This window comes from Aquibaculum sediminis (assembly GCF_040712085.1).
Lineage (GTDB): Bacteria > Pseudomonadota > Alphaproteobacteria > Kiloniellales > DSM-21159 > Aquibaculum > Aquibaculum sediminis.
Genome location: NZ_JBFCVK010000002.1, coordinates 336,022 through 523,385 on the forward strand (window position 1 = coordinate 336,022; position 187,364 = coordinate 523,385).

Here is a 187,364-nt window from a genome sequence, read left to right on the forward strand (position 1 = left end):
ATGGCCGATCGCACGGTGATCGAGTGGGACAAGGACGACATCGATGCGCTCGGGATCCTCAAGGTCGATGTGCTGGCGCTGGGCATGCTCACCTGCCTGCGCAAGGGCTTCGACCTGATCCGCCGCCATTACGGCCGCAGCTATGGCCTGGCCGAGGTGCCGCAGGAGGACCCGGCGGTCTATGACATGCTCTCGCGCGCCGACTCCCTGGGGGTCTTCCAGGTGGAAAGTCGCGCGCAGATGTCGATGCTGCCGCGCTTGCAGCCCCGCACCTTCTACGACCTGGTGATCGAGGTGGCCATCGTGCGCCCGGGGCCGATCCAGGGTGATATGGTGCATCCCTATCTGCGCCGGCGCCGGGGGCAGGAGGCGGTGGACTACCCCTCCGACGAGCTGCGCCGGGTGCTGGAGCGCACCCTGGGGGTGCCGCTGTTCCAGGAGCAGGCGATGCAGATCGCCATCGTCGCCGCCGGCTTCACCGCAACCGAGGCCGACCAGCTGCGCCGGGCCATGGCCGCCTTCCGGCGCAACGGCGAGATCGAGAAATTCCGCGAGCGCTTCGTCGCGGGCATGGTCGCCCGCGGCTATGAGCAGGGCTTTGCCGAACGCTGTTTCAGGCAGATCGAGGGTTTCAGCACCTACGGCTTTCCCGAAAGCCATGCCGCCTCCTTCGCTTTGCTGGTCTATGTCTCGGCTTGGATGAAGCACCACTATCCCGAAGTCTTCGCCTGCGCCCTGCTCAATTCCCAGCCCATGGGCTTTTACGCCCCGGCACAGATCGTGCGCGACGCCCGCGAGCATGGGGTTGAGGTCCTGCCGGTGGACGTCAATCGCTCGGAGTGGGACTGCACCCTGGAGCCGGGTGGCGCGCGGCCGGCGCTGCGTCTCGGGCTGCGCCAGGTGAAGGGGCTGGGCGAGGCGGCGGGGCGGCAGCTGGTGAGTTCGCGTGGCAACGGCTATCCCGATCCCCTGACCCTTTGGCGGCGCGCCGGGCTGCAGGGCACGGCGTTGGAGGTCTTGGCCCGGGGCGATGCCTTCCGCTCTCAGGGGCTGGACCGCCGCGCGGCGCTCTGGGCGGTGAAGGGCCTGCCGGAAGCAAAGCCTCTGCCGCTCTTCGCCGCTGCGGGCGAGGAGGAAAGCGGTCGGGAGCCGGAGCTCACCCTGCCAGGCTTGAGCGACAGCGCCCAGGTGATGGAGGACTATGCCGCCCTGCGCCTGTCGCTGAAGGCGCACCCGCTCAGCTTCCTGCGCGAGGGGCTGCAGCGGCAGGGCTTCAGCTCCTGCGCCGCCCTGGGGCAGGCCGCCAACGGCGAGAATCTTGCCGTGGCCGGGCTGGTGCTGGTGCGGCAGCGCCCCGGTTCCTCCAACGGCGTGATCTTCGCCACCCTGGAGGATGAAAGCGGCATCGCCAATCTGGTGGTCTGGCCCGACCTCTTCGCCCGCCAGCGCCGGGAACTGCTGGCCGCCTCGCTGCTGGGCGTGCGCGGCCGGGTGCAGCGCGAAGGCGAGGTCATCCACCTCATCAGCCAGCACTTCACCGACCTGACCGCCTGGCTCGACATGCTGCGCGAAGAAGGCGGCCCCCCACCCCCGACCAGCGACCGCAAAGGCCGCCTCTTCCCCAGCCGGGACTTTCATTGAGGGGGGGGTGTCCGTTGCGCCTTTCACGCGCACAGATTGGGGCCTATGCTTCAAATGCAACAACCCTTCGATCTCTCGCCGCAAGCAGCATTCCCAAGACGTTCCAACCCATCCTTCTTCGGGGGCAGTCCAGACCATGAGCGCAATCCAGACTGACTCCCTGGACGCCTTCACGGCAAAGGACTGGGGGCTGCTCGTGGCCGTGGCGTTGATGTGGGGCGGGTCCTTCGTGTTGATGGATCTGGGGCTGAAGGGCCTGCATCCTGCGACCATCACCTGGCTGCGGCTGCTCTTCGGGGCCGCCACGCTCGCCTGTATGCCGGCCGCAAGGCGCGCGCTGCCCAAGGCGGAGTGGCCCATGGTCGCGCTGCTGGGCACGGTGTGGATGGCGGTGCCCTTCCTGCTCTTCCCGGTGGCGCAGCAGTGGATCGCCTCCTCCCTGGCCGGCATGATCAACGGGGCGGCACCGCTTTTCACCGCGGCTGTGGCGGCGCTCTGGTATCGCCGGGCGCCGCGCCGCTGGCAGTTGGCAGGGTTGCTGATCGGATTTGCCGGCGTGCTGACGATCTACTGGCCGACGCTGGACGAGATGCAGGCCACGGCGCTGGGGGCGGGCCTTATCCTCCTGGCGACGCTGTTCTACGGGATCGCCTTCAACCTCGCGGGGCCGCTGCAGAAGCGCAATGGCGCCCTGCCGGTGATCTGGCGCGCCCTGCTGGTCGCCCTGGCGCTTTCCACCCCCTACGGCCTCTACGGTTTGCAGTTCGCCGACGGAAACGCGCTCTGGTTCACCCTGCCGGCCATGGCGGGTCTCGGGGTTTTCGCCACCGGGCTCGCCTTCGTCGCCTTCGTGACCCTCATCGGCCGGGTCGGCGCCCCGCGCGGCTCGGTGACCGTCTATTTCATCCCCGTCGTCGCCATCCTGCTCGGCGTTGCGCTGCTCGGCGAGACGGTGGAGCCGGTTGCGATCGCCGGCACAGCCCTGGTCCTGCTGGGCGCCTACCTCACCAGCAGGCGCCAGGGGTAGTGCGGGGCTACCCACAATCGCGCCATGTCGATGTTTTAAGACAGTTTGTCATACAAAAGTATATGTTTTGATGCATTGTTCTTGCTCTGACGGCAAGAATTTGATATGCTCTCATATATTGAGAAGTGAAGGCATATGTCTGAATCGATCAGAACGACACTCGCCGAGGAGATTGCCGGCACGCTGAAAGCGGCGCGGCGGCGGAAGGGACTCAGTCAGCGTGCGCTGGGAGACCTGGCCGGCTTGCCTCAAAGCCACATCTCTCGGATCGAGAGTGGCGGGGTCAATCTGCAGCTTTCCAGCCTGGTCGAGCTCGCGCGGGTGCTGGAGCTCGAGCTGAAGCTCATACCGCGCAAGGCGCTGCCGGCCGTGGACAGTGCGGTGCGCATGAGCATGCAGGCGGCCAGGGATGCAGACGGCCTGGCAGGGGTGCGGCCGGCCTATGTCCTCGACGAGGAGGATGAGGATGCCTGATGTCTCGATCCTGGAGGTGCAGCTTCATGGCAGCGCGATCGGCTCGCTGACGCATGTCGGTGGGGACCGCACGCTCTTCGCGTTCAACGATGCCTATATCCATGACGCACGGCGGCCCGTGCTGAGTCTATCGTTCAAGGATGCCTTCGGTGGCCTCATCACCGCCCTGCCGGTCACGCAGCGGCGTGTCAGCCCCTTCTTCGCCAATCTGCTCCCGGAAGGCCCTCTTCGCGATTATCTCGCCGAACGTGCCGGGGTGAATCGGGAGCGCGAGTTCTTCCTGCTCCGGGCCCTCGGGCGCGACCTTCCCGGCGCCGTCGCGATTGAACCCGTCGAGGGACCGGTTCGGCCATCGAGGTCGGGAGTAATGGGCGAAGAGAGCAGCACCTATGAGAAAGCCGACGCGCTGCGCTTCTCGCTCGCCGGCGTGCAACTCAAGTTCTCGGCGGTCAGAAATCGCGGCCGGTATGGCGGTCTGACGATTCCGGCCCAGGGAGTCGGTGGCGAGTGGATCGTCAAGCTGCCCTCGACCCGCTTCGAGGGGCTGCCCGAGAACGAATTCGCGATGATGGAGCTGGCGCGCGCCATCGGCATCGAGGTGCCGGAAACGCAGCTTGTCGAACTCAGCGCCATTGAGGGCCTGCCCGAGGGGATAGGCGCGCTGAACGGCCCGGCCTTCGCCATTCGGCGGTTTGACCGCAGCGCCGAGGGGGCGGTCCATACCGAGGATTTTGCCCAGATTTTCGGCGTTTATCCGGAAGAGAAGTACCGGAAGGCCACCTTGCGCAACATCGCCTATGTGCTTGGCATCGAAAGCGACGATAGCAGTGTTGCCGAATTCATCCGGCGGATCGTGTTCAACGTGCTGATCGGCAATGCCGACATGCACCTCAAGAACTGGTCGGTGATCTATCCGGACCGGCGCAGGCCGGTGCTGGCCCCCGCCTATGATTTCGTCTCGACCATTGCCTATCTCGACGACGACAGCTTTGCGCTGAAGTTCGCACGGGCCCGGCGCTTTGCGGATTTCACCTACAGGGAACTCGACGCCCTGGCGGACAAGGCCGGATTGCCGAGGCGCCCACTGGCCGCCGTGGCGCGGGAAACGGTGGATCGTTTCTTGCCGGAATGGCACGCGCGCAAGCGCCACCTATCCCTTCCTGCTTCAGTGGTGGAAACCATCGACAAGCACATCGCCGGGCTTCCGATCGTAAGAGACGCACGTCGGTGAAAGTGGGTGGGACGCAGGGCCGGGCGCGCATCGTATCCCGGATGCTTCGCGCGTGGACAAAGCGCGTGGGTTCCACTAGCCCTTGCCGCCGACCATTGACGTGAAGCGGAGTACCGGGGCGGTGCAGCAAGACCAGCAGGCAGCGGCCGAAGAGGGCTACAGCTATGCCGACCGTCCGTGGTTGCAGCGACTGGCCCTGGCCGCCGCGGTGGTCACGGTGGGCTTTCACCTCTGGGTCGCCTTTTCCGGCCTGATCCCCAATCTCATCACCCGTCCGGCGCATCTGGCGCTGGCGATCCTCTGGGTCTTCTTCCTGGGGATTGCCGCCTCGCGCGGCCCGTTCCAGCGCTGGTCGGGCTGGGTCCTGGGGGCGGCCGGGCTGCTGGCCTGCGGCTACATCATGTTCGAGCGGGGCAGCCTGATACGTCAGTATGGTGCCCTGGAAGGAGCGCTGCAGATCGCGGTGGCGCTGGTGCTGCTCGCCACCGTGCTGGAGATGGCCCGGCGCGCCATCAAGGCGGTCCTGCCCAGCGTGGCTCTCATCGTGCTGCTCTACGGCTATTTCGGTGAGCACATCCCCGGCACCTTCGGCCATGCCGGCATTCCCACCGACTACTACCTCGGCACGCTCACCATCACCGAGGCCGGGCTCTGGGGTTCGCTCACCGGCATTTCGGTGGAAGTCATCTCGCTCTTCATCATTCTCGGTGCCTTTATCTCCGCCGGGCAGGCGGGCACCGGCTTCATGTCGCTGGCGACCCAGCTTGCCGGCCGGCTGCGCGCCGGGGCGGCCAAGGTGGCGGTCGTCTCCTCGGCGCTTTACGGGACCATCTCCGGCGTGGCGGCGGCGAACACGGCCTCAACCGGCATGGTCACCATCCCTGCCATGAAGAAGCGCGGCTACCCCGCACCGCTGGCGGCTGCGGTCGAAGCCGTGGCTTCCACCGGCGGCCAGATCATGCCGCCGATCATGGGCGCGGGCATCTTCGTTATGGCCGAGCTGCTGCGCCGGCCCTACACCGAGATCATGGTGGCGGCGAGCTTGCCGGCAGTGCTCTTCTTCGTCGCGGCCTGGATGGCGGTGCACACCTATGCCCTGCGCTACGACCTGCGCAGCCTGACCCGCGAGGAACTGCCGGGCTGGGCCCTGGTGGTGCGCACCGTGCCCTTCTTCCTGGTGCCCTTCGGCATCCTGATCGGCGCACTGGCCTTCACCGGCTACACCCTTTCCTACGCCGCGGTCTTTGCCACCGCTGCCACCTGGCTGCTGCTCTTCATCCAGGAAGGGGGCGAGATATCCTTGTCCCGCTGGTGGGCGCGGACCGAGAAGGCACTCGTCTCAGGCTCGCAGCAGGTGGCGACCATCGCCGCGGTCATCATCTGCGCCGGGATCATCGTCGGCGTCTTCAACATGACCGGCTTGGGGGTGAAGCTCACCTCCATGATCCTCTCGGTGTCCGGCGGGGAGCTCTGGGCGGTGCTGCTGCTGACCGCGGCCGCCAGCCTGGTGCTGGGCATGGAGCTGCCGACCACCGCGGCCTACATCATCTGCGTCGCGGTGGCCGGGCCGGCGCTGGTCGAGGTGGGACTGCCCGAGCTCTACGCACACCTCTTCGTCTTCTGGTACGCGCTGCTCTGCACCATCACGCCGCCGGTCTGCGGCAATGTCTTCATCGCGGCGGGCATTGCGCGCTGTCCCTGGCTGCCGGTGGCCGGCAAGGCCATGCAGCTTGGCATCGGCCTGTTCCTCGTGCCGCTCGGCTTTGTCTTCAATCCCTCGCTCCTGCAGTTGGGTGTAACGCCGCTGCTGGCCCTGGCTGCAGCGGTGAAGGTGGGCTTGGGGCTGACGCTGCTCGCCTATGCGGTGGTGGGGGAGCCGGGTAAGCTGCTGCGCCGGCTGGTGGCGTTACCGGCCGGGTTGGTCCTGATTCTCATGCTGGGCTTTTGAACGCGCCGGGCAGTTGGCTGTGAGTTCGGCCAATGCCGCGGCCAGGCGGGCTGCCCGCGGGCCCTCTTCGCTGTCCGCATAGTGGGGCAGGGCGAAGCTCACTGTCGGCGCTCGCGTCACCTCTGCCAGGGCGAGTTGCTGCATGACCCGTTGGGGGTCGGCGGGGCCGAAGGCTTCGTCTTGCTCTCCGGCTCCGAAGAGCTCCACCACCACATTCAAGTCGTGCCCTGCCTTTTGCAGACCTTCGGCCAGCGGCGGCAGGTAATAGGGCAGTTCGGTCATCTCCAAATGGCCGGCGCCAATGCCGTCCTGGAAGTAGAGGCGGTCAATGCCGGTCGCTGTCAGCAGATCGGTCCAGAAGGTGGCCCATTCCTGCGGCGGCATCCAGCCCGTGGAAAAGCCAGAGATCGCAATGTCGGCGCCGGGCGCGACTGCGTAGAGCAGGTCCGCCACATCGGCCAGATAGTCGACCAGCACCGCGCGCCTTGCCGGTGAGGTCCAGTTGCGGTCGTCGATCTCGTCGGCGATGTACCAGCCGGCGAAGGCCGGGTGATTGGCGAAGGGCCCCAAGGCCGCCACCAAGGCTTCCTGATCGCGCAGTCGCCGCGCCAGGTAGGTTTCCAGTTCCGAGGGCGGCGCGGTTACGGTGGTGTGGCCATCTGCTGATCGTCCCTCGTCATGGTTGCGCGGATCCCAGAGGCCGGGGTCGTAGCGCAGGCCGAGACGGATGCGGACACCCGCTTGCGCGCCAGCCTCCAGCAGGGCCTGCACGGCACCCCGCTCGATCAAGGCAAAGCGCTCGTCCCCAGGGCTGCCATGGGCGCTCCACTGCAGCACGATCTCCTGCGCCCCCAGCGCCTTCCAGCGCTGCAGCGCCTGTGCGGAGGTGTGCTCCCAGGGTGGGCCCTGGTCGAGGTAGAGCTGCAGAAAGCTGCCTTGTGGCGGTTCCGGGCAGTCGGCGTCTGCGGATGCCTCGGTGGTGAGCAGCAACAGGAGCAGGAGGAGGGAACGCAGCCAGTGCATGGGCTCAGTACCTCACGCCGAGCCCCAGCGTGCCGCGGGTCGCGCTCTTGCCAAGGCTGTCCGTCTCGCGGCCGAGGCGCAAAGTGACGGTCGCTTCGCCCAGGTAGCCATCGTAGAGGTCCGGAACGATGCGCCAGCTTCCGGCCAGCCCCAACCCCGCCTCGACACGGTAGAGGGCGGTTTCTCGGCTCTCCTCCCGACTGCCCGCTACATAGGCAAAGGGCATGTAGGCGAAGTCCTCGCCCCACTGGCCACGCAGCCCGATGCGGGCATCCGCGAAGGCGTTGGTTTCCTGCGCACCGCCGACGTAACGGTCCATCTCGCCGTAGACGCTGGAGAAGAGCCGGTGGCCCTTGTCGGCAATCCGCCAGTCCAGGCCCCGGGCCCAGCGATAGGTGCCAAAGACGCGCCAGTCGTCGCGTCCCTCCGGCCCCAGAGCCTGTAGACGCTCGAACCCGACCCAAAAGTCGCGGCTGGCGGATGGCCGGGCGCGCAGGCCGAAGGCAGCCTGGGCATAACGCGGGCGCGGCGCCAGACTGCCGCTGTCCCGGTCCCAGTTGACACGGGCCGTCAGTTCGAAGCGGCCGAGCTGTGGATTGATGATCGGTTGGTAGCCCACCTCGACCAATCCCTGTCCCAACTGGCTGGCCGTGGAGACGAGGCTGGCCCGCTCGCAATCCGAACTTCCACCGAGACAGAAGCTTTCTTCCCAGCGCAGGCGCCAGCGGCGGGTGAGGGCGGCGTGGCGGGCCTGCAGCTCGGCCACCTTCCTGCGTCGATGGGGCATGGTGGCATGAGGGTGAGCGGAAGCCGCTTCCAAGGCAGCGCGCAGGTGAGGCACGGCTTCGTGCGGCTGGTCGCTGTCGGCGAGCAGTTGGGCGAGATCCTCGCGATACTCCGGCACATCCGGCGCATGGTTTGCCGCCAGGCGCATGAGCGCTTCGGCGCGCTCGCTCTCGCCGGCGGCGCGGTCGAGATGGGCGAGCCGCGCAAGTAAGGCCGGGCGTTCCGTGCCGTCCAGTGCTATGGCCTGCGCCAGGTGGTGGCGCGCCTCCTCCCGACCGGCGGCGGTGTCGGTGGCGAGCAGGGCGTCGGCCAGCAGCTCATGGCGCGCGCCCGTGGGTGCGAGGGTGAGGGCGGCGCGACGTGCCCGAACCTGCAGTTCCAGCGCGTGCGTGCCGCTTGCCGCTTCGGCCAGGAGATCGAAATAGCGCGCGCGGTGCTGAGGCTCCAGGTCATCCGGATCGACGAACAGGAGGCTGGCGCGCGCCCGCTGGAACTGCTGCAGTTTCAGCTGCGCCGCCGCCAGGCGCAGCAGGCGCCCTGGGCTCGCTTCGATATCCGCGGCTTCGGTCAGCGCGGCCAGCGCCTCCCGCAACGCGCCGGACTGCACGAGAATATCGGCGAGCGCCTCCAATGCCGTCAGCCGTTGCTGCTGCGGCAAGTCTCCTTCGAGCGCCTGGCGCAGCAGGTGCGCCGCCATGCCACGCCGACCGCGTTGCAGCAGTGCATAGGCCAGGGCCAGCCTGGCTTGCGGGCCCGCACCCGCATCGACTGCGGCACGAAAGCGGCGCTCCGCACGCGCTTCACGTCCCAGAGCCAGCTCGAGGTGACCCAACTCGAGCAGCCAGTCCGCTACGGCGCGCCGCTCTACCGCCTGCGCGAGGCGTCTTGCGGCCGCTTCGTCATCACCTCGGGCTCGTGCCAGCGAGGCCGCCCGATAGAGCAGTTCCGCCTCCTGCGGCAGGCGCCGAGCCAGCGCCAGGAGACAGCCTTCTTCCTCGGTGGAGCCCAGGCGGCCCAGTGCATCGCAATAGCTGCGCGCTTGATCCGTGTCCTGGGGCAGGCCGTCGGCCGCCCTGGGTTGTCCATGCAGCAGAGTCACAAGGTGCTGCCACGCCCCGGCCTGCTGGGCGGCGTAGATCGCGACCCGGGCGGCGCGCGGCGAGAGCTGTCCCTCAGCATCTTCTGCGCCGGACAGCAAAAGGTGGAGGCCAACGTCGCCCCGTCCGGCGGCAAGATACACTTCCGCTGCCCGGCGGCGTTCGTCGGCGGCCTTGTGCGGGCTGTCGGCAGCTGCGCTCAAGCCGGTCAGGAGGCGCGCTGCGTCCAGCGGCCGGTCTTCCTCCATCACCGCCAGGACCAATGCGGCCAGCAACTCCGCGCCCTGGGAGGCGGCGAATGCGCTGCGCAGCATCTCTCCCAGTTGATCGCTTCGACCGCTGCGCCGAAGTGCCGCGACGGCCAGGCGCAGGCACCGCTGCTGCGCTGCCTCCGGTTGCTTGTGGCACGGCTGTGCGCCGGCACCGGCCAGCACCAGCCAGGCACGCTCGCCGTTGCCGGCTTGGTCTTCGTTCCGGTCGAGCAGGCGCTGTGCCAGTTCCAGTCGCAGCAGCGGGTCCTCGCCCAGTGCCAAGGCCTCGGCCGCGGATGTCATCGCAAGCCCTTGCACGCCGACGCGCTCTGCCAGGCGCGACAGCAGGCGCCGGCGCTGCGGCTCATAAGCATCCGGCAAGGCCCGGCCCAGGATCAGCTGCAGCGCCTCCTCACTGTGACCAGCCAGATCGAGACTGTTGGCGAGTGCCAGCGTCACTCTGGATCCAGCGCCCAACTCAATTGCCTTGCGGAAATGCGCCACTGCCGTCTCGTGGTGGTCCAACGCGTGCGCGGCGTGGCCCAACGCGCGCTCTCTGCCCCGGGACGGCGGTAAGACATCATGCAGCTTGTTGCCCAGCCGCCGCGCAGCTTCGGGTTCGCCCAGGTCGACCAGGATCTGCAACTGCGCCGTCGCTGCCCGCGCGAACTCCGCCGGCGCGAGCGGCTGTTCCAGGGCGCGGGTAAAGTCCGTGTAGGCCTGCAGCTGTTCTCCCAGGCGATAGCGCGCTTCGGCACGGCGCAGGTAGGCCGGGCCGAAACTGGGCAATCGGCGCAGCAGCCTGTCGGCTGCCAGGATGACCGACTGATCGTCACCTTGCGCTGCATGTGCCTCCAACAGCCGCCAGCCGATCAACAGATCCCCGGCGTGGCGCTGGACATGGGTGGCGAAGATCCGGCGCGCCGCGTCGAGGTCGTCGCGCTTCAGCGCCAGTTCAAAATCGCGCAGCACCGGATGCCGCCGCACCCTCTGTCGCAACCCGGCAAGCCAGCCGACGGCGGATGCACGACGAAGCTGGTCTTCATAGGTGCCGGCCTCCTCCGCGTTCAGGCTTCGCACCACGACACCCTGGGCCGTGAGATGCAGCAGGATCGGGCCCTCCGCTTCGCTGTTTCTGGCCTCGGGCGCGAGCAACATCTGAGCCACCAGCAGGCAGGGCAGCACGTGCCGCAGGCCACAGCGTGGGCCCAGTATCATCGTGCCGCTGCCGCCGCTCGCACGGTATTTCCACGCGCTATCGGCGGCGCATTCTTAGGAGGAGGCGACTCGGGCTGGTGCGAAACGCTGCGCGGAAAGTGGTGCCGGGTCTTGTCCCAGCCCAGCGGCTCACCCGTGATCTTGTGCTTGAAGTACTGGAGACTGGCGCGCCCCAGGGCCAGGTAGTTGATTACGGTCCCCACGACATAGCGTAGCAGCACCGGCAATGCCTGGCGCCAGCCGTGGAGCGCCGCAACCCAGAGATGCCGGATGGCCAGCCGGTAGAGCAGGAAGCCCAGGTTGGCGTAGGCCAACAGCCACAGCGGATCCTCGGGCGGCAAGAGCGGCGGTTGGGCATAGGCAGGGGCCGTTCGCGCCACGAAGTCGGCCAATCCGGTGTAGAGGAGTCCCGCGATGCTGAAGAAGGCGGCGGGGCCGCACAGCAGGATCTTGCGATCGCGGTAGAGGAAGTAGCGCTGTGCGATCCTCCCGCGCCAGCCGATGTGCTCCCAGCCTTGGAAGACGTTGCCCAGGATCCAGCGCGTCTTCTGCCGCAAGGAGGCGCTAAAGCTGTGGGGAAAGATCTCGCGCGTGCCCAGAAGGTCCTGGCAGGTGTTGAGGCCGGGTCCGGGGCCGGCCAGCCGCCGCAGGAAAATCTGGCGTGTCCCTTCGTTGGCCAGGCGGTGGGAGAGTTCGTAGTCCTCCGTCAGCATGCCGATGCGGAAGGCATCTCCCTGGTTGGCGCGGGCCACGGTCAGCAGTGCCTCCCGTCCGTAGGCCGTGGCGACGCCGGCGCCCGGAACGACCCCGCTCAGCAGCCCGCGCAACGGCGCCTCCTGCGCGTGCTTTTCCGCGAATTCATCCAGGTAGTGTCCGCCCACTAGGTGGCGTGTGCGTTCCACCATTGGAAAGACCGGGAGCTGTATCAGGTCATAGTCGTGCAGCAGGCTGTCGAAGTGCGCCAGCGCGTCGGCGTGGGAAACGTCTTCAGCATCCTGCAGCACGAAGCCGGCAAAGCGCAGACCGTTGCGCGCTTCCCAGGCCAGGATTTCGGCCAGGACAGCGTTCAGGCAGTGCGCCTTGGAGGTGGGGCCTGGCTCGCCGGTGGAAACGGGAAGGATGCGCTCGTCTTCGACGGCAAGCCCTTCCAGCACCTCCCGGGTCGCAGGATCATTTGGATAGTAGCCCACGAAGACCCGGAAGTGTTCATAGCGGGCCGAGGACAGGAAGTGGCCCAGGGATTGAGGCAGCACCTCCGCTTCATCCCAAGCGGGCACGAGTACGGCCAAAGGGCGTTGTGCAGTGCGAGTGTTCGGCGCGACTGCGGCCGGTGCTGGAAGTCGTCCTTGCAGCCGCGCCAAAAGCCACAAGCCATCCAGCAGGGCGTCTTCCAGCGAGGACAAGAAAATGACGACCGTAGAAGAACAAAAAGCGAACAAAAATAGGAAAAGCAGCGTGTACTGGATTTCGTGGAGAAGCATCGCTGCCCAAACCGACTCGCTCACACGCATCGCCCTTTGTCGTTTATAAAAATACTATTTAGGCGAGATATTATTGTAAAGTGCGTGCCGTGAAGTTTCGCTGGCGTGAGCGGCGCATCATGCCGGACTTCCGAGTGAACCGCCGGGCGAGTAGCCTGTCGTTTCAGGGGGAAGGCGACGCAACCGCGGTGGTTGTGAGTCGCCGAAAAGGCAAAGAATGTCGGCATTCCGACACTTGGGCTTTATGGGCCGCCATACAGTCTGCTAAGCTTCTCATAGTCATGGGGGCTGACGTTGCCCGCTGCCCGTTGCAGCAGATGCTCACAACAGGGATCGGCCGGCGACGATGGGGCAGGGAGCATGCAAAGACGCCGGGCAGGCGCGAGCGCGTGTAGAGGGGCCTGAGCCCGCATAGAGATAACCAAAGGTCCGGCGTCGCCGGGCCATGCGCATGAACGGGGAGACAAGAATGTCGACGAATGGCCGGGAAAAGGCAGTCAAGCGGGTTCACCCCCTTCTGTCGAAGATGAAGGAGCAACTCGAGACGGGCAAATGCGGTCGTCGCGAGTTCTTGCGCACCGCCGTCCTGCTGGGCGTGTCGGTGCCGGCCGCCTACTCCATGGCGGGCAAGATTCTGGGTGAAGACCTCATGCCGCAGGCCGCGGCCCAGGAGCCGCAGCGTGGCGGCACCCTGCGCGTCGGCATGGCGGTGATGGAGGTCGGCGATCCGGCGACGGTGGACTGGTCGGAAAAGGGCAACCTCTTGCGCATGTCCATCGAATCACTGGTGCGCATTGGCACGGACAACCTGTCGCATCCGCTGCTGGCGGAGAGCTGGGAGCCCAATGACGATCTCACACAGTGGACTTTCCACCTGCGCAAGGGCGTGAAGTGGTCGAACGGCGACGACTTCGGCGCCGACGACGTAATCGCCAACTTCGAGCGCTGGCTCGATCCGGCCGTCGGCTCGTCCAACCAAGGGCGCTTCTCCGCCCTGACCATCACGGAAGACGATGTCACCAAGCCGGCGCCTGACGCCATGGTCAAGATTGACGACCACACGGTGCAGTTCAATCTGCAGCGGGCCATGCTGCAGTTCCCGGAAAGCCTGGGCGACTATCCGGCGCTGATCGCGCATCGCTCCCTGGCTGAGACCCTGGCCAGCGGCGGCAACTGGATGACGGATCCCATCGGCACCGGCCCCTGGGCGATGCAGGAAATCCGCGTCGGCGAGATGGCCGAGTTCACCAAGCGCGACGACTACTGGGGCGACGAGGTCTATCTGGACACGATCCGCTACATCGACCTCGGTTCGGATTCCAGCGCCCACTTCGCGGCGCTCGCCTCCAATCAGGTGGACATCCTCTACACCCTGGACATCAATCTGATTCCCCAGGTGGAGGGCATGCCCAACCTGCAGCTCTTCGAGAAGACCACGGCGATCACCGGTCTGGCACGCATGCGCGTCTCCGAGCCGCCCTTCGACAACAAGACGCTGCGCCAGGCCATCCAGGCCGGTCTCGACCGGGCGCGTATCCTGGAAGTGGCCTATCAGGGGCTGGGCGTGCCCGGAGAGGACCATCCGGTCTCGCCGATCCATCCGGAGTACACCTCCCTTCCGCTGCCGCCGCGCGACGTGGAGAGAGCAAAGGAACTGCTGGCCGAGGCCGGGTATCCAGACGGCATCGACATCACCATGCAGACGGTGAACGATCCCGGCTGGGAAAGCTCCATTGCCCTGGCGATGCGCGAACAGCTGGCCGAGTGCAACATCAACCTCAATGTTGAAGTCCTGCCGGGCGGCACCTACTGGGAACGCTGGACCACCTGGCCCTTCTCAATCACCCAGTGGACCACCCGTCCGCTCGGCGTGCAGGTGTTGGGACTGGCTTTCCGCAGCGGTGTGGCCTGGAACGAGACCGACTATAACAACCCGGAGTTCGATGATCTCCTGGACCAGGCTGAAGGTACGGTCGACGTGGAGGAGCGTCGGGAGATCGTCCTCAAGCTCGAAGAGATCATCCAGGATGATGCCATTTCCATCACACCGTTCTGGACCAAGATCTACACTGGGGGCACCGAGAAGGTGCAGGGCTTTGCGTACCACTTCGCACGCGAGTTCCATCTGGAGAAGGTCTGGCTCGCGGCCTGAGGCCAAGGGCTGAACGAGAGGTGGTCGGCGGCACGTCCGTGAAGGGCCACGCCGCCGGCTGCTGCATCCTGCCGGGGCGCCTGGACCTGATGCCGTGGCGGCACACTCGCGAGGCGAAGCGATCATGCTGATCTTCGTCGGCAAGCGGCTGGTCTACATGGTGCTCACCATGTTCGCCATCTCCCTGATCCTCTTCCTGGTCATGGAGATCAACGGCGAAGCGGTGGCGCGGCGTGTACTGGGCCCTTTTACCTCTGCGGAACAGATTCAGGCCTGGCTGGAAGCGAACGGCTACCTGCGGCCCTGGTATGTCCGCTATGTCGAGTGGCTGGGTAACGTCCTTTCGGGCGATTTCGGCCAATCCATTCGATTCCGCGGTCCGGTGGCGGACGTGCTTTGGCCTCGGCTGGGCAACACGGCGATCCTCGCCGGCGTGACTTTCGCCATCATGGTCCCCCTTGCGCTGACGCTGGGCGTCCTGGCGGGCATGCGCGAAGGCAGCAAGACCGATCGCAGCATCACCGTCGCCTCGGTCATCACCACCTCCATCCCCGAGTTCGCCAGCGCGGTGCTGCTCACGGTGCTCTTCAGCACCTGGCTCGGCTGGTTGCCCGGGACTTCCGCCATGTCGGATGGCTGGAATCCGCTGGAACTGGTCCTGCCGGTGATGGTGCTGGTGCTCTACGGCTTTGGCTACATCGCGCGCATGACTCGCGCTTCCATGGCCGAGGTGATGCAGCAGCTCTATATCCGCACCGCGATCCTGAAGGGGCTGCCCTATCGCACCGTGATCATGCGCCATGCCCTGCGCAACGCCATGATCGCGCCCTTCACGGTGATCATGCTGCAGATCAACTGGCTGCTTTCCGGGGTGATCGTGGTGGAGGTGGCCTTCGCCTATAAGGGCTTCGGATCGCTCATTCTCGAAGCCGCGCTCAATCAGGATGTCTACCTGCTGGAGGCGGCAACCATGGTGGCTGTGCTGGTGGCGGTAAGCACCCAGGTCCTGGCGGACGTGGGCTACACCCTGCTCAACCCGCGCATTCGCTTCAAGTAGGGGGGCGAGGGATGGCAGACACTGTCGAAGCCAAGGCGGCCGCTTCGCCCGGAGGGCGGCGCGGCTTCCTGCGTGGCATGATCGGCGGCCTTGGGCTGCTGCGGGAATCCACCATTGGCATGATCGGCTTTGGCCTGGTGCTCGTCTGGGCCCTGGTGGCGCTCTTTGCCCCGCTGATCTCGCCGCTCTCGCCCACGGCACAGATCCAGCCCTTTGCACCACCGGGCACGGTGACGGAAACCGGCCAGACGCTATGGCTGGGCGCCGATCAACTGGGTCGCGACGTGCTCTCGCGCATCATCTACGGCTCGCGCACCGTTCTCTTCTATGCCCCCATCGCCACCTTCTGCGCCTACTTCGTGGGCTGCATCTTCGGGCTGCTGGCGGGCTATCTCGGCGGCTGGGTCGACGACCTGCTGAACCGCGTGGCGGACATCATTCTCGCCTTCCCGGTGCTGGTGCTCTACGTGGTGATCATCGTGCTGATCGGTCCCTCGGGCCTCAACATCATCCTGGCGGTCACCTTCGCCTCGGCACCGGGCATCATGCGCATCGTGCGCGGCCTGACGCTCGATCTGCGTAACCGCGACTACATCGCGGCGGCGCAGACCTCCGGTGCCAGCCTGTCCTGGATCCTTTTCGTCGAACTGCTGCCCAACGCCCGAGGGCCGCTGATCGTCGATGCCTGCCTGCGCATGGGCTACGTCATCATCACCATCGGCGTGCTCGGCTTCCTGGGCCTGGGCCTGCCGCCGCCCACGCCAGATTGGGGCAGCATGGTGGCGCAAAGCCGGGCCATGATCACCTTCGCTCCCTGGATGGCGATCTTCCCAGCCATTGCCATTTCCTCGCTGGTCCTCGGCTTCAATCTGCTGGCCGATGGCATCCGCGAGATCTCGCTGCGCGACTGAGGAAAGGCGCCATGAGCCAAGCCAGTACGCCGAACTCCGATTGGACGCCCGACCAGCCGGTGCTGGAATGCGAAGGGCTGTGCATCAGCTACTTCACCCGTGCCGGCGAGATTCCCGCGGTGCTCGATTTCGACCTGAAGGTGATGCAGGGGCAGTCTGTGGGCCTGGTCGGGGAGTCCGGTTGCGGCAAGTCGACAGTTGCCATGGCGGTGATGTGCTATCTCGGGCGCAACGGCGGCATCGTCGGCGGCACTGTCCGCTACAAGGGGCGCGACATGGCGAGCCTCTCCGCCGAGGAGCTGCGCCACCTGCGCGGCGGCGAGATCGCCATGATCTATCAGGAGCCCATGGCGTCGCTGAACCCCTCCATGACCCTTGGCCGGCAGCTCATGGAGGTGCCGCTCAACCACGAAAGCGGCATCAGCGAGAAAGAGGCGCATGAGCGGGCCGCCCAGATGCTGGCGGACGTGAAGCTGCCCGACCCCGAGCGGGTGATGCGGGCCTATCCGCACCAGATCTCCGGCGGGCAGCAGCAGCGCGTGGTCATCGCCATGGCCCTGCTGTCCCAGCCGTCGCTGCTGTTGCTGGATGAGCCCACGACGGCGCTGGACGTCACTGTGGAGGCGGGCATCGTCGAGCTGATCGGCGAGATCGCCGAGCGCTTCAACACCTCCATGATTTACATCTCCCACAATCTGGGCCTGATCCTGGACACCTGCGATCGCATCAACGTGATGTACTCGGGCGTGGTGGTGGAGGAGGGCAGCGTCGAAGAGGTCTTCGACCGCATGCGCCATCCCTACACCCGCGGCCTGTTCAACTGCATACCCCTGCCGGGCGCGGACAAGAACGCGCGGCCGCTGATCCCCATCGTCGGGCAACTGCCGCTGCCGCACGAGCGGCCGCAGGGCTGCTACTTCGGGCCTCGCTGCGAGTTCTTCGAAGGCGGACGCTGCGACGCCGGACCGATCCCGATGGAAACCATCCCCGATCAGCCGGGCCATCGCACCCGCTGCCTGCGCTGGCAGGAAATCGATTGGGAGGCCAAGGCGCGCGGCAGCGACGCTGGTGAGGAGATCGACGAGGGCGAGGTGGTGCTGCGGGTCGATGGCTTGCGCAAGTACTACGAGGTGCGCGACAGCTCCATCGCCGCGCTGATCAGCGGCAAGCGGTTGCGCCACGTCAAGGCCAATGAGCGCATCACCTTCGACGCCCGGGAGGGGCAGACCGTCGCCATCGTGGGTGAGTCCGGCTGCGGCAAGTCGACCTTCGCCAAGGTGCTCATGGGCCTGGAGACCGCGACCGAGGGCACCATCGCGTTCCGCGACTCCGACCTGGCCGACAAGCCGATCGAAAAGCGTTCGGCGGCGGAAATAGCCTCCATGCAGATGGTCTTCCAGAACCCCTTCGATACGCTCAATCCCAGTCACACCATCGGCGGTCAGCTGGCGCGGGTGATCAAGAAGTTCGGTGTGGAGAAGGATCCAGCCAAGGTGCGCCAGCGGGTGCTGGAGCTGCTCGACCTGGTCAAGCTGCCGCGCGAGTTCGCCCGTCGGCGCCCGCGCCAGCTCTCCGGCGGCCAGAAGCAGCGCGTGGGCATCGCACGCGCCTTTGCCGGCAACCCCAAGATGGTGGTGGCCGACGAGCCGGTTTCGGCATTGGACGTTTCAGTGGCGGCGGCGGTGACCAGCCTGCTGACCGACATCCAGCGCAGCTATCGCACCACCCTGCTGTTCATCAGCCACGACCTCAGCCTGGTGCGCTACCTGGCCGACCGGGTGGTGGTCATGTACTTGGGGCACATCGTGGAGCAGGGGACGACCGACGAGGTCTTCTCGCCCCCCTATCACCCCTATACCGAAGCCCTGTTGTCGGCCGTGCCCATCGCCGACACTTCCATCGAGAAGAAGCGGATCATTCTGGAGGGCGCTCTGCCCTCGGTGCTCAATCCCCCCAAGGGCTGCCCCTTCAACACCCGCTGCCACCGCAAGATCGGCCGTATCTGCGAGACCGAGGTGCCGCCGATGGTGGAGACCGAGCCCGGCCACGTGATCGCCTGTCACATCCCGGAAGAGGAACTGCGGGCCATGGATCCGGTGATCGCCGAGAAGCGGCCGGCGGCCGAGTGACATGGATGCGGCGTGAGGGTCAGCCGCGATCCTCTGCCGGTTCAGCCTCTTCCGGGGCGTCCAGGTCGAAGGGCTCGGTGACCGAAATACCCATTTCCTCGTAGAACCGCCGCGCGCCGGGGTGGAGCGGTACGCCCAGACCGTCCAACGCCGTTTCCAGCCGGATCAGGCGGCCCTTGGGGTGGCCTTCGTCCAGCAGACGCCGATTGTTCGGGTGCCAGAGGGCCGCGGTGATGGCGTAGACCAGATCGTCGCTCAAGGCGCTGGTGGTGAGCCACTGGGCGCCGATCGACAGGCTGGTGATGGGGAAGGTTGAAGGATAGGCCCCGGGCGGGACGTTGGTCCGGGTGAAGAAGGGATAGCGCGTCTGCAGCGCCTGCGCCGGATCGCCGGTGATCGGCACCAGATTGATCGGGGCTTCCCGCGCCAGGTCCTGGATCGAGGGCGTCGGCACCCCGGCCACCATGAAGAAGCCGTCCAGTTCGCCGACCCGAAGCATGCCGGCGGCGATGTTGGCCGGCACGTAGTGAACCTCCAGATCGTCCGGTGCCAGGCCCCAGGCATCGAGAATGAGTTTCGCGTCCACCTGTGTGCCGGAGCCATCGGCGTCGATGGAGATGCGCCGGCCGCGCAGGTCCTCCACCGTGCGGATGTTGCTGCCGGCGCGCACGACGAGTTGCACCACCTCGGGATAGAGGTTGGCGATGGCGCGCAGCTCTTCTTGGGGCGCCTGCCCTTCGAAGGGGCCTTCGCCCTGGAAGGCCCAGTAGGCCACATCTGCCTGGCAGAAGGCGGTTTCCAGTCGACCCTCCGCAAGGCCGGCGACATTGTCCACCGAGCCGTGGGTGGTCTGCACCACCGCCACCAACCCCGGCACGCCGCAGGAGCCGCCGCGTTCGCATTCCCGGCTGCCGGGCGGACTGGATATGGCGCTGGCGAGCAGGCTGCCGATGGGAAAGTAGATGCCGGCGGTGGAGGCAGTGCCGATGCGCAGGAAGTTGGGGTCCTGTGCCTGCAGCGCCGGCGGCAGCAACGACAGGCCGCCGGCTGCGCTCAAGGCGGCGAGCAGATGGCGGCGGGTGAGGCCCTGGCGATCCATGGCGAGCGCGTTCCTTCTTGCAGCCTGCCCAGGATAGGCCGAGGAACGCAGCAAGGCCAAGGCGATCTCGCGGCCATTCTTTGGCAAGTTTGGCGGCGAGCGAGTGAGACAGAGGTTCGTGCGTTGCCAGCCGGGCCGTGACTCTGCCACTCTGGCGATAATCGCTGTTCTGTCTTTCCCCGGCCCATCCCAGCGGTCATCGGCCCAATCAGGAATCATCGCCCATGCAAACGCTGCTCACGGACCTGCTCGCCGTCGATCATCCCCTGCTGCTCGCCCCGATGGGAAACATTGCAGGCGGGAAACTCTGTGCCGCGGTCAGTGATGCCGGTGGGCTGGGCCTGCTTGGCGGTGGCTATGGCGATGCGCAGTGGCTCGCGCGCGAACTAGACCTGCTTGAGGGCAAGCGTTTCGGCGTCGGCTTCATCACCTGGAGCCTGGCGCGCCAGCCCGAACTGTTGGACCTGGCTTTGGAGCGCAGGCCTGAGGCGGTGATGTTCTCCTTCGGCGACGCCTCGGCCTTCGTGGCCAAGGCTGCGGCAAGCGGCGCCAAAACGATCTGCCAGGTGCAGAGCCTTGCCGCGGCGCGCCAGGCCAGGGATTGGGGTGCCGACATCATCGTCGCCCAGGGCACTGAGGCCGGCGGGCACGGTGGCGCGCGCTCCACCTTCACGCTGGTGCCCGCCGTGGTCGATGCGGTGGCGCCGCTGCCGGTGGTGGCGGCTGGCGGGGTGGCGGATGGCCGCGGTCTGGCCGCGGCCCTGATGCTGGGCGCCGCCGGGGTCCTGATCGGCACGCGCTTCTTCGCCTCCGACGAGGCCCTGGCCGCCGAAGGGATCAAGCAGCGCCTTCTGACGGCCGCCGGCGACGAGACCCAGCGCACCCGGGTCTTCGATCTGGTGCGCGGTTATCCCTGGCCCGATCACTTCACCGGCCGGGCGGTTGCCAACAACTTCCTGGAGCGCTGGCACGGGCGAGAGGCGGCGCTGTCCGCTGGCCTGGAGGCGGAGCAGGCGCGCTACTTCGAGGCGGCGGCGCGGGGTGACGGCGACACGGCTGTGGTCTTCGGCGGCGAGTGCGTCGATCTGATCGCCGAGCAGAAGCCGGCGGCGCAGATCGTGGCGGAAATCGTCAGTGAGGCGCAGGCCCGGTTGTCGTGCTTTTGAGTGCTGCGCTTCACCTCGAGAAACTGCAAAGTAAACATCAGCTAAAATCGCTTTTCCGCAAGGCGTTGGCGGGACGATTGTGAGCCGGGATCAGTTCAAGGGACAGGCAATGAGCCAAGAGTCTTCCGCCACCGACACCAGCGCCATGCTGACGCCGCGCTATGCCGAAATCGCGACCTTCCTGCGCGCGCCCCTGGCCGGGGACTGGAGCGCGGTGGACATCGGCCTTTTCGGCATTCCCTACGACGGCGGCATCACCAACCGCGCCGGGGCCCGCCACGGCCCGCGCGCCATCCGCGATGCCTCCTCAATGATGCGCATGATCCACCATGTGACGCGCTTCAACCCTTACGAGGTCTGTCGCGTGGCTGATCTCGGGGACGTGCGCTTCCGGTCGGTCTACGACCACGAGACGGTCATGGAGGACATTGCGGCCTTCGCCGGCCTGGCCCACCAAGCGGGGGTGCGGCCCCTTGCGGTCGGCGGCGATCACAGCGTCACCCTCGGTTTGCTACGGGCCGCAGCCGAGCGGCACGGCCCGCTCGGCCTGGTGCACGTGGACGCGCACACCGACACCTGGGACCAGTTCCACGGCTCCAAGTTCATGCACGCCACGCCCTTCCGCCGCGCGGTCGAGGAGGGGCTGATCGACCCGAAGCGCAGCATCCAGATCGGCATCCGTGGCGCCCAGAATTCACCGGAAGGCTGGGACTATTCCCGCGAGCAGGGCATGCGCGTTATGTTCATCGAGGAGGCACAGGACCTGGGCCCGGCCGCCGTGGCGGCCGAGGCGCGCCGGGTTGTGGGTGAGGGCAAGGTCTATCTCAGTTTCGACATCGACGGCCTCGACCCCGTCTATGCCCCCGGCACCGGCACCCCGGAAGCCGGCGGCCTCTCCATCCATGAGGCCCAGCGCTTCCTGCGCGCCCTCGACGGCCTCGACTTCATCGGCGCCGACCTGGTGGAGGTGGCCCCGCCCTTCGACGTCGGCGACCTCACCTCCCTGACCGCCGCCACACTGATCTACGAAATCCTGTGCATCATGGCTGGGAGGTATGCGCAATGAAGCTGGTTGTTCCCGCAAGAGAAGGACGCGCGGTCGAGGTGGCTCGTGGTCAACGCCTGCGTCTGACAACACCGAAGGGCGCGCAGGCCGCGGACTTCTTTGCCTTCAGCGCAAGAGACCGTGGCGAGTGGCTCTCCGCCAATCACACCTGGGTTTGGACTCGTAACGTGAAGCCCCGCCAGGGCGATACGTTGCAGTCGCGATTCCGGCGCCCCATGATCTACTTCGAAGAAGATGGGGCGGACGGCGTCCATGACATGATGATCGCTGCTTGCGACCAGTTCCGATACGAGCAGCTCGGGCACGAGGGACCGCACCCGAACTGTGCGGACAATATGCACACTGCCCTGCGTCGTGTGGGGCACAGCGTCGACGTCGTGCCTCAGCCCATCAACTTTTTCACCAACACACGGGTGACCCAGCAAGGCGGCTTCGAATCGCCGCCCAACACTGTTGTTCCTGGCGGTTACGTTGTGTTACGGGCGGAGATGGACCTGATCGCTGTAATTTCGGCTTGCCCTTACGACTTGCAGATAGCCGATTGGCCAATCAACTCCGGCGCACACGGCCCCAGCGAGATCATTGTCGAGGTCGAGTGAGGACCGAGCGGGGCGCCCGCCCGCTGCTGTTCCTGTTGATGCTGTCGCCAGTCGATAGGCGTCCTCAAAAGTGCTCCCGGATCAGTTGAATGAGGGCTGTGGCGCTGGGCGGCATGGCGTATCCACGTTTGGTCAGAACGTAGAAGGGGACGCGCCATTTGATCTGCTCGGGCGCCACTCGTTCAAGCTCACCGGAGGTGACCCAAGGCGCGGCGAAGGCCAAGGGCAGGAGCCCGAGAAAACGTCCTGTCAGAATGAGTTCCAACTCGCGTTCCACATCGGACACGGTCGCCCGTGGCGTTGTGCCTGGTAGAAGCCGGGGCCCCCGACGCATCCAGTGCGCCCGCCCGATGAGAGCATGTTTGCGAATCTCTTCCAGAGTCGGCCCGGGCGACGCCCAATCGAATAGTGGGTGACCCCGTCCGCAGTAGAGTCCGTTCTCCTCTTCATGAAGGGCTTCATAGTTGAGGCCGGGCAGCTTCTGCGGTGCGGATGTCAGGGCCAGATGCAAGGTGCCCTGGAGCACCTTCTGTGCCAGATCGACCGGGTTTCCCGTTACCGAAGTCACATGCACCTCGTTCGGCATTGCCAGGAACTCGCGTAGCGCCAGTTCCAGCGGGGCATTAGGGTCGTGCAGTATGTTGTCGAGAACGCCAAGGCGCACTTCTCCTGCCAGGCGGCCTTTCAAGGCGGTGGCCTCGGAGCAGAAGTCTTCGACGCTGCGCAGCAGGCGCCTTCCAGCCTCGTAGGCGACTTGCCCTTGAGGTGTGAGCCGAAAGCCGCTGCGTCCACGGCGGCAGAGACGGTAGCCGAGTTGATTCTCAAGTTTGGACATCTTGGCGCTGATGGTTGAGGCATTCATGCCCAGGGCTGCTTGGGCTGCACTGAAACCATTGCTTTCCACCACCTGGAGGAAAATGCGGATCAGGCCGAGGTCTATATCGAGAAGTTGCTTCATGCCTTGCGGTTCTTTGGCAGGGCGGCGCGCAGCAGATGGAGCAACCGCCGTTCGGCAAGTGATTCGGCAAAAGCCCGTCGCGCGATCAGATAGACAGGATACGGGTGGCTGTATCGGTTCGGCAGCAAGGGGCGCAACTCCTGCGACAGATCGCTTCGCTGCGCGATATGGATGGGCAGAAAGCCAATGTATCGACCTGAGCGTATGAGCGTGAGCTGGGCTTCAATATCGTACACTGTTGCCCCAGATTGCTCCCGGCCGAGGAGGCCAAGGTCTTGCTCGAGCCAGTAGCTGCGGCACACCAGCGCCTGCTGATCGAGCATACGCGGTGAAAGCTTTCGATCCGGGAAATCGAAGAGAGGGTGGCGCTTGGAACAGTAGAGGGATGCCTGTTCCCAATAGAGCATGTGTTTGCGCAACGTGGGCGAGGGATGGGGCAGGATAGTAATAGCCAGATGAAGCGTTCCATTCTCCACCTTCTCCACGAGCACCGCTGGAGAAGCGGTCTCGAGGTGGGGATGGAGCTCCGGGGCCCCCTCCAGCAAGTCCCCCAGCAACTCGTGAGGGTTCAGGGAAGCACCGCCGGCGGCCTGGCTCTGGAGTCCCAAAAAGAGTTCACCGACCAGGTGTCCTTCAGCCGCCGCCGCCTCCGACCGGAACTGCTCTATGGCGGAGAAGAGCTTGCGTGCGCTCTCATAGAGTTTCAGGCCTTCCTGGGTGAGACGAAAGCCGACGCGACCGCGCTGACAGAGGCGATAGCCCAGCCGATCCTCAAGGGCCTTCAGGTGTGTGCTGATGGTCGACTGACCCAGTCCCAACGCCTGCTCAGCGGCTGAGAATCCGTTGCATTCCGCCAGGACCATAAATATCCGGATGAGCCGCAGATCGCTGTTTGAGAGGCTGCGCACGCCAGAATCACATATCGATATTTGAGGGAGTAACCATCGATTATTTCGTATTTTGCGTAAACGAAAGCCTCCTTAGCGTCAATGAGTGCCATCAGATAGCGGTTCAAGGCCGCCGCGAGAGCAGGGAGTAGAAAGAATGCAAAGGCGCAAGTTTCTGACAGGAGCGACCACAGCCGGTGTCGTTGCCGCTTCGAGCGCAGTGGGTGTTCGCGCCTCGGCGGCGCAGGATACGGTCCGGTGGCGCATGCAGCGCTACTATGGAACTGAAACCGACCATATTCATGCTCCGCTGGCGGATGACATCCGAGCAGCCAGCGGCGAGCGCATGGAACTGACACACTTTCGCGGCGGGGAACTGGCGCCGAACGATCAGATCCTTGAATCCCTATCAATGGGGATGCTGGAGATGGCCCAGGGCTTTGGCGCCTACTGGCCGGGCAGGCTGGACCTGGGCAACATCGAGGCCGGCTTGCCGATGGCTTGGTCGAACATCTCGGAGGCCTATCACCTCTGGTATGGTTTGGGCCTGGAAGAGCTTCTGCGTGAAGCCTATGCGGAGCAGGGTGTTCACTACATCTGCCCCATGTTCGGCGGGCCCTATGACCTGCTGACCAAAGAACCGATCAGCAGCCTGGAAGATCTGAAAGGCATGCGTATTCGCGCGACCTCGACGATCTCGGCAGTGCTAGAGCAGTTCGATATCCCCACCGTCTATGCGCCGCCTGAAGAGCTATACCTGGGTCTGAACACCGGTTCGCTCGACGGTGTCATCTACGGTGGCGCACATGACTACAAGCTGCTGAAGCTCGATGAGGTGGCCATCCACTACACTGAACTGTCCTTGCTGCAGCCCGGCTATGCCGATGGCATGCTTGTCAACATGCGTGCCTGGGAATCGCTCGCTCCGGATCTCCAGAAGATCGTGGAACTGGCAACCAAGGAGATGGCGGCGCAGCAGCATTACTGGAACAATACCGAAGCCCAGGCCGCGTTGCAGGATGGTGGTTTCCAGGTTCAGTCATTGCCACAGGATGACGTTATGGCATTGACCGAGGCGGCGCAGCAGGTCTGGGAAGACGAGGCCGAGAAGTCCGAGCGCAATGCCAAAGCCGTCGAGATGATCCGCACAATCGCACGGGGAGCCGGTCGTCTGTGATCTTACTGCTCCGTCGTTGGATCGCTATTCAACGCCAGATCAGCGAAGGCCTGGGCCGACTGGTCTCCTGGGCCTGTCTCGTGATGATCGCTGTGATCCTGTACGAGGTGTCGATGCGGTATCTGTTCATGCGCCCAACCGATTGGGCGCATGAACTTTCCACCATGCTCTACGGCGGATTCTGCCTTCTGGCCGGGGTTTATACTCAGAAGCACAACGCCCACGTTCGCTGTGAGGTCTTTTACCAGATCATGCCGCCGCGCATGAAGGCGGCGGTGGACTGTCTGACCGGGCTGGCGATTCTCGGTGCGCTCCTGATCTTTTTTGTACTTTCCTGGGATTTTGCGGCCCGTTCTTGGGCCATAGGCGAGTTCTCGTCTCGCAGCACCTGGCAACCGCCTGTCTATCCTCTCAAATCCATCATCCCTCTCACGGTAGGCCTGATGTTCCTGCAGCGTTTGGCCGATTGGGTGACCGATCTGCTCGTACTGTTCAAAATTCAAGAGCCCGAAGAGGCCGCTGCCGCATGATGCCCCTCGATCCGCTGACGGTTACGGCCGGCATGTTCCTGTCCATGCTGGTCCTACTTCTGCTGGGTACGCCGCTCACTTGGTCGCTGACAGTGGTGGGGGTGGCCTCGGCCTACTGGCTATGGGGCAGCAATGCCCTCGAGATGTTGGTGGTCAGCACCTACGGTGTGATGGACACCTATGTGCTGGTTGCCTTGCCATTGTTCATCTTCATGGGCCTGGTGCTGCAACGCTCCGGCATCACTGATGCGCTGTTCGATATGGTGCATAAGCTCATGGGTGGTGTGCACGGCGGACTGGGTATCGGCACGGTCGTTATCTGTGCACTCATCGCCGCCATGGCTGGCGTGTCAGGGGCGGCAACCGTCAGTCTTGGTGTGATTGCCCTGCCGGCAATGCTCAAGCGAGGTTATGACAAGCGCTTGGCAACGGGCACGATCATGGCGGGCGGCGCGCTGGGTTTTCTCATTCCGCCCAGCGTGGTGATGATCGTCTATGCTTTCCTGGCGCGTGAATCCGTCGGGCAGCTCTTTGCCGCCGGCCTTGTGCCGGGACTGATGCTGGCTGCGATATACAGCGTCTACATTGCGGTGCGCTGTCGCCTCAATCCCGAGTTGGGTCCGGCTATCGCAGCGGAGGAACGGGTCAACGCCCTGGGCAAGATCAAGGCGCTCAAAGCCCTGATCCTGCCCGGCGGACTGATCACCTTGGTGCTCGGCCTGATCATCGGTGGCGTGACCTCGCCAACCGAGGCGTCGGCTGTGGGCGCCGGCGGTGCGCTCTTGTGCGCCTTCGTGCATCGCAACTTGACGTGGGATGTGCTGCGCTACGCTTTGCTGGAAACCACCAAGATTATGGGCATGATGATGTGGGTCATGCTCGCCGCAGTCTTTTTCAGCAAGATCTACATTGGACTTGGCGCCGGCGCGCTGGTTGCCAATCTGGTGGCTGAAACGGGGCTCAGCCCCATGATGATTCTGCTGGTAATGCTGGCGAGCTACTTCGTTTTGGGCATGTTCCTGGACGACTTTGCCATCATCTTCATCACCATCCCGCTTTATATACCGGTCATCACAGCCTTGGGTTTCGACCCGGTGTGGTTCGCTGTGCTCTTCATTCTGAGCATGCAGTCCGCCTATCTCACACCGCCCTTCGGCTATAACCTGTTCTACATGCGCGCAGTGGCGCCGCCGAGCGTCACGACGAACGATCTCTATCGCGCTGCGCTGCCTTTCATTGCGCTACAACTCATCGGCCTTGCCCTGGTCGTGAGCTTCCCCGGGATCGCGCTCTGGCTGCCCCGTGCGATATTCAACTGATCTGCAGAAGTGGCCTAAGCCCCAACCGAATGCAACTTTCTCGATCACTTTAAAAGATAGATCGGATCGCTGGCGCCACCGCCCTAGCGCACAACCCCCGCCTCGCGAAACCCTGCCACGGCTTCCGCGTCGAGGCCTAGGATTTCCCCCAGTACCTCCTCCGTGTGCTCGCCCAGGTCGGGTGGGGCGATTGCTGGGCGGATTGGGGTGCCGCTGAGTTTCAGGGGGGAGCCGGGCAGGGGCAGGGGGCCGAGGCCGGCCTTGTCGGCCACCTGGCGCAGGCCGCGGGCCAGCACTTCCGGCGCCTCGAAGACCTCCGAGACGCTGCGCACCGTGCCGGCGGGAATGCCGGCGGCGCGCAGGCGCTGTAGGCAGTCGGCGGTGTCGAACTGCTGGAAGGCCTCGTTGAGGGCCGGGATCAGGCTTTGGCGGTTCAGAACCCGGGCGCGGTTGGTGGCATAGCGCGGATCATCGGCCAGTTCCGGGCGCTCGATCACCACCTCGCAGAGCTTGCGGAACTGCGCATCGTTGCCCACGGCCAGCGCGATCTCCCCGTCGCTGGTGGGAAAGAGCTGATAGGGCACGACGGTGGCGTGGGCGTTGCCGTAGCGCTTGGGCTCGCGGCCGGTGCCGAGGTGGCCGCTGGCGACGTTGGCCAGTGCCGCCACGGCGGAATCCAGCAGCGAGATGTCGATGTGCTGCCCCTCGCCGGTGCGGCCGCGGGCAATGAGGGCGGCGAGAATCGCCTGGGTCGCGTTCATGCCCGAAAGCAGGTCGCAGATCGCCACGCCCAGCTTCATGGGCTGGCCATCCGCCTCGCCGGTGATGGCCATCAGGCCGCTTTCCGCCTGGATCACGAAGTCATAGCCGGGTTCGGCCGCGCGCGGGCTTTCCCGGCCGTAGCCGGAGATCGAGCAGTAGACCAGGCGCGGGTTGACCGCGCGCAGGCTCTCCCAATCGAGGCCGTAGCGGGCCAGCGCGCCGAGGCGGAAGTTCTCCACCACCACGTCGGCCTCTGCGGCCAGGCGGCGGACCAGTTCGGCGCCTTCGGGCTTGGCGATGTCGATGGCCAGGCTCTTCTTGCTGCGATTGCAGCAGAGGAAGTAGGTGGAGAGTTCGCCGATCTCCGGCGGCCGCCAGCTCCGGGTGTCGTCGCCGCGTTCGGGATGCTCCACCTTCCAGACCTCGGCGCCGAGATCGGCCAGGGTCTGGGTGCACCAGGGCCCGGCCAGGATGCGCGAGAGGTCGAGGACCTTGATGCCGTCCAGCGCGCCGCTCATGACCGCAGCAGCCGCTTCGCCTTGTGCACCGCCCGGGGCAGGCTGCCGGCTTCGACCACCTCGACGGCGGCGCGTACGGTGAGATGGTCGCGGATGCGCGCTGCCAGATGGGCGCCGAAGTCCTGCGGCGCGTCCGGCTGGGCCTCCACCGTGAGCTTGAGGCCGGTGAGGAAGCCGGTGGCCGGGTCCTTCAGGCTGTCGTCGACGATGATGCGGTACTCGCCCGTGGCGCCGGGGTGGGAGCGAATGACGTCCTCGATGGCAGTGGGAAAGACATTGACCCCGCGCACGATCAGCATGTCGTCGGCCCGGCTCAGCACCCCGCCCGGCAGGCGGGCATGGGTGCGCCCGTCCGGGGCCGGGCGGCTGTCGCGCACCACGATGTCTCCGGTCCACCAGCGCAAGAGCGGGCCTGCCTGCTTGTCCAGGTGGCTGACCACCAGCACGCCGCGCTCGCCGTCGGGCACCGGCTCCATCGTTTCGGGATCGAGGATTTCGGCGTAGATGAAATCCTCGGCCAGCGTCGGCCCGCTCTGCGCCGCCGTGTCCCAGCCGATGGGCTGGCTTTCCAGGCTGCCGTAGCAGTCGAAGGTCTTGGCGCCCCAGGCCTCCTCCAGGCGCGCGCGGGTCGCCGGGATGCTGGCGCCGGGCTCGCCGCCCAGGCAGAGCATGCGCACCGGGGACTGGCGCAGGTCGTGGCCCATTTCCGTCGCCACCTCCACCAGGTGGGCGAGGAAGGAGGGCGTGCCGATCACCGCCGTGGTGCCGAAGCGGAAGATCGATTCCACCTGGCGCTTGCTGTCGCCGCTGCCGCCGGGGATCACCGTGGCGCCAACGGCCGTGGCCGCCGCGGTGGCGCCCAGGCCGCCGACGAACCAGGCGTAGCTGAAGAGGCACTGGAAGACGTCCGTGCGGCGCAGCCCTTGCGCATAGAGGTAGCGGGCGTAGAGGTCCGTCCAGCGGTCCAGGTCATGGGCGGTCCAGCAGGCCGGGGTGGGCTGCGAGGTGGTGCCAGAGGAAAAATGCACCCGCACCACTTCGGCTGGGTCCACGGCCAGCAGTTCGCCCCAGGGCGGGGCGGTTTCCAGGCCCTGGAGGTAGTCCTGCTTGCGGGTGACCGGCAGCTTGCGCAGGTCGTCGAGCGAGCGCAGGTCACCGGGCGCAAAACCGATCTCCCGGAAGCGGCGGGCATAGAAGGGGCTGTCGGTCGCAAGCCGGGCCACCTGGGCCTGCAGCCGCTCGAGCTGATGGGCCTCGATGCGCTCGCGCGGCCAGAGTTCGGCCGCGTCCCAGACCGTTTCGGAATGGGGGCGGGGGGCGTCGGTCATGGCAGCGGCTCTCCCTTGCGCAGGCCCTTGACCACGAAATCCGCGATCATGCGGGCAATGATCTCAATATCTTCCGAGCTTTCACCGCGACGGGGTTGATACCACACGGTGAGCCAGTTGAGTGCCCCCAGAACCGGCTTGGTTGCCAGGCGCGGTGGCTGCACCGCGAAGTCGCCCTCGCGCATGCCCTCGCTCAGCACCTCGGCGAAGAGCTGCTCATAGTCATCGCGCAGTCGCACGATGGCCTGAAGGGTGTGCTGGTGCCGGGCGGTGGCGCCGCGCAGCAGGTGGCGTTCCAGCTTGCCCACCGCCACCTTCTGCTCCGGGCTGCGCGTCATCAGCATGCGCGCATGGGCCATGGCCATGGCGTGGAGCCGTTCGGCCGCTGTGCCCGGTCCTTCCAGCAGCGGCGCGACCGTGGCGATGAGCGTCTCCATGGCGCCCTGATGGATGCCCAGGAAGAGGTCGGCCTTGCTGGGGAAGTAGTGATAGACCCGCCCCTTGGTGGCGCCGAGGCGCTCGGCCACATGGTCCAAGGAAGTGGCGGCGTAGCCGTACTCCATGAAGACCTCGGCCGCGGCCTCGAGGATCTCCCGGCGCGAGGACTCGGGGTCGCGTCCATGGCTTCGGCTGCCGGCACGCGACTCGCTTTTGCGTTTCGCCGAGTTCATGGCAGGCGCAACGCGCTTCCCGTTCCGGACTTCGGCCACGAGGCTGCAGCGGCCGGCGTCACCCTTTGGCCTCCACCTCGCTGCGGATGGCGCGGCCCAGCACCAAGCGCTGAATCTCCGAGGTGCCCTCGTAGATCTCCAGGATGCGCTGGTCGCGGTAGAGGCGCTCCACCTTGGAAGGCTTGCAGTAGCCGTCACCGGCCCAGACCTGCATCGCCACGTCGGCGGCCTTGTGCGCCACCTCGGAGCAGAAGAGCTTCGCCTGGGCGCCGATCACCTGCACGTCCTCGCCGCGGTCGTAGGCCTCGGCGGCGCGGTAGAGCAGCAGGCGTGCGGCGGTGATCTGGGTGGCGACGTCGGCCAGGGGAAAGGCGATGCCCTGGTTGTCGATGATCGCCTTGCCGAAGGTCTGCCGGCTGACGGCCCGGGCTGCGGCTTCGCGGAAGGCGCCGATCGCGAGACCCAGGGACTGCGCCGAGACCATGATGCGGCCGACGTTGAGGGTCTTCAGCGCCAGGCGCAGGGCCCGGCCGCGCTCGCCCACCTGGGCGTTTTGTGGCACCAGGGTGTCGAGGCGCAGGTTGGAGGTCTGGGTGCCGCGGATGCCCATCTTGTCGGAGAGGTGGTCGACGCTGACGCCCTCGGCTTCCTTGTCCACCATGAAGGCGGTGATGCCGCGCCCGCCGGCCTCAGGGTCGGTCTTCACGAAGGCCACGTAGTAGCGCGAGGCACCGCCGTTGCCGATCCAGAACTTCTCGCCGCGCAGGCGCCAGCCCTCGCCTTCCTCGACGCCGGTGGTGGCCATGGCCGCCGGGTCCGAGCCGGCGGTGCGCTCGCTCAGCGCAAAGCTGGTGGCGGTGCCTTCGGCCATGGCGCGGAGGTAGAGATCCTTCTGCTCCGGCGTGCCGGCGAGCAGCAGCGGGAAGGCTCCGAGCTGGTAGGCGCAGAGGATGGCGGCGGTGGAGGCGCAGTCTTCCGCGATGCGCTCGACCACCGACACGGTTGCGGTGAGGCTGGCGCCCTGGCCGCCATGCTCCCGGGGCAGGAACAATCCGGCCAGCCCGCTGTCCACCAGGCGCGGGATCGTCTCCCAGGGGTAGCGCTGCTCGCGATCCAGCTCCTCAGCCAGGGGGGCGCAGTGCTCCCGGCTGAGGTCATCGGCCACTGCACGCCACTTCTGTGCCTCGGCATTGAGCTCCGGTTCCCAGATTACCGCCATGGGGGCGTCTCCCGCGTCAGGATTGTGTCTCGGGACGATTAGGAATTCCTACCCACAGGTATGTCAAGCATTCTGTCTCTTGGGACGGTTTGTGATTTCTAATATATTGAAATTACATATATAAAATGGATTGTGAAGGCAGGATCACTTTTGCTGTTGCGAAACATCCCAATGGGTATGTAGCCTTCTCCGCAACAGGCACGGCCGACAAGCGGGAGGGCCAGGTGACAGAGGCGGCATTCGAAGGTCCTGGACCGGACGTCCGGTTTCGGGAGTTCCTGGCGGCAGGGGAACTGCAGCTGCAGCACTGCACGGCCTGCTCCGCCGTGACGGCCCAGATGGTTGTGCTCTGCCCGGGCTGCGGCGCGCCGGACCTGACCTGGCGCCGTGCCAGCGGGCGGGGCACGGTCTACTCGGTGACCGTGGTTCGCAGCGGCCCGGGGCGTGACGCCCCCTACTGCGTGGCCTTGGTCGACCTGGAGGAGGGCGCGCGGGTGATGAGCCGGGTCGAGGGCGTGGCGCCCGACGCGGTGTGCATCGGCATGGCGGTCGTCGCCGAGGTGGTGCAGCCGGCCGAAGGCGAAGCCCATCACATCTTCCGACCTGCGGGGGTGCAGGCATGAGCGCGCCCACGAGCACAGGCGAGAGCGGACGCCACCTCCGCGGCAAGGTGGCCGTCGCCGGCATCGGCAACACCAAGCGCTGGGATGCACCGGGGCGCAGCGCCTTCGACCAACTGGGCGAGGCGGTGCATCTGGCGCTGGGCGACGCCGGGCTGCGCAAGCAGGATGTGGACGGCCTTTTCTGCACGCTTTCGGTGAGTGGTTTTCCGCTGCTGAACGTCGCCGAGCGGCTGGGCCTGCGGCCGCGCTACTTCGACGGCTCCATGGTCGGCGGCTCCTCCTTCTTCGGGCATGTGCGCTCGGCACTGCTGGCCATCGAGGCCGGGCTCTGCTCCGTGGCCTTGATCTGCTACGGCAGCAATCAGCGCAGTGCCGGCGGCAAGCTGGTCTCGCTGCCCGACCCGCAGCCGGCGGAAGCCCCTTACAAGCCGCTCTATCCCATCAGCTCCTACGCCCTGGCGGCGGCGCGCCACATGCATGAGTACGGCACAACGCGCGAGCAGCTGGCCGAGGTGGCCCTGGCGGCGCGGGCCTGGGCTCAGCGCAACCCCGCGGCCTTCAAGCGCGAGCCCTTGACCCGCGAGGAGGTGCTGGCCTCGCGCCCGGTCAGCGATCCGCTCACCCGTGCCGACTGCTGCCTGGTGACCGATGGCGGTGGGGCCCTGATCCTGGTCTCCGCGGAGCGTGCCAAGGACCTGCCGGCACCGCCGGTCTATCTGCTGGGGGTCGGCGCGGCGCTCAGCCACCGGCAGATCGCCAACATGCCCGATCTCACGACGACCTGTGCGGTGGACTCGGGGCAGCAGGCCTATGCCATGGCCGGGCTGGGGCCGAAGGACATCCCCATGGCCCAGCTCTATGACGCCTTCACCATCAACACGCTGCTCTTCCTCGAGGACCTGGGCTTTTGCCCCAAGGGCGAGGGCGGGCGCTTCGTCGAGGAGGGGGGTATCGCGCCGGGCGGGCGCCTGGCGGTCAACACCAATGGCGGCGGCCTCTCCTGCAATCATCCAGGCATGTATGGCCTCTTCCCGATGATCGAGGCGGTGGAGCAGCTGCGCGGCCAGGCGGGCGAGCGCCAGGTGATGGACGTGGAGGTCGCGCTGGCGCATGGCAACGGCGGTGTGCTGTCCTCGCAGGCGACGGCGATCTTCGGCACAGCCGCCGCGCTATAACCGAGACGTAAGGAGATTCCATCGATGGGCATGCTCGACGGCAAGGTGGCATTGGTGACCGGTGCCGGGCAGGGGGTCGGCCGGGCGCTGGCCATGGGGCTGGCGCAGGCCGGTGCTGCCGTGGTGGTCAACGACATCGGCGTCAGCCTGACCGGTGCCAGCGAGAACGAGGGCGCGGCTGCGGCCGTGGTGGCCGAGATCGAGGCGGCCGGCGGCAAGGCCCTGGCGAACAGCGACAGCGTTGCCGAGCCCGAGGGTGCGGCGCGGCTCGTGGCCGCGGCACGCGACACCTTCGGCCGGCTCGACCTGGTGGTGAACAATGCCGGCATCCTGCGCGACCGCATCTTCCACAAGATGACCCAGGAAGACTGGACATCGGTCATCGCGGTTCACCTCAACGGCTCCTTCAATGTGTCGAGCGCCGCCGCGCCAATCTTCCGCGAGCAGGGCAGCGGCAGCTACGTGCACATGACCTCCACCTCCGGGCTGATCGGCAACTTCGGTCAGGCCAATTACATGGCGGCGAAGATGGGCATCGTCGGCCTGTCGCGCGGTATCGCCATGGACATGCAGCGCTTCGGCGTGCGGTCCAACTGCATTGCGCCCTTCGCCTGGAGCCGGATGATCTCCTCCATCCCGACCGAGACGGAAGCCGACAAGGTGCGCGTCGAGAAGCTCAAGCGCATGACGCCGGAGAAGATCGCGCCGCTGGTGGTCTTCCTCGGCTCCGATGCGGCCAAGGAGGTGAGCGGGCAGATCTTCGCGGTGCGCAACAACGAGATCTTCCTGATGAGCCAGCCGCGGCCGCTGCGTGTGATTCACCGCGGCGAGGGCTGGACCCCGGAAGGGGTGGCCGAAATGCTGCCCGGCGCCATCGGGCCCTCGCTTGTGCCATTGGAGCGCTCGGCCGAAGTCTTCACCTGGGATCCGGTCTGAGCCATGGCCATCGACCGCGATCACCTCCTCGCCCTGGACATTCCCGAGGTTCGGCAGAGCTACGGGCCGGACCAGGCGATCCTCTATGCGCTGGGCTGCGGCGCCGGGCTGGACCCGCTGGACGAGGCCGATCTGCCCTTCGTCTACGAGGAAGGGGGCTTCGCCGTGCTGCCGTCCTTCGGCACGGTGCTCGGCCATCCCGGCTTCTGGGCCCGCGATCTGGACAGTGGCATCGACTGGGTGCGGGTGGTGCACGGGGAGCAGGGCTTGCGCCTGCATCGTCCGCTGCCGGCCAGCGGCGAGGTGCGCGGCAAGAGCCGCGTGGTCGAGGTGATCGACAAGGGCGAGGGCCGTGGTGCGCTGGTCTATGTGGAGCGGCGCCTGACCGATCCCGCCGGCGACCTGCTGGCCACGGCGACCCAGACCCTTTTCTGTCGCGGCGATGGCGGCTTCGGCGGTCCCAGCGTGACTGCGGCCAAGCCCGCGCCGCTCCCGGAGCGTGCGCCCGATGAAACGGTTGCCTTGGCCACCTCCCCCCAGTCCGCCTTGATCTATCGCCTTTCCGGCGACCGGAACCCGCTGCACGCTGATCCCGCCGTGGCGCGCAAGGCGGGCTTCGAGAAGCCGATCCTGCATGGCCTGGCGACCTTCGGCATCGTCTGCCGCGCGCTGGTGCGCAGCCTCTGCCCGGAGCGTCCGCAGGCGCTTTCGGCCATGAATGGACGCTTTTCGAAACCGGTCTATCCGGGAGAGACCATCGAGACCGACATCTGGCGGCTCGACGAGGCGGGCACATACGCTTTCCGGGCCCGGGTCGGGGAGCGGGTGGTGCTGGACAACGGCCGTGCGGCCGTGGCGACAGGAGACTAGCCAGTGGATTTCACCCTGAACGACACGCAGCGCATGCTGCAGGACACCGCCCGCCGCTTCGCGCGGGAGGAACTGCCGGCGCTGGCCCGCCAGGTGGAGGAGGCGGCGGAGCCGGTGCCGTCCGACTGGCTGAAGCGCTATGCCGAGCTGGGTTTCCTTGGGCTGAACACAGGTGAGGCCTTTGGCGGCGCCGGGGCCGGGCATCTGGATGCGCTGATCGTGCTGGAGGAGTTTGCCAAGGTCTCGGCCGCGGTTGCCTTCCCGGTTTTCGAGGCCTGCACCGGGCCGGTGCGCATTGTCGAGCGTTTCGGCAGCCCCGAGCTGCGCGAACGGGTGGTGCCCAAGGTGGTGGCCGGGAAGATGATCGTGGCCATCTCCATGTCCGAACCGGACGCCGGCACGGCGCTCACTGACCTGCGCACCCGCGCACGGATTGAGGGTGACGAGATCGTCATCAACGGCAGCAAGCGCTGGTGCAGCGGCGCCGGGCACTCCCAGGGCTATGTCGTCTTCTGTCGCCTCTCCGACGCGCCGGGCGCCAAGGGGGTTGGCGCGGTCTTTGTCGACCGCGAGACGCCGGGCCTAAGCTTCGGGCCGCAGGAGCGGTTGATGGGCTTCCGCGGCATTCCCAGCGCCGACATGACCCTGGAGGAGGTGCGGGTGCCGCGCAGTCATCTGCTGGCCGACGCCGGAGAGTTCGGCAAGCTGATGCAGGCCTTCAACCTGGAGCGCTGCGGCAACGCCACCATGTCGCTGGGTCTCGCCGCCGGGGCGCTGGAGCAGGTTCTGGACTACGTTCAGGATCGCGAGCAGTTCGGCAAGCCCATCGTGGACTTCCAGGCGGTGCAGCTCCGCCTGGCCGAGATGGCGACCAGAGTGGAAGCCAGCCGGCTCCTGATTCACCGCGCCGCGGCCGTGCCGCCCGGCAGCTTTCCCGAGGCGCAGCAGGCGGCCGTTGCCAAGTGCTTCGCCAACGAGATGGTGCGTGAGGTGGCCGGTGCCGGGGTGCAGCTCATGGGTGGCTACGGCTATGCCAAGGAGTACGGCATGGAGCAGCGCCTGCGCGACGCCTGGGGCTGGGGCATCGCCGGCGGCACCGTCGACATCCAGAAGATCAACATCGCTGCCGGCCTGGTCGGCCGCCGCTTCGATCAGCGACGCTGATGCTGTCGTGGGGGGTAGGATGACGACACTGTTCCCGCACCGGTCTGCAGCTGCCTGGTCCGCGCGTGCCTGTTTTGGCCGAGGCCGTGCGGCTGGCTCGGCGCTGTTGACAGCCGACCTACCCGGCGATGTGATGCATCACACATCAGAACCAAAAGATTCTGTGTCGAAGAGGGGGGAGGCAGCGTGAGACGTCCTGCGGAAGTTGTCGCCCTGACGATACCAGCAGTCCTGGGATGCGCCCTGTCCCGGCCCGCCCTGTCTGAGCCCACCCTCTCTCAGTCCCACGGCCAAGCCTTGCCGTATTCATCCCTTTCCCGACAGCGCATCGCTTCACGATGCCGGACACAGGCGGCCGGAGAAGCCGTCCTTTGACCCCAAACAATCGCAACTGCACTGGAGGAACGAGTTATGAGACGTGAATTGCTTGGACTGGCAGCAGCCAGTCTGGTGGCCTTCGCCGCCGCGGACAGCCGTGCCGAGGATCCGGAAAAGTTCACCATTGGCGCCATCCTGGCGATGAGCGGCAGCGGTGACTGGTACGGCAAGGTCATGAGCGCCGGCATCGAACTGGCGGTCGAGGAGATCAACGCCGAGGGCGGCATCGACGGCATCCCCCTGGAAGCGGTCTTCGAGGACCACAAGAGCGGCATCGCCCGCGAGGGCGTGAATGCGATCAACCGCCTGATCAACATGCACGACGTGCAGGCGGTCTTCTCATCCTTCTCGCCGCCCACCATCGCCATCGCCCCCATCGCCGACGAGCAGGGCATTCTTGTGGTCAACGGCGGCGGTGTCAGCACCGCCATGGTCGGTATCTCCGATAACCTCTTCCACAACCGCTCGCTGGCCTCGGATCTGGGACGTGCCGCGGTGAGCTTCGCCGACGATGAGGGTTGGAGTCGCATGGCGCAGATCGCATGGCGCACTGACGCCGGCGAAAGCATCATTTCCGAGGTCGAGCCCTATTGGGAAGAGCTGGGCGGCGAAGTGGTCGCGACCGAGTGGATGGACCAGGGTGCGACCAACATCGACACCCAGATCGCCAAGATGCGCTCCGCCGATCCGGACTTCCTGGCGCTCTGGCTCTTCAGCCCGGATCCCGGCATGGCCATGCGCCGCGCGCGGGAGTTCGGCATCGACGTGCCGGTGGTCGGCGTGGAGTACACCGCCGACGTTGCCGAGATCGGCGGCGATCACATGGAGGGTTACTACTACACCTCCGACTACTTCACCCCGACCGACGACTGGTCGCAGCGCTTCCAGGAAGCCTATCGCGAGCGCTACGGCGAAGATCCGGAGTTCTACGCAGCCAACTACTATGAAGGCGTCTACCTGATTGCGGAAGCGATCCGCCGCGCCCGGGCCCAAGGCGGCGACTACTACGATGGTGCCAACCTTGCGCGCATCATCCACGAGCAGCCGACCTATCCTAGCGTCTACGGCGGCGAGATGACCTTCCAGGATAACGGCGTCGCCCAGAAGCGCGTTGCCCTTTTCCAGATCCAGGACGGTGAGAGCGAGTTCCAGCGGTACCTGGACCTCGAATAAACCCCTCTGCTTGACCGCACCCGGAGCGGCCAAAGGCTGCTCCGGGTGCCTCCTACCTCGGAGCCTGCGCGATGGATCTCGCCCTGCAGCTTCTCGTCAACGGAGTCATCACCGGCAGCCATTACGCGCTGCTCGGCGTCGGCTTCGGCATCATCTTCGCCACCACACGGATCGTGCACTTCGCCTACGGCCCGATTTTCACGGTGGCGGCCTATATGGCCTGGTACTCGGCAGCGATGCTGGGCTTGCCGATCCCGGTGGCTCTGCTGATCGCCATACTGGCGGCCGTGCTGCTGGGTGTGGGCAGCTACGTGCTGCTCTACGAGCCCTTCGAGAAGCGCCAGGCGCCCCACCTCGTGCCGCTGATCGCCTCACTCGGCCTCTACATCGTGCTGGAGAACCTGGTCGGCATCATCTTCGGCTCCGGCGTTCGGGTGGTGCGGGAATTCAGTAACGGCATCCACTTCATGGGCCCGGTCTTCTTCACCACCATTCACATTTGGCAAGTGGTGGTCCTGGTGGTGCTCGGCGGGGCGCTGGCCGTCTTCCTGCGCTGGACCAGCTATGGCAAGGCCGTGCTGGCCATGACCGACAATCCCGAAATGGCCCGGGTCATCGGCATCGACACCCGCAAGGTGGCGATCCTGGTCTTCGCCATCGGCTCGGCCATCTCCGCCCCCTCGGCCGTGTTGATCCTGCTCAAGGACGGCGCCACCACGCACATGGGCTTCCTTGCCGTCTTCATGGCCTTCGTCGCCGTCATCGTCGGCGGCATCGGATCCATCAAGGGCGCGGTGCTCGGCGGGTTTGCTCTGGGCATGGTGGAGAGTCTGGGCATGCTGCGCATTCCCACGGAATGGCAGAGTTCCATCGCCTTCATGCTGCTCTTCCTGGTGGTGCTGTTGCGGCCCCAGGGCCTCTTCGGCGCAGCGATGCGACGGTAAGGGGGAACGCCGCAGCAATGGACTATATCCTACACATTCTCGTCATGGCGTCGCTCTATGTGATCCTGGCGACATCCTTCAATCTGTTGATTGGTTTTGCGGGGCTTTTTGCCCTGTCCCATGCCGCCTTCTATGCTCTGGGTGCCTATGTCACGGCGATCTTGACCACCAGCCTGGGGGTGCCCTTTCCCATCCCGTTGATCGCGGGTGTGGCCTTCGTGGCCGCAGTTGGCGTTCTGGTCGCGTTGCCGGCGATCCGCGTGTCGGGCGAGTATCTTGTCATCATATCCCTGGCGCTGCAGATCATCGTGGTCGAGGTGATCCTGAACTGGCGCGGCCTGACCGGGGGCGGCGACGGCATCGCGGGCATTCCCAACATCACGATCTTCGGCGGACGCTTGTCCTCTCCGGGGACCTTCCTGCCGCTGGCCATTGTTTTTGCCGCGGGCTGCTTCTGGATCGCCTGGCGGCTGGCTCACTCGCCTTTCGGGCGGGCCTTGCGGGCGATGCGCGAAAACGCCTCCGCCGCCCAGGCCTGCGGCAAGGACCTCGTCTACATGAAGCTGACCGTTTTCGCGTTTGCCGCCGGGCTGGCGTCGATCGCGGGCGGCCTCTACGCCCACTACTTCAACTATGTGGGCCCCGACGGCTTCACCATCGACGAGACGATCTACATCCTGGCCATGGTGATCCTTGGCGGCACCGGAAATCTCTGGGGTTCCGTTGTGGGCGCCCTGGTGCTGGTGGGACTGCCCGAGGCCCTGAAGTTCATCAACATGCCGGTGGACATCGCGGACAAGGCGCGGCTGGTGATCTATGGCGCCCTGCTGATCCTGATCCTGCGCATCCGTCCCGAAGGCATCCTGCCGGAGCCGCAATCGCGCAGCGTCACGGCCACGGCCACGGCCGGCGGGTCTCAAGGCATGGCGCAGAAAACCCTGCTGAGCGCCGAAGGCAGCGCGGATGCCCAGCCCATCCTGGAAGGCCGCGGCCTGCACAAGTCCTTCGGCGGCATCACGGCGGTTTCGGGCTTCGACATCGTCATGCGGCGCGGTCAGGTGACCGGCCTGATCGGGCCGAACGGTGCCGGCAAGACCACCGCCTTCAATCTCCTGACCGGCTTCCTCAAGCCGGACAGGGGCGAGATCCGCTACAAGGACAAGTCGATCGCCGGGCTCAAGCCGCATCAGATCGTTGGCGCCGGCGTCGCTCGCTCCTTCCAGGACCTGCGGCTTTTCACCAAGATGACGGTGCTGGAGAACGTGGTGGTGGCCCTGCCGCGCCAGTCCGGGGACAATGTGTTCAAGGCCTACTTCGCACCGCGCCAGGTGGCGCGCGAGGAACGCGAGAACGCCGAACGGGCCATGGAGGTGCTGCGCTTCGTCGGGCTGGAGGACAAGGCCGACGAGCGGGCGGAGAACCTCTCCTACGCCGAGGAGAAGCTGCTGGTGGTGGCGCGTCTCTTGGCCACGGGGGCGGAAGTGCTGCTGTTCGACGAACCGCTCTCCGGCCTCGACGGCAATGCGCTGCAGGAGATCTTCCCGGTGATCCGCCGCCTGGCGGAAGAGGGCAAGACGATTTGCATCATCGAGCACAATCTGGACGTCATCAAATCGCTCTGCGACACCGTCTACTTCCTCGATGAGGGGCACACCATGGCGGTGGGCACGCCCAACGAACTGATGAACGATCCGGAACTCGCCGAGAGGTACTTCAAATGAGCACGGCGATCCTGGAAGCGCGCGATCTCTGTGCCGGCTACGGCAAAAAGCAGATCGTCAACGGCGTCAGCCTGACCCTCAACAAGGGCGAGGTGTTGCTGATCCTCGGGCACAACGGGGCGGGCAAGACCACCTTCGTGCGGGCGCTCTTCGGCCTGATGACGCCGATGTCCGGCCAGGTCTTCTACGAGGGCACGGAGATCACCGGGCGCAAGCCCGCCGCCAACGTGGCCAACGGCATTGCCTTCGTGCCGCAGGGCCACGGCATTTTCCGCAGCCTGTCGGTGCGCGACAATCTGGAACTTGGCGGCTTCGTCGAGCCCGACAAGTCGGTGCTGCCGCAGCGCCTGGAGCAGATCAACGGCCTCTTTCCGATCCTCAAGGAGCGGGCGAGCCAGACCGCGGGCACCCTGTCCGGCGGCCAGCAGCAGATGCTGGCCATCGGCATGGCGCTGATGCACGAGCCGCGGGTGTTGATCCTGGACGAGCCCTCGATCGGGCTGGCGCCCAATCTGGTGGAGCGGGTGATGAGCAGCATCACCGAGATCAACCAGCGCTTCGGCACCTCGATCCTGATCATTGAGCAGAATGTGCCCCTGTCCCTGCCCATCGCGCACCGTGCCGCGGTGATCAAGACCGGGGAGGTGGTCTACGAGGGCGCGCCGGAGCCGCTGCAGGACCACGTCAAGCTGATGCAGCTCTTCTGAGCCGAGAGGAAGGAAGCAAATCATGACCCAACGTTGGAAGAATCGTCCGGAGGGTTCGAACTGGGGTGACTTCGGCCCGGACGACGAACTGGGCCGCCTCAACCTGCTCACGCCCGAGCGGGTGAAGCGCGCGGTCGGCGAGGTCCGGGAGGGGCGGACCTTCTGCCTGTCGCTGCCGCTGGACTATCCCGGTGGCAATCTGCTCAACCCGCGCCGCCATCCGCCACGGCGCTTCGCGACGGTGCGCGAGGGCAAGCCGAACTACAACTACCCCCTGACCTGGGAAGAGGCGCCCTTCACCGACGTCATCAGCGACGATGCGGTGCTGCTCCACACCCAGTATTCCAGCCAGTGGGACGCGCTCAGCCACGTCGGCGCGCTCTTCGACGCTGATGGCGACGGCGAGGCGGAGGTCGTCTACTACAACGGCTGGCGTGGCGGCGAGGACGTGATCGGCCCGGCCAATGCCCATGAGCATGCCGAATCGGGCGCCTGTTCGCCCTTTGAAGGCGTTGAAGCCAAGCGTTTGGGCATCGACAAGATGGCCGCCAAGGTGGTGCAGGGCCGCGGTGTGCTGGTCGATCTGCGTCACCATCTCGGCGATGAGCGCACCAGGGTTGACTACGACACGCTCATGCGCGTCATGGAGGCCGACGGCGTGAGCGTGGAGGAGGGCGACCTGCTCTGCCTGCACACCGGCTTCGCCGACGTCATCCTGGGCATGCAGCGCAAGCCTGACCTGGAGCGGCTGAACCGCTCCTGTGCGGCCCTGGACGGGCGGGACAAGCGGCTGCAGCAGTGGATCGCCGACAGCGGTGTCGCCTGCATCATCGCCGACAACTATGCGGTGGAGGACTACCCCTCCGCGCCGGGCGAGGGGCGGCACGCCGCCTTGCCGCTGCATGAGCTCTGCCTCTTCAAGCTGGGCATCCACCTGGGCGAGCTCTGGTACCTGAGCGAGCTTGCCGCCTGGCTGCGTGACAACCAGCGCAACCGCTTCTTCTTGACCGCACCGCCGCTGCGCCTGCCCGGCGCGGTGGGCTCGCCGGCCCAGCCGGTCGCCACGGTGTGATCGCGAACACTGCGAGGAAGGGAGCCAAAGGATGAGCCGCAAGACCGTTCTGGTGGCCGGTGCGCTGGGCCTGCTCGGCCGAGCCGCTGTCGAGCACTTCGAGAGCCTGGGCGAGTGGGACGTCATCAGCGTGTCGCGCCGCGCGCCCAACTTCCCCACCAAGGCGCGCTTTCTCTCCGTCGACCTGACCGACCGGGCCGCCTGCGAGGCGGCCTTCGGGTCGCTGTCGGACGTGACCCATGTGGTCTATGCCGCACTTTACGAGAAGCCGGACCTGATCGCCGGCTGGCGCGACAAGGAGCAGATGGCGGTCAATCTGATCATGCTGCAGAACCTGCTGGAACCGCTCGAGGCCGCTGCGCCGAAGCTGCAGCACGTCTCCCTGCTGCAGGGGGCCAAGGCCTATGGTGTGCACATCGAGCCGGCGCCGGTGCCCACCAAGGAACGCTGGCCGCGCCATCCGCACGAGAACTTCTACTGGCTGCAGGAGGACTGGATCCGCGCGCGCCAGCAGGGCAAGGACTGGAGCTTCACGATCTTCCGGCCGCAGGCGGTGCTGGGCTTTGCCCACGGCAGCCCGATGAACGCGGTTGCGGCCATCGGCGCCTACGCCGCACTGCGCCGCAAGCAGGGCCTGCCGCTGGCCTTCCCCGGCGGCACGGGCGAGCGGGTCAATGAGGCCACGGACTCCCGCCTCGTCGCCCGGGCCATGGCCTGGGCCGCCGAAGCGCCGGTGGCGGCCAATGAGACCTACAACCTCCACAACGGCGATGCCCTGGTCTGGCAGCACCTCTTCCCGCGCGTGGCCGAGGTTTTCGGCATGGAGTACGCGCCCGTGCCCGAGGCCCAGCGCCTGGAAACCGAAATGCCCAAGCAGGAAGGCCTCTGGGCGGAGATCGCGGCCGAACACGGGCTTGTGGAGCCCTCGCTGCAGCGTCTGGTCGGCAGTTCCTGGGCCTTCACCGACCGCACCTTCGGCCACGGTCATGCCAACCCGACGCCGCAGTCACTGAGCACCATCAAGATCCGCAGCCACGGCTTCCATGACTGCCTGGACACCGAAGACGCTTTGGCCTGGTGGCTGCAACGCATGCAGCGCGAGCGCCTGCTGCCGGGGTGATGCAGCTGAGTCAGAAAGTATCGAGATACGATACTTTTTGACTCACTCTAAGATCCCTGTGGAATTTTGTTGAGCTAATCACGCTTCTTCCCTAGCGTGATGTCTCGACAGGCGAGACAGGGTGGTGCTGAGGGTGTCGTCGGAAACCATACAGAGCATCGGACGAGCGATGGCCGTTGTGCGAGCGGTGGCCAGCGCTGGAGAGTCCGGATTGCGCCTGTCCGACGTTGCCGTCTCGCTCGATCTGCACAAAGCGTCTGCGGCCCGCCTGCTGAACTGTCTCGTGGGAGAAGCAGTCCTCGAGCGCCGCTCTGATCGACGCTATCGCGTGCATGAGGGCTTTCGCAGATTGCTCGGCGCGCCGGCCAGTTCGGTTCGGCTGCGTGCGGTCGCCCGGCCCGCCCTGTCCCAGCTTTCCGACGTTCTGGGCGAAGTCGCCTTCCTATCCGTGCGCAGCGGTTTCGACTCGCTTTGTCTCGATCGACAGGTGGGTTGGTACGCGATCCAGGCCCTGTCGCTGGATGTGGGCAGCCGGCGCCCGTTGGGCATCGGTGCGGGGAGTCTTGCGCTGCTGTCCTGGCTGCCGGATGCGGAAGTGGAACTGGCCCTGGATGCCACGCAGGCACGCCGCGCCGCCTATCCAGACTATGACGAAGCGAGCCTGCGCGCGTTGATGGCCGCGGCGCGGCGGGATGGCTTCACCGAAGTCAGGGATCTCGTCGTCTCGGGCATGACGGGGATCGGTATTCCCTGCTTCAACCGTGATGGCTTGCCGGTCGCCGCACTCAGCGTCGCGGCATTGAGCGAGCGCCTGGCCGGCGAACGCCGGCAGTTGGCGATTGCGACTCTACAGGAATGCCGCAGCCGGGTGGAAGCCGGGTTGCGTGCAGCCGGGCAGGACGGCCACAGCGTTCCCGTGCCCCAGGAAACATCATCCACCAGAACCCTAAATGTGGGAGGAACACATCATGGTTAAGCATTCAACAGGACTGCGCATGGGGGTTGCCGCGGCAGCCTTGGCGGCATCGGCCTTCATGGCCCAGGCGGCTGCGGCGCAGCAGATCACCTTTGCATCGGGTCCGTCAGGCGGCACCTGGTATCCGCTGGCGACCGCGGTGGCGAATATCATCGAACGGGAAGTCGAAGGCACGCGCGTCAACGTCGTCAACGGCGTGACCGTCGCCAACATTATCGGCACCAATTCCGGGCAGTACGACATTGCCATGTCGCTTTCCACGACCAATGCGGAAGCGCTGGAAGGCGTGGGCGAGGCCTTCAATGGCCCGCAGGAAAACTTCCGCAGCATCATGAACTTCTACCCCTCGCCCTATCAGATGGCGGTGCGGGCTGACAGCGACATTGAGACCGTCGAGGACTTCGCCGACAAGGTCATCAATCCCGGTGTCGTTGGCGGCTCCACGGATGTCATGACCCAGACGGTCCTGGAACTCTATGGCCTCAGCTATGAGGACATGGGGCGGGTCGAACGCCTCTCTTATGCCGATGCGTCCATGCAGATGAAGGACGGCCATCTGGACGTCTTCACGGCGATCATTTCCGTACCTGCTGCAGCCATCGCGGAAGTGGCCCTGGGTTCGGGCGTGCGCATGATTCCTGTGGATCAAGAGATCATCGATACCTTGCAGGAGCGCAACTCCGGTTACGTGTCCTACAACATTCCTGCCGGGACCTATCAGGGGCAGGAAGAGGACGCCCTCGCTATCAGCCTTAATGCCGTTTTGATCGCCAACTCCGAGATGCCCGACGATCTGGTCGAGGCGATCACGCGCGCGGTTGTCGAGAACGCGGATGAACTGCATGCGGTCAATGCTGCCCTGCGCGGCTTCGGGCCGGACAGTGCCGGCAGCGGTCTCGGTGCACCGCTCCATCCCGGTGCGAAGGCCTTCTACGAAGGTGCCGATCTGCCGCACGACGAGTGATCGTATCTGACTGAAAGGCGCCCCGGCGGCAACGCCGGGGCGTTCACTCCATGATTCTTCGCGGCTTTCTGGTGGTGGCGAGCCTGACGCTTGCGGCCTTTCATCTCTACTCCGGATTCTTCGGAGTGTTCGAAAGCTTCACGCAGCGCAGCGGTCACCTGCTGCTCGTCACCGTGGTGCTTTTTGCCGCGACACTGCTGGACCGTGGCATGAGCCGCGCCTGGCGCTGGAGCCTGCTGGGCGCCTGCGTGGTGCTGGTCGGCGTCTTGGCCCACAATGTCTGGCAGGGCGCGCACTATGCCAGCCGCATGGCCTACGTGACGCCGCTTGACGAGGTCTCGATCATTCTGGCTCTGCTGGGAATCATCGCTTTGCTGGTGATCGCCTTCAGGACCCTGGGCGTGGCATTCGGACTGATTGTCATCGCCTTTCTTGCCTATGCGGCCTTCGGCCAGTACCTGCCGGGCATGCTGGGCCATCGCGGCTTCGGCCTGAGCTGGACTCTGGACCATCTCTTCTACACCAAGGAAGGTGTGTTCGGCATTCCGCTGGGGGTTTCCGCCACATACATCTTCCTCTTCGTCTTCTTCGGCTCCGTGCTGGATCGCTGCGGCGGCGGCAAGTTCTTCATCGATCTTGCAATGGCCCTGACGGGCCGTTTGCGCGGCGGACCTGCCAAGGCGGCAGTCGTTGGCTCCGCGATGATGGGCACGATCAGTGGATCGGCGGTGGCCAACGTGGTCACCTCCGGCGCCATCACAATTCCCCTGATGAAGCGCAACGGCTACCGGCCGCACTTTGCCGGCGCCGTGGAGGCAGCCGCTTCTTCGGGCGGGCAGCTCATGCCGCCGGTCATGGGCGCAACGGCCTTTGTCATCGCCGAGTTCGTGGGGCGCCCTTATGGCGAGATCGCGCTCTCGGCGCTGGTCCCGGCCTTGCTGTTCTATATTGGTATCTTCATGGCCGTGCACCTTGAAGCGGTGCGTACGGGCATTGCCGGTGGCACTCCAGCCATGCGGGTTGCCGGGGCTTTGCGCGAAGGGGGGCTCTATCTGCTTCCCATCGCTGTCATTGCCTATTCGGTCTTCGTCTTCTCGCCGATGCGCGCCGGACTCTACGGCGTGGGAGCGGTGCTGGTCGTGGCGGTCTTCTATGCCCTGTTCCGGCGAGGCGCGCTCGCGCTGCCGCGCTGGATCATCGACGGTTCAGTGGCGGCGGGCAAAGCGATCGGACCGGTCGCGGTGGCTTGTGCCGCGTCCGGCCTGATCGTCGGGGTGCTCAGCCTTACCGGCCTGGGAATCACGATCAACAGCACCATCATCAATGTGGCCGGTGCCTCGGTGGCAGGCGCGCTGGTGCTGACCATGTTTTCCTCGCTGATCCTCGGCATGGGCCTGCCCACGGTGGCCGCTTATCTCGTCCAGGTAGGGGTGACGATTCCGGCGCTGGTGCGACTTGGCGTCGATCCGGTTGCCGCTCACCTCTTCGTCTTCTACTTCGCCATCCTTGGCAACGTGACGCCGCCGGTTGCGGTGGCCGCCTATGCGGCTTCGGCCATTGCCGACAGCAACCCTGCGCAGACAGGTTGGAAGGCGCTGGCGATCGCCTTGCCCGCCTTCATCGTGCCCTTCATGTTCGTGACCGACCCGGTTCTGCTGCTGCGGGGTGGCATCGGCGAGATTCTGCTCTCCCTGAGCACGGCGATCATCGGCGTGATGGCACTGGCATCGGCGATCATCGGCTACGCGATGGCCCGACTGGGATGGCTGTCGCGGCTCATGCTCGCGGCCGGCGCTCTGATGACCCTGTATCCCGAGGCCAGTAGCGATCTCATCGGTCTCGCACTGATTGGATCTGCGTTGCTGATCGCCTGGCTGAGTGACCGCCGCAGCAAGAATGCAAAGTCCGTTAAAGGAGCCAATCCATGAAGCAGGCCTGGATCGCCGGGGTCGGCGATACGCCTTTTGGCCATCTCGAGGGGCGGGACAGTCTCGATCTCATGTCGCAGGCGGCGGCCGCGGCGCTTGCCGATGGCGGTTTCGAGCGCGGTGAGATAGACGGCTTGTTGACCGGCTACTCCACCGCCATGCCGCATCTCATGCTGGCGACACTGTTTGCCGAACACTTTGGGCTTTCGCCGCGCTACTGCCACGCTATCCAGCTCGGCGGGGCGACGGGCTGTGCCCTGGTGATGCTGGCCAAACTGCTGGTGGAAAGCGGGCAGTGCCGCAACGTGCTGGTGGTGGCGGGGGAGAACCGGCTGACCAACCCCGGCGGCCGTGACAGCGCCATTCAGACCCTGGCCCAGGTCGGTCATGCCGAGTTCGAGGTGCCTTTCGGCGCGACGATACCGGGCTACTACGGCCTCCTGGCGTCTGCCTACATGGGTGCCTACGACATCAGCGAGGAAGACCTGGCGGAGATGGCGGTGCTGATGCGCCGCAATGCCGGCCGGCATCCCGGCGCGCAGCTGCGCGATCCCATCACGGTGGCCGATGTCATGGCCTCCCGCCCTATCGCTTCGCCGCTGAAGCTGATGGACTGCTGCCCCATCTCAGATGGTGGCGTTGCGGTCCTGGTCACGGCGGACGAAGGCCGTGCCAAAGGCGTGCGCCTCGCCGGCGCCGGACAGGCCCACACACACCAGCACATCAGCGCTGCCCCGAGCCTGGACGCCTTCGGCGGGGCGACCGCGGCACAGCAGGCCTTCGAGCAGGCTGGTCTCTCGGTCTCCGACGTACAGGTGGCCGGCGTCTATGACTCCTTCACCATCACGGTGACCATCCTCTTGGAGGAGATCGGCTTCGCCGCGCGCGGGCAGGCTGCGGCGTTGGCGCGGCAGGGGCATTTCGAGCCCGACGGCCCCCTCCCGCTCAACACCCACGGCGGGCTGCTCTCCTTCGGGCACTCTGGTGTGGCTGGCGGGATGGCGCATCTTGCGGAGGTGGTGCGCCAGATGAGCGGCGGCGCCGGGGAGCGTCAGATCGACCGCCCGCTGGAGGTGGGTTTCGTTCATGGTGACGGCGGCGTGCTTTCTTCGCACGTCAGCCTGGTTCTGACCCGGGAGTGAGGCCATGCAAGAGCTGATTGAACGCCATCGCCAGGACGCCGCCGACGGCACGCTGGCCTATGAATCCTGCCGCAACTGCGGCCATCACCAGGCCTTCGTGCGCGGTTTCTGCAGCCGCTGCGGCAGTGAGGATCTTGATTGGAAGACGGTAGCCGGGGGCGGGCGCGTCGCCGCTCACAGCGTGCTGCACCGTGCGCCCACGCCTGACTATCGCGAGAAGGTGCCTTACGCCATCGCCCTCGTCGATCTCGACGAGGGCATGCGGGTGATGGGCCACGCTGCCCTTGACCTCAAGCCGGGCGAACGCGTGAGTCTGTCCTTCGCGCCCCATGGAGAGCGCAGCCTGCTTCGTTTCGATCGTTCCAGCCGGGAAGAATAAATGAGCCTTGAAGCCTTACTGGCGCCGCGCAGCGTCGCCATCATCGGTGCCTCCGACAATGCCGACAAGATCGGCGGGCGTCCGATCCGCTACCTGCAGGAATTCGGGTTCACCGGCCGCATCCTGCCGGTGAACCCCAGCCGCGAGACCGTGCAGGGGCTGCCGGCCTATCCCTCCATCGCCGACCTGCCGGAAGTGCCCGATGCGGCCATCATCGCGGTTGCCGGTCAGACGGCTGTGGAGGCTATCGAGGCCTGTGCGGCGAAGGGTGTGAAAGCCGCCGTCATCATGGCCAGCGGCTTCGGCGAGACCGGACCGGAGGGCAAGGCTGAGGAGGCGCGCTTGCGCGCGCTCGCCAATGCGGCAGGCATGCGCCTCGTCGGTCCGAACAGTCAGGGCCTGGCCAACTTCGGCACGGGCGCCATCCTCTCCTTCTCCACCATGTTCATCGAGGCCCAGCCCCAGGATGGGCCGGTGGCCTGCATCAGCCAGAGCGGCGCCATGAGCGTCGTGCCCTATGGCCTGTTGCGCGAGCGCGGCATCGGCGTGCGCCACGTCCACGCCACCGGCAATGACTGCGACGTGACGGTGTCCGAGCTTGCCGCCGCAGTGATCCAGGACCCGGACGTCAAGCTGCTGCTGCTCTATCTTGAGACCCTGACCGATCCGGAGCATCTGGCCCGGGCGGCCGCCATCGGGCGGGAGCGGGGTGTGCCGATCATCGCGCTCAAGTCCGGCCGCTCCCAGGACGGGCAGCGTGCCGCCGCCTCGCACACCGGGGCCATCGCCACCGCCGACCGGGTGGTGGACGCCTTCCTGGAAAAGCACGGCATCTGGCGCGCCGACGGTGTGCTCGACCTGGTCCAGGCGGCGGAACTTTACCTGCAGGGCTGGAAGCCCGCAGGTCGCAATCTGGCGGTGATCAGCAACAGCGGCGCCACCTGCGTGCTGGCGGCCGATGCCGCCGACCGGGCAGGCCTGCCACTGGCCCAGTTGGCGGAGCAGACCGAGGCCGACCTGCGGTCCATCCTGCCTTCCTTCGCCTCGGCCCGGAATCCCATCGACATCACCGCGGCTCTGCTGACCGACAGCGGCCTCTTCAGCCGGGTGCTGCCCGTGGTCGGCGCCGACCCGGCGGTGGACATGTTCCTCATCGGCATTCCCGTGAGCGGGCGCGGTTATGACTACCCGCGCTTTGCCTCCGATACGGCCGACTTCCTGAAGCAGAGCGGCAAGCCCGTGGTGCTGGCGGCGCCGCAGCCCAAGGTGCGCGCCGCCTTCACCGAACTTGGCGTGCCGGCCTTCGAGACCGAGGACGAGGCCGTGGCCGCACTCGCCCAGTTCGCGGCGCATCACGAAGTGATGGAGGCCAGCCGCGGCGGCGCGCTCAGCCGACCGGCGTTGGCGATGGTGGAGAAGACCGCCTTCCTCGACGAGCATCGCTCGCTTTCGATGCTGGAGGCCGAGGGGCTGACAGGTGTCGAGCGACGGCTGTGCCAGACAGCCGAGGAGGCGGTGGCCTTCCTGAACGCGGCTGCCTCACCGCTGGTCCTCAAGGCCTGCTCGGCGGCCCTGCCGCACAAGAGCGAGTACGGGTTGGTGCGCCTGCGCCTATCAGAGCCGGCTGCAGTCGAGGCTGCCTTCGCCGAGATAAAGGCCGGCGTGGAAGACCTGGGCCATGCCTTCGAGGGCGTGCTGGCAGCGCGCATGACGTCGGGCGAGCGGGAACTGGTCGTGGGCGGGCGCATCGACCCGGTGTTCGGGCCGGTGGTGATGCTCGGCGACGGCGGCATCCTGGTCGAGGCCATGCCGGACACGGCTCTGCTGCTGCCGCCGTTCGACGAGGCCGATGTGCGCCGGGCCCTGGCCGGCCTGCGGATCGCGCCGCTCTTCGAGGGCGTGCGCGGCAAGCCGCCGCTGGATGCCGCGGCCGTCGCCCGGGCGGCGCAGGCCGTGGGCGCCGTGCTCGCGGCAGGCGACGGGCAGGTGCGGTCCATCGACATCAACCCGCTGCTGGTCTCGGCCGAGGGGGCGGTGGCCCTGGATGCCCTGGTGGAGGTGGCGCAGGGAGAGTGAGACTCACCCTGCGGTGCGTGATTACAGGTAGGCACCCACCAGCGTTTCGGCGATCTGCACCGCGTTGAGGGCGGCGCCCTTGCGCAGGTTGTCTGCGACGACCCAGAAGGCGAGCCCGTTCTCGACCGTGGGGTCGGTGCGCAGGCGGCTGATAAAGACCGCATCCTCGCCGGCGCATTCCGCCGGGGTGACGTAGCCTTCGTCCGCCCGGTGGTCGACCACCGTCACCCCCGGCGCCTTGCGAAGGACGGAGCGGGCCTCGTCTTCGTCCAGCGGCGTGCCGAACTCCACGTTGACCGCCTCGGCGTGGCCGATGAAGACTGGCACCCGCACGCAGGTGGCATGGAGACGGATCTGCGGGTCCAGGATCTTCTTGGTCTCCGCCATCATCTTCCACTCCTCGCGAGTGGCGCCGTCCTCCATGAAGCTGTCGATATGGGGGATGACGTTGAAGGCGATCTGCTTGGTGAAGTGCTCGCGCTTCATCTGGTCGTTGACGAAGATGCCCCGGGTCTGGGTGAAGAGCTCGTCCATGGCCTCGCGGCCCGCACCGGATGTGGACTGATAGGTCGAGACGATGACCCGCTCGATGGGCGCCAGGTCGTGCAGCGGCTTGAGTGCCATCACAAGCTGGATCGTCGAGCAGTTCGGGTTGGCGATGATGTGTTTGCGCGCATAGCCGGGCAGGGCGTCGGGATTGACCTCAGGCACCACCAGCGGAACGTCCGGGTCCATGCGGAAGTGGGAGCTGTTGTCGATCACCACCGTTCCCGCCCGCGCTGCTCGGGGGGCGAACTCCTCAGAGACCTTGGCACCCGGGGAGAAGAGCGCGATGTCGACGCCGGAGAAATCGAAGTGGCTGAGGTCCTGGACCTTCAGCACATCGTCATCGCCGAATGAGACCTCGGCCCCGGCCGAACGCTCGGAGGCGACCGCGTAGACCTCGTCGGCCGGAAACTCTCGCTCCGCCAGCGTGGTCAGCATCTCGCGTCCGACGTTTCCGGTGGCTCCGACCACCGCCACCTTATAGCCCATTGCTCTGATCCAATCCTGTGGCTGTCGCTGTGTTTCGGATGTGGTGCCGGACGGAGTACTGAAGGCTGGTCTCGGCTCCCATCAAGGTCCGGCAATCTAGGTGCTGTCGGGGCTTTTGCAAGGCATGGCGAGAGTCGGGTTGGGCGTGGCGGAAGCGTGACAATCTGCTGCTGTGCTATTGCTTTGACGCGGGCTCGCCTTGTCCTCGCCAGGATTCGGGGGTATCTGCGACTCTTGAAAGAGGCAATGCGCCTTTGCCTTTCTGTCACAGTTGGAGAGATGCGAGGCATGCCGTCAAGAGTAACACTCGACCGTCGCCGGCTTCTCGCCCTGGTGTCAGCCGGAGTGGGCACCGGGCTTCTCGCCGGTTCCCTGCCCTTGCGGAGCGCCACTGCCGAGGAGCGGGCGCGCAAGGTGGTGGGGCAAATGCAGAGCTACCGCGCGCGCGCCGAGGACACGGTGGTGGACATCGCGCGACGCAATCACCTGGGCTTCGTCGAGGTGAAGGCCGCGAACCCCGGCGTGGACGTCTGGCTGCCGGGCGAGGGCACGGAAATCCTGCTGCCGACCCAGCGGCTGCTGCCCGACGCGCCGCAGCGCGGTGTGGTGATCAATCTCTGTGAAATGTGTCTCTACTACTATCCGTCGGACGGCGGTGAACCGATGACCTTCGCCATCGGCATCGGGCGCGAAGGGCGCGGCACGCCCATGGGTTCCACCAGCATCGTGCGCAAAGCGGAGCACCCCACCTGGTATCCGCCGGAATCGATTCGGGCGGAAAAGCCGGAGCTGCCGAGCGTGTTCCCGCCGGGACCGGACAATCCCCTGGGTACCCGTGCGCTCTATCTCGGCTGGCCCGCCTATCTCATCCACGGCACGGCCCTGCCCGAGGGCGTGGGCAGGCGGGTGAGCGCGGGCTGCATCCGCATGTACAATGAAGAGGTCGAACGGCTCTATCCGCTCTGCGGCGTGGGGACGCCGGTTTCCGTGGTGGATCAGGAGGTCAAGCTCGCCTGGCTCGATGATGGCGAACTCTACCTGGAGGTCAGCCCGTCCCAAGAGCAGGCCGATCGCATCGAGGTCTCCGGCTATTTCGAGCCCGAGATGCCGGCGGACCTGATCGATCGGGTGCTGGAAATGGTGGGATCCCAGTCCGGGCGCCTGAACTGGGCCGCTATCGAGCGGGCCGGTCTCGAACGGCGCGGCTACCCGATCCGCATTACGACTTGAGGCGAGACTCAAAGACCCGGCACGGTTTCCGCCGTGCCGGGTCTCTAGACACTTAGGGCCTGGCGGAGCATCGGGGCGCTCCGCCAGGCCGCTGTGAGCTCTATTACTTGCGCATGGACTGCCCGTAGGAGCGCTCGGCCCGGGAGGCCGCGCTTTCGGCGCGCTGTGCCGAGGCTTCAGCGGAGCGGGCGGCCTGCTCCGCGCTGCGCGAAGCAGATTCGGCGCGCTCAGCGGAGGAGCGGACCTGCTCGAGCATGGCGCGGTCTTCGTCATTGAGTGAGGACTGGCACGCTGCAAGGCCCAGCGCAGACGCAGTCACTAGACCAAGGATACCCATACGACGTGCAACTTTGTTCATGACGACCCCCTTTTAGGGTTGGTTGATCTGTTGCTCGCCGGCGATTTAGCGGTACGTCTTTTGGCGCGAACGCTCTCCATACCCCAAACGAAGTGCCGACGATCAGTTCAATCTGCGGCTTCTTCTGGCAGAATTGCAAGGGGCGTCTTGCAATCGCCTCAAGAATATCACCGCGATCAACTCTCGGCTGGCCCTGCCGCTACCCCTGCCAGTCCTGCAGCGCGGCAGGGAAAAGTGCAGGTGGAAGCCGTTGCGCGACGGCCGCCAATGGTGGTCACAGGGCACCCTGCTTCCGGCCACCCCATCGAACCGGAGCGGCCAGGACCCGTCGACCCTCAGACAGAGAGTGCCAGTGCACCTTCTCTGGCCAGCGCCTCGGCGATCTGCACGGCGTTCAGGGCCGCGCCCTTGCGCAGCTGATCGCCCACCAGGAAGAAGTCGAGGCCCAGTGCCCCGAAGACGAGGCTCTGGCGCACGCGGCCGATCTCCACGGGGTCCTTGCCGCTGGCGGTCAGCGGCATGGGGTAGCGCAGGCTCTCCGGTTCATCCACCAGCACCAGCCCCGGTGTATCGGCAAAGAGGCGACGCCCTTCCTCGGGGGTGCAGGGGCGCTCCAGCTCCACCGTCACGGCCTCGCCATGGGCGCGCAGGGTCGGCACCCGTACCGCGGTGCAGCTCAGCGGCAGGTCGGGCAGGTCCAGGATCTTGCGGCTTTCCCAGACCACCTTCATTTCCTCGCGGGTGTAGCCGTTGTCCTGAAAGGCATCGATCTGGGGGATGATGTTGAAGGCCAGCGGGTGGGCGAAAGCCTCCGCCGGCACCGGCTCACCGGCGAGGTCCCGGGCGACGCCGACGCGCAGTTCCTCCATGCCGGCGGCCCCGGCCCCACTGGCAGCCTGATAGGTCGAGACGATGACCCGCTTCAGCCCGCAGGCGGCGTGGAGTGCCGCCAGCGCCGGCACAAGGATTGCCGTGGTGCAGTTGGGATTGGCGATGAGGCGGGCCTTGCCGATGGCCTTCGCATTGACCTCGGGCACCACCAGGGGCACGGCCGGGTCGTAGCGGAAGGCTGAAGAGTTGTCGATCACCAGGGCACCGGCCTCGACCAGCGCCGGGCCCTCCGTCTTGGCGAACTCGCCGGAAACCGCCATGAAGATCAGGGTGCCGGGGCGGATCGCCTCCCGGCTGTACGGCTCGACCGTGACCTCCCGCTCGCCGACCGTCAGGGTCCGCCGTCCGCCGCCGGCGGAGGCAAAGCAGGTCAGGGACCGCAGATCGGGGGCACGTTCCGCCAGGACGGCGATCAGCTCGCGCCCCACGGCGCCCGTGGCGCCAAGGATGGCAACATCGATTCCGGCAAGCGGGGAAACGGACATGATACGAACTTTCCTTCGGTCTGCACTCTGGCTGCGGACAGCATCTCAGCGCCGCGCGATCTGCACTATCTCTTTGGTGTAGACCGGATTCACGCTTTGAATCTGAACCCTTGTGGTTCGGATTCGACGCGATCCGGTCTACGCCCTTGTGTCCGGTCTCGGACCGGGGCTTGCAAGAGCGAAGGGCGGATGCCTGCTATGCCTAACGCGCGAGTTTGTTTATCGCCTGCGATAGAACTCCACCCCTGCTGCAGCGGCATTCCAGTAGATGTCCGGTTTGCGCAGGGCCACGCGGCAGGCCTCGATGCGCGGGTCGGTCAGGCAGGCGTCGGCCAACTCCTGCGCCAGAGTTTCCAGCAGGTCGGTGTGCGGGCGTTCCTGCCAGTCCTGCAGCAGGCGGTAGAGGCGGTCGTAATCGATCACACTGTCGAGCGTTTCGCCCTCGTGGCGCTCCTGGCGCAGGAAGCACTCCACCGTGGCCAGGACCTTCATGCGCTTGTCGGGGTGGCGCTCCCACTCCGTGGCGCCGATCTTGAGGTTGAGCGCCACCTCCTCCAGGAAGACGCGGGTGTAGCCGGCGCTGCCGTCGAACCAGGGGGCGGTCATAGGGGCTCCTTAACTGTCCAGCGGTTGGCTGAGGAAGCGCTCACCGCCATCCACGTAGAGAATCTGGCCGGTCACCGGGTCTGATGCCAGCAGATAGCGCAGCGCGCGCTGGATGTCCGCGATCTGCGCGCCGTAGCCCAGCGGTGCGGCGGCCTGGGCGGCGGCGAACTCCGCGTCGTTCTGGCCGTTGCTGGGCAGCGTCAGCCCCGGGGCAATGGCATTGACCCGCACCTGCGGCGCCAGTTCCACGGCCAGCATTCGGGTCAGGGTCGCTAGCGCGCACTTGCTGAGCGTATAGGACAGGAAGTCTCCGGCGCGTGGCGCGGCCACGCGGGTGTCCAGCATGTTGACGATGCTGCCGCTCTGCCCGGCGGGCAACCGCTTGAGGAAACCCTGGCACAACAGGGTGGGCGCACGCAGGTTGATTGCGAAATTCCGCTCCCAGGTTTCCGGCGCGAAATCGCGCAGCCGATCCTCCTCGTAGATCGAGGCGTTGTTGACCAGGACGTCCAGGGATCCCAGCAGCGCGGCGGCGCGCGCCGGCAGCTCTTCTGCCGCTGCGGGGTCCGAGAGGTCGGCCTGCAGCGTCACCGCCTCCCCACCGGCCGCCCGGATGCGCTCGGCCAGGGCCTCGCAGGCCTCCCGCGAACTATTGTAGTGCAGGCAGAGGCTGTGGCCGTCGGCTGCTAGCGCCTCGGCCATGGCCAGGCCCAGCCGTTGTCCCGCGCCGGTGATCAGAACGCAGCTCACGAATTGCCCTCCCGGAACAGCCAGGCGGCACGCCCGTTTTCGGTCCGGTCCAGGAAGTCCTCCAGGCTCGTGCAGCGCCCCTCGGCCAGCCAACGGGCGAAGACGGCGTTGCTCTGGCGGTTGCGGGTGAACTCGGCTTGCGCGGCGGCGCGGATGTCGTCCGCCAGGGGGAAGGCCGGATCCGCCAGCAGGTCGAGAATGGCGCCATAGCCCGCATCCGCCAGGCCTGCGGTGCCGGCGTCATGGGTCATGGAGCCGGGCGTCTTGTAGTAGTGGTAGAGCGGCTCGGGGTGGCAGAGCAGGGCGCCGCCGGCCCGGCGCGTCCGGTCGAGCAGCCCGAGGCTGAAGAGCACATCGGAGCAGAAGGGCACGGCCGGCCAGCCGGCTCCGGCCAGTTCGCGCCGGAAAACGGGGAAAAAGGGCGAGCGCGGCGAGAGGATATCCTCTGCCGTCATCGCGAAGGGCGCGCGGGCCTCGGGAAAGGGACGCTTGTAGGCGCGGCCGCTTTCGTCGTGGGTCAGGGTGTTGCAGACGGCGGCCCCCGATTGCTCCGCCAGGGGCAGCAGCTTGGCCAGCCGCTCCGGCGCCCAGGCATCATCGGCATCCAGCGTGGCGATGTAGGGAGCATCTCCCACCGCCCGCAGCGCCGCGTTGCGCGCGCCGTGATCGCAGCTGCCGTTCCGGCCCGTGGAGACCTGTTGCAGGCGCGGATCGCTGAGCCCCTGTGCGGCCAGGAGGTCCAGATAGTCACAGCCGTCGTCGCTGGCGATGATCGCCGTCCAGTCCTCGCGGCTTTGCGCCAGGAGACTGGCCACCGCCCGCGGCAGAGTGGCCGCGGCGCGATAGGCCGGCAAGAGGATGGCGACGCTGGCGGTCACGGGACTCCCTTTCCCCGATTCCCGAATGGGCTGGAGACCTTATAACTTGCAGAAGGGGAGGGGGCCAGAACAGCCGGGCCAGAAGCCGGTGAGCTGCGGGTCCCGTGACGACGCAAGATCGTCCGCACCTTTGCCCGCCAGCCCCGAAGAGCCAGCGGTCGCCGCCACGGGATCACCGTCCTTACGCCAGAATGGCCAGCAAGGGCCAGAGGCATGGCCGTGACCACTTTGTGGCGAGGCGCTGGCGCCACCTCCCGTAACAGCGTCTCGGCCCTCACCGGGCAGCAGCCATAAGTGCAAAAAATTGCGCATGATCACGCTTGCCATGCCGGGGCCCCGGTGGCATGTTCCGCCCGCTTGCCCGGGGCGCTCACGCGCCCCCTTCGTGCCGCCGTAGCTCAGGGGTAGAGCACACCCTTGGTAAGGGTGGGGTCGCGTGTTCAATTCACGCCGGCGGCACCATTAGCTCTCTAGAATAATTGAGTTTTTTTGAGGCGGTCCGCCCCTTGGCCGTAGAACCGATTTGTCTGGGCAGCACCGACATATATTTTTGCTATTGTGGCTTTGCGCTTGCTTTGGAGTGTTCTCTCTGTCTGCTGGGGCCGGACGCCTGCAATGATCTAGGCGGCACACTCCCGACAAACACGGCGGCGAACAGCAGATATTTCACCATGCGTAACGCCAGCGCTGTACAGTATTCAATTGGGCCCCGCAACGGGAACCATGGGCACGACACCATGATCAGCGACAACTAGAAAGAGTAAGAGAAGTTATCTCCATGCTAGGTTTGATCTTCCCAACGGAAGCGATCAACCGAAGCCGCTAGATGGCCTCCTTTACCTGCATCCCATCCCAGCCCCGGGTCTTCGGTGCAGAGTTATCTTCCCTTCTCCCAGCGGAACGGCAGTGTGGCACAGTTCGTGCTAACCGTGTTGTGCAGAACGCGCAGCCAGTCGGGCGAACACAAAATGCTTGACGCTAACATTGGGCCCTCCTCATACTCACCGGTACATCGCGCCAGTACCTAGCAGCGCGCGCAAGAATAATACCGTGATCAAGCGCTCGGTTCACTATAGGTGGGAGGATAGATTATGATAAAATCCAAGAAAATATACGCATTGGGCGCAGCATCGATAGCTGCGTTTTTGGTTGCAGGTGCGTCTTCTGTTTCCGCTCAGTCAACAACCCTGGTGGCGACGACCATCTCTCCGCCGGACAACCTGTGGTCACTTGCTGGTGAGCGCTTTGCGGAAAATGTCGCAGAACGAACAAATGGCGAAGTCGAGATCCGCTGGTCGTATTCAGGCGATCTTGGCGGAGCGCGGGAGACAATCGAACAGCTTCAGTTTGGTACCGTAGATATTGTTGTTCAGCAGATTGACCAGCTGAGCCGCTACGATGATATTGCGAGCCTCGGCGCGTACCCCTATCTCATTCGCGATATCGACCATTTCCGCGCTATTTTCGACGAAACCGATGTGGGCGATGAATTCTTCGACGAGGTGGAAGAGCGCACAGGCTATCGGCTGATTGGTGCTGGCTTCCGTGGACCACGCCAGACCGCTTCGGCACGCGCCTTCACCAATCCTGAAGAGCTTGAGGGACTGAGCATCCGCGTTCCTGAGATGGACATTTATGTCGATACCTGGGAAGCCCTGGGCGCCAGTCCCACGCCGATGCCGAGCCTTGAAGTGTATACTGCTTTGCAGCAGGGCATCATTGAGGCCGCAGAGAACCCCTTGGAAGCACACGTCCGCTCTCGCTACTACGAGGCCGTGCCATACATCGTAGAGACAGCCCACGTAAATCCCTTCTATTCCTGGATATTCTGGGGTGAGCGTTTTGATTCACTGCCCGAGGACGTGCAGCAGATCCTTCGCGAAGAAGGTGAAGAAGCCATGCAGTGGGGTACCGAACAGACGCTGGAGATGATTGACGGATATCGCGAGCAGCTGGAAGGCGAGGGGGCGGAGTTCATTCAGCCGGATCTCGCCAGCCTGCGCGAGAAGCTTGAACCGCTCACCGAGAAGTACGCGGAGTACGCAGACTGGATTGAGCGCTTCCAATCCGCTGGTAACTAAACCCCTCGTCTTGCTTATAGAAAGGCGTCTGTGATGCGACTTGCACGTAGAGTATGCGCTCGCGTTGAGCACTTTGCGGACGCCTTTCTGGTAAGCGCTCTTGTGGTGCTGCTCCTCGCAATATCCTGGCAGGTATTCACGCGTTACGTACTTGGGAGTCCCACGCGCTGGGCACCCGAGCTGGCGCGCTATCTGGTGGCTTGGATCACGATGGTTGGCGCAGCAGTGGCCATCAGAACTGAAGGACATGTGGCGGTCACAATATTCGTTGACATGCTACCTGCAAAATGGCGCAAGATTGCGGATACCATTAGATACAGTATAGCAGTCATCGCTGCTGGATTTCTCGGGTGGTATGGCTATGAGCTTGCAGTTGTCGGCGGAGGGCAGAGAGCGCCGGGACTTGGTATGTCTATGACATTACCTTATTTAGCTGTTCCTGTAGGCTGTATCGCGATTCTATTTTTCTTTATGGCGAGATATGTGCCAAAAGATGATTAGCACCGTCGTCATACTCGCGACCTCACGGAAAATGTGTATTTAAGGCAGGGCAGATAGATATGCTTTTGACAATCGCAATCACGCTGCCTTTGTTTATTATTCTCGGGGTGCCGTTAGGGTTCGCAATCCTGGCGTCGTCTTTATCCGCGCTGTTAATCGACGGCAATCTCAACATGATGGTTGCCGCTCAGCGGGTATTCTCGGGGTTTGATAGTTTTTCTCTTCTTGCAATTCCACTTTTCCTGCTTGCGGGATCCATTATGGCTGCGGGCGGTTTGAGCGATCGCCTGGTGACATTTGCAAACGCACTGGTTGGACGATTTCGCGGCGGCCTGGGAATTAGCAACATCCTGGCGTCCGTGATGTTTGGTGGGATATCTGGCTCTGCAGTGGCCGATACCAGCGCAATTGGCCGCACCTTCATACCGGCAATGACGCAGTCGGGTTATCCGGCAAGGTTTGCTGTAGCGACTACAGTTGCATCGGCCCCTCTCTCACCAATAATCCCTCCTTCTATTGCCTGGATTCTTTATGGGTATCTGACTGACACATCCATACTGCAATTATTTATAGCAGGTATAGTGCCAGCCTTCCTGTGGGCTTTGACCATGATTGGCGTAGTCGTTTGGAAGGCAAAGAAGGAAAATTATCCAGTTCACGGCCGAGTTAACAGGGCGGTACTGCTGTCGACCATGAAGGCTGCGGTTTTCGCGTTGCTGCTGCCCGTTTTTGTGATTGTCGGCATACGTATGGCCGTATTTACAGTAACAGAAGCATCCGCGATCGCCGTATTATATGCACTTTTTGTCGGTGCCTTAATTTACCGTGAGCTCACGTGGCTGAAGTTATGGAATTGTTTTAAGTATACCGTCCAAGCGACAGCAGTAGTGATGATCATCATCGGGGCGGCTAACCTCTTTGCATGGGTGCTCGCTTACGAGCAGGCACCAGCGCGAGTGGCTAGTTGGGCAATGGGTTTGTCCGATAATCCCATAATATTCCTTCTCATTATCAACGTTGTATTGCTGGTTATTGGCACGTTCATGGAAGTGAATGCCGCGAAAATAATGACTTTGCCAATTTTGTTTCCGTTAGTTATGCAATTTGGCATAGACCCAGTGCATTTCGGTGTGATTATCACGGCTAATCTTTGTCTTGCACTTATGACGCCACCGGTGGGCATCGTCCTAGCTTTAGCGTGCAAGATAGGAGATGTGCCACTTGAGCAAGGGACGGTGGCGGTAATGCCTTTCTTCCTGGCTGGTGTTTTTGTTGTGCTGGCGTTGACCTTGTTCCCAGGGCTCTCTCTTTGGTTGCCTTCTCTGATCATCGGTTAAATACAGCGCTCGAAAAGGATAAACCTATGTCTCGGTTCACAATTGATAACATTGGGGTCATCAGGGAGGAGGGCAACTCGTACATCGTTGACTCTGATGCATTCGCTGAGTTTCTGAGAGTTTTGCTCAACCAGGCGGGCGTCCCAGAGGCCGACGCTCGTGTTGTTTCCGACTCACTTGTCGAAGCCGATCTCAGAGGGATGAACTCGCATGGGATCATTCGGCTCCCAGTGTATATACGGCGTTTGCGTGCGGGTGGGTTCAAGGCCGACGCGGTTCCAGAGGTCATAAGAGAAAGCGACGGTGTGGCGCTTCTCGACGGCAAGAATGGTCTCGGCTCGGTGATGACCATGAGGGCGATGTCGATCGCCATCGAGAAGGCGAAGACACAGGGAATAGCGGCTTGCGGCGTTACGAATAGCAACCACAACGGAGAAGGTGCCTTCTATGTTCAGGAGGCCATCCGTCATGACATGATCGGAATGTCCTTCACGACGGGGTCGCCGATCATGCCGGTGTGGGGAGGGACAACGCCCCTCACCGGGCCGCTGCCGATCACGGTCGGGGTGCCTGCTGACAAAGAGCATCCGATCGTTCTGGACGCAGCCCTTGGCATGAGTTCCAGGGGCAAAATCTTGGACTATCTGGCCCAGGGCAAGGAGTTGCCGCCTGGCTGGATAGTTGACGCTAATGGCGAACCGACCACCGATCCCAAGTGGGTCAATGAAGGCGGTTGGATTCTGCCTATCGGAGGACATAAGGGCTGGGGGCTGATCGTCATTTGCGAGATGCTTGCCGCGGTCCTAACTGGGAGCGGCGTGGGGAAAGAACTGGTCAATCTGTACGACGATGTTGATACGCCGCAAGGTAATGGGCAGTTCGTTATTGCGATTGATGTCTCTCATTTCATGCCGGTTAACATGTTTAAAAGCCGGGTGGATAATTACATTAAAATGGTAAAGAGCTCCGATAAGGCTGAAGGCGTGGAAGAGATAATTCTACCCGGCGAAAAAGAATTTAAAAATCGCGAACGGGCGAAGTTGGATGGAATGAAATTAACAAAATCTGTTCTCGATGAGGTTATATCAGAAGCTCGGATAGTTGGGGTGTTTCAGTAGGGTTTGAAAAGAGAGGCAGTGCAATGGTTAACGTGGCGGATGCTTTGGAAAGACTACGAAAACTCGAAACAGGAATTGTCAGCGACGTCCTGGATGAAGCGGGCGTTCCCAGACATAGCTTAAGTCCTTCAATAAAACCGCTTCAGGGAAATGGTTGTATTGCAGGTAAGATACTCACTGTGAGAGGGCGAAAGGCTGTAAAGGGGGCGCATGCCAAGAAAGTAATTTCGGTCGATGACATAGAGAGAGATATTGACAACAATACAATTGTTTTGATGGACACGGGGCAGTTTAACGAAGGTGCCGCATTGGGCGGATTTGTTGCGGACGAGTTCAAGAAACGCGGATGTCACGGTATAATTCTAGATGGTTGCATTCGAGATATTGAGGAGATTCGCCATCTGGGTTTGCCTTTGTATGCTGCAGGTGTGACTCCGGTGAATGGCTCACGCCGCTGGCAATGGGTAGAAGTGGGTGAAACCATATCCATGCCAGGCCAAGACGGAACCCCCCTTTTGGTGAATTCTGGGGATTATGTGATTGCTGATCAAGACGGTGTGGTTGTAATCCCGCAAGCGCACATTCAGCAGATTATGGAGGACTCAGAAGAACTATATGAGATAGAGGGGCGAATAAGGACGGCAATGGCGAGCGGTGCTTCACGGTCTGAAGCGTTTAAAAAGAATCCCCGTTTTTCGCACGTACGAAAAGTATCCTAATATTAGTAAGGAGGCGCTTCAATGTATGTAATTCTTGTACAGTTTGATATCAAAGAAGGTTACGTGGAAAGTTTTCGCGACTTAATCGTTGAGAACGCAATTTCCTCTCGCACGGATGAACCGGGTTGTCTCCAGTTCGACGTATGCGAAGCGCCAGGTGGAACATTTCATCTTTACGAAATTTATGAGAACGAAGCGCGCTTCAATGAGCACAAAGCAACACCCCATTTTAATAAATTCAACGAGGCCACCTCCAGCATGGTGGCGGCTAAGAATGTGGTTGCATGCCACCTGATATCTGGCGGTCCGATTCCGGGCAACGAGATCTGAGGGTATCATGGCGGAGCAGAAGAACAGCCTCCGGATAGTGGCCCATGGGATGCTTGGGTATGGCTTTCCAAAGGCTTCGCTGGACGAAGCAGTACGCCGAGGAATCGATCTGATTGCCGTTGATTCAGGCAGCACTGACCCTGGCCCCTACTACCTTGGCAGTGGCCGACCGTTTGTTAGCGATACCATGGTCGAGCGGGATCTGCGATTGCTGCTTCAAGCGGCCGACGAGTCTGGGGCGCTGCTTGTCATTGGTTCCGCGGGAGGAGCTGGAACGCGTTCTCAGCTCCAACATATCTATGCCTTGGTCGAATCGGTTGTGCAGGAACTCGGTACAACCAAGCGGATTGCCGTGATCGACAGTGAGATAGATCCGAACCAACTCAAGGCGGATCTCCTTGCAGGACGCGTCCGGACTTTTGAGAGTGGGAGGGATCTCACCGAGAAGGACATCGATGAGGCGCAACACATCGTAGCCCAGATTGGCCTGGAGCCGATGATGTCGGCGCTTCGCCATGAACCGGACATCATTCTCGCAGGCCGCGCCTGGGATGTTGCCAATGTGGCTGCATATCCTGTCTACCGCGGGCTTCCTTGGGGGCCATCTCTGCACATGGGCAAGATATTGGAATGTGGCGGCCAAGCAGCAGTTCCCGTGGAAGGTTCCGACCTGTTGATAGCTGAGATCGATCATGACGGCTTTACCGTGGAGACACCGAATCCAGGTAAGCGTTGCACGGTCGAGTCCATAGCGGCCCACACGCTCTATGAGAAAATCAATCCTGTTCGGCTTCCAGGCCCAGGTGGCGTGGTGAACTTGGAATCCGCACATTTTACTCAGGAAGACGAGGGGCGGGTTCGGGTGATGGGGAGCCGCTTCGAAAGAACACCGGATTATTTCATTAAGCTAGAGGGCGCCCGTTTGACAGGACACCGCCACATCGCTTTGGGAGGTGTTCGCGATCCGATTATGATCGAAAACATTGATGCTATACAAAATGATATACTGGAAAGAATTAGGCAGAATACGGCTGGTGATATCGACACCCAATCATATCAGATTGTCTTCCACCGGTATGGAATTGATGGCGTTATGGGACGATGGGAGCCCTCTCGTTCGACAAGTCATGAAATAGGGTTGTTGATTGATGTAATCGCGAAAACCCCAGAAATTGCGGAATCGATTTGTGCAATGGCGCGCTCCCTGATGCTTCATTGGGGGTATGCTGGAAGGAAGGCTACAGCAGGCAACCTGGCATTCCCGTTCTCACCAGCTGATCTGCCTGCAGGACCGGTTTATGAGTTCAATATATATCATCTGCTGAAGCTTGATGAACCCTCTGACCGGTTCCCGATCTCGATAAGGGAGGTGTAGCAAAAGTGCTGCTCAAAGAGTGCGCGACAGTTATCAGGAGCAAGAACGCCGGTCCGTTTATCGTGACGTTTGATTTGCTTTTTGAAGAAAGCGAATTTGTAAAAGTTACGGAATCTGGCTTGGTCAATCCCGCCACTGTTGCGGCCGCATTTGGAATTTCCGAGAATGAAGTCTTTGAATTTGGTGTATACGATTTCGCTAAAGCTATAAAATTTTGTATCCGTCGATCTATCTCGGCCGGTTCGCCCGGGGATAGCGATGTGTATGGTGCGCAGCAGCACGCCCCGCTACTGCATATAGAGGCATATTAATTATTTAAACTACAGTGATTACGCACTTTCTCTTTTTTTGATTTGGTATCCAACATCGATAACGTTTTTGGGTTCATTTCCAGATCTGCGCGCAAGGATGCTTTTGGCGGCAGATACTCCCATCTCGTATCGATTCACCTGAACAGTTGTCAGGCTCGGTACTATTTCTTGTGCAATTTCTTGATTATTAAAGCCACAAATCGCGATGTCTTTTGGGATCGATATGCCTTTACGGTGGCACTCAAAGATCATTCCTGCTGCCCAGATGTCTGACGTACAAAAGACGCCATCAAGCGATCGGTCTCGGTTTAGTAGCTCAATTAGTGCCTGGCGGCCCTCAGTCATGCCAAACTCGCACCTTATGTGCAGGCGAGGATCGTACTGGAGGCTGGCAGCGGACAGTGCCCTGCGATAGCCCTGTACACGCTGGTCTGCTCTGTCGTGTACCACAGTGTCAGCGCTCACAATGGCGATCTTCTGGCACCCTCGATTGCTTAGGATCTGGGTCATGCGGTGGGCAGCGGAAACATTCGAATACCCAACAACCATATCAATCGGCTCGTCTGGAAACACTCCAACCTCGACTGTTGGTACAGCAGATTGCCTTAGAAGCGTTCTTGTATTGTCGGTGTGTGTTCCGCCGTGTAAGACAATACCTGCAGGTTTATGCCCGAGAAGATGTTTTACAATTCGTTCTTCTTCTTCCATACAGGCGCCACTACTTCCAAGTAGAACGGATATATTTTCTTTTTGCGCTGCATCATTTATTCCTTGTACAGTATCCGAAAATATTCCATCCCGTATAAATGGCACAACAATAGCAATTGTAGAATAGTGATTTGAGGCTAGGCCGCTGGCAATTAAATTAGGTACATATCCGAGCGCAATCATAGCCTGCTCTATTTTTTCCTTCGTTGGGCTAGATACTTTGTTGGGGGATTTAATTGCTCGTGATACAGTAATAGCCGAGAATCCGGCTTTCTGCGCAACATCTTGCATTCGGATCTTGCTGGTGGAAGGCCGATTCTTCTTGCGAGTCATCAACTGGCATCCGGGGGCGGTGGAAAAATTAATAAAAATAAGATATCAAACATATAACTCTATAGTAAGGGGAGGGTTGGTGCAAGATAGTTCGGAGAAAGCATGCAGTGGCGACTTGAATGCCGAAACCAAAGCATTTCATGGGTATAGAAAGGCCTTCATAATTGGCGGCCCTCCAGTTCATGCGCGAAGCAGTGGGATCGTTCCGTAAGCTTCGCTCCGAGAGGCGTTTTCATCGGAACATGGGCGGTAGGTAGCGCGAGCTGCCTTAAGGCGACTTGAGCAGGGATTGACTTTGCGCTACCTCAGGTTCGAGCGAGAGGGGTGGGCGGTCGCTACATCATAGACCTCGCCGCGTCCAAGCGTCAGACTGGGGCCAGTTTCCGTAAAACGGGAGGCGGGTCATGGGTTGGCGTTTGGCAAGTGTGGTGGCAGGTCTTTTCGTGCTGCTCTCCCTCTCACCCGCCGAGGCCGAGAGCGAGCGGCGCATCGTCACCATCGAGGGCAGCGATTACTTCGGCTTCGATCTCGAGACGGTGCGTGACGTAACTCTCGACGACTGCTCGCAGATCTGCCTGGCGGAGTCCGAGTGCCGCGCCTTCACCTACAACCTCAACGCCGGCTGGTGCTTCCTGAAGAGCGACTATGGCGAACTGCGCAGCTTTGACGGCGCGGTGGCCGGCCGCGTGGTGGAAGCGCCGGCGCCGCGGGAGGTGCTGGCGCGTCCGGACCTCTCCTTCCTGCCCGAGTGGGTGGTCGACGACGCTGAGCGCTATCAGGGCGAGGTGCGCTCCGCTCGGGAAAAGGGCAGAGATCCGCTCACCTTGGCGGCCGAGGGCGACAGCGCGCTGCAGGCGGGCGATGCGAACAGGGCCAGCGACTTCTTCCGCCGCGCCTTGACCCTGGACCCGGAGGATGGCGCGGTCTGGGCCAAGCATGCGCGCGCCCTGCTCGCGGCCGAACCGACGCAGCAGGTGGATGCCTATGAGCTGCAGATGGCGGCGACGGGGGCTGCGCTCGGCGCCGTGGTCCAGGCACCCAACCGGAGCGCACGGGCTGCGGCCTATGCGCTGCTCGCCGAGGCTCTGGTCGAGCGGGGCCTGTTCCGGCCGGCGCTGGAATCCTACAAGGCGGGCCTGGCGCTCCAGGACGATACTGAGATGCGCGCCGCCTTCGAGCGCCTGCGGGCCGAGCACGGCTTTCGCGTGGTCGATCACACCGTGGACGCCGACGCTGCGAGCCCGCGCATCTGCGTCCAGTTCTCCGAGAACCTGATGCGCGGCCGGGTCGATTTTACGCCCTATGTGACCCTGGATGGCGCACCGCCCGCCGCGGTGACGCCGCAAGGCCAGCAGCTCTGTGTGGAAGGCGTCGAACACGGCGGGCGCTACCGGCTCGCCCTGCGGCCCGGCCTGCCATCTGCCGTCGATGAGCCCCTGGAGCGGCAGGTCAATCTCGACATCTACGTGCGCGACCGCGCGCCGACCGTGCGCTTCTCCGGCAATGCATACGTGCTGCCACGCGTCGGCACCAAGGGCATTCCGGTCATTTCCGTCAACACGGAGGAGGTTGAGCTCGAGCTTTATCGCATCGGTGCGCGCGGCCTCTCCGGCGCCTTCAGCGACAACAGCTTTCTGGCCCAACTCGGCGACTATCAGGCCAACCGGATTGCCGAGGAGACCGGCGAGAAGCTGTGGGAAGGCACGCTGGACGTCCGCACCGAACTTAACGGGGAGGTGACGAGCGCCATCCCGATCGATGAGGCGTTGCCCGAGCGGGAGCCTGGCGTCTACGTGCTTCGTGCCCGCGCGCAGGAGGCGCACACGGAGAGCTGGCGACCGCAGGCGACCCAGTGGTTCGTCGTCTCGGACATCGGCCTGTCCACGCTCATGGGCGGCGACGGGCTCCACGTGTTCACCCGCTCCCTGTCGACCGCTGGCCCCAAGGCGGATGTGAAGGTCACGCTCGTCGCGCGCAACAACGAGATTCTCGGCGAGGCGACCGCGGATGCCGACGGCCATGTTTACTTCGCGGCCGGTCTGATCAGGGGCGCCGGTGGCCTTGCGCCCGGCCATCTGGAAGCGCGGGCGGATGGGTCTGACTTCGCCCTGCTCGACCTGTCGCGCGCGGGCTTCGACCTCACCGACCGTGGCGTGGAGGGGCGCGCCGCACCCGGCCCCGTCGACCTCTTCCTCTATGCCGAGCGCGGCGTCTACCGGCCGGGCGAGACGGTTCACCTGACGGCGCTTGTGCGCGACGATGCTGCGCGGGCGATCGAGGACCTGCCCCTCACTTTCGTCATGACCCGGCCCGATGGGCTGGAGGATCGACGGCTCCTCTCCACCGAAGCCGCTCCCGGAGCCCATGTGCTGGAGCTGCCGCTGGTCGACAGCGCCATGCGCGGCCCGTGGCGGGTCGCGTTGCATGCCGACCCGGAAGAGGCGCCGATCGCGCAAACGGAGTTCCTGGTGGAGGACTTCGTGCCCGATCGCACCGAGTTCGACCTCACGGTCGCGGCGGAAGAGCTGCCACGCGAGGGATCAGTGGAGGTTTCGCTCGACGGGCGCTTTCTCTACGGCGCACCGGCCGCCGATCTCGCACTCGAGGGCGAACTGCGCATTGCCGCGACCGACCGGCGGCCAGAGTTGCCGGGCTATCGCTTCGGCCTGGCGGACGAGGAGACACTTGCGCTTCGCGAGCCGCTGCTTGACCTGCCGCGTACGGACGAAGCGGGTCGGGCAAGTTTCGAAGTGGCGGTGCGTGACCTGCCTGCCACGACGAGGCCGCTGGAGGCGACGCTTGTAGTCGCCCTGCGCGAAGCGGGGGGCCGGGCCGTCGAGGAAACGATCACGCTGCCCATCGCGCCGGCCGGCGAGATGATCGGTATTCGCCCGGCCTTTCCAGGCGATGCGGTGGATGAGGGCGGCACCGCCGCCTTCGACCTCATTGCCCTCGATGCAGCGGGGCAACGCAGTGCGCTCTCCGGCGTGCGCTGGGAGTTGTTCCGCATCGAAAGGAACTTCCAATGGTACCGGGCCGACGGCCGCTGGTCCTACGAGCCGGTCGAGTACACCAGCCGGGTTGCGGATGGCACGCTGGATCTGACTTCCGCCGATCCGGCGCGGATCACCGCCCCCGTGAGTTGGGGGCGCTACCGGCTTGAAGTGTCTTCGCCCAGCGATGCCGGTGCCGCCTCCAGCATCGACTTCACCGCGGGCTGGTACGTGGAAACCGCCGACGCCGACAGCCCCGACGTGCTCGACGTCTCCCTCGACCGCGCCGCATACGAAATCGGCGAGACGGCCCGCGTGACCCTGTCCTCGCGCTTTGCCGGCACGGCACTCGTCAACGTCGTGGGTGAAGGTCTGCTCGAAAGCCGGGAGGTGGAGGTCAGCGAAGGCGATACCACCATAGAGCTGGAGGTGGATGAGGCCTGGTCGCCGGGTGCCTATGTGACAGCGACGGTCTTCCGCTCGTCCGACGCTGAGGCGCAGCGCATGCCCGCCAGGGCCGTGGGCCTTGCCTGGCTGACGGTCGATTCCGCGGATCGCACGCTCTCTGTCTCCTTCGAGCTGCCGGATATCGCCGCGCCGCGGGAAAGCCTGGCCGTGCCGCTGCAGGTCGACAACCTGCCGCCAGGGGAGACCGCCTGGCTCACGGTGGCGGCGGTCGATGTCGGCATCTTGAACCTGACCAGCTACGAACCACCGGAGCCCGAGGCCTGGTATTTCGGGCAGCGCGCGCTCTCCATGGAGATGCGCGATCTTTACGGCAGCCTCATCGAGGGGATGCTGGGGGAGACGGGGCGATTGCGCTTTGGCGGTGGTGCGCCGTCGGGTGGGTTGATCGGCAGCCCGCCGACCCAGGAGCCGGTGTCGCTCTTCACCGGCCCGGTTCGCGCGGACGCCGATGGTGCGGCGAGCGTCGATTTCGACATTCCCGAATTCAACGGGACGCTGCGGCTCATGGCGGTGGCCTGGTCGCACAGCGCCGTCGGCCAGGGAACCGCGGATCTGACGGTGCGCGACCCGGTCGTCATCACCGCCGCTCTGCCACGCGTCCTGACGCCAGGCGATGAATCGCGTCTGCGGCTCGACCTCCACAACATGGAGGGTCCGGCGGGCCGCTACACCGTTGCTGTGGAGACCGGCGATCAGGTGGCGACAGGGGAAGCCTCCCCGGCGCAACTTGAACTCGGCGCGGATGCCCGCGCCGCCGTGGAGATACCGCTGACCGGCGTCGAGGTCGGTCACGGACGCCTGACGGTTACGCTCACTCATGAAGACGGCCTGGAGATCTCGCAGCAGCTCAACATCACCGTGCGCCCGGCCCAGCCGCCCGTGACGGAGCGGCGGGTGGTGGCGCTGGAGCCCGGAGAAAGCCTCACCTTGGATGGCAACCTGCTTGCGGGGACGGTGCCCGGCACGACCAGCGTGAGCCTGTCGGTGACGAATGCCGGGCGGCTGGACCTGCCGGGCCTCGTCGGCGCCCTCGAGCGCTTTCCCTACGGCTGCTCGGAGCAGATGGCGAGCCGGGCGATGCCGCTGCTCTATCTGCCTGAAATTGCCCGGGAAGCGGGGGTCGTGACGGACGGCGGGATCGAGGAGCGGATCGTCGATGCCGTTCGCACGGTCACCGCCAACCAGTCCTCCGGCGGCAGCTTCGGCCTCTGGGGCCCGGGTTCCGGGGATCTTTGGCTGGACGCCTATATCACCGACTTCCTCACACGGGCGCGCGCCGCGGGACAGGAGGTGCCGCGTCTGCCGATCCGGCTCGCCCTCGACAACCTCGCCAACCAGCTCGCCTATGCCGGCGACGCCGCCGACGAGGGCGACGCCATCGCCTATGCGCTCTACATGCTGGCGCGCAACCAGCGCGCTGCCATATCGGATCTGCGCTACTACGCCGATACGGGGCTTAGCCAGTTTCCCACGCCGCTCGCCAAGGCGCAGCTCGGGGCGGCGCTCGCGCTCTATGGTGAAGGGCGCCGTGCCGACGATGCCTTCGCCGCGGCCCTGGCCGACCTGCAGGCCGAGGCACCGCAGGCGTGGGACCGGGGCGACTATGGCTCGCGCCTGCGCGATGCGGCAGCGACTCTGGCACTGGCTGCGGAAGCGGGGTCCGAAGCGGCTCCGCTGTCGGCGCTGCTGGAGATCGTCGAGAGGGAGCGTGAGCAAAGGGGCAGCGCCAGCACGCAGGAGAACGCCTGGATGCTGCTCGCAGCCCATGCGCTGTTAGCTGAAGGTTCGGACGTCTCTCTCGAGATTAACGGGGAGCCGGTCACCGGGCCCGTGACCCGGCGCTTCGAGGGAGAGGTCCTCGCTGCGTCCCCGGTCACGCTCACCAACCGCGCCGAACGCCCCGTCGAGGCCCTGGTGGGGATTACGGGCGTTCCCGACGCTCCGCGGCCTGCGGACGCGACAGGCTTCACCATCGAGCGCGACTACTACAGTCTCGAGGGTGAAGCCGTGGAGCCTTCCGCCGTCTCCCAGAACGAGCGGATGGTTGTGGTCCTCAGGGTCTCCGAGGACCGCGCCTGGACATCCAACCTGCTTGTGGTGGACATGCTGCCGGCAGGCTTCGAGATTGACAGCCCGCGCCTGGTGGACAGCGCCGACATTGCCGGCCTGCCGTGGCTGGGTGACGAGACGACGGCCGCCCACACGGAGTTCCGCGATGATCGCTTCGTGGCAGCCTATGAGCGCGATGCGCGCAGCCCGCGCTCCTTCACCCTTGCCTACGTGGTGCGCGCGGTGTCGCCCGGATCCTTTGCCCATCCGCCGGCAATGGTCGAGGACATGTACCGGCCATACCTCTCGGCGCGTACGCAAAGCGGCCGTGTCGAGGTGATGGGTGTCGATGCGTCGGGAGCGCGGTGACCGGGCCACGGCCATGAAGCGACGTTTTTTTCGGCGGACAGCGTTGGGAGTGGTGGCGGCCATCGTGATCGCCACTGCGGCTCCAATCGCGCTCGCCCTACTGTTCCTCTTCAACAAGGCGGGGGACGCTGCCGTGGAACGCGCGCGGGCGGTGGAGACGTCCCGACAGGTGGTTGATCGTTCCGAAGTCCTGCTTCGCCCCTTTCCCATCACCGATGGCCGCTGGCGGCTGCCGGTGGCGCTCGACGAAGTCGATCCGCGCTTCATCGAGATGCTCATCGCCTATGAGGATTCGCGCTTCCACAGCCATGCCGGCGTCGACCCGCTGGCCGTCCTGCGCGCGGCCTGGCAGTGGGTCAAGCATGGCGAGGTCGTTTCGGGCGCCTCGACGCTGAGCATGCAGGTGGCGCGGCTCCTGGCCCAGCCGAGCGGGCGCGGCCTGAGCACGAAGTTGGTCCAGATGCGTGATGCGCTTCGGCTCGAGCTTGCCTTCTCCAAGTCCGAGATTCTGGAGCTTTACCTAACCCTTGCGCCCTACGGCGGGAACGTTGAGGGCATCCGCGCCGCTTCGCTCGCCTGGTTCGGCAAGGAGCCGCGGCGGCTGACCCCGGCAGAGACGGCGCTGCTGGTCGCTCTGCCGCAATCGCCTGAAAGACGACGCCCGGACCGCTTTCCCGCAGAGGCACAGGTGGCGCGCGACCGGGTGATCGCGCGCCTTGCCGCAGCCGGAACCATTACAGAGGCGGAAGCCGCGCTTGCGCTGGTCGGTCCGGTGCCGCAAGCACGCCTTGCCCTGCCGGCCCAGGCCCCGCATCTCGCCCGGCGCATCGCGGCCGGCGCCCCGGACGAAGCCGTGCTGCGCGTGACGCTGGATGCCGGTCTTCAGGCCCGGCTCGAGGCGCTGGCGCGCGAGCGGGTGACGGCGCTGGGCCCGCGTGCCTCGCTGGCCATCCTTGTGGCGGACCACCAAAGCGGTGAGGCGCTTGCCGAGGTCGGCTCCGCGGGTCTGTTTGCCGACGCCCGGGCGGGCCATGTCGACATGGTGCATGCGGTGCGCTCGCCGGGCTCGGCCCTGAAGCCGCTGATCTACGGCCTTGCCTTCGAGACCGGCGTTGCCCACCCGGAAACGCTGATTGAAGACCGCCCGGTTAGTTTTTCCGGCTATCGTCCCCGGAACTTTGAACTCGCTCACCAGGGCACCGTGAGCGTGCGCCACGCGCTGCAGGCCTCGCTCAATGTGCCGGCAGTCCGCCTTCTGGAAGCGGTCGGCCCCAGCCGCCTCACTGCCCGTCTGCGCCGCGCGGGCCTTGCGCCGGTGCTGCCGCGCCAGGGCACTGCCGGTCTGCCCGTGGGCCTTGGCGGCGTCGGGCTGACCCTGGACGACCTGGTGCGGCTCTATGCCGGCATGGCCCGCGGCGGTGAACCCGTGGCGCTGCGCCGTGCGCCGGAGGAGGGCTCGCCATTGGTGGGAGAGTTTCTCGACAGCCGTGCCGCCTGGTTGGTGTCCGATGTTCTCTCCGGCACCCCTGCGCCGCCCGGCCGGGGGCGGGAAGCCATCGCCTACAAGACCGGCACCTCCTATGGCTACCGCGATGCCTGGGCGATCGGCTTCGACGGGCAGCACGTGATCGGTGTCTGGGTCGGCCGTCCGGATGGAGCGCCGGTGCCGGGCATGACCGGGCGGACCGCGGCCGCCCCGATCCTGTTCGACGCCTTCCGCCGCGTGTCGCCCATACGCACAGCGCTGCCTCCACCACCACCCGATACGCTCGTGGCACGTAATGGTGCTCTGCCGGCTGCCCTGCGCCGCTTTGCCGGAGATCGGTCCATGGAAGGCGTACCAGGGTCACGCTCGGAGGCGCCGCCGGTCATCGTGCACCCGCCGGACGGGGCGCGGGTCGATCTGGCACTGGGCGAGGGCATGGCCGGGCCGTTGGTGATCAAGCTCGACGGCGGACGTCCGCCCTTCCGCTGGTTTGCAGACGGTCGGCCGGTCGGCGGCAGCGAACGCCGGCGGGCCACGACCTGGACGCCGCCAGGCCCCGGCTTCTCCACCATCTCTGTCGTGGACGCCAGGGGCGAAGCGGCCAGCGTTACCATCTTTCTGGAATGAGTGGTCGGTCTCCGGCGACCCGCTGGCGCCGAATTGCGATGTCCGCTCGCAGGCAAGCAGGAGGCCCTTTGCGACGGGCGCGCAGGCAGGATGGAAAAGCCTGTGACCCCTCTCTCGACAGCGTTTGGCCGGTGGATTCGGCCCAGGCGGGCTTTTGCTTTGTACCGCTGCCTTGTGCCACAAACATTCCTGAGATGGTCGGCAGCCTTGCAATTGAGGGAAAGGAAGAGCGGCGCGTGGATGGCAAGGATCAAGAGGTGCACAGCCTGCGTGATCTCGTTGAACAGATCGAGGATGCGGGACAGGGCAGGGAGGTTTCGGTCGAGAGCGTTCTGCAATCGATCGGGGAGCGCAGCTTCGCACCTTTGCTGCTCGTGGTCAGTGTTCTGCTGGTGACGCCGCTGGGCGCCGTTCCCGGGGCGCCGACCTTCGGGGCTGTCATCATCGCCTTGATCGGCTTGCAGATGCTGCTGGGACGCCGGGAACTCTGGTTGCCGCAGGTGCTGCTGCGCCGCAAGATCAGCGGCGAAAAGCTCACGCGGACTGTGCGCTATATAGAGCCGGTGGCGCGGACGGTCGACAAGCTGGTCCATCCGCGGCTTCCACGCCTGGCGCGGGCGCCCTTTTCACGCATCATCGGGGCGGCCTGTGCCCTGATTGCGTTAACCATGCCGCCGTTGGAAGTTGTGCCGATGGCCAATGCCGCGACGGGCGCAACCGTGGCGCTTTTTGCGCTCGCGCTCACCGTGCGGGATGGCCTTCTCGTCCTGGTGGCCCTCGCGGCGAGTGCCGGCGTGGCCTACCTGGTGGGTGGCGCACTGCTGTAGAGCAAGCCGACTCTCACTCAGGTGCTTGGGTTGGAGATCGGTGCATCCGGATCGCCAATCCTCCTTGATGGGTAGCCTTGTGGTTCAGGTGGCGCCGGATCAAGAATACCCGCTCTGGGCTCCTGCTGTCCTCTGCTTCTCCCAGACCGAGCCGCTCTGCAGCGCGTCATCGAAGGTCGAGTAGTGGCGGTCTTCCAGGCGCACCCCGCGCAGGGTGATGTCCTCGACGATTGCGGCGGCGGCCTCGTTGGCATCGCCGACAGCGACCGCGCGGCAGACGCGCAGGTGGTCATGGGTGGCCGGGTCCACAGCCGGGTGCTTGAGGTAGAGACTGTGTTGATAGGGGCCGCTGCGCGCCCAGAGGGTCTTCACCATGGCGCAGGCCTGGGGCAGGTCCGCCTTTTCATAGAGCGTGAAGTGGAAGCGCCGGTTCTCGATCATCACAGTGCGGAAGTCGCCGGCCTGCTTGGCGGCGATCAGGCGGTTGTGAATGGCGTCCAGCGTGTCGGCCAGGGTCGGGTCAGGCCGCTGTACCGCTTCCAGGGTCAGGAGATGCTCAAGCGCAGAGCGGATTTTGCGGATCTCCAGGAACTCCTCCTTGGTCAGCACCGGTATGGAAAAGCTGCGCGGCTCGAGCCGCAAAGTCTGCTCTGCGGCGAGCTGCAACATGGCTTCGCGCACCGGGGTCACGCTGATGCAGAAGCGCTCGGCTTGCTGGCGAATGCTGATCTTTTCGCCGGGCTTCCAGAGGCCGCTGATGATCTCGTCGCGCAGCTGGTTGTAGGCGAGCCGGGCGAGGCTATCGCGTTGCGAGAGGTCGACGGTGTCCCGTGCCATGGGGGTGTCCTTCGGGTGCTCTACCTCATTGAAATCAGACCGGATTCACGCATTTGAACTGAAACCGTGTCGTTTAGATCAAGTGCGATCCGGTCTGGGCGGGTGCAGTCAGCGGTAGCATGCACAGCGACTGCTTGACAGTGGTCATCCATTCAAGGTGATATATCACGTATCATACACGGCGCAGACGCATCTGCGATAGGGAGGAAAAAGATCCATGACGCTCAGAATCGGATCCGGCTCGGCCTGGTGGGGCGATCGGATTTCGCCTGCGGAGGCCAACGCGGCGCGCGGCGATCTCGACTACCTCTGCTTCGAGACCATGGCCGAGGCGACCATCTCCACGGCGCAGGTGCGCACGCGCCGCGATCCGGACTTTCAAGGCTACGACACCTATCTCGATGACCGCTTTCGCGCCGTGCTGCCGCATTGCCTGAAGCGCGGCACCAAGATCGTCAGCAACCAGGGCTGGATCAATCCGGTGGGTGCGGCGCGCCACGTCAAGGCCATTGCCCGCGAACTGGGCTATCCGGACCTCAAGGTGGCGGCCGTCTCGGGCTCGCTGATCACCGACAAGATGGACCAGTTGACCGGTACGGTAATCGAGACCGGCGGCTCCCTGGATGACATTCGCGGCGAGATCGTCTCGGCCGAGGCCTATATGGGCGCCGAGCCCATCGTCGAGGCGCTGGCCGCCGGGGCCGATGTGGTGATCACCGGGCGCGTGGCCGACCCTTCGCTCTTCCTTGCGCCGATGATGTACGAATTCGGCTGGACCCGGGAGCAGGCGGAGTTGATCGCCCGCGGCTCGGGCATCGGTCACCTCCTGGAGTGCGGCGCCCAGGTCACCGGCGGCTACTTCGTCGATCCGGGCTACAAGGACGTGCCCAATCCCTGGGATCTGGCCTTCCCGATCGCCGAAGTTGAGAGCAACGGCGACTGCGTCATTACCAAGCTCGACGGCACTGGCGGTGCTGTGAACCGGCGCACCGTGCTGGAACAGATGTTCTACGAGGTGCACGACCCGGCCAACTACATCACGCCGGACAGCGTCGTCGACTTCACCACCTCCGATGTGGAGGAGCTGGGTGATGATCGGGTGCGGGTGCGCAACATCGGCGGGCGCGATCGCACGCCCACCCTCAAGGTCTCCGTGGCCGTGAAAGAGGGCTTCGTGGGCGAGGACATGTTCTTCTATGCCGGCCCTGGCTGCCTGGAGAAGGCGAAGCTGGCCGAGCGCGTGCTGCGCGAGCGCTTCAAGATCGTCAACCTGCAGGCCGAGGAACTGCGGATCGACTTCCTGGGCGTCAACGCGATCCACGGTTCCGCGTCGCCGCCCATCGACTACGAACCCAACGAGGTGGCCGTGCGGGTGGCCGTGCGAGCGAAAACCCGCGCGGAGGCCGAAAAGGCCGGGCGCGAGGTGGACGGCATGGCCGTCTCCGGCCTGGGCTCCACCGGCAAGCGCGTGCCGCACGGCGAGCGGGTGCGCGAGGTGATCGGCGTCTGGTCGATGCTGGTCGACCGCGACCTGGTTCGCCCACAGATCGATTTTGTGTGAGAGGGGACGCCATCATGAGAGTTCCGGTCCGGGCCATTGCCCACAGCCGCTCCGGCGACAAGGGCAATACCTGCAACATAACCGTCATCGCCTATGAGCAGGACTTCTACGAGGTGCTCAAGGAACAGGTGACCGAGGAGGCGCTGAAGGCGCACTACGCCGGCGTCATCACCGGCAAGGTCACCCGCTATGCCGTCGATCGCCTCGGCGTGCTCAACTTCGTGTGCGAAGGCGCACTGGGCGGCGGCGTGTCCCGCAGCCTCTGCCTCGACAACTACGGCAAGTCGCTGGCCTCGCGCATCCTCAGCCTCGAAGTCGAGGTGCCGGAGCGTTTCGCCAATCGCCTGCGCCGCGGCCAGGCGGCTTGAGCCCAGCTTCGCTGCACAAACCCCACGCCCCTGCGTGCAAGGCGCCCGCAAGAAGGCCCGATTTCGTTTTCACAGACCCCATTCCTGGGAGGATGCCATGAAGAAACTCGCTTACTCACTCGCCCTGGGACTCGCGGCCCCGATCGCCGCTGCTGCGCCGGCCCTGGCCGAGTACCCTGAAGGCCCCGTCACCATCGTCGTGCCCTATCCGGCCGGTGGCACCACCGACGTGCTGGCACGCATCGTCGCCGAAGAACTCTCCGAACGCCTCGGCGAGCCCTTCGTGATCGAGAACCGTGGCGGCGGCGGTGGGTCCGTTGGCATGGCCATGCTGGCTCAGGCCGAGCCGGACGGCTACACCCTGGGCGCAGCCAGCATCCTCACCCACGGCATCCACCCGGCGCTGCGCGACGACCTGCCCTACGACGCGCTCGAGGACTTCACGCCGGTGTCGCTGCTGGCCGACACCCCGAACGTCCTGCTGGCCAACGTGGACAGCGACTTCCATAGCGTTCAGGACGTGATCGCCTATGCCAAGGAGAACCCGGGCGAGCTGGACTTCGGCTCCACCTCGGTGACCGGCAGCCCGCACATGAGCGGCGAGATGCTGAAGGCCCTGGCCGGGATCGACATGGTCCATGTGCCCTATCAGGGTGGCGGTCCGCTGCTGGCGGCGGTGATGGGCGGCGAGATTCCGCTCGGCTTCGACAACCTGCCCTCGGCCTCCGGGCATATCCGGGGGGAAAGCGTGCGCGCGCTGGCGGTCACCACCACCGAGCGCTCGGAAGAGCACCCGGATATTCCCACTTTCCAGGAAGAGGGTGTTGAGGGCTACGACGTGACGGCCTGGTTCGGCATCGTTGCGCCGGCCGGCGTTCCCGAAGATGTGATCGCTGTCCTCGAGACCCACATCGCCGAGGCGCTGTCCGAAGAGGACACGCGCCAGCGGCTCGCCGACATCGGCGCCTCGGCCGTTGGCAGCACCTCCGCGGAGTTCGCTCAGCGTATGGAAGAAGAGGTTGCTCGCTGGCAGAATGTGGTCAAGCAGGTCGATATCGACCTCGATAACTAAGCGCGCAGCGTCACGGGTGGCCGGTCTCGCTGGAGCGTGATCGGCCACCGCTATTCCCGGTTCCTGTTGGACCTGCCCATGAGTCTCCGCCATCGCCTGCACTGGTGGTACTGGCTGCCCGGCCTTGTGCTGATCGGCTTCGGGCTCTTTTTCTTGCTTCATGCGCAAGGCTTTTCCATGGGCAGCCCGCGCCGGATCGGCCCGGGCTTCTTTCCCACCGGCATCAGTTGGCTGCTGATCGTGCTGGGTGCGGCTGTGGTCGGAGAAAGCCTGCTGCTGCGCGATGCCAGGCCGGAACTGCGCTTTCGCCCGCTGGTGATGGTCGTGGCCGCGATCCTGATCTGGGCGCTCGCGCTGGAGCGCCTGGGTCTCTATCCGGCAACATTCCTGCTGGTCCTGGTATCGGGCTTGTCGGAACGCGGTTTCCGTCTCTGGCCAAGCCTCGGGCTCGCCCTCGGGCTTTCCGTCATGAGTCACGCCGTGTTCGTCTACGGCTTGCGACTGCCTTTCCAACCTTTCGCCTGGTGACCGCGTGGAAGTTCTGACCAATCTCGCTCTGGGGTTCCAGACGGCGCTCTCCTGGGAAGCGTTGCTCTTCTGCTTTATCGGCGTGACGGTTGGCATGCTGGTGGGAGTGCTGCCAGGCATCGGCGCGCTGGCCGCCATTTCGATGACCTTGCCGCTCACCTTCTACCTGGAGCCGACAGTCGCGCTGATCATGCTGGCCGGCATCTTCTACGGTGCCCAGTACGGCAGTTCGACGGCGGCCATTCTGCTCAACATTCCGGGCACCGCGACGGCTGCGGCCACCTGCCTGGACGGCTATCCCATGACCCGCCAGGGCAAGGCGGGGGTCGCGCTTTTTATCACCACGATCAGTTCCTTCATCGGCGGTACCTTTGCCATCCTGGTGATGATCGGCTTCGCTCCAGCGCTGGCGGCCTTTGCCGTGCGCTTCACCTCGGCCGACTACTTCTCCATCATGCTCCTGGGACTCGTGGCGGCCTCGACACTGTCCATCGGCTCGCCGCTCAAGGGCATCGCCATGGTGGTCGTTGGCTTGGCGCTGGGCACCGTGGGGATGGACCGGAACACCGGCCAGATGCGCTTCACCTTCGGCCAGTTCGAACTGGCGGAGGGCATCAGCCTGGTTGCCGTAGCCATGGGCATCTTCGGCATTGCCGAGATTCTCAAGAACATCGGCTCGAAGCATAAGTTGGTCGTCGATCGCAAGTCGATCACGCTGCGCAGCCTTCTGCCGAGCCGCGCCGAGTTCAAACGCTCGCTTCTGCCCGCGGGGCGCTCCTCGATCCTGGGCTCGGCCATCGGCATCCTGCCCGGCGCCGGCCCCAGCCTGGCCGCCTTCATGGGCTACGCGCTGGAGAAGAAAATCTCGCGCGATCCCTCGAAGTTCGGCAAGGGGGCGATCGAGGGCGTTGCCGCCCCGGAAGCGGCCAACAACGCCTCGGTGCAGGCGGCTTTTATTCCGACACTCAGCCTCGGCATTCCCGGTGATGCGGTGATGGCCGTGCTGATCGGGGCCCTGATGATCCATGGCATCGCGCCCGGGCCGCTTTTCGTCAGCGAACAGCCGGCCATGTTCTGGGGCCTGATCGCCAGCTTCTGGATCGGCAACCTGCTTCTGCTGGTCCTCAACATCCCGATGATCGGGCTTTGGGTGCGCCTGCTGACGATCCCCTATCACATCCTCTTTCCGGCCATGCTGCTGTTCATCTGCATCGGCGTCTACAGCGTGAACAACAACGTCTTCGACGTTTACATCGCCCTGGGCTTCGGGGTGGTGGGCTACTTCATGCTGATGTTCGGCTTTCCGGCCGCGCCGCTGCTGCTGGGTTTCATCCTCGGGCCCTTGATGGAGGAGAACCTGCGCCGCACGCTGACCCTCTCCAGGGGTGATCCTATGATCTTCCTGGAGCGGCCCTTCTCGGCGGTCTTCCTTGGGGTCGCTCTGCTGCTGCTGATTCTCACCCTGCGCAGCGTCTATCGCAGTCTTCCGAGCCGGCAGCGCTCTGCCTGATCGCTTGAGGCCCTCGCTTCAGTTTGACTTGCGCGCAGCCCAGAAGCGGCTGTCGGGAAAGCGGGTCTCGGCGGCGTAGAAGCGCGCCTGCTGTCGGTCGAAATCGGCAATGCCTTCGGTGAGCGCGGCGGCATAGCGCTCCAGCTTGCTGCGGTCGCCGGTCAGCGCCGCGGCCACGGTTTCGCCGGCCTTCCAGCCGCCCCAGAGCGCGGTCGTCATGCCGTGGGAGGACAGCGGGTCAAAGGCCGCCGCCGCATCGCCGACGGCCATCCAGGGCGGCAGCCCGCTGTCGTATCCGATGGGTCCGGCAAGACGGGTGGTGCCGGCGCTGTAGAGGCGGGGCGGGCGCTCCAAAACGAAGCCGGCGTCGGCGATCCAGCGCGCGATGTGGCGGCTCTGCTCCAGGACTGTGGCGAGCACCCGCGGGTCGCGCGAGATTCCGGCCGGCATCAGGTCGGGGTCGGTGAAGTAGGCCAGCGAGAGTGCTTCATCGGGCAGTAGCGCCGCGTAGAGCCAGCCGTCCGGCAGTGCCTCGATGAGCGTGGCCCGGGTCGGCTCGACGGAAAGGTCGCGCTGCCTCAGCAACGCGGCTGCGGCGATCAGGCGGTCTTGGCGCAGCAGACGGCTATGCTGGCGGGCGAAGACGGCAGCACGGCCGCTTGCGTCCACCACGGCGGAGGCCGTGCAGCTTGCCCCACTTGAAAGGCGTAACCGCCAGACTTGGCCTTCACGCTGCGCGCTGCCCAGGCGATGGGGGAGCCGTTCCGCAACGGCTGCGGCCCGGGCAAGAAGATCGGCTTCGAAGCGCGGACGGTCGAGCACGTAGCCTGACAGCCCCGCTTGAAAGGCGGCGTGGCGGGCGGTGAGGCGATCGCTGCCCCAGGCGGAGAAGCTGGCGTTGGCCGAGCGATGCGCGCCGGTGGCGAGCAGGTCTTCCAAGCCCAGGGCCTTGAGGATAGGCGTGGCGCCCGGCCCCAGGGATTCGCCAAAGGCCTGCGCCTCCTCTTCCGCCGGCAGGGCGAGCCAGAGCGGCGAACAGCCTTGCCGGGCCAGGGACACACAGGTGGCCGCGCCGGCGATGCCCCCGCCGATGACCGCAACGGGATGCCGCGCTGTCAAACCGGGCTCAGAGCGTCTGCCCGTCCGAGGGTGTCCAATCGGTCCGCCGTTCCATGGAGCCGCGGCCGGTCTCGACAAAGAGAGTTTCGGGCAGTCCGTCCGGGCGCTGTGCATCCTGCGGGCCCGGACGCTTCACCACGAAGCCCATGCGCTCCCACAGCTTGATCATGCTGACGATGCCGTCGGTGTAGCTGGCTTCGGCGTGATAGCCGACGCCGGCCACCCCGCGGGTCCAGGCGACGCGGTGCTGGAAGAAACGCTGGCGCTGCTCCGGGTCTAGGTCGTCGCGCATGACCTGCTCGTAGAACTCCTCCGGCAGCACGTCCACCGGGATCAGCGCCGGCCACCAGACAGGGGTCGGAAAGTCGCTCTGGAGGGCCACCTGCTGGCAACTGAAGACGTCGCACTGCCAGGGCAGGCCCATCCAGCGGGTCAGGTCGCCCGGCATCTGCGGGCCGATCGGCGGCGGCGCGCCGTTGCCGCCCGAGAAGGCGATCTCGGGCGTGAGCAGCCGGCCGATGTCCTGGATCAGGCTCTCGCGCTTGCCCCGGGCGATGCGGAAGGGCTCTTGGCTCTGGCCGTGGGCGATGGCGTACATTTCCCGGTGGCGCAGGTAGTAGGTGAGCTCGACGCCGGGATGGAAGGCGCCGCCGGAGCAGGGCTCCAGGGCCGCGCGGGTGAGGGCTTCCGGCTGGCGGGCGAGGGGGATGTCCTCCAGGGTCGCAATTGCTTCTGCCTCGGGCGCGTGCAGATCGTCCAGGAAGTCGCCGGCGGCCCAGGCTTCCAGGAAGCCGTACTGCCGTTCGGGGAACTGGAACCAGAAGAGCGGGCTGCCGCTGTAGTTGATGCCGTCGCCCAGCATATAGGGCAGCTTGTGCTGCTCCTCGCGGAAGGCGTCCTCGCCCTGGGCCCGGGGGTTGCGGAACTTCTCGAAGACCGACCGCCGGAAGGCGGCGTTGTCTTCGCCGGGGTCGGCCAGGCGCGCCAGGTAGTCGGGATCTGAAAAGTCGCCGATGTCGAGCCAGCCCTGGCGCAGATGCGCGGCGGCGGAGACCCACTCCATCAGCGCGAGCCGGTGGAAGATGGGATAGATATGCTCGCGGAAAGACAGTGGCAGCGCCGGCGCTTTGCGCCAGCCCTCGCGTAGATTCAGGTCCTCGATGGTGTCGTAGAGCGTGGTGATCGGCGGGATTTCCGGCGCGAAGTTGGGTCCTGCACAGGCGACCCAGGCATGCTCCGCCTCCAGGCTGCGCCCGTTGGGCAGGCGCACCCGGGCCGAGACCGGTCCGTCGCACCAGTCGTCGTGCCAGCCGTCGTTGTCGGCGAAGTTGGTGATCGGGCTGCCGTTGGGGCTGTCGGAGCGGCCGTCCGGCGGCACCACGAGTAGCCGTCCTCTGTCGTCCGTGCGCAGGTGGCCCAGCCCCACGTCCGCCAGGTCGAAGAAGCGGTCACCCATGGCATAGGCCGGGTCGTCGCCTTGCGGGTTCGTTCCCGCGCCGGCGATGCGGGTGGCGCCGCCGTCGATGACCAGCATGCGCTCGCGCTCCGCGTTGGGCACGATGTAGTCGTTGCGCTTCCGGCCCGGGATGCCGGGTGCCAGCGCGCCGTTGTCCAGCGGATTGGTGAAGCCGTACCAGGCCGCCTTGGTGTTGGCGACATGCACCTCCCACTCGATCTCCGCCTCCTCGGCGGTGATCTCGCCGATCACCCGGTCCTCGGCGTCGAAGGCGTAGAGGCGGAAGCGCTGGACCTGCTTCTTGATCGCCTGATCGCCGTCCTTGAAGCCGCCTTCGGGCTGCGGCGGCAGACCGGGCACTTCCGGGGCCAGAAACCACTGATCGCTGCCTCCGACACGGCAGATGCCGATGGGCGGATAGATGCCGATGCGCGCGATCTCCGCGCCGGCCGGCGCGCTTTCGCCGCTGCCGGCGGCAATGGCCGCGCGGGGGAAGAAGGGCAGGGACGACGCCAGGGCGCCGGCACCGACGCCGGCAAGAAAATCGCGCCGTCGAATTCCTGGTTTGGTCGTGCCTGAATTGCGCCCGCGCGTCTCGCCCGCCGCTTCTGCCATGCCCCTGTCCCCCCGGCTTGGTTTTACTCTGCGATGCAGAGTGACCAGAGGTTCGGACGGAATCAATCTCCCAGTTGCAGCGGTCGAGCGATCGCCCGGCGGCGCCTCAGACCGGCAGTTCCTCGTCCAGGGACATGAGCGATGCGTTGCCGCCGGCGGCCGTGGTGTCGATGGAGATCACGCGCTCCGTGGCGAAGCGATGCAGATAGCGCGGCCCGCCGGCCTTGGGGCCGGTGCCCGAGAGGCCCTCGCCGCCAAAGGGCTGCACCCCCACCACGGCGCCGATCATGTTGCGGTTGACGTAATGGTTGCCGGCGCGCACGCGATGCCGGAGATATTCGACCGTGGAATCGATCCGGGTGTGCAGGCCGAAGGTCAGGCCGAAGCCGGTGCCGTTGATCGCCTCGACCACCTGGTCCAGTCGGTCGGCCTTGTAGCGCACGACGTGCAGCATCGGACCGAAGACCTCGCCCTGCAGGCGCGACAGCGAGTCGATCTCGAAGGCGGCCGGCGCCACGAAAGTGCCGTTGGCGCAGTCGGGACCCAGGGCGGTGCGGGCGATGAGGCGGGCTTCCTGGTTCATGCGTTTGGCATGGCCGTTGAGCATGTCCCGGGCCTCCTCGTCGATCACCGGGCCCACGTCGGTCGCCAGGTCCGCCGGGTCGCCGACGCGCAACTCCTGCATCGCGCCTTCCAGCATGGTGAGCGTGCGTTCCGCCACGTCGTCCTGCACGAAGAGGACGCGCAGTGCCGAGCAGCGTTGACCTGCCGACTGGAAGGAGGAGATGAGGATGTCGTTCACCACCTGCTCCGGCAGGGCGGTGGAATCGACGATCATGGCGTTCTGCCCGCCGGTCTCGGCGATCAGCGGCACGATGGCACCGTCCCGTGCGGCCAGGGTGCGGTTGATCAGCTTGGCGGTGGCCGTGGAGCCGGTGAAGGCCACGCCGGCCACCCGCTCGTCGGGCAGCAGGGTCTTGCCCAGAGCGGCGCCGTCGCCGGGCAGCAGCTGCAACACATCGCCGGGTATGCCCGCGCGGTGCAACAGCCGCGTTGCCGCGCCCGCGATCAGGGAGGTCTGCTCCGCCGGCTTGGCCAGCACGCAGTTGCCCGCGACCAGGGCGGCGGCCACCTGTCCCGTGAAGATGGCCAGCGGGAAATTCCAGGGGCTGATGCACAGGAAGACGCCGCGGCCTTCGAGCTGGATCTCGTCGCGCTCGCCGGTCGGGCCGGGCAGCGACTGGGGGCCGGCGAAGTCCTTGCGCGCGCGCACCGCGTAGTAGCGGCAGAAGTCGACGGCCTCGCGCACCTCGGCGATGCCGTCGGCAACCGACTTGCCGGCCTCGCGAGTGCAGAGCGCCATCAGCTCGGCGCAATTCTCTTCCATGAGGTCGGCGTAGCGTTCCAGGCAGCGGGCGCGTTCCTCCGCAGGCGTGGCGTTCCAGTCGAACCAGGCGCGCTGGGCTCGGGCCAGCGCCTGCTCCGCCTGTTCGGGTGTGGCGTCGACCACATGGCCCACCAGTTGCTTGCGGTTGGCGGGGTTGCGCACCTCGCGCTTCGGCCCGTCGAGGGCACGGCCGCCAACCAGCGGTGCTGCCTCCCAGCCGCTTTCGGCCGCCTTGGCCATGGCCTTGCCCAGCGGCACCAGTTCCTCGGTAGCCCAGAGATCCAGACCGGCGGAATTGCGCCGGCCCTCGCCGAAGAGCCTTTCCGGCAGGGGAATGTGCGGATGGGGGATCTGTGTCAGGCCGCGCACCCGGCCGACGGGGTCGGCGACGATCTCCTCGATGGGCAGCGCCTCGTCCTGGATGCGGTTGACGAAGGAGGTGTTGGCGCCGTTCTCCAGCAGACGCCGGACCAGATAGGCCAGCAGGTCCTCGTGGCTGCCCACCGGCGCATAGATGCGGCAGGGGCGGTTCAGCTTGTCCGCGCCGACAATCTCCTCGTAGAGCGCTTCGCCCATGCCGTGCAGGCGCTGGAACTCGTAGTCATCCCGGTCGCCCGCCATTTCCAGCACGGCGGCCAGGGTGTGGGCATTGTGGGTGGCGAACTGCGGGTAAAAGGCTTCGCGCTCGGCCAGCAACTTCCGGGCACAGGCCAGATAGGACACGTCAGTGGAGGCCTTGCGGGTGAAGACCGGATAGCCTGCGTGCCCGCGCTCCTGGGCGCGCTTGATCTCGGTGTCCCAGTAGGCCCCCTTGACCAGGCGCACCATCAGGCGTCGCTCGTGGCGGTGGGCCATGTCGGCCAACCAGTCGATGAGCCGCGAGGCGCGCTTTTGATAGGCCTGTACCGCCAGCCCGAAGCCGTTCCAGCCCTTGAGTTCCGGGTCGCCGGAGACTGCCTCGAGCACATCCAGCGAGAGGTCCAGGCGCTCGGCCTCCTCGGCATCGACGCAGAGATTGATGTCGTGGGTCTTGGCGTCGAGACAGAGCGTCTTCAGGCGCGGCACCAGTTCGTTCATCACCCGGTCGCGCTGGGCAAATTCGTAGCGCGGATGCAGGGCGGAGAGTTTGACCGAGATGCCCGGTGCCTCCACCGGTCCCTTGCCCGCCGCCGCCTTGCCGATGGCGGCGATGGCATCGCGGTAGGCTTTGAAGTAGCGCTCGGCATCGGCCATGGTTCGCGCGGCTTCGCCCAGCATGTCGTAGGAGTAGCGATAACCCTTGGCCTCCAGGCTGCGCGCGCGCTCGGTGGCCTCCTTGATGGTCCGGCCCATGACGAACTGGCGGCCGAGGATGCGCATGGCCTGGCGCACGGCACTGCGGATGACCGGTTCGCCGGAGCGATGGATCAGGCGGCGCAGGACGCCTCGGGCGTCGCGGCGTTCCTCTTCCTCCAGGCGCACCACCCGGCCGGTGAGCATCAGCGCCCAGGTCGAGGCATTCACGAAGAGCGACTCGCTATGCCCCAGATGGCGCTCCCATTCCGCCGCGCCGATCTTGTCCTCGATCAGCTTGTCCACGGTGTAGGAATCGGGCACGCGCAGCATGGCCTCGGCCAGGCACATCAGCACGATGCCCTCCTTGGAGGAGAGTTCGTACTCGTGCATGAAGGCGTCGATTCCGCCCTGTCCGACGCGCGAGCGCCGCACCGCCACCACCAGGGCGCGCGCCTGGGTGCCGATGCGGTCGACGGTGGCGCTGGGCAACTCCACCTCCGAAAGCAGGCGCCGCACCACCCGGCTCTCGTCGGCGCGGGTGTCGGTCCGCAGGGCCTCGCGTAAGGGGCCCACCTGGGCGAGAGCGGGGTCGAGGATCATGGCAGCGCCTCCCGGGTTCGACTTGCTGTCGGTGTCTTGGCAACGACCCCCGCAGTCGCCAGGACGCGGGCTTCGCAGTGGCTTGAATATAGCCGGCACCGGGCGGAATATCTGCTCGTTCTTCGGGAAACAGCCGGATATGACGCTGGGGGATGGGGTTTTGGCAGAACATGATACTGGGCAGGAAACGCGGCTGCTCGACCGCATCGACCGGCGCATTCTGCGCGCCTTGCAGGAGGAAGGGCGGCTCACCAACGTGGAGCTGGCCCGTCGGGTGGGCCTGAGTCCGACGCCCTGTCTGGAGCGGGTGAGGCGGCTGGAGCGCGCCGGCTACATCACCGGCTATCGCGCGGTCCTGGCGCCGGCAAAGCTGGACGCGGCGCTGCTGGCCTTCGTGCAGGTCACCCTCGACCGCACCACACCGGATGCCTTCGAGCAATTCCGCGCGGCCGCCGCGGCCCGCCCCGAGGTGCTGGAGTGCCACATGGTGGCGGGCGGTTTCGACTATCTGCTGAAGGTGCGGGTGCGCGACATGGCCGCCTATCGCCACTTCCTCGGCGAAACCCTCACCGCCATCGGCGGCATCGCCCAGACCCACACCTATGTGGTGATGGAAGAGGTGAAGTCCGACGGACCCTTGCCGATAGCCCGGGGATAGCCGCGGGCCCGGAGGCGGTCCCCCAGGCCCGCAGCGCACCGCCGCATCCATTGCACCGTGTCAGAAGCTGAGCGTGGCAGCGCCGTCCTTGATGCGCTCGTGCATCGCCGAGGCGCCGGTGATGATGACGCCGTCGATCAGATCGCTCTGCTCATAGCCTCGTGCCTTGGCGCAGGGTGTGCAGGCCCAGAGCGTGCCGCCGCGGGCGAGGAAGTCCCGCACAAGGTCAGCCAGGGGCTCCAGTGGCTGGGCGTGCGCGTGATCGGCGGCGCGGCGGCGCACGATGTCGACGGCGGCACTGGTCAGGAAGATGGCCACATCGAGACCGGCGGTCATTCCGCCATTGGCGATGGTGAAGGCCACGGAGGCCAGTTCCTCTTCGGGTCCGTGGGTCATCACCACGACAAGTTGGCGTTGCTCGGGCATCGTTTCCTCCCATGACAAACAGGTGTCCGGAAAGATTGCGGCAGTTGTCTACGCCTCGCTTGGAGAGGCCGCGACCAAAACGTGGATTCTGTCTCGCGCTCCCGAAATCGACAGTTTGTTGCCGTTTTCCGAAAAGCGGAATCCATGCGCTCTCCATGCTTCCTCCACCCGGACGTCAAGCATCCGCGCGGGACCAGGCGCATGCTGGTGATGAAGCGAAATGGGAGGATCACCATGGCACAGACACACCAAGCCAGCACGGCTACCGTTACACCCGCCGACGATTCCGAGTTTGTCCAGTTCTGGAACGAAGTGCTCGGGCCGAAGTTCAACCGCTTCCGCCACATTCTGGTCGGAGGCCTGACCCGGCACAGCGAAGCGGTTTTTCCCAAGCTGCCGGTGCGCGCGGGCGACCAGGTGGTGGACGTTGGCTGCGGCTGGGGCGACACGGCCATCAAGCTCGGCCACATGGTCGGCCCGCAAGGCTCGGTGGTCGGGATCGACTGCTGCGACCTCTTCCTGGACATTGCCCGGGAGGAGTTGGCGGAAAACGGGCTCGACAATGTGAGCTTCGTGCGCGGCGACGCAGAGGTCGCCCTGCCGGAAGCCGCCTTCGACTTTGCCTTTGCGCGCTTCGGAACGATGTTCTTCGCCAATCCCGTGGCCGGATTGCGCAACATGCGCCGCGCGCTGAAGCCCGGCGGGCGCATGGTCCACATCGTCTGGCGCGACCCCAAGGACAATCCCTGGCTGTCCATGGCCAAGCAGGAGGTGCTGCGCTTCCTGCCGCCCCCGGGGGAGAACGCCCGCACCTGTGGTCCCGGGCCCTTTTCCATGGCGGACGAGTCGACGGTGCGCAAGATGATGGAGGTGGCCGGCTATGAGGAGATCACCTTCGAGCGCATCGACGCCCCGGTCATGATCGGCCATGACGTCAAGGATGCCATCAATTTCCAACTGGCCATCGGCCCAGCCGGCGAGGTTTTCCGCGAGGCGGGCGAGGAGGCCGAGCGGAAACGCCCGGAGATCGAGGCCGCGCTGGCCGAGGCGATCAATCGCCAGAAGCGCGAGGCCGGTGGCATCGTCATGGACAGCTCTTCCTGGATGATCGCGGCCCGCAATCCTGCGGCGTGACAGCGCTCGATCAGCAGTCTGTTTCGGGCCGGGGCAGCTTTCCCGGCCCGAAGCACTGCCGTTGCTCGGGGCCATTGGCATTCGGAATGACCTCAACAAGATAGCAGGCGCACGATTTCGCTTCTCGGTAGGGCAAGCAAGCGGCATAACATGCAACTCCGCGCAACCCGGTGCACAGCCCGGTGGCGACCCGCTCTCAGGAGGAATGCATGTTCCGTGGTCTTGGTCTGGTAACCCTCTTGACGCTGGTGGTCGCCACCACGCCGCCCGACGCGGCGGCTTCATCTCAGGAAGAGGGAGCGGTCGCAGTGACGTCTGGAGTGAGCTACGAGCTTGTCGCCACCTGGGATGCCGACCGCCTGAACCAGATTCTCCAGGTCGACACGCCCGAGTTCTTCAGCGTGGACGTGGACTACACGCCGGCGAGCAACGGGTTGAACCTCTACCGGATCACCTACGACTCTGTGGTGCCGGAGCGCGGCAATGCACCCATCGTCGCCAGCGGACTGTTGGCCATTCCCGATACCGAAGCCGGCAGCTATCCCATGCTGTCCTACCAGCACGGCACGGTCTATGAGCGCCAGCAGGTGCCCTCCTTCCCGGAACAGTCGCCCGAGACGCAACTCGCCTTGGCCCAGTTCGGCGGCCAGGGCTATGTGGTGATCGGCGCGGACTACTTCGGCATGGGCATTTCCAGCGAGCCGGAAGGCTACATGGTCAAGGGCAGCCACCAGCAGGCGACCTACGACATGCTGATGGCGAGCCGCGCGGTCCTGGCAGACATGGGGATCGACACACCGCAGCTTTTCCTGGGCGGCTGGTCCCAGGGCGGCTTCGTCACCATGGCGATGCTGGAGAAGCTGGAGAGCGCGGGCGTGGCCGTGGATGCCGCGGCGACCGCCAGCGCCCCCGTCGACGTCTTCGCGGCTCTCAGCGGCTTTCTCGACTTTCCCCGTCCCAACGATGCGGACTGGGTGACCTCGCTCTTCATCCTCTCGTCCTTCTCCTTCGAGAACTACTATGGTGTGCCCGGCCTGGCCCGCTCGTTGATCAACGACGACTACTATGAGGTGTCGCGCAAGGCCTATGAGCGGGAGCCCTTCGATGCGGCCGATGTGCCGACCGACGTGCGTGCCCTGGTGCGCGAGGAGTACTTCGATCCGCAGTTCTTCGCCAACTCGGCCTACGGCCGTCTGGTGCGCGAGCAGGCCCACGCCTATCGCTGGGTGATCGAAACACCGGTGGCCAACCACTACGGCGAGGCCGATGAGGCCATCAGTGTCGGAATTGGCCAATTGGCTGCCACCTATCAACACGCCATCGGGGCCGGAAACGAGAAGGTGCAGGCCATCTCCGCCGGCCAGACCAGCCACCGCGGCACCTACGCAACCTCCGTGCCGGCATGGAAGGAATGGTTCGACAGCCTGCTTGTGCAGTAGGGGCCCAGCGCGCTTCGTGTTGAAGTCGTTTCGATTTTCCGTAATGATGGACCTGTAAAGCCAGCCTGGCGCAGCGGCCTGAGACGAGGCCGCTGCGTGAGTGCGCGCGTTGAATCGACCCCGTCAGAGGCTGGCACAGCTGCTGTCCGGGAGTTGCGATGTCGGCACAGGCCACAGCAGTTGCATACCTTGCACTTTCCGGCGCCGCGCCGGGAAGACAGCGCTCCGCGTGCGCCAGGGACGGGGCAGAGCACTACCGAACCCTGATCGAACCCTTGGCCCGGGCCCATGGTGGCAGGCTCACGGCCATGCGCCCGCGCGGGTTGGCCCTCAGGTTCGACACCCCCGACAGCGCCCTGGTCTGCTGCCTCGACATTCTGCAGCGTATCGAGGCAGAGGCGTCCCTGCAGAGCCTGCCGGGCATTGCACTGGATGTGCTCCAGGGTGCAGATGACGAGAGGAACACGAGCCCGCTTGCCGAGGCCCTCGCGAGCAGCGCCGACCCCGGCGACCTTCTGCTTTCGGCATCGGCCCGCTCGGTGATGGCTGCGGACAACGTGGTTTCGCTGCAGCCAGTCGCTGCAGGGGCCGAGCAAGGCCAGTCTGTTACGGCTTTTCGTGTGGTGGTTTCGAACGGAATTGCGGGGCCGACGGCGGCGGAGCGCTACCGTTTCGCCGGGTTCGACCTGGATGCGGGGCGGTTCGAACTGCAGCGGGATGGGCAGCCGGTTCCGCTGGAGCCTCTCACCTTCGACCTGCTGCTCCTTTTGGTCAGGAATGCCCATCGCACGATCACGCGCGACGAGCTTTTCAGTCGCCTGTGGGGTGGACGCATCGTCTCCGATACGGCGCTGAGCAGTCAGGTCAAGCTGCTGCGACGCGCGCTGGGCGATTGCGGCCGGGAGCAGCGGTTGATCCGCACGGTGCAGCGGCGGGGCTTTCAGTTCCTGCCGGCGGTTACGCTGCTCGGCAGCGATAGTGGTAGTGACCGTGACAGTGCCGTGCCTGCTTCCCCACCGGCACCGGCATCTACAGAAGCGCCGTCGCGCCCCGTCGTTGCCGTCCTGCCCTTCGAGAACCTCTCCAGCGACAACAGCGGCCTCTTCTTCGCTGATTGGCTGACGGAGGACATTCTCAATGCCTTGAGCAAGCATCGTTGGATCAACGTGGTTGCCCGCAATCCGGCCTTTGCCTTCAGGCATTCGACGGAACGCCTGGACGTGATCGCCGGGCAACTGGGCGCATCCCACGTGGTGACCGGCAGTGTGCGCAAGACCGTCGATCGGATGCGTATCACCGCCGAAGCGGTCGAGATCCGGTCGCTGCGCCGACTCTGGTCCGACAGCTTCGATGTGGAGATCTCGGAGATCTTCGATTTTCAGGACGAAGTCTGCGGCATGATCGCCTCGCGCCTGGCCAACGAACTCGGGGTCTCGGAACTTCAGCGCGCCAGCCGGGTCGGGCGGGAGAACCGGGGCGCCTGGGAGCTCTATCATCTGGGTATGGCAGAGTTTTACGGTTTCTCCGCCGAGCGCAATCTCCGTGCCCAGGACTTCCTGCGCATGGCGATCCGGACGCAGCCGGACTTCGCCGAACCCTATTCCCGCCTCGCCTATGCCATCGCCCTCGAGATGGTCTACTTCGATGGCGCGGTGAGCCAGGCCCGAATGGACGACGCTCTGGAACTGGCGCTGCGCGGCCTGGAACTGGATGACCGCGACGCCCAGGCGCACTTTGCCCTGGGTCGCCTGCGGCTGGTGCGCCAGGAGTACGATCTGGCCATCGATGCGCTGGAGCATGCTTTGGACTTGAACCCCTTCCTCGCGGTGTCCCACTGTGGCCTGGGGGATTCGCTGGCCTACGAGGGGCGAATCGAGGAGTCGGTAGAGCACTTCGAACGCGCCATAGCGCTCAGTCCCCACGATCCCTTCCGCTGGGCGTTCTACGCCTATCGCTCCCTGGCGCATCTCTTCGGCGGCGACCACGAGACCGCAGCCCGGGTGGCGCGCCGCGCGGTCCAGGTGCCCAATGCCCACTTCTCGGCGCATGCCAATCTGCTGTCGGCGCTGGGCCACCTGGGCGACACCAGCCAGGTTGACGCCGCCCGCAACGCGCTGCAGCGGGTCCGACCTGATTTCAGCATCGAAAAGGCGCGGGCGCGTCTCTTCTACATCAAGCGCCCCGAGCACCTGGACACCTACCTGGAAGGCCTGCGCCGCGCCGGCCTGCGGTGAGTGGTTCTTTTGCGCACTGGCGGATTGTTGCCGCCCCGGATGCGAGGGAACTTGCGGGCGGGCGGCAATGACGATGCTATAAGGGGGTCGCCAGAACACAAGGAGAGGCATTCATGACCCAACCCCCGATGCTGCGCGCCGACGTCACCGGCCAGCGCGTGATCCTGACCGCCGGTGCATCCGGCATTGGCCGCGCCATGGCCGAGACCTTCATCGCCAATGGCGCCCGTGTCGAACTGTGCGATGTGGACGAGAACGCGCTGGCGGACACGGCGGCCGCCTTGCCGCAGGCGGGCGTGCATCGTTGCGATGTTTCGGACTCCGCGGCGCTGGACGGCTTCTTTGCGAATGCCCTGGAGTCCCTGGGCGGCCTCGACGTCCTGATCAACAACGCAGGCATTGCCGGACCGACCAGCCCGGTGGAGGAGATCACCGAGGAGGAGTGGCGACGCACGCTGGATATCGACATCACCGGTCAGTTCCTTTGTGCCAAGCGCGCCGTTCCGCACCTGCGCCGGACCGGGGGAGGGGCGATCATCAATCTCTCCTCGGCTGCCGGAATTTTCGCCTTTCCGATGCGCTCGCCCTATTCGGCCAGCAAGTGGGGGGCGGTCGGCTTCACCAAGACGCTGGCGGCGGAATTGGGTGACGCGAACATCCGCGTGAACGCGCTCTGCCCAGGAGCAGTGGAGGGGCCGCGCATTCGCGCCGTGATCGCGGCAAAGGCCAAGCAGCGCGGCATCTCCGAGGCCGAGATGGAGGAAAGCCTGCTGACCGACGTCTCGCTCAAGTGCTTCGTTTCGCCCTACGACATCGCCAACATGGCGCTTTATCTCTGCAGTCCGCTGGGCGCGACGATCAGCGGCCAGGCGCTTTCCATCGACGGGCACATGGTGGCCATGCGCTGACGCGCCTTTGCCACGCCTGCGACCTGCACCAGCAGCGCGCCCGCTCTTGCCCTCCGGGGAGTGGGCCGCGCATGCTGTGGCCGGTTAGATCCAGTAAGAGAGCCTGTCCGATCCATGACCCGCATCCGCACCACACTGTCCACGCGCGGCGATGAGTTCGAGCGCAATCGGGAGGCCATGGAGGCGCTGGTCGGCGACCTGCGCGCCAAGGTCGCCACGGTCAAGGAGGGCGGGGGTGAACGCGCGCGCGCGCGTCACCTGGACCGCGGCAAGTTGCTGCCGCGCGAGCGGGTGCGCAATCTGCTGGACCCCGGCGCGCCCTTCCTGGAGTTCTCCCAGCTTGCCGCCTGGGAGATGTACGGCGAATCGATCCCGGCCGCCGGCATCATCACCGGCGTGGGGCGCGTCGCCGGACGGGAATGCGTCATCGTCGCCAACGACGCCACGGTCAAAGGCGGCACCTACTACCCCATGACAGTGAAGAAGCACCTGCGCGCCCAGGAGATCGCCGAGCAGAACCATCTGCCCTGCCTCTATCTGGTGGATTCCGGTGGCGCCAATCTGCCCAGCCAGGACGAGGTCTTCCCCGACCGCGATCACTTCGGCCGCATCTTCTTCAATCAGGCGAACATGTCGGCCAAGGGCATCCCGCAGATCGCGCTGGTCATGGGCTCCTGCACCGCCGGCGGCGCCTACGTGCCTGCGATGTCCGACGAATCGGTGATCGTGCGCAATCAGGGCACCATTTTCCTCGGCGGTCCGCCGCTGGTGAAGGCGGCGACGGGTGAGGAGGTGAGCGCGGAGGACCTGGGCGGCGCCGAGGTGCACAGCCGCGTGTCCGGCGTCGCCGACCATCTGGCGGAGAACGACGATCATGCGCTGGCCATTGCCCGGCGCATCGTCGGCAACCTGAACCGGCAGAAGCCTTCCTGGCTCGAACTCAGCGAACCGCGCCCGCCGGCGCACGACCCCGAGGAACTGCTGGGGATCGTGCCCACGGACCTGCGCAAGCCCTACGACGTGCGCGAGGTGATCGCGCGCATCGTCGACGGTAGCGAACTGGATGAGTTCAAGGCGCTTTACGGCACCTCACTGGTCTGCGGCTTCGCGCGCATCTGGGGCTATCCGGTGGGCATCGTTGCCAACAACGGCATCCTCTTCAGCGAGTCGGCCCTCAAGGGCGCCCACTTCATCGAGCTTTGCGCCCAGCGCGGCATCCCCCTGGTCTTCCTGCAGAACATTTCCGGCTTCATGGTGGGTCGAAAGTACGAGGCGGGCGGCATCGCGCGCGATGGCGCCAAGCTGGTGACCGCCGTGGCCACGGCGAAGGTGCCGAAGTTCACGGTGATCATCGGCGGCAGCTTCGGCGCCGGCAACTACGGCATGTGCGGGCGTGCCTATGCCCCGCGCTTCCTGTGGATGTGGCCCAATGCCCGCATTTCGGTGATGGGGGGCGAGCAGGCCGCCAACGTGCTGGCCACGGTGCGCCGCGACGCCCTTGCCGCCTGCGGGCAGGACTGGCCCGAGGCCGAGGAAGAGGCCTTCAAGGCGCCGATCCGCAACCAATACGAGGAGCAGGGGCATCCCTACTACGCCACAGCGCGCCTCTGGGATGATGGCATCATCGATCCCCGCGACACGCGGCGCTGCCTGGGCCTGGGACTCTCGGCGGCGCTGAACGCCCCGCTCGAGCCGACGCGCTTCGGCCTCTTCCGCATGTAGGATCGCAGAAGGATCACGCCATGAGCGAGCCGCAGGATGACAAGCCGCTGTTCCGGGAAAGCTACGATGCGCATGGCATCGCGCGCATCGTCCTCGACCGCCCGGAAGTCCACAACGCCTTCAATGATCGCCTTGTCTCCGACCTGACGGCGACGCTGCACGGAATTGATGGCGACGAGACGGTTCGCGCGGTGGTGCTTACGGCAGAGGGGCGCTCCTTTTCCGCCGGGGGCGATCTCAACTGGATGCGCGCCACCGCGGACTTTACGGCCGAGGAGAATCTGCGCGACGCCGAGGCACTGGCGGAACTGATGCGCGCGCTCAACAACCTCAGCAAACCGACAATGGCGCTGGTGCAGGGGCCGGCCTATGGCGGGGGCGTGGGCCTGCTGGCCTGCTGCGATATCGTGCTGGCGGTGGAAACGGCGAGCTTTGCGCTCAGCGAGGTGCGCCTCGGGCTCATTCCTGCGGCGATCTCGCCCTATGTGGTCGCGGCGATCGGCGCGCGGGCGGCCCGCCGCTATTTCCTCACCGGCGAGCGCTTTTCCGCCGGTGAGGCACACCGCATCGGGCTGGTGCATAAGGTGGTGGCGCCCGATCGCCTGGAGGATGCCGGCCGCCGTCTTCTGGAGGAGTTGCTGGCCGGTGGGCCCCAGGCGCAGATCGAGGCCAAGCGCGTAATCTTCGACGTGGCCGGCGCCCCGGCCGACGCCGCCCTGAAGCGGGAAACGGCCGAGCGCATCGCGCGCATTCGCGCCTCGGAGGAGGGCCGCGAAGGGCTCAACGCCTTCCTGGAGAAACGCACGCCGGCCTGGCGCAGGTAAGGCCCTGCGCCCGCAGGCGGCACAGGTCCCTTAGAGAGCGTCCTCTTCCAGCGCCAGCGTGCTGGCCGAGCCGCGGATGGCGGCTGCCGCTGCGGCCACGGCCTCCGGCAGGATGCTGTCGGCATAGAAGCGCGCGGTGGCGATCTTGGCCTCCAGGAACTCCGTGTCGCTGTCGGGGTCGTCGATCTGCTCGGCCGCGGCCAGCGCACCGCGCGCCAGGAGCCAGCCGCCGGCCAGCGTGCCGGTCAGGCGCAGATAGGGCGTGGCACCGGCGGCGGCTTCCTGCGGCCGCTCCGGGAAGGTCTCCATCAACCAGCCCGTCGCCTGCTCGAAGGCATCCGCGGCCTCGTCCAGGCCGCGACGCAGGGCCGAGAAGGCGGCACCCTTGGCCTGACCTACCTTGGCCTGGGTGGCGCGCACCTCTTCCAGCAGGCGCAGCGCCGGCTTGCCCTCGTGGCGCATGATCTTGCGGGCGATCAGGTCCAGGGCCTGGATGCCGTTGGTGCCCTCGTAGATCGGCGTGATGCGGGCGTCGCGGTAGTGCTGTGCGGCGCCCGTCTCCTCGATGAAGCCCATGCCGCCGTGGATCTGGATGCCGATGGAGGCGACCTCGCAGCCGATGTCGGTGCACCAGGCCTTCACCACCGGGGTCAGCAGTTCGAGCACGTCAACCGACTGGTGCTGGCGCTCCTCCGGGTCAGGATGCGCCTTGGCCCGGTCCAGGGCCGCGGTGGTGAAGTAGGCCAGCGCCCGCGCGGCCTCGGTCTGCGCGCGCATGGTCATCAGCATGCGGCGCACATCGGGGTGGCGGATGATGGGCACGGAATCCGGGTCGCGGCTTCCCATTTCCCGGCCCTGCAAGCGGTCCCGGGCGTAGCCCAGTGCCTGCTGATAGGCGCGCTCGGCGATGGCAACGCCCTGGATTCCCACGGAAAGCCGGGCGTTGTTCATCATGGTGAACATGTACTCCATGCCTCGGTTTTCCTCACCGATCAGGAAACCGATGGCGCCCTCGCTGTCGCCGAAGGACATGACGCAGGTGGGCGAGGCCTTGATGCCCAGCTTGTGCTCCAGCGAGACGCAACGCAGGTCGTTGCGCTCGGCCGGATTGCCCTCGGCGTCGGGCAGGAGCTTCGGCACCAGGAAGAGGCTGAGGCCCTTGGTCCCGACCGGGGCGTCGGGCGTGCGGGCCAACACCATGTGGATCACGTTCTCCGACATGTCGTGCTCGCCGTAGGTGATGTAGATCTTCTGGCCGCGGATGCGCCAGCCACCTCCATCGGGCTCCGCCCGGGTGCGCACGGCGCCCACGTCTGAGCCGGCCTGGGGCTCGGTCAGGTTCATGGTGCCGCTCCACTGGCCGCTGATCATCTTGCTCAGGTAGCGGTCCTTCTGTTCCGGCGAGCCGTGCGCCTGAAGCAGTTCCACTGCCCCCTGGTTCAGCAGCGGGCAGAGGGCAAAGGACATGTTGGCGGCGTTCCACATCTCCTGTACCGCCACGGCCAGCGACCAGGGCAGGCCCTGACCGCCATGATCCTTGTCGAAGGGGAGGGCGTTCCAGCCGCCGTCCACGTAGTGGCGATAGGCCTCCGCAAATCCGGCCGGGGTGCGAACCACCCCGTTCTCGATCTGCGAGCCGGCGATGTCCCCGGGCTGGTTCAGCGGCGCCAGTTCCTCCGCCGCCAGTTTTCCGGCCTCGTCCAGGATGGCATCGACAAGATCCGGCGTCGCTTCCTCGAAGCCCGGCAGCTTCGCGATGTCGGACAGGCCGGCAATCTGCTGCAGTACGAAGCGCATCTCGTCGATCGGGGCGCGATAGTCGCTCATGGCTCGGCTTTCCCTACGGAGTACAAAGTCGGTGGCTGCCCGGTCGGATGTTGCCCGGGGCACCGGGTCTAGATAACCACCCAGCCCGCCCCTGTCCATGAAGCGGGCGAGCGGCGCGGCCTGAGGCGTGTCGCACTGGCGCGCAAGCTGTATTATGGTAGGCACGTGACGGCGTTTGGGGTCGCTTGCGGGCAGAGAGAGCATATCTCCGCGCGTATGCGGCACAGGCGTCAAACGAACGAAGAAGCAAAGAACAACTCGGAACCGGGAGAACACCGATGAGACTTGCGAAAACCATGCCCGTCCTGGCGGCGGCCGGGGTGATGTCGCTGCTTGCCGCGCCGGCGAAGGCGGTCGACCTGACGGTCACGCATTGGGGCGTCCTGATGTACGGCGTGCCCTTCGCCGTGGCCTGGGATCAGGGCTACTTCGAGGAGGAGGGCATTGAAGTCGATGGCTTCATCACCTCGCAAGGCGGCGGCACGACGCTGCGCAACGCGCTGGCTTCCGAGGTCCCCTACGGCGAAACGGCGCTGGCCGCGGTGGTGGCGGCGGCGCAGGAAGGCCTCGACCTCACCATCGTGCACGCCGGTGTGCGCAGTGTGGGCGACCTGCTCTGGGCGACCCGCAGCGATGCCGAAGACGTCAACGAAATCGACGACCTGAAGGGCCGGCCGGTGGGATATACCAGTCCGCGCTCCGTCTCCCAGTCGGTGCTCTTCATGTCCATGGATGCCGCCGGCATCGCCACCGACGAATACGATCCCCGTTCGCTCGGCGGCGTCGGCTCCGGCCTGACGGCGCTCGACGAGGGGGTGGTGGATGCGGCGCTGGTGCTCGAACCCGTCTGGACCCGGCTGCAGGACAAGTACAAGCCGGTCTTCTTCGCCGGCGACCTGCTGCCGCCGATGACCCAGACGGTGGGCGTGGTGCGCACGGACTATCTGGAAGAGAACGGCGACACCGTCCGCGGCATCATCGAGGCGCGTCGTCGCGGCGTCGAGTTCATCTACGACAATCCGCGCGAAGCCGGCGAGATCCTGGCACGGGTCTACGACATGGACGAGGAAATCGCGATCACAGCGGTCGAGAACGTGGCCGCCATCGACTACTGGAGTCGCGGCGATTTCGAGATCGAGGCCATGAACAACATGCTCGATGGCCTGCGCCTCGTGGATGCCATCGACGACGGGCCCTTCGATTGGTCGGGCCTGATCGACGAGAGCTATCTGCCGGAGGAGCTGCGCAGCGAATAGGGGGCCGCCTCCTGTTTCGCCTGATCCAGCCAGGGAGTTGAGTATGTCGGACAGCGCGGCTCTGCACGCGTCTGAAACCGCGCGAGCGGAGCCGCAAGCGCATGTCGAGGTCCAGGGCATCACCCGGGTCTATCCCCCGGTGGCCGGCAATCCAGCGGTCCACGCGCTGGGACCGCTGGATCTGACCCTGCGCCAGGGGGAGTTCTTCTCCGTGGTGGGGCCGTCCGGCTGTGGCAAATCCACCCTGCTGGACGTGGTGGCCGGACTTGCTTCGCCCTCGGAGGGGACGGTTCGCTTCGAGAGCAAGCCGGTCGCGGGCCATGTGCCAGACGGGATCGGCGTCGTCTTCCAGGAGGATGCCTCCTTCCCCTGGCTCACGGTCTACGACAATGTCGCCTTCGGGCTGCGGCGCCAGGGGTTGAACCGGGGCGAGTTGGCGGCGCGGGTGGACTATGCCGTGGAGTTCATGGGTCTCAAGGACTTCGCTCGCGTCTATCCGGCGCAGCTCTCCGGTGGTATGCGTCAGCGGGTGTGCATCGCGCGCACCCTGGTGCTCAAGCCCCGGCTTCTGCTGCTGGACGAACCCTTCGGGGCGCTCGACCAGCAGACGCGCCTGCTGATGGGCGATGAGGTGCTGCGGCTCTGGCGGGAAACCGGGGCCACCATCATGCTGATCACCCATGCGCTGGACGAGGCGGCGATGCTCTCGGACCGTGTCGGGGTCATGTCCTCGCGGCCCGGGCGCTTCATCGAAGTGCTGGAGACCGGCTGGCCGCGGGAGCGTGACAGCCGCATCGTCTCGGAGGAAGCCTTCGGGCGCATCACCAGCCGGCTCTGGTCACTGCTCCGCGAGGAGTCGCTGGCGGCGATTGGCGGCAGAGGGACACAGGCCTGATGCCCGTCTGGCTGATCCGCCTGATCGTCGTCTTCGCCGCCTTCGGGTTGCTCGAGATCGCGTGTCGCAGTGGCTGGATCGACGCCTACACCATGCCGCCGCCCAGCCTGATGCTGGTCTACTCCTGGCAGGTGCTTGCGTCCGGTCGGATGACCGAAGACATCCTGCTCACCTTGCAGAACGTCGCCACCGCTTTCGTGTTTGCCGTGGTCATCGGCTTTCTGGTCGGCGTCCTGCTGCACCGCTGGCCCCGGTTGCGGCGCGCGGTCGATCCGCTGCTGGCCAGCTATTACGCCGTGCCGGTTTTCATCTTCTATCCGCTGTTCATCGTCATCTTCGGACTGAACAACTGGCCGCTCATCGCCATCGGCTTCCTCTTTGCCGTGGTGGCGATGGTGATCAACACGCTCAACGGCTTCGACCGGGTGCCGCGCGTGTTCTTCAAGACCGCCCGGGTGCAGGGTCTGAGCCGGCCGGCCGAGGTCTGGTTCATCACCCTGCCGGCCGCCGCGCCCTATCTCTTCACCGGGGTGAAGCTCTGCGTCGCCTATTCCTTCATCGGCGTGGTGGCTGGGGAGTTCATCCTGGCCGGCGCGGGGCTGGGCTATGAGATCGCCTTTGCCTACAACAACTTCGACAACCGGACCATGTACGGGCTCATGGTCTTCCTGCTGGTCTTCGTCACGGCGGTGAATATGGCGCTGCACGTCTGGGAGCGGAAGCTGCACGCCCGCCGCAGCCGGGGAAGCTGAGCGATGGCGCAATCACATCAGGTGGCGGACAGCGCAGCGACCGAACGTGCGCGCGGGCTGCAGGATGCCTTGCTGGTCGTCCTCGCCATCCTGGCGGCCTGGCAGGGACTGCACTGGCTGGCCGGGGATGTGGCGGTCAGTTCGCCCTGGGCCACGATTTCGCGCCTGGTGGAACTGCTGCTCGACCCCGGCTTCTGGCCCAATGTCTGGGAGACGCTGCAGGCCTTCGGCCTGGCGCTGATCTACGCGCTGCTCGGCGGCTTGATCATCGGCGTGACCCTGGGCGGGCACCGCCTGTCCGGCGAGGTGGCCGAGCCCATCCTGGTGGCGCTCTATTCGATCCCCAAGATCACGCTCTATCCCGTGATCCTGCTGCTCTTCGGGCTGGGGATGTCGGCCAAGGTTGCCTTCGGCACCATCCACGGCATCATCCCGGTGATCATCTTCACCATGAACGCCGTGCGCAACGTGGCGCCGGTCTATCTGCGCACGGCCCGGGCCTTGCGCATGGGGCCGCTGTCCACCGGCTGGCGCGTGCTGCTGCCCGCCACGGTGCCGGAAATCGTCTCGGGCTTTCGCGTCGGCTTCGCGCTCACCCTGCTGGGCACACTGATCGGCGAGCTTTTCGCCTCGCAGCGGGGCCTGGGCTTCATGATCATCCGCTCCATGGAGCGGCACGACGTCCCGACGCTGCTGGCAGTCTCCCTGCTGCTCTTCCTCTTCGCGACCCTGTGCAGCTGGGCGCTGCTGATCGTGGACCGCCGCCTGAATCGGCGGCTGTAAGGCTCCTCAGGACTTCTTGTCCTCGGCGTGGCGCCGTTCGAAGTCCCAGACAGCCTCGAAGCCCATCAGGCGGCTGAAATCCATGAAGTCATAGAGCTCCCCGCTGTAGCGGCGGCTGTCACCGGTGTTCAGCAGTGTGCCATAGGCTTCGCGCAGGGCGGACCCGGCAGCAAGAAAACCGAGGGCGGGAAAAATCGCGAGGCTGTAGCCCAATGCCTGCAACTCCGTGCCGCTCAGCACCGGCGTGCGGCCGCCTTCCACCATGTTGGCGAGCAGCGGCTGATCGAAGCTGCGGCAGACCCGCTCCATTTCCTCCACACTTTCCGGCGATTCGATGAAGAGCACGTCGGCGCCGGCCTCGGCAAAGGCCTCGCCACGGCGCAAGGCCTCGTCGAGACCGAGCGAGGTGCGGGCATCGGTGCGCGCGACGATCAGGAAGTCCTGGCTGTCGCGTGATTCCACGGCCACCCGGATCTTGCGCAGCATGTCCTCCAGCGGCACCACGCGGCGGCCGGGAGTGTGGCCGCACTTTTTAGGAAACTCCTGGTCCTCGATCTGGATCGCCGCCGCGCCGGCGCGCTCATAGCCGCGCACCGTGTGCTCGACGTTCAACAACCCGCCATAGCCGGTGTCTCCGTCGGCAATCAGGGGCACCTTGGAGGCTGTCGTGAAGGCACTGACGCGCGAGACCATGTCGCTGTAGGTGGCCAGACCGGCGTCCGGCAACCCCATGTGTGAGGCAACCGTGCCATAGCCGGTCATGTAGTGGGCCTCGAACCCCAGGGAGTCGGCGATCTTCACCGAGATCATGTCGAAGACGCCGGGGGCGATCAGGATCTCGGGTTGCGCAAGGCGCTGCTTCAAGCTGGGCACGGGGATCCCCCTCTCGTCATTCGATGTGTCAGAGCAGCTTGCCCGGGTTCATCAGGCCCTGCGGGTCGAAGGCCGCCTTGACCCGACGCATCATCTCCAGCTCCAGCGGCGACTTGAAGCGCGCATTCTCCTCCCGCTTCATCCGGCCGATGCCGTGTTCGGCGGAGATCGAGCCGCCGAAGCGATGCACGATGTCGTGGACCAGGCTGTTGAGCTCGTCCCAGCGCTCCAGGTAGGCGGCGGTGTCGGCGCCTTCCGGCTGGCTGAGGTTGAAGTGGATGTTGCCGTCGCCGACGTGCCCGAAGGCCACCGGGCGAATGCCCGCGCAGGCCTGCGCCACCGCCGCGCTCGCTTCGGCGATGAACTCCGGCACGTGGGAGACCGGGACCGAGACGTCGTGCTTGATCGAGCCGCCCTCGTGCCGCTGCGCCTCGACCACGCCTTCGCGCAGGCGCCAGAAGGCGGCGCGCTGCGCTTCCGTCTCCGCCAGCGAAGCGTCGCCGACCAACCCTTCCTCGTAGGCGGTCATCAGCGTTTCCTCCAGCGCCTCGCGCAGGCCGCCGTTCTCCCGCCCGCCGAAAAGCTCGATCAGCACGTACCACTCGTGCGGGGCCTCCAGCGGATCCTGGCAGCCCTCCACGTGGCGGCAGGCGAAGTCGAGCGCGATGCGTGGCAACAGCTCGAAGGAGGTCACACTTTCGCCGGAAGCGGCGCGGCAGCGCCCGAGCAGGGAGACCGCTGCCTCGGGATCGCGCACGGCGGCGAAGGCCGTCACCACCTCGCGCGGCCGGGCGTAGAGCTTGAGCACGGCGGCGGTGATTATGCCCAGCGTGCCCTCGGCGCCGATGAAGAGCTGCTTCAGGTCATAGCCGGTGTTGTCTTTGCGCAGGCTGCGCAGTCCGTCCCAGATCTGCCCGTCCGGCAGCACCACCTCGAGTCCCAGAACCAGGTCGCGGGCGTTGCCGTAGCGCAGCACCTGCACGCCGCCGGCGTTGGTGGAGAGATTGCCGCCAATCTGGCAACTTCCCTCTGCGCCCAGGCTCAGCGGGAAGAGCCGGTCCACCTCCTCGGCGGCCTGCTGGATCTGCTGCAGGATGCAGCCGGCCTCGACCGTGATGGCGAAGTTCTCGGCGTCCACGGCGCGCACGCGGTTCATGCGGCCGAGATTGAGGACGATCTCGTCTCCACTCTCGAAGGGAATCGAGCCGGCCACCAGGCCGGTGTTCCCGCCCTGGGGCACCAGCGGCACTTCGGCCTCGGCGCAGAGGCGCACCACCTGGGCGACCTCCTCTGTGCTGGCCGGGCGCACCACCAGGGGGGCGTTGCCCACATAGCGGCCACGCTGGTCCCGCAGGTAGGGCAGCTTCTCGTCCTGGTCCTCGATCAGCCCGCGCTCACCGACGATCTCGGCCAGGCGACTGCGCAGTTCGGCCAAGCGGCCGTTCGGTTTGGTCTCTGTGCTCATGGGGCGAAGCTTACCGCCCCGTAGGGTATGACGCCAGACGTGCCATCACCTCGGGCCAGGGGGCAAACAGCCGGCACGACCTGCCCCTACAGCGGCCAGACCAACAGGATCATCGGCACGGCCACTGCCAGTACCAGCAGCTGCAGCGGCAAGCCCATGCGCCAGAAATCTCCGAACCGATAGCCGCCGGGGCCGAGGATCAGGGTGTTGTTCTGGTGGCCGATGGGGGTGAGGAAGGCACAGGAGGCGCCCACGGCCACCGCCATCAGGAAGGGATCGGCCGCTGCATCGAGACTGCGGGAGACGCCGATGGCGATGGGCGCCATCACCGCTGCGGTGGCTGCGTTGTTCATCACGTCGGTGAGCCACATGGTGACCAGCAGCATCACCGCGAGTGCCACGACCGGGATGCCGCGCGCCACGTGTTCCACCAGATTGCTGGCAACCAGTTCCGCTGCGCCGGTTGCCGATACGGCATTGGCCACCGGGATCAAGGCCGCCAGAAGCACGATCACCGAGCCGTCGATCGCGGTGTAGACTTCGCGCAGCGGCAGGACACGCAACAGCACAGCCAGCAGAGCGGCGCCCACGAAGGTCAGCGCCGGCGGGGCGATGCCCAGAGCTGCCGTTGCCGCACCCCCGATGAGCAGTGCGCCGGCGATGGCGGCCTGGCGCGGCTGCATCAGTCGCAGGCCACGGCTACCCAGCGGGGCGCAGCCGAAAACGCTGATGAAGTTGCTGATCCGCTCCTCTTCGCCCTGCAGCAGCAGCACGTCGCCCGGCGCGAAGCGGAGCTGGTTCAGCCGCTGGCCGCGCGAGCGGCCCTGGCGTGACACGGCAATGAGGTTGAGGCCGAAGCGAGTCCGCAGGCGCATTTCCAGGGCGCTGTTACCGATCAGGCGGGAATCCGGCAGGATCACCACTTCCTGAAGCTGCACGTCGTCGGACTGCAGGCGCTTTTCCTGATTGCCGTTCTCGTCGTCGCGCCCCACCAGTTCCAGGCCGAGGCTTGAGGCAGCGCCGGAGAGGCCCTCGGGATCGGCCTCGATGATCACCACGTCGTTCTCGGTCAGCCGTCTGTTGCGGTGGGGGACAAGGATGCGCCGCTTGTCCCGGGCAAGCGCCAGGATGACCGCGTCGTGGTCCTTCAGCTTGTCCTCCAGTTCCCCCACGGTCCACTCTTCCAGCGCGGCTTCCGGCGTGAGGCGGACTTCGCTCAGATAGGCGCCCACGTCGAAGAGCTTGCCTTCCTGCGCCGTGCCTTCACGGGCCCGCGGCACCAGGCGCCAGCCGATGAAGGCGATGAAGGCGATGCCCACCAGGGCGACCGGCAGGCCGACCGGTGTGAAGGCGAACATGCCGAAGGACCCTTCGTCCAGATTGTTGCGAAAGCCTGCAACGATCAGATTGGGCGGCGTGCCGATCAGGGTGGTCATGCCGCCGAGAATCGAGCCGAAGGACAGGGGCATGAGCACCAGCGCCGGATTGATGCCGTTGCGGTCCGCGGCCTGGATCGCCACCGGCATCAGCAGCGCCAGCGCGCCGACATTGTTCATGAAGGCCGAAAGCACCGCCGCCAGCAGACAAGAGGAGAGAATCAAAAGCGTCGGCCCCGCCTTCTGGGGCAGGGCGCGGTTGGCGATCACGTCCACCGCCCCGGTGATGGTCAGGGCGCGAGAGAGCACAAGGACCGCAGCCACCGTGATGACCGCCGGGTGGCCCAAACCGGCAAAAGCGCCGTCGGCCGGGACCAGCCCCAGCGCCACAGCCGCGAGCAGCAGGCAAAGTGCAACAACGTCATGGCGCAGCCTTCCCCAGACGAAGAGGCCCAGCGCTGCGACGATCAGTGCCAGGATCAGGCTTTGGTCCAAGGTTGGTGCCAAGTTCGCTCCTCCTAGAGGGCGACCTCCGGCCTCGTTCAGCCCAGAAGTCGTGCTGGGCGAAAGGCGAAGTGGTGTGCCGCCAAAGTCCCCTTTAACGATAGCGCAGGGGTTGCTGTCCAGCAGACGGTTCGTGTCGGTGCAAAGGTCCTTGGTCTCTTGTCGGCGGCGGCGCCTGGTGCGGACCTGGGGCAAAAATTGGCAAAGCTTGTGTCAAAGGAGGTAACGAACAGCCAGTAGATTGCTACCAATGTGCGTGATCGGGTCCTTTGCGCACGCCGACGATCGCCCGGACCCCGATGACGCTCCAAGAAGGCGTACCGGAAAATCCGGCCTCACCGGGGGCATAAGGCCATTTGGTCGAATTTGAGTAAAATGAAGCGAACGCTCCTCCTGTTTAGCGGGTGGTGCTGCGGAGGAAGTTCGATCGTGCGCCCGGTCCCGGTCGATGTATACTCACTATGGCTTTATCGGGGCATGACAGAGGCTTGACGCTCTCCTTTGGGAGTGGACTCTATAATGCAGGCTTCCCACAAAAGCCATAATTACCCGTTTTCTACGGCCGCGCGCTTATCAGGGACAGGAACTTGGACGACACTCGTGTGAATGCAGAACTAGGTGGAGCACCGCAACCGAAGAATCGCGGCGGTCGTCTTGTGTTGGCAGCAGTGGTGTTGCCGTTCCTGTTGCTGATTGGCTGTGAAACGACCAGCGAGGAGAGCGTCGAGGTTGAACTGGGAGAGGTTCTGGAGCCCGATCAGCAGGTTTCGGAAGCGGCTGAGGGCCGGCGCGGACGGCCCACGACCGCGGGCCCGCGCAAGCCCATGCCGCCCCTGACCCTCACCACTATTGTTGGTCGCGATGAAGCCGGCACGGTTGAGATGCTGGGGCAGCCTGCCCAAGTACGGGTAGAATCCCCGGCAACCATTTGGACCTATAGCCGTGGTGAATGTTATCTCGAAATATACTTCTATCCCTCGCTGCGGGAGCGTCGTTTGCAGTCCCTGACCTACGAGATCGACGGTCCCGACGATCAAACCGATTGTCTTCAGCAATTTGGATTAGCGGAAAATGGTACTAGCTGAGGCGGCCACCTTCCCGGCCAACGAAAAGGTGCGGATCGCGATCGTCGATGACGATCCCCTGTTCCGCGAAACCCTGACCGAGAATCTGACCGAGGCGGATTTCGCCGTGCAGGCCTTCGACGGCGGCCAGCCCTTCTTCGACTGGCTGGAGGACGGCGGCGAAGCCGACCTGGTGCTGCTGGACTGGCGCATGCCGGACATCAACGGCATCGAGGTGCTGCGCCGGCTGCGCGATGATGGCATCGAGGTGCCGGTCATTTTCCTGACCGCGCTCAGCGAGCAGATCTACGAGGAGGCGGCCCTGCACAGCGGCGCCGTCGACTTCGTCGAAAAGTCGCGGAGTTTTGCGATCCTGCGCAAGCGGATCGATCTCATCCTCGATGGAGCGAAAGCGCCTGGTGCCACGGCTGGCGGTGAGGAAGGTCAAACCCGGCGCCTCGGCGAGCTTGAGTTGAAACTGGACAGCAGCCGCGCCCTCTGGAAGACCAAGCGCGTCAATCTCAGCCTGACCGAATTCAAGCTGGTTCAGCTCATGGTCGAGCGTGCGGGACAGGACGTGACCTACCGGGAGCTCTACGACCTGGTGCACGGGCGCGGTTTTGTCGCCGGCTCCGGCCCAGACGGCTATCGGGCGAATGTCCGGACCTTCATGAAGCGCATACGACAGAAGTTCCGTGAACTTGATTCCGAGTTCGACGAGATCGAGAACTACCCGGGCTTTGGATACCGTTGGCGTAAGGGGCAGTCGTAGCGTCGCTCATGGTGCGAACCGCAGGTCGGATATGGCGCTCTCTCGGGGCGAAGTTTTTCGTCATCCTGGTGATTTTTGTCGCCGTGCCCGTAGTGCTCTACGGGCCATTCCGCCTTGCGGATAAGGAGCGCAACACCCTGCTGCTGCAAAGCGTTCAGCAGCAGGGCTGGCTCATTGGTCATAGCCTGAAGCCCTACCTGGAGCGCTTTCAGGGCACCGATGCAGCGGTGCTGCAGGAAACCATCGCCGACCTCGGGCAGCAGGGCGTCAAGGTGCGCCTGCTCCTACGCCCCCTGGAAGCGGCGGGCAGCAGTTCCTTCTTCCTGGTGGCCTCTACCGACCAACTCGGCACCGATGAGATGGAGCAGGAACTGGAACAGCTCATCGAGACTGATGTGCTGGTCACCCTGGAAGAGACCTGCCAGGGACAGCAGCCCCTGGCGACCCGTTACGTCTCTCCGGATGGTGAAGAGGAGGTCCTGACCTCCATTACCCCGGTGAACGGGCCACGCGGCTGCTGGGCCGTGGTCACCGCCCATCCGACCTCGGATCTGCTGAGCGCCACGCTGGGACAGCCCTACTGGCAGCTGCCGGAGGTGCGGCTGGCAGCGGCCATCTACCTGCTGATGGCGGTGGTGGTCATCCTGCTGTTCCTGGGCTTCTGGGTGAGCCTGCGCCGCTTTGCCGGATTGGCCGAGCGTATTCGGGCGCGCTCGGTGGTCGACGGTGCCTCCTTCGCCAAGCTCAATCGCATGCCCGAACTGGCAGGTGTCGCGGAGGAGTTCGACCGCATGGTGGCCACGCTGGAAGACTCCTCCCGTGAGATCCGCTACGCCGCCGAGGAGAACGCCCACGCCCTGAAGGCGCCCCTGGCGGTGATCAGCCAGTCGGTCGAACTGCTGCGCCGCGCGGTGTCGCCGGAGCATGAGCGCGGCCAGCGCGCGCTTCACCTGGTCGAGCAGTCGGTGGCCAGGCTCGACGGTCTGGTGGCTGCGGCGCGGCGCATGGAGGAGACCGTGGCCGAGCTGATGAACCCGCCGCGCGAACGCATCGACCTCTCCGCGCTGCTGGGTCAGTTGATCGCTCCCTATGCCATCGGCGCACCCGGCAATGCCACCGTGCGCGTGGTTTCCCACCTGGAACCCGGTGTCGAGATTCTTGCCAGCGACGAACTGGTGGAGACTGTTGTCGAGAACCTTCTGGACAACGCCGTCAGCTTCTCCCCACCCGGCGGCGAGGTACGCATAACCCTGGTGCGTGAAGGCAACAAAGCGGTGCTTTCAGTGGAGGATCGCGGTCCCGGCGTGGTGGACGACGATGTGGAGCGCATCTTCGAGCGCAACTACACCAAGCGGCCCAGGAGCGCTTCGGACGGCGAGCTGGGGCACCCAGGGGGCATCAAGCTGCCGAATTTCGGCATCGGTCTTTGGGTGGTCCGCCGCAACATCGAGGCCATCGGCGGCTCGGTGCGCGCGGCCAACCGGGAGGGCGGGGGGCTGCGCGTGCGCGCAGAAATGCCACGCAGCGACTGATCTGCGGATCTGCTGGTCGGTTTGACCCGCTCGGTGCTGCCGTCTATCAAGACCTTCCCCGAGCGATGGACTCCCCACCTTGCCGCAAGAATCGGACACTCCTGACCAGCAGCCTGCGCTAAGCAATTCGCTGGATGCAGACCCGCCCAAGGTCTGGCTGATGATGGGCCATCGGGCCGGGGACAACACCCAGGTGCTGGCTCTGGCCGAGGCTTTGGGCTGGCCTTATGAAATCCGGCGTTTCGTCTACAAGCCCTATGAACTGCTGGTGAACCTGACCCACGGGCCGACGCTGCGCGGGGTGGTGCGGGAAAAGTCGTCTGCGCTGCATCCGCCTTGGCCCGATCTGGTGATCTCGGCCGGGCGGCGCAACGAGCCGATCTGCCGCTGGGTCCAGGCCCAGGCCCGGCCGGAAAAGCGGGTGCGCCTGGTCCATCTCGGCCGGCCCTGGGCGGCCTTCCACCGCTGGGACCTCGTGGTCACCACGCCGCAGTATCGCCTGCGCGACCACCCGGCCATCCTCCAGAACAAGACACCCCTCCACCGGGTCAAGTCCGAGCGGCTGGAAGCCGATGCCGCGGCCTGGAAGGACCGCCTGGCTCATCTGCCGGGGCCCTACATTGCAGTGGTCATTGGCGGCAACAGCGGGCCCTACAGCTATGACACGGCAGCCGCCGAGCGGCTCGGGCGCGAAGCCTCGGCGCTGGCCAAACGTCACGGCGCCTCCTTGCTGATCACCACCAGTGCGAGGACCGGGCCCGAGACACTGGCGCCGCTGGAAGCGGCGCTGGATGTGCCGCACCTGCTCTATCGTTGGCAACCCCACGACCCCGACAATCCCTACTTTGCCTTCCTGGGCCTGGCCGAGCGCATTGTGGTGACCGGCGACAGCGTCTCCATGGCCACCGAGGCCTGTGCCACGGGCAAGCCGGTCTATCTGTTCGACCTGGGAACCGGATGGCGCTCCATGCGCGAGGCGCGGGGGCGCGGGCGCTGGCCCTTCTTAAACGGCGGCGACCGCTTCGACTTCCGGGCCTTCGTCTACCTCATGGGCATGCGCCTGGGGCCCAAGCGTATCACGCGCGACATTCGCATCATCCATGACTATCTGCTACGCAGCGGTCGCGCCGCCTGGCTGGATGAGGGCGATCCCCCGCCCAATCCGCCGCCGTTGGAAGATATTTCACGGGCGGTGGCGCGGGTGCGAGCCCTTTTCGCTGCACCAACGACATAAAGCAAAGGGCGCCCGGCAGGAGGATGGGGCACTCCTGCCGGGCGCTGAGACCCCGCCAGAGAGGGTGCTCCGCACCAGGGGCGTGGTGCGGAGCAGGGCGGGGGGAGGAAAGCCGTGCGGCTTATTCCTCAGGCGGAAGCAGCACCGTGTCGATCACGTGGATCACGCCGTTGGATGCGGTGATATCGGCCGAGATCACGGTCGCATCGCCAATCATGACGGTGTCGCCGGAGACCGTGATCTCGAGCATGTCGCCGTTAAGGGCTTCGGCTTCGTCGAGTTCGACCACGTCGGCCGCCATCACTTCACCGGCAACCACGTGATAGGTGAGGATGTCGACAAGCTGGTCGCGGTTCTCGGGCTGTAGCAGGGACTCAACGGTGCCCTCGGGCAGTGCGGCGAAGGCTTCGTCGGTGGGGGCGAAAACGGTGAAGGGGCCTTCGCCCTTCAAGGTGTCCACGAGGTCCGCTGCCTGCAGGGCCGCAGCCAGGGTCTCGAACTGACCGGCCTCCACCGCCGTGTCGACGATGTCCATCTTTTTGCCGTGATGATCGGCCAGGGCGGTGCCGGCAAGCAGCGTCATGCCAAGGGCGGCGGCGGTCAGGCTGAGCTTCGATGTCATAGTGCGCATGGTGATGTTTCTTTCCTCGTCTTTGATCTCTCTAGGGTTCGCAGCGGCCCGTGAGCCGGTCTGCGGCGCGCCAAACTGGCGGCGTGGGTTGTCATCTAGAGAGAAGATATTTGATTACGAGGGGAAAAGTGCAGAGTATTAAAAATCGTTTTCATAGAACGAAAAACTTCACGCATCCTTTGCAACTGAGGAAAAGAAGGCCGAATTCATGCTCTCGGAGACCCTGAGCAAGGAGTTGAAGCGCTACCGCATCGGCCCGCGGGTGCGCGCCCTGCGCCTGCGCAAGAAGCTTGGACTGGTGCAGCTGGGCGAGCACACCGGACTCTCGCCGGCAATGCTGTCCAAGATCGAGCGGGGGCAGGTCTTTCCCACGCTGCCCACCCTCCTGCGCGTCGCCATGGTCTTCGGCGTCGGCCTCGAGCACTTCTTCATCGAGGAAGGCGAGGGGCCACTCATGGAGGTGGTGCGCAAAGGACAGCGGCTGCGTCTGCCTGACCGGCCCGAGAGCGAGGCGCCGGCCTACTTCTTCGAAAGCCTCGACTATCCGGTGGCCGACCGGATGATGGAGTCCTTCCTGGCCGAATTTCCCCCCGACAGCAGCACCTCCCGACCCCATGCCCACGGCAGCGCGGAACTGGTTTTTGTCATCGGCGGCCGCCTGGCGATCACCATCGGAGAAGGCGAGCAGGTGGTGCTGGAGCCTGAAGACGCGCTCTACTTCGATTCGGGCGTGCCCCACAGCTATCGTTGCGCCGGCAGTGAAACGGCGCGGGCGTTGGTGGTAACGGTGGAGTAGGGTCGCGCAGACGGAGCGGCGGTCAGCCGAAGATCAGGTTCGGTAGGAAGAGCACTGCGCCCGGCAGGAAGACCAATGCCAGGATCACCAGGGCAACGGCGCCCAGGAAGGGCAGGGACTCCCGGGTGTACTCTCCGACCGGGCAGCGCAGGATGGAGCAGACCGCATACATGGCGGCCCCCACGGGCGGCGTGAAGTTGCCGATCGTGGCTGCGAGGATGAAGATGATGCCGAAGTGCACGGGATCGGCGCCGAGCTGACGCATCATCGGCAGGAAGATCGGCGTCAGCATGATGATCAGCACCGTCGCATCCACGAAGAAGCCGATGGCCAGCACGAGGAGCGCGATGAGGATCATCACCAGCCACGGCGTTTGGGTGATTCCCGTCACCCAGCCGGCTGCTGCCTCGGGAAGCCGCTCCATGACGATGCCGTAGCTGAATATGGCCGAAAGCGCGATGAGGAACATGACGGCGCCCACGTCGGCGAGGCTGCTCTCGAGGCCTTCCACGAAGCCGCGGAGCTTCAGGCGCCGATAGACCAGCACGCCGATAACCAGAGCGTAGACCACGGCAAAGGCCCCGATCTCCGACGGCGTGAAGATCCCCATGCGCAGGCCGACCAGCAGGAACACAGGGAAGAGCAGCGCCCAGATGCCGGCGAAGAGCGCCCGGCCGACTTCCGCGGCTGCTGGTGCCTTTTCGCGCTCTGGCTTGTAGCCGCGCTTTGCCGCCGTCCACCAGACGGCCGTGGCCAGTGCGGCCCAGAGCAGCAGGGCAGGGATGAAGCCGGCGGCGAAGAGCCGGCCGATCGAAACCTGGCCGATGGTGCCGTAGAGGATCATCCCGATCCCTGGCGGGATGATTGGGGTCAGGGTGGCACCGAAGGCGAGAATGCCGCCGGTGAAGCCTCGGGTGAAGCCGCGGCGCACCATCTCGTGTCCCAGCATCCGGGTCTGCATGGCTGCATCGGCGATGGCTGAGCCGGAAACACCGCCCATCAGGGCCGAAAGTGCCAGGGAAACCTGCGCCAGGCCGCCGCGCAGGCGGCCAGTCAGGATCGATGCCAGGTCGAGCAGGCGCTCCGTGATGCCGGAGCGGTTCATGAAGTTGCCGGCCATGATGAACAGCGGCACGGCCAGCAGGGCGAAGTTCTGCGTTTGGGAAACGGTGACCTGCACCGGGATGGTGAAGGGCAGTTCCGGGTGCTGCACGAAGAAGAGTGCGCCGGAGATGCCGATCGCGAAGGCGACGGGCATGCCCATCAACAGCAGGACGGCGAAGGCGGCGATGACCAGAAGCATGGCGGCTAGGAACTTCTGCTCACGCGCGCGGCGTCCGGCCCCTCCCGCACCAGGCCCAGCATTCGTTGAAGCGTGGTGACCAGCAGCAGCGCGCCGCCCACGACGATGCTGGCGGTCACCCAGGAATAGCTGACGCCAGGGATGCCCTGGAAGCTGCGGGCGCGGCTGGTCCAGGAGAGCAGGGTGCCGGCATAGATAACGTATCCGAGGAAGCCGGCGATGATGGTGTGGTTGATCAGGGCAAGGGCCTGCGCTGCGCGTGGCGGCAGGCTGTTCGGCACCAGGTTGATCGACATCAGCGCATCGCGCCGCCAGGCGATATCGGCACAGAGAAAGCAGCCCCAGGCAAAGAAGCAGGTGGCCAAATCGATCGTCCAGTTGAGGGGATGGCCCAGCATGCGGGCGATTCCGCCCGTGAAGATCAGCGCCACCATGAGCAGTAGGAAAGTCCCCGCCAGAATGGCTTCAACACGTCTGAGCAGCGAAGCGAGTTTCGCCATTCTATGCCTTCACGTCCGGTTCTTGGGGTGGGCCAGCAAGCATGGGCCCAAAGATTAATCGCTGTTGGCGCAGGCAGCGACAGAAGAAGGCGGAAAGCCTGCGCCCGATTGGCTCGAAGCAAAGGGCCAATCGGGCGCGACCATCATATCAGTCTTGGATTTCTCCCTGGACCAGGTCGCGGGCTTCCAGCAGGTCCAGCGCTTCATAGGCCGCATCACCAGCGGCGCGGAAGGCCTCGAGGTCGACGTCCTCCACGATGGTCATGCCGGCCTCCTGGAGCTGCGCCTTGGCTTCCTGAGTGGCCTGCTCGATCACCCGCGAGGTCTCCTGGCCAGCCGCGCGGCATTCTTCCACCAGGGCCGTCTGGTAGTCCTCGGGCAGGCCGTTGAACCACTCGGCACTGACCACCTGGAAGTTGATCAGGAGGATGTGCGCGGTCTCGTTGGCGTGGCTGAGCACCTCGTTCAGGTTGGCGGCCGTGATGTTCGGGTAAACCAGCTCGGCCCCGTCGACGGCGCGCTGCTGCAGACCTGGATAGATGTCGCCGAAGTTCATGGCCGTGGGCGTGGCGCCCAGTGCGCGGATCGATTCCTGCCAGATCGGCGCCGGGGGCGTGCGGATGCGCAGACCATCCAGATCCTCGGGCGTGCGCACGGGCTCGTTGGTGAAGAAGTGCCTGAAGCCCTGCACCCAGTCGAAGCACACCACCTGGATGCCGTGGTCACTCGCCAGTTCGTCCATCCACTCCTGCATGGTCGGCGAGTCCGCCAGGGCGAAGGCCTCGTCCAGTGAGCCTACGAAGTAGGGACCGTTCACCACCGCGATGCCGGGCACGTAGTTGCCCATGCGCGCTGCGTCGGTGTTCTGGCCGATGTTGGCGCCCTGGCGGATCTGCTCGATGATGTCCTCCTCAACGCCGAGCTGCGAGCTGTGGTAGACATCCATCTGCAAGCCGCCATCGGTCCGCTCCTCGACCCACTCGGCCCATTTCTGGAAGCCTTCGTGGAAGGGCTCGCCTGGCCCGAGGACGTGGTTGAATCGCAGGCTGTACTCCTGTGCCGTGGCGGTCCCGGGGGCTGCCAGGGCCAGGACGGCGCCGGCGCAGGCGAAGGTCAGGCTCTTAGAAAGGCTTGTCATTGGTCTCCTCCTCTGAACGACCCCTTGTGTTATGGGGCTAGGGTTTCTGCACAATTTGCTTCCAGCGGCCCGGCGGCCGCCTAGGTCTCGCGGTTCGCCTCCTTCCGGGGCACCGACAGTCGATAGCGCTCAGCCAGTCGTTCGAAGTTCTCAAGTGTCGTGGGGTCGATTGGAATGCCATGCTGGCGTCGCTGTTCTGCCTCGGCCCATTCACGGTCGCCGGGGGCCATGACCTGCCCGTTTGTGCGCGCCGGCGAGGCGCGCAGCGCCTCTAGATAGCGCTCCATCCCCGCCTGGAAGACATCACGTGAGACAAAGGCATCTGGACACATAGCCAGGACGAAGGCGCCCAGTTTGCGCGGGGTGCTAAAATCGGGGCCGCCCATGGGCAACAGTTCGAAGCTGAGCCGCATGCCGGTGATGACAGCACTGAGGATCTCGGCCAGGCCGGCGAGGCCCGCGCCTTTGAAGCCGAAAGCGCCGCCCAAGGGAGCGAGCATGGCCACCGCCTCGGGGTTCGCCGTGTCCTCGCCTCGCTCATCCGAGGCAACATCCGGGGGCAAGTCCTGGCCCAGGCTCTTGTAGAGCTGGACGCGATTGAAGGGCACGGCGCTGGTTGCCATGTCCAGCAGCCAGGGTTTCTGTCCGGCCACCGGAACCGCGCAGGCGATAGGGTTGGTGCCGTGAAAGCGCTCCGCTCCCTCGTGCAACCGCACGAAGCTGTCGGCGTTGCAGGTGACCAGGCCGATCATGTCCGCTTCCGCCGCTGCCAGGGCGTAGGCGCCCGCCGGCCCGAAGTGGGAGCTGTTGACGATACCGACGGCGGCCAGCCCGCAGTCTTGTGCCAGGGTGACCGCTTCCTCCATGGCGCGATAGCCGGCAAGCGAGCCGTGCCCATCGTCTGCGTCAAGCAAGGTGGTGGCGCGCGCGGTTCGCTTGAGCGTCACCTCTGGGGCGGGGTTGACGCGGCCGCTCTCGAGAACGGTGGCGTAGTGATCCAGCAGCCGAATCCCATGACTGTCCACGCCGTGCAGCGATCCGTGCATCATGGCGCGCGTGGCCGCATCCGCCGTGGGCTCATCGGCGCCGGCGGCCGCCAGAACCTGTCGGCTGAAAGCAGCCAGGTTCTCCGGTGCCACCCGGTAGGCGGCGGGCGGCGGCGCGCCGTCGGTCACAGCGTCTGACCTCCATCCACCACCAGGGTGATGCCGGTGGTGAAGGCAGACTCATCGCCGGCCAAATAGAGGGCGGCGGCCGCCATCTCCTCGGCGGTGCCGAGCCGACCCATGGGCTGGCGTGCCAGGAAGGCCCTGCGGGTGGCTTCGGGGTCTTCCGAGGCCTCGATCCGCTCCTCCAATGAGGGGGAAAGCGTGGTGCCAGGGCAGAGAGCATTGATCCGCACGCCGGAGCGGATGATATCGCGCGCGGCGGCCTTGGTGAGACCGATCATCGCAGCCTTGCTGGCCCCATAGGCCGCGCGACTGGCGACACCGGTGACCGAGGATGCGACGGAAGCCACGTTGATGATTGATCCGCGGCCCCGCTCAATCATGCCCGGCAGCACCGCGCGCATCATGCGAAAGGCCGAGGTCGCGTTCTGGTCAAGGCTTCTGGCCCAGTCCTCCTCCGAGCAATCAAGGATCGAGCCGTTGTGCACCCAGCCTGCGCAGTTCACCAGGACATCCACCCGGCCGAATACGGAAACTAGGTGCTCGATGCCTGCAGGGTCGGTGACATCGAGTTCATAGGGCGTGATGCCCGGATGAATGCTGGGCAGATCCGCCATCTTCGAACGCGTTCGGCTGGCCGCCGCAACGTCCGCGCCCTCACGGGCGAAGGCGAGGGCGATGGCTTGACCGATCCCCTGACCGGCGCCGGTCACGATGGCGCGTTTGCCTGCCAGTCTTGATGTCATTTTTCGCGTCCCCTCCTTGTAAGGGCCGACTTCACGCTGGCGCCTCTCTGTCTACTGTGTACACTATACATTCATGATTTTGGAGAGCAACCGGCTTTGTGAGATAAGGGGCGAAAGGAGAGGCGCATGTTTTCACCGGAGGACTTTTCCCTGCAGGGCCGTCGGGCCCTGGTGATCGGCGGGTCCGGCGGTATCGGCCTGGCGTTGGCGCGCGGCTTCGTGGCGTCGGGCGCGACGGTGCTGCTTGCCGGGCGTGACCAGGCCAAGCTGCAGCGCGCCGAGAGCGAGCTGGGCCAGGCAGTGGCGGGATCCTTCGTCTACACAGTCGATGCGCGCAGCGTCTCCGCACTCGAGACGCTGGCCGAGACCGTGGAGCGCGAGCATGGCGGGCTCGACATCCTGATCAACTGCCAGGGAACGACGGCCATCAAGCCCGCTCTGGAGCTGAGCGAGAGCGAGTGGGACGCGATCATCGACACCAACTTGAAAAGCGCCTTCTTCGCTTGCCTGGCGTTTGGACGCAGAATGTTGGCGCATCAGCGTGGCGCGATCATCAACATTACGTCACTGGCGGCGCACTACGGCTGGGCCAATGCTGCGGCCTACAGCGCCAGCAAGATGGGCTTGAGCGGGATCACCCAATCCCTGGCCGCCGAGTGGGGCGAGCAGGGCGTGCGGGTGAACGCGATTGCGCCCGGTTTCTTCATGACCGACCTGAACCGGGAGCGGATGCCCGAAGCCCGCAAGGAGGAGGCCCGCAAGCGCGCCGCCATGAAGCGCATGGGCGAGCTGGATGAACTGGTGGGCGCAGCCGTCTATCTGGCGTCCGATGCTTCGGCCTTCGTGAATGGTTCTACCTTGCGGGTGGATGGCGGCTATCTCTCCTCGGGCATCTGAAGCCCGCGAGCGCAGTGAGGAGGCCGTGAGCGCTTATCCGCCCGTCGCGCATCTCTATCAGCGTGCCCGCGCCATCCTCGCGGCCCAGATTGGCGCCGGGCAACTTGCCCAGGGTATGCGGCTGACCGAGTCTGCGGTGGCAGCGCAGTTCGGCATCAGCCGCGCACCGGCCAGGCGTGCACTCAAGGAACTGGTGCGCGACGGCCTGCTGGTGCGTGCGCAAGGGCGGGGATACGAGATCGCCGGCCGGCCGGGGGAGCAGGCGCCGCCCCCAGCCGATGCGGCAGCCGTGGCGACGACCCAACTGCTATCGCCGCCGCGCTGGGAAGCCATCTACACCGAGGTGGAGGAGGAGATCATCGGCCGCATCTCCTTTGCCCGCTGGCGGGTGAACGAGGCCAAGCTGGCGCGCCACTATGCCGTCAGCCGCACGGTCGCTCGCGAAGTGGTGGCGCGGCTGCAGCAGCGCGGCCTGGTCCTGAAGGACGAGCGCTCGCGCTGGTTCGCCCCCGCCCTGACCCCTAAGCACGTGGGAGAACTCTACGAATTGCGCGCGGTGCTCGAGCCCGTGGCTCTGGCTAAGGCGGTGCCTCACCTGCCGCCGGCCTTGCTGCCGGCCATGCGCTCAGCGCTCGAGAGCGCCCTGGAAGTGGCGGAGCCGGTGGAGGGGCCGGTTCTGGATCGCTTGGAAGAGGAAATGCACGTCACGCTGCTGGGCCACTGCGGCAACCGCGCGCTGATGCAGGCGATCACCATGCCGCAGTCTCTACTGATCGCTCACCGCTTCCTCTATCGCTGGACGCCCCGCCTCTTCGAGACTGAGCCCTTCCTGCCGGAGCATCTGGCCGTGGTGGAGCACCTGCAGGCCGGAAAGGTGGAGGAAGCCGCTGCGGCCCTGGAACGGCACCTCCAGGACTCGCGCGACCGGGCGCTGGCCCGGGTCAAGGCCATCCGCGACGAGTTTCAGCCGGAAGACCTCTCCTATCTCGAACGGCTGTGAGCGCAGCGGATGGGGTGCTCGGCTCAACGATGCGTGAGCACGTTGCGGATGGAGAAGCTGGAGTGGACGCGTGAGACGCCGGGCAGGACCGAGAGGATGTCCTTGTGGATGCGCTCGAAGTCGTCGGGGTGTTCCACGTTCACGCGGAGCAGATAGTCGGCGACGCCGGTCATGAGATAGCATTCCCGGATCTCCGCATGGCGGCGCACCGCTGCCTCGAAGCGATGGAAGTAGTCTTCCGTCTGGCGGTCCAGGGTGATCTGGATGATCACGGCGATGCCGTCATCGGCTGAGGCCCCGCCGATCAGCGCCGTGTAGCCGCGGATCACCCCCTCCTGCTCCAGGATGGAGACCCGGCGCAGACAGGCCGACGGAGAGAGCCCCACCTCGGCGGCCAGGCGCGCATTGCTCACTCGGGCATTGCGACGGAGGACGCGCAGAATGTTCCGGTCGACCGCGTCCAACTGCTTCATGGCATTTCCTTCATCGTCTTGATCGAACCTGCGATAAAGTGTGGAAAGAAGGCATTTTCTGCACCTGTTTCGCCAGACATTTCGCACATCCTTCCAATAGCCTGCAAGCCGGAGCCGTTGGTTTTTCTTCTTGAGAATGGATTGTTGCGGGTATGCGGATCGTGATTCTGGGGGCCGGGGTGATCGGCATCACCTCGGCCTATTTCCTGGCGAAAGCCGGGCATGAGGTGACTGTAGTGGATCGGCAGGAGGGGCCGGCACTGGACACCAGCTTTGCCAATGCAGGGCAGATCTCGCCCGGCTACTCCTCCCCCTGGGCGGCGCCTGGCATCCCGCAGAAGGCGGTGAAGTGGCTGTTCCAGAAGCACGCGCCGCTGGTCATCCGCCCGCGGCTCGACCCCACCGCCTGGCGCTGGCTCTGCCAGATGCTGGGCAACTGCACCGCCGCCCGTTATGCGGTGAACAAGGGCCGCATGGTGCGCGTGGCGGAATACAGCCGAGACGTGTTGCGGGGCCTGCGCGCGGCCGAGGGCATCGAGTACGATCACGGCACCCGCGGCACCCTGCAGCTCTTCCGTAGGCAGGAACAGCTCGATGCCATCGACAAGGATGTCGAGGTGCTTCGCAAGGATGGCGTGCCCTTTGAGGTGCTGGACCGAGAAGGCTGCGTGGCGGCGGAGCCGGGGCTTGCCGGCGCGCGCGCGCCGCTGGTCGGCGGTCTGCGCCTGCCCAACGACGAGACCGGCGACTGCTACAAGTTCACCACGGCGCTGGCTGAGCGCTGCGCCGCCCTGGGCGTGAGTTTCCGCTATGGTGTGGAGATTCAGGGCCTGCGGCGCGAAGGGGACGCGATCACCGGGGTGGAAACCAGTGCTGGCCCGCTCGAGGCCGAGCGTTTCGTGGTGGCGCTGGGCAGCTACACTCCCGGCCTGCTCCGGGAACTGGGAATAAAGGTGCCGGTCTATCCGGTGAAGGGCTACTCCATCACCCTGCCCATCGTGGAGGAGAGCCGTGCGCCGCTCTCCACCCTGATGGACGAGACCTTCAAGGTCGCCATCACCCGTCTGGGCGATCGCATTCGCGTCGGGGGGATGGCCGAGATTGCCGGCTTCAGCGACGATCTGCCCCCGGCGCGGCGCGAAACCCTGGCCTTGTCGGTGGAGGATCTGTTCGGTGGCGCGGGCGACCATTCCCGCTCGCTCTTCTGGAGCGGCCTGCGGCCCATGACCCCGGACAGCACGCCGATCATCGGCCCGACCCGCTATCGCAACCTCTTCCTCAACAGTGGGCACGGCACGCTGGGCTGGACCATGTCCTGCGGCTCGGCGCGGGTGCTGGCGGATCTGATCAGCGATCGAAAACCGGAGATCGAAGCGGGAGACCTGGCGCTGTCGCGCTACGCCTGAACCCGTGGATCAGACGCCGAGATAGCGTTCCTGCACGCCCTTGTCGGCGAGCAGCTGCGCGCTGCTGCCGCTCCAGACGTTGCGGCCGCGCTCGATGATGTAGTGGCGGTCGGCCAGGCGGGTCAGCGCCGCCACGGACTTGTCGATCACCAGGATGGCCTGCCCCTCGGCTTTCAGGCGCGCGAGGCACTCCCAGATTTCGTGGCGGATCAGGGGGGCCAGGCCCTCGGTCGCCTCGTCCAGGATCAGCAGCGCCGGGTTGGTCATCAGCGCGCGGCCGACGGCCAGCATCTGCTGCTCCCCGCCGGAAAGCTGATTGCCCATGGAGCCGGCGCGTTCCTGCAGGCGGGGGAAGAGTTCGAAGACCCGTTGCAGCGTCCAGGGGTTGGCGCGGCCATCGCGGTTCGCGGCCGTGGCCAGCAGGTTCTCGCGCACCGAGAGGTTGGGGAAGACCTGGCGCCCTTCCGGCACCAGGCCCAGACCCTGCTTGGCGATGCGGTGAGAGGGCAGGCTGCGCACCTCGCGGTCGCGAAAGCGGATGCTGCCGGCGGTCGCCGGGGTCAGGCCGGTGATGGAGCGCACGGTGGTGGTCTTGCCCATGCCGTTGCGGCCCATCAGCGTGACCACCTCACCGGCGCCGACCTCCAGTGACAGGCCGAAGAGCACCTGGCTGGCGCCGTAGTAGGTCTCGATGCCTTCGAGCTTCAGCATCAGCGCCTCCTCATACCGCCAGGCTCTCGTCGCCGAGGTAGGCGCGTCGCACCTCCGCGTCGGCGCGAATGGCGTCCGGCGTGCCCGAGGCGATGGCGCGGCCGTAGACCAGGACTGTGATGCGTTCGGCCAGGGCAAATACGGCGTCCATGTCATGCTCGATCAGGAGGATGGTGATGCTGCCGCGCAGGGCGCGGAGCAGCTCCACCATGCGCGCGGAATCCTCCGGCCCCATGCCGGCCATGGGCTCGTCCAGCAGCAGCAGCTTGGGCCGGGTGGCAAGCGCCATGGCGATCTCGAGCTGGCGATGCTCGCCGTGGGCCAGCGCTGCGGCCGGCACGTCGGCGCGGGCCTCCAGCCCGACCTGGCGCAGGGCCTCCATCGCCGGGCCGGTCAGGCCCGGGTCGCTGTCGGCGGGGCGCCAGAAGCGGAAGGAGTGACCGGCGTGGGCCTGCACTGCCAGGGCCGTGTTCTGCAGCGCCGTCATGTCGTGAAAAATCGAGGTGATCTGGAAGGAGCGCGCCAGGCCCAGGTGCGGCCGCTTCCAGCCCGGGACATGGGAGATGTCCTGGCCGGCGAAGAGAATGCGCCCGGAATCCTGGCGCAGTTCGCCGGAGAGCTGGGCGATCAGGGTCGTCTTGCCGGCGCCATTGGGGCCGATGACGGCATGAAGCTCGCCGGGCGCAACCGAGAAAAAGAGGTCATCGGTGGCTGTCAGGCCACCGAAGCGCTTGACCAGGCCCTCGACGGCCAGCAGTGGCTCACCCATGCGAGCCTCCTGCCGTATGGCTGCGTTTGCGCCGCGGGGTCAGCAGGCCGAAGAGGCCCTGGCGGGCGAAGATCACCACGAGAATGAGGATCGGGCCCAGGAAGAGCTGCCAGTGGCGGGTGAAGTGGGCGATCACGTCCTCGAGGAGCAGCAGGGCGATGGCGCCCAGCACCGGTCCGAAGAGGCTGCCCAGCCCGCCCAGGATCACCATGATCAGAAGCTCGCCCGAACGTGTCCAGTGGGTGTAGGCCGGCGAGACATAGAGCGTGAGATTGGCCAGAAGCGCTCCGGCGATGGCGCAGATAACGGCCGAGATCACATAGGCGATCAGGCGGTAGCGGTAGGTCGGGAAGCCCAGGGCGGCCATGCGCTGCTCGTTGGAGCGCGCGCCGCGGATCACCATGCCGAAGCGGGCATTCACCAGGCGCCAGCTCACCAGCAGCGCACCGCAGAGCAGCAGGAAGGTGGCGTAATAGAGGGTGGCGTCGTTGGAGAGGTCCAGTGGTCCCAGCCGCGTGCCGCCCTCGATGCGCATGCCGTCGTCGCCGCCGTACTGCTCCTGGCTGATGAAGAAGAAGTAGGTCATCTGCGCGAAGGCCAGCGTGATCATGATGAAGTAGATGCCGGCGGTGCGCAGGCAGATTGCCCCGATGATCAGCGCCACCAGCGCCCCGGCACCGACGGCAAGCAGGAGGTCGGGCAGGCCGCCTTCCACACCATGAAAGCGCAGCGCGCCCACGGCGTAGGCGCCGATGGCGATGTACATGGCGTGGCCGAAGCTCACCATGCCGCCGAAGCCCAGGATGAGGTTCACGCCGACGGCGGCGAGCGCCAGGATCATGACCCGCGACCAGAACCGCAGCCAGTAGGGCTCGTCCACCGCCCAGGCAAGCAGCGGCATCAAGGCGAGCCCGGCCAGGACGACGATCACGGTGATGGTCCGCAGATCAAGGCGCATGGCTCAGCGCCCCTTCGGCGGGAAGAGCCCGCGCGGCCGGAAGAAGAGCACCGCGGCCATGAGGATGTAGATCAGCATGGAGGCGAGCGCCGCCCCGATGGTGTTGGCTGATTGCGTTTGGAAGAGTTCGCGCAGCAGGGCCGGGAGGAAGGAGCGGCCGACCGTGTCGATCAGGCCGACCAGCAGCGAAGCGATGAAGGCGCCGCGGATCGAGCCGATGCCGCCGATGACGATGACCACGAAGGTCAGGATCAGGATCGGGTCGCCCATGCCCGGCTCCACCGAAAGCAGTGGCGCCACCATGGCCCCGGCCAGGCCGGCGAGTGCTGCGCCCAGTCCGAAAACCAGGGTGAAGAGCAGGGAGATGTTCACGCCCAGCGCCCCGACCATGGGCCGGTTGCTGGCCCCGGCGCGGATCAGCATGCCCAGGCGGGTGTGGGAGATCAGCAGATAGAGCAGCAGCGCCACCAGCAGGCCCACCAGAATGATTGCCAGGCGCCACTTGGGATAGATCAGCCCCGGGATGATGGTGACGAAGCCGGTGAGTGCCTCGGGAATGGCCATGGGGATGGCGGCCGACCCCCAGAGCACCCGCGCCAACTCGTTGAAGAAGAGAATGAGACCGAAGGTGCAGAGCACCTGGTCCAGATGGTCGCGCTGATAGAGCGTGCGCAGGGTGACGAACTCCACCACCACGCCCAGCAGCAGCGTCGCCGGAATGGCGAAGAGGATGCCCAGCAGCGGACTGCCGGTCCAGGCGGTGGCTGCGGCGGCGAAGTAGGCGCCCATCATGTAGAGCGAGCCGTGCGCAAGATTGACGAGGTTCATGATGCCGAAGACCAGAGTCAGCCCGGCGGCCATCAGGAACAGCATCACGCCGAACTGAAGGCCGTTGAGCGTCTGGATCAGCAGCAGCGTGGTGGACATCGCAGCAGCGGCTCACGCGAAAGGAAGAGAAAGGCCGCACGGGCGAAGGATCGGAGCGGATCCTTCGCCCGTGGCGCTACGAGAGGCCGAGCGGCATACGCCGCCCGAAGCCTTACCACTGCATTGCGCAGTCCTGGTGGTAGGCGTCCTGGAAGTCTTCGGCCACGATGTCACCCAAAGCGATGGTGGCGCGGCCCTGGTCGTCGGAGACCACCGTGCCGGCGTACCAGTCCTGGACCGGGAAGTGGTTGTTGCCGAACTGGAAGTCGCCACGGATCGAGTCGAAGTCCGCCTGGCGCATGGCGTCGCGCATGCCCTCCTTGTTGGAGAGGTCGCCATCCACCGCACGGATCGCGGAGTCGATGAGCGCGGCTGCGTCGTAACCCTGAGCCGCGTAGACCGAGGGGATGTAGCCGAAGCGCTCCTCGAAGTCGGCCATGAAGCGCTGATTGACCGGCGTGTCCATGTCCGGGGCCCAGAAGTTGGGGCTGGAGTAGCCGCCCATCATCTCCTCGCCGATCGCCGGCAGGGTGGTGCCGTCCACGGTGGAGCCGGAATAGAGCGGCAGGTCGATGCCCGAGGAGGCATACTGCTTGATGAAATTCACCCCCATGCCGCCGGGCAGGAAGATGAAGACTGCATCGGCGTCGGCTGCAGCGATCTGGGCGATCTCGGCCGAGTAGTCCGGCTGGTTGATCTGGGTGAGGATCTCGCCGGCGATGGTGCCGTGGCCCTCGAACTCGCGCTTGAAGCCGGCCATGGCGTCGCGTCCGGCCTGATAGTTCGGCGCGATGAGGAAGGCGGACTCGACGCCGTCGTTCACCGCCTGCAAGCCGGCGGCGCCATGCAATTGATCGTTCTGCCAGGAGGTGGAGAAGAAGTACTCCGAGCAGCTCTCCCCGGCGATGGGCGAGGGGCCCGCATTGGTGGAGATCAGGAAGGTCTCGCTGCCGACCACGTCCTCGTAGACCGCCATCATCACGTTGGAGAAGATGATTCCGACCACGAAGTCGACCCGGTCGGACTGAATGTAGCGGTCGATGATCTGCTTGCCGACGTCGGGCTTGAGCTGATCGTCGGCCTCGATGATCTCGACGTCGAGGTCGCCGAGCGTGCCGCCCAGATGCTCGATGCCGAGCTGGAAACCGTCGCGGTTGTGCTCGCCGAGTACGCCCGGCGGGCCGGAGAAGGTGGCCATATAGCCGATCTTGACCGACTCGGCCTGGGCCGCGCCCGCCGCAAAAGCGGCAGCGGCCACACCGCCAGCCAGCATGGAAAGGTGCTTCTTCATATCTCGTCCCCCTGTTCGTTTGCCTTGCTTAACCTAGCCTCACCCACCGCTTCGGCGAAAGCCTCCGAAACGCAGACAGCGCCATTCTGCTGTTTTGAAGAATTTAGCAGGGATTGGAAAGAGGTTGCGACCATGGATGTGTGCTTCCCGTTGGGCCGGATCTCTGCCGTCCACTGATTATTATTTTAAGCTTAAAATTTCTTGCGCGACACTGTCCAGCGATCTTTGCGACGAGTCGTACTCTTACAGCCCCTCTTCGCGCCGCTGCGATTCCGCCAGGAGATGCTCCAGGGGCAGGGGGCCGGCGCGCTTGATGGGCTTGGTGACCACATAGGTGAAGTAGCGGCCGATGCCGATGTCGGCGGCCAGCAGCCGGTCGATCAGTTCCTGGTAGTGGGCGATATCCAGCGCCAGCACCTTCATCAGGTAATCGCTGCCGCCGCCGATGGCATGGCACTCCACCACTTCGGGCGTGTCGCGCACCGCGGCTTCGAAGCGCGCGAAGTCCTGGGCCTCGTGGCGCTTGAGCGTCACCTCGACATAGACGGTGGAGCAGCGCAGCACGCGCTCCAGCGCCACCTCGCCGCGAAAGCCGGTGACGATGCCGGCCTTCTCCAGCCTCTTCAGCCGCTCCAGGCAGGCGCTGGGCGAGAGGTGGATGCGCTCGGCGAGGCGCTGGTTGGTGATCCGGCCCTCGCGCTGCAGCACGGAGAGGATCGCCAGGTCGCGGTCGTCGAGGCGCGCGGACATGATAGCGCGGGTCAGCTCTGGGGATAGTCGCTGGCGATCACGGCGACGCAGTCGCCCCGGGCCACCAGCCCCGGCACGTGCCGACACCAGAACATCCCGCTGATCGCGCTGTGGTAGACCGAGGGCGGACGATCCACGTCCTCGAAGTGATGCACCTGACAGATCGCCTGGCCGGCCGCGACCTCGTCGCCCAGGTCCACCAGCATCTCCAGGACCCCGGCGTCGCGGGCGATGACGAAGGCGCTGCCTTCGGGCGTGTGCAGCACCCGCCCGGGCTCGGAAGCGCCACCTGTGCCGGGCTGCCTGTCTTCCTGCAGCACGTCGAAGTGGCGCAGCAGGTTGCGCACCCCGCGCTCGGCGACGGCGACGGTGCTGGCGGTCGCGGTTCCGGCGCCGCCCAACTCGGTGGAGATGAAGACCTTGCCAAGGCTTTCCACCGCGGTGTCCAGCATGCCTTCGCTGTCGAGTTCCGTCAGGATCGCCGCTGCCGGCGCATCGAAGGCCTTGAGCGCGGCCAGGGTGCGGGCGTGCAGTTCAGGGTCGGGCAGGGCGTGCATGATCACGCTCGGCACGAACTCCAGCGTGTTGCCGCCGGAATGCAAATCCACCACCACATCGGCCAAGGGCAGAAGCTCGCTGAAGACATAGTGGGCGATCATCTGCGTGACCGTCCCGTCGCGCTGCCCCGGGAAGACCCGGTTCATGTTGAGACCGTCGATGGGCGAGAGGCGGGTTGCCGAGCGCACTGCGGGATGATTGAGCGAGGGCAGCAGGATGACCCGCCCGCGGATCATCTCGGGCTCCAGCCACTGCGCCGCCTTCATGAGCGCGATCTGCCCCTCGTACTCGTCGCCATGGCTGCCGGCGGTGAAGAGCAGCGTCGGCCCCTCGCCGTTGGCGATGGAGACGATCGGCATCTGAATCGAGCCCCAGGCGGACTCGTTGCGCGAATGCGGAACGGTGAGGAAGCCCCGATGCTTGCCCGGTGTCCCCACCGGGATGGAGGCGCTGACGCGCGCCGGCGCCGTTGAGGTGGACGATCCGTCCATGATGCTTTGCTCCCGAAACCTGCCTTCAACTCACCACAGCGAGGAAGGCCTTCATGTCTACATTGCAGCCGCTGACGACAGTGGCTGTCGTTCGGCCCTGGCCTCCGGCCTTGCCGGCCAGCAGGGCCGCCACCCCGACCGCAGCACCACCTTCGCTCACCAGGCGTTCCTCGTGGAAGAGGTGGCGCATGCCGGCGGCGATCTCGACCTCGCTCAGCAGCACCACGTCATCCACAAGATCACGCACCAGCGGGAAGGTATAGCGGTTGTCCATGCCGATGCCGCCGCCCAGGCTGTCGGCCAGGCTTTCCTCTTCGGTGACGGCCACCGGCTTTCCGGCCTGCAGGCTATGATACATGGCCGGACCCTGCTCCATCGAGAGTCCGACCACCCGTGTATCCGGCAGCGACCCCTTGATCGCGAGCGCAATCCCGGCAATCAGGCCGCCGCCCGAAAGCGGCACCAGCACCTCCTCCACCTCGGGGAGGTCCTCCACGATCTCCAGCCCCAGCGTGCCCTGACCGCTAACGATGTGCGGGTCGTCAAACGGAGGGACGTAAACCATGCCTTCCTCTTGGACCAGTCGCTTGGCCTCCACTTCCGCCTCGTCCTGGCTGCGGCCGATGATGCGCAGTTCGGCGCCCAGGGCCCGGATGGCGGCGCGCTTGTTCTCGGGCACGAGTTCCGAGAGGCAGACCACCGCGCGCAGGCCCAGGCGCCGCGCGGCAAAGGCCACGGCGCGCCCGTGATTGCCGGTGGACACGGTGACCACGCCGCGCGGACGCTCCTCCTCGCTGAGGCATAGCAGCCGATTGGTGGCGCCGCGCAGCTTGAAGGCCCCGGTTTCCTGCAGGCTCTCCAGCTTGAGATGCACCGGCGCCCCATTTGTTTCGCTGAGCGTCTCGCTCTGCACCAGGGGCGTGCGGCGCAGCAGGCCGGCAGTGCGCCGGCGCGCGAGGTGGACGTCGCGCAGGGAGGGCAGTGCCGTCATATCAATCGGCCTCCGTTTCGGGGTCATGCCGGTCGCGGATGATCCGGTAGTAGCTGTTGGCGATGTGGTTGCGCCGATGGAAAGCAACGGCGCGCAGGTCGCTGCGCTCCAGAGCCGTCAGGATCTCCGCCATCTCGCCCCGGAATATCTCGATCTCCTCGGGGAAGTCCATGCCCGGCAGGGCATAGAGGAAGAAGCGCGAGGAGCGGTAATAGAGCTGTTCGGTGACGTCGCGCAGTGCCGAGTTGCCGATGAGCGTGATCAGCAGCTGGTTGAAGGCCATGTTTATGCGGCAGAACTCCGGTTCGCTGGGGGCGTCGCGCAGCGCTTCACAGCGGTCTATCAAGCCGCGCAGCGTCGCCAACTCCTCCGCCGTGGCGCAGCGGGGGTCGAGCTCGCCCATCAGTTCGGCAAGACGCATGCGCAGGGTATAGACCTGCTCCAGCTCCACCTGGTCGATCACCGTGACCATGGTGCCCACGCCATGCCGGCTTTCCACCAGTCCGGCCGCCTCCAGACGCCCCAGAACCCGGCGGATCGGGGTGCGGCTGACACCGAACTCCCGTGCCAGGGCCTCCTCGCTCAAGGCCTCGCCGGGTGGATATTGTAGCAGGCAGATGCGCTCGCGCAGCTCCTGGAACATGAAATCGAAGCGCTCGCGCGCCGAGTGGGCCTTGGCGGTCAGGCGGGCGGAGGCAGAGGCGCGGCGGCTGCGTGCCATCAGCAGCCGGGAGTCCCGGCACACTGACTCTGGCTCGCAGCGACATCACCTCGAAGCACTTTCATCATCATGGCCGGTCTCGCTAATGCGCAGAAAAGTGCCGTCAACGGCACCCTCAAGGGTCGATCCGTCAGCAGCGATGTCCCTGGAAAATACGGACGCTTGCATCCCTGCGCAATAGTTGGATACATCTCCGGCAACACCCTCTCGTCAATGGTGCGAAAATTCTTGATTGCTCTGCAAACGAGAGCAGGTGTAGCAAGAGATGTATCCAACTCAATGCGACCTCGCGCCGCAAGCTCGGGCGGGTCGGCAGTTTCAAGGGAAGGCCAAGATGCGGCAGCGCGAGGATCTGGTTTTCACGATGGCCGAGTACGTCCGGCGTTTGGCGACCTTGCGGCGGGCGATGGCCCGGCGCGAGCTCGATGCGCTGATTGTCACGACGCCGGAAAACCTTTGCTATCTCACCGGCTATCACACGCCGGGCTACTACTGGTTCCAGGCCCTGGTGGTGCCGCTGGAGGGCGAGGTCTTCTTCGTGACGCGCCGCCTCGAGGATTCGAACGTCCAGACCTACACCTGGGTCTCCTCGTCCTTCCCCTACGATGACTTCGAAAGCCCGGCCCTGGAACTGGCCAGGCGCATCGACGAGCAGGGGCTGGGCGAAGGGCGCCTCGGCTACGAGCGGCACAGCTACTTCTTCCGTGCCAGCGAGCAGGATGTCTGCTGTGAGGCCCTGCCGAACGCGACCTTTGTCGATGCCTACGGGATCGTCGAGGACCTGCGCCTGGTCAAATCCGACGATGAGATCGAGGTCATGCGGCAGTCGGCGCGCACCACCGAAGCCGGCATGCAGGCCGGCATCGACGCCATTTCGGCCGGTGCGACCGAGAATGATGTTGCGGCCGAGATCCAGTGGGCCATGACCAAGGCGGGCAGCGAGTATCCGGCGATTGCGCCCTTCGTTGCCTCGGGCTGGCGCGGTTCCATCGGCCATGCCACCTGGATGGGCCGGCGCATCGAGCCCAACGAGGCTGTGTTTCTCGAAGTCGGCGGCTGCATCGCCCGCTATCACACCGCCATGATGCGCACCGTCTTTGTCGGCGATGCGCCGGATGCAGTGCGGCGAGCGGAGGGCGTGGTGCGCGATGCCATGCGGGCCACCATGGAGACGATCAAGCCGGGGGTGGCGGCCCAGGAGGTGGACCGCGTTGCCAGAGCCGTGATCCGTGAAGGTGCGCCGGACAGCGCCCAGTCCTCGCGCACCGGCTACTCCATCGGCCTCGCCTTCGCACCCGACTGGGGCGAGGGGCATATCCTCTCCTTGCTGGAGGGACAGGAGCGGCTGCTGGAAGAGAACATGACCTTCCATCTGATCCCCTGGGTCCAGGTGCCCGGCATGGCCGGCGTCGGCTTGTCCGAGACCGTGCGGGTGACCGCAGACGGCTGCGAATCGCTCTTCGACTTCCCCCGCCAGGTTTTCGTGAAGTAGCGTTCAGCAGCCTGCTAGCCTGAACCAGGCGGCGGAGCGCGCCGTGGCAAGTTAGGATTTGCCTTCCGCGTCCCGCCGCCCGAAAGTGCGGCGGCCCGGCACCGGCGATCGGGGCTGGGAGTGAGGGGTTCTTCGCCGCGATGCTCGTGTTCCGCCCGGTGCTGCATCTGCTCAGCCTGCTGCTGCTCACGCTGGGCGCGGCCATGCTGCTGCCTGCGTCGGTCGATCTGGCGGAAGGCTCGGATGGCTGGCAGGTTTTCGCGGCCGCCTCGGCGCTGACCATCACCTTCGCCGGCGCACTCTATTTGAGCAGCCGCGGCGAGGAGACGAGGCTCAACATCCGGCAGGCCTTTCTGCTGACGGTGCTGGCCTGGGCGTTGGCGTCTGCCTTTGCGTCCCTGCCTTTCCTTCTGGCCGGGCTCCAGGGCGTGGACGTCGCCGATGCACTGTTCGAGGCCACTTCCGGCCTGACCACCACCGGCGCAACCGTGCTCTATGGACTGGACGAACTTCCGCGCAGCCTGCTGCTCTGGCGCGGCATCCTGCAGTGGCTGGGTGGAGCGGCCGTGATCATCATGGCGGTGGCCATCCTGCCCTTCCTGCAGGTCGGTGGCATGCAGCTCTTTCGGTCCGAGCGCCCGGAACGTCACCATGTCAGCCTGCGGGTCAGCGATTTCAGCATCCTGATCGTCGAGTGCTACCTGTCGCTGACGTTTCTGTGCTTGTTGGCCTACTGGGCCGCCGGCATGAGCTTGTTCGACGCGCTGGTGCATGCCATGGCCACCATCTCCACCGGCGGCTTCTCCACTATGGATGCCTCGCTGGGCCACTGGCCGCAGCCGGCGGTGCAGTGGACTGCGGTGGTCTTCATGCTCGCCGGGGCAATGCCCTTCGTGCTCTACGTCCAGGCATTACGCGGACGCCCGCTGGCACTGTGGCGCGATCCGCAGGTCCGCTGGCTGCTGGCGCTGCTCTGCGCCCTGGTGCTCTATGCGGCGCTGCGGCTTTGGCTGGAGAATGGACGCGCGCCCGGAGACGCCTTGACGGCGGCGGCGGTCAACGTGGTTTCGGTGGTCACCACCACCGGCTTCTTCTCGGAAAACTACAGTCGCTGGGGAAACTGGGCGGTCGTCACCTTCTTCTTCCTCATGTTCCTCGGCGGCTGCTCGGGTTCCACCTCGGGCTCGATCAAGACCTACCGGCTCTACGTCCTGACGCAATCGGCCCTGATGCAGCTCAAGCGTCTCACCCATCCCAATGCCGTGCTGCTGGTGCTCTACAACCGCCGGCAGATTGACGAGCCGGTGCGCTCCTCAGTCGCCGCCTTTGTGCTGCTGTTTTTCGTTACCGTCGCAGCTCTGGCCCTGGCCCTGGCGGCGCTGGGCCTGGATTTCGTGACCGCGATCAGCGCCTCGGCCAGTGCGGTCACCAATGTCGGGCCGGGCCTGGGAGACGTGGTTGGCCCCACCGGGACCTACCGCGCCTTGCCCGATACCGCGAAATGGCTGCTCTGTCTGGGCATGCTGCTGGGTCGCCTGGAGCTCTTCACCCTGCTGGTCCTGGTGATGCCGCGCTTCTGGCGCGGATAGGAGTTCAGGAGAGGCGTCAGGGACGGCGAATGCAGCGCAGTCCGCGGCCGGACTCGGCCTGGACGCGGGCATTGATCGCCGCGAAGGGTTCTTCGACCACGAGCATCGGCCCACCCGTGGCGTGCAGCACGCGCTCCGCGTCCAGCGCCAGCGCCACGTGGCCGGGCCAGTAGAGCAGGTCGCCACGCTGTCGCGGCGCGTCGGGAGGCAGTTGGCGGCCGGCGGCTTCGCAGGTCTCCTGCTGGTCGCTGTCCCGCGGCAGCGCGAGGCCGGCGGCGCCCAGTGCGAGTTGGACCAGGGCCGAACAGTCCAGCCCCAGGCTGCTGCGACCGCCCCAGAGGTAGGGCAGGCCCAGGAAGCGCCAGGCGGTGGCGATATAGTCGCTATCGGCTTTGTCGCTCTGGACCAGATGTGCCACAAAGACCCAGCCGCCGCCCTCGATCTCCGCATAGGGCCCGCTGTAGTGCGTGACCCGCAGGACGGAGGCGAAGGGCAAGAGGTCAAGCGGCGGCGCCTTGACGTTCGGTTCCGGCAGCTGCGGCGTGCGCAGAGCCGCGACGCGATGATCCGGTGCCGTGCGCAGCGGGCCGAGAGCGCTTTCCCGCACCCAGCCGACATAGCCGTCGCCGTCGTTCTGCACCCAGGCCCAGCCGTCCTTGCGGTCGAACACCCGCAGCCTTTCCCCGAAGAGCAACTGGCTGTCGTTGCTGGCCTGGGCCGAGGGCGTGCGCTTCAGATCGGCACAACCGACACAGAGGGTCGCCGGGCTGCCCTCCGTGAAGCGCTGCGCCTCGACCCGTCCGCGCAGCCGGGCGTCCGCCAGGTCTGCGCGGTAGACGTAGTTGCGTGGGTCCAGCGGCGCGTCGGTCACGAATCGGACGAGCCGTTGTTCCTGCCCGTTTCCGCCAGACGCTGCTTGGCGCGATCCAGTTCGCGTTCGCGCAGGTCGTCTTCGGTGGTGCGCATGGCAGGGCGTTCACCGTAGGAGATGGCGGCCGTGCTGGCCTCAAACTCCGTGACCACGCGGCAGTCGTCGCACATCATGATGCGCTCGACCCGGCCGCTGTCCTGGAACATGGAGTGGGCACCGGCCAGCCGATCGACAATGCGCTCGATGGAGGCGCCCACGCCGAAGGGTTTGCCGCAGCGGATGCAGTTGAAGGGCGTGGCACGGTTGAGTTCCCGCGCGGTGCGCGCCTCTTCCTGGAAGTTCAGGCGTGGCTCCAGAGCGATCACCTTCTCCGGACAGGTCACCTTGCACAGGCCGCACTGCACGCAATTTTCCTCGATGAAGCCGAGCCAGGGCATCTCCGGATCGTCGATCAGCGCGCCGGCCGGGCAGGCGGTGACGCAGGCCTGGCACAGCGTGCAGCCGCTGGTGTCCACGTGGATGGTGCCGAAGGGCGCACCCTGTGGCAGCGGCAGTTGATCCACCGGCTGCGGCGCCTTGGCATGGAGGTGGTGCAGGCCCAGGAAGGCGCGGGCGCGCTTGCCCCCCATGGGCAGGAAGAGGCCGGCTTCGGCCCCGGCGGTCGACGGCAGCGCACGCAGCGCCGCTTCCACCGCATCGGGATCCTGCTGGTCGAGGAGGTGGATGCGCCCGCCGCCGTAGCCCAGGCCATCCATTACCGTTTCCACCAGCCCAAGAGTGCCTGCCAGGGCCGGCACGTCATCGCGCTTCTCGGGCGCAACCAGCAGGGCGATCTGCGCTGCGCCCCAGGCCAGAGCGTCGAAGTAGAAGTCGAAGCCCAGTTCCGTCACCTCGTTGACGGGCAGCGGCAGCACCCGCGCCGGCAGTCCGCCGCCGTGCCGCGCCATCAGCGAAATGACTTCCGCGCCATAGCGCTCGTCGTGCAGCAGCAGGACCGGGGCTTCGCCGCCAGCCTTGCGGTAGGACTCCAGGAGGCTGCGGGTCTGCTCGAACAGGCTGGTGGCAGCGGGGAACTGGTATTCGATGGCCCCCGTCGGGCAGAGCGCGGCGCAGAGTCCGCAGCCGCCGCAGACATGCGGGTCGATCTCGACGCTTTCGCCGAGCGACGTGATGGCCGAGAGCGGGCAGTTGTCCAGGCACAGGCGACAGCCGGTCTTGCGGTTGCGGCCATGGGCGCAGATCTCGGCATCGTAGCGCACGTAGCGCGGCTTCTCGAACTCGCCCACCAGATCGCTGGCGGCCAGCGCCGCGCGCTGCACCGCCACGGGGTCGGCGGGGTCGGCGCGCAGATAGCCATCCAGCCGCTCGCCGGCCGGGAAGAGCGGCGTGCCGCCGGTCAGGTCGAGGATCAGGTCGCACTCGCTGTAGGCGCCGTCGCGCGGCGCGTCGAAGGCCAGCCGCTCGCGCGACGAGGGCGAGGCCGGGGCGTAGCCGTCCACGGTCACGCCGAAGCCCCCGAGGTAGCCCTTGGCAGCGACGATGCGGCCGAGGAACACCGGTACATCCATGATCCGTGGCGGCGCGATCTCCTCGGCCTCGCGCAGCAGCACGGTGACGTCCAGGCGGCCCTTGAGCTGGGCCGCGACCTCGAGCGCCCGCTCGTCCTTGCCGTAGATCAGGCAGACGCCTTCGGATTTCAGCGAGATCAGCGGCGCCGGCTTCGCCTCCTGGGTTGCGGCAGCCAGCAGCGCGGCCATCTTGGCGGTCGCGGCCGCCCCTTCCTCTCCCCAGCCTGCGGTTTCGCGGATGTTGGCAAAGCGCAGGTCGGCGTCGGGCCGTTCCTCTTCGGCCAGTTCCGAGAAGAGGGGGGCTTCCTGGGTGCAGGCGACCAGCAAGGGCTCGCCGCTGTTGAGCGCCGCCTCATAGTTCTGCAACTGAGCCCGGCAGAGCTGGGTGTGAAGCGGCAACTCTCCCTCGGCGCCGAGGGCGCGCAAGGCGTCCGCAAGACGCTCGCCGCTCAGCGGCATGGTCTTTTCGCAGTCGCAGACAAGCAGCTTTCGGCCACGCAGTTTCATGGGGCCATCCTTCTCCTGATCCCGTCTGACGCTTCGCATGCCGCGTGCGCCTTGCCGGTTCTTCTTGAGTGCTCACTCGTATCCGGCGCAGTCTTGGCGTCTTCCCTTGCCCGCCAAATCTGCCCCTCCCGGGGTCGACATCGGGGTATTTGCGATCAGACTATCAGGACGGCCAGCGCTTGCAGCCCCAAAATAACTGGGTTTATCTCTGCGGCCGGGTTGCGGCCGGGTTGCGGCGGCTGCGGGGGCGGGCGCCCCCGCGCTGCAGGCGGGGCAAAACAGCTTCAGGGAGACGATCATGGCGAAACGCCAGGCTGGCGATCAGGCTTTCGTGGCGACGGACAACAAGGGCGCGGTGCAGGAGCACACCTTTGCCGGTGCGCTTTCCTTTCTGCGGCGGCGCTACTCCAAGGACCTGAGCGATGTCGATCTGGCGGTGATGGGGGTGCCCTTCGATCTGGCGACCACCAATCGCCCGGGCGCCCGCTTCGGGCCCCAGGCGGTGCGTGCGGCCTCGGCCATCATGGCCTGGGCCCGGCCGCATGGACTGGCGTTCGATCCGCGCGATGTTCTGTCCATCGTGGACAGCGGCGATTGCGTCTTCGATCCCTTCCATCCGGCCACGGTTCCAGATGCCATCGAGGCGGCGGCACGACAGGTGCTGGATGCCGGGGCTGCCCTGCTGTCCATCGGCGGCGATCACTTCGTCAGCTACCCGCTGCTCAAGGCGCATGCCGCCAAGCATGGCCCGCTGGCGCTGCTGCACTTCGATGCGCACAGTGACACCTGGACCGGCGAAGAGGATGACATCAACCACGGCACCATGTTCTGGCATGCCCAGCGCGAGGGGCTGATCGATCCGGCCTGCTCGGTGCAGGTGGGCATTCGCACCTACAACGCCGAAACCCATGGCTTCACCATCCTGGATGCGCCCTGGGTGCATCGGCATGGCATCGACGACGTGATTGCCCGCATTCGTGAAACCGTGGGCGATCGCAAAATCTACCTGACCTTCGACATCGACGGCCTGGACCCGGCCTTTGCGCCCGGCACCGGCACGCCGGTGGTCGGCGGCCTCAGCACGGCTCAGGCGCTGGGCATCCTGCGCGGCTTGCAGGGACTGAACTTTATTGGTTTTGACGTGGTGGAGGTGGCGCCGGCCTATGACAGCGCCCAGATCACGGCCCTGGCGGCGGCGCAGATCGGTTTCGAATTCCTGGCGCTCTATGCCACGCGGCCGGGTGGTCCCCAGGCTGTGGCGTAGGCTTGCAAGAACACAGCCTCCAAACAGAAGAGGCGGCCACGCATCAGCAGGCCGCCCCTTCTCTGTCGCTACGGAAAGCTGCGTAAATACTCAGGCGTGGCGCGCGGCGCTGCCCAGGCTCTTGCTCTGCTCGCCGGACTTCAGCCAGGCGATGAACTGTGCGGCGTAGTGGCGCATGGCCTGCGCACGCAGCCGACGGGCCTCGGCGTCCATCTGCGCGCTGTCGGCATAGCCCTGTTCGCGAAGCTGGGTGAGGAGAACGTCGAATTCAGAAGTGCGCGGCATGGTATATCTCCGGGTATCAGGTTTGGGGCGGGTCGATCCCGCCTCTTTGTGTGCAAGTGCGATATTGCATCGCACAAAACAAAGGTAGGGCAGTATTTCTGTCTCAACAACCGGGCACGCCGCCTCATCTTTCGGAGGCAGCCATGCAGGAATGTCGGATGTGTGCCGTCATGACTCGGCCCTTGTGGCCGAACCGTGCAGCGCCCTATAGGTGGATAAGGGAGATTGATATGCCGGAAACGAGCGTTGCGCAGCCGAGAAGCCTGCGAAAGGGCACCGCGAAGCTGGAAGCAGCCGAACTGGCGGAGTTCCTGCTGCGTCCGGACCCGCAGGACCCGCGCCTGACCAGCCGGGTCGAGGGAGTGGATGAGCAGGGTCGGCCGGTGGAAACCGCGGTGGTAACCGAACGGCCGCTGACCCTTTATCTGAACCGGCAGGAGATCGTCACCATGATGACGATCGGCGACTATCCCGACTACCTGGCGGTGGGCTATCTGCTCAATCAGAACATGCTGCGCCCCGACGACGAGATCGAGGGCGTCGACTACGACGAGGAACTGGACGTCGTCGTGGTCCGCACGCAGCGCGAGACGAACTACGAAGAGAAACTCAAGAAGAAGATCCGCACCTCGGGCTGCGCCCAGGGAACCGTTTTCGGCGACCTGATGGAGCGCTTCGATGAGGTTCACCTCTCCAAGAGCGCGCGCCTGCACACCAGTTCGCTCTACGCCCTGACCCGCAAGATCAACACGGCGCCCAGCCTCTATCTCGAGGCCGGGGCGATCCATGGCTGCGTGCTCTGCCAGGGCGACCGGCCGCTGCTCTACATGGAAGACGTCGGTCGCCACAATGCCGTGGACAAGATTGCCGGCTACATGCTGCTGCACGGGCTCACGCCAGACGACAAGATCTTCTACACCACCGGCCGTCTGACCTCGGAAATGGTGATCAAGACGGTGCAGATGGGCATACCCATCCTGGTTTCGCGCTCGGGCTTCACTGCCTGGGGTGTCGATCTCGCGCGTCAGGCCGGACTCACACTGATTGGCCGGGCCAAGGGGCGACGCTTCATCGCGCTCTCCGGCGCTGAGCGGATCGTCTATGACGCCGAAGCCCGGGATGAGGATGAAGCACCGCGCCACGGGCGCAAGGGGGCACGCGATGGCGAGTAAACTCTCCAACCTCTGCGGTGTGCTGCTGGCCGGCGGCCAATCGCGGCGCATGGGTGGCGGTGACAAGTGCCTCCGGCCGCTGGGCGGTCGGCCCCTGCTGGCCCGGATCATCGAGCGGGCGCGCCCTCAGGTGGGGCCGCTGGTGATCAACGCCAACGGCGACCCCACACGCTTTGAGGCCTTCGGGCTGCCGGTGGTGCCGGACAGCATCGGCGGCTTCGCCGGGCCGCTGGCCGGTGTGCTGACCGGCATGGAATGGGCGCGCGAGCATGCACCCGACTGTCCCTGGATCGTGACCTTCGCCGGCGATGCGCCCTTCTTTCCGCAGGATCTGGTGGCACGTCTGGCTCAGGCGCGCGAGGATGAGGGTGCCGACATTGTCTGCGCAGCCTCCGGCGGGCGTGACCATCCCGTCTTCGCGCTTTGGCCTGTGGCTCTCGCAGACAGCCTGCGCGCGGCGATGGAGGCCGATGTGCGAAAAGTGGATGTCTTCACGGCGGACTATCGGCTCGTCCGAGTCGACTGGCCTGTGGAGCCCTACGACCCCTTCTTCAACGCGAACCGTCCCGAAGATTGGGCGGAGGCCGAGCGCCTGTTTGGCAGCGAGGCCGGGGAGGGCGCGGCGCCAAGTGCTGCTCAGCGCGGAGGTGAGGCATGACGGACGCGACCGAGGAACTGAAGCGCATCGAGACCCTGCCCCTGGGCGTGGTGCTGGAACAGCGTCGCAGCAAGCACCCCTGGCAGGACTACAGCTGGCGACCGGTGGACGTGCTGGTCGGCGCGCCGGAGCGCGATCCGCGCGGTGAGTGGCTGACCCTGCGTGAGGAAGGCGAGGGGGAGGCTGCATTGTTTCATGCCGGCACCCTGTCCCTGGAGCTCCACCGCAAGGACACGCCGGAACTGAAGATGAACCTGCAGCAGCGCCAGCCCCTGGTCTACGTGGTGCTGCGCAAGGGAGTGGACGCCGGCAGCCGCCATCCCTGGGTGCCGCTGCTGGTCACGGCCAATGTGATGGAGGCGGAGTTCTACAGCGTCAGTGGCGAGGAGCTCGTCGAAGGGGTGCCCATGCCGGTTCCGGTGCATGCCTTCATCGAGGCCTTCGTGGCGCAGCACCATGTCGAGGTGCCCTTCTACAAGCGCAAGCGCAAGCCCCACGATCCGCGCAAAGGCGGGCCGCCGCCCGGCAAGGGGCGCGCGGCGGATGTTGGCACCAGGCCGGGGAAAAGTGGTCCAAGCGGTAACGATCAGAGCGGTTCCGAGGGAGACGCCTGATGGCTCGATCAGAAGACGAAGGCTTCCTGTCGCGCTGGGCTCGGCGCAAGGCCCAGCAAGAAGAGGCGGCGGAAGAACGCGTACGCGAGCCAGGAGGCGACCACGTCGAGCCGACCCAAGGCAAGCAGAACGAGATCACTGTCGACGCAGCCGAGGCCGAGCCGGCGGTCGAGGAGCCGGTTGCGGCCGAGGACCTGCCGGATCCTGAAACGCTCGGTCGGGACGACGACTGGACGCCCTATCTGAAGCGCAACGTGCCGAGCGAACTGCGCGTGAAGGCTCTGCGGCGGCTGTGGCGGTTGGACCCCGTCTACGCCAACCTCGACGGCCTGGTGGACTATGCCGAGGACTACAACGGCCCCGCCTTCACCGGAGAACCTGTGAAGACGCTCTTCCAGGTGGGCCGTGGCATGGTGCTTCCTGAAAAGCAGGAGGCGGCAGAAGAAGGCGCAACGGAATCCACCGCTGCGCCGGCGCAAGAGCTGCCCGGCACGGCCGAAACCGTGCCCGCCGCGGATGAAGAACAGCAGGACGCTGAGGCCGCCACTGACTCTGAGGATCCGCGCGCCGCGCCCCAGGCGTCGGGCGACTCCGTGTCAAAGGCTCCCGTATCGGTGGATTTGCCTGCTGGTCAGGGTGAACCTGCGGAAGGCCATCAAAGGCGGCCACGCCGCGCACTGGCCCGACGCTGGGGCAGTCAGTGAATGCACAATCGTAAGGGGCATTAACGGAGTGGCTCGCGCCTCGCATCCGGCCGGATTTGGTTGACCTCGTTCGCATTCTGACGTTTAATTTCTGCAATGAACTGAAAACGATCCCTGAACAGCAGGGAGAAGCACCGTGTTCAGGCAGCATCCGACTCTCATCAAGCGGTCGGGGCTGTGCTGGCCGGGCAAGGCAGGAGAGAAGGGCGCGCCCTTGGTTGAGGTGGCTGAAGAAGACCGCCTTCGGTTGGGTTGGTATACATTACTGGCACGCCTGTTGAGTGGTGCGCCGGATCGCGATTTTCTTGCGTCCCTGGCTTCCCTTGAAGGCGATGAGACCGAGTTGGGCCAGGCGGTTCAGACGCTGGCCCAGGTCGCCCGCCGCAGCGAGCCGAAAGAGATCGAGCAGGAGCATTTCACGCTCTTCATCGGTGTCGGCCAGGCTGAGCTTCTGCCCTACGCCTCCTATTACCTGACGGGTTTCCTGCATGACCGGCCCCTGGCGCGACTGCGCGGGGAGATGGCCGAACTTGGCATTGCGCGTCAGGAAAACGTCAGCGAGCCCGAGGACCACATCGCCTCCCTGTGCGAGATGATGGCCGGGCTGATTGGCGGCTCCTTCGGTGAGCCGGCCGACCTGGCCACACAGCAACGCTTCTACGACACGCATATCGGCTGCTGGGCGCCGCGGTTCTTCGAGGACCTGCAGGCATCGCCCTCGGCCCGTTTTTTCATGCCCGTCGGCACGATCGGCAGTCTGTTCCTGCAGATCGAAGCCCAGGGGTTCGAGATGGCGGCCTAGCGCCAAACGTGGAGTCCGCGACCCGGAGGGCGGGAGCTAGGTGCAGGCCCGTCCGGAGCGGATCGCCATTGGAGGAGGGGTGAGTGACATGAAGGATGAGAAGGTGACCTCGACAGCGCGGCGCGACTTCTTCCGCACGGCGGGTCTGGGCGTCGGTGCGCTGGGTGCCGCCGCAGTGACCCTGGCTGCCGGAGGCGAGGCCGAAGCCGCCGAGGAGCGCAAGCCGAAGGGCTATCAGGAAAGCGCGCATATAAAGCGCTACTACGAGCTCGCCAGGTTCTGACCGCCTCGCTGGCTGGAACGGCATAAGAAATACAGGAGAGGTCGATGCTTACCAAAAAGGCGAATGGGGCGACGTCAGGCCCCCGTTTGTCCAAGGCGTTTGCCGGAGTGATCGGCGGCGCCGTGGATCGCCGAACCTTCCTCAAGCGCTCTGGTCTGGCCGCGGGCGGCGTTGCTGCTGCCTCGGCCATGTCACTGGGCCGCGTGCGGAAGGCCGAGGCGCAGTCCTCGAACGGCTCGGCGGAAATCCGCAAGTCGGTCTGCACCCACTGCTCGGTGGGCTGCACGGTGCTTGCGGAAGTGAAGAACGGCGTCTGGGTCGGGCAGGAGCCCGGCTGGGACAGCCCCTTCAACCTGGGCGCCCACTGCGCCAAGGGCGCGGCGGTGCGCGAGCACGCGCACGGCGAACGCCGCCTCAAACACCCGGTCAAGCTGGTCAATGGCCAGTGGGAGCGGATTTCCTGGGATCAGGCGATCAACGAGATCGGCGATCAGATGCTGGACATCCGCGAGACCTCCGGCCCGGACTCGGTCTATTGGCTGGGCTCCGCAAAGCACAACAACGAGCAGTCCTACCTGATCCGGAAGTTCGCGGCCTACTGGGGCACGAACAACATCGATCATCAGGCGCGTATCTGCCACTCGACCACGGTCGCAGGTGTTGCCAACACCTGGGGCTATGGCGCGATGACCAACAGCTACAACGACCTGCATAACGCGCGGGCCATTTTCCAGATCGGAGGCAATCCGGCGGAAGCGCACCCGGTGGCGATGCAGCACATGTTGAAGGCGAAGGAAGAGAATTCCGCACCCTTCATCGTTTGTGATCCGCGCTTCACGCGTACGGCCGCCCACGCCAGCGAGTACGTCCGCTTCCGTCCCGGTACGGACGTGGCACTCATCTGGGGCATCCTCTGGCATGTCTTCGAGAACGGCTGGGAGGATCGCGAGTACATCCGGCAGCGCGTCTACGGCATGAACGAGATCCGTTCCGAGGTGGCGAAGTGGACTCCGGAGGAGGTCGAGCGGGTAACCGGCGTTCCCGGCTCGCAGCTTGAGCGAGTTGCCCGGACCCTGGCCAACAACCGGCCTTTTTCCATCGTCTGGTGCATGGGTTCGACCCAGCACTCCACCGGCAACGCCAACGTCCGTGCCTACTGCGTGATGGGTCTGGCGATGGGCATCATCGGCAAGGCCGGTGGCGGTGCGAACATCTACCGTGGCCACGACAACGTGCAGGGCGCCACCGATCTTGGCGTCACCCAGGACACCCTGCCCGGCTACTACGGCCTGGCGACTGGCTCCTGGAAGCATTGGGCGCGGGTGTGGGAGACCGACTACGACTACCTGCTGTCGCGCTTCGGCTCGCAGGAGCTGATGGAGAAGGCGGGTGTTCCGGTGTCACGCTGGTTCGACCTGGCGCTCGAATCAAAGGAGAACATCGACCAGCCGGACAACCTTCGGGCCATGGTGTTCTGGGGTCATGCCCCGAACTCCCAGACCCGCATGCCGGACATGCGTCGAGCCATGTCGAAGCTCGACATGCTGGTCGTGATCGATCCCTTCCCGAGCGTGACCGCCGTCATGCATGATCGCACGGACGGCGTCTATCTGTTGCCGGCGACCACCCAGTTCGAGACGGTGGGGTCGGTGACCGCCTCCAACCGCTCCCTGCAGTGGCGCGAGAAGGTGATGGACCCGCTCTTCGACTCGAAGGTCGACCACGAGATCATGTATCTTTTCGCCGAGAAGTTCGGTTTTGCCGACGAGATGTTCAAGAACATCGAGATCAACGGCACCGAACCACTGGTCGAGGACATTCTGCGCGAACTCAACCGCGGTGTGTGGACGATCGGCTACACCGGTCAGTCGCCGGAGCGTCTCAAGGCCCACATGGCCAACCAGTACACCTTCGACAAGACCACGCTGCGGGCGCTTGGTGGCCCCTGCGACGGTGACTACTACGGTCTGCCCTGGCCCTGTTGGGGGACGGCCGAGTTCAACCACCCGGGTTCGCCGGTGCTTTACAACGCAGAGCAGGCGGTGGCCGACGGTGGCATGGGCTTCCGCGCCCGCTTCGGTGTGGAGCGGGACGGGGTCAACCTGCTCGCCGACGGCAGCTACAATCCGGGCTCGGAGATCGAGGACGGTTATCCTGAGTTCACCATGGCCATGCTCAAGTCCCTGGGATGGGATTCCGAACTCACCGAGGAGGAGATGGCCGCGATCGAGCACGCCGCCGACGGCGGCGACATCGATGCGGTGAACTGGAAGATCGACAACTCCGGCGGCATCCAACGTGTCGCGATCGAGCATGGCTGCGCCCCTTACGGCAACGCCAAGGCCCGAGCGGTGGTGTGGAACTTCCCGGATCCGGTGCCGCTGCACCGCGAGCCGCTCTACACGCCACGGCGCGATCTCGTGGCGGACTATCCGACCCACGAGGACCGCACCAGCATGCGCCTGCCGCTGCTGTTCAAGTCCATCCAGGATCAGGACTTCTCGGAAAACTTCCCGATCGTTCTCACCTCCGGCCGTCTGGTGGAGTACGAGGGCGGCGGCGACGAGACCCGATCCAATCCCTGGCTGGCAGAACTGCAGCAGGACATGTTCGTGGAGATCAATCCTCGCGATGCCAACAATCGCGGCATTCGCGATGGGGATGACGTCTGGGTCTATGGCCCGGACAACTCCGACGACAATCCTGTGCGGATCAGGGTGAAGGCTCTGGTGACCGAACGTGTCGGGAATGGCGTGGCCTTCATGCCTTTCCACTTCGGCGGCCACTGGATGGGCGAGGACCTGCGGTCCAAGTATCCCCAGGGCTCCGATCCCTATGTCTTGGGTGAGAGCAGCAACACCGTTCAGACATACGGTTACGACGTCGTCACGCAGATGCAGGAGACGAAGTCGACCCTGTGTCAGATCGAGCGTGCTTGAACCCGGATTGAGAGAGGAGAACTGAGATGGCACGCATGAAGTTCCTCTGTGACGCTGAGCGTTGCATCGAGTGCAACGCCTGTGTCACGGCGTGCAAGAACGAGAACGAGGTTCCTTGGGGGATCAACCGTCGCCGGGTGGTGACGATCAATGACGGCAAGCCGGGTGAGCGTTCGATCTCCGTGGCCTGCATGCATTGCTCCGACGCGCCCTGCATGGCGGTGTGCCCGGTGGACTGCTTCTACCAGACCGACGACGGTGTGGTGCTGCACTCCAAGGACCTCTGCATCGGTTGCGGCTACTGCTTCTACGCCTGCCCCTTCGGGGCACCGCAGTTCCCGCAGGCCGGCAACTTTGGCAGCCGCGGCAAGATGGACAAGTGCACCTTCTGCGCTGGCGGTCCGGAAGAAGACGGCTCCCAGGCCGAATTCTCGAAGTACGGCGGCAACCGCCTGGCCGAGGGCAAGCTCCCGCTTTGTGCGGAGATGTGCTCGACCAAGGCACTGCTGGCCGGCGATGGCGACAGCGTTTCGGACATCTTCCGCGAGCGCATCGTCGGACGTGGCTTCGGGTCCGGCGCCTGGGGATGGGGCACGGCCTACGAAAGCAAGGCCGGTTCCTGAGCCGGTTCATCCGGAGTTCGAGGACAGCAGCGGGGCGGCGGTCATTCCGCCGCCCTCTGCGCCTTGAGCGCGGCTCGCAGTGCCGCGCGCCTTACTTTCTTGCACAAGGTTTAGAGGCGACATGATGCAAAGTGTCCGGACGTTCGCCGTCCTTATGTCGCTGGTTGCAGCAGGGGCCCTTCTCTCCGCTTGCGATCCGGAAGAACAGGACCGCGTGCTGCTCTACGAAAAGGGAACCTATCTGGGGCAGGCTGACGAGGAGCTGTCACCTGAAACACGCCAGGAGTTGCGCAATCGGGCGCGCTATCAACGTGGCCTCTAGGCTTGGCCACGCGGTTGATCCCAGGAGCGAAGAAGTGGGAAGGGAACGTTCCATGACCCGGCAAGGCATCCAGTCCTGGAGACAGGTGATCCTGACGATCGGTCTCGGCTTGGCAATTCTGCTGTCGGCTTTCGTTGTCGATGCCGGTTCGGCAACAGCACAGTCCACCGGGGGTCGCGATGTTCCCGGTTTCTCGCCAGAAGGCGGCGAGGTGCCCGGCGGTGCCCTTGGCAGCGATGCGACCTCCGATATGTGGCGCGCCATCCGTCAGGGCGATGCCGGCAGCGTGGTACAGCGAGATGGCCAGAGCGCCGTGATGATCCAGTCGGAGGGAGACAACTGGCGAGCCCTGCGCAATGGTCCGCTCAAGCTCTACAGCACCTGGATCATGCTGGGCATGCTTGGCCTGCTGGCGCTCTTCTTCCTGTTGCGCGGGCGCGTGCGCATCGAGGCCGGACCAGCCGGACGAACCATCGAGCGATTCAGTGGCTTGGACCGCTTTGCCCACTGGCTGACGGCGACCACCTTCGTGGTGCTCGCATTGACCGGCCTGAACCTGATGTTCGGGCGCTATTTCCTCCTGCCGCTGGTGGGACCCGAGTTCTTCGGCACCCTGACTTTGGCGGGTAAGTACGCCCACAACTATCTGGCTTTCCCCTTCATGCTGGGGCTGGTGCTGATGTTCGTGCTCTGGGTGAAGCACAACATTCCCAACCGTCACGATTTCGTCTGGGTTGCGAAGGCCGGGGGACTCTTCAGCAAGCATTCCCACCCGCCGGCGCGCAAGTTCAATGCCGGCCAGAAGGTTCTGTTCTGGCTGGTGATCATCGGCGGCCTGTCGCTCTCGCTGTCCGGCGTCGCGCTCATGTTTCCCTTCGAGACCGACCTCTGGGGCAAGACGCTCGGCTTCCTGGCGGCCCTCGGCCTGGATGTTCCCACGAACATCAGCCCGATGATGGAGATGCAGCTCAACAGCATCTGGCATGCGGCGGTTGCGGTTGTTATGATCGCCATAATCTTGGGGCACATCTATATCGGCACTCTGGGTATGGAGGGCGCCTTTGCAGCCATGGGTTCCGGCAAGGTGGATCTTAATTGGGCGCGCGAGCACCACAACCTCTGGGTTGAGGAAGAGGAGCGCAAAGGCCAGGTGCGTTCGCAGCAACGGCGCAAGGCCGCCGCTCCGGCTGAGTAGGGTCGGGACCGCACCGGCGCATGCCGTGGTCCGCCCTGCCTGCTGGCGCGTCTTGCGCCGCGCCGCTTCCGCCGCAGTGGTCCTGGCAGCGCTGGGATCACTGGGGCCACTGGCACCTGGGCCGGTCCAGGCCGAACTGCGGGGACATGGCGGTTTCGTCAAGGACGTCGCGCTCTCGCAGGATGGCCGTTTCGCGCTGACAGCCTCCTTTGACTATACGGTGATCTACTGGGATGCCGATCGCCAGGAGGCGCTGGCTGTGCTGGACGCCCACGAAGCAGCGGTGAATGCCGTCGCCTTCCTGCCGGGCAAGCGGGCGCTTTCGGCCAGCGATGACGGCACGCTGCGCGTCTGGGATCTGGAAGCGCAGAACACCCAGCGCATCCTGCGGGGCCATGAGGGCCGGGTGCCGACGCTGGCAATCTCACCGGATGGGCGCCAGGCGGCCTCCGGCGGATGGGATCACAGTGTGCGTCTCTGGGACGTCGAGAGTGGCGAGGCGCTGCACCTCCTGGAGGGCCACGAGAACAACGTCAACGTGGTCCAGTTTTCTCCCGACGGCACGCGGCTTCTGAGCGGGGGATACGACGGCCGGCTGCTGCTCTGGGACGCGCAGAATGGCGATCTGCTGCAAAGCCTGGAGGGCAACGGCTTTCCCATCAATGCTGTCGCCTTCGTGGACGACGGCCGCCAGGCGGTGAGCGCCGGGGTGGATGAGAGCCTGCACCTGTGGGACCTGGAGACGGGAAGGCGGCTCGACGAACTGGGCCGGCACGAGGGGGCGGTCCTGGCGCTGGCGCTTTCGCCCGACGGCCGGACCCTCGCCAGCGCCGGACTCGACCGGAGCATCCGCTTCTGGGACCTGGAGCGCCGCGAGGAGATCATCAGCCTGCCGGGCCACCTGGCACCGGTATGGTCGCTCGCTTTTTCGCCCGACGGTGCGCGACTCTTCTCAGCCGGCTCGGACGAGGTGGTGCGGGTCTGGGACCTGGAAAGCGGCGAGGAGATCGGGGTTTCCCTGGCTGAACGCGAAACGCCACCGATCGAGCTCTCGGGCGACCCTGAGCTGGAGCGAGGCGAGAAGGTCTTTCGCACCTGCGCCGTCTGTCACTCCGTGACACCGGGCAGCGGTCGCCGCGCCGGCCCGACGCTCTACGAGGTGTTCGGGCGCCCGGCCGGCAGCGTGGAAGACTACAACTATTCAAGCGCGCTTGATGGGGCCGACATCATCTGGACGGCGGAGACCATCTCCGATCTCTTCCGCCTTGGACCCGATCTCTACACCCCCGGTTCAAAGATGCCTGTGCAAAGAATCGGCGGCGAGCAAGACCTGGCGGCCCTGATGCGCTACCTTGAGGAAGTGACCGGGCCGCAGGACTAGAGCCGATCATCTCTATCTCTTTGATGGTCTAGTGATGGATTTCGGCCTGGCAGGTGCCGGGCTGTCAGTGAAAGTGGAGAGACCGCATGAAAGCCTTTGTTGCCGCCGTTGTCGTCGCCGTGGTCATGGCTGTCGGCGCCCACTACGGCCTGCATGGCCTCGGCCTGACCTCGGCCAATGTCTTCGCCGGAGAAAACGTCCGGCTGTAGCAGACAGGGCGCGCGCCGCGCCGCAAGCAGGCCCGGCCTCCTTCTTCGTCATCGCGAGGAGGCCGTCAGGCCGACGCGGCGATCCAGGGCAGGTGCCCGTGGCCCTGGATTGCCACGCTTCCGTTGGTCGCTCGCAATGACGAGGGAAAGGCTGGTCTCTCCCCCTTGAGGAGAGCCCCTTATTCCGCCGCCACGGCCTCTTCCGATTCCAGCCGCACCGCCGCGAACTTGAACTCCGGAATCTTGCCGAAGGGGTCGAGCTGCGGGTTGGTCAGTACGTTGGCCGCGGCCTCGTTGAAGCAGAAAGGCACGAAGACCATACCCGGCGGCACGTCGCGATCCTCGCGCACGCGCAGGCTGATGCTGCCGCGCCGGGTCGTGAGCCGCACCCGGTCGCCCGCTTGCAGACCACGCTCGCCGAGCTCCCTGGGATTCAGGCAGGCGATGGGCTCCGGCTCCAGGCTGTTCAGCACTGAGGCGCGGCGGGTCATGGCGCCGGTGTGCCAGTGCTCCAGCAGGCGCCCGGTCGTGAGCACCAGGGGATAGTCCGAATCCGGAAGCTCGGCCGGCGGAACAAGGCCGGTCGGCACGATGCGTCCGCGGCCATCGGCCGTGGGGAAGCCTGCGGCAAAGATGATCTCGTTGCCCGGCTGGTCGGGGGCGTCTGCGGGGTAGGTAACCGACTCCTCTCGCTCCACCCGTTCCCAGGTGATGTTGTTCAGCGAGGGCATCACCTGCGCCATCTCGGCGAAGACATCGCGCGGATGGCTGTAGGTCCAGTTCAGGCCGAGGCGATTGGCCATCTCCTGGATCAATTCCCAGTCCTGGCGGGCCTGGCCCGGCGGCGGCACCGCCGGGCGGCCGATCTGCACCTGGCGGTTGGTGTTGGTGTAGGTGCCCCACTTCTCCGCATGGGCGGAGGCAGGCAGCACGACGTCCGCATGCCAGGCGGTCTCGGTCAGGAAGATATCCTGCACCACCAGGTGTTCCAGCTTGGCCAGGGCCTTGCGGGCATGGATCTGGTCGGGGTCGGACATGGCCGGGTTCTCGCCCTGGACATACATGCCCTTGATGCGCCCTTCCCCGACTGCGTCGATAATCTCGACCACGGTCAAGCCCCGGGCGGGGTCGAGGCTGCGGCCCCAGAGTTCCTCGTACATCTGGCGCACGCCCTCGTCCTCCACTGACTTGTAGTCGGGGAAGACCATGGGGATGAGTCCGGCGTCGGACGCGCCCTGGACGTTGTTCTGGCCGCGCAGGGGATGCAGGCCGGTGCCCGGACGCCCGATCTGGCCGGTGGTCAGCGCCAGGGAGATCAGGCAGCGGGCGTTGTCGGTGCCGTGGACATGCTGGCTGACGCCCATGCCCCAGAAGATGATCGAGCGCTGCGAGCGGGCATAAAGCCGGGCCACCTCGCGGATTGTCTCCGCCGGGATGCCGCAGACCTCGGCCATCTTCTCCGGCGGGAAGTCCTGCACGCTGACCTTGAGCTCCTCAAAGCCCTTGGTGTGCGCCTGGATGTACTGCTCGTCGTAGAGGCCTTCCTCGATGATGGTGTGCAGCATGGCATTGAGCAGGGCGACGTCCTGGCCCGGCTTGAACTGCAGCATGTGGCTGGCATAGCGCGCCAGGCCCTGGCGGCGCGGGTCCATAATGACCAGCTTGGCCCCGGCCTTGGCCGCCTGCTTCAGGTAGGTGGCGGCCACGGGATGGTTCTGCGCCGGGCGCGCACCGATCAGGATGATGCAGTCGGCCTCGAGCGCCGCGGTGAAGGGGGCGGAGACCGCTCCGGAGCCGATGCCTTCCATCAGCGCTGCCACCGAGGAGGCGTGGCACAGGCGGGTGCAGTGGTCGACGTTGTTGGTGCCGAAACCCTGGCGCACCAGCTTCTGGAAGAGATAGGCCTCCTCGTTCGAACCCTTGGCCGAACCGAACCCGGCGAGCGCCTGGCTGCCGTCGCGCTCCAGAATGGTCTTGAGCCCGCCGGCGGCACGCTCCAGCGCCTCCTCCCAGGTCGCTTCGCGGAAGTGCGTCCAGGGATTGTTGGAATCGATCTTGTCGTCCCAGCGCTTGGGCGCATCCTCGCGGCGGACCAGGGGCACGGTGAGCCGCTCGGGGCTATGGATGTAGTCCCAGCCAAAGCGGCCCTTGACGCAGAGCCGCTGCTCGTTTGCCGGACCGTCGCGCCCGTCGATCTGCACGATCTTCTCGTCCTTGACGAAGACCTTGGTCTGGCAGCCGACGCCGCAGAAGGGGCAGAGGCTGTCCACAGACTCGTCGGCCCAGACCGTGCGGCTGTCGTTGGCCTCATCGAGCAGGGTCTTCTCCATGAGTGCCCCGGTGGGGCAGGCCTGCACGCATTCCCCGCAGGCCACGCAGGTGCTCTCGCCCATGGGATCGTCGAAGTCGAAGATCACCTTGGCGTCGGCGCCGCGATAGGCCATGCCGATCACGTCATTGACCTGGACCTCGCGGCAGGCGCGCACGCAGAGCCCGCAGTGGATGCAGGCATCCAGGTTGACCGCCATCGCCGGGTGGGTGACGTCGGGCACCGGGCTCTCGTCCGCCGGAAAGCGGCTGTCGGCCAGTTCGAGCTTCTCGGCCCATTGCCAGAACTTGGAATCGGGGTCGTGGCTGGTTTCGCGCGCCGGCTGGTCGGCCAGCAGCAGTTCGAAGACCATCTTGCGCGCGGCTTTGGACCGCTCGTCGGCGGTGGTCACCACCATGCCTTCCGTGGGCTGGCGGATGCAGGACGCGGCCAGCACCCGCTCGCCTTCGATCTCCACCATGCAGGCGCGGCAGTTGCCGTCGGCCCGGTAGCCGGGGTCGGGGCTGTAGCAGAGGTGGGGGATCTCGGTGCCCTCGCGCGCGGCCACCTGCCAGATGGTCTCTTCCGGCGCGGCCTCGACCGTGCGGCCGTCGAGGGAGAAGCGGATGGTCTGGCTCATCACTGAACCTCCTCGGGGAAGTACTTGAAGGCACAGAGCAGCGGATTGGGCGCCGCCTGGCCGAGGCCGCAGATCGAGGCCTCCATCATCACCTTCGACAGCTCATCGAGCAGTGGCTTGTCCCACTGCGGCGCGTCCAGCAGCTTGACTGCCTTCTCCGTACCAACGCGGCAGGGGGTGCACTGTCCGCAGGACTCGTCCTCGAAGAAGCGCATCAGGTTGCGCACCACAGTCTTGATGTCGTCCTTGTCCGAGAGCACCACCACCGCGGCCGAGCCGATGAAGCAGCCGTGCTCCTGCAGCGTGTCGAAGTCGAGCGGTACAGCGTCCATGCTGGCCGGCAGGATGCCGCCCGAGGCGCCGCCGGGCAGATAACCCTTGAAGCTGTGCCCCTCGGCCATGCCGCCACAGTATTCCTCGATCAGCTCGCGGACGGTGATGCCGGCTGGCGCCAGCTTGACGCCCGGCTCCTTGACCCGGCCCGAGACCGAGAAGGAGCGCAGGCCCTTGCGGCCGTGGCGGCCTTCACCGGCAAACCACTCGGCGCCCTTCTCCAGGATGTCACGCACCCAGTAGAGGGTTTCCACATTGTGGATCAGTGTCGGTCGGCCCCAGAGGCCCTTTTGCGTGGGGTAGGGAGGCTTGTGCCGCGGGTAGCCGCGCCGGCCCTCGATGGACTCCAGCATGGCGGATTCTTCGCCGCAGATGTAGGCGCCGGCACCGCGGCGCAGCTCCAGGCGGCAGTGGTGTGTCAGGCCTGCCTCCTCGAGAGCCGCGATCTCGCGCAGCAGCACCTCGCGCAGCTCGGGGTACTCGTCGCGCAGATAGATCCAGCAGGTCTCGCAGCCGGCCACCGATGCAGCGATCAGGGTGCCTTCCAGGAAACGGTGCGGGTCGCGCTCCAGGTACCAGCGGTCCTTGAAGGTTCCGGGCTCGCCCTCGTCGGCGTTGACCGCCATCAGCCGCGGCCCCGTCTCCTGGCGTACGAACTTCCACTTGAGTCCTGAGCGGAAACCGGCGCCACCCAGGCCGCGCAGGCCGGAGGCTTCCAGCGTCTCGATCGCCGTCTCCGGAGCCAGGCTGCCGTCCAGCACCTTGGCCAGCAACGCATAACCGCCCTCGGCGCGATAGGCCTCGAGAGGGCGGTAGTCGGGCAGGCGCGGATGGGTTTCCTGCTTGTCGACCAGTTCGGCGATAGTCTCGGCTCGCGCCTGGCCGATGTGGTGATGGCCCACCTCGGCAACCGGCGCCACCTCGCAGCGCCCCATGCAGGGTGCGCGCACGACGCGCACCTCGCGGCCGAGATTGTCCGGCAGTGCGGCCAGCAGGGCCTCGGCGCCCATCATTTCGCAGGTCAGCGAATCACAGACCCGCACGGTGAGCGGCGGCGGCGGGGTTTCCTCGTCCATCACCAGGTCGAAATGGGCATAGAAGGAAGCGGTCTCGAAGACCGCTGCCAGCGGCAGGCTCATCTCCTCCGCCAGGGCCGCCATATGGCGCGCCGAGAGGTGGCCGTAGTGATCCTGGATCAGATGCAAATGCTCGATCAGCAGGTCGGCCCGCCGCTCCCGCGCGCCCAGCAGCGCGCGCACCTCCTCCAGGGCCTCGGGCTCGACGCCGCGGCCCTTGGGGGCGTAGATGCCGCCGCGTCGACCGCGCCCGCCGCGCTGGGGAGAGGACGGGGGTGTGAGCGTTCCATCGGGCATCTCTGTAACCTGCTTTCTCTGTTGTCTCTATCGTTTGGGGGCGTTTTCTGTCGATTGCCAAGGCTGCGAGAAGTTGCGTGCGCTCTAGCTGGCCGGCGGCTCGACGATCTCCAGGGTGACGGTGGCGGTGTCGATCAGGAGCTTGCCGGCATGCTCGAAGTTCACCGTCACCCGCGTGCCGACGGCCGACTGTACCTGCCCCAGGCCCCAGTCGGGCTGCTGCGGGTGGCGGACGAACTGTCCCGGTACATGGTCGATCCCGTCGGTCATTCTACATAAATTGTAACTTGTCAGAGCCATGGAGGAGTCTACAAAGACGCCCTGGGGCACACCAAGATCAAGAGCGACGTTTGCAGCCCGTGGAGCGACACGGCCGTGGCATCCATGGATGCTTATGGGAATGGGGCGAGATGGGGCAAAGTGATGTGAGGTTGGCCGAGCTGCTTGCGGCTCGGCTGTGCCATGATCTGGCCAGTCCGCTTGCGGCCATCGACAATGGCCTGGAGCTGATGACCGATCCCGATTTCGGCGACGCGGCGCAGGCCGGCGAGCTGGTGGGCGAGAGCGTGCGCCAGGCCGTGGCCAGTCTCAATTTCCTGCGCGCGGCTTTCGGCAGTGCGGGAGCGACGCTGGGCGACCCCCACTATCTGCGGGAAGTGGCGGAAAGCTGGCTGACGCGCCGCGGCATTGCGCTCAACTGGAACATCGGCTCCGCCGGCCTGCGTCCGGAACTGGGCCGACTGCTGCTCAACCTGCTGGCCCTGGGTGGCGAAAGCCTGCCGCGCGGCGGCGCGCTCACTCTCAGTGCGGCACAGGCGCCGGCGGCGCAGCGCTTCGGTCTGACGGCTGAGGGGCCGCACGCGGGCCTGCGCCCGGAGATGCAGCGGGGTCTCGACGCCCTGACGGCCAAAAGCCTCGATCCCCGGGGCGCACAGGCCTTCTATCTGCGTCGTCTGGCCGAGCATCTTGGTGGCACCATCGAGGCCGCGCAGGAGACCCCCGACCGCCTGGCGCTCGACCTGATCCTGCGCGGCTGAGCGCGGGCGTTCCGACGCCCCGTCACTGGGAGCGGCAGGCGGGCGTGTTGAAGTCCGGTGCCGCAGCCGGCCGCCCTGGTGACCTCGTACCACGGCAGCCCTCCCAACTCATCACTGCGAGCGACAGCAGGGAGCGCGGCAGTCCAGGGCCGGATGCGCCAGCGGGGAGGTGGTTCCTGAACTTCACCCCTGTTGACGATAAGAATGATTTGCATTAACTCTGCAATTGCGTCGCAACACGCTGCGCTCGGCGCCGGCATAGGCGGGCGCGCCGCAGTTGCCCATGCAGAACCGCTTCATCGACGGGAGTTTCCGACACATGACCCTTTCTCGCCGCCATCTGGCCAGCACGGCCGCCCTTGCCGGGCTCGTCGGTGGACTCGCTTTCCTCGCCATGGCGCCCGCTGCCCAGGCCGAGGGAGAGCTCAACATTTATTCCGCGCGTCACTACGATTCCGATGCCGCCTTGTACCGAGACTTCACCGAGCAGACCGGCATCGAGATCAACCTGATCGAGGGCAGCGGCGAAGAGCTGGTGGCCCGCATCCTGAATGAGGGCGCCAACAGCCCGGCCGACGTCTTCATCACGGTGGATGCCGGCCGCCTCTGGCGCGCCGAGCAGGAAGGCATCTTCCAGGCGGTCTCGTCGGAGACCCTGGAGGAGCGCATTCCGGACTATCTGCGCCATCCTGAGGACCTCTGGTACGGCTTCTCCACCCGGGCGCGCACCCTCTACTACAATCCGGAGATCGTCGAGGAGCCGCCGACAAGCTATGAGGATCTGGCCGACCCGCGCTTCGAGGGCCTGGTCTGCATCCGCTCCAGCTCCAACATCTATAATCTTTCGCTCATGGCCTCGCTGATCGACGTGCATGGCGAAGAGGGTGCGACCGAGTGGGCCGAGGCCGTGGTGAACAACTTCGCCCGCGATCCCCAGGGCGGCGACACCGACCAGATCAAGGGCGTGGCCTCCGGCGAGTGCGGCGTGGCCGTGGCCAACCACTACTACTATCTGCGCCTCGTCCGCTCCGACGATCCCGACGACCAGGCCGTGGTGGAGAAGGCCGAGCTGGTCTGGCCGAACCAGGATGGCCGCGGCGTGCACGTCAATGTGTCCGGCGCCGGCGTTGCCGCCAATGCGCCCAATCCCGATGCAGCGCTGACCTTCCTCGAGTACCTGACCACGGACTCGGCCCAGACCTACTTCACCGAGGGCAACAACGAGTACCCGGTGGTCGAGGGCGTGCTGGACAACCCGGTGCTGGAAGAGTTCGGGGTGCCCAAGGCCCACGAGATCAATGTCGCGGTCTACGGCGAAAACCAGCCGCTGGCCCAGATGATCTTCGATCGCGTCGGCTGGCGCTGAGGTAACGCGGGCCGCCTGATCGGCGGCCTGCCTTTCCTTCTCACATCGGACGCAATGAGACGCGGTGTTCCGGGGCCATCAGCCAAAGGCCTTGGAGCGCCGCGTCGGCCGTTCTGTCTCCTTGCGTTGACGAGGAACGGGACATCCACTGCGGTGACCTCGTACCACCGCAGCCCTCCCCACTCGTCACTGCGAGCGACCAACGGCAGCGCGGCAGTCCAGGGCCACAGGCTAACCGCCCTGGATCGCCGCGTCGGCTTCGCCTCCTCGCGATGACGTGGGTTGAAGGGCGTCAGCACGATCGGTTGTGGTTCAGCTTTCCCCGCCCCACGGCATCACCCCTTGCCCCCGGCCGGCTCGTCTTCCAGAGTCCATGACGGAAAATTAATGCAACGGACAGCGGCAATTTAGGGCTTCGTGCTTATCTCTTGCCGTGAAGCAACTTTCCACTTTGGAAACGGAGGCCGTAGCTGATGTCACTTCTTTCCCTTCAACCCCGCAGGGCCGCGGCCGCCGCGGTGGTCGCCGGCGGGGCGCTGCTCTGGTCGGGCGTGGCGCTCGCCCAGGAGATGCCGGGCAGCTTTGCCGACCTGGCCGATCGGGTCAGCCCGGCGGTGGTCAACATCACCGCCAGCCAGAGCGCCGAGCCCGAGGAGCGCAGGCGCGGCTTTGGCGGACCCTCTCCCTTCCCGGAGGGCTCGCCCTTCGAGGAGTTTTTCCGTCAGTTCGAGGACCGCTTCGGCGACCTGCTGCCCGGTCCGCGCGATCAGCAGTTCCGCGGTCCCGGCGCGCCACGCCAGGGTGTGGGCTCGGGCTTCATCATCGATGCAGAGGGTTACGTGGTCACCAACAACCACGTGATCGATCAGGCCGACGACATTCGCGTGCGCCTCTCCGACGGGCGTGACTTGGCGGCGGAACTCGTGGGCAGCGATTCCCAGACCGACGTGGCGCTGCTCAAGGTCGAGACCGACAAGGACCTGCCCGCGGTCGAGTGGGGCGATTCCGATGATGTGCGGGTCGGCGACTGGGTTCTGGCCGTGGGCAACCCCTTCGGCCTGGGCGGCTCGGTAACCGCCGGCATCGTCTCGGCGCGTGGCCGCGACATTCAGGCCGGTCCCTACGATGATTTCATTCAGACCGATGCGGCGATCAACCGCGGCAACTCCGGCGGTCCGATGTTCAACCTCGACGGTGAGGTGATCGGCATCAACACCGCGATCTATTCGCCCTCCGGCGGCTCCGTGGGCATCGGCTTCGCCATCCCCTCCAGCATGGCGCAGGATGTCGTCGAGCAGCTGCGCGACGGCGGCCAGGTGGAGCGCGGCTGGCTCGGTGTGCGCATCCAGGAGGTGACGCCCGAACTGGCCGACGGCCTGGGCCTCGATGGTGCCATGGGTGCGCTGGTTGCCAGCGTGCAGCCCGACAGCCCGGCCGAAGCCGCCGGCGTGCGGGCCGGCGACGTGATCACCGCCTTCGACGGCCAGGAGGTCAAGCGCATGCGTGACCTGCCGCGTCTGGTTGCGGCGGTGCGTGCCGGCAGCACGGTCGAGATGGAGATCTGGCGTGAGGGCGACAGCGAGACCCTTGATGTGACCATCGACCGCCAGACTCCGGAGGTGCTGGCCGCCATGTCCGGGCAGCAGCAGGCACCGGCCGAGGCCGAGGAGCAGCCTTCGGAGCGTCTCGGCGCGCGGCTGTCCAGCCTGGGCGAGGAGGAGCGCGAGGCCTTCGGCATCGACGGCGAGCAGGTCGGCGTGGTGATCGCCGAGATCGACCCGGCCGGTCGCGCCGCGGCCCAGGGCCTGCGCGTCGGCGACGTGATCGAGGAGGTTGACGGCAACCCGGTCAGCAAGCCGGGCGAGGTCGACAGCCGCCTGGCCACGGCGGAGGAGCAGGGCCGCAAGGCCGTGGTTCTCCTGCTCAAGCGCGGCGGTGAACCCCTCTACCTGGGGCTCAAGCTCGCGGCCTGACGCAGAGTTTCATGTCCCTAAAAGGGGAGGCGGTACGACCGTCTCCCCTTTTTTATTTGCCAATCGGAAGAGGTCACGAGGTCCCTTTTCTCTCGTCATCGCGAGGAGGCCGCCAGGCCGACGCGACGATCCAGGGCGGGTGCCCGTGGCCCTGGATTGCCGCGCTCCCTGCGGTCGCTCGCAATGACGGGGAAGAAATCGTGAGGCACGCGATAACGGGAAAAGGGTAGGCCCGCCTCAGCGGATCTCCACGCCGGGCTCGCCCCGGACCCGCGCACGGCGGGTGGCGGCGTAGAAGTCGAGGTTCTGCTGCACCGCGCTGTCGTCGAGGTCGAGGCGACCGATGGCGGCGGCCTCCTCCTCGTGTCCGGCCAGGCCATAGGCCAGGGCCAGGTTCTGGCGGTGGCGCGGCCCGGCGCGCGGATGTGAGGCGGCAGCGCGCAGGAACTCGATGGCGTTGCGGTGCTGCCCGTCCAGCGCCAGGGAGAGGCCCAGGTTATTGAGGGCGCTGAGGTCGTCCGGGTCCTGCTCCAGGGCGGCGTAGTAGGACTTGCGCGCCTCTTCCCCCAGATCCAGCAGATCGAGCACCACGCCGCGGCCGTCCAGGGCGCGGATGTCCTTGGGATTGTCGCGCAGGATGGCGTTGTAGGCGGCCAGCGCCTCGGTCAACCGGCGCGCCTGCACCAGGTCGCGCGGCGTCACCGCCTTGTCGTCGTTCACACCGGGGGCAGGGCGTTCCGTATCGTAGTAAGCTGGCGCTGGTGCGGCTGCCTGGCGCGCGCGCTCCATCACCCGCTGCAGGCGCGCCTCGGTGCTTTCGGCCACCGGCTCGGCCGGCGGCTCCGTAGTGGCGCAGGCGCCCAGCAGCAGGAGCGCCGCGAGGCCGGACAGGGTGCCGGTGCGGCGCAGGGGCTTTCCAAAGGGGCGCGGCGGCAGAGCGTTGGCGGACACGTTACTCCTTTCGCACGACTCGAGACCCCACTCTGCCGCAGGCTTGCCGCGTCGCACAAGGTATCGTCATTCCGGCGCGCTGCCGCCGGCGACCATGGAGCTGCGAAAGGCCGGCAGGGTGATGCTGTTGGGAATGCCGGGCACCATGCTGATGGCGATGAAGCTGAACTCCACGTCCTGCAGTTCCACGCTGACCATGGGCAGAATGCCGCCGGGCATGTCCTTGTCGCCCAGGCCCACATGCTCGTAAGTCACCCGGAGGTTGGCGGCGGAAAGCTTTGGCAGGATGCCCTGCATCTCGGTGACCAGTTCGCCGAAACCGGCGTTGTTGGCGACCGAAGCGCTGGAGCAACTCACACTGCTGCCGCTGCCGGTGCAGGTGATGGGGTTTCCTGATTCAAGGGAGGAAAGCTGCGCCACCGGGTCCAGGATGGTCGCCAGTCGCACCGCCCGGCGTGCCGCCTCGTTGGCCCGGTGGTGGTCGAGCAGCAGCAGCATGAAGTCGATCAGCCCCAGGGTCAGCAGAAAGACCATGGGAAAGACCAGGGCGAACTCGATCGCCGTGGCGCCCTGCCGGTCGCGGCGCAGGCGCTGCAGGATGCCCCGGCCGTGGCGGGGCTCAGGTGCCGATGAAGGGCTGTTCATGGCTGAATCCGATGGTGACCTCGTCAAGGCCGAAGGGCGCCAGGAAACCGGCGAAGAGCGGCTGGTAGGGCACCGAGAGCTCGATGCGCAGGACAGGCATGGTGACATCGCCTTCGGAGAAGGTGAGTGCCGTCTGCTGAACCGTGGCCGACGCCATGTAGGAGAAGATGTAGGGGGCGCCAGCACTCACGCTGCCGCGCAATACGAGGTTCTCGATTGCTGTCGAAACACCGGCATCGCTGCGTGCCGCATAGGTGCCGGCGTTGTAGAGCGCCTTGTTGATGGTGATGGCATGGCTCATCAGCCGCCCGGCCTCCACCAGACCACAGAAGACAATAAGCAGCAGCGGCAGGATCAGCGCAAACTCCGTCGCCGCCACGCCCCGGCGGCAGCGGCGCAGGCGCTGAAGCAACGGACGGTCTTTGTCAGCGGGCGAGGCGAACATTGGCGTGATAGTCCGGGTGGTTGGCTGGCGTTACCGGCCGGATGATCTCGGCCAGTATGCGATCCTCCGAGTCCACTTCCTGGGTGATGAAGACTTCGATGTAGCCTTCGTCGACGACATAAATGCCGCGGCCTTTCACGTCCTGGTCCTGACAGTTGATCAGCGGCAGGCGGAACACCCGTCGCAAGGGGCCGTTACTGGCCAGCGGCGTGGACTCGGGCGTGCTGTCCTCCCAGCGGTTCTTCTCGGTGGCACCGACGGCCTGGGGCATTTGCGGCTTGTTCGGAATGACCTCCTCGAAGCCTGTCGGTGGAGTGCCGGAGAAGGGATAGATGGTTTGGCGCCCTGATCCGGTCTGGCGCGCAAAAATTTCACCCAGTTCATAGAGATACATCTGGTAGCGGGTGTACTGGGTGAGATAATCCGGCGGCACATGGCCCTGATGCTGGTGCATTGCCTGCCAGTAGGCGTAGGGGTCCCAGACGCCGTTGCCCAACAGAATGCCGCTGCTGTCTATGTTCCCATCCGCCGGGTAGTTGATGACATTGGGCGCCGGGTAGGGGTGGCTGTTGAGATCGAAGCGGGCGTTAATGCCCCTGCGCACCGGGCCCATCATCTTGCCGGGCTCGGTGGTAAGGTCGAGGCTGTAGCAGTCCTCCGGCTCCACAGCGGCCAGGGCGCCTTCCAGGCGGTTGGCGCCGCCGGAACCGTCGGGCAGGGCCAGCATGCCGAAGTTGCCGGGACCGGCTTTATTGCCGCTGGGCTCGTTGAGCACCACCTGGCGGCCGGCGTTGCTCGGATCCGTTAGGTCGAGGCTGCTGTCCACTTCCGCAGGATTGCACATCATCATCGGCGGGGCGTGGCACATGAAGGGCTGCGGTGCGGCGGCGGCCCGCGCGCCGATGGTGGTGGAGCGGTCGCCGTCTTCATTGCCGTTGGCCATGTGCAGAAAGCCGGCAAAGAGGAAGTTGAGCTGGCGCTGCTCGACGACCACCTCCACCGCAAGGGCGTCGGCATCGCTGGTCGCCGGGGTCTCGTCGAGCAGCGAGCTGTAGAAACGGATTTCCTCGATCAGCAGATCGGCGCTGTCTGCCGGCAGGCCGCTTTGCGCCCGGAAGGCATTGCGTGCCACATCCTCGGCCCGCGCCCGCGCCCCGCCGCGGCTGTCGAGCTGTACGGCGGCGGCCATGGCGGCGGTGTCGGCGGCGTTCTGCATCTGCGTGCGCAGCAGCATCATGCGCCCGGTGTCGATGCCCAGCGCCCCCAGGCCCAGCAGCAGTGCCATAGAAAGCGCGACATACAGCAGTACTCCGCCATCGCGGTTGTGGCGCAGAGCGCGCAGGCTTGCCAACATGTCCCCATCCCTCCAACAGCGGCGCCCCGGCCCACCAGCGGGTCTCGGCGCCCTGCCCCAAAATTCACACTTCCCACTCCCCCGTCATTGCGAGGAGGCGCAGCCGACGCGGCAATCCAGGGCGGCCGCTCCTGGCCCTGGATTGCCGCGCTCCCGTTCGTCGCTCGCAATGACGGTGGGTGTGGCCCCTCATCTATTGCGGGCAAGACGGGCGTCAGTGGAGCGCGGCACGACAAGGCAAAGTTAGTACAGCCGTTACCACGATTAAAGTGCCAAGACGGCCTTGCGACAGGGGGCAGCAAGAAAAAACAATTGAATAAAACTTGATGTACGTGATTCTGCGTAGCTGGATCGGATGTGTGTAAAATGTCCCTCAAAATAAGAGGCGGCGATTACACAATCTTACAAAATATGTGACTATTATGGAGCAAGTCGTGCTTGACCGCATGCTTCGCTCTGCTTATTCCTGTGTCCAAGCGCAATCCAGCGCTGGCTTGGGGAGTAAAAGACATGAATACCTTTCTCTCGCTTCTGATGGCCCTGCGCAGCAACAAATCGGGCGCAACGGCGATTGAGTATGGCTTGATTATTGGGCTTATCGCGATTGTGCTCGTTGTTGCGATAACGGCCGTAGGAACTGATCTTGAATCTCTGTTCACTGGTGTAAGCGACGCTATCGGAGAAGCAGAAGAACCTGCCTAAGCGTAGTTAGCAAAATATAAAGGCGGCGCATGAAGTGTTCAATCAGCGCCGCCTTTTTGTTTTACAATAGTACGTTATTCGGTTCGGGGTGTGGCCAGTGCTGAGTGCGGCAGGTTGTTTGTTTCTAATCGTGTTGCTCTTGGCCTGTCAGTCGGATTTACGTTTGCGTTGGATCTCGGATGCTTTTCCAGCGTTTCTTGCCGCCGCCGGCCTGCTCTTCACCGCGCTGACCGGTGGCTGGCCTTTTCTCGGTTATACCCTCGCAGGCGCCCTGGCCGTCTTCCTCCTGGGCCTGCTGGCCTTTCGCTACGGCATCCTGGGCGGGGCGGATGTGAAGTTGTTGAGCGCCGCGGCGCTCTGGCTGCAGCCGGCGCAGCTCCTGGTTTTCCTGCAGGTCACGGCGCTGGCCGGCGGGGTGCTGGCCCTGGTCTACCTGTTGCTGGCCCGTCTGCGCGGCGAGTCGGCGGGCAGCGTGAAGCTGCCCTATGCCGTGGCCATCGCCGCCGGCGGCCTCGCCGTCACCCCCAGCCTCGCCGGCTGGCTCTGACGGCCCCTCTTAAAGGAGACATGACATGCGCGCTTCCACGCTTTTGTTGGTGACGGTGGCGCTCTTGGCTGCCGGGGGGACGGCCTATGTGGGGCAGCAGTGGCTGGCTTCGCAGCAGGCGCAGTCGGTTGCCGATGCGACGCAGCCCCAGGTGGAGGCGACGCGCTATGTCCAGATCATGGCCGCGGCGGAGGATCTGCCCACCGGAACAGTCCTGCGGGAATCCCATATCCTCTGGCAGGACTGGCCCGAGGATGCCCCGGCCCTCAACTACTATCGCCAGGACGAGGTGGAACTGGAGGAGCTGCTTGGTGCCGTGCTGCGCAGTCCGGTGTCCGCCGGGGAGCCTGTCAGTCGCACCCGTCTGGTCCAGCAGGGTGAGCGCGGCTTCCTCGCCGCCATCCTCACGCCGGGCATGCGCGCCGTCTCGGTGCCGGTCAACGCCACCACGGGCATTGCCGGCCTGGTGATGCCCGGCGATCGGGTGGACTTGATGCTTTCGCATGCCTACGATCCTATGGCTGGGGACAGTCGGGGCGCCGGTCGCGCCGCCACCACGGTGCTGGGGGACTTGCGGGTGCTGGCCATCGACCAGAGAGTGGATCATCAGGCGGGAGAGCCATTCGTGGCCAAGAACGTCACCCTTGAGGTGACCGCCAAGCAGGCGGAAGCCCTGGCGGTGGCCAATGACCTGGGCGTGCTCACCCTGGCCCTGCGCGCCATCGGGGAGGAGAGCGATCCGCTCCCCATGCCGACCAACGGCAGCCCCGGGTTGCTGCAGGCCGCCGCCCTCAACGGCAGCATCGCCAGTGATGCAGTGGCGGCGGAAGAGCCGGCACCCAGAGGCTATCGTCCGACACTGGACAGCGAGGTCGTGCCCCTGCTGGCGCCGCCTCCCGAAGAGATCCGAGCCGCCAAGCCCCGCGTCACCGTCGTGCGCGGCGGGGAGGTTAGCGTGGTTGGCGGGGAAGAGGAGAGTTGATGCACCGGCTGCTGCTGCCACTCCTGCTCATTATCTGTGTTCTTGCGCCCGCCCAACCGCGGGCTGCAAGCGTTCTGGAAGCGGGGACGGTCGGTGGCGTCGTCGTGCCCGTGGGGGAAGGGCGGCTGCTGCGCCTGGAGCGGCCGGTGGCCAGCGTCTTCATCGCCAATCCCGAGGTGGCCGACGTGCAGGTGCAATCGCCGCGCATGATCTACGTCTTCGGCAAGCGCACCGGCCGCACCAACCTCTTCGCCCTCGATGAGGAGGAGGAGGTGATCTTCAGCGGCGGGGTGCAGGTGACCCACGACCTTGCAAGCCTGCGCCGCGCGCTGGGCACCATGGGCAGCGCCGAGGATGTCAGGCTGGAATCCATCGACGGCGGCCTGGTGATCAGCGGCACGGTGGACTCCGCCGAGGCGGCCGAGAACCTGCGCCGGGTCGCGGCCCGCTACGCTGGCGAGAACGAGGAGATCATCAACCGTGTCCGGGTCGAGGGCGCCAACCAGATCAACCTGCGCGTCCGGGTGGCCGAGGTTTCGCGCCAGGCATCGCGCGCGCTGGGCATCCGCTGGGACAGCCTGATCGATACCAGCAACTTCCAGTTCGGACTGGTCGGTGGCGCGGGCGTTGCCGCGGGCGGTGCCTTCTCCGCCGGCGTCGGCTTCTCGAACAGCAATATCGGCATCAATATCATCCTCGACGCCCTGGCCGAGGAAGGACTGCTCACCGTCCTGGCCGAACCGAACCTGACCACGCTCTCGGGCGAGGAGGCCAGCTTCCTGGCCGGCGGTGAGTTCCCCATTCCGGTGGCGCAGTCCGACGACACGCTCACCGTCGAGTACAAGCGTTACGGCGTCAGCCTGACCTTCACGCCGGTGCTGCTCTCGGGCGGGCGCATCTCCCTGCATGTGGCACCGGAGGTGAGCGAGCTGGCGCCCCAGGCGGGCGTGGAGCTGGACGGTCTCTCCATTCCCGGCATCACCACCCGGCGGGCCGACACGCGGGTGGAGCTGGGAAGCGGCCAGAGCTTCGCCATCGCCGGCCTGCTCAGCAACAGCGTGCAGCAGGACAACACGCGCCTGCCACTGCTGGGCGACCTGCCGGTGCTGGGGGCGCTCTTCCGCTCCAGCCGCTTCCAGCGCGGGGAGACGGAACTGGTGATCATCGTCACTCCCTATGTGGTGCAGCCCGCCGGCAGCGAGCGGCGCCTGGCCGAGCCGACCGACGGCTTTGCCCCGCCCGATGAGGTGCGCCGCCTGCTCTTCGGCGAAGTCTACGCCACCGACGCCAGCTACCGCAGCATGATCGACAGCCGCCTGGGCGACCGGCAACTGCGCGGTTCCGTCGGCTTCACCCTGGAGTGACGCCGATCATGCGCAGATCCCAGATTTCCCGCCTGCTGCTCCTGCCGCTGTTCCTGCTGCTGGCCGCCTGTACCCAGACCAGTCCGGAGCAGGCGGCTTTCGGGCCGAAGCGCATCGCTATCACGCCGCAGTTCCATGAACTGGAGGTCTATTTCCCGGCCGGCGCCGCCGAGCCGACCGCGGAAGAGCGCATGCGGTTTTTGGCTCGGCTGCGGGCGATTGGCCTCGAGCGCGGCGACGAGTTGGTGATCCCCGGGCAGGACGGCCTGGCGCGGGCCCGGGCGGACGCACTTTATCGCTTGGCGGCGTCGGTCCAGGGCGCGCCCGTGCAGCAGGCTGCCGCCCGCTCCTCGACGGCCAGATCCCTGACCGCCGATGCCGGTGCGGCGCGCGGTGAGGAGGTGATCCGCGCATTGGTGATTCGCCGCCAAGTGCGTGTGCCCAACTGCCCCGACTGGAGCCGCGGCGGCATGCAGGACTGGCGAAATCTGCCCACCAGCAACTTCGGCTGCGCCACCGCGGTCAATCTCCGCGAGATGGTGGCCGACCCGCGCGACCTGGTCGTCGGGCGCGGCAGCGAGTCCTACGATGGCGAGCGCGCGGCCATCGCGATCCAGCGTTACCGAGAGTGGCCGCAGGAGCGCGAAGAGGTCGAGTCCGCCTTCGGCATTCTGGAGTAGGGGCCATGGCAGCCGCGATGCCCCAAGCCGCAGTTCCGGGTGATGAGAGCGACCGCGAACTGCTCGCTGCCTATCTAGTCGATTCCGCCAGCCGGCAACTGCTCGACCAGTTTGCCGAGCAGCGTGGCTGGCCAGGCGACGAGATCCAGGAGGGCGGTCTGGCCGCCGCGGGGCGGATGCTGGGCCTGGTGCCGCCGGCACGGGTCGTCGTGCTCGACATCTCCGGCGCCGAGAACAGCGAGGAGGCGCACGAGGTCATCCGCGGCCTGAAGGCGGAAGGGGCGGCCGTGGTCGCGCTCGGCGGCCTCAACGACGTCGGCCTCTACCGCAGCCTTGTGGGCGCCGGCGCCGTCGACTACCTGGTCAAGCCGGTGACGCTGGAGATGCTGGACGCCAGCGTCGAACTGGCCCTGCACAAGCCGGCCGGCGGTGAGGTGGCGGTGCGGCGCGGGCAGACCCTGGCCGTTTCGGGCGTGCGCGGCGGCGTGGGCGCCAGCCTCCTCACCGCCTCGCTGGCCTGGGTGGCGGCGGAAACCTTGATGCGCCGGGTGCTGCTGATCGACCTGGACCTGGCCTTCGGCATCCAGGCGCTGCTGCTGGATGCGGAAACCGGCCGCGGCCTGCGCGAGGCCCTGGAGGACCCGGAGCGCGTCGATGCCCTCTTCGTGGAGCGTGCGGTCTCGCAACCGGCCAACCGCCTGCACCTGCTGGCCGCCGATCCGGGCACCGAGGTGGAGAGCGCGGGCTTAGCTTCGGCCTTGGCCGCACTGATCGATGAGGTGGCAACGCATTATGACCTGGTGCTTGTCGACCTGCCGCGGCATCTGCTGCTGGGCGAGGTCACGGCCAACCGCGTGTTCGACGGGCACCTGCTGGTGGGCGACCCCGGGCTGGCCAGCCTGCGCGACGCCAACCGCCTGACCCGGCTGCTGCGCAGCGGCGGCGAGCAGGCGCCCAGCCTGCACTATGTGATCAACGGCGTCGGCAAGGGACGTGGCGCCGAGGTGCTGAACGCCAACTATCGCCAGGCCCTGGAGCCAGCGCTGCTGGCCGAGCTTCCCTTCGACCCGGAGACGACCCGGCGCAGTGCCGACATGGGGCGGCCACTGTCGCAACTGGCACCGCGCGGGCGCCTTACTAAGGGGGTCGAGCAACTGGCGGTGTCGCTCTTCGGCGCGCCGCCGCGCCGCCGGCGCAAGAACGGCCTCTTTTCCGGCCTACGCCGGCGCAAGTGAGGTGAGCCATGGATGGTGGACAGGCAGTGACCGCGCCCGCTCTCGATACCCCCGGCCGTCCGGCGGCCGGTCTGCTGGATGAGGTGCGCGCCGACCTGAAGGCGGCCCTGCCTGAGGGCGCGGCGGCGCAGCTCCCCCGTCGTCGCCTCACGCAGCAGGTGGCGCGCTCGCTCGGCACCGTGCTGGAGTCGAGGGGCCAGGAACTGGACCTCACCACCCAGCGCGAACTGATCAACCAGCTTCTGGATGAATTGCTGCAGGCGGCTGAAAGCAAGCCGCAGGCCGAAGCGCCGCCGTTTACCCCCGAGCCGAGCCGGCAGGAAAGCGTCGGCCGCCAGCGCCAGCGCCAGCGCTTGGAGACGGTAAAGGACCAGCTCCTGCCCGACCTGATGGAGCGCATGGACTTGACCGTCGCCGCGCGCATGTCCCGCGAAGAGCTGGGACCGCAGCTCTCCGAACTGGTCAACGAGCTGCTGCAGGAGCAGAAGCAGCAGCTCAACAGCGGCGAGCAGAAGGCGCTGGTGGCGCTGCTGGTTCACGACATGCTGGGACTGGGGCCGCTGGAGCCGCTGCTGGCCGACCCCAGCATCACCGACATCATGGTCAACGGCCCCTTCCAGGTCTACGTGGAGCGGGGCGGCAAGCTGGAACTGACCGAGGTCACCTTCCGCAACAACGCCCATGTGATGAACGTGGCGACGCGCATCGTCACCCGCATCGGCCGGCGCATCGACGAGTCGACGCCGCTGGTCGACGCCCGCCTGGAGGACGGCAGCCGCGTCAACATCATCGCGCCGCCGCTGGCCATCGACGGCCCCACCATCTCGATCCGCAAGTTCTCGGAAAAGAAAATCACCCTCGACATGATGGCGCGGCAGGGCAACATCTCGCCGCCGCTGTCCGAGGTTCTGAAGATCTTCGGGCGCTGCCGCCTCAACATCATGATCTCGGGCGGCACCGGCTCGGGAAAGACCACGCTGCTGAACGCGCTGTCGCACTTGATCGATCATGGCGAGCGCGTGGTGACCATCGAGGACGCCGCCGAGTTGCAGCTGCAGCAGCCCCATGTGGTGCGCCTGGAGACCCGACCGCCGAGCCTGGAAGGCACCGGGGAGATCACCATGCGCGACCTGGTGAAGAACGCTCTGCGCATGCGCCCCGACCGCATCATCCTGGGCGAGGTGCGTGGCGCCGAGGCTTTCGACATGCTGCAGGCCATGAACACCGGCCATGACGGCTCCATGTGCACCCTGCACGCCAACTCGCCGCGTGAGGCGCTGACCCGTCTGGAGAACATGCTGGCCATGACCGGCATCCGCCTGCCCAGCAAGGCCATGCGCACCCAGATCGCCGACTCGGTGAACCTGATCGTGCAGATCAGCCGCATGCGCGACGGCATGCGCCGCATCACCCGGGTGACCGAGATCACCGGCATGGAGGAGGAGGTCATCACCACCCAGGACCTCTTCATTTTCGAGTTCGAGGGTGAGGACGACCGCGGCCGCCTCTACGGCCGCTTCCGCTCCACCGGCGTCCGGCCGCAGAACATGACCCGCGCCGAATACTTCGGACTGGGCGCGCGCCTGATGGAGGCCATGTCGGAATGAGCGACTGGCTCACACCCGTCCATCTGCTGCTTTTCTTAGGGTTGCTGGCCTGTTTCCTGCCGCTCTTCATCGTGCTGGGGCGTGCCATCAGCGGCGATGAGCGGCGCATGCACCGGCGCATGCTGATGGCGGCCAAGGGCGGTGCGCTGCGCCAGGCCCCGCGGCGGGTCGACAGCGTGCGCCGTGAGGAGGGCGCGCGCAGCCTGCGTTCCCTGGACCGCCTGCTCAGTCGCGGCCTGCCGCGCCACTCCGGCCTGGCCCAGCGGCTGCAGCGCAGCGGCAGCGGCCTCACGCTTGCGGGCTATGCGCTCTGCTGTGTGGTCGCCGGCTTCGTTGTGCTGCTGCTGCTCATGGTTCTGGCCGGCATGTCGCTGCCGCTGGCATTGTTTGGGGGCATCGCCCTCGGGCTGTTGCTGCCGCACATCGTCATCGGCGTGATGATCGGCCGGCGTCAGGCCAAGTTTCTCTCGGCGCTGCCCGAGGCGCTGGACGTCATCGTGCGCGGCCTGCGCTCCGGCCTGCCGATCATCGACAGCATCGGCGTGGTGGCACGGGAGTTCGAGGATCCCATCGCCGGGGAGTTCCTGGCCATTTCCGACGGGGTGCGCCTGGGCCGTCCGCTGGAGCAGGCGGTGGCCGATGCCGCCAATCGCATCGACTTGCCGGACTTCCGCTTTTTCGCCGTGGCCGTGGCGATCCAGCGCGAGACCGGCGGCAACCTGGGGGAAACCCTGCAGAGCCTCTCCAGCGTGCTGCGCGGCCGTCAGCAGCTCAAGCTGAAGGTCAAGGCGCTCTCGGCCGAGGCCCGCTCCGGCGCCATGATCGTGGGCTCCCTGCCGCCGGCCATGCTCTTCCTGCTCAACCTGCTCAATCCCGACTATGTGGGCGTGCTGTTCAACGACCCGCGCGGCCAGATCATGCTGGGAGTGGCGGCGCTGCTGATCGTGGCGGGCGCCGGCACGATGATGAAGATGGGGAAGATCAAGGCATGAACGGCCTGCTGCAGCCCGGCCCCGCCCTGCTGGCGCTCTTTGCCGCCGTCAGCGTCGGTGCCCTGGTGATCGCGGTGGGCCTCGCGCTGGATCGGCGCATGCAGGTCAACGCCCGCATCAAGCTGCTGGCTCGCGGCGCCAACACGGCCCGGCCGCGCCGCAATGACCGGCGGGTGCAGTTCGACCGCTTCTCCGGCGCCTTCCGCACGGTGATGAACCGGATGCTGCGCGTTGGCCGGCGCCAGGTCGATGCCGCCCGCCACAATCTCGTGCGGGCGGGCTGGCGCAGCCCGGCGGCCGTGAACAGCTACTTCACTGCCAAGCTGCTGCTGCCCTTCGGCGGCGGCATCGGTGCGGCCTTCGCGGTCTATGTGCTCGACATCGGTGGCTTGAGCGCGCTCTTCAAGATCGCCGCCGTGCTGGGCGCGGCCATTGTCGGCAGCTATCTGCCCGACCTGCTGATCCGCAACCGCCGGGAAAAGCGGGGCCAGCAGATCCGCGAAGCCATCCCCGACACCCTCGATCTCATGGTGATCTGCGCCGAAGCGGGCCTGTCCATCGATCCGACCCTGGAGCGCATCGGCCGGGAAATGGAACAGGGCGCCCCGGCCATGTCCGACGAGCTGCGCCTGACCGTCACCGAGCTGCGCTACCTGCCGGACCGGCACAAGGCCTGGGAGAACCTGAACCACCGCACCGAGCTCGACGAGCTGCGCATCGTGGTCAACGCCCTGATGCAGACCGAACGCTACGGCACTTCGCTCGCCCAGTCCCTGCGCGTGCTGTCCGTGGAACAGCGCGAAGCCCGGCGGCTGCGCGCGGAGGAGAAGGCGGCGCGGCTGCCGGCGATCATGACCCTGCCGCTCATCGCGCTCATTCTGCCGGCGCTGATTCTCATTGTCATCGGGCCGGCCGCTCTCAACATGATAGACACCTTCAGCGGCTGAACCTCTTAGCCCCTGGGGCAGCCCCTGGGTCCGCGCCCGGGATCGGCCTTGACTTTTCCCCGCTGGCATTGCGTCAAAGTGATTGTCGTGGGGTCTTCAGAGGTCTAATCTGGCTTTGCCTGGCATCCTCGAGGGTTCATTCATCGAGGTGCGGCCGTTTCGAATGGATCGGGTGATGGCTGCTCCGCATGACAAGCGGTAGCGCCTCCCGCCGAGGCAGGCGAAGCGGTCACCGCGCAGGACACAAGCCGAGGCTTAGCGGAATACGAACCGTGGCCTCATTTCGCGGAGCGGAGCCAATTGCGCGTCCGCTCCTGCGCTCCTCGCAACCATCGTGGTGGCCCCACCGGGCCCGCCCCGGGAGAAGCACAAGTGCGCGTCGAACAACGCCGACGAAATTGCTGGGGGCGCCGCCAATGATTCTGTTTTCACATCTGACAAGCGCGCCGCCGGCCGCGTCGACCTGCGGGACAGCGTCCCCGGTCGAAGCCGCCGCCGCTCGGCGCGCGCTGGAGTTCCCGTATGGCACAACGGATGCTAATCGATGCTACCCGCCCGGGCGAAGCCCGGGTGGTCGTTCTCAGCGGTAACCGGGTCGAGGAATTCGACTACGAGACCGCCACCAAGACCCAGGTCAAGGGCAACATCTATCTCGCCAAGGTCACCCGGGTAGAGCCTTCGCTGCAGGCCGCCTTCGTCGAGTACGGTGGCAATCGCCACGGTTTCCTGCCTTTCAGCGAAATCCACCCCGACTACTACCGCCTGCCCATCGCTGACCGCGAGAAGTTGATCGCCGAAGAGGCCGCAGAACGCGCGCGCCAGAGCGAAAAGGCTGACGCCGCCGACAGTGGCGATGGTGACGAGCGCCCGAGCGAGGGCCCGCCGGAATCCGCCATGGACCGGGCGCTGGACCAGGACGTGCCGGAAGAGCCCGACAACGGCGAGAGCAAGGACGGCAATGGCAGCGACATTGAGGTCATCGCTTCGGAGACCTCTGTCGACACCATCGGCGGCGACGACATCGAGGATGCCGCTCGTCGGCGCGCCCAGCTTCTCCGCAAGTACAAGATCCAGGAGGTGGTCAAGCGCCGGCAGGTGATGCTGGTGCAGGTGACCAAGGAGGAGCGCGGCAACAAGGGTGCGGCGCTCACCACCTATCTCTCCCTGGCCGGGCGCTACTGCGTTCTGATGCCCAACACCGCCAAGGGCGGCGGGATCAGCCGCAAGATCTCCAGCGCCGCCGACCGCCGCCGCCTCAAGTCCGTGGTTTCCGAGCTGGAGATCCCCGAGGGCATGGCGGTCATCGTGCGCACCGCCGGCAGCCAGCGCACCAAGACCGAGATCCGCCGGGACTACGAGTACCTGCTGCGACTCTGGGACGACATCCGCAACAAGACGCTCGAATCCAGTGCGCCCTGCCTGGTGCATGAGGAAGCCAACCTGATCAAGCGGGCGATCCGCGACGTCTACACCCGCGAGATGGACAGCATCGAGGTGGAAGGCGAGGAGGGCTACAAGGCGGCGCGCAGCGTGATGCGCATGCTGATGCCCAGCCACGTCAAGAAGATCACCCACTACAAGGAAGCCGAGGTCCCGCTCTTCCAGAAGCATCGGGTGGAAGAGCAGCTCGAGGCCATGCACGCGCACACGGTGCAACTGCGCTCGGGCGGTTCGATCGTGCTCAATCCGACCGAGGCCCTGGTGGCGATCGACGTCAACTCGGGCAAGGCGACGAGCGAGCGCCATATCGAGGAGACGGCCTTCAAGACCAACCTCGAGGCCGCCGACGAGATTGCCCGGCAGCTGCGCCTGCGCGATCTGGCCGGCCTGATCGTCATCGACTTTATCGACATGGAGGAGTCGCGCCACAATCGTGAGGTGGAGCGGCGCTTGAAGGAGGCGATGAAGCAGGACCGGGCGCGGATCCAGCTCGGTCGCATCAGCCCCTTCGGTCTCTTGGAACTGTCGCGCCAGCGCCTGCGGCCCTCGCTGTTCGAGACGGTGAACATCGCCTGCCCGACCTGCCGCGGCCTCGGCCACCTGCGCTCGCCGGATTCCCTCTCGCTGTCGCTGATGCATCAGGTGGCGGACGAAGCGGCGCGCCGTGGTGCGGGGCGGATCGAGGTGCAGGCTCCAGGCGCACTGGCGCTCTATCTGCTCAACGAGAAGCGCAGCTATGTCCAGGACATGGAGAACCGCTTCGGCATCACGCTCTTCGTGCGGGTCGATGACAACCTCGGACCGCAGGAGTTCGTGCTGCGCCGCCTGACCAGCGAAGGCCGGGTCGAGGAGCGACGCATCGACACCCAGCAGAGCGCGGCCCCGGCCACGATCGCCGAGGAGTCCGAGACCGAAACTTCCGAGAACGGTGACGGCAAGGGACGCTCGAGCAGCCGCGGTCGTCGTCGCGGCGGGCGCAGCCGCAACAACCGTGAGGAGTCCGCCGAGGCAAGCGCCCCCGAGACCCAGGAGGTTGAGGAGGTGGCAGAGGCCACCCAGCAGGCGGAAAAGGCCCCCTCGCCGGGCGAAGACGAGGACGAGCAGGAGCGCGCCAGCAAGCGCCGTCGCCGCGGTCGCCGTGGCGGTCGCCGCCGCCGCAGCAAGCGGGACGACGAGGAGCAGCAGACAACCGTGCAGGGTCAGGACCAGGACGGCCAGTCCCAGCCTGATCAGAGCGAGGGCGCCGGGAGTGCAGCGGGCGAGCCATCGGCGGAGCCTGCCGACCAGTTCGAGACTGCCGAGGATGCTGGCGAACCCGTGACGACTGAAGCCGCGCCGGCAGCCGAGGCCACCGCAGGCGTGAGCGAAGCGACCGAAGCCTCCGATACCGCGGAAACGGCGGACGAGGAGAAGCCGGCTCCGAAGAAGCGCAGCCGGCGCAGCCCGCGTCGCAAGACCGCTGCTACGACCGAGGAAAGCGCAGCGGAAGCCACTCCGTCCGAAGGCGAGACGGAAACGGGCGAGGCCGAAAGCAAGCCCAAGCGCCGCCGTGCCCCGCGCCGCAAGACGACTGCAGCCAGCAAGGCGCCGGAGACGGCGAGCGAGACCAGCGATGAGCCGGCCGGTGAAGGCGTAGGCGAGACTCCGGCACAAGCCGCAGATGAGCCTGTGCCGCAGGCCGAAGCCGAGCCGGTGCAAACGCCTGCGTCGGCGCCCCAGCCGAAACCGCAGGAGCAGTCTCAGCCTGAGCCGGCAGCCGAAGCCTCACCCCAGCCTGACGTGGAGCCGACATCCGACGGCCACGCCGGGGCGCAGCATCGAGCCGAGCCGGACCGCGCGACCGCGCACCAGCCGGCCGGCGAGGGGGAGACTGCAGTTGCGGAGTCCGAGGAAGAGAAGCCAGCCCGGCCGCGGCGTCGCGGCTGGTGGGCCCGCGGCTGATCGCGGTTTCCCGCGAAGTCTTTCGAGGCCAGAAAAGCGGAGGGTCGCCGCAGTGCTTGCGGCGACCCTTTGTCTTTTGATCAGGCGCTACCCCGGCAGTCGCTCTGGCTCTACCGGTGGGCGGCCATCCACTTTTCCAGCCAGTGAATGTCGTAGGTTCCGTTGATGAAGCTAGGGTCTTCCACCAGACGACGGTGGAGCGGCAGCGTGGTCTCGATGCCGTCGATCACCATCTCTTCCAGGCAGCGGCGCAGGCGCATGAGGCACTCATTGCGGGTCTGGCCGTGTACCACCAGCTTGGCGATCAGACTGTCGTAGTGCGGCGGCACGCGATAGCCGCCGTAGATCGCACTGTCCACGCGCACACCCAGTCCACCTGGCGGGTGGTAGTCGAGAATCTTGCCGGGGGAGGGCACGAAGGTTTCCGGATGCTCGGCATTGATCCGGCACTCCACTGCGTGTCCGGTGAAGGTCACATCCTCCTGCCGGATCGTCAGCGGGTGGCCGGCGGCAATGCGGATCTGTTCGCGCACCAGATCGATGCCGGTGATCATCTCCGTGATGGGATGCTCGACCTGCAGACGGGTGTTCATCTCGATGAAGTAGAAGTTGCCGTCCTCATAGAGGAACTCGATGGTCCCCGCCGAGCGATAGCCAAGACTGAGCATGGCCTGACGCGCGGTATCGCCAATCCGGGCGCGGGACTCGGCATTGAGGGCAGGGGAAGGCGCTTCCTCCAGCACCTTCTGATGCCGGCGCTGCAGCGAGCAGTCGCGCTCTCCCAGATGCAGGGCATTGCCTTGGCCGTCGGCCAGGATCTGCACCTCGATGTGCCGCGGGTGCGTCAGGTACTTCTCGATATAGACCTCGTCGTTGCCGAACGCGGCCTTGGCTTCGTTGCGCGCCATGCGATAGGCGTCTTCGATTTCTTCGGCACTGCGCGCCACCTTCATGCCGCGCCCGCCGCCGCCGGCGGCGGCCTTGACCAGCACCGGATAACCGATGGAGCCAGCCACCGACCGGGCCTCCTCCATGCTGGTGACGGCACCGTCGGAGCCCGGAACCACAGGAAGACCCAGCTTGATCGCGGCTTCCTTGGCCTGCACCTTGTCGCCCATCATGGCGATGTGCTTCGGCTCCGGACCGATGAAGACGAGGCCGTGCTCCTCCACCATCTCGGCGAAGCGGGCGTTCTCCGAGAGAAAGCCGACCCCGGGGTGGATGGCATTCGCCCCGGTCATGGTCGCGGTGGTGAGGATCGCGGCCATGTTGAGGTAGGACTTGTTGGAGGGTGCGGGGCCGATGCACACGCTTTCGTCGGCCAGACGCACATGCATGGCATCGGAGTCCGCCGCAGAGTGGACCGCCACGGTGGCAATGCCCATTTCCCGGCAGGCCCGGTGGATGCGCAGCGCGATCTCGCCGCGATTGGCAATCAGGACCTTTTCAAACACCGCTGGTGCTTCCTTCTCGCTTCACTCGAGCACCAGCAGGGGTTCGCCGAACTCAACCGGCTGGCCGTCCTGCACAAGGATCCGCGAGACCCGGCCGGCGCGCGGCGAGGGCATGGCGTTCATGACCTTCATGGCCTCGATGATCAGCAAGGTCTGGCCCTCGGCGACGGTATCGCCCGGCTGTACGAAGGGCTTGGCGCCAGGCTCGGAGGCGAGATAAGCCGTTCCCACCATCGGTGAAGTGACGGCGGAGCCGCTTTCCGCCGCGGCGGGAGCGGCCGGGGCAGCTTCGGCCGTAGCCGGAGCCGACGGAGCGGTGGCCATGGGCGCTGCGTGCACGACGGCAGGGGTCTTGGCCACGCGAATGCGGTGGTCGCCGTCCTCGACCTCGATCTCGGTCAGGCCGGTATCCTCCAGGATCGAAGCGAGGCGACGCAAAGCGTCTTCGTCGAGCGGAAACTTACGGTTCATGCGCCGTTATTGCCTTTCAGTCGATTTGCGAGCGCCAGCAGTGCTGCTCGATAGCCGTCAAAGCCCAGGCCGCAGATCACGCCGAAGGCTTGGGGGGTGACGTAGGAGTGGTGGCGGAAGCTCTCGCGTCGGAATATGTTGGACAGATGCACCTCGATGGTCGGCAGGCCCACGGCCTCCAGTGCGTCATGCACGGCAACGGAGGTGTGGGTGTAGGCACCGGCGTTCAGGATGATGGCAGAGAAACCCTGGGCTGCCTCGTGGATCCAGGTGACCAGTTCACCCTCGTGGTTGCTCTGTCGGCAGTCTACCTCCAATCCGAGGCGTGCACCTTCATCACGGCACAGCGCCTCCAGGTCGGCCAGGGTCGCCGTGCCATAGACGTCCGGCGCCCGGCGGCCGAGCATGTTCAGGTTCGGGCCATGAAGCACCAGCACGCGGATGGCGTCGGACAAGGTGGACTCCTGCGACGGTCGAGGATTGCAAAGCGTTATCACGCCCGGGCCAGAGGAGCAATGTTCCGACGTGTGGGCGGATACCGGTTTGTGGGCGGCATGTGATATTCTCGCAGGCGGGCGCAAGCGCTACTGGCCCGGCGGTTGCATAGCCTGTCCGCTGCCTAACGAGTTATGCCAGGATCCTATTGTACCGTGCCGATTCGCAGTGGGTAACCGCATGGAGTTGCGCGAGTCACGCAAATTTACGTGCCATTACTGTTGTACACATCAGGCGATCTCACGCTCCTCCTGGTCACCGCTTGCCGCACCTGTGCGAGGCTCAGTTCCAGCAGCGCCTGTTCTCCCTCTCTACATCGACTTCGTCGCGGAATGCCAACACAGAATATTCCAATACGAATTTATCTGTGGTAAAGCATTTTTCGCCGAAGGCACGAACCGCCGTCCGTGCCTTCATTCGTCAGACGATGAGGGAGACTCCCTATTCGATCAACCATCAATGTGACCAGCTTCTGAACACCAATCAACGGGTGGGCGCCCTGAGTGCTGTTGAGCCGGGGCAAGAAGAGGAAGCGGTCAGAACAGGGGAAGCTGAATGGACAACGAGCTCGTAGCTCTGACGACCATCTTCACCGAGTTTTATTACTGGGTGACGGTCGTCATGATGTTCCTTATTCACGTCGGACTTTTGATGTATGAGTTCGGCGCTACTAGACCTAAAAATCTTAACCAAACCATGACACGCCACTCTATGAGTCTGGCGCTGGTCACCATTACGTGGTTTCTTTTTGCCTGGTGGATATACTGGGCGTTCAACAACGGACCGTGGCTTTTCGGCGGCCTGATCTCCAATGACCTGACGGCGGCTGCACTGCCCTGGTCGGAATTCATGGGCCCGAACCTGGACGACAATATTCAGGGCGTTTTCTGGGCGGCCTTCTTGCTGTTTTCATGGGTCATGTGCGCCATTCTTTCAGGAACCGGTATTGAGCGGATACGCACCGGCGCCTTCATGATCCTGGCCGTGCTCATTGGATCGATTACCTGGATATGGCACGCCTCCTGGGGGTGGAACGCGGAAGGCTGGACCACGCAGTTGCTGGGTTATCATGACGCCTATGCGTCCGGTGTCATCCACGCGATTGCGGGTGGTGCCTGTCTCGCGCTGGCGATTGTACTCGGCCCGCGCGTGGGCAAGTTTGGCCCCAACGGCGAGGTGCGGGAAATCAAGCCGCACAACGCCTACTATTCCGTGATCGGCCTCTTCATCATTTATACAGGCTTCTGGGGCTTCTACGCCGCTTGCAACATTCCGATCATGGATATCAGCCCTGACGGTGAGGCGATGCGCTTGGGCGCGACCACGATCTACCTGACGCCCACCACGCTCTCCGCCATCACCTTCAACTTCCTGATGTCGCTCACCGGCGGCCTGATGGCAGGCTATATTGTGTCGCGCGGCGACCCTTACTGGGTCTTCTCCTGTGGTCTGGCCGGCATCATCTCGGCGTCTGCGGGCAACGATCTGTACCACCCGCTCATGGCCATGTTCGTCGGTGCCATTGGCGCGGTCATCGCCTATCGCGGCCATCACTACGTCGAGCGACGGTTCAAGATCGATGATCCCGTGGGTGCCATTGCGGTGCACGGTTATGCCGGCGTTTGGGGTCTCATTGCCTGCGGCTTCCTGCTCTGGGGCTATCCGGCGGCGCCTGCCGCTCCGGACGTTCAGAACTGGGCTGGTAGTGTTGGCTGGCTGGGCACCACGCCTGCCGGTGATCCGGCGATCAACCCGCTGGGCATGATCATCGGTGCCATCCTGACCTTCGGTGTGTTCGGTTTTCTCGCCACCTACGTGGTCTGCAAGATCCTCAACGCCATGGGAATCCTGCGCGAGCCCCGGGAGGTGGAACTGGTTGGTGCCGACACCTGGCGCGAGGCCGACAACTACCCCTATGGCGCCGGCAGGGTGACCGACTTCGAGCTAATCGAGCGCGAGGAGGCTCGGCGGCAATAGCCGCCGAGACCTCTTCGTTCTGACAAGGAGACCTGAATCATGTCTACAGGATTGAGAGACTGGGTCGGACTGGACAGCGTCGGCGCCTTCTATCCCTTCCAGGGCTTGGAATGGTTGCTGGTACTGGCCGCCGTGATCTTCTGGATCTGGTGGCACGTCCGCTGCATCCGCGACGAGGACAAGGAGATGACCGAGGCGGCCGAACACTACCGCCGCCACGGCGTCGAGAAGTTCATGACCCCGGACGGGAAGCCGCGCCGGACGGATCTGGAGAAATGACGTCCTGAACGTGTCCTGACGGAGAGGGCCGCGCCGGTCACCGGCGCGGCCCTTTTCCTTTGGTGGTTCACTCTGTTCCGTGGGTCGTGAGCGTCGACGAGCAGGCCGCATCACATCTCGCAAACGGCAAGTCAGTTCGGCGGATGCCTGAAGCCGTCGATCAGCTCTTTTCGGCCAGTCTGACCGGCTGCCCGTGCGGTGTGGTGCGATAGGCCTCGGCCCAGGCTTGTTCCAGGCGGTCGAGGTCGGGCCTTTCCGCCAGACGGCGATCGGTGAGAAGCACTTCCAGCGCTTTCAGCCAGGCCTCCCAATATCCGCCCTCGCTGTCCTCAGACCCGGCCGCGCGCCGCTTGCTCAGCTCGGTGCCGAAGACCTCGGCCCATTCACTCCAGGTGAAGCGGCCGGTTTCGTTGAGGCGGACAGTGATGGCGAAGGCCTGGGCTTGCCAGGGTTCGGCGAAGACTCTCGGTTCAGGCGGTTTCAAGGTGCGGCTCCCAGAGATCGAGGGTGACGCAGTCCTGCGGGCGGCCTTGCGGGCCCCAGAGTTCCCGCGCCGAGAAGCGCACGGCATAGAGATGCTGTGGCGTCTCGCCCTGGAAATGAGCATTGCTGTCGGCGAAGACGTGGGCGCCGTGATGCATGACGATCTCGCCGCGCTTGCCACGGGCGTAGCGGGGCAGGCGGGTGTGGCCAATGGGATGGTGATTGATGGCGCGCACGCTCTGGCCCACAGCAAAGCGCGGGGCCTGGTCGATGGCGCGCTCGGCGGGACCGCCACGCCGCAGGGCCGCGATCGCCTTCGCCGGGTCGAGCGGCGGCTGTGCCTTGCTGCTGCCGGGTGCGGGACGGCCTTCGCGCAGCTCCTCTTCTCTCACCAGGCCATGCTCGACCATCATGTTGGCCAGGGCTTCGATCCAGCGTTCGTAGTAGCTGTAGCGCAGATAGTCGGCCGGCGGCAGCTTCTCGCGCGCATGGCGCGAGGCGTCGATGTTCCACTTGCCCCAGGCGGCCATGGCGAGCGTGATGGCCAGGGCCCGGGCCTCCCACTCCCCATGGAAGACCGGTTCGTTTTCCTCCAGGGGCAGCGCACCAAAGCCGTGCATGCCGCCCATGTCATGGACGCCGTTCATGAGCGTGCCTCCTCGGGAGCGAGTGGCAGGCCGGTACCGATCATGGAATCGCGGGTCACCAGGTTGGCCAGTTCCTCCTCGCTCATTCCCTCCGTCCCGGCGGGGCGCTCCGGCAGCACCAGATAGCGCACCTCGGCGGTGGAATCCCAGACCTGTACCGCCTTGGTTTCGGGCAGTTCCACCCCGAACTCGCTGAGCACCCCGCGCGGATCGATCACCGCGCGCGAGCGGTAGGCATCGGACTTGTACCAGACCGGCGGCAGGCCCAGCACGGGCCAGGGGTAGCAGGAGCAGAGTGTGCAGACGACGAGGTTGTGCGTCGTCGCGTCATTCTCGACCACCACCATGTGCTCGCCCTGCCGACCCTGGAAATCCAGTTCGGCAATGGCTGCCGTGGCATCCTGGCGCAGGCGCTCCAGATAGGCCGGGTCGCTCCAGGCGCGAGCCACCACACGGGCGCCATTGCGCGGACCGACCTTCTCGGCATAGGTCTCGATGATGGCATCCAGCGCCTGCGGGTCGACCAGCCCCTTGTCCACCAGGAGCGTTTCGATCGCCTTCACGCGCAGAGCCGCGGGGGAGGGCGGGTGCTGATGCTCGTGATCATGCCCGTGATGGCTATGCCCGTGGCTTTCGTGCGCCTGGCCTTGGTGTTCGTGATCGCTCTTGTCATGCATCGCAATGGCTCCCTGACTGGCCTTCAGTTTGGCGCAGGAGACTGCTGCTGTCATCCCGTCACAGGCCCGTTCGGCGCGAGCTTGCCCCGGGGCTCGGACCCTGCCGAGGACCGCGGGCGCACAAAGGACTTGCGCGGCGGGAAGCGGCACGCCATTTCCCTTTCGTTCATGCGAAAATTAAGGTCTCACCGATGATCAGCAAGCTGCTGGAAAACAATCGCCGCTGGGCCGCGCGGCAAATCAAGGTTGATCCCGATTTCTTCACCCGCCTGTCGCAGCAGCAGGCGCCGGAGTATCTCTGGATCGGCTGCGCCGACAGCCGGGTTCCGGCCAATCAGATCGTCGGTCTCGACCCGGGCGAGCTCTTCGTGCACCGCAACGTCGCGAACATCGTCCACGGCGCCGATGTGAACTGCCTTTCGGTGCTGCAGTTCGCGGTTGAAGTGCTGAAAGTCAAACATGTTATCGTCTGCGGTCACTACGGTTGCGGCGGTGTGCGCGCCGCATTGGCCGGGCGGCAGTTCGGGCTGATCGACCACTGGCTCTGGCCGCTGCGGGAACTGCGCGCCACCAATGCCGAGGAATTAGCCCGCTGTGAGGACGAGGATACGCGGGTCGACCGTCTCTGCGAAATCAACGTCGCAGCCCAGGTCTTGAATGTGGCGCGCACGCCCATCGTGCAAAACGCCTGGCATCGCGGGCAGCCCTTGAAGCTGCACGGCTGGGTCTACGGCCTCAAGGACGGCATCGCCCACGATCTGAACCTGACGATCTCAGGACCGGACGGCCTGGATCCGGCACACGTGCTGGAAGCCCTGGAGTAAGGCTCAGCCCTCCTTGAGCTTTCGGGCCACGTCGAGGGCGAAGTAGGTCAGCACGGCGCTGGCCCCGGCGCGCTTGAAGGCGAGCAGAGATTCCAGCATTGCACGCTCGCCGTCGAGCCAGCCCTGGTCGGCGGCGCCGCGGATCATCGCGTACTCGCCCGACACTTGGTAGGCGAGGGTGGGGACCGCGAAGGTGTCTTTGACCCGCCGGATGATGTCGAGATAGGGCATGCCCGGCTTAACCATCACCATGTCGGCGCCCTCCTGCAGATCCAAGGCCACCTCGCGCAGGGCCTCGTCGCTGTTGGCCGGGTCGAGCTGGTAGGTCTTCTTGTCGCCCACCAGCGCACCGCTGGATCCGATGGCGTCGCGGAAGGGGCCGTAGAAGGCGCTGGCATACTTGGCGGCGTAGGAGCAGATCTTCACCTGCTCGAAGCCTGCTGCATCGAGGCAGGTCCGGATGGCGCCCACCCGACCGTCCATCATGTCCGAGGGCGCGATGACGTCACAGCCGGCTTCCGCCTGAACGCGGGCCTGCTTGCACAGCACCTCGATGCTCTCGTCGTTGAGCACCTGGCCTTCGTGCACCAGGCCGTCATGGCCCAGGGAGTTGAAGGGGTCGAGCGCCACGTCGCAGACGATGCCGATCTGCGGCACCGCGGCCCTGATGGCGCGTACGGCGCGGCAGACGAGGTTCTCCGGATCCACGGCTTCCCGGCAGTCCGGGCTTTTGCGGGCGTCGGCGACGTGGGGAAAAATCGCGATCGCGGGAATGCCCAGCGAGGCGGCGGCACCCACGGCCTCGACGGCCTCGGCGATGGTGTAGCGGCGCACGCCCGGCATGGAGGGGATCGTGGTCTGGGGCTCGTCATCCTCGCGCACGAAGATCGGCCAGATCAGATCCTCGACCCCCAGCCGATTTTCGGCGACCAGATCGCGCACCCAGGGTGCGGTCCGGTTGCGGCGCATCCGGATCTGCGGAAAGCTGCCGGCAAGTGCAGGTGTGGCAAGCGGCCCGGCCAGAGGCCGAGGAGTGCGGTAATCCGACATCGATCTATCCGAGTGACTTGTTGGCGAGGATTGCCGCGCAGTCTAGGTTCAGTGACCGCGCGCAACAAGCATTCCCGAATGCAGATCTGCCCTGACCCAACTGACCTGCCAGCCACCAGCCTGCGGCGGCCGGCCGCCAATCACAGTGCCTCGGTGCGCGTCTCCACTTCGCGCGCATCGGCGTGCGTCAGGTTTGAGTCCAGTTCCGCCACGACCCGTGCTGCGACCGACTTGGAAAAGAGGCGCCGCAGTTCGCCAAGGGCACGAGGGGCAGCGATCACTATTAACTGATCGAAAGCCCCGGACTTCTCCTTTTCCTCCAACCACGCGACCACCTCGCGCAGGAAGGCGCGTTCGGCCAGATCGTGCGGATCGCTGGGCGGCTCCATGGCATGGCGCCCGGGCCCTGCGCTGTCGTGGGTGCGTCCCGGACGCTCGCTGCCAAGGTCGCGGGAGTGGGAGCGATTGCCGGTGAAGCTGCCCTCATCGAGCTCGCTGAGACGCTTGCTTGGCTCCTGACGGGAGAAGGTGCGCGCTCGCGCGCCATCTGCAACAAGCAACCAAGTCGTACCGCGGCGTAGCATGACAGGACCCTCTGTAATGTGATCGAATGCGCTCTGCACCGCGTGCCATTCTTGCGTCATGGCCACAGCCCGCCTTTGATCTGGCGCAACACGCGGCGAAGCATAAGCCGGCAGGCTGTCCAGGCTCCGTTCTTGTCTCGCAAACAGAGGTTAGGTATGCCCAGTTCCACGGCCACAGCTTCTCTTCCACCGCTCACGGCCGAACGTTTGCGTCCGCGCTGCGAACCGGAGCTCTTTTCATTCGAAACGACGGCAGAGCTCGAGCCGCTGGACGGTTTCATGGGCCAGGACCGGGCTTTGGAGGCGGTGGAGTTCGGCACCGCGATCGAGCGCAGCGGCTTCAACCTCTTCGTCATGGGTGCGCCGGGGACAGGCCGGCACACGGCCATCGAAGCCTATCTGAACCGACTGGCAGGCTCGCGACCGGCGCCGGACGACTGGGTGTACGTCAATGATTTCGAACTGGCGCAGCGGCCACGTGCCCTGCGCCTGCCCACAGGTCGCGCCATAGCCTTGCGGGATGGCATGGCGACGGTGATCGAGGATCTGCTGGGCTCCCTGCCCGGGGTGTTCGAGAGTGACGAGTACCGCCGCCGGCGCCGCGCCATCGACGAGGAGTTCGAGGAAGCTCAGGAAGAGGCTTTCGAAGGACTGCGCAAGGAGGCGGCGGAACGGGACGTGGCGCTGCTGCGCACGCCCATGGGCTTCGCGCTGGCGCCGATGCGCGACGGCCAGGTGGTCAAGCCGGAAGCTTTCAATGCCTGGCCCGAGGGAGAACGCACGGCCGCTCAAGCAGCCATCAGCGAATTGCAGGAGTCCCTGCGTGCTGTCCTTGAGCGTATCCCACGCCTGGACAAGAAGCGTCGTGAGCAGCTGCGCGAACTCAATCGTGAATTTGCGGCGGTGGCGGTTGATCACGCCCTGGAGGATCTGCGCACGACCTTCGCGGATCTCCCCGACATCGTTCAATTCATCGATGCCGTTCGTGCCGACCTGGTGGAAAATGCAGGCATGCTGTTGCCATCAGGCGGCGAGGAAGAGGCACAGCAGAAGCGCGCCGATGCGCCGGAACTGCGCCGCTACAAGGTCAATGTCATCGTCTCCAACGGCCACGAATCCACCGGTGCGCCGGTGGTGCGCGAAGACAATCCCACCCTCCCGAACCTGGTCGGCCGTATCGAACACCTGCAGCAAATGGGTGCATTGGTCACCGACTTTCTCCTGATCAAGGGCGGCGCGCTGCATCGGGCCAACGGGGGATACCTCCTGCTGGATGCGCGGCGGATTCTCACTGAGCCCTTGGCCTGGGAAGCCTTGAAGCGCGCCTTGCGAAACGGCCGTATCGTAATCGAATCCCTGGCCGAACACCTCAGTCTGCTCTCGACTGTCTCACTCGAGCCTGAAGCGATCCCCTTCTCCGCCAAAGTCGTGCTTTTCGGAGATCGGATGGTCTATCATCTCCTGTGTCAGCTTGATCCCGAGTTTCAGGAAATCTTCAAGGTCGCGGTCGATTTCGATGAGGAGGTGACGCGCAGCGAGGCCAGTGCTCAGCACTATGCCCGCCTGATCTCCGGGCTGGTTGAGCGCGAGGCGCTGCTGCCATTTGATCGGAATGGTGTGGCGCGCCTGCTGGAACACGCCAGCCGACTGGCAGAGGACGCCGAGCGTTTCTCGGTCCGTTTGGGCCCCATCGCCGATCTGGCGCGCGAAGCCGATCACTGGGCCCGCGCGGAATCGGCTTCAACCATTTCTGACCACCATGTCGTCCGCGCAGAGCAGGCGGCAATTCGGCGCCTCGACCGCCTGCGGGACAAGAGCCGTGAAGCCACCCTGCGGAACATCCTGCTGGTGGACACGGAAGGCACTCGCGTGGGGCAGGTGAACGGGCTCAGCGTCATCTCCCTGGGGCGCATCGCCTTCGGTCGGCCGAGCCGCATCACTGCGCGGGTGCGACTGGGCAGCGGCAAGCTGGTGGATATCGAGCGCGAAACGGAACTGGGCGGCCCCTTGCATTCCAAGGGCGTGCTCATCCTCTCCGGGCTGCTGACAGCCCGCTATGCCCGGGACTGGCCGGTGTCCCTGGCCGCCAGCCTGGTGTTCGAGCAGTCCTACGGCGGGGTAGAAGGCGACAGTGCCTCGACGGCCGAGCTCTGTGCTCTGCTTTCGGCCATTGCCGAGGTGCCCTTGCGGCAGGATCTGGCAATCACTGGGTCGATCAACCAATACGGCCAGATCCAGGCGATCGGGGGCGTCAACGAGAAGATCGAGGGCTTTTTCGAGCTCTGCGACGCACGCGGCCTGAGTGGGACGCAAGGGGTCATTATCCCGCAAGCCAACGTGCAGCACCTGATGCTGCGCGAGGAGGTGGTCGAGGCCTGTGCCGCCGGACGTTTTGCGGTCTATGCCGCCGAGCATCTCGACCAGGTGATGGAGCTCATGACCGGCCATCCGGCCGGTGAGCGAGGCGAGGACGGCCTCTTCCCGCCGGACAGCGTTAACCGCCTTGTGGAGGATCGTTTGATCGCCATGGCGCAGCGGCGACTGGAGTTCGGAAAGCAGGGAGAGAAGAACGACGGGGGTTCTGTGTCATGAGCCCGGCGAGCGAACCCTGGCGGCCGCGGCGCCTGCTGCTCAGCCTGTCGGAGGAGAGCGATCCCGGGCCCTTGCTGACGCGCATGGCCGGGCTGGCCCATTCGCTCGAAACCGAGGTCATGGGTGTCCTGGTCGAGGAGGCGGCGCTCTACGACCTGGCGGCGCTGGCCTTCAGCACGGAAATGGGCGCGGTGACGCGCCGGCCGCATCACCTGGAGGCAGCGGAACTGGCGGCGCGAGCACGGCGACAGGAGGCTGCCGTGCGTCGCGCACTGGAAGGGCTGGGCGAGCGGCTGGGGAGGCCGGTGCCGCTGGAGGTTCTGCGCGGACATCGTCTCGACCCTTTGCGCCGCGCAGGACGCGAGGATCTGGTTTTCTCCGCGGGAGCGCTTGCCCTGCTGGAAGACCGCACTGAAGCCACCGTGATGCTGGAATGCCTGCGGCACACCGCCGGTTTCCTCTTGTCTCCGCTGCGCGGCGGCGCCGCACCGGGGCCGCTGGTGGCGAGTTTCTCCAGTCAGGCAATGGCTGAGTCCCTTCTGCCGGGCTTGCAGCGCCTGGCCGGGGCGGCCGGGATGGACGTGCAGATCACGGCCGGCGGTTTCGACAGCCTGCTGGCCGGTGTCCACCTGGCCGAACGTGCGCGCGCCAGCCTTCTGGTGGCAGACCTGCCAGGCGGGGCCGGCCCGGAGCATGTGCGCGCCCTGCGCCTTGCCTTGCGGCGTTTGACCTGCCCCCTGCTGCTGGTTTCCAGCGATACGGAGGGGTGAGCCTGACTAAAGCAGGCCCAGGGAGCGCAGCAGGATCAGCAGGATGGCGCAGGGGATGATGTAGCGCAGCAGTATGAGCCAGAGGCGGGCCCAGAAACCTTCCACCAGGTCCGCTTCCGCGATCGCCTCGCGCTCGGACCAGACCCAGCCGACCAGCAGGGCAAGTCCACTGCCGGCCACTGGCAGCAGAAAGTTCGAGACGGCGTGGTCGATGGTATCCAGGATTCCGCGCCCGGCCAGTTGCACCGACTCCCAAGGCCCGAAGCCCAGTGAGGAGGGAACGCCGAGCAGGAAAACGGTTGCACCCAGCAACAGCGTTGCCTGGCGCCGGGATAGCGCCAGCACCCGCATTGCCCAGGCCACCGGAACCTCGAGAAGTGACACGGCAGAGGTCAGCGCGGCCGCTGCCAGCAGGAAGAAGAAGGCCAGCGCCACGCCGCTGCCGCCGGGCATGGTCGAAAAGACCTGCGGCAGAACGACGAAGGCCAGAACCGGGCCCTGCGCCGGTGCCATGCCGAAGGCAAAGACCGCCGGGAAGATGGCAAGGCCGGCGATGATGGCGAAAAGCACATCACCTGTGGCCACGGCTCCGGCGGCCGAGGGCAGGCGATGCTCGCGGCCGAGATAGCCGCCGTAGGTGACCAGCACGCCCATGGCGAGGCTGAGGGAAAAGAAGGCCTGGCCCAGTGCAGCCAGATAGACCGCGGGATCGGACAGGGCGGACCAGTCGGGGGACAGAAGGAAGGCCACGCCGGCCGCTGAACCGGGCAGGCTCATGGCGTAAATCGCCAGTCCGACCACTGTCACGCCCAGCAAGGGCATGACGAGGCGGCTGAGCCGCTCCAGGCCGCCGCGCACGCCTGCCATCACGACCCAGACTGTGATCGCCATGAAAAGGAAATGCCAGAAGAGTGGCTCGACGGGATCGGCGATCAGGTTCTGGAAGCGCTTGCCGTGGTCTCCCGACTGTTGCGGCAGCAGCAGGCCCAGCAGGTAGTCCGTCAGATAGCTGAGCGTCCAGCCGGCGATCACGGAGTAGTAGCTGAGGATGAGCGTCGATCCCAGAACGGCCAGCATGCCGAAATGCCTCAGCGGGCTGCGCGGCGCTGCGCGTCGAAAGGCATGCCCCACATCGCCCTGACAACTGCGGCCCAGCGAGAACTCCGCCAGCAGCAACGGCAGCCCGAGCAGCAGCACGGCGCCGAGATACACCAGCAGGAATGCGCCGCCGCCGTTGTCTCCGGCCACGTAGGAGAAGCGCCAAATGTTGCCCAACCCGACGGCGGAGCCCAGCGTGGCGAGGATGAAGGCGGTTTTGGTGCTCCACTGTTCGCGGGGAGCAGCGGGCGGTTGTGAAGGGGAGGGTTGCGCGGTCATGCAGGAGGCCTGTGTGTAGGTCGCTGGAACAGAAAGCGCCCATTCTGCCTTCAGGCTTGACGGGGCACTTGATCTGTCTCAAGGCAGGCGGCGCGGGAGCCTGCATGCTATAAGCCGAATGGTAACAAAAGGATGAGTCGATATGCCCATCGCATCCATCCTGGCGCTTGTGGAAGGCGACGAGAGCAGCCCCGGACTGGTCCGGGCGGCCTTCGAACTCGCCCAGCGTCACGATGCCTACCTCGAAGTGCTGCATGTGCGGCCCGACCCGCGCGATGCCATTCCCTTGATGGGCGACGGCATGACCGGTGCCATGGTCACGCGGGTCATGACCGAGATCCGCGAACGCAGCGAGACGCAGGCAGCGGAAGCGCGCCGGCTCTTCGAGGAGGCCTGCGAAATGGCTGATCTGCCGGTGCGCGATGCCGACGAGCAGGAACCGCGCCGCGGGCGCGCGGCCTGGCGCATGGTGGAGGGGCGGCCTGAGACGGCGTTGGTCAACTGCGGCCTCTTGTTCGACCTGGTGATGATTGCCCGCCCCGACCCGGAAAAGGAGGGGGGTGCTGCCTCGGGACTGGAGACGGCCCTCTTCGAGGTCGGCGGCCCGGTCCTGGTGGTGCCCCCGGACTACACAGGTCGGATCGGCGAGCGGGCGATCGTAGCATGGAACGGCAAACGCGAGTCGGCACGGGCCATCACCGCTGCCCTGCCGCTGCTCAAACGTGCCAAGGCGGTGCGGGTGCTGAGCGTGGCCGAAGGCGGTCGCAGCGCCGATCCGCATGGCGCGGCCCAACGGCTCGCTCTCCATCACATTGATGCCGAGGCTGTGGAAGTGCCCGAAGGCCAGGCAGCCGGCGAGGCGCTGCTCCAGGAAATCTCGGCCCAGCACGCAGACCTGCTGGTCATGGGCGCCTACGGCCACAGTCGGCTGCGTCAGTTCGTGGTCGGCGGCGTCACGCGGCGCCTCCTGGCCGAGGCCCCGGTGCCCGTGCTCATGGCACACTGACAAGGTCAGCGGTCCGGTCTACCGCGCTGAAAGTAGACCGGATTCGCGCGTTCAATCTGGAGCCTTGTAGCTAGAGTATCCGTGTTGATCAAGAAGGAAAGTTGACCCATGGACGCTGATCTCTGAGGAGGGCGTTTGCGAGGATCACGAGCTTGCGCATGATGGCTG

At 65.7% G+C, this 187,364-nt stretch carries 163 protein-coding genes and 1 tRNA gene (1 of these 164 running past the window's edge); 103 read left to right on the forward strand and 61 right to left on the reverse strand.

The features are described 5' to 3' along the window. The 5 genes from ABZ720_RS04270 to ABZ720_RS04290 all read left to right on the forward strand — a co-directional run. A protein-coding gene (locus ABZ720_RS04270) for an error-prone DNA polymerase (protein ID WP_366554153.1) crosses the window boundary here: on the forward strand, window positions 1–1,641 show its 3' portion. Its footprint begins 1,515 nt before the window's first position; only the last 1,641 of its 3,156 coding nucleotides appear in the window; its start codon lies beyond the left edge, outside the window; it ends in the stop codon at window positions 1,639–1,641. 136 nt (window positions 1,642–1,777) lie between these two features. Beyond that, window positions 1,778–2,668: a DMT family transporter gene (locus ABZ720_RS04275; protein WP_366554155.1), complete on the forward strand. Its 891-nt coding sequence runs from the start codon at window positions 1,778–1,780 to the stop codon at window positions 2,666–2,668. Between the two features lie 135 nt (window positions 2,669–2,803). Further along, window positions 2,804–3,142, forward strand: coding sequence for a helix-turn-helix domain-containing protein (locus ABZ720_RS04280; protein WP_366554157.1), 339 nt, complete (start codon window positions 2,804–2,806; stop codon window positions 3,140–3,142). Continuing rightward, a complete protein-coding gene (locus ABZ720_RS04285; RefSeq protein ID WP_438264079.1) occupies window positions 3,078–4,373 on the forward strand; it encodes a type II toxin-antitoxin system HipA family toxin in 1,296 nt (431 codons plus the stop codon). Before ABZ720_RS04280 ends, ABZ720_RS04285 begins: the two co-directional genes overlap by 65 nt. A gap of 121 nt (window positions 4,374–4,494) precedes the next feature. Then, window positions 4,495–6,321 (forward strand): TRAP transporter permease, encoded by a 1,827-nt coding sequence (locus ABZ720_RS04290; RefSeq protein ID WP_366554159.1) that lies wholly within the window; start codon window positions 4,495–4,497, stop codon window positions 6,319–6,321. Here the strand turns inward: ABZ720_RS04290 and ABZ720_RS04295 are convergent. From ABZ720_RS04295 to ABZ720_RS04305, 3 genes are read right to left on the reverse strand one after another with little or no spacing between them, the layout of a single operon-like run. Continuing rightward, window positions 6,280–7,344 (reverse strand): DUF4434 domain-containing protein, encoded by a 1,065-nt coding sequence (locus tag ABZ720_RS04295; protein WP_366554161.1) that lies wholly within the window; start codon window positions 7,342–7,344, stop codon window positions 6,280–6,282. The two genes, ABZ720_RS04290 and ABZ720_RS04295, sit on opposite strands and share 42 nt — an antisense overlap. A gap of 4 nt (window positions 7,345–7,348) precedes the next feature. Beyond that, a complete protein-coding gene (locus ABZ720_RS04300; protein WP_366554163.1) occupies window positions 7,349–10,696 on the reverse strand; it encodes an NfrA family protein in 3,348 nt (1,115 codons plus the stop codon). After that, a complete protein-coding gene (locus ABZ720_RS04305) occupies window positions 10,693–12,207 on the reverse strand; it encodes a glycosyltransferase (RefSeq protein ID WP_366554165.1) in 1,515 nt (504 codons plus the stop codon). The genes ABZ720_RS04300 and ABZ720_RS04305 overlap by 4 nt, the downstream gene beginning before the upstream one ends. Window positions 12,208–12,646: 439 nt before the next feature. Between ABZ720_RS04305 and ABZ720_RS04310 the strand changes: the two genes are divergently transcribed. The 4 genes from ABZ720_RS04310 to ABZ720_RS04325 all read left to right on the forward strand — a co-directional run bounded on the left by ABZ720_RS04310 (window position 12,647) and on the right by ABZ720_RS04325 (window position 18,426). After that, window positions 12,647–14,329, forward strand: a complete 1,683-nt coding sequence (locus ABZ720_RS04310; RefSeq protein ID WP_366554167.1) for an ABC transporter substrate-binding protein — start codon at window positions 12,647–12,649, stop codon at window positions 14,327–14,329. A 124-nt stretch (window positions 14,330–14,453) separates the two neighbouring features. Next, on the forward strand, window positions 14,454–15,386 hold the full coding sequence (locus ABZ720_RS04315) for an ABC transporter permease (protein ID WP_366554169.1): 933 nt from the start codon (window positions 14,454–14,456) through the stop codon (window positions 15,384–15,386). 11 nt (window positions 15,387–15,397) lie between these two features. Further along, window positions 15,398–16,297, forward strand: a complete 900-nt coding sequence (locus ABZ720_RS04320; RefSeq protein ID WP_366554171.1) for an ABC transporter permease — start codon at window positions 15,398–15,400, stop codon at window positions 16,295–16,297. 11 nt (window positions 16,298–16,308) lie between these two features. After that, window positions 16,309–18,426, forward strand: coding sequence for a dipeptide ABC transporter ATP-binding protein (locus ABZ720_RS04325; protein WP_366554173.1), 2,118 nt, complete (start codon window positions 16,309–16,311; stop codon window positions 18,424–18,426). Window positions 18,427–18,445: 19 nt separating this feature from the next. On the opposite strand, the gene ABZ720_RS04330 is transcribed toward ABZ720_RS04325, so the two are convergent. Further along, on the reverse strand, window positions 18,446–19,525 hold the full coding sequence (locus ABZ720_RS04330) for a TAXI family TRAP transporter solute-binding subunit (RefSeq protein ID WP_366554175.1): 1,080 nt from the start codon (window positions 19,523–19,525) through the stop codon (window positions 18,446–18,448). Window positions 19,526–19,749: 224 nt separating this feature from the next. Here ABZ720_RS04330 and ABZ720_RS04335 point away from each other — a divergent pair, with 224 nt between their 5' ends. From ABZ720_RS04335 to ABZ720_RS04345, 3 genes are all read left to right on the forward strand, one after another. Then, complete coding sequence (locus tag ABZ720_RS04335; protein ID WP_366554177.1) at window positions 19,750–20,691, forward strand: NAD(P)H-dependent flavin oxidoreductase; 942 nt, start codon at window positions 19,750–19,752, stop codon at window positions 20,689–20,691. A 109-nt stretch (window positions 20,692–20,800) separates the two neighbouring features. Beyond that, window positions 20,801–21,757 carry an agmatinase gene (gene speB, locus ABZ720_RS04340; RefSeq protein ID WP_366554179.1) on the forward strand — a complete coding sequence of 319 codons (957 nt, stop codon included), beginning with the start codon at window positions 20,801–20,803 and terminating at the stop codon, window positions 21,755–21,757. After that, on the forward strand, window positions 21,754–22,356 hold the full coding sequence (locus ABZ720_RS04345) for a DUF1989 domain-containing protein (RefSeq protein WP_366554181.1): 603 nt from the start codon (window positions 21,754–21,756) through the stop codon (window positions 22,354–22,356). Before speB (ABZ720_RS04340) ends, ABZ720_RS04345 begins: the two co-directional genes overlap by 4 nt. Before the next feature lie 64 nt (window positions 22,357–22,420). On the opposite strand, the gene ABZ720_RS04350 is transcribed toward ABZ720_RS04345, so the two are convergent. Continuing rightward, on the reverse strand, window positions 22,421–23,314 hold the full coding sequence (locus ABZ720_RS04350; protein ID WP_366554183.1) for a LysR family transcriptional regulator: 894 nt from the start codon (window positions 23,312–23,314) through the stop codon (window positions 22,421–22,423). Further along, complete coding sequence (locus tag ABZ720_RS04355; RefSeq protein ID WP_366554430.1) at window positions 23,311–24,177, reverse strand: LysR family transcriptional regulator; 867 nt, start codon at window positions 24,175–24,177, stop codon at window positions 23,311–23,313. The genes ABZ720_RS04350 and ABZ720_RS04355 overlap by 4 nt, the downstream gene beginning before the upstream one ends. 181 nt (window positions 24,178–24,358) lie before the next feature. On the opposite strand from ABZ720_RS04355, the gene dctP reads away from it, so the two are divergent. Genes dctP through ABZ720_RS04370 form a run of 3 tightly spaced genes read left to right on the forward strand, consistent with a single transcriptional unit; the run spans window position 24,359 to window position 27,227 of the window. Continuing rightward, window positions 24,359–25,378, forward strand: a complete 1,020-nt coding sequence (dctP, locus tag ABZ720_RS04360) for a TRAP transporter substrate-binding protein DctP (protein WP_366554185.1) — start codon at window positions 24,359–24,361, stop codon at window positions 25,376–25,378. Beyond that, window positions 25,375–25,908, forward strand: a complete 534-nt coding sequence (locus ABZ720_RS04365; protein WP_366554187.1) for a TRAP transporter small permease subunit — start codon at window positions 25,375–25,377, stop codon at window positions 25,906–25,908. Before dctP ends, ABZ720_RS04365 begins: the two co-directional genes overlap by 4 nt. Next, complete coding sequence (locus ABZ720_RS04370) at window positions 25,905–27,227, forward strand: TRAP transporter large permease (RefSeq protein WP_366554189.1); 1,323 nt, start codon at window positions 25,905–25,907, stop codon at window positions 27,225–27,227. Before ABZ720_RS04365 ends, ABZ720_RS04370 begins: the two co-directional genes overlap by 4 nt. A gap of 83 nt (window positions 27,228–27,310) precedes the next feature. Here ABZ720_RS04370 and ABZ720_RS04375 read toward each other — a convergent pair whose 3' ends face one another. From ABZ720_RS04375 to ABZ720_RS04390, 4 genes are read right to left on the reverse strand one after another with little or no spacing between them, the layout of a single operon-like run. Further along, window positions 27,311–28,507: a CaiB/BaiF CoA transferase family protein gene (locus tag ABZ720_RS04375; protein WP_366554191.1), complete on the reverse strand. Its 1,197-nt coding sequence runs from the start codon at window positions 28,505–28,507 to the stop codon at window positions 27,311–27,313. After that, window positions 28,504–29,835, reverse strand: a complete 1,332-nt coding sequence (locus ABZ720_RS04380) for a phenylacetate--CoA ligase family protein (protein ID WP_366554193.1) — start codon at window positions 29,833–29,835, stop codon at window positions 28,504–28,506. Before ABZ720_RS04380 ends, ABZ720_RS04375 begins: the two co-directional genes overlap by 4 nt. Continuing rightward, on the reverse strand, window positions 29,832–30,506 hold the full coding sequence (locus ABZ720_RS04385) for a TetR-type transcription factor C-terminal domain-containing protein (protein WP_366554195.1): 675 nt from the start codon (window positions 30,504–30,506) through the stop codon (window positions 29,832–29,834). Before ABZ720_RS04385 ends, ABZ720_RS04380 begins: the two co-directional genes overlap by 4 nt. A gap of 58 nt (window positions 30,507–30,564) precedes the next feature. Continuing rightward, window positions 30,565–31,725, reverse strand: a complete 1,161-nt coding sequence (locus ABZ720_RS04390) for an acyl-CoA dehydrogenase family protein (protein ID WP_366554197.1) — start codon at window positions 31,723–31,725, stop codon at window positions 30,565–30,567. Window positions 31,726–31,949: 224 nt separating this feature from the next. Between ABZ720_RS04390 and ABZ720_RS04395 the strand changes: the two genes are divergently transcribed. The 17 genes from ABZ720_RS04395 to ABZ720_RS04475 all read left to right on the forward strand — a co-directional run bounded on the left by ABZ720_RS04395 (window position 31,950) and on the right by ABZ720_RS04475 (window position 51,073). Then, a complete protein-coding gene (locus ABZ720_RS04395; protein WP_366554199.1) occupies window positions 31,950–32,348 on the forward strand; it encodes a Zn-ribbon domain-containing OB-fold protein in 399 nt (132 codons plus the stop codon). Beyond that, window positions 32,345–33,523, forward strand: coding sequence for a thiolase family protein (locus ABZ720_RS04400; RefSeq protein WP_366554201.1), 1,179 nt, complete (start codon window positions 32,345–32,347; stop codon window positions 33,521–33,523). Before ABZ720_RS04395 ends, ABZ720_RS04400 begins: the two co-directional genes overlap by 4 nt. A 24-nt stretch (window positions 33,524–33,547) precedes the next feature. After that, the gene (locus ABZ720_RS04405; RefSeq protein WP_366554203.1) at window positions 33,548–34,459 is read left to right on the forward strand and encodes an SDR family NAD(P)-dependent oxidoreductase; all 912 of its coding nucleotides are present in this window, start codon (window positions 33,548–33,550) and stop codon (window positions 34,457–34,459) included. A gap of 3 nt (window positions 34,460–34,462) precedes the next feature. Then, window positions 34,463–35,329 (forward strand): MaoC/PaaZ C-terminal domain-containing protein, encoded by an 867-nt coding sequence (locus ABZ720_RS04410; RefSeq protein WP_366554206.1) that lies wholly within the window; start codon window positions 34,463–34,465, stop codon window positions 35,327–35,329. A 3-nt stretch (window positions 35,330–35,332) separates the two neighbouring features. Beyond that, window positions 35,333–36,493: an acyl-CoA dehydrogenase family protein gene (locus tag ABZ720_RS04415; protein ID WP_366554208.1), complete on the forward strand. Its 1,161-nt coding sequence runs from the start codon at window positions 35,333–35,335 to the stop codon at window positions 36,491–36,493. Window positions 36,494–36,904: 411 nt separating this feature from the next. Then, entirely contained in the window at window positions 36,905–38,044 is a 1,140-nt protein-coding gene (locus tag ABZ720_RS04420) for an ABC transporter substrate-binding protein (protein ID WP_366554210.1), read from the forward strand. A 71-nt stretch (window positions 38,045–38,115) separates the two neighbouring features. After that, window positions 38,116–38,988 carry a branched-chain amino acid ABC transporter permease gene (locus ABZ720_RS04425; protein WP_366554211.1) on the forward strand — a complete coding sequence of 291 codons (873 nt, stop codon included), beginning with the start codon at window positions 38,116–38,118 and terminating at the stop codon, window positions 38,986–38,988. A 17-nt stretch (window positions 38,989–39,005) separates the two neighbouring features. Continuing rightward, a complete protein-coding gene (locus ABZ720_RS04430; protein ID WP_366554213.1) occupies window positions 39,006–40,709 on the forward strand; it encodes a branched-chain amino acid ABC transporter ATP-binding protein/permease in 1,704 nt (567 codons plus the stop codon). Further along, a complete protein-coding gene (locus ABZ720_RS04435; RefSeq protein WP_366554215.1) occupies window positions 40,706–41,416 on the forward strand; it encodes an ABC transporter ATP-binding protein in 711 nt (236 codons plus the stop codon). Before ABZ720_RS04430 ends, ABZ720_RS04435 begins: the two co-directional genes overlap by 4 nt. 22 nt (window positions 41,417–41,438) lie before the next feature. After that, window positions 41,439–42,488: a cyclase family protein gene (locus ABZ720_RS04440; protein WP_366554217.1), complete on the forward strand. Its 1,050-nt coding sequence runs from the start codon at window positions 41,439–41,441 to the stop codon at window positions 42,486–42,488. A 31-nt stretch (window positions 42,489–42,519) separates the two neighbouring features. Then, window positions 42,520–43,608 (forward strand): NAD-dependent epimerase/dehydratase family protein, encoded by a 1,089-nt coding sequence (locus ABZ720_RS04445; RefSeq protein WP_366554219.1) that lies wholly within the window; start codon window positions 42,520–42,522, stop codon window positions 43,606–43,608. A 133-nt stretch (window positions 43,609–43,741) separates the two neighbouring features. Then, window positions 43,742–44,584, forward strand: coding sequence for an IclR family transcriptional regulator (locus ABZ720_RS04450; protein ID WP_366554221.1), 843 nt, complete (start codon window positions 43,742–43,744; stop codon window positions 44,582–44,584). Continuing rightward, the gene (locus ABZ720_RS04455) at window positions 44,577–45,548 is read left to right on the forward strand and encodes a TAXI family TRAP transporter solute-binding subunit (RefSeq protein WP_366554223.1); all 972 of its coding nucleotides are present in this window, start codon (window positions 44,577–44,579) and stop codon (window positions 45,546–45,548) included. Before ABZ720_RS04450 ends, ABZ720_RS04455 begins: the two co-directional genes overlap by 8 nt. Window positions 45,549–45,598: 50 nt before the next feature. Continuing rightward, complete coding sequence (locus tag ABZ720_RS04460; RefSeq protein WP_366554225.1) at window positions 45,599–47,476, forward strand: TRAP transporter permease; 1,878 nt, start codon at window positions 45,599–45,601, stop codon at window positions 47,474–47,476. Further along, window positions 47,473–48,618: a thiolase family protein gene (locus ABZ720_RS04465; protein ID WP_366554227.1), complete on the forward strand. Its 1,146-nt coding sequence runs from the start codon at window positions 47,473–47,475 to the stop codon at window positions 48,616–48,618. Before ABZ720_RS04460 ends, ABZ720_RS04465 begins: the two co-directional genes overlap by 4 nt. Before the next feature lie 4 nt (window positions 48,619–48,622). After that, window positions 48,623–48,997, forward strand: a complete 375-nt coding sequence (locus tag ABZ720_RS04470; protein ID WP_366554229.1) for a Zn-ribbon domain-containing OB-fold protein — start codon at window positions 48,623–48,625, stop codon at window positions 48,995–48,997. Further along, window positions 48,998–51,073, forward strand: coding sequence for an acetate--CoA ligase family protein (locus tag ABZ720_RS04475; RefSeq protein ID WP_366554231.1), 2,076 nt, complete (start codon window positions 48,998–49,000; stop codon window positions 51,071–51,073). Between the two features lie 21 nt (window positions 51,074–51,094). Here ABZ720_RS04475 and ABZ720_RS04480 read toward each other — a convergent pair whose 3' ends face one another. Further along, window positions 51,095–52,108, reverse strand: coding sequence for an aspartate-semialdehyde dehydrogenase (locus ABZ720_RS04480; RefSeq protein WP_366554233.1), 1,014 nt, complete (start codon window positions 52,106–52,108; stop codon window positions 51,095–51,097). A gap of 288 nt (window positions 52,109–52,396) precedes the next feature. Between ABZ720_RS04480 and ABZ720_RS04485 the strand changes: the two genes are divergently transcribed. After that, window positions 52,397–53,338: a L,D-transpeptidase family protein gene (locus ABZ720_RS04485; protein WP_366554235.1), complete on the forward strand. Its 942-nt coding sequence runs from the start codon at window positions 52,397–52,399 to the stop codon at window positions 53,336–53,338. Between the two features lie 103 nt (window positions 53,339–53,441). Here the strand turns inward: ABZ720_RS04485 and ABZ720_RS04490 are convergent, their stop codons facing one another. From ABZ720_RS04490 to ABZ720_RS04510, 5 genes are all read right to left on the reverse strand, one after another. Continuing rightward, window positions 53,442–53,696 (reverse strand): hypothetical protein, encoded by a 255-nt coding sequence (locus ABZ720_RS04490; RefSeq protein WP_366554237.1) that lies wholly within the window; start codon window positions 53,694–53,696, stop codon window positions 53,442–53,444. 335 nt (window positions 53,697–54,031) lie between these two features. Next, window positions 54,032–55,072 carry an aspartate-semialdehyde dehydrogenase gene (locus ABZ720_RS04495; RefSeq protein WP_366554239.1) on the reverse strand — a complete coding sequence of 347 codons (1,041 nt, stop codon included), beginning with the start codon at window positions 55,070–55,072 and terminating at the stop codon, window positions 54,032–54,034. A gap of 219 nt (window positions 55,073–55,291) precedes the next feature. Continuing rightward, window positions 55,292–55,678 (reverse strand): dihydroneopterin aldolase, encoded by a 387-nt coding sequence (locus ABZ720_RS04500; RefSeq protein WP_366554241.1) that lies wholly within the window; start codon window positions 55,676–55,678, stop codon window positions 55,292–55,294. A 9-nt stretch (window positions 55,679–55,687) separates the two neighbouring features. Continuing rightward, a complete protein-coding gene (locus ABZ720_RS04505) occupies window positions 55,688–56,428 on the reverse strand; it encodes an SDR family oxidoreductase (protein WP_366554243.1) in 741 nt (246 codons plus the stop codon). Further along, window positions 56,425–57,306, reverse strand: a complete 882-nt coding sequence (locus ABZ720_RS04510; protein WP_366554245.1) for a glycosyltransferase family 2 protein — start codon at window positions 57,304–57,306, stop codon at window positions 56,425–56,427. Before ABZ720_RS04510 ends, ABZ720_RS04505 begins: the two co-directional genes overlap by 4 nt. Before the next feature lie 387 nt (window positions 57,307–57,693). Between ABZ720_RS04510 and ABZ720_RS04515 the strand changes: the two genes are divergently transcribed. The 9 genes from ABZ720_RS04515 (at window position 57,694) to ABZ720_RS04555 (ending at window position 65,078) form a co-directional block, all read left to right on the forward strand. Beyond that, window positions 57,694–57,768, forward strand: a tRNA-Thr gene (locus tag ABZ720_RS04515). 629 nt (window positions 57,769–58,397) lie between these two features. Further along, window positions 58,398–59,387: a TRAP transporter substrate-binding protein gene (locus ABZ720_RS04520; protein WP_366554247.1), complete on the forward strand. Its 990-nt coding sequence runs from the start codon at window positions 58,398–58,400 to the stop codon at window positions 59,385–59,387. Between the two features lie 33 nt (window positions 59,388–59,420). Continuing rightward, window positions 59,421–59,888 (forward strand): TRAP transporter small permease, encoded by a 468-nt coding sequence (locus ABZ720_RS04525; protein WP_366554249.1) that lies wholly within the window; start codon window positions 59,421–59,423, stop codon window positions 59,886–59,888. 59 nt (window positions 59,889–59,947) lie between these two features. Continuing rightward, complete coding sequence (locus tag ABZ720_RS04530; protein WP_366554251.1) at window positions 59,948–61,225, forward strand: TRAP transporter large permease; 1,278 nt, start codon at window positions 59,948–59,950, stop codon at window positions 61,223–61,225. A 26-nt stretch (window positions 61,226–61,251) separates the two neighbouring features. Next, the gene (locus ABZ720_RS04535; protein ID WP_366554253.1) at window positions 61,252–62,343 is read left to right on the forward strand and encodes an Ldh family oxidoreductase; all 1,092 of its coding nucleotides are present in this window, start codon (window positions 61,252–61,254) and stop codon (window positions 62,341–62,343) included. Between the two features lie 23 nt (window positions 62,344–62,366). After that, window positions 62,367–63,062 (forward strand): RraA family protein, encoded by a 696-nt coding sequence (locus ABZ720_RS04540; protein WP_366554255.1) that lies wholly within the window; start codon window positions 62,367–62,369, stop codon window positions 63,060–63,062. Window positions 63,063–63,083: 21 nt separating this feature from the next. Beyond that, window positions 63,084–63,392 carry a putative quinol monooxygenase gene (locus ABZ720_RS04545; RefSeq protein WP_366554258.1) on the forward strand — a complete coding sequence of 103 codons (309 nt, stop codon included), beginning with the start codon at window positions 63,084–63,086 and terminating at the stop codon, window positions 63,390–63,392. Between the two features lie 7 nt (window positions 63,393–63,399). Then, window positions 63,400–64,767 (forward strand): acyclic terpene utilization AtuA family protein, encoded by a 1,368-nt coding sequence (locus tag ABZ720_RS04550; RefSeq protein ID WP_366554260.1) that lies wholly within the window; start codon window positions 63,400–63,402, stop codon window positions 64,765–64,767. 5 nt (window positions 64,768–64,772) lie between these two features. Then, window positions 64,773–65,078, forward strand: a complete 306-nt coding sequence (locus ABZ720_RS04555) for a DUF4387 domain-containing protein (protein ID WP_366554262.1) — start codon at window positions 64,773–64,775, stop codon at window positions 65,076–65,078. An 18-nt stretch (window positions 65,079–65,096) separates the two neighbouring features. On the opposite strand, the gene ABZ720_RS04560 is transcribed toward ABZ720_RS04555, so the two are convergent. Further along, window positions 65,097–66,119: a LacI family DNA-binding transcriptional regulator gene (locus tag ABZ720_RS04560; RefSeq protein WP_366554264.1), complete on the reverse strand. Its 1,023-nt coding sequence runs from the start codon at window positions 66,117–66,119 to the stop codon at window positions 65,097–65,099. Between the two features lie 404 nt (window positions 66,120–66,523). Here ABZ720_RS04560 and ABZ720_RS04565 point away from each other — a divergent pair, with 404 nt between their 5' ends. The 3 genes from ABZ720_RS04565 to ABZ720_RS04575 all read left to right on the forward strand — a co-directional run bounded on the left by ABZ720_RS04565 (window position 66,524) and on the right by ABZ720_RS04575 (window position 74,938). Continuing rightward, a complete protein-coding gene (locus ABZ720_RS04565; RefSeq protein ID WP_366554266.1) occupies window positions 66,524–71,998 on the forward strand; it encodes an alpha-2-macroglobulin family protein in 5,475 nt (1,824 codons plus the stop codon). A 13-nt stretch (window positions 71,999–72,011) separates the two neighbouring features. Continuing rightward, window positions 72,012–74,111, forward strand: a complete 2,100-nt coding sequence (pbpC, locus tag ABZ720_RS04570) for a penicillin-binding protein 1C (protein ID WP_366554268.1) — start codon at window positions 72,012–72,014, stop codon at window positions 74,109–74,111. Window positions 74,112–74,347: 236 nt separating this feature from the next. Further along, window positions 74,348–74,938, forward strand: coding sequence for an exopolysaccharide biosynthesis protein (locus ABZ720_RS04575; RefSeq protein WP_366554270.1), 591 nt, complete (start codon window positions 74,348–74,350; stop codon window positions 74,936–74,938). Window positions 74,939–75,037: 99 nt separating this feature from the next. Here ABZ720_RS04575 and ABZ720_RS04580 read toward each other — a convergent pair whose 3' ends face one another. After that, entirely contained in the window at window positions 75,038–75,775 is a 738-nt protein-coding gene (locus tag ABZ720_RS04580) for a GntR family transcriptional regulator (protein WP_366554272.1), read from the reverse strand. Window positions 75,776–75,992: 217 nt separating this feature from the next. On the opposite strand from ABZ720_RS04580, the gene ABZ720_RS04585 reads away from it, so the two are divergent. From ABZ720_RS04585 to ABZ720_RS04605, 5 genes are all read left to right on the forward strand, one after another. Continuing rightward, on the forward strand, window positions 75,993–77,336 hold the full coding sequence (locus tag ABZ720_RS04585) for an acyclic terpene utilization AtuA family protein (protein WP_366554274.1): 1,344 nt from the start codon (window positions 75,993–75,995) through the stop codon (window positions 77,334–77,336). 14 nt (window positions 77,337–77,350) lie between these two features. Continuing rightward, window positions 77,351–77,704 carry an AtuA-related protein gene (locus ABZ720_RS04590; RefSeq protein WP_275823185.1) on the forward strand — a complete coding sequence of 118 codons (354 nt, stop codon included), beginning with the start codon at window positions 77,351–77,353 and terminating at the stop codon, window positions 77,702–77,704. Window positions 77,705–77,801: 97 nt separating this feature from the next. Then, window positions 77,802–78,776 carry a Bug family tripartite tricarboxylate transporter substrate binding protein gene (locus ABZ720_RS04595; protein ID WP_366554276.1) on the forward strand — a complete coding sequence of 325 codons (975 nt, stop codon included), beginning with the start codon at window positions 77,802–77,804 and terminating at the stop codon, window positions 78,774–78,776. A gap of 78 nt (window positions 78,777–78,854) precedes the next feature. After that, entirely contained in the window at window positions 78,855–79,304 is a 450-nt protein-coding gene (locus ABZ720_RS04600; RefSeq protein WP_366554278.1) for a tripartite tricarboxylate transporter TctB family protein, read from the forward strand. Window positions 79,305–79,308: 4 nt separating this feature from the next. After that, the gene (locus tag ABZ720_RS04605) at window positions 79,309–80,814 is read left to right on the forward strand and encodes a tripartite tricarboxylate transporter permease (RefSeq protein ID WP_366554280.1); all 1,506 of its coding nucleotides are present in this window, start codon (window positions 79,309–79,311) and stop codon (window positions 80,812–80,814) included. 18 nt (window positions 80,815–80,832) lie between these two features. Here the strand turns inward: ABZ720_RS04605 and goxB are convergent, their stop codons facing one another. From goxB to putA, 3 genes are all read right to left on the reverse strand, one after another. Then, window positions 80,833–81,933, reverse strand: coding sequence for a glycine oxidase maturase GoxB (goxB, locus tag ABZ720_RS04610; RefSeq protein WP_366554282.1), 1,101 nt, complete (start codon window positions 81,931–81,933; stop codon window positions 80,833–80,835). A gap of 7 nt (window positions 81,934–81,940) precedes the next feature. Beyond that, a complete protein-coding gene (gene goxA, locus ABZ720_RS04615) occupies window positions 81,941–84,004 on the reverse strand; it encodes a CTQ-dependent glycine oxidase GoxA (protein WP_366554284.1) in 2,064 nt (687 codons plus the stop codon). A gap of 106 nt (window positions 84,005–84,110) precedes the next feature. Further along, a complete protein-coding gene (gene putA, locus ABZ720_RS04620; protein WP_366554286.1) occupies window positions 84,111–87,266 on the reverse strand; it encodes a bifunctional proline dehydrogenase/L-glutamate gamma-semialdehyde dehydrogenase PutA in 3,156 nt (1,051 codons plus the stop codon). Between the two features lie 139 nt (window positions 87,267–87,405). Between putA and ABZ720_RS04625 the strand changes: the two genes are divergently transcribed. After that, window positions 87,406–87,924: an Lrp/AsnC ligand binding domain-containing protein gene (locus ABZ720_RS04625; protein WP_366554288.1), complete on the forward strand. Its 519-nt coding sequence runs from the start codon at window positions 87,406–87,408 to the stop codon at window positions 87,922–87,924. A 60-nt stretch (window positions 87,925–87,984) separates the two neighbouring features. On the opposite strand, the gene ABZ720_RS04630 is transcribed toward ABZ720_RS04625, so the two are convergent. Further along, window positions 87,985–88,350 carry a DsrE family protein gene (locus tag ABZ720_RS04630; RefSeq protein WP_366554290.1) on the reverse strand — a complete coding sequence of 122 codons (366 nt, stop codon included), beginning with the start codon at window positions 88,348–88,350 and terminating at the stop codon, window positions 87,985–87,987. A gap of 234 nt (window positions 88,351–88,584) precedes the next feature. Here ABZ720_RS04630 and ABZ720_RS04635 point away from each other — a divergent pair, with 234 nt between their 5' ends. From ABZ720_RS04635 to ABZ720_RS04660, 6 genes are all read left to right on the forward strand, one after another. Further along, entirely contained in the window at window positions 88,585–89,484 is a 900-nt protein-coding gene (locus ABZ720_RS04635) for a class I SAM-dependent methyltransferase (protein WP_366554292.1), read from the forward strand. 209 nt (window positions 89,485–89,693) lie between these two features. After that, window positions 89,694–90,923 (forward strand): alpha/beta hydrolase family protein, encoded by a 1,230-nt coding sequence (locus tag ABZ720_RS04640; protein WP_366554294.1) that lies wholly within the window; start codon window positions 89,694–89,696, stop codon window positions 90,921–90,923. Window positions 90,924–91,231: 308 nt separating this feature from the next. Then, window positions 91,232–93,157, forward strand: a complete 1,926-nt coding sequence (locus ABZ720_RS04645; RefSeq protein WP_366554296.1) for a winged helix-turn-helix domain-containing tetratricopeptide repeat protein — start codon at window positions 91,232–91,234, stop codon at window positions 93,155–93,157. A gap of 113 nt (window positions 93,158–93,270) precedes the next feature. Beyond that, window positions 93,271–94,065 carry an SDR family oxidoreductase gene (locus ABZ720_RS04650; protein WP_366554298.1) on the forward strand — a complete coding sequence of 265 codons (795 nt, stop codon included), beginning with the start codon at window positions 93,271–93,273 and terminating at the stop codon, window positions 94,063–94,065. Window positions 94,066–94,179: 114 nt separating this feature from the next. After that, window positions 94,180–95,787 (forward strand): carboxyl transferase domain-containing protein, encoded by a 1,608-nt coding sequence (locus ABZ720_RS04655; protein WP_366554300.1) that lies wholly within the window; start codon window positions 94,180–94,182, stop codon window positions 95,785–95,787. Window positions 95,788–95,807: 20 nt separating this feature from the next. Continuing rightward, on the forward strand, window positions 95,808–96,611 hold the full coding sequence (locus ABZ720_RS04660; RefSeq protein WP_366554302.1) for an enoyl-CoA hydratase/isomerase family protein: 804 nt from the start codon (window positions 95,808–95,810) through the stop codon (window positions 96,609–96,611). Between the two features lie 30 nt (window positions 96,612–96,641). Here the strand turns inward: ABZ720_RS04660 and ABZ720_RS04665 are convergent, their stop codons facing one another. After that, window positions 96,642–98,438, reverse strand: a complete 1,797-nt coding sequence (locus tag ABZ720_RS04665; RefSeq protein WP_366554304.1) for an acyl-CoA dehydrogenase — start codon at window positions 98,436–98,438, stop codon at window positions 96,642–96,644. A 278-nt stretch (window positions 98,439–98,716) separates the two neighbouring features. Between ABZ720_RS04665 and ABZ720_RS04670 the strand changes: the two genes are divergently transcribed. From ABZ720_RS04670 to ABZ720_RS04685, 4 genes are read left to right on the forward strand one after another with little or no spacing between them, the layout of a single operon-like run. Next, the gene (locus ABZ720_RS04670; protein ID WP_366554306.1) at window positions 98,717–99,694 is read left to right on the forward strand and encodes an ABC transporter substrate-binding protein; all 978 of its coding nucleotides are present in this window, start codon (window positions 98,717–98,719) and stop codon (window positions 99,692–99,694) included. 43 nt (window positions 99,695–99,737) lie between these two features. Further along, window positions 99,738–100,589, forward strand: coding sequence for an ABC transporter ATP-binding protein (locus tag ABZ720_RS04675; RefSeq protein WP_366554308.1), 852 nt, complete (start codon window positions 99,738–99,740; stop codon window positions 100,587–100,589). After that, window positions 100,589–101,341 (forward strand): ABC transporter permease, encoded by a 753-nt coding sequence (locus ABZ720_RS04680; RefSeq protein WP_366554310.1) that lies wholly within the window; start codon window positions 100,589–100,591, stop codon window positions 101,339–101,341. Before ABZ720_RS04675 ends, ABZ720_RS04680 begins: the two co-directional genes overlap by 1 nt. Window positions 101,342–101,344: 3 nt before the next feature. After that, window positions 101,345–102,124 (forward strand): ABC transporter permease, encoded by a 780-nt coding sequence (locus ABZ720_RS04685; protein WP_366554312.1) that lies wholly within the window; start codon window positions 101,345–101,347, stop codon window positions 102,122–102,124. Between the two features lie 6 nt (window positions 102,125–102,130). On the opposite strand, the gene ABZ720_RS04690 is transcribed toward ABZ720_RS04685, so the two are convergent. The 3 genes from ABZ720_RS04690 to ABZ720_RS04700 form a co-directional block, all read right to left on the reverse strand. Beyond that, a complete protein-coding gene (locus ABZ720_RS04690) occupies window positions 102,131–102,997 on the reverse strand; it encodes an isocitrate lyase/PEP mutase family protein (protein ID WP_366554314.1) in 867 nt (288 codons plus the stop codon). A 28-nt stretch (window positions 102,998–103,025) separates the two neighbouring features. Further along, complete coding sequence (locus tag ABZ720_RS04695) at window positions 103,026–104,462, reverse strand: FAD-binding oxidoreductase (RefSeq protein WP_366554316.1); 1,437 nt, start codon at window positions 104,460–104,462, stop codon at window positions 103,026–103,028. Between the two features lie 86 nt (window positions 104,463–104,548). After that, on the reverse strand, window positions 104,549–106,345 hold the full coding sequence (locus ABZ720_RS04700) for an SLC13 family permease (RefSeq protein WP_366554318.1): 1,797 nt from the start codon (window positions 106,343–106,345) through the stop codon (window positions 104,549–104,551). Window positions 106,346–106,929: 584 nt separating this feature from the next. Between ABZ720_RS04700 and ABZ720_RS04705 the strand changes: the two genes are divergently transcribed. The 4 genes from ABZ720_RS04705 to ABZ720_RS04720 all read left to right on the forward strand — a co-directional run bounded on the left by ABZ720_RS04705 (window position 106,930) and on the right by ABZ720_RS04720 (window position 110,944). After that, window positions 106,930–107,427: a hypothetical protein gene (locus ABZ720_RS04705; RefSeq protein WP_366554320.1), complete on the forward strand. Its 498-nt coding sequence runs from the start codon at window positions 106,930–106,932 to the stop codon at window positions 107,425–107,427. After that, window positions 107,414–108,178, forward strand: coding sequence for a response regulator transcription factor (locus tag ABZ720_RS04710; RefSeq protein ID WP_366554322.1), 765 nt, complete (start codon window positions 107,414–107,416; stop codon window positions 108,176–108,178). The genes ABZ720_RS04705 and ABZ720_RS04710 overlap by 14 nt, the downstream gene beginning before the upstream one ends. Window positions 108,179–108,186: 8 nt before the next feature. Further along, window positions 108,187–109,710: a sensor histidine kinase gene (locus ABZ720_RS04715; protein WP_366554324.1), complete on the forward strand. Its 1,524-nt coding sequence runs from the start codon at window positions 108,187–108,189 to the stop codon at window positions 109,708–109,710. Between the two features lie 160 nt (window positions 109,711–109,870). Continuing rightward, on the forward strand, window positions 109,871–110,944 hold the full coding sequence (locus tag ABZ720_RS04720; RefSeq protein ID WP_366554326.1) for a mitochondrial fission ELM1 family protein: 1,074 nt from the start codon (window positions 109,871–109,873) through the stop codon (window positions 110,942–110,944). A gap of 121 nt (window positions 110,945–111,065) precedes the next feature. Here ABZ720_RS04720 and ABZ720_RS04725 read toward each other — a convergent pair whose 3' ends face one another. Further along, entirely contained in the window at window positions 111,066–111,575 is a 510-nt protein-coding gene (locus ABZ720_RS04725; protein ID WP_438264080.1) for a fasciclin domain-containing protein, read from the reverse strand. A gap of 208 nt (window positions 111,576–111,783) precedes the next feature. Between ABZ720_RS04725 and ABZ720_RS04730 the strand changes: the two genes are divergently transcribed. Beyond that, window positions 111,784–112,371, forward strand: a complete 588-nt coding sequence (locus tag ABZ720_RS04730; RefSeq protein WP_366554328.1) for a helix-turn-helix domain-containing protein — start codon at window positions 111,784–111,786, stop codon at window positions 112,369–112,371. A gap of 22 nt (window positions 112,372–112,393) precedes the next feature. On the opposite strand, the gene ABZ720_RS04735 is transcribed toward ABZ720_RS04730, so the two are convergent. The 5 genes from ABZ720_RS04735 to ABZ720_RS04755 form a co-directional block, all read right to left on the reverse strand. Beyond that, window positions 112,394–113,674, reverse strand: a complete 1,281-nt coding sequence (locus ABZ720_RS04735; protein WP_366554330.1) for a TRAP transporter large permease — start codon at window positions 113,672–113,674, stop codon at window positions 112,394–112,396. 5 nt (window positions 113,675–113,679) lie between these two features. Further along, complete coding sequence (locus ABZ720_RS04740) at window positions 113,680–114,174, reverse strand: TRAP transporter small permease (RefSeq protein ID WP_366554332.1); 495 nt, start codon at window positions 114,172–114,174, stop codon at window positions 113,680–113,682. Window positions 114,175–114,322: 148 nt separating this feature from the next. After that, complete coding sequence (locus ABZ720_RS04745; protein WP_366554334.1) at window positions 114,323–115,312, reverse strand: C4-dicarboxylate TRAP transporter substrate-binding protein; 990 nt, start codon at window positions 115,310–115,312, stop codon at window positions 114,323–114,325. Between the two features lie 80 nt (window positions 115,313–115,392). Further along, entirely contained in the window at window positions 115,393–116,487 is a 1,095-nt protein-coding gene (locus tag ABZ720_RS04750; protein ID WP_366554336.1) for an Ldh family oxidoreductase, read from the reverse strand. Next, on the reverse strand, window positions 116,484–117,227 hold the full coding sequence (locus ABZ720_RS04755; protein ID WP_366554338.1) for an SDR family oxidoreductase: 744 nt from the start codon (window positions 117,225–117,227) through the stop codon (window positions 116,484–116,486). Before ABZ720_RS04755 ends, ABZ720_RS04750 begins: the two co-directional genes overlap by 4 nt. Window positions 117,228–117,353: 126 nt before the next feature. Between ABZ720_RS04755 and ABZ720_RS04760 the strand changes: the two genes are divergently transcribed. Then, window positions 117,354–118,124: an SDR family NAD(P)-dependent oxidoreductase gene (locus tag ABZ720_RS04760; protein ID WP_366554340.1), complete on the forward strand. Its 771-nt coding sequence runs from the start codon at window positions 117,354–117,356 to the stop codon at window positions 118,122–118,124. Between the two features lie 25 nt (window positions 118,125–118,149). Continuing rightward, entirely contained in the window at window positions 118,150–119,124 is a 975-nt protein-coding gene (locus ABZ720_RS04765; RefSeq protein ID WP_366554342.1) for a GntR family transcriptional regulator, read from the forward strand. Window positions 119,125–119,147: 23 nt separating this feature from the next. Here the strand turns inward: ABZ720_RS04765 and ABZ720_RS04770 are convergent, their stop codons facing one another. After that, window positions 119,148–119,597, reverse strand: a complete 450-nt coding sequence (locus ABZ720_RS04770; protein WP_366554344.1) for an Lrp/AsnC family transcriptional regulator — start codon at window positions 119,595–119,597, stop codon at window positions 119,148–119,150. Window positions 119,598–119,749: 152 nt separating this feature from the next. On the opposite strand from ABZ720_RS04770, the gene ABZ720_RS04775 reads away from it, so the two are divergent. Next, complete coding sequence (locus ABZ720_RS04775; RefSeq protein ID WP_366554346.1) at window positions 119,750–121,003, forward strand: D-amino acid dehydrogenase; 1,254 nt, start codon at window positions 119,750–119,752, stop codon at window positions 121,001–121,003. A 9-nt stretch (window positions 121,004–121,012) separates the two neighbouring features. Here the strand turns inward: ABZ720_RS04775 and ABZ720_RS04780 are convergent, their stop codons facing one another. The 9 genes from ABZ720_RS04780 to ABZ720_RS04820 all read right to left on the reverse strand — a co-directional run bounded on the left by ABZ720_RS04780 (window position 121,013) and on the right by ABZ720_RS04820 (window position 129,170). After that, window positions 121,013–121,714: an ABC transporter ATP-binding protein gene (locus ABZ720_RS04780; protein WP_366554348.1), complete on the reverse strand. Its 702-nt coding sequence runs from the start codon at window positions 121,712–121,714 to the stop codon at window positions 121,013–121,015. Window positions 121,715–121,724: 10 nt separating this feature from the next. Then, window positions 121,725–122,483, reverse strand: coding sequence for an ABC transporter ATP-binding protein (locus ABZ720_RS04785; protein WP_366554350.1), 759 nt, complete (start codon window positions 122,481–122,483; stop codon window positions 121,725–121,727). Beyond that, window positions 122,476–123,441, reverse strand: a complete 966-nt coding sequence (locus tag ABZ720_RS04790) for a branched-chain amino acid ABC transporter permease (protein ID WP_366554352.1) — start codon at window positions 123,439–123,441, stop codon at window positions 122,476–122,478. Before ABZ720_RS04790 ends, ABZ720_RS04785 begins: the two co-directional genes overlap by 8 nt. A 3-nt stretch (window positions 123,442–123,444) precedes the next feature. Beyond that, window positions 123,445–124,368: a branched-chain amino acid ABC transporter permease gene (locus tag ABZ720_RS04795; RefSeq protein WP_366554354.1), complete on the reverse strand. Its 924-nt coding sequence runs from the start codon at window positions 124,366–124,368 to the stop codon at window positions 123,445–123,447. A gap of 112 nt (window positions 124,369–124,480) precedes the next feature. Continuing rightward, window positions 124,481–125,659, reverse strand: a complete 1,179-nt coding sequence (locus ABZ720_RS04800; RefSeq protein ID WP_366554356.1) for an ABC transporter substrate-binding protein — start codon at window positions 125,657–125,659, stop codon at window positions 124,481–124,483. A gap of 243 nt (window positions 125,660–125,902) precedes the next feature. Next, window positions 125,903–126,409 (reverse strand): Lrp/AsnC family transcriptional regulator, encoded by a 507-nt coding sequence (locus ABZ720_RS04805; RefSeq protein ID WP_366554358.1) that lies wholly within the window; start codon window positions 126,407–126,409, stop codon window positions 125,903–125,905. Between the two features lie 11 nt (window positions 126,410–126,420). Continuing rightward, a complete protein-coding gene (locus ABZ720_RS04810; protein ID WP_366554360.1) occupies window positions 126,421–127,458 on the reverse strand; it encodes a succinylglutamate desuccinylase/aspartoacylase domain-containing protein in 1,038 nt (345 codons plus the stop codon). A 25-nt stretch (window positions 127,459–127,483) separates the two neighbouring features. Beyond that, window positions 127,484–128,449 carry a hydroxyectoine utilization dehydratase EutB gene (gene eutB / locus ABZ720_RS04815; RefSeq protein ID WP_366554362.1) on the reverse strand — a complete coding sequence of 322 codons (966 nt, stop codon included), beginning with the start codon at window positions 128,447–128,449 and terminating at the stop codon, window positions 127,484–127,486. 1 nt (window position 128,450) lies between these two features. Further along, the gene (locus tag ABZ720_RS04820; RefSeq protein WP_366554364.1) at window positions 128,451–129,170 is read right to left on the reverse strand and encodes a GntR family transcriptional regulator; all 720 of its coding nucleotides are present in this window, start codon (window positions 129,168–129,170) and stop codon (window positions 128,451–128,453) included. A 334-nt stretch (window positions 129,171–129,504) separates the two neighbouring features. Between ABZ720_RS04820 and ABZ720_RS04825 the strand changes: the two genes are divergently transcribed. Together ABZ720_RS04825 and ABZ720_RS04830 are read left to right on the forward strand one after the other, a co-directional pair. Next, window positions 129,505–130,662 carry a M24 family metallopeptidase gene (locus ABZ720_RS04825; RefSeq protein WP_366554366.1) on the forward strand — a complete coding sequence of 386 codons (1,158 nt, stop codon included), beginning with the start codon at window positions 129,505–129,507 and terminating at the stop codon, window positions 130,660–130,662. A gap of 140 nt (window positions 130,663–130,802) precedes the next feature. Then, window positions 130,803–132,251, forward strand: coding sequence for a TrkH family potassium uptake protein (locus ABZ720_RS04830; RefSeq protein ID WP_366554368.1), 1,449 nt, complete (start codon window positions 130,803–130,805; stop codon window positions 132,249–132,251). A gap of 16 nt (window positions 132,252–132,267) precedes the next feature. On the opposite strand, the gene ABZ720_RS04835 is transcribed toward ABZ720_RS04830, so the two are convergent. Both ABZ720_RS04835 and ABZ720_RS04840 read right to left on the reverse strand, forming a co-directional pair. Beyond that, window positions 132,268–133,122: a C40 family peptidase gene (locus tag ABZ720_RS04835; protein ID WP_366554370.1), complete on the reverse strand. Its 855-nt coding sequence runs from the start codon at window positions 133,120–133,122 to the stop codon at window positions 132,268–132,270. Next, entirely contained in the window at window positions 133,119–135,197 is a 2,079-nt protein-coding gene (locus ABZ720_RS04840) for a 4Fe-4S binding protein (RefSeq protein ID WP_366554371.1), read from the reverse strand. The genes ABZ720_RS04835 and ABZ720_RS04840 overlap by 4 nt, the downstream gene beginning before the upstream one ends. A 298-nt stretch (window positions 135,198–135,495) precedes the next feature. Between ABZ720_RS04840 and speB (ABZ720_RS04845) the strand changes: the two genes are divergently transcribed. After that, a complete protein-coding gene (gene speB, locus ABZ720_RS04845; protein WP_366554372.1) occupies window positions 135,496–136,461 on the forward strand; it encodes an agmatinase in 966 nt (321 codons plus the stop codon). Between the two features lie 90 nt (window positions 136,462–136,551). On the opposite strand, the gene ABZ720_RS04850 is transcribed toward speB (ABZ720_RS04845), so the two are convergent. Next, the gene (locus ABZ720_RS04850) at window positions 136,552–136,746 is read right to left on the reverse strand and encodes a hypothetical protein (protein WP_366554373.1); all 195 of its coding nucleotides are present in this window, start codon (window positions 136,744–136,746) and stop codon (window positions 136,552–136,554) included. 230 nt (window positions 136,747–136,976) lie between these two features. Here ABZ720_RS04850 and fdhD point away from each other — a divergent pair, with 230 nt between their 5' ends. The 12 genes from fdhD to ABZ720_RS04910 all read left to right on the forward strand — a co-directional run bounded on the left by fdhD (window position 136,977) and on the right by ABZ720_RS04910 (window position 147,648). Further along, complete coding sequence (fdhD, locus tag ABZ720_RS04855) at window positions 136,977–137,918, forward strand: formate dehydrogenase accessory sulfurtransferase FdhD (protein ID WP_366554374.1); 942 nt, start codon at window positions 136,977–136,979, stop codon at window positions 137,916–137,918. Further along, window positions 137,908–138,576 carry a molybdenum cofactor guanylyltransferase MobA gene (gene mobA, locus ABZ720_RS04860; RefSeq protein ID WP_366554375.1) on the forward strand — a complete coding sequence of 223 codons (669 nt, stop codon included), beginning with the start codon at window positions 137,908–137,910 and terminating at the stop codon, window positions 138,574–138,576. The genes fdhD and mobA overlap by 11 nt, the downstream gene beginning before the upstream one ends. Continuing rightward, complete coding sequence (locus ABZ720_RS04865; protein WP_366554376.1) at window positions 138,573–139,190, forward strand: DUF3305 domain-containing protein; 618 nt, start codon at window positions 138,573–138,575, stop codon at window positions 139,188–139,190. Before mobA ends, ABZ720_RS04865 begins: the two co-directional genes overlap by 4 nt. Next, window positions 139,190–139,894, forward strand: coding sequence for a DUF3306 domain-containing protein (locus ABZ720_RS04870; RefSeq protein WP_366554377.1), 705 nt, complete (start codon window positions 139,190–139,192; stop codon window positions 139,892–139,894). Before ABZ720_RS04865 ends, ABZ720_RS04870 begins: the two co-directional genes overlap by 1 nt. A gap of 136 nt (window positions 139,895–140,030) precedes the next feature. Then, the gene (locus ABZ720_RS04875; protein ID WP_366554378.1) at window positions 140,031–140,696 is read left to right on the forward strand and encodes a TorD/DmsD family molecular chaperone; all 666 of its coding nucleotides are present in this window, start codon (window positions 140,031–140,033) and stop codon (window positions 140,694–140,696) included. A gap of 88 nt (window positions 140,697–140,784) precedes the next feature. Next, the gene (locus ABZ720_RS04880) at window positions 140,785–140,979 is read left to right on the forward strand and encodes a formate dehydrogenase (protein ID WP_366554379.1); all 195 of its coding nucleotides are present in this window, start codon (window positions 140,785–140,787) and stop codon (window positions 140,977–140,979) included. Window positions 140,980–141,023: 44 nt separating this feature from the next. Continuing rightward, the gene (locus tag ABZ720_RS04885) at window positions 141,024–143,918 is read left to right on the forward strand and encodes a formate dehydrogenase subunit alpha (RefSeq protein WP_366554380.1); all 2,895 of its coding nucleotides are present in this window, start codon (window positions 141,024–141,026) and stop codon (window positions 143,916–143,918) included. Between the two features lie 26 nt (window positions 143,919–143,944). After that, window positions 143,945–144,541, forward strand: a complete 597-nt coding sequence (fdh3B, locus tag ABZ720_RS04890) for a formate dehydrogenase FDH3 subunit beta (protein WP_366554381.1) — start codon at window positions 143,945–143,947, stop codon at window positions 144,539–144,541. A gap of 121 nt (window positions 144,542–144,662) precedes the next feature. After that, a complete protein-coding gene (locus tag ABZ720_RS04895) occupies window positions 144,663–144,863 on the forward strand; it encodes a hypothetical protein (RefSeq protein WP_366554382.1) in 201 nt (66 codons plus the stop codon). Between the two features lie 52 nt (window positions 144,864–144,915). Beyond that, entirely contained in the window at window positions 144,916–146,058 is a 1,143-nt protein-coding gene (locus tag ABZ720_RS04900) for a formate dehydrogenase subunit gamma (protein ID WP_366554383.1), read from the forward strand. Window positions 146,059–146,083: 25 nt separating this feature from the next. Continuing rightward, window positions 146,084–147,439, forward strand: a complete 1,356-nt coding sequence (locus tag ABZ720_RS04905) for a c-type cytochrome (protein WP_366554384.1) — start codon at window positions 146,084–146,086, stop codon at window positions 147,437–147,439. An 86-nt stretch (window positions 147,440–147,525) separates the two neighbouring features. Then, window positions 147,526–147,648 carry a hypothetical protein gene (locus ABZ720_RS04910; protein WP_366554385.1) on the forward strand — a complete coding sequence of 41 codons (123 nt, stop codon included), beginning with the start codon at window positions 147,526–147,528 and terminating at the stop codon, window positions 147,646–147,648. A gap of 179 nt (window positions 147,649–147,827) precedes the next feature. On the opposite strand, the gene fdhF is transcribed toward ABZ720_RS04910, so the two are convergent. The 3 genes from fdhF to ABZ720_RS04925 form a co-directional block, all read right to left on the reverse strand. Continuing rightward, a complete protein-coding gene (fdhF, locus tag ABZ720_RS04915; protein WP_366554386.1) occupies window positions 147,828–150,596 on the reverse strand; it encodes a formate dehydrogenase subunit alpha in 2,769 nt (922 codons plus the stop codon). After that, complete coding sequence (locus ABZ720_RS04920) at window positions 150,596–152,302, reverse strand: NAD(P)H-dependent oxidoreductase subunit E (protein ID WP_366554387.1); 1,707 nt, start codon at window positions 152,300–152,302, stop codon at window positions 150,596–150,598. The genes fdhF and ABZ720_RS04920 overlap by 1 nt, the downstream gene beginning before the upstream one ends. Before the next feature lie 84 nt (window positions 152,303–152,386). Further along, on the reverse strand, window positions 152,387–152,572 hold the full coding sequence (locus ABZ720_RS04925; protein ID WP_366554388.1) for a DUF3553 domain-containing protein: 186 nt from the start codon (window positions 152,570–152,572) through the stop codon (window positions 152,387–152,389). Window positions 152,573–152,712: 140 nt separating this feature from the next. On the opposite strand from ABZ720_RS04925, the gene ABZ720_RS04930 reads away from it, so the two are divergent. The 3 genes from ABZ720_RS04930 to ABZ720_RS04940 all read left to right on the forward strand — a co-directional run bounded on the left by ABZ720_RS04930 (window position 152,713) and on the right by ABZ720_RS04940 (window position 156,678). After that, window positions 152,713–153,339, forward strand: a complete 627-nt coding sequence (locus tag ABZ720_RS04930; protein WP_366554389.1) for a histidine phosphotransferase family protein — start codon at window positions 152,713–152,715, stop codon at window positions 153,337–153,339. A gap of 319 nt (window positions 153,340–153,658) precedes the next feature. After that, window positions 153,659–154,705: a Fe(3+) ABC transporter substrate-binding protein gene (locus tag ABZ720_RS04935; protein WP_366554390.1), complete on the forward strand. Its 1,047-nt coding sequence runs from the start codon at window positions 153,659–153,661 to the stop codon at window positions 154,703–154,705. A 473-nt stretch (window positions 154,706–155,178) separates the two neighbouring features. Further along, window positions 155,179–156,678 carry a DegQ family serine endoprotease gene (locus tag ABZ720_RS04940; protein ID WP_366554391.1) on the forward strand — a complete coding sequence of 500 codons (1,500 nt, stop codon included), beginning with the start codon at window positions 155,179–155,181 and terminating at the stop codon, window positions 156,676–156,678. A gap of 237 nt (window positions 156,679–156,915) precedes the next feature. Here ABZ720_RS04940 and ABZ720_RS04945 read toward each other — a convergent pair whose 3' ends face one another. The 4 genes from ABZ720_RS04945 to ABZ720_RS04960 form a co-directional block, all read right to left on the reverse strand. After that, complete coding sequence (locus ABZ720_RS04945) at window positions 156,916–157,629, reverse strand: tetratricopeptide repeat protein (protein WP_366554392.1); 714 nt, start codon at window positions 157,627–157,629, stop codon at window positions 156,916–156,918. Between the two features lie 66 nt (window positions 157,630–157,695). Further along, window positions 157,696–158,274, reverse strand: coding sequence for a TadE/TadG family type IV pilus assembly protein (locus ABZ720_RS04950; RefSeq protein WP_366554393.1), 579 nt, complete (start codon window positions 158,272–158,274; stop codon window positions 157,696–157,698). Further along, window positions 158,249–158,686 carry a TadE/TadG family type IV pilus assembly protein gene (locus ABZ720_RS04955; protein ID WP_366554394.1) on the reverse strand — a complete coding sequence of 146 codons (438 nt, stop codon included), beginning with the start codon at window positions 158,684–158,686 and terminating at the stop codon, window positions 158,249–158,251. Before ABZ720_RS04955 ends, ABZ720_RS04950 begins: the two co-directional genes overlap by 26 nt. A 13-nt stretch (window positions 158,687–158,699) precedes the next feature. Next, entirely contained in the window at window positions 158,700–160,073 is a 1,374-nt protein-coding gene (locus ABZ720_RS04960) for a pilus assembly protein TadG-related protein (protein WP_366554395.1), read from the reverse strand. 510 nt (window positions 160,074–160,583) lie between these two features. Here ABZ720_RS04960 and ABZ720_RS04965 point away from each other — a divergent pair. The 10 genes from ABZ720_RS04965 to ABZ720_RS05010 all read left to right on the forward strand — a co-directional run bounded on the left by ABZ720_RS04965 (window position 160,584) and on the right by ABZ720_RS05010 (window position 172,510). Continuing rightward, a complete protein-coding gene (locus ABZ720_RS04965) occupies window positions 160,584–160,775 on the forward strand; it encodes a Flp family type IVb pilin (RefSeq protein ID WP_366554396.1) in 192 nt (63 codons plus the stop codon). A gap of 97 nt (window positions 160,776–160,872) precedes the next feature. Beyond that, on the forward strand, window positions 160,873–161,322 hold the full coding sequence (locus tag ABZ720_RS04970) for an A24 family peptidase (RefSeq protein ID WP_366554397.1): 450 nt from the start codon (window positions 160,873–160,875) through the stop codon (window positions 161,320–161,322). A gap of 25 nt (window positions 161,323–161,347) precedes the next feature. Continuing rightward, window positions 161,348–162,304 (forward strand): Flp pilus assembly protein CpaB, encoded by a 957-nt coding sequence (gene cpaB, locus ABZ720_RS04975; protein WP_366554398.1) that lies wholly within the window; start codon window positions 161,348–161,350, stop codon window positions 162,302–162,304. Then, the gene (locus tag ABZ720_RS04980) at window positions 162,304–163,668 is read left to right on the forward strand and encodes a type II and III secretion system protein family protein (protein WP_366554399.1); all 1,365 of its coding nucleotides are present in this window, start codon (window positions 162,304–162,306) and stop codon (window positions 163,666–163,668) included. Before cpaB ends, ABZ720_RS04980 begins: the two co-directional genes overlap by 1 nt. An 8-nt stretch (window positions 163,669–163,676) precedes the next feature. Continuing rightward, window positions 163,677–164,348 carry a CpaD family pilus assembly lipoprotein gene (locus ABZ720_RS04985; protein WP_366554400.1) on the forward strand — a complete coding sequence of 224 codons (672 nt, stop codon included), beginning with the start codon at window positions 163,677–163,679 and terminating at the stop codon, window positions 164,346–164,348. 5 nt (window positions 164,349–164,353) lie between these two features. Then, window positions 164,354–165,583 (forward strand): CpaE/TadZ family protein, encoded by a 1,230-nt coding sequence (locus tag ABZ720_RS04990; protein WP_366554401.1) that lies wholly within the window; start codon window positions 164,354–164,356, stop codon window positions 165,581–165,583. Window positions 165,584–165,591: 8 nt separating this feature from the next. Next, a complete protein-coding gene (locus tag ABZ720_RS04995; RefSeq protein ID WP_366554402.1) occupies window positions 165,592–167,190 on the forward strand; it encodes a TadA family conjugal transfer-associated ATPase in 1,599 nt (532 codons plus the stop codon). After that, window positions 167,187–168,182, forward strand: coding sequence for a type II secretion system F family protein (locus ABZ720_RS05000; protein WP_366554403.1), 996 nt, complete (start codon window positions 167,187–167,189; stop codon window positions 168,180–168,182). Before ABZ720_RS04995 ends, ABZ720_RS05000 begins: the two co-directional genes overlap by 4 nt. Continuing rightward, window positions 168,179–169,129, forward strand: a complete 951-nt coding sequence (locus ABZ720_RS05005; RefSeq protein WP_366554404.1) for a type II secretion system F family protein — start codon at window positions 168,179–168,181, stop codon at window positions 169,127–169,129. Before ABZ720_RS05000 ends, ABZ720_RS05005 begins: the two co-directional genes overlap by 4 nt. A 522-nt stretch (window positions 169,130–169,651) precedes the next feature. Then, window positions 169,652–172,510 carry an Rne/Rng family ribonuclease gene (locus tag ABZ720_RS05010; RefSeq protein ID WP_438264081.1) on the forward strand — a complete coding sequence of 953 codons (2,859 nt, stop codon included), beginning with the start codon at window positions 169,652–169,654 and terminating at the stop codon, window positions 172,508–172,510. 110 nt (window positions 172,511–172,620) lie between these two features. Here the strand turns inward: ABZ720_RS05010 and accC are convergent, their stop codons facing one another. From accC to aroQ, 3 genes are read right to left on the reverse strand one after another with little or no spacing between them, the layout of a single operon-like run. Further along, on the reverse strand, window positions 172,621–173,964 hold the full coding sequence (accC, locus tag ABZ720_RS05015) for an acetyl-CoA carboxylase biotin carboxylase subunit (protein WP_366554406.1): 1,344 nt from the start codon (window positions 173,962–173,964) through the stop codon (window positions 172,621–172,623). A 21-nt stretch (window positions 173,965–173,985) separates the two neighbouring features. Beyond that, on the reverse strand, window positions 173,986–174,435 hold the full coding sequence (gene accB / locus ABZ720_RS05020) for an acetyl-CoA carboxylase biotin carboxyl carrier protein (RefSeq protein ID WP_366554407.1): 450 nt from the start codon (window positions 174,433–174,435) through the stop codon (window positions 173,986–173,988). Next, entirely contained in the window at window positions 174,432–174,890 is a 459-nt protein-coding gene (aroQ, locus tag ABZ720_RS05025) for a type II 3-dehydroquinate dehydratase (RefSeq protein ID WP_366554408.1), read from the reverse strand. The genes accB and aroQ overlap by 4 nt, the downstream gene beginning before the upstream one ends. A gap of 595 nt (window positions 174,891–175,485) precedes the next feature. On the opposite strand from aroQ, the gene ABZ720_RS05030 reads away from it, so the two are divergent. Both ABZ720_RS05030 and ABZ720_RS05035 read left to right on the forward strand, forming a co-directional pair. Further along, complete coding sequence (locus tag ABZ720_RS05030; RefSeq protein WP_366554409.1) at window positions 175,486–176,907, forward strand: ammonium transporter; 1,422 nt, start codon at window positions 175,486–175,488, stop codon at window positions 176,905–176,907. A 39-nt stretch (window positions 176,908–176,946) separates the two neighbouring features. After that, complete coding sequence (locus ABZ720_RS05035; protein ID WP_366554410.1) at window positions 176,947–177,186, forward strand: hypothetical protein; 240 nt, start codon at window positions 176,947–176,949, stop codon at window positions 177,184–177,186. Between the two features lie 160 nt (window positions 177,187–177,346). On the opposite strand, the gene ABZ720_RS05040 is transcribed toward ABZ720_RS05035, so the two are convergent. From ABZ720_RS05040 to nthA, 3 genes are read right to left on the reverse strand one after another with little or no spacing between them, the layout of a single operon-like run. Next, complete coding sequence (locus tag ABZ720_RS05040) at window positions 177,347–177,670, reverse strand: nitrile hydratase accessory protein (protein ID WP_366554411.1); 324 nt, start codon at window positions 177,668–177,670, stop codon at window positions 177,347–177,349. Further along, window positions 177,657–178,316 carry a nitrile hydratase subunit beta gene (gene nthB, locus ABZ720_RS05045; RefSeq protein ID WP_366554412.1) on the reverse strand — a complete coding sequence of 220 codons (660 nt, stop codon included), beginning with the start codon at window positions 178,314–178,316 and terminating at the stop codon, window positions 177,657–177,659. Before nthB ends, ABZ720_RS05040 begins: the two co-directional genes overlap by 14 nt. Beyond that, window positions 178,313–178,993: a nitrile hydratase subunit alpha gene (gene nthA / locus ABZ720_RS05050; protein ID WP_366554413.1), complete on the reverse strand. Its 681-nt coding sequence runs from the start codon at window positions 178,991–178,993 to the stop codon at window positions 178,313–178,315. The genes nthB and nthA overlap by 4 nt, the downstream gene beginning before the upstream one ends. A 191-nt stretch (window positions 178,994–179,184) precedes the next feature. On the opposite strand from nthA, the gene can reads away from it, so the two are divergent. Continuing rightward, on the forward strand, window positions 179,185–179,817 hold the full coding sequence (gene can / locus ABZ720_RS05055) for a carbonate dehydratase (RefSeq protein ID WP_366554414.1): 633 nt from the start codon (window positions 179,185–179,187) through the stop codon (window positions 179,815–179,817). Window positions 179,818–179,820: 3 nt separating this feature from the next. On the opposite strand, the gene hemB is transcribed toward can, so the two are convergent. Together hemB and ABZ720_RS05065 are read right to left on the reverse strand one after the other, a co-directional pair. Continuing rightward, window positions 179,821–180,867, reverse strand: a complete 1,047-nt coding sequence (gene hemB, locus ABZ720_RS05060; protein ID WP_366554415.1) for a porphobilinogen synthase — start codon at window positions 180,865–180,867, stop codon at window positions 179,821–179,823. Window positions 180,868–181,007: 140 nt separating this feature from the next. After that, window positions 181,008–181,451: a host attachment protein gene (locus ABZ720_RS05065; RefSeq protein WP_366554416.1), complete on the reverse strand. Its 444-nt coding sequence runs from the start codon at window positions 181,449–181,451 to the stop codon at window positions 181,008–181,010. A gap of 156 nt (window positions 181,452–181,607) precedes the next feature. Here ABZ720_RS05065 and ABZ720_RS05070 point away from each other — a divergent pair, with 156 nt between their 5' ends. Then, the gene (locus ABZ720_RS05070; RefSeq protein WP_366554417.1) at window positions 181,608–184,043 is read left to right on the forward strand and encodes a Lon protease family protein; all 2,436 of its coding nucleotides are present in this window, start codon (window positions 181,608–181,610) and stop codon (window positions 184,041–184,043) included. Then, complete coding sequence (locus tag ABZ720_RS05075; RefSeq protein ID WP_366554418.1) at window positions 184,040–184,813, forward strand: hypothetical protein; 774 nt, start codon at window positions 184,040–184,042, stop codon at window positions 184,811–184,813. Before ABZ720_RS05070 ends, ABZ720_RS05075 begins: the two co-directional genes overlap by 4 nt. Window positions 184,814–184,819: 6 nt before the next feature. Here ABZ720_RS05075 and ABZ720_RS05080 read toward each other — a convergent pair whose 3' ends face one another. Further along, window positions 184,820–186,190 (reverse strand): sodium-dependent transporter, encoded by a 1,371-nt coding sequence (locus ABZ720_RS05080; RefSeq protein ID WP_366554419.1) that lies wholly within the window; start codon window positions 186,188–186,190, stop codon window positions 184,820–184,822. Window positions 186,191–186,332: 142 nt separating this feature from the next. On the opposite strand from ABZ720_RS05080, the gene ABZ720_RS05085 reads away from it, so the two are divergent. Continuing rightward, window positions 186,333–187,196 carry a universal stress protein gene (locus ABZ720_RS05085; protein ID WP_366554420.1) on the forward strand — a complete coding sequence of 288 codons (864 nt, stop codon included), beginning with the start codon at window positions 186,333–186,335 and terminating at the stop codon, window positions 187,194–187,196. Window positions 187,197–187,364: the final 168 nt, after the last annotated feature.

Bases quoted from the DNA above. Each gene is read 5' to 3' on its own strand.
- ABZ720_RS04735 (WP_366554330.1), bottom strand. From the start codon at position 113,674: ATGCTTCTGGTCATCGCCGCCTTCGCCGTCCTGCTGTTGATGGGCATG.
- ABZ720_RS05030 (WP_366554409.1), top strand. From the start codon at position 175,486: ATGGACAACGAGCTCGTAGCTCTGACGACCATCTTCACCGAGTTTTAT.
- ABZ720_RS04760 (WP_366554340.1), top strand. From the start codon at position 117,354: ATGTTTTCACCGGAGGACTTTTCCCTGCAGGGCCGTCGGGCCCTGGTG.
- ABZ720_RS04295 (WP_366554161.1), bottom strand. From the start codon at position 7,344: ATGCACTGGCTGCGTTCCCTCCTCCTGCTCCTGTTGCTGCTCACCACC.
- ABZ720_RS04600 (WP_366554278.1), top strand. From the start codon at position 78,855: ATGAGTCTCCGCCATCGCCTGCACTGGTGGTACTGGCTGCCCGGCCTT.
- ABZ720_RS04990 (WP_366554401.1), top strand. From the start codon at position 164,354: ATGGCAGCCGCGATGCCCCAAGCCGCAGTTCCGGGTGATGAGAGCGAC.
- ABZ720_RS04830 (WP_366554368.1), top strand. From the start codon at position 130,803: ATGCTCGTGTTCCGCCCGGTGCTGCATCTGCTCAGCCTGCTGCTGCTC.
- ABZ720_RS04870 (WP_366554377.1), top strand. From the start codon at position 139,190: ATGGCTCGATCAGAAGACGAAGGCTTCCTGTCGCGCTGGGCTCGGCGC.
- ABZ720_RS04520 (WP_366554247.1), top strand. From the start codon at position 58,398: ATGATAAAATCCAAGAAAATATACGCATTGGGCGCAGCATCGATAGCT.
- ABZ720_RS04355 (WP_366554430.1), bottom strand. From the start codon at position 24,177: ATGGTCCTGGCGGAATGCAACGGATTCTCAGCCGCTGAGCAGGCGTTG.
- ABZ720_RS04625 (WP_366554288.1), top strand. From the start codon at position 87,406: ATGACGCTGGGGGATGGGGTTTTGGCAGAACATGATACTGGGCAGGAA.
- ABZ720_RS04865 (WP_366554376.1), top strand. From the start codon at position 138,573: ATGACGGACGCGACCGAGGAACTGAAGCGCATCGAGACCCTGCCCCTG.
- ABZ720_RS04405 (WP_366554203.1), top strand. From the start codon at position 33,548: ATGGGCATGCTCGACGGCAAGGTGGCATTGGTGACCGGTGCCGGGCAG.
- ABZ720_RS04330 (WP_366554175.1), bottom strand. From the start codon at position 19,525: ATGGATCGCCAGGGCCTCACCCGCCGCCATCTGCTCGCCGCCTTGAGC.
- ABZ720_RS04475 (WP_366554231.1), top strand. From the start codon at position 48,998: ATGAGCCTTGAAGCCTTACTGGCGCCGCGCAGCGTCGCCATCATCGGT.
- speB (WP_366554179.1), top strand. From the start codon at position 20,801: ATGAGCCAAGAGTCTTCCGCCACCGACACCAGCGCCATGCTGACGCCG.
- ABZ720_RS04665 (WP_366554304.1), bottom strand. From the start codon at position 98,438: ATGAGCGACTATCGCGCCCCGATCGACGAGATGCGCTTCGTACTGCAG.
- ABZ720_RS04740 (WP_366554332.1), bottom strand. From the start codon at position 114,174: ATGGCGAAACTCGCTTCGCTGCTCAGACGTGTTGAAGCCATTCTGGCG.
- ABZ720_RS04305 (WP_366554165.1), bottom strand. From the start codon at position 12,207: ATGCGTGTGAGCGAGTCGGTTTGGGCAGCGATGCTTCTCCACGAAATC.
- ABZ720_RS05065 (WP_366554416.1), bottom strand. From the start codon at position 181,451: ATGCTACGCCGCGGTACGACTTGGTTGCTTGTTGCAGATGGCGCGCGA.
- ABZ720_RS04840 (WP_366554371.1), bottom strand. From the start codon at position 135,197: ATGAAACTGCGTGGCCGAAAGCTGCTTGTCTGCGACTGCGAAAAGACC.
- ABZ720_RS05080 (WP_366554419.1), bottom strand. From the start codon at position 186,190: ATGACCGCGCAACCCTCCCCTTCACAACCGCCCGCTGCTCCCCGCGAA.
- ABZ720_RS04650 (WP_366554298.1), top strand. From the start codon at position 93,271: ATGACCCAACCCCCGATGCTGCGCGCCGACGTCACCGGCCAGCGCGTG.
- ABZ720_RS04465 (WP_366554227.1), top strand. From the start codon at position 47,473: ATGAAGCAGGCCTGGATCGCCGGGGTCGGCGATACGCCTTTTGGCCAT.
- ABZ720_RS04805 (WP_366554358.1), bottom strand. From the start codon at position 126,409: ATGTCCGCGCGCCTCGACGACCGCGACCTGGCGATCCTCTCCGTGCTG.
- ABZ720_RS04470 (WP_366554229.1), top strand. From the start codon at position 48,623: ATGCAAGAGCTGATTGAACGCCATCGCCAGGACGCCGCCGACGGCACG.
- ABZ720_RS04920 (WP_366554387.1), bottom strand. From the start codon at position 152,302: ATGCCCGATGGAACGCTCACACCCCCGTCCTCTCCCCAGCGCGGCGGG.
- ABZ720_RS04445 (WP_366554219.1), top strand. From the start codon at position 42,520: ATGAGCCGCAAGACCGTTCTGGTGGCCGGTGCGCTGGGCCTGCTCGGC.
- ABZ720_RS04770 (WP_366554344.1), bottom strand. From the start codon at position 119,597: ATGAAGCAGTTGGACGCGGTCGACCGGAACATTCTGCGCGTCCTCCGT.
- ABZ720_RS04965 (WP_366554396.1), top strand. From the start codon at position 160,584: ATGAATACCTTTCTCTCGCTTCTGATGGCCCTGCGCAGCAACAAATCG.
- ABZ720_RS04300 (WP_366554163.1), bottom strand. From the start codon at position 10,696: ATGATACTGGGCCCACGCTGTGGCCTGCGGCACGTGCTGCCCTGCCTG.
- fdhD (WP_366554374.1), top strand. From the start codon at position 136,977: ATGCCGGAAACGAGCGTTGCGCAGCCGAGAAGCCTGCGAAAGGGCACC.
- ABZ720_RS04695 (WP_366554316.1), bottom strand. From the start codon at position 104,462: ATGAGCACAGAGACCAAACCGAACGGCCGCTTGGCCGAACTGCGCAGT.
- ABZ720_RS05035 (WP_366554410.1), top strand. From the start codon at position 176,947: ATGTCTACAGGATTGAGAGACTGGGTCGGACTGGACAGCGTCGGCGCC.
- ABZ720_RS05010 (WP_438264081.1), top strand. From the start codon at position 169,652: ATGGCACAACGGATGCTAATCGATGCTACCCGCCCGGGCGAAGCCCGG.
- ABZ720_RS04425 (WP_366554211.1), top strand. From the start codon at position 38,116: ATGGATCTCGCCCTGCAGCTTCTCGTCAACGGAGTCATCACCGGCAGC.
- ABZ720_RS04880 (WP_366554379.1), top strand. From the start codon at position 140,785: ATGAAGGATGAGAAGGTGACCTCGACAGCGCGGCGCGACTTCTTCCGC.
- ABZ720_RS04685 (WP_366554312.1), top strand. From the start codon at position 101,345: ATGGCGCAATCACATCAGGTGGCGGACAGCGCAGCGACCGAACGTGCG.
- ABZ720_RS04910 (WP_366554385.1), top strand. From the start codon at position 147,526: ATGAAAGCCTTTGTTGCCGCCGTTGTCGTCGCCGTGGTCATGGCTGTC.
- speB (WP_366554372.1), top strand. From the start codon at position 135,496: ATGGCGAAACGCCAGGCTGGCGATCAGGCTTTCGTGGCGACGGACAAC.
- ABZ720_RS04995 (WP_366554402.1), top strand. From the start codon at position 165,592: ATGGATGGTGGACAGGCAGTGACCGCGCCCGCTCTCGATACCCCCGGC.
- ABZ720_RS04430 (WP_366554213.1), top strand. From the start codon at position 39,006: ATGGACTATATCCTACACATTCTCGTCATGGCGTCGCTCTATGTGATC.
- ABZ720_RS04715 (WP_366554324.1), top strand. From the start codon at position 108,187: ATGGTGCGAACCGCAGGTCGGATATGGCGCTCTCTCGGGGCGAAGTTT.
- ABZ720_RS04390 (WP_366554197.1), bottom strand. From the start codon at position 31,725: ATGGCGGTAATCTGGGAACCGGAGCTCAATGCCGAGGCACAGAAGTGG.
- ABZ720_RS04885 (WP_366554380.1), top strand. From the start codon at position 141,024: ATGCTTACCAAAAAGGCGAATGGGGCGACGTCAGGCCCCCGTTTGTCC.
- ABZ720_RS04595 (WP_366554276.1), top strand. From the start codon at position 77,802: ATGAAGAAACTCGCTTACTCACTCGCCCTGGGACTCGCGGCCCCGATC.
- ABZ720_RS04935 (WP_366554390.1), top strand. From the start codon at position 153,659: ATGACCCTTTCTCGCCGCCATCTGGCCAGCACGGCCGCCCTTGCCGGG.
- ABZ720_RS04745 (WP_366554334.1), bottom strand. From the start codon at position 115,312: ATGACAAGCCTTTCTAAGAGCCTGACCTTCGCCTGCGCCGGCGCCGTC.
- ABZ720_RS04790 (WP_366554352.1), bottom strand. From the start codon at position 123,441: ATGCGCCTTGATCTGCGGACCATCACCGTGATCGTCGTCCTGGCCGGG.
- ABZ720_RS04345 (WP_366554181.1), top strand. From the start codon at position 21,754: ATGAAGCTGGTTGTTCCCGCAAGAGAAGGACGCGCGGTCGAGGTGGCT.
- ABZ720_RS04655 (WP_366554300.1), top strand. From the start codon at position 94,180: ATGACCCGCATCCGCACCACACTGTCCACGCGCGGCGATGAGTTCGAG.
- ABZ720_RS04410 (WP_366554206.1), top strand. From the start codon at position 34,463: ATGGCCATCGACCGCGATCACCTCCTCGCCCTGGACATTCCCGAGGTT.
- ABZ720_RS04660 (WP_366554302.1), top strand. From the start codon at position 95,808: ATGAGCGAGCCGCAGGATGACAAGCCGCTGTTCCGGGAAAGCTACGAT.
- ABZ720_RS04275 (WP_366554155.1), top strand. From the start codon at position 1,778: ATGAGCGCAATCCAGACTGACTCCCTGGACGCCTTCACGGCAAAGGAC.
- ABZ720_RS04850 (WP_366554373.1), bottom strand. From the start codon at position 136,746: ATGCCGCGCACTTCTGAATTCGACGTTCTCCTCACCCAGCTTCGCGAA.
- hemB (WP_366554415.1), bottom strand. From the start codon at position 180,867: ATGTCGGATTACCGCACTCCTCGGCCTCTGGCCGGGCCGCTTGCCACA.
- ABZ720_RS05075 (WP_366554418.1), top strand. From the start codon at position 184,040: ATGAGCCCGGCGAGCGAACCCTGGCGGCCGCGGCGCCTGCTGCTCAGC.
- ABZ720_RS04710 (WP_366554322.1), top strand. From the start codon at position 107,414: ATGGTACTAGCTGAGGCGGCCACCTTCCCGGCCAACGAAAAGGTGCGG.
- accB (WP_366554407.1), bottom strand. From the start codon at position 174,435: ATGAACCGTAAGTTTCCGCTCGACGAAGACGCTTTGCGTCGCCTCGCT.
- putA (WP_366554286.1), bottom strand. From the start codon at position 87,266: ATGATCCTCGACCCCGCTCTCGCCCAGGTGGGCCCCTTACGCGAGGCC.
- cpaB (WP_366554398.1), top strand. From the start codon at position 161,348: ATGCGCGCTTCCACGCTTTTGTTGGTGACGGTGGCGCTCTTGGCTGCC.
- mobA (WP_366554375.1), top strand. From the start codon at position 137,908: ATGGCGAGTAAACTCTCCAACCTCTGCGGTGTGCTGCTGGCCGGCGGC.
- ABZ720_RS04400 (WP_366554201.1), top strand. From the start codon at position 32,345: ATGAGCGCGCCCACGAGCACAGGCGAGAGCGGACGCCACCTCCGCGGC.
- ABZ720_RS04335 (WP_366554177.1), top strand. From the start codon at position 19,750: ATGCAAACGCTGCTCACGGACCTGCTCGCCGTCGATCATCCCCTGCTG.
- ABZ720_RS04775 (WP_366554346.1), top strand. From the start codon at position 119,750: ATGCGGATCGTGATTCTGGGGGCCGGGGTGATCGGCATCACCTCGGCC.
- ABZ720_RS05085 (WP_366554420.1), top strand. From the start codon at position 186,333: ATGCCCATCGCATCCATCCTGGCGCTTGTGGAAGGCGACGAGAGCAGC.
- ABZ720_RS04780 (WP_366554348.1), bottom strand. From the start codon at position 121,714: ATGCTGAAGCTCGAAGGCATCGAGACCTACTACGGCGCCAGCCAGGTG.
- nthB (WP_366554412.1), bottom strand. From the start codon at position 178,316: ATGAACGGCGTCCATGACATGGGCGGCATGCACGGCTTTGGTGCGCTG.
- ABZ720_RS04635 (WP_366554292.1), top strand. From the start codon at position 88,585: ATGGCACAGACACACCAAGCCAGCACGGCTACCGTTACACCCGCCGAC.
- ABZ720_RS04530 (WP_366554251.1), top strand. From the start codon at position 59,948: ATGCTTTTGACAATCGCAATCACGCTGCCTTTGTTTATTATTCTCGGG.
- ABZ720_RS04985 (WP_366554400.1), top strand. From the start codon at position 163,677: ATGCGCAGATCCCAGATTTCCCGCCTGCTGCTCCTGCCGCTGTTCCTG.
- pbpC (WP_366554268.1), top strand. From the start codon at position 72,012: ATGAAGCGACGTTTTTTTCGGCGGACAGCGTTGGGAGTGGTGGCGGCC.
- ABZ720_RS04385 (WP_366554195.1), bottom strand. From the start codon at position 30,506: ATGAACTCGGCGAAACGCAAAAGCGAGTCGCGTGCCGGCAGCCGAAGC.
- ABZ720_RS04420 (WP_366554210.1), top strand. From the start codon at position 36,905: ATGAGACGTGAATTGCTTGGACTGGCAGCAGCCAGTCTGGTGGCCTTC.
- ABZ720_RS04565 (WP_366554266.1), top strand. From the start codon at position 66,524: ATGGGTTGGCGTTTGGCAAGTGTGGTGGCAGGTCTTTTCGTGCTGCTC.
- ABZ720_RS04435 (WP_366554215.1), top strand. From the start codon at position 40,706: ATGAGCACGGCGATCCTGGAAGCGCGCGATCTCTGTGCCGGCTACGGC.
- ABZ720_RS04490 (WP_366554237.1), bottom strand. From the start codon at position 53,696: ATGAACAAAGTTGCACGTCGTATGGGTATCCTTGGTCTAGTGACTGCG.
- ABZ720_RS04280 (WP_366554157.1), top strand. From the start codon at position 2,804: ATGTCTGAATCGATCAGAACGACACTCGCCGAGGAGATTGCCGGCACG.
- ABZ720_RS04545 (WP_366554258.1), top strand. From the start codon at position 63,084: ATGTATGTAATTCTTGTACAGTTTGATATCAAAGAAGGTTACGTGGAA.
- ABZ720_RS04645 (WP_366554296.1), top strand. From the start codon at position 91,232: ATGCGCCCGCGCGGGTTGGCCCTCAGGTTCGACACCCCCGACAGCGCC.
- ABZ720_RS04675 (WP_366554308.1), top strand. From the start codon at position 99,738: ATGTCGGACAGCGCGGCTCTGCACGCGTCTGAAACCGCGCGAGCGGAG.
- ABZ720_RS04325 (WP_366554173.1), top strand. From the start codon at position 16,309: ATGAGCCAAGCCAGTACGCCGAACTCCGATTGGACGCCCGACCAGCCG.
- ABZ720_RS04350 (WP_366554183.1), bottom strand. From the start codon at position 23,314: ATGAAGCAACTTCTCGATATAGACCTCGGCCTGATCCGCATTTTCCTC.
- ABZ720_RS04930 (WP_366554389.1), top strand. From the start codon at position 152,713: ATGGGGCAAAGTGATGTGAGGTTGGCCGAGCTGCTTGCGGCTCGGCTG.
- ABZ720_RS04940 (WP_366554391.1), top strand. From the start codon at position 155,179: ATGTCACTTCTTTCCCTTCAACCCCGCAGGGCCGCGGCCGCCGCGGTG.
- ABZ720_RS04590 (WP_275823185.1), top strand. From the start codon at position 77,351: ATGAGAGTTCCGGTCCGGGCCATTGCCCACAGCCGCTCCGGCGACAAG.
- ABZ720_RS04375 (WP_366554191.1), bottom strand. From the start codon at position 28,507: ATGAGCGGCGCGCTGGACGGCATCAAGGTCCTCGACCTCTCGCGCATC.
- ABZ720_RS05070 (WP_366554417.1), top strand. From the start codon at position 181,608: ATGCCCAGTTCCACGGCCACAGCTTCTCTTCCACCGCTCACGGCCGAA.
- ABZ720_RS04810 (WP_366554360.1), bottom strand. From the start codon at position 127,458: ATGGACGGATCGTCCACCTCAACGGCGCCGGCGCGCGTCAGCGCCTCC.
- ABZ720_RS04730 (WP_366554328.1), top strand. From the start codon at position 111,784: ATGCTCTCGGAGACCCTGAGCAAGGAGTTGAAGCGCTACCGCATCGGC.
- ABZ720_RS04820 (WP_366554364.1), bottom strand. From the start codon at position 129,170: ATGGCACGCAGCCGCCGCGCCTCTGCCTCCGCCCGCCTGACCGCCAAG.
- eutB (WP_366554362.1), bottom strand. From the start codon at position 128,449: ATGACGGCACTGCCCTCCCTGCGCGACGTCCACCTCGCGCGCCGGCGC.
- ABZ720_RS04900 (WP_366554383.1), top strand. From the start codon at position 144,916: ATGACCCGGCAAGGCATCCAGTCCTGGAGACAGGTGATCCTGACGATC.
- ABZ720_RS04925 (WP_366554388.1), bottom strand. From the start codon at position 152,572: ATGACCGACGGGATCGACCATGTACCGGGACAGTTCGTCCGCCACCCG.
- ABZ720_RS04285 (WP_438264079.1), top strand. From the start codon at position 3,078: ATGCAGACGGCCTGGCAGGGGTGCGGCCGGCCTATGTCCTCGACGAGG.
- ABZ720_RS04380 (WP_366554193.1), bottom strand. From the start codon at position 29,835: ATGACCGACGCCCCCCGCCCCCATTCCGAAACGGTCTGGGACGCGGCC.
- nthA (WP_366554413.1), bottom strand. From the start codon at position 178,993: ATGCATGACAAGAGCGATCACGAACACCAAGGCCAGGCGCACGAAAGC.
- ABZ720_RS04585 (WP_366554274.1), top strand. From the start codon at position 75,993: ATGACGCTCAGAATCGGATCCGGCTCGGCCTGGTGGGGCGATCGGATT.
- ABZ720_RS04670 (WP_366554306.1), top strand. From the start codon at position 98,717: ATGAGACTTGCGAAAACCATGCCCGTCCTGGCGGCGGCCGGGGTGATG.
- ABZ720_RS04960 (WP_366554395.1), bottom strand. From the start codon at position 160,073: ATGTTGGCAAGCCTGCGCGCTCTGCGCCACAACCGCGATGGCGGAGTA.
- ABZ720_RS04580 (WP_366554272.1), bottom strand. From the start codon at position 75,775: ATGGCACGGGACACCGTCGACCTCTCGCAACGCGATAGCCTCGCCCGG.
- ABZ720_RS04440 (WP_366554217.1), top strand. From the start codon at position 41,439: ATGACCCAACGTTGGAAGAATCGTCCGGAGGGTTCGAACTGGGGTGAC.
- ABZ720_RS04550 (WP_366554260.1), top strand. From the start codon at position 63,400: ATGGCGGAGCAGAAGAACAGCCTCCGGATAGTGGCCCATGGGATGCTT.
- ABZ720_RS04540 (WP_366554255.1), top strand. From the start codon at position 62,367: ATGGTTAACGTGGCGGATGCTTTGGAAAGACTACGAAAACTCGAAACA.
- ABZ720_RS04525 (WP_366554249.1), top strand. From the start codon at position 59,421: ATGCGACTTGCACGTAGAGTATGCGCTCGCGTTGAGCACTTTGCGGAC.
- goxA (WP_366554284.1), bottom strand. From the start codon at position 84,004: ATGGCAGAAGCGGCGGGCGAGACGCGCGGGCGCAATTCAGGCACGACC.
- ABZ720_RS04455 (WP_366554223.1), top strand. From the start codon at position 44,577: ATGGTTAAGCATTCAACAGGACTGCGCATGGGGGTTGCCGCGGCAGCC.
- ABZ720_RS04495 (WP_366554239.1), bottom strand. From the start codon at position 55,072: ATGTCCGTTTCCCCGCTTGCCGGAATCGATGTTGCCATCCTTGGCGCC.
- ABZ720_RS04460 (WP_366554225.1), top strand. From the start codon at position 45,599: ATGATTCTTCGCGGCTTTCTGGTGGTGGCGAGCCTGACGCTTGCGGCC.
- ABZ720_RS04480 (WP_366554233.1), bottom strand. From the start codon at position 52,108: ATGGGCTATAAGGTGGCGGTGGTCGGAGCCACCGGAAACGTCGGACGC.
- ABZ720_RS04785 (WP_366554350.1), bottom strand. From the start codon at position 122,483: ATGGGTGAGCCACTGCTGGCCGTCGAGGGCCTGGTCAAGCGCTTCGGT.
- fdh3B (WP_366554381.1), top strand. From the start codon at position 143,945: ATGGCACGCATGAAGTTCCTCTGTGACGCTGAGCGTTGCATCGAGTGC.
- ABZ720_RS04720 (WP_366554326.1), top strand. From the start codon at position 109,871: ATGATGGGCCATCGGGCCGGGGACAACACCCAGGTGCTGGCTCTGGCC.
- fdhF (WP_366554386.1), bottom strand. From the start codon at position 150,596: ATGAGCCAGACCATCCGCTTCTCCCTCGACGGCCGCACGGTCGAGGCC.
- ABZ720_RS04825 (WP_366554366.1), top strand. From the start codon at position 129,505: ATGCGGCAGCGCGAGGATCTGGTTTTCACGATGGCCGAGTACGTCCGG.
- ABZ720_RS04800 (WP_366554356.1), bottom strand. From the start codon at position 125,659: ATGAAGAAGCACCTTTCCATGCTGGCTGGCGGTGTGGCCGCTGCCGCT.
- can (WP_366554414.1), top strand. From the start codon at position 179,185: ATGATCAGCAAGCTGCTGGAAAACAATCGCCGCTGGGCCGCGCGGCAA.
- ABZ720_RS04500 (WP_366554241.1), bottom strand. From the start codon at position 55,678: ATGACCGCCCCCTGGTTCGACGGCAGCGCCGGCTACACCCGCGTCTTC.
- ABZ720_RS05005 (WP_366554404.1), top strand. From the start codon at position 168,179: ATGAACGGCCTGCTGCAGCCCGGCCCCGCCCTGCTGGCGCTCTTTGCC.
- ABZ720_RS04950 (WP_366554393.1), bottom strand. From the start codon at position 158,274: ATGAACAGCCCTTCATCGGCACCTGAGCCCCGCCACGGCCGGGGCATC.
- ABZ720_RS04725 (WP_438264080.1), bottom strand. From the start codon at position 111,575: ATGCGCACTATGACATCGAAGCTCAGCCTGACCGCCGCCGCCCTTGGC.
- ABZ720_RS04560 (WP_366554264.1), bottom strand. From the start codon at position 66,119: ATGACTCGCAAGAAGAATCGGCCTTCCACCAGCAAGATCCGAATGCAA.
- ABZ720_RS04755 (WP_366554338.1), bottom strand. From the start codon at position 117,227: ATGACATCAAGACTGGCAGGCAAACGCGCCATCGTGACCGGCGCCGGT.
- ABZ720_RS04485 (WP_366554235.1), top strand. From the start codon at position 52,397: ATGCCGTCAAGAGTAACACTCGACCGTCGCCGGCTTCTCGCCCTGGTG.
- ABZ720_RS04630 (WP_366554290.1), bottom strand. From the start codon at position 88,350: ATGCCCGAGCAACGCCAACTTGTCGTGGTGATGACCCACGGACCCGAA.
- ABZ720_RS04895 (WP_366554382.1), top strand. From the start codon at position 144,663: ATGATGCAAAGTGTCCGGACGTTCGCCGTCCTTATGTCGCTGGTTGCA.
- ABZ720_RS04310 (WP_366554167.1), top strand. From the start codon at position 12,647: ATGTCGACGAATGGCCGGGAAAAGGCAGTCAAGCGGGTTCACCCCCTT.
- ABZ720_RS04680 (WP_366554310.1), top strand. From the start codon at position 100,589: ATGCCCGTCTGGCTGATCCGCCTGATCGTCGTCTTCGCCGCCTTCGGG.
- ABZ720_RS05000 (WP_366554403.1), top strand. From the start codon at position 167,187: ATGAGCGACTGGCTCACACCCGTCCATCTGCTGCTTTTCTTAGGGTTG.
- ABZ720_RS04315 (WP_366554169.1), top strand. From the start codon at position 14,454: ATGCTGATCTTCGTCGGCAAGCGGCTGGTCTACATGGTGCTCACCATG.
- ABZ720_RS04795 (WP_366554354.1), bottom strand. From the start codon at position 124,368: ATGTCCACCACGCTGCTGCTGATCCAGACGCTCAACGGCCTTCAGTTC.
- ABZ720_RS04980 (WP_366554399.1), top strand. From the start codon at position 162,304: ATGCACCGGCTGCTGCTGCCACTCCTGCTCATTATCTGTGTTCTTGCG.
- dctP (WP_366554185.1), top strand. From the start codon at position 24,359: ATGCAAAGGCGCAAGTTTCTGACAGGAGCGACCACAGCCGGTGTCGTT.
- ABZ720_RS04370 (WP_366554189.1), top strand. From the start codon at position 25,905: ATGATGCCCCTCGATCCGCTGACGGTTACGGCCGGCATGTTCCTGTCC.
- ABZ720_RS04535 (WP_366554253.1), top strand. From the start codon at position 61,252: ATGTCTCGGTTCACAATTGATAACATTGGGGTCATCAGGGAGGAGGGC.
- ABZ720_RS04320 (WP_366554171.1), top strand. From the start codon at position 15,398: ATGGCAGACACTGTCGAAGCCAAGGCGGCCGCTTCGCCCGGAGGGCGG.
- ABZ720_RS04640 (WP_366554294.1), top strand. From the start codon at position 89,694: ATGTTCCGTGGTCTTGGTCTGGTAACCCTCTTGACGCTGGTGGTCGCC.